Genomic DNA, 225,123 nt, shown 5'->3' on the forward strand with positions numbered 1-225,123 from the left:
GAACCTCATTGTACTAACCACGCAAAGCCGGCGAGGACTTCGGTCTGAACTGGTGGAGTCTGGGACCTTAATGGGTAGTAGTTTAGCGATGGGGTGACGCAGGAAGGTAGATGATCCCGGCCGGTGGTTGTGCCGGGGTAAGCGTGTAGGCCGTACCGTAGGCAAATCCGCGGTGCAATAGGCTGAGACGTGATGCCGAGCCGTTCTGGTGAAGTCATTGATCCTATGCTGCCGAGAAAAGCCTCTAGCGATGTTTCGAGCGGCCCGTACCCTAAACCGACACAGGTGGTCAGGTAGAGAATACCGAGGCGACGGGTGAACTGTGGTTAAGGAACTCGGCAAATTGCCCCCGTAACTTAGGGAGAAGGGGGGCCGGACGCGTGAAGCCCCTTGCGGGTGGAGCGTGGTATGGCCGCAGAGAGCAGGGGGAAGCGACTGTTTACTAAAAACACAGGTCCATGCCAAGTCGTAAGACGATGTATATGGACTGACGCCTGCCCGGTGCTGGAACGTTAAGGGGACCTGTTAGCTCTTCGGGGCGAGGCGGAGAACTTAAGCGCCAGTAAACGGCGGTGGTAACTATAACCATCCTAAGGTAGCGAAATTCCTTGTCGGGTAAGTTCCGACCTGCACGAATGGCGTAACGACTTCCCCACTGTCTCAACCACAGGCCCGGCGAAATTGCAGTACGAGTAAAGATGCTCGTTACGCGCGGCAGGACGGAAAGACCCCGGGACCTTTACTATAGCTTGACATTGGTATCTGAATTCGATTGTGTAGGATAGGTGGGAGACTGTGAAGCTCGGACGCCAGTTCGGGTGGAGTCATTGTTGAAATACCACTCTGTTGGGTTTGGGTATCTAACTTGCGGCCCTGATCGGGTCGAGGGACAGTGTCTGGTGGGTAGTTTAACTGGGGCGGTTGCCTCCTAAAGGGTAACGGAGGCGCCCAAAGGTTCCCTCAGCCTGGTTGGCAATCAGGTGTTGAGTGTAAGTGCACAAGGGAGCTTGACTGTGAGACTGACGGGTCGAGCAGGGACGAAAGTCGGGACTAGTGATCCGGCACTTGCGTGTGGAAGCGGTGTCGCTCAACGGATAAAAGGTACCCCGGGGATAACAGGCTGATCTTCCCCAAGAGTCCATATCGACGGGATGGTTTGGCACCTCGATGTCGGCTCGTCGCATCCTGGGGCTGTAGCAGGTCCCAAGGGTTGGGCTGTTCGCCCATTAAAGCGGTACGCGAGCTGGGTTTAGAACGTCGTGAGACAGTTCGGTCCCTATCCGCCGTGCGCGTTGGATACTTGAGAAGGGCTGTCCCTAGTACGAGAGGACCGGGACGGACGAACCTCTGGTGTGCCAGTTGTTCCGCCAGGAGCATGGCTGGTTGGCTACGTTCGGAAGGGATAACCGCTGAAAGCATCTAAGCGGGAAGCCTGCTTCGAGATGAGGTATCCCACCACCTTGAGTGGGTAAGGCTCCCAGCTAGACTACTGGGTTGATAGGCCGGAGATGTAAGCACGGTAACGTGTTGAGTTGACCGGTACTAATAGGCCGAGGGCTTAACCACCCTAAACATTTTACTTGCGTCCACTGTGTGATTCACAGCAAACGAACAACCACCCTGATTCGTAAGAGTCGGGTTGCTGGTTTGTTCTACCGCTGACCGTTGTTACGGTGGTCATAGCGGAGGGGAAACGCCCGGTCACATTCCGAACCCGGTAGCTAAGCCCTCCAGCGCCGATGGTACTGCACTCGGGAGGGTGTGGGAGAGTAGGACGCCGCCGGACTCAACTTACAGATTAGGCCCACCCCATTCGGGGTGGGCCTTTTCTTATTTGCCGGATATTTTGCCCGAAATCCGGGGCCAATCGAGTGACGGTGGCCCCCGGAGGCCGGCAACAGGTGTGACCGTCGCGGGTGGGATCGGTATGCTGGCGGGTAGGCCGTGACTGGCGCGTTCGGATGGTTGACCATCGGGGAGCGGCCTCGTCGAGATGACGACCTGCCGTGCGCCTGGGCCTCTTCGCTTACGTGATAGGGAGGTCCTTGTGTCTGAACTGAACGCTGAATCCACCGCTTTCCGCTCCGCCCTCGAGGTGGTCCGGTCCGTCGAGCCGCGCATCGCCGACGCGATCGCGAAGGAGCTCACCGACCAGCGCGAGTCGCTGAAGCTGATCGCCAGTGAGAACTACGCCTCGCCGGCCGTCCTGCTGGCGATGGGCAACTGGCTCTCCGACAAGTACGCCGAGGGCACGATCGGGCGCCGCTTCTACGCCGGCTGCCAGAACGTGGACACCGTCGAGTCGGTCGCCGTCGAGCACGCCAAGGCGCTGTTCGACGCTCCGTATGCGTATGTCCAGCCGCACTCCGGCATCGACGCGAACCTGGTCGCCTACTGGGCGATCCTGGCCGACCGCGTCGAGGTGCCGTACCTGAAGAAGTTCGAGAAGCGGCAGATCAACGACCTGACCGACGCCGAGTGGGCCGAGCTGCGGCAGGCGTTCGGCAACCAGCGGCTGCTCGGCATGTCGCTGGACGCCGGTGGGCACCTGACCCACGGGTTCCGTCCGAACATCTCCGGCAAGATGTTCGACCAGCGCTCCTACGGCGTCGACCCGGCGACCGGGCAGATCGACTACAAGGCGCTGCTGGAGTCGGCCAAGGAGTTCAAGCCGGCTGTGCTTGTCGGCGGCTACTCGGCGTACCCCCGCAAGGTGAATTTTGCCAAGATGCGGGAGATCGCCGACGAGGTGGGCGCGACCTTCATGGTCGACATGGCGCACTTCGCCGGGCTGGTCGCCGGTGGCGTGTTCACCGGGGACTACAACCCGATCCCGCACGCGCACATCGTCACCACCACCACCCACAAGAGCCTGCGGGGCCCGCGCGGTGGCGCCGTGTTCTGCCAGCCGGAGCTGTCGTCGCAGGTGGACCGTGGCTGCCCGATGGTCCTCGGCGGCCCGCTGCCGCACGTGATGGCCGCCAAGGCGATCGCGTTCGCGGAGGCCCGCCGGCCGGAGTTCGCGACGTACGCCCAGCAGATCGTCACCAACAGCCAGGCGCTCGCCGAGGGCCTGGCCAAGCGGGGCGTGCAGTTGGTCTCCGGTGGCACCGACAACCACCTGGTGCTGCTCGACGTGCACCCGTTCGGGCTGACCGGCCGCCAGGCCGAGCAGGCCCTGCTGGACAGCGGCATCGTCACGAACCGCAACGCGATCCCGTCCGACCCGAACGGTGCCTGGTACACGTCCGGCATCCGGATCGGCACCCCGGCCCTGACCTCGCGCGGCCTCGGCGTCGCGGAGATGGACCAGATCGCCGAGCTGATCCACACCGTCCTCGTGAACACCACCCCCGACGCTACGTCGAAGGCCAAGTTCACGCTGGACCCGGCCCTGTCCGAGGGCGTCGCCAAGCAGGCCACCGACCTGCTCGCGCCGTTCCCGCTCTACCCGTCGGTCAGCCTCGGCTGATCTCCGCCCGCGCCACTCGCCGAACCCGCCGTGACCCGGCCGGTCCGGGTGGGCCGACTCCGGTGCGCTCCGCGCCGGGATCGACTCACCGGATCCGGCCCACGGCGGGTTCGCGCGTTTCCCGGACCAGCGGCGGGATCAGGCTGTGCCCGCCGCTGCCGCTGCCGCCGACGACCGGCCGGCCCGGCGGTTGCGGATCCACTGGATGCCGGCGGTGCTCAGGCCGCCGGCCGTCCACAGGTAGACGACGACGAAGCAGGCGAATTTCAGCGCGGCGGCGGTCGAGTACAGCAGCGCGACCGTCGGGGAGATCGCGGCCGGGTCGGGCAGCATGACGAACGAGAACAGGTTCTCCAGGACGTCGAAGAGCGGGGCGGCGACCCCGAACCAGACCATTCGGCGGCCGATGCGGCGGCCGCGGCTGCCGGCCGGGAAGGCGCGGGCCACGGCGACCAGCAGCGCGGTGAAGAACAGCATGGTCGCGGCGATGAAGGCGAAGTCGACGAACTGGGTCTGCCAGTAGACGCCCAGCGTGCCGTGGCGCCGCATCTCCGCATACCACCCGGAGAGCTTGCCGGCGCTGAACGACAGCTGGCCGACGTAGTAGGGCACCGGGTAGCCGGAGCGGGCGTAGAAACCGTCCAGCACGGTCTGGGTGATGCGCTGGGCGGCGAAGCCGAGGGCGACGACGGAGATCAGGGCGGCGGGGCGAACCTTTTCATATTCCATGGAATAGATCCTGTACGCCGAGGCGGCTCGCGGTCAAGTATTCCGTGGAATATTATTGGCCGATGGAACGTCCGGAGACTCAGGGACGGGCTCTGCGCGAGCTCGCCATCGTCCATCAGCTGAGCAGCACCCGCCTGAACCGGGCGCTGCGCCCGCTCGGCATCACCCTCACGCACACCGCGGTGCTGTCGCATCTGGCGCAGGCGCCGCAGGGGTGCTCGGTCGGCGAGATCGCGGCGGCGATGGAGGTCAACCAGCCGGCCGTCTCCAAGACCCTGCGCACCCTCGTCGACCTGGGCGCGGTCGGGATCGAGGTGGCCGGGGACGACAGCCGGCGCCGGGAGGTCCGGCTGACCGCGCACGGCGGCGAACTGCTGGGCTCGGCCATGCGGGCGATGCACCCGGACGCGACGGTCGCCTTCGCCGGGCTCTCCGACGACCGGCTCGCCGCGCTGGTCGAGTTGCTGGGCGAGGTGCGGGTCAGGCTCGACGACGCACGCTCCCACGAGCGCTGACCCTTCGTACGGAAATAAATGTTTCTGAAGGCTTTTGGGAGTTGTGGCGAGACTCGACGGAACCGGTTCCGGAAGACCTGTTATCGATATTCATGTAACACGTCAGGTCGATTGTTACCGACGCGCTGACCTGCATGAATGGGTTTGGTGACGGCTTACCTGGTGAAACAGTGGCGGTCGCCGGTACCGGTTCCGGAACCTCGCAACATCCTGGACATCGATTGGTAACGACTCTTAGCGTCGTGGCACCGGGTGAGCGCTCTCCCAGTACGTCGTCGTCCCCCTCCTCCCGTCCTACCAGGAGACCCCCATGAGACGCTCCCGTTGGCGGAGCGGCGCGATCGTAGGCCTCACGGCCGCGGTTGTCGCCGGTTATGCCGCCATCACCATGACCGGCGCATCGGCAGCCGAGACGCTGCTGTCGCAGGGCAAGCCCGCGACCGCGTCGTCCACCGAAGCGGCCGGCGCCTACCTCGCCTCGGAAGCCGTCGACGGCAACGCCGGCACCCGCTGGGCGTCCGCCTTCTCGGACCCGCAGTGGCTGCAGGTCGACCTGGGCACCACCCAGTCGATCTCCCGGGTCGAACTGAACTGGGAGACCGCGGCCGGCAAGGCGTTCGAGATCCAGACCTCGAACAACGCCTCCAGCTGGACCTCGATCTACTCGACCACCACCTCCACCGGTGGCAACCAGAACCTGACGGTGAACGGCTCCGGCCGGTACGTCCGGATGTACGGCACCCAGCGCACCACCGGCTACGGCTACTCGCTGTGGGAGTTCAAGGTCTACGGCGGCGGCACCACCACGCCGACCGACCCGACCACCTCCCCGACCGGCCCGACCCTGCCGGGCGGCGGCAGCCTCGGCGCCCAGGTCACCGTCTTCGACCCGAGCCAGTCCTCGGCGTCGATCCAGGCGACCGCCGACGCGATCTTCGCGCAGCAGGAGACGAACCAGTTCGGTACCCAGCGCAACCTGCTGGCGTTCAAGCCGGGCACCTACAACGGCCTGAACATCCAGGTCGGGTTCAACACCTCGGTGATCGGTCTCGGTCAGAACCCGCAGGACGTGCGGATCAACGGCGACATCACCGTGGACGCCGGCTGGTTCCAGGGCAACGCGACCCAGAACTTCTGGCGCTCGGTCGAGAACATCTCGCTGTACCCGGTCTCCGGCGCCGACCGCTGGGCCGTGTCGCAGGCCGCGCCGTTCCGCCGGATGGACGTGCACGGTGACCTGAACCTGGCGCCGAACGGCTACGGCTGGGCGTCCGGTGGCTACATCGCCGACTCGCGGATCAGCGGCGTCGAGGGCCAGTACTCGCAGCAGCAGTGGTTCACCCGGAACAGCCAGATCGGCTCGAACTCCAACGCGGTCTGGAACCAGACCTTCGTCGGTGTCCAGGGCGCTCCGGCGAGCAGCTTCCCGAACCCGCCGTACACCACGATCGCGCAGACCCCGGTGATCCGGGAGAAGCCGTACCTGTACCTCAACGGCGGCAACTACGCGGTGTTCGTGCCCAGCCTGTCGACCAACTCGTCCGGGGTGAGCTGGGCGAACGGCAACACGCCGGGCACCAGCATCCCGCTGAGCCAGTTCTACGTGGCGAAGCCGGGCGACAGCGCGGCGACGATCAACCAGGCGCTGGCGCAGGGCCTCAACCTGATCTTCCAGCCGGGCGTCTACCACGTGAACCAGACGATCAACGTGACCCGGGCGAACACCGTGGTGATGGGTCTCGGCTACGCGACGATCATCCCGGACAACGGCGTCACCCCGGTCCAGGTGGCCGATGTGGACGGCGTGAAGATCGCCGGCCTGCTCTTCGACGCCGGCACCACCAACTCGGCGAACCTGCTGGTCATCGGCCCGAACGGCTCGTCGGCCAACCACGCGGCGAACCCGACCACGATCCAGGACGTGTTCTTCCGGATCGGCGGCTCGATCGCCGGCAAGGCCACCAACAGCCTGCTGGTGAACAGCAACAACGCGATCATCGACCACATCTGGGCGTGGCGCGCCGACCACGGCAACGCCGGGACCTACGGCTGGGCCGTCAACACGGCCGACAGTGGCCTGATCGTGAACGGTCAGAACGTGACCGCGTACGGCCTGTTCGTCGAGCACTACCAGAAGTACGAGGTGGTGTGGAACGGCAACGGCGGCAAGACGTACTTCCTGCAGAACGAGCAGCCGTACGACCCGCCGACGCAGGCCGCCTGGCGCTCCGGGGCCAACGGGTACGCCGCGTACAAGGTGGCCGACTCGGTGACCAGCCACGAGGCCTGGGGACTGGGCAGCTACTGCTACTTCAACGTGAACCCGAGCATCCACTCCAACAGCGGGTTCGAGGTGCCGGTGAACTCCGGCGTCAAGCTGCACAACCTGCTGACCGTCTCGCTCGGTGGCAACGGTGTGATCGACCACGTGGTCAACAACACCGGAGCGGCCGCGCAGGGGACGGCGACCGTGCCGGTCTACCTGAACAGCTTCAACTGACCGAACAGCTTCAACTGATCGCATAACGCATCGGATCGCGGCCCGCCATCGGTGGGCCGCGATCACTTTATGCAACAAGCGGGCAACTCCGTGTTGACACCGATGAATCAAGGGGCGTGTACTCCAAGGCAGCGTTGTCCCTCGATGTGGCGGAGGCAACATGCGCAGGTTGATGGCGGCCACGGGCTGCGTGGCGCTCCTGCTGACCGGCGCGGCCTGTAATCGGGGCACCGGTGAGCCGGTGGTCGGACTGATCACCAAAACGGACACGAACCCGTTCTTCGTGACGATGAAACACGGCGCCCAGAGCGCCGCCGAACAGCAGGGCCTCGACCTCCTGACGTTCGCCGGGAAGGTCGACGGCGACAACGAGGCTCAGGTGCAGGCGATCGAGAACCTCATCTCGTACGGCGCAAAAGGTTTTCTGATCACGCCGAACGACTCGAAGGCGATCGTGCCCTCACTGGACCGGGCGCATAAGGCGAACATGCTGGTGATCGCCCTGGACACGCCGGTCGATCCGCCGGACGCCGCGGACGCCACCTTCGCCACCGACAACTACCAGGCCGGAAAGCTGATCGGCGAGTGGGCCAAGGCGAAGTTCACCAAGGACGGCAAGACCGCGAAGATCGCGATGCTCGACCTCAATCCGAACCAGGTCTCCGTGGACGTCAAGCGGGACCAGGGCTTCCTGGAGGGGTTCGGGATCCCGAACGGCGACCCGAACCGGATCGGCGACGAGAACGACCCGCGGATCTCCGGGCACGACGTCACCGACGGCAACGAGGAGGGCGGCCGTACCGCGATGGAGAACCTGTTGCAGAAGGATCCGTCGATCAACCTGGTCTACACCATCAACGAGCCCGCGGCGGCCGGCGCGTACCAGGCGCTCAAGGCCGCCGGCCGGGACAAGGACGTCACGATCGTCTCGATCGACGGCGGCTGCCCGGGCGTGGACAACGTCGCGAACGGCGTCATCGGGGCCACCTCGATGCAGTTCCCGATCAAGATGGCCGAGCTCGCCGTCGAAGCGATCGCGAAGTACGCCAAGGACGGCACCAAACCGCAGAACACCGCCGGCAAGGACTTCTACGACACCGGCGTCCAGTTGATCACCGACGACCCGCAGGCCGGCGTGGAGGCCAAGGACTCCACGTGGGGCAAGCAGAACTGCTGGGGGTGAACTTTGAGTACGACGACCACCGCCGCCGACTTCGACGTACACCGGCACGACTCGTTCGGCCTGCGCCTGCAGCACGCGCTGCACGGCAATCCGGTCCTCGGGCCGCTGGCCGTACTGATCCTGGCGATCATCGCGTTCTCGATCGTCAACACCCGCTTCTTCGCCGCCGCCAACCTGTCGCTGGTGCTCCTGCAGGTCACCGTGATCGCCACGCTCGCGCTCGGGCAGACGCTGATCATCCTGACCGCCGGCATCGACCTGTCGGCCGGCGCGATCGCGGTCTTCTCCTCGGTCCTGATGGCCCAGTTCTGCTTCAAGGTCGGGATGCCCGCGGTGCTCGCACTGCTGCTCGGGCTGGCCTGCGGGACGGCGATGGGCGCGCTGAACGGATTCCTGGTCACCCGGATCAAGCTGCCCCCGTTCATCGTCACGCTCGGCACGCTGACCATCTTCTTCTCGCTGAACTCGGTGGTCAGCAACAGCGAGACGATCCGCGGCTCGGACATGCCGCACCTGATGACCTGGACCGGGGACACCATCGCGATCGGGAGCTTCCAGCTCAGCTACGGCTCGATCCTGATGCTGCTGCTGTTCGGCTTCTTCTGGTACGCGCTCGGCCGGACCGCCTGGGGCAAGCACGTCTACGCGACCGGGGACGACGCCGAGGCGGCGCGACTGGCCGGGATCCGTACCAGCAGGGTGCTCTTCTCGGTCTATACCGTCGCCGGGCTGCTCTACGCGATCGGCGGCTGGATCCTGATCGGACGACTCGCGTCGGCCAGCCCGAACGTCGGCACCGAGTACAACCTGGACTCGATCACCGCGGTCGTGCTCGGCGGGACCAGCCTCTTCGGCGGCCGGGGCGGGGTGCTCGGCACATTGATCGGCGCGCTGATCGTCGGCGTCTTCCGCAACGGGCTGCAACTGGCCGGGGTCGAGGTGGTCTGGCAGGGCTTCGCCATCGGCCTGCTGGTGTTGATCGCGGTGTCCCTGGACCAGTGGATCAGGAAGGTCAAGGGTTGATGACCGAGCCGGTTCTGCAAGCAAAAGGCCTGACCAAACGGTACGGGCGGGTGGTCGCGATCGACGGCAGCGACCTCGAGCTGCTGCCGGGCGAGATCCTCGCCGTGATCGGCGACAACGGCGCCGGCAAGTCCAGCCTGATCAAGGCGCTGTCCGGGGCGCTGATCCCGGACAGCGGCGAGATGCGGCTCGACGGCGTACCGGTGACGTTCCGCAATCCGATGGAGGCGCGCGCCGCCGGCATCGAGACCGTCTACCAGACCCTGGCGGTCGCGCCCGGCCTGGACATCGCGGACAACCTGTTCCTCGGCCGGGAGCAGCGCCGGCCCGGTGCGCTGGGCTCGGTCTTCCGGCTGCTGGACCGGCGGAAGATGCGCGACGAGGCCGCCCGGCACATGAGCGAGCTGGGCGTGGCCACCCTGCAGAACATCGGGCAGGCCGTCGAGTCGCTCTCCGGCGGTCAGCGGCAGGCGGTCGCGGTGGCCAGGGCGGCCGCCTTCGGCAGCAAGGTGGTGATCCTGGACGAGCCGACCGCGGCGCTCGGCGTGAAGGAGGGCAACCGGGTGCTGCAGCTGATCCGGGACGTCCGGGACCGCGGGCTGCCGGTGATCCTGATCAGTCACAACATGCCGCACGTGTTCGAGGTCGCCGACCGGATCCACATCCAGCGCCTGGGCCGGCGGATCGCGGTGATCACGCCGTCGTCGCACTCGATGTCGGACGCGGTCGCGATCATGACCGGTGCGGCCCCGCCGCCGGACGAGCCGGCGGCGGAACCGGCCTGACCTCAGACGTCGAAACCGCTGCGCCGGCGCCGGGTCAGCAGCAGCAGGCCCGCGCCGAGCAGGACGGTCAGCACGCCGGTCGCGGCGAGCGGGCCGGCGCCGGGGCCGGTGATCGGCAGGCCGGGCTCGTCGGTGTCGTCCCCGCCGGTCGGGGTGGCCGCCGGGCTGCAGGTCGCCGACGGGGTGGTGGTCGGGTTGGCGATCAGGGACGCCTTGTTGTTGCAGGTGTTGATGGTGTCGGCGAACTCCTTGGCGATCGTGACGGTGCCCTTGGCGTTCGGCGTGACCGTCACGATGCGCAGGGTGAAGTCGAAGAAGGTCGCCTTGGTGGCCACCAGGTAGAAGGGCACCTCGCAGCGCCACCTGGTCGCCTTCACCAGGACCGTCTCGCCCACCGGAGCGCAGTTCACCGGCGGCACCTGGCCGGCGAACTCGGTGCCCGGCGGGAGCGTGACGTCGGCCTCGGCCACCGACGCGATGTCGCTGAAGCGGGAGGCCGGGCCCCGGTTGTGGATCCCGACCCGGACCACCTTCTGGTCACCGGCCCGGCCGGTCAGGGTGGCGCCGACCGCGGCCAGGTCGGACTTGTTGGTGCCGGTCACCTTGACCTGCACGTCCTGGCTCGCGACGCCGACCTGCGGGACGGCCGCGGCCCGCGCGGTCGACAGCGTCTTCAGCACGAGGGCCGGGCCCTTGCCGAGCGCGCCGCCGCCACCGCCGGTGTCGGTGGCGTTCTGGTCGAATGCGGCGACGGTCCACCAGCGGAACTGCGCCTCCTGATGGCCGGGCGCCGGGGTGTCCTTGCGGAGTTTCAGGGGCAGCGTCACGCCGACCGTCTGCCCGGGCGCGATGTCGTCGGTGAAGCGGCAGTTCAGCAGGGTGTTCCGGAGGATCCCGCCGGTCGCGTAGCGGCAGTTACGGTTCAGCACGGTCGACTCGAAGGTCCAGTTGGCCTCGGTCGGCGCCAGCACGAGGCCGTGCACCGTGGTCTTCGAGGTGTTGGTGACCTGGAGGGCGGTCTGGAACGCGGCGCCGAACGCGAGGGTGAACGACTTCGCCGGCCCGCCCTTGAGGGTGACCGGCTCGGCCACCTCGATCTTGGCGGTGGCGGCGAGCGGGTCGACGGTCGTGTCGTCGGAGGTGAACCCCGCGTGCAGCGTGCCGGTGGCACCGACCGCGGCGCTCGCGTCGGCCTTCAGCTCGACCTGGAGGGGCACCCGGCCGCCCTGGCCCACCCCGTAACTCGGCTCGGTGCAGGTCACCTTGGTCGGCGCGACGCTGGTGCAGATGTCGTCGCTCTCCACCAGGGTGATCCCGGCCGGGCCGGCCGGCAGCTCGAAGGTCCAGACCGGGTTGCGGAACTGGATGGGTCCGGGGTCGTTCAGTGTCACGTTCACCGGGACCGTGGAACCCGGGGAGATGACCCGGTCCGACAGCCACAGATCGCTGGTCCCGGGGATGGCCTGCGCGGGGGCGGCCAGGCCGAGGGCGGCCACGCCGGCGGCGGCCAGGCCGGCCAGGAGGCGACGAACCGTACGGGAAGTCATCAGCGGGGTTTCCTTCGTGGCGAAACGAGCGTCAGCGAGGGCCGCGTCGGATCATAGGAAACTCACAGATCCTTCGGGGGCCTTCGATGGCGGTTATGCCGCTTTAGGTCCGCGATGCGAAAAGGCCGATCGTGATCCACAGGGTTATCCACAGATCGGGGCGAGTTATCCACAGCTAGTCGAAGGCGGCGATCCGGTGGTGGGAGTCGCCGCCGATCGTGGTGAAGTCGCCGCCCACCGCGATCGCGCCGAGCGCCCGGTTCACCGTGATCGCCCGGACGCCCTGGATCCCGTTGGCCTGCGGCGCCCAGCCGGTCAGGTCGCCGTCGGCGTCGATCGCGGCGAGCTTGACCCGGGAGCGGGAGTCCTCGGTGCAGTCGCCGAACTTGTCGACGTCCGCGCTGGTGCAGGCCCGGTCGAAGTGGCCGCCGACGTAGGCCGTGCCGTTCAGCACGCCGACCGCCTGGACGTCCCCGTCGAAGGTGCGGGACCAGCGCGGCCGGCCGGTGCTGGTCCAGGCCTGGGCGCGGCCACCGAGCCCGCCCAGACCGGCGTAGACCCCGTCGGCGTCGGCCGCCACCGCGTAGACCACCGCGGTCGGCTGCGGCCGGAAAGCCCGGTCCAGGGCTCCGCTGACGGCGTCGACCGCGGTCAGCCGCCGGGTCGAGCTGACGTCGTTCGTACGGTGGAAGCTCCCCGCCAGATACACCCGGCTCCCCGCCGTGGCCAGCGCGAACACCGTCGCGTCCGCGGTCGGCGCCCAGTCCTCGTCGAGCTCGCCGTCGCCGAGCCGGAACGCGGCCAGCCGGGTCCGCGCCACCCCGTCCACCGCGGTGAAGTCGCCACCCAGGTAGAGCCGCCCGTGCGCGACGGCCAGCGCCCGGGGATGGCCGTCGACCTCGTGCGCGAAGTCGCCGACCGCCCCGGACCGGGCGTCGAGCCGGGCCACCGCGTCCCGTTCCCGGCCGGCGATCGTGCCGAAGTCGCCGGCCGCGTAGACCGAGTCGTCGGTGGCGGCCAGCGCGCGAACCGTCCGGTCCGCGGCCGGCGCCCAGTCCAGCAGCCGTCCGGTGCGCGCGTCGAACGCGGCCAGCCGGCTCCGGTCCACCCGGCGCCCGTGCGTGGTCACCGCGGTGAAGTTTCCGCCGACGTAGACCGTGCCGCCCCGGAACGCCATCGCGTAGACCGACCCGTTGAAGGCCGGCAGATCGTCCCGGGCCGCCGAGCCGACCGCGGCGTACGCCGGTGAGCCGGCCAGAATGCTCACGACCGCGACGACACCGGCCGTGAGCGCGAGCCGCAACCGCTGTGAGATGCGCATGCCGGGTCAAACGGCGCGGCGCCCGCGGGGGATGCGGCGAAAGGCTCAGACCGTACCGCCGAGCGTCGATCAGTCCCGCATGCGGTTGCGCCGGTCACCTCGGCGGACAGGCGCCCGGACGAGCCGGCGTCTGTTCGCCACCTATGCTGCCGCCAGCCTGGTGCCGGTGATGGTGCTGGGTGCGGTGATGTGGCAGGGCATCCGCGCCGACGCCGCCGAGCAGGGGCGCCGGCAGGGCCTGGCCCAGGCGCAGGTGATCCTGGAGATGGCGGTCGGTCCCTCGCTGGACGGCGCCGACCTGGACGACGGGCTGACCACCAGCCAGCTGCAGGGCCTGCGGCGGGCCACCGAGCTGGCCGTCTTCCACGGGTCGGTGCTGCGGTTGCGGGTCCGCGGGTTCGCCGGCCAGGTGGTCTTCTCCGACGACGGCTCGACCGGTGGCGGGCTGCCGGTGGCGTCGCCGGACTTCCGCGCGGCGGCCGCCGGGCAGCCCCGGGTCAAGGTGATCGGCGCGCCCGGGCACGAGGTGATCCGGGTGGTGCAGCCGCTGGTGGCGTCCGCCTCCGGGCAGACGCTCGGGGTGCTGGAGCTGTATCTGCCGTACCAGGAGATCGCCGCGCACACGCGCGCCCAGCTCGCCGGGGTGACCTGGCGGGTGGCCGGTGGCCTGGCCGCGCTCTACCTGGTGCTGGCGCTGCTGGCGTGGTGGACCACCCGGTCGCTGAGCCGGTACGCGGCCCGCCAGGAGTACAACGCCACCCACGACATCCTGACCGGGCTGCCGAACCGGGCCGCGTACCGGAACCACGCCGAGGCGGTCCTCGCGGTCGCCGAGCGCGACGGCGGGCACGGCGCCGTGGTCCTGCTCGACCTCAACCGGTTCAAGGAGGTCAACGACACCCTCGGCCACCACGCCGGCGACGAGCTGCTGCGGGTGGTGTCCGCCCGGATGCGGGCCGGCCTGGACGGTGGCGACGTGCTGGCCCGGCTCGGCGGCGATGAGTTCGCCATGCTGCTGCCCGGCCGGGACGAGGCGCAGGCGGTCGCGGTGCTGGAGGGCATCCGCACCCGGGTCGCCGAGGAGCTGGTGCTCGACGGCGTCCCGCTGAACATGGAGGCGAGCTTCGGCATCGCGCTCTACCCCGAGCACGGCATCCACGTGCAGGACCTGAAGCTGCGCGCGGACGCCGCGATGTACCAGGGCAAACGCGGTACCGAGGACATCGTGGTGTTCCACGGCGGGACGGCCGGGCACCCGCATCAGTGGCTGAAGGTCCAGGCCGAGCTGCGGCACGCCCTGGAGCGCGACGAGCTGGTGCTCTGGTACCAGCCCAAGGTCGGGCTGCCGGGCGCCGGGATCAACGGCGTGGAGGCGCTGGTCCGCTGGCAGCACCCGGAACGCGGGCTGCTGCCGCCCGGCGAGTTCCTGCCGGCCGCCGAGCACTCCGGACTGATCGCCCCGCTCACCGAGTGGGTGCTGCGCCGCGCGCTGGCCGACCAGTCCGGCTGGACCGCGACCGGTCAGGACTGGACGCTCTCGGTCAACGTGTCGGCCCGCAACCTGGACGCCCCGGGCTTCACCGGCTACGTCGCGGCGCTGCTCGCCGAGACCGGCGCCCGCCCGGACCGGCTGATCCTGGAGGTCACCGAGACCGCGCTGGCCGGGGACGCGGACAGCGCGGTCCGGACCATCCACGAGCTCGGGGCGCTGGGCGTGGGCATCTCGGTGGACGACTTCGGCACCGGCTACACCAGCCTGTCGCACCTGCGCGGGCTGCCGATCACCGAGATCAAGATCGACCGGGCGTTCGTCGCGGACGTCGACCGGGACCCGCAGAGCCAGGCGATCGTCCGTTCGGTGATCGAGCTGGCGCACGGCCTGGGTGGCCGGGTCACCGCCGAGGGCGTCGAGACGGCCGAGATCCACCGCTGGCTCGTCGCGGCCGGCTGCGACGAGGCCCAGGGCTACCTGTACGGACGTCCGGTGCCCTGGCCGCAGGTCGCGGTCGAGCCGATCGTCGAACCGATCACCGAGAGGACCGCCCGATGAACGTCTTCCGTCGTGCCGTGACCGTCGCCGGGGTGCTGGCCGTGCTCGCGGCCGGTGGATGCGGCGGCTCGGCGGCCGAGTCCACCACGAGCGCCGGCCTGGACATGACCGGCGCGGTGACCGTCGACGAGAGCCTGCGCGCGAAGCTGCCGCAGACCGCCCGGGACAAGGGCTTCGTCCGGCTGGTGACGGACGCCAGCTACGCGCCGATGGAGTACTTCGCCGCCGACGGGCGCACCATCATCGGCTTCGAGCCGGATCTGGCCGCGGCGCTCGGCGCGGTGCTCGGCATCAAGGTCGAGATGGTGTTCGGCGACTTCGCCACCGCGCTGGACGAGGTGCGCAAGGGGACCTACGACGGGGTGTTCTCGTCGATGACCGACACCGCCGAACGGGAGAAGAAGGTCGACTTCGTCAACTACTTCAACACCGGGTCGTCGATCCTGGTGCAGCGCGGCAACCCGGAGCGGATCACCGGCCTGGCCGGCCTGTGCGGGCACCGGGTCGCGGTCGAGGCCGGCACCATCCAGGAGGAGATGCTCGGCCGGGACCAGGCGAAGTGCGGCGCCGACCCGATGATCCTGGACGTCGGCCGGACCGGCGCGGACGCGCTGCTGCGGCTGCGGACCGGGCGGACGGTGGCGCTGCTGCTCGACTACCCGCCGGCGGTGGCGCTGGTCTCCGACTCGCTGACCGACGCGTACTACGAGCTCGCCTCGGATCAGCAGTACGAGCCCGGCCTCTACGGGATCGCGGTGGCGAAGGACAACACCGCGCTGCGGGACGCGCTGCAGGCGGCGCTGGCCCGGCTGATCAGCACCGGGACCTACGGCGAGCTGCTCCAGCGCTGGAAGCTCACGACCGGCGGGGTGACCGAGGCGACGGTCAACGCCGGAGATTGACGGGTATTGCGGCTACACGCTTGTGTAGTAGCCTACACATGTGAGTAGTGACAGCGACCTGACCGCGCGCGCCCGGATCCGCGACGCCGCCATCGGGCTCTTCACCGAGAAGGGCATCGCCGGCGCGACGATCCGGGACATCGCCCAGGCCGCCGGGGTCTCCTCCGGGCTGCTGCGGCACCACTTCGGCTCCAAGGAGGGGCTGCGCGACGCCTGCGACGAGTGGGCCATGGGCCGCGTCGCCGAGCTGCAGATCCGGTTCGCCGAGACCCAGCTGGTCGGCGCCCTCCCGCCGGACACCATGATCCTGCAGCGCTACCTGGTGCGATCGCTGATGGACGGCTCGCCCACCGCGACGAAGATGTTCGTCGAGTCCGTCGACCGCGGCGACTACTGGCTGCAGAAATCCGGCATCGACAGCGCCGACCCGCGGGCGTTCGTCGCCGTGGTCGCCGCCATGAAGATGGGCATGTTCCTCATGCACGAGCAGCTCTCCACCGTGCTCGGCGAGGACGTCGGCGTCATGCCCGGCTGGCTGCGCATGGTCCGTGCCGCCGTGGAGATCTTCCGGCAGCCGCTGCTCACCCCGGAACAAGCCGACCAGGCCATGAAGGCGCTGGATCGGCTGGCATCCCAAGAAGGGGAGCACCCATGACAGAGGCGATCGAGGTCGAAGGACTGATCAAGCGGTTCGGGAAGGTCACCGCCCTGGACGGGCTCGACCTGGCCGTCCGGGCCGGGGAGGTGCACGGATTCCTCGGGCCCAACGGCGCCGGCAAGACCACCACGATCCGCGTCCTGCTCGGCCTGATGCGACACGACGGCGGCACCGCACGCCTGCTCGGCGGCGATCCGTGGGCGGACGCGACAAACCTGCACAAGCGCTTGGCGTACGTGCCGGGCGACGTCACGTTCTGGCCCAACCTCACCGGCGGTGAGGTGATCGACCTGCTCGGCCGGCTGCGGGGCGGGCTGGACCGGACGCGCCGCGACGACCTGATCGAACGGTTCGAGCTGGACCCACGGAAGAAGGGCCGGACGTACTCGAAGGGAAATCGGCAGAAGGTGGCGCTGATCGCCGCCCTGGCCTCCGACGTCGAGCTGCTGATCCTGGACGAGCCGACCTCCGGGCTGGACCCGCTGATGGAGGAGGTCTTCCGCGAGGTGATCCTGCAGGAGAAGCGCCGCGGCGACCGGACCGTGCTGCTGTCCAGCCACATCCTGGCCGAGGTCGAGGCGCTCTGCGACCGGCTGACCATCATCCGCGCCGGCCGCGCGGTCGAGACCGGCACGCTCGACGACCTGCGGCACCTGACCCGGACGACGATCCGCGCCGAGCTGACCGGCCCGGTCAACGGCCTGGCCGGCCTCGCCGGGGTGCACGACCTGACCACCACGGACGGGCGGGTGGCCTTCGACGTCGACGCCGAGGGGCTCGAACCGGCGCTGAAGTCCCTGGTCGCGGCCGGGGTGCGCAGCCTGGTCAGCCAGCCGCCGTCGCTGGAGGAGCTGTTCCTGCGGCACTACGCACGGGACGAGGCCGGCAAATGACCGGCACCGGCCAGCTCGTCCGGCTGATCCTGCGCCGGGACCGGGTGATCCTGCCGCTCTGGGTGTTCCTGCTGGGCCTGCTGCCGCAGGTCTACATCGCCGGCTTCGAGAAGCTGTTCGTCACCGACGCCGAGCGGATCGACTACGCCCGGATCAGCGGCGCCAACGCCGGATTCGCCGGGCTCTACGGCCCGCTGTCCGGGGACAGCCTGGGCGAGCTGGTGGTCTGGCGGGCCGGGTTCGTCCCGGTGATGATCGGGCTGGCCGCGCTGCTCACGGTGATCCGGCACACCCGGGCCGAGGAGGAGGCCGGGCGCAGCGACCTGATCCGGGCCACCGTCGTCGGGCGGTGGGCGCAACCGGCCGCCGCCCTGCTCGTCACCATGACCGGCGGCCTGGTGATGGGCCTGATCGTGGCCGGCTCGATGATCGGCGCGGGCGAGCCGGTCGAGGGCTCGCTGGCGTTCGGCACGCTGTTCACGCTCAGCGCCTGGCTCTTCGCCGGGGTGGCCGCGATCGCCGCCCAACTGACCAGCAGCGCCCGGGGCGCCCGGATGATCGCCGTGCTGGTGCTCGGGGTGTCCTACGTGCTGCGGATGGGCGGGGACATCTCCGCGGTCGGGGACGGGCGGCTGGAGTGGCTGTCCTGGCTGTCGCCGCTCGGCTGGGTGCAGAAGATCGTGCCGTACGGCGATGACAACTGGTGGCCGGCGCTCCTCGCCCTGCTGGTCACGCTGGTCACCGTGCCCGTGGCGTTCGCCCTGCTCAGCCGGCGTGACCTGGGCGCCGGTCTGCTCGCCTCGCGGCTGGGCCCGGCACACGCCGGCACCGGCCTGTCCTCGCCGCTCGGCCTGGCCTGGCGGCTGCACCGGGGGCTGCTGCTCGGCTGGACCGCCGGGTTCGCCGCGCTCGGCGTGGTCTTCGGCGGGGTCGGCACCAGCGTGGTGCAGCTCGCCGCGAGCAGCAGCGGGGTGACCGACGCGTTCAACAAGATCGGCGGCTCCGGGCCGGTCACCGACGCGTACTTCGCCACCACGGCCGGGACGTGTGCGCTGATCGTCGCGATCTACGCGATCCAGGCCGGGCTGCGGATGCGGGACGAAGAGCAGAGCGGGCACGCCGAGCTGATCCTGGGCACCGCGGTGAGCCGCTTCGCCTGGGCCGGCGGTCATCTGCTGTTCGCCCTGATCGGGCCGGCCCTGGCGATGGCGGCCGAGGGGGCGATGGCCGGGGTGACCTTCGGTGCGGACTTCGGCGGGGTGCTCTCCGCGTCGCTGGTGCAGCTGCCGGCCGTCTGGGTGCTCGGCTCGGTGGCGGTGCTGCTGATCGGGGTGCTGCCCCGCTACGCGGCGGCGGCCTGGGGCACGGTGGCGGTGAGCCTGCTGATCCTGATCGTCGGGCCGCTGCTGGAGTTCCCGCAGTGGGCGATGGACGTCTCGCCGTTCACGCACGTGCCGCAGCTGCCGGCGGCGAGCTTCTCCGCCGTACCGGAAATTGTTTTGATCCTGATTGCCGCCGCGATTGCCGGCGTCGGGCTGGCGGCCCTGCGCCGCCGCGACATCCCCGCGTGAACGACGTCCGGCCGACGGCGATGCCGTCGGCCGGACGGTTGCAGGTCAATGTGACTTGCCGCGTTTCGGCAACACGAGTTCCTCGTGGTCCAGTTCGCGGTTGAGCACCCGCAGGTTCTCGTCGTCCAGGCGGCCGGCGTCCCGCCAGCGCAGCAGCTCCTCGCGCTCGGCGTCGATCACCGCCTGCCGGACCATCAGCGCCGCCTCGTACTGCGGGGACGGCGGCACCTCGGTCGAGTCGACCTGTTCCAGCAGGTCGAGCCGGTGCCGGTAGCGGTCGAGGCGGACCTGGAGCTGCTTGCGCATGGTCTCCATGGCCTCGTCCTCGACGTGGTCGTGGTGCTCGCTCTGGATGTCGCCGATCCGGTTCAGCGCGGCCCGCACCGCGGCCGAGCGGGCCTCGTTGCGCAACCGGGCCTTGTCGGTCTGGTTGGCCCGCAGCCCGAGCCACTTGACCAGCGGCGCGAACGTCAGGCCCTGGCCGATCAGGGTCACCAGCACCACCGCGAACGCGCAGAACGCCAGCAGGCCGCGGTTCGGGAAGTTGGAGTCCAGGCTGTAGACCGCGGCGAGCGTGATCACGCCGCGGGTGCCGGCCCAGCTCATCACGACCGATTCCCGGACGCCGAGCGACTTCTCCTTGCGCCGGCCCTTCGGCAGCTCCTCGACCTCGGCCTCGTCCTCGTCGTCCCCGCCGAGGCGGGTGTGCAGGGAACGGGGCAGCAGCTGGGTGAGCCCCAGCCAGAGCGGGCGGAGCAGCAGGACCACGCCGAGCGTGATGCTCACCGCGATCACGATCGTGCTGGTCTGGTACTCCTTCAGCTCCTCGAGCACGTTCTTCATCTGCACGCCGATCAGCAGGAAGACGGTGCCCTCCAGCAGGAAGTCGATCAGTCGCCAGACGGCCGCGGTCTGCAGGCGGCTGGCGCCGGTCGCGTACCGCGGGGTGTCGTGCCCGATGATCAGGCCGGCCACCACGACGGCCAGCACCCCGGAGAGGTGGAAGTGCTCGGCCAGCAGGTACGCGGCCATCGGGGTGACCAGGGAGATCGCGTTGGCGCTCAGCGGGTCGGCGCGCAGCCCCCGGAGGAGCCGGACGAAATACGCGACGGCGATGCCGACGACGACACCGCCGGCCGCCATGATCACGAACTTTCCGGCGGTGTTGGCGAACGTGAACTCCTGCTTGCCGATCGCGACCTGCTGGGCGACCAGCAGGATGGTCAGCGCGGTCGCGTCGTTGAGCAGGCCCTCACCCTGGATCAGGGTGATCAGCCGCGGCGGCAGGCCGGCCTTGCGGCCGACGGCCAGCGCGGCGACCGGATCGGGCGGCGCCACCGCGGCGCCCATGGCGATCCCGGCGGCCAGCGTCACACCGGTCACCGCGAGCGAGAGCCCGAGGCCGACCAGGAACGCGGTGGCGATCACCAGGGCCACCGACAGGCTGATCACGGTACGCAGGTTGCGCCGGATGTCGAGCAGTGACGAGTCCAGCGCCGCGTTGTAGAGCAGCGGCGGAAGGATGAACGTGAGAATCAGATCGGGTTCGATCTCGAAGTTGTCGCCGGGCAGGAACGCGTAGACGATGCCGACGACGGTCAGCAGGACGGCGGCGGGCAGGCCGGTCTTCCCGGTGATCCAGTGGACCAGCACGATGATCGCGATGGCCCCCAGACCGAAAAGAAGGGTCTCCTCGTGGCTCATCCGCCTATTCTTCGCTACTCCCGATCACATCGTTGTGGCAGGTCGATGACGTGATCGGGAGATCACGTCGACTTATTGGCCGAAATGTCCCAGCACCGCCCGGTGTTTCCGGATCACCGTCAGGGTCCGCTGGGCGATCCGGCGCGCGGCGACCTCGTCGCCGTCGTTCAGCTCGGTGCGAACCACCCGGGCGGCCTGGTCGTGCAGCATCGCCTGGCTGGAGACGAAGAACTGGTCGAAGTCGGCGTCCGGCGCCGAGCGGTAGACCATGATGCTCTGCTGGACGGTGCTGTTCGGCTCCTGGTCCAGCTCGATGTCGAGCGAGCGGGCGGCGGCGCGGACGGCCAGGTCGAGCCGGACGCTGTCGGCGGCGAACCGGGCGCCGAGGCGGCGGATCGCCGGGTCGGTGGCCCTGCGGACGGTGATCCGGCCGAGCGCGATCTGGGCGAGGTTGCCCTGGTGGGCGGTGCGCAGGAAGGCGGCGTCCGGGTCGAGGCGGCGGGCGGCCGGGGCCGTGGTGGCGGGTGCGAGCAGGGCTGCGGTCACGGTTACGGCCGCGAGAAGATATCGGCTGAACATATGAAACTCCCCCTATGTCGGAATCAGCAGATTAACCGCTTGAAAACCGACATAGGGGGAGTATTTACGTGTTATGCCTCAGTAGCGGTAGTGCTCCGGCTTGAACGGGCCCTCGACGTCGACGCCCAGGTACTCCGCCTGCTTCTTGGTGAGCTTGGTCAGCTTCACGCCCAGCGCGTCCAGGTGCAGGCGCGCGACCTTCTCGTCCAGGTGCTTCGGCAGGACGAAGACCTGCTTCTCGTACTCACCCGGCTTGGTCCACAGCTCGATCTGGGCCATCACCTGGTTGGTGAACGAGGCCGACATCACGAAGCTCGGGTGGCCGGTGGCGTTGCCCAGGTTCATCAGGCGACCCTCGGAGAGCACGATCACCGAGTGACCGTCCGGGAAGCGCCACTCGTGCACCTGCGGCTTGATCTCGATCTTCTCGATGCCGGCGACCTTGTTCAGGCCGGCCATGTCGATCTCGTCGTCGAAGTGGCCGACGTTGCCGACGATCGCGTTGTGCTTCATCGCCGACAGGTGCTCGACGGTGATGATGTCGGTGCCGCCGGTCGTGGTGACGAAGATGTCGACGTCGCCGACCACGTCCTCGATCCGGGCGACCTGCAGGCCGTCCATCGCCGCCTGCAGCGCGCAGATCGGGTCGACCTCGGTGACCACGACCCGGGCGCCCTGGCCGCGCAGCGTCTCCGCCGCGCCCTTGCCGACGTCACCGTAACCGCAGACCAGGGCCAGCTTGCCGCCCAGCATCACGTCGGTGGCCCGGTTCAGGCCGTCGACCAGGGAGTGGCGGATGCCGTACTTGTTGTCGAACTTGCTCTTGGTGACCGCGTCGTTGACGTTGATCGCCGGGAAGAGCAGCGTGCCCTCCTTGGCCAGCTTGTAGAGCCGGGCCACACCGGTGGTGGTCTCCTCGGTCACGCCGCGGATCTCGGCAGCGATCCTGGTGAACCGCTGCGGGTCCGACGCCAGGCTGGCGCGCAGGGTGTCCAGGATGATCGAGTACTCGTGGTTGTCGTCCTCGGTGGTTGCCGGCACCGCGCCGGCCGCCTCGAACTCGACACCCTTGTGCACTAGCAGGGTGGCGTCACCGCCGTCGTCCAGGATCATGTTCGGACCCTGGCCGTTGCCGAAGTCGAACAGCTGGGTGGTGGCCCACCAGTACTCCTCCAGCGACTCGCCCTTCCAGGCGAAGACCGGGACGCCGGCCGGGGCGTCGACGGTGCCGTTGCGGCCGACGACGGTCGCGGCGGCCGCCTCGTCCTGCGTGGAGAAGATGTTGCAGGACACCCAGCGCACCTGGGCACCGAGCGCGATCAGCGTCTCGATCAGGACCGCGGTCTGCACGGTCATGTGCAGCGAGCCGGCGATCCGGGCGCCGGTCAGCGGCTTCGAGTCGCCGAACTCCTCGCGCAGCGACATCAGGCCCGGCATCTCGTGCTCGGCCAGCCGGAGCTGGTGGCGACCCGCCTCGGCGAGGTTGATGTCGGCGACCGCGAAGTCGAGACCGTTGACGGATCGAAGTTTGTCGCTCATGAAAAGAGGGCTCCTCCCTCTCAGGAGGCGCCCTTACGTCTATGGAACCGCACCGAGCGTGGCGGGCGTCATTGCCCGTTGCAGCGCCTCTCGGTTCGGCGTCACCACTTTATCGTGTCCCAAGCTTGATCACATGCGCCTGAGAGTTCCGTCAGTATCCGAGATGACGTAGGTCCCGTCGCCCAGCGGTTCCAGGTCGTCCTTGTCGACCGTGACGATCCCCAGGTCACCGAGCACCTCGCCGGTCCGGGTGTCGACCCGGAAGTGCCGCCACGTGTGTTCCGGCTCCCCGACGACGATCACCACGATCACCGTCTCGTCGTCCAGGTAGCCGCCGCTCCAGTTGACGTAGGCCCGGTCGCCCAGCCCGAAGCCGGCCGCCGGGATCCGGTGCACGACCTCGCCGGTGGCCAGGTCGTGCAGGGCCATGTCGGCGCGCCGCTCGTGGTCGACGGTGAGGAACTGCCGCCGGTCCGGGGAGGCGTCGATCACCACCCGGTCGTGGATCAGGTAGTCGTGCAGCTCACCGTCCGGCCCGGCGCGCAGGACCACGCCGCCGTCCTGGCCCTCGCCGATCGAGACGAGCACCTGGCCGTCCGGCAGCGGGATCAGCCCGGCGCCCTGCCCGGCCGACTCCACCGGGATCCGGGTGCGCACCGCGCCGGTCGCCGCGTCCAGCGCGATCAGCTCGTCGAGGTCGGCCCGGTCGGCCATCGCGTTCGCCACGTACACCCAGACCAGGGTCTCGTCGGCGGAGAAGGCCGAGTTGTTCATGCCGATGCCGTCGTTCTCGCCCACCGGGCCGAGCTCGAAGCGCCACTGCTCGCGGCCCCCGGCGTCGGTCCGGAGCACCGCGTCGTCGGTCGAGTAGACCACCGAATCCCTGGTCGAGGGCACCACCCAGTCCCAGACGTCCGGCGGCAGGGGAAAGGTCCGGAGTGGCTCGACGGCCTCGTCGAACACCTGGATGCCGGTAGGGGTCCGGCGCGAGATCACGGGCATCCCGGGAGCCTAGCGGCGGCGTGACCGGTCACGGGAAGGGATGAGAAAACATCAAAGACCTTCCATGCAACCTCAAAAACCCATCATTCTGTACGGCGTGAAGCACCCCCACCGCATCCAGGAGATCGCCACGCGAGCCGGCCTGAGCCCGGCCACCGTCGACCGGGTGCTGCACGAACGCGGAGGCGTCCGGGAGAGCACCACCCACCGGGTCCACCGCGCGATCGCCGACCTGGACCACGACCACGCCCCGGCGGACGACCCGCCGCCACGCGACTTCGAGGCCGGCGCGACCGCGGCGTACCTGGTCGAGCAGTGGCTGCACGACCGGGCCGGGGACGTGCTGGTGGTCGGCGGCCCGGAGACGGCGGAGCGGATCGCCGGGTTCCGCTCGGTGCTGGGCCCCGCTCGGCGGCTGCGGACCGTGACCGATCCGGATCAGGTGCGCGCGATGCTGGCCGGCACCCACACGGTCCGGGCGGTCTACGCGCCCCGGGCCGGCGGCAGCGCCGAGGTGGTGGCCGCGTTCGAGGCCGAGGACCGCAACTACGACGTGTTCGTGGCGCACGGCCTGGACCGGGACAACCTGGCCCTGCTGCACGCGCACCGGATCAACGCGGTGCTGCACCAGGATCGCCGCTCTGACCTGCGAACTTCCTGCCGGGCACACGGCGCGCCGTCGATCGCCACAAAAATAATCACGCCGTTCAACGCCCCGGTGTCCTGAAGCGGTGAGGTCGTTCGTCATGGGGGAAAGACCGCGATGAGGGAGAACCGATGAAGTACATGATGTTCGTCTGCACCGACACCGCTCCGGAGACCGAGCTGGAGGCGCCCGACATCTTCAAGTGGGTGGCCGAGAACGACGAGAACGGGCGGCGGGTTGCCGGCAACCAGCTGGTCGGGCCGGAGGCGGCCACCACGGTCCGGGTCCGGGGCGGCGAGCTGCTGCTCTCCGACGGCCCGTTCGCCGAGACCAAAGAGGTGATCGTGGGCTTCGACATCCTGGAGTGCGCCGACCTGGACGAGGCGATCGAGGTGGCCCGCGCCCACCCGATGGCCTGGCACGGGCGGCTGGAGCTGCGGCCGTACCACGGTGAATGAACCGGTTTTCCAGGAGGCCTACGGCCGGATCGTCGCCACGCTGATCCGGCTCACCGGTGACTGGTCCCTCGCCGAGGACTGCGCGATGGACGCGGTCGAGGCGGCGCTGAAGCGGTGGCCGCACGACGGCACACCGGCGAATCCGGGCGGCTGGCTGATGACGGTCGCCCGGAATCGGGCGATCGACCAGCTCCGCCGGGCCGCCACGGCCGATCGGAAGCTCCGGGACCTGGCGCTGCTGCAGGACCCGGAGCCGGCTCCGCAGGGCGACGACCGGCTGCGGCTGATCTTCACGTGCTGCCACCCGGCGCTGGGCATGGAGGCCCGGGTGGCGCTCACCCTCCGTACCGTCGCCGGGGTTTCCACCGCGGAGATCGCGCGCCTCTTCCTGGTCGGGGAGGCGGCCATGACGCGGCGGCTGACCCGGGCGAAGAGCAAGATCGCGCAGGCCGGGATCCCGTACCGGGTGCCGTCCGGCGCGGCGCTCGCCGAGCGTCTGCCGGGCGTGCTCGCGGTGCTGTACCTGCTGTTCACCCGAGGGTACGACGCCGACGACAAGCTGGCGCTGGAGGCGATCCGGCTGACCCGGCTGCTGGCCCGGCTGATGCCCGGGGAGCCCGAGGTCACCGCGCTGCTGGCGCTCTGCCTGCTGCAGCACTCGCGGCGGGCGACCCGGCAGGACCAGGCCGGCGACCTGGTGACGCTGGACCGCCAGGACCGCGCCCGGTGGGATCACGCCGCGATCGCCGAGGCGGTCGGGCTGCTCGGCGGCAGTCCGGTGACCGGGCCGTACGCGATCCAGGCGCACATCGCGGCCTGTCACGCGACCGCCCCGGACTTCGCCGCGACCGACTGGGCCACCGTGGCGGGCTGGTACGACCAGCTCGCCCGGGTGCACCCGTCCCCGGTCGTCGAGGTGAACCGGGCGGTCGCGCACGGCTACGCCCACGGGCCGGCGGCGGGGCTCGCCCTGCTGGCCGGGGTGCGCGACGGGCTCGCCGGGTACGCGCCGGCGCTGGCCGCCGAGGCCGACCTCACCGAACGGGCCGGTGACCCGGCGGCCGCGGCCGAGCTGTTCCGGCGGGCCGCCGAGGTGGCCGGCTCCGAGGCGGAGCGGCGTGCGTTGCTGAAACGCACCGGAGCCACCGGTCAAGACACTCTCCGCGGTGCCGAAGAGGGCGGTACCTAAGACTGAGGAGAGCGACTCACATGGCCGGAAATCGTGGGCTGGGGCAGTGGTGCCGGGACCGAAAGGTCTCCACCAAAGTGCTCGCGGTGGCCGGTGTGGCGATCGCCGGGACGGTGGTGACCGGGGCGCTGAGCGTGACCGGCATCAACGACCTGGAGAGCACCCGGAACGCCGAGATCGGGCGGATGGTCCCGTACGTCACGAACCTGAACTCCGTCGCGCTGGAGCTCAAGGGCGCGGCCAACGACGAGCGGGGCTTCCTGCTCAAGGGCGACGCCAAGTTCAGCACCGAGGCGCTCGCCCACCAGGCGAAGGTCAACTCCGCGCTGGACTCCGCCCGCACGCTCGGCACGGGCGACGACCTGCCGGTGCTCGCCGACATCCAGACGGCCAGCGACACCTGGTTCGAGGCGCTGAAGACGGAGTTCAGCCTCTACGCGTCCGAGCCGGCCAAGGCGACCACGCTCGCCCTGGGCAGCAACCGGGACCTGCGCAAGGTCTACGAGGCCCTGCTCACCGCCGAGATCGACGACGCCAACAAGGACATGCTGGCCGGCGAGGGCTTCGACGCCACCGCGAACCGCACCCGGATCGCGGTGATCGCCGCGCTCGGCCTCGCGCTGCTGCTGGGCGTCTCCGGCGCGCTGTTCGTGGCCCGGCTGATCATCGTGCCGTTGCGCAAGGTGAGCGGGGTGCTGGACCGGGTGGCCGAGGGCGACCTCTCCGGTGACCCGGACGTGCACCAGCGCGACGAGCTCGGGCACATGGCCGACTCGCTGCGCGCCGCGACCAGCTCGCTGCGGAAGACGGTCACCGACCTGACCGCGCACTCGGAGTCGCTGGCTCTGCAGGCCGGTGGGCTCGCCGACACCAGCCGGCAGTCCGCGGCCAGCGCCGAGCACGGCGCGCAGCAGGCCGCGACGGTGGCCGAGTCGGCGGCGACCATGTCGTTCAACATCCAGACCGTGGCGGCCGGCTCCGAGGAGATGGGCGCGTCGATCCGGGAGATCAGCCAGAGCGCCACCCAGGCCGTGCAGGTGGCGAACCGCGCGGTCGACGTCACCGCCGCCACCAGCGCGGTGATGGCCAAGCTGGGCGAGTCGTCCAGTGAGATCTCCGAGGTGGTCAAGACGATCACGGCGATCGCCGAGCAGACGAACCTGCTGGCGCTGAACGCCACCATCGAGGCGGCCCGGGCCGGCGAGATGGGCAAGGGCTTCGCGGTGGTCGCCAGCGAGGTCAAGGAGCTGTCCCAGGAGACCGCGCGGGCCACCGACGACATCGGCCGCCGGGTCGCCGCGATCCAGTCGGACACCGCGGGCGCGGTCGCCGCGATCGAGGAGATCAGCGAGATCATCGGGCGGATCAACGAGTTCCAGACCACCATCGCCTCGGCGGTGGAGGAGCAGACCGTGACCACCAACGAGATGAGCCGCAACGTCAGCGAGGCGGCCGAGGCCGGCGCCCGGGTGGCCGGGACGATCACCGGGGTGGCCGAGTCGGTGCAGCTGACCACGGTCGGCGTGGCCGAGGCCGACCGGGCCGCCAGCCAGCTGGCCGGGATGTCCACCGACCTGCGCGGGATCGTGGAGCGATTCACGTTGTAGGAAAGCAAAGTTTTGCAAAAACACGGCAAATGCTCGGCAAAACGAGACTGGCCCTTGTGGAGCAGATCACAGAACTTCTATGGTCGGCGACATGTTCGCTCCGCCCCGCTGGGCCGCTCTCCTGGCCACGCCGCTGGTCACCCTCGGTGTGGCGATCGGCCCGGCCGCCGCTGCCGCAGCACATCCGTCCTCAGTAGCCATCAAACCCGCGGCCACCCGGGCCGCTCTCGATCCGGCTCTGGTCGCCGGACGCGGCGCCACCGTCGCGTTCGCCGAGCAGGAGGCTGAGCACGCCGTCACCACCGGCGCCGTGCTCAGCCCCGACCGGACCGCATACTCGCTCGCCGCCGAAGCCTCCGGCCGCTCCGCCGTGTCCCTGGACCCGGGGGAGTACGTCGAGTTCACCCTGCCCAAGTCGGCCAACGCGATCACCGTGCGGTACTCGATCCCGGACGCCCCGAACGGCGGCGGGATCACCGCGCCGCTGTCCGTGGGCACCCCGGGCGGCACACGCACGATGACCCTGACCTCGCAGTACTCCTGGCTCTACAACCAGTACCCGTTCAGCAACGACCCGCAGGCCGGGCTGCTGCACCCGGACTGGTGGATCACCGAGTGCGCCTGCGTGCCGGCCGCCACCACTCCGGTCCCGGAGGTGAGCAAGCCGTTCCGGCCGATGCACTTCTACGACGAGCAGCGGCTGGCACTGGGCCGCACCTACCGGGCCGGGGAGAAGATCCGGCTCACCGCGCGCCAGGTCACCACCACGATCGACCTGCTCGACTCGGAGCTGGTCGGCGCGCCGAAGGTCGACCTCGGCGCGGTGAACGTGCTGCTCTTCGGGGCCGACCCGACCGGCCGGAAGGACGCCGCGCCGGCCATCGAGAAGGCCATCGCGTTCGCCAGGAAGATCCACCGCGCGGTCTACCTGCCGCCCGGCACGTTCCAGGTGAACCGGCACATCGTCGTCGACGACGTGACGATCAAGGGCGCCGGCAACTGGTACACCACGGTCCGGGGGCACGAGGTGGCGCTGTCCACGCCGGCGCCGGACGGATCGGTCCACACCGGTGTCGGTTTCTACGGCAAGGACGGCGGCAGCCGGAACGTGCACCTGGCCGACTTCGCCATCGAGGGTGACGTGCGCGAGCGCATCGACACCGACCAGGTGAACGCGATCGGCGGCGCGATGAGCGACTCGACGATCACCGGGCTGCACATCCAGCACACCAAGGTCGGCCTCTGGTACGACGGTCCGATGTCGAACGTCCAGGTCAGCGGCAACATCATCGTCGACCAGATCGCCGACGGGCTGAACTTCCACACCGGGGTCACCGGCTCGCTGGTGCGGGACAACTTCATCCGCAACACCGGTGACGACGGCCTGGCCATGTGGTCGGAGAAGACCGCGGACAGCGGCAACACGTTCGACCGCAACACGGTCCAGACGCCGACGCTGGCGAACGGGATCGCGATCTACGGCGGCACGGACAACACGGTCTCGCGGAACCTGGTCGCCGACCCGATCCGGGAGGGCAGCGGCATCCACGTCGGCTCGCGCTTCGGGGCCGAGCCGTTCGCCGGGCACCTCATGATCACCGACAACACCACGGTCCGGGCCGGGACCTTCGAGCTGAACTGGAAGATCGGTCTCGGCGCGATCTGGTTCTACGCGCTCGACAAGAGCATCGACGCGGACATCCGGGTGACCGGGGACCATTTCCTGGACAACACGTACAACGCGGTCATGCTGGTCTCGGACTGGCCGGTGAAGGACCTGTACTCGATCAACGGGGTGCACTTCCAGGACATCCGGGTCGACGGGGCCGGCACCAGCGTGGTCAGCGCCCGGGCGTCCGGCGGCGCCACGTTCGAGAACGTCGACGCCCGCAACGTCGGGGCGGTCGGGGTCAACAACTGCGGCTCGTTCAACTTCACGCCCAGCGGGTCTGAGTTCACCCTCAGTGATCTCGGTGACAATGGTGGCGGCTGGCTCGGCCCGTTCGTCCCGAACGTGATCACCTGCGACGACCGTCCCGCGGTCGTCGCCCCACCGGCGCCTTCTGCCTGGTGACCTACATCAGCTGAAGAACGGCGGCCGTACCCGACGAGTTCGGGTACGGCCGCTGCGCTTGGTAGCCTTGTCGGCGCATTCGCCTCGGCTGAAGGTTGGGAACTACGTTGAGTCAAACCCTGCTGGTCACCGGCGGCGCCGGATTCGTCGGTACCGCCCTGATCCGGTCCCTGCTGACCGAGTTCCCCGACGCCACGGTCGTCTCGCTGGACAACTACTTCACCGGTTCGGCGGAGAACCACGTGCACGATCCCCGGGTGACCTACCTCGAGGGCTCGACCACCGGGATCGCCAAGACCTGGGCGGACAGCGGCCTCCCGGCCCCCGCGCTGGTCTTCCACCTGGGGGAGTACTCGCGGATCGTGCAGTCCTTCGAGGACCACGACCTGACCTGGGACTTCAACCTGCTCGGCACCAAGGAGGTGGTGAAGTTCACCGCCGCCGCGGGCGCCCGGCTGATCTACGCCGGCTCCAGCTCGAAGTTCGGCAACGACGGCGACGACGAGAACCTCAACCCGTACGCCTGGACCAAGGCGAAGAACATCGAGTACATCAAGAACTACTCGAACTGGTTCGGCCTGGACTACGCGATCGCGTACTTCTACAACGTCTACGGCGCCGGCCAGATCGCCAGCGGCAAGTACGCCACCGTGATCGGCATCTTCGAGCGGCAGTACCTGGCCGGCGAGCCACTGACCGTGGTCTCCCCGGGCACCCAGACCCGCGACTTCACCCACATCGACGACATCGTCCGCGGCCTGATCCTGGTCGCCCGCGGTGGCGCCGGCGACGGCTACCTGCTCGGCACCGGCCGGGAGTGGCCACTGGCCGAGGTCGCGAAGATGTTCGGCGCCGACTTCACGCTGATCCCGGCGCTGCCCGGGGAGCGCGTGCGCGGCAAGGCCGACATGACCAAGGCCGCCGGGCTCGGCTGGACGCCGCAGAAGCAGCTCGACGACTACATCGCCGAGTTCGTCGCCGCAAACCCGAGATAACAGATCAAAATCACGATCAAAGGGCCCGATTTCGTACGTACGAAATCGGGCCCTTGATTTTTCTTGAAAAGATCACCCGGTGGCACGCGGCCTGGTGGTGACCGCGGAGAGCGGCGTCGCGACGTCTTCCAGGGACTTGCCCTCGGCGTCGACGCCCAGGAAGATCTCGACCACCCCGCCGATCGCCATCACCACGGCGCCGATCAGATAGCCGATGAACAGCTTGCCCGGGTCCTCGCCCTCGCCGATCAGCCAGCCGTAGAAGACCGGCCCGATCGCCCCGAAGCACTGCGCGATCGCGAAGAACACCGCGATGGCCTGGGCCCGGATCTCCAGCGGGAAGATCTCGCTCACCGTCAGGTAGGCCGAGCTGGCCCCCGCCGACGCGAAGAAGAAGATGATGCACCAGGCGATGGTCTGGGTGATCGCGTTCAGCACCCCGGCGTTGAACAGCACCGCGCTGATCGCCAGCAGCACCGCGGAGAGCAGGTACGTGCCCGCGATCATCTTGCGCCGGCCGATCACGTCGAAGAGATGGCCGATGGTCAGCGGCCCGATCAGGTTCCCGGCCGCGAACGCGATCAGATAGAGCGGTGCGCTCTTCTCGTCGACCCCGTAGAAGTTCGTCAGCACCAGCGTGTAGGTGAAGAAGATCGCGTTGTACAGGAACGACTGCGTGATCATCAGGGTGGCGCCGAGGACCGACCGCCGGGGCAGCTCCTTGAAGAGCACCCGCAGCAACGACAGGTAGCCGTGCGATCGAGTCGGCCGGATCTCGATCGCCTTGGACTCGTCGACCGGGGCGAGCGTCTGCCCGGACGACTCCACGGCCTGCTCGATCTGCCGGATGTTCGCCTCGGCCTCGGCCTCCCGGCCGTGCATGATCAGCCATCGTGGACTCTCCGGCAGGTGCCGCCGCAGGTTCCAGATGCAGGCGCCGATCACCGGGCCGATCAGGAAGCCGATCCGCCAGCCCACGTTCAGGCTCATGTGGTTGAGCAGCACGAAGGTACCGAGCGTGCCGAGGATCGCGCCGCCCCAGTAGGTGCCGTTCACGCCGATGTCGACCCGGCCGCGGTACTTGGCCGGCATCATCTCGTCGATCGCGGAGTTGATCGCGGCGTATTCGCCGCCGATACCGGCTCCGGCGATGAATCTCGTCAGGTACAGGAAGGTGAGCGCCACGGCACTGTTGCCCCAGGTCAGCGCGGTGAGCGCGTTGCCGGCCAGGTAGACGCCGAGGGTGACGACGAACAGGTTCTTGCGGCCCAGCTTGTCGGAGAGCCGGCCGAAGAACAGCGCGCCGAACACCTCGCCGAGCAGGTAGACGGTCGCGATCGCGCCGACCGCCGTGCTGCTCAGATGCAGGGTCTCCTGCTCCTTGAGCACCGGGCCGATCGCGCTGGCGATGGTGATCTCCAGGCCGTCGAGCACCCATGCGGTGCCCAGCGCCAGGATCATGCGGGTGTGGAACGGCGACCAGCTGAGCCGGTCGATACGCGCGGGGATCAAGCTCCGGATAATTCCCGAATCGGAGGCCGGGGCAGGAGATCCGAGGCTCTGGGCCATGGACGCACCTCCAAAATGCCGTGATGTAACGCACGCTTTACCCAGAGTCGCGTTTAGCATGCACAGGCATGGATCAGATCGGGATCGCGGTGATCGGGCTCGGCTGGATGGGCCGGGTGCACACCCAGGCCTACCTGCGGCTGCCGCAGCACTATCCGGACCTGCCCGTCCCGAAGCTGATCGCGGTCGCCGACGACGTGCCGGACCGGGCGGCCCGGGCCGCCGCGCGGTTCGGGTTCGCCGCCGCGACCACCGACTGGCGGGCGCTGCTCGACGACCCGCGGATCGGCGCGGTCAGCATCACCGCGCCGAACTTCCTGCACCGCGAGATCGGTGCGGCGTTCGCGGCGACCGGCCGGCACCTCTGGATCGAGAAACCGGTCGGGCTGAGCGCCGACGATGCCCGGGCCGTGGCCGGCGACGGCCGGATCGCGGTCGGCTTCAACTACCGGCATGCGCCGGCGGTGCAAAAAGCCAGGGCGATTCTTCGGTACGGCGGGATCGGCGCAATCACGCACGCCCGGTTCGCGTTCCTCAGCGACTACGCGTCCGCCCCCGACGGTGCCCTGACCTGGCGGTTCCAGCGGGCCCGCGGCGGCAACGGGGTGCTCGGCGACCTCGGCTCGCACGCCGTCGACCTGGTCCGGCACCTGCTCGGCGAGATCGACGCGGTGGTCGCCGCAGACACCGCGATCTTCCTCCCGCGCCGGCCGGCCCCGAGCGGCGCGACCACCGGGCACGAGCGCGGCGCCGGGCCGCTGCGCGAGGTGGAGAACGAGGACTGGTTCGCGGCGCTGCTGCGGGTCGGCGACGCCCGGGTGACCGTGGAGGCGAGCCGGGTCGCGACCGGCGAGCAGAACCACTACGGCTTCGAGATCCACGGGACCTCGGGGATGCTGAGCTGGGACTTCCGCCGGATGGGGGAGTTGCTCGTGGACGGTCGCCCGGTCTTCGCCGGCCCGGGTGACGGGGAGTTCGGCGCGTTCCAGCCGGGGCCGGCCAACGCGATGAGCTTCGACGACCTGAAGGTGATCGAGGCGGCGCTGTTCCTCCGCTCGATCGTCGAGGGCGTCCCGCACGGCGCCACCCTGACCGACGCGATCCGCGCCGCCGAGGTACTGAGCGAAATAGCAGGTCGGGCCGGTCCGGGATCGGGAACGGCACGATCCGCGCGCTGAACCCGGCCGGCGCTCGCGGTCCGCGAGCGGGAGGAGCCGAATCGGGTGGCGCACCGGCAGCTCTCCACCCGGGTCGACGCGTCGCTGCTGGCCGGGCATCCGGCGGCGGGGCGGCGGGGCCTAACGTCTTCGCCATGAGTGACAGGTTCGACTTGGCGGCAGCGGTCTGGGTGCGGGCCGGAGACAGCGAGGACGGCTACGTGGAGATCGCGCGGCTGCCCGACGGCGGCGCGGCGATGCGGAGCTCGCGGGACCCGGTGACGACGCTCTTCTTCACCAAGGGGGAGTGGGACGCGTTCACCGGCGGCGTCCAGGACGGCGAGTTCGACGTCTGAGGCCGGCGCGCTGCCCATCCCGCCAGGAAAGGGCAGCGCGCCGGAGAACTCGGAATCCTAGGCCGGGTCGAGGGCCAGGCCGTCGAAGATGAAGTTCGGGCTCAGGAACGTCGTGCCGCTGCTGCCGCTGATCGTCGAGATCGACAGCGTGTTGGTGCCGGTCTTCAGCGCGCTCGCCGGGATCGTGAACGTGTAGGTGGTGTTGATCCCCCGCCACGTACCCCGGGTGACGTTCCGGGAGTCCAGGTTGGCCGGTGCCGGCGAGGCCGAGGACGGCGACGAGTAGCTGCCGATGGTGACCGCGGGACGGCCGCCGGCGAAGCTGGACGTGGTGGCGATGCGCAGCTTGGCGCCGCCGGCCGGCACCGAGGCGAGGGTGAAGCTCAGCGCCATCGGCGAGTTGACCGACTTGAACTCGGCCATCGGGAACTTCGCCGCGCCGGACGCGACGCTGTAGCCGCTCGCCGTCCACGCCGACATCCGGGTGTCCGACGGGTGCTCCGTCTCGATCTTGTCGGCGTTCAGGAAGCCGGCCGGGGTGCCGTCGAACGTGCCGAGCTGGAACAGCGTGCCGGCGGCCGGGACGCTGCCGGTCAGCGCGAGCGCGGTGGTCGCGCCGGCGGCCACGGTGATCGTCTTGGTGCTGCCGACGGCGAGCTCACCGGCGTACAGCGTGGCGGTGTACGTGCCCGGCTTGACGTGCCCGATCACGAACTGGCCGGCCTTCACCTGGCCCCAGTACTGGCCGTTCGGGCCGGCCAGGCCGACGGTCGCGCCCAGGCCGTTGAAGCTGCCGCTCGCGGTGCCGCTCACGCCGCCGCGCTGGGCGTTCGAGAGCAGGTCCGGGATGTACGAGCTGAGGAAGTCCATGCTGTGCAGGGTCGGCGCCGCCCCGTCGGTGAGGGCCAGCGCGTACGGCCCGTGCAGCCCCAGCCGCAGCGCCTCGGTCTGCTGGTGCCCGCTGAACATGTAGTGCGTGATGTTGACCGCGGTCCCGGTGTCGTTGACCTCGATGTCCCGGAAGAACGGGCCGCCCGAGGTCATGTCGTTGTTGCCCGGGATCAGGTACGCCCCGTGCCCGCTTCCGCTCGCCCCGAACGGCTGCTGCGTGATCAGCCGCTGCGAGCTGAAGAACTTCGACGCGGTCTGCCCGCCGGCGAACGCGAACACGTCCGAGCCCTCGACCGTCGTCGTGGTGCCGGCGGTCTTCGCGGCCACCGGGGACGTGGTCAGCAGCGAGCTCTTCAGCCGGGTGATGAACCGGGCCTCACCGGGGTTCAGCGCCTTGGTGATGTTCGTGGCCATGTAGATCGTGTTGTCGTTCTTGCGCGCGAAGTAGTACTGCGTCACGCCGATCGACGAGTTCGTGGCGCTGACCAGGATCGAGCTGCCGCTGTTGAACGTCTGGCCGGTGACCGTCGCCGACGACCAGCCGGACTCGAACTGCCCGGCCGCCTGGCCGGACGCGGTCAGCTCGGTGCCGTTGTGCTTCAGCGACGTCATGTTGCCGTTCGTGGTGTTGACCACGAAGGAGACGCCGGTCCCGGTGTCGAACGTGATGCTGGACGCGGCGTTCGCCCAGGGCTGGCCGCCGAGCAGGCCGATGCCGGCCAGCACCGCGACCGAGGCGATGCCGCCGGCCAGGGCCTTGCGTCGCTTCCGTGAGGTCGGGGGACGGTGCGAGTTGGGGGTCATGCGTAGTGGTGGATCATCCGGCCGGAAAGGTTGCCCCGGCTCTGGATCTTTTTCAGAACACCCAGGTCACGGCGAGCTCGTTGCGCTGGCCGAAGCGCTCCAGGTGCGAGCCGACCACCCCGGTCACGGTCTGCAGGTCGCCGGCGCTCGCCGCGGTCGCGGTCAGTTCGAGAGCCTCGGGGGTGCTGTGCAGGCGGCACTCGCCGACGGTGAGCACGATGACGGTGTCCGCGCCGACCTCCTTGATCTCGCTGCGTCGCCCCAGGTGGGAGGCGAGCTGCTTGGCGTAGCGGGGCGCGTTGTCGGTCGTGACGCTGGCGGTAGCGGTCTCAGTCATAGTGTCGACGATATATCGCCGATACTCAGAACGGTACCGGTGTGGCCCGCACTCTCAGGGGATTCTGAGCAGCGGGGCGGGGTCGCCGGAGCGCCAGGTCGCGGGGAGGGCGGCGAGAAAATCCGCGGCCGCCGCGGTGTGCAGGCTGCCGGCGCGAGCGCCGGGCACGATGCTGGTTCCGCTCACCGGCACCAGGCGTACGCCGTCGGCATAGAGCTGGGTCGCCCCGGTCACCGGCCCGCTCGCCAGTGGTGCCGGCGCCCGCCCGGCCAGGGCCGACAGCAGCGGCTCGAGCAGCGTCAGCGCCGCGACCAGCCCGGCATAGGGATTGCCGGGCAGGCTGACCACCCAGCGGCCGTCCGGCAGCTCGGCCAGCCCCTGTGGATGTCCCGGCCGGCACGCCACCCCGCGCACGTGCCACGTCGCGCCCAACTCGGCCAGGACATCGTGCAGGTGATCGGCGGCCCCGGCGGACGACGAGCCGCTCACCGCGATCACCTCGGCGTCGGCCGACTCCAGCGCGGTGACCAGCGCCTCCGGCCGATCCGGCAGGCGGGTGCTCCCGGCGAGCCGGCCGCCGGCCCGGGCGGTGACCGCGGTGACCAGCCCGGTGAAGCTGTCCCGCACCTGACCCGGGCCGGGCTGTCCGCTGGTGATCACCTCGTCGCCGGTCACGAACAGCGCGACCGCCGGCGGCCGATGGGTGCACAGCTCCTCGACGCCGGCCTGGACGGCCGCGGCCGCCGTGGCCGCGGTGACCGGGCGGCCCGCGTCGACCAGCAGGTCGCCCGGGTTGAGGTCCTCACCGGCCCGGCGGATGTGCGGACCCCGGATCTCGCCGGTCACCCGGTCGCCGGCGCGGGTGCAGTGCTCGTACGGCAGGATCGCCGCCGCGCCGGCCGGCACGACCGCGCCCGTGCCGATCTCCGTCGCGGTGCCGGGCCGCATCGTCGCGGGCTCGCCGGGGCCGGCCAGCAGACGGCCGGTGACCTGCCACGGGCCGGGGCCGCGGACCGCGTACCCGTCCATCGCCGCGGTGTCGAACGCCGGCACCGCGACCGCGGCCCGCAGCGGCGCGGCCAGAATCCGGCCGATCGCGGCGTCCGGTGTGGTTCGCTCGGCGGGGAGCGGGCCGGCCAGGTCGCGGGCGGTGGCCTGGGCCCGCACCCACGGCATTCCGGGGCCGTGCGGCCGGCGCGCCGGTGCGGTCATGGTGGCCTGCTCCATCTCGGTCACGGCGGCATGGTGTCCTGTCGATGATGTGCCACCGGGGCGACGCCGGCCGCGGCGGGCGGTGCGGAGCCGCAGCTGCGATCACGTCTCGTCATGATGGCCTGAATCTGCGCGTGAGTAACGACATGTTGGCTGGCAACTGCGAATGATTAGGGTGAGTGGCATGACGGTGTTCCAGATCGGCGAGGCGGCCGGGTTGCTCGGGGTCAGCCCGGACACGGTGCGCCGCTGGGTCGACGCGGGCCGGCTCGCCGCGTCCCGTGACGAGCACGGGCACCGGGTGATCGACGGGGTGGAGCTGGCCGGTTTCGTCCGTGCCCAGGCCGCCGATCCGGACGATCGCTCGGACAGCTCCTCGGCCCGTAACCGGCTGCGCGGGATCGTGACCGCGGTGGTCAAGGACACCGTCATGGCTCAGGTGGACATTCAGGCCGGTCCGTTCCGGGTGGTGTCGCTGATGAGTCGGGAGGCCGTCGACGAGCTGGACCTGCAGGTCGGCTCGGTGGCGGTGGCTGTGATCAAATCGACCACCGTCGTGGTGGAGCGGGCCACTTTGGGGAGGACCAGTTGAAACTCAAGTTCGCGGCGGCAGGTCTCGCGACCGTGCTGGCGTTCGGCCTGGCCGGTTGCGGTGACGACACGTCGTCCGGCACGCCGGCGGCCGGCGGCAGCAGCTCGAGCGCCGTCACCGGCACGGTGACCGTGTTCGCGGCGGCGTCGCTGACCGAGTCGTTCACCACGCTCGGCAAGCAGTTCGAGGCGGCGCACCAGGGCACCACGGTGAAGTTCAACTTCGCCGGCAGCTCGGCGCTGGCCACCCAGATCAACCAGGGCGCCCCGGCCGACGTGTTCGCCTCGGCGTCGCCGAAGACCATGACCACCGTCACCGAGGCCGGCAACGGCGCCGGCGCGGCCACCACGTTCGTCAAGAACCAGCTGGTGATCGCGGTGGCGAAGGGCAACCCGAAGAAGATCGCCGGGCTCGCCGACCTGACCAAGCCGGGCCTCAAGGTGGCGCTCTGCGCCGACGCCGTGCCCTGCGGCGCCGCGGCCAAGACCGCGCTGGAGGCCTCCGGGGTCAAGCTCACCCCGGTCACCCTGGAGCAGGACGTGAAGGCGGCGCTGTCCAAGGTCAAGCTGGGCGAGGTGGACGCGGCGCTGGTCTACCGCACCGACGCCCAGGTCTCCACCGCCGACGTGGACGCGGTCGAGTTCCCCGAGTCGGCCAAGGCGATCAACGACTACCCGATCGTGGTGCTGAAGAACGCCGCCAACCCGGCCGGCGGTCAGGCGTTCGTCGACTACGTGCTGTCGGCCGACGGCAAGACCGTGCTGACCGCAGCGGGGTTCCAGGCACCGTGACGACGGCCCCGGCGGTGGTGCCGCGACGGTCGGGCACCGCCGCCCGGGTCCCGGTGGCCCTGCTCGTGCCCGCGATCGGCGGGCTGATCTTCCTGGTCCTGCCGCTGGCCGGGCTCCTCTGGCGGACCCCGTGGGCGACATTGCCGCAGCGGCTCGCCGAGCCGGAGGTGCGCGAGGCGCTGAAGCTCTCGCTGCTCACCGCGAGCCTGGCCACCCTGCTCTGCCTGTTCCTCGGCGTTCCGCTGGCCTGGCTGCTGGCCCGGGTCGACTTTCCGGGCCGGCGCCTGGTCCGGGCGCTGATCACCGTGCCGCTGGTGCTGCCCCCGGTGGTCGGCGGCATCGCCCTGCTGCTCGCCCTGGGCCGGCGTGGCCTGCTCGGCAGCTGGCTGGACTCGACGTTCGGGGTGACGCTGCCGTTCACCACCACCGGCGTGGTGATCGCCGAGGCGTTCGTGGCGATGCCGTTCCTGGTGATCTCGGTCGAGGGCGCGCTGCGGGGCGCCGACACCCGGTTCGAGGAGGCCGCCGCCACCCTCGGGGCGACCCGCTGGACCACCTTCACGCACGTGACGTTGCCGCTGGTGGCGCCTGGGATCGCGGCCGGTGGGGTGCTCTGCTGGGCGCGGGCGCTGGGCGAGTTCGGGGCGACGATCACGTTCGCCGGGAACTATCCGGGGATCACGCAGACCATGCCGCTCGCGGTCTACCAGACCATGGAGAGCGGCGACCTGGACGGAGCGGTGGTGCTGAGCCTGCTCCTGCTGGCCGTGTCGGTGACCATCCTGGCCGCCCTCCGCGACCGCTGGCTGACCGCGCCATGACCGCTTCCGATCATCAGCTGGAGCCGCTGCTCGACGCCCGTCTGGTGGTGCGGCGCGGCGACTTCCTGCTGGATGTCGAGCTGTCGATCGGCCGGGGCGAGACGGTCGCCCTGCTCGGGCCGAACGGGGCCGGCAAGACCACCGCCCTGCGCGCGCTGGCCGGGCTCACCCCGCTCTCCGCCGGGCACCTGACCGTGGCCGGGGCGGACCTGTCGACCACCCCGCCCGAGCATCGCCGGGTCGGCGTGGTGTTCCAGGACTACCTGCTGTTCCCGCACCTCAGCGCGCGGGACAACGTGGCGTTCGGGCCGCGCCGGCAGGGCGCCGACCGGCGGGCCGCGCACGCCACCGCGGACCGCTGGCTGGACCGGGTCGGGCTGGCCGACCTCGGCCGCCGCAAGCCGCGGAGCCTCTCCGGCGGCCAGGCGCAGCGGGTCGCGCTGGCCCGGGCACTCGCCGTCGACCCGGTGCTGTTGCTGCTCGACGAGCCACTGGCCGCGCTTGACGCGCGCACCCGGCTGGAGACCCGGGCCGAGCTGCACCGGCACCTGTCCGCGCACCCGGGCGCGACGCTGCTGGTCACGCACGATCCGCTGGACGCGCTGGTGCTCGCCGACCGGTTGATCATCATCGAGGGCGGACGGGTGGTCCAGGAGGGCGACGCGGCGACGATCACCGCCCGGCCGCGGACCGACTATGTCGCCCAGTTGGTCGGCCTCAACCTGTTCCGCGGGCAGGCCGACGGTCACGCCGTACGGCTGGAAAATGGTTTTGTCCTGACCGCGACCGACAGCGTGGCGGGCGACGCGTTCGTCGCCTTCCCCCCGGCGGCCGTCGCGTTGCACCCGCAGCGACCGGACGGCAGCCCGCGCAACACCTGGCCGGCGACCCTGACCGACATCCAGCGGCACGGCGACAACCTGCGGGTCCGGCTGGACGGCCCGATCGTGGTCGCCGCCGACATCACCCCGGCCGCCGCGGCGCACCTCGACCTGGCCCCGGGGCGTGAGCTGTGGGCGGCCGTCAAAGCCAGCGAGACCCGGGCATATCCCGCCACGTGACGCTATGACCGATCCGGTATGACTTCCTGGAGATCAACCACAGCTCATTCATAGAGTTCAATGTTTCGCTGCGCCCATGACACCGACACCTGATCCTGACAACGACGCGTACGTCCGCGAGGTGCACGACAAGGGCCTCACCTTCGACCTGGGCACGATGTCCCGGCGCCGGATGCTCGCCGTGCTCGGCGGCACCGGGGCGATCGCGGTCGCCGGCGGCGCCGTGCTGCTCGGCGGGGACGCCGAGGCCGAGGCGGCGACGATCAGCTGCGCCGAGGAGGTCGAGTCGGAGACGGCCGGCCCGTTCCCCGCCGACGGCTCGAACGGCATCGACGTGCGGACCGTGTCCGGCGTGGTCCGCAGCGACATCCGGCGCTCGTTCGGCGCGTCCACCACCAAGGCCGGCGGGGTGCCGCTCTACTTCAGCCTGCTGGTCCAGGATCTGGACTGCAAGCCGCTGGCCGGCGCCGCGGTCTACGTCTGGCACTGCGACCGGGAGGGGCGCTACTCGCTCTACTCCTCGGGGGTGACCGAGGAGAACTACCTGCGCGGCATCCAGGTCACCGACCGGTTCGGCCGGGTGAGCTTCACCAGCGTCTTCCCGGCCTGCTACACCGGCCGCTGGCCGCACATCCACTTCGAGGTCTACTCGTCGCTGACCGACGCGACCGGGGGCGCCGGGCCGATCCGCAAGACGTCGCAGATCGCGTTCCCGGAGGAGATCGCCGACCGGGTCTACGCCGAGGCGCCCGGTTACGAGCAGAGCGTCACGAACATGGAGCGCATCACGCTCGTCTCCGACATGGTGTTCGGCGACGACCTCGCGGCCCGGGAGATGGCCACGGTGGTGGGCGACCCGCGGTTCGGCTACGTCGCGCTGCTCCAGATCACCGTCGACCCGACCGCGGTCGAGGTGCCCGGTGGTCCCGGTGGCCCGGGCGGCCCCGGTGGTCCCGGCGGCCCGAGCGGTCCCCCGCCCAGCGGCCCGCCGCCGACCGCCTCACCCAGCCCGACCGTGTAGCACCCGGTTCGGCGCAGGACGTCCAGCTCAGGGAAGGGGGAGCCCCGAGCTGGACCCCGCGAGGATCCGCTGACTGAGCGCCGACCAGGTCGCCAGTTCGGCCGGCGTCAGCGCGGCGAACCACTCGGCGACCGCGGCCTCGTCGCCGGTGTCGCGCTCCGCCCAGTAACGGGCGCCGGCCTCGGTCGGGACCAGGCGCCGGCGGCGTTTGTCGGCCGGATCCGGCTCGATCCGCAACATGCCCTTGCGCTCCAGTGCCGCGACCAGCTGCGCCGCGTTCTGATGGGTGGTGCCCATCGCGGCGGCGGCCTCGGTGAGCGCCGGCGTGCCGAGCGCGCGGACCGCGGTGAGCAGCGCGGCCTGCTGCGTGGTCAGGCCGTCGGCACGAAGCCGGTCGTCCATCAGGTAGCGCAGGCGCTGGCCGAGGAGCAGAGCGAGCCGGAACGCCCGGACCGGGGGCGTGAGCTGCGAATCCGGGCCCAGATCGAAGAGGGTCTGTTCAGGCGGGGGCATCGGCAATATATTACACACATGGTTCGCAATATATTGCCGAACTCGGGTGTCTGCCTGCTGCCGCACTGTGCGTACCTGTCGGAGACCTCCCGGATCATCGAGATCCACCGGGCGCTGGGGGATCGCGGGATCGTCCCGCGCGTCGCCACCTACGGCGGCACCTACGAGTCGGCGTTGCAGGCGGCCGGCATCGACTACGACCTGATCGGCCCGCGGATGGACGCGTCCCGCTGCGCGCGGTTCCTGCGGGAGCAGCCCAGCAGCGGCCCGGTGTGGCAGAGCGCGTACAGCGACGACGAGCTCCGGGCCTACGTGCTCGCCGAGGCCGGTTACTTCCGCGCGCACGGCGTGACGACCGCGGTCACCGGCTTCTCGCTGACCACCACGCTCTCCACCCGGGTCGCCGGGATCCGTCTGGTCGGCGAGCACTCGGCGAGCTGGGTCCCGCCGATGTTCGAGCGGGGCCTGCTTCCCGCGCCGTCGAAACCGTTCCTCGGCATCCGGTCGGCCTGGTTGTCCAACCGGATGCCGCCGCGGGTCAGGTTCTACTGTGGTGGATTCAACCGGATCGCGCGTGAGCTGGGCGTTCCCGGGATTCCGAGCACCGCGGCGCTGGTCCTCGGCGACCTCACCCTGGTCACCGAGGTGCCCGAGGTGCTGGGCGTCTCCGGGGCGGAGATCGAGGCGTGGCGACCCGGGCGCGGCTACCGCTCGTCGACCCGGCTGCGGGTGACCGGCCCGCTCTTCGCGCATCTGCCGATCCCGCTGCCGGCCGAGGTCGCCGCGTTCCTGGACGGTCCGGGCCCGATCGTCTACGTCGCGATCACGTCCAGCCCACCGGCCCTGATCCGGGCGGTCGTCCGGGCGCTGCGGCCGCTCCGGGCCCGGATCCTGGTCGCCGGAACCGTCCACGACCTGGCCGATCTGTGCGACGACCGGGTCCTGGTCGCCGGCGTCCTGCCCAGTCATCTGGTGATGCCCCGGGTCGATCTGGCGATCACCGCCGGCGGTCAGGGCAGTGTGCAGACCGCGATGGCCGCCGGTGTCCCCCTGCTCGGCATCCCGTTGCAGCTCGAGCAGGACCTCAACGTCACCCTGCTGGAACGCCGGGGCGCTGCCCGCTGGGTAGCGCCCCGGCAGGCCGGCACACCGCGCCTGACGGAGCTGGCCGGCGACCTGCTGACCGATTCCGCCTATCGGCGCGCGGCGCAGGCGATTCGCCGGCTCTACGACGCGACCGACGGCCCGGCCAACGCGGCAGAGCAAATTCTTGCGGGTACGGCGTGAGCCGCGCGGTCAGCGGAACAGCTGGAGCACGGACGCGCCGCCGCAGGCGAGGACCAGGACCGCGGCCGCGGCGAGGCCGAGGATCATCAGCGGCCGGGCCGGCCTGGTGTGTCGGCTGTCCCGCGGCCCGGGCCGGCTCGGCAACGGGCCCGGCGGGGTGGACACCGGCCGCGCCGACCCGGCGTACCGCGACGGCCCGCCGTTCATGCTCGCCGCGTCCGCGAAGGCCGGCGGCCGTGCCGATCCGGCGAACCGCGGCTGCCCGGCCGGGGTGGCCGGCGACAGGTTGGTGAGCATCCGGGTCGGCGTGTCGCCGTCCGCGCTGCGCAGCCGGCGGCACAGCTGGATGATCTCGTCCGGCGTGGGCCGGGCCGCCGGGTTCGCCGCGGTGCAGGCGCGGATCACCGCGGCCAGCGCCGGATCGACGCCGTCCAGGTCGATCTGCTCCTGGACCAGCCGGACATAGATCGATTGAAAAGAGCCTTCGCCGTACGGCCGTCGCCCGGTCGCCGCGTGCGCCATCGTCACGCCGAGCGCGAACACGTCCGCGGCGGGTGTGAGGTCGTCGCCGTCCACCATCTCCGGCGCGATGTAGCCGGGCGTCCCCATCGACACCCCGGTCAGGGTGAACCCGCTCGCCCCGGCCGAGCGCGCCAGACCGAAGTCGATCAGCTGCGGCCCGGTCGCCGAGAGGATCACGTTCTGCGGCTTGAGGTCGCGGTGACAGATCCCGTGCCGGTGGATGTCGCTCAGGCCCTCGGCCACCGCCGCCATCACCTCGGCGCAGGTGCTCGGCGGCATCGGGCCCTCGGTCCGGACCGCCGCGGACAGGGTCGGGCCGGGGATGTACTCGGTCGCCATCCAGTACGGCGGCGCGTCCAGCTTGCAGTCGATCAGGGCGGCGGTGTACGCGCTGCGCACGGTCCCGACCATGGTCACCTCGCGACGGAACCGGGCCACCGCCTCGCGGTGCTCCAGGTAGTCGGGGCTGATCACCTTGATCGCGGCGGGGCGACCGCCGGGCGAGCGTCCGAGGTAGACGGTGCCCATTCCGCCGCTGCCGAGGGCCGATTCGATCTCGTACCGGCCGACGCGGAGCGGTTCACCGGGCAGGAGTGGCCGCATTGATCCGCAATCCCTTCGGTTGTTGATCAGCAAGAGGCACACACATGCTCGCAGATGAATGGAAACCCGCCGCACCGGGCGAAAGTCGCGTTCCCGACGGTATTTTACGGTCCGACCCGTATCAGCCCCGGTCGCCGCGGCCGTGCATCCCTTTTGTGCCGGCCTGCGGGTTGGCTTCCCGATACCGTGCGCCCGGGGGAGTGGCCGAGATCTCCATCGAACAGCCATCGACCATCAGTATCGGGAGGCGCCCGGCCCGCCGGCGAGCCCGTGGTCCTGGCCGGCGCACCACCGCAGCGAGGTTGGTGCGGATCTCCGGAGCGCTGGAGGCGGTTCAGGGCCGTGCCGGTCCGCGCGACCACCAGCACGACGCGCGAGTAGTCAACGGTCGCCCACGGGTTCCGGGTTCCGAACGAGGGATCACGCGCCGGCGTCGAGGTCGTCCTCGATGTCCGGCGCATCCCGCCGACCTGGACGGTCGCCGGCCGCTCGGGCGCGGCCGGCGACGGCCGGGGTCAGGCCGCGGCGACCAGATCTTCCGGGTACGTCGTGCCCAGCTCCTGGAACACCGCCGCGTTCAGGGTGAACGCCAGCTGCGACTCGGCGACCAGGGTGTCCAGCTCGGCGTCGGGCAGATCGAGCGCGTCCAGCCGGGCGCGGTAGACGGTCTTGTACGCCTTCGGATCGACAATCTGGTCGAACCGGTAGAAAGCCGTCCCCAGCGAGCCGAGGTGGTACGTCGCGGCGACCTTGCGGCCGACCAGCTGACCACCGGACAGATCGCCCAGATAGCGCACATAGTGGTGCGCCACGAAGTGCCCCGGCGAGGTGTAGCAGAACTCGCGCAGCCGCTCCGCGTACCGCCGGGTGGCCTCGACCGGCTCGACGTGCGCTTCCCAGTTCGGGCCGTACAGGTGGGCCAGATCGGACTCCAGCGCGGCGACCCGGGACAGGGCCGGGTCGGCGAAGTCCCCCGCGACCGGGTTGTCGCGCATGGCGAGCGCCGCGGCCTCCAACTCCCGGTAGACGATCAGGTACTGCGCGGTGAGCGCGGCGAACCCGGCGATCGGGACGGTGCCACCCATCAGCCGGGCGATGAAGCTGCGGGTCTCGGCGTCCCGGTGCTCGGACATGGTGGCCTTGCGGATACGTGCGGCGAATCCGGTCATCTGTCGGCTCGTCCTTCCTGGTGGTGGTGGGGAGGAAGCACGACAACGGCGTCGTACTCGATCATGCGGCGGGAGTGCGGACGCTGTCCAGCGCGGTGGCCCGGGCCCGCCGCCGCCTCCGGACCAGCCGGAGGATCAGGTAGAGCAGGGCCGCGCCGAGCACCGCGACCAGGGCCCAGGGCCAGGCCCAGACGCCGGTGCCGCGGGAGACGGTGGGGAGTCGCTGCTCGAACGACGCGGGCACCACGGAGACCTCGGCGGCCAGCCGGACCGTCGGCTGCACGCCGAGGATCTTCTCGGTCACCGTCACCGAGCCGCCGGGCAGCAGCTCGGGGATCACCATGCCACCGGTGCGGGCCAGCTCCCAGCCGAACGGGCCGGTCACCCGGACCGTCCCGGTGCCGCTGAGCCGCAGGTTGCCGGTGTTGTGCACGAGGTACCGGACGGTCATCACGCCGCCGTCGGCGGGGTTCGTGGCCTGGGCGTATTCCAGGCGTACCGAATCGATCTTCAAGGTCGGCGCGACCGCGCCCGCGACCGTGAGGTAGACGCGGGCCGCGACCCGGCGGTCGACCAGGACCTGCTGGCCGCTCGCGGTGGTCTGCGGCTCGGCGATCGAGGCGACCACCCCGCCGGCGTGGTCGCCCGGCGTGGCGTCGGCCGGAACCGAGATCGCGAACGGGACGTCCAGCCGGGTGTTCGCCGGCACGGTGTACTTCGTCGCGCCGAGGGTCGTCCAGGAGCCGATGTCGGTGGGCTTCCGCGCGGCCGGGAGCAGCGCGAACGAGCCGTCGTCGGTGGTGTACGCGTCCGTGCCGTACACCGAGAAGGTGAGCGGCCGGGTGGTCAGGTTGGTGATCCCGACGTAGTCGGTCAGCCGCTCGCCGGGGGCGGCCCGCCGGATCACGTAGTCCCGGCCGTCCGGCCCCTTCGCCGTCGACGGCTGCACCGACCAGCGCACGTCCGAGGCGGCCGGCGCGGCCTGGGCCGGCGCGGGCGAGAGGACGAGCAGAAGTACGGCGGCCAGCGCGCCACGTACGAACATGGTGCTCCTTACGATGGGTGCGGGCCGGCCGGGAATTGTTGCGGAATTCCCGGCCGGTTCCCGCCCGTGGCGAGCCGAGGCTCAGGCGAGCGTCAGGGTGAGCACCGCGCTGTACTCACCGGCGGTGCTGGACTCGGGGATGCCGAGGCTCAGCGCCGCGCCGCACGTGGAACTGCCGAGGCTGCTCCCCGTCTCGGCCTTGCACAGGGTGTGGCTGGCGCCCAGGCCGGTGCCCGGAGCGACCGGACCGCCCGGAGCCACCGCGCTGGTGACGCCCTTCGCGTTCACCAGGCCGCTGTTCGCGACCGCGGCGGTCGGCGTCCAGCCGAGGTTGGCCGCCGGGATGGTCGCCCCGCCGGTCGCGGTGAAATCGGTGACCTGACCGACCAGGTCCCAACCGGAGTTGGTGCCCCGCAGGTCGCTGACCGTGACCGCGTTCAGGTTGCCGGTCGCGGTCTGGCCCGGGGTGGCCGCGGAGAGCGGCACGGCGGAGCCGGCCGAGGTCAGCGTGAGCGCCCCGCCGGTGACCGCCGCGGTGATCTTCTGCGACGCCGAGCCGTTGCCCGGATCGGCCGGATCCGTGGGATCGGTGGGATCCGTCGGGTCGGTCGGGTCGGTGGGGTCGGTCGCGGAGGCCGACGCCGACGCGGTGATCGGGTCGAGCGCCGAGCCGGCCGCGTAGAAGCCCGCGAACGCGCCCGCACCCGCGCTGGTCAGCGTGCTGGCCAGGTTCGAGAACGAGACGGCGCCGTCGGTCACGGTCGGCGCGGTGGTCACCACGGTGGCGATCTCGGCCTGGTCGAGGTGCTGCTCGGTGCTGCCCCCGTTGGCGACCAGGTCCACATCGGCCAGCAGCGAGCCCGTGCCGTCGCCGTCGACGACCAGGGTCGGGTTGGCCAGGGTGATCTCGAACATGTGCAGCGGGTACGAGAAGACGACCGTCCCGCCGTAGTTGACCGTCGCGGTGCCGGCGGTGGCGTCGTACGTGCCACCGGCCGCCGGGAAGTCGAACGTGCCGTCGGCGTTGCGGGTCGCGCCGTCCTTGGTGGCGATCGGCGGGGTGCCGTTGCCGGTGGCGACGTACGCCCGGAACGACGCCTTGAAGCCCCAGTCCAGACTTCCGCCGCCGACCTGGACCGTGGCGGCCATCGCCGGGGACGTGCCGACCAGCGCCGTCGCGGCGCCGAGGGCCAGCGCGCCGGCCCAGAGGGCGGCCCGATACGAGCCGTGTGATGTGCCCATGCTCGTTGATTCCTTCCGAATAGGGCAGTGCTCCGCTGTCGCGGTTTTGTTAGGGTAGCCTCACCTAATTCCGTGATCAAAAGCAAGATCAAGGCAGCTCGAATGTGGTGGGGGCGACAGTGCGCATCGGCCTGAGAACGGCGGCGGCGGTGCTGGCTCTGCTGGTGGTGCCGCTGTCCGGCACACCCGCGCAGGCCGCGAAACGACTCACGGTGTCCACGACCAAGGGCCTCGACCGGGCCGGCCAGACGGTCACCGTCACCGGTCGCGGCTACGACGTCGACAAGGGCATCTACGTGGCGTTCTGCCTGGACAACGGGCCGGGCGTGATGCCCTCGCCGTGCGGCGGCGGGGCCGACATGGCCGGCTCGTCGGGCTCCTCGGCGTGGATCTCGTCGAACCCGCCGTCCTATGGGGAGGGCCTGGCCACGCCGTACGGCAAGGGCGGCTCGTTCTCGGTGCGGATCCGGGTCAGCCAGATGATCGGGGACGTCGACTGCGCGGTGCGGGGCTGCGCCATCGTGACCCGAAATGATCACACTCGGACCAGTGATCGCTCGCAGGATGTGCGGGTTGCGGTCAGGTTTGCCCCGGTTCAGCACGGCTCGCCGGTGACAACGGCCACGGGTGGAGTGGCGGCGACCGCCGGTTCCCCCGCAAAAGGGGCAACCAAGACTCCGGTCGGGCCGCCGACCGGGCGCCTCGCCACCGCCGCGCCGACGGATGCGGTGCCGACGGCGGCCGCGGTTCCGGCCGCCGACATCGCGCTGACCCGGACCAGCTCGGCCACGCCGATGGGGCACTGGTGGGCGATCGGCGGCGCGTTCCTGGTCGGCCTGCTCGCCGCGTCGCTGGCCGGCCGCCTCCGCCGCCGCCGGAAGGGAGCAAGCGCATGATCCGCCGACTTGCCGGGGCCATCGCCGTCGCGTTGCTGCTCACCGGCTGCACCGCGGTCAGCGAGGTGGGACCGGAAACGGACACCACGGCCAACGGCTGTGGGATCGCGACGGCCACGCTGGCCACCGCGGACATCAGCCCGCTCGACCCGCGGCCCACGCCGAAGTTGCCGGTCACGGTCGACTCGGCGGACGGCCGGAAGGTCACCGTGACGAGCGCCGACCGGATCCTCGCGGTCAACCTCTACGGCTCGCTCGGCGAGATCGTTTTCAGCCTCGGGCTCGGCGACCGGGTGATCGGCCGGGACACCTCGACGACGTTCCCGGCCGCGAAGAAGCTGCCGCTGGTCACGCCGCAGGGGCACGATCTCTCCGCGGAGGCGATCCTCAAGCTCAACCCGACGGTGCTGCTCGCCGACGACAGCATCGGGCCGCCGACCGTTCTTGATCAGGTGCGTAAGGCCGGCATCCCGGTCGTCGTCGTGGACGACGAGCAGACCCTCGCCTCGGTGCCCGAGCACATCCGCGCGGTGGCCGCCGCGCTCGGCGTCCCGGAGGCGGGCGAACGCCTGGTCACGCGTGTCCAGAGCGAGATCGACGCGGCCCGGGAGTCGGCGCCGAAAACCGGAAAACCCTTGAAGATCGCATTTTTGTACGTACGGGGCACCGCCGGCGTCTACCTGATCGGCGGCAAGGGAGCCGGCTCGGACGCGATGATCCAGGCGATCGGGGCGGTCGACGCCGGCACCGCGATCGGGCTCGCGAAGTTCCGCCCGATGACCAGCGAAGGCCTGATCAACGCGGCCCCGGACGTGATCCTGGTGATGACCGAGGGCCTCAGATCCGTCGGCGGCGTCGACGGGCTGCTCAAACTCGCCGGGGTGGCGCAGACGCCGGCCGGGATCAACCGCCGGATCGTGGACATGGACGACGGGGTGCTGCTGAACTTCGGCGCGCGGACCGGGCAGGCCGTCGCCGCGCTGGCCAAGGCGGTCTACGGCCCATGCAACTGAACGACGACCAGCCGCGGCTCGCTCCGGCGCGGGTGCGGTCGGGGCGGTTCACGGCGTACCGGAAATCGGGTTTGATCTTTGGTCTCGGGTTGGGGTTGGTGGTGGTCGCGCTGCTCGCGGCGGGACGCGGGCAGGTCCCGATCTCGCCCGCCGAGGTCGCCGGGTCGCTGCTGCACCGCCTCGGCCTGGACGTCGGACCGCTGCCCGCCGCGGTGCAGGGCGAGAACGCGCTGTGGCTGGTCCGCTTCCCCCGGGTCACCCTCGCGATCCTGGTCGGCGCGTCCCTGGGCTGCGCCGGCGCGCTCATGCAGGGCGTCTTCGGCAACCCGCTGGCCGAGCCGGGCGTGGTCGGCGTCTCGGCCGGCGCGGCGGTCGGCGCCGCGGCCGCGATCGTCAGCGGCCTCACCGTCCTCGGGAACTGGAGCACCGCCGCGGCAGCGTTCACCGGCGGCATCATCACCACCTTCCTGGTGTACGCGATGTCGCGCGCCAACGGACGCACCGAGGTCGTCACGCTGGTGCTGACCGGCGTCGCGGTGAACGCCACGGCCGGCGCCCTGCTCGGCCTGCTGATGTTCCTGACCGACGACGACGGGGTCCGGGCGATCGCGTTCTGGCAGCTCGGCAGCCTGGCCCAGGCGACCTGGGGCGCGGTCGGGGTGGCGCTGCCGTGCGCCGCGCTCGGCCTCGCGGTGGCCTTCGTCTGCTCGCGGAAACTCGACCTGCTCGCCCTCGGCGAGGGACCCGCCCGGCACCTCGGCGTCGACACCGAACGCCTGCGGATCACCGCGATCGTGGCAACCGCCCTGCTCACCGCGTCGGCGGTGGCGTTCACCGGAATCATCAGCTTCGTCGGCCTGGTCGTGCCCCACCTGATCCGGATGGCCGCCGGGCCGGGCCACCGCGTGCTGATCCCGGCCAGCGCCCTGGGCGGCGCGATCGTCGTGGTACTCGGCGACCTGATCGCCCGGACCGCCGTCGATTACCAGGAGCTGCCGCTCGGCGTGCTCACCGCGGTGGTCGGCGGGCCGGCCTTCTTCTGGCTGCTCCGGCGGACCCGGGCACGGGCGGGAGGCTGGGGATGACGGCTGTTCCGGGGCTGCGGGCGGTGGGCGTCCGCGTCCGGCTCGGTGGGCGACCTGTGGTGGACGGCGTCGACCTGCACGTCGACGCCGGGGAGGTGGTGGCCCTGGTCGGCCCGAACGGCGCCGGGAAGTCCACTTTGCTCGCCGCGCTCGCCGGTGACGTCCGGGCCGAGGGAAGTGTCCAGGTCGCCGGGCGGGAGATCGGCGGATATCGGCCGGTCGAGCTGGCCCGGCTGCGCGCGGTGCTGCCGCAGAAGGCGACGCTGTCGTTCCCGTTCACGGTCGGCGAGGTGGTCCGGATGGGCCGCGCGCCCTGGGCCGGGCGGCCGGAGCGGGCGGAGGATCCCGAGGCGGTTGCCGAAGCCATGCGGCAGACCGAGACGACCGATTTCGATCAGCGCCCGTTTCCCGCGCTCTCCGGCGGCGAACAGGCCCGGGTGGCGCTGGCGCGGGTGCTGGCCCAGCGGACTCCGGTGCTGCTGCTCGACGAGCCGACCGCCGCGCTCGACCTGCGGCATCAGGAGCTCGTCCTGGGCACGGCCCGGGACCGGTCCCGGGCCGGGGCGGCGGTGATCGTGGTCCTGCACGATCTGGGCCTGGCCGCGGCGTACGCAAATCGGGTCTATGTCCTTGCCGCAGGCCGTGTCCGCGGTGCCGGCCCACCGGCCGAGATCTTCACCGACGAGCTGCTCAGCGACGTCTACCAGCACGACGTCGAGGTATTCCCACACCCCACCGGAGGCCCTCGACTGATCGTCCCCCGCAGAACCTGACCGGCACCGTCACGTCTCCCCACGAAACGCCGCCGGTGAGGAGGCCGCTGATTTTTCGACGCCGCGGGGTTTGCGGCGGCGGAAAATCATCGGACTCCTCACCGGTTACCAGGCGTTTTGTGCGCGGAGCGAAGCGGAGCCAAGCTAGCTCAGTCTGCGCCTGTCAACCCTCACAAAATCACCTTCACCCACCGAGCGAAGCGGCGGCCGAGGCGATCGTCGCGGCGAAGTAGCTGACCTGGGTGTAGACGCCCGGCTTGTTGGGGCGGGCGCATCCGTCGCCCCAGCTCACGATGCCGACCTGGACCCATGCGTTGGCCGAGTCGCGGCGGAACATCGGGCCGCCGGAGTCGCCCTGGCAGGTGTCGGTGCCACCGGCGGTGTAGCCGGCGCAGATCTCGTTGCTGGCGATGATCTCGCCGTTGTACATCGAGCTGGAGTTGCAGGTGGTGTCACTGACGAACGGGACGGTCGCCTTCAGCAGGTAGCGCTGCTGCGCCCCGCCCTCGGTGGCCGCGCCCCAGCCGGAGATGGTGAACGTGCCGGTGTCGTACGCCGTGGTGGTCGCGGTCGGCAGCGTGGCCAGGCCGGTCACCGGGCTGGCCAGGCGGATCAGCGCCCAGTCCTTGCCGTTGCCGTTGTAGCCGGGCGCTCGGTACACGTAGTTCGACTTCCGGGTGATCTTGCTGGTCGAGTTCAGGTCGACCACGCCGAGGGTGGCGGTGATCGAGGTGTTGGTGCCGGTTCCGCTGACGCAGTGCGCGGCGGTCAGCACCAGGGTCGGGCTGTACAGCGCGCCGCCGCAGCCCATCGACAGCCGGACCATGAACGGGAATTCGCCCTGGGCGGCCCGGGTGCCGCCGACCACGCTCGCGTCGGCGTGTGCCGCGCCGGGTGCGATCAGAACGCCCATGGTGGCGGCGGTGATCGCGGCGGCCATCGTCGCCAGCAGGGTTCGCCATCTGCGCATCTTCGGTTCTCCTCGTCCCGGGGGATACGCCCGGTGGGGCGTTCAGAAGAGACTCCCATCAATATCTACGAACATGGATATCCCAAACCACTCATACCGCCGGACACCGGCCGGGCGGTGGCCGGGTGATCGACGAATGAAGATTTGTTATTGACTGGATGGCGTAACGGTCGTAATTTTCATCAGCAACGGGGTTGGATGAAAAGGATGACCGCAGGCTCGGCCGCGCGAAAGGACAACCGTGAGCGTCACCAGCGAGGACTACCTGCAGCAGATCCGGGCCGTGGTGGACCGGGTCGGCACCGGCCAGGCCGACCAGAAGCGGCGCGCCGCCGACCTGCTGACCACGACGATCCGCAACGGGGGCGTGATCCAGGCGTTCGGCTGCGGGCACTCCGAGGCGTTCGCCATGGAGATCGCCGGCCGGGCCGGTGGCCTGGTCCCGACGAACCGGATCGCCCTGCGGGACGTCGTCCTCTACGGCGGTGACCCGCTGGACGTGCTGGCCGACCCGATGGTGGAGCGGGACACGACGATCGCGCACCGGCTCTACGAGCTCGCCCCGATCAAGCCGGACGACGCGTTCATGATCGCGTCGAACTCCGGGATCAACGGTGCGGTCGTCGAGATGGCGCTGCTGGTCAAGGAGCGTGGGCACGCGCTGATCGCGGTCACCTCGGCGCGGCACTCGGCCGGCGTCGCGTCGCGGCACCCGAGCGGGCGCAAGCTGAGCGAGCTCGCCGACGTGGTGCTGGACAACGGGGCGCCCTACGGGGACGCGGTTCTTCCGCTGCCGGGTGGCGGCGCGGTCGGCGCGGTCTCCTCGATCACCGCGGCGCTGCTGGCCCAGCAGCTCGTCACCGAGGTGGTCGCGAACCTGATCGCGGCGGGGGTCACGCCGCCGGTCTACCTGTCCGACAACGTGCCCGGCGGCAAGGAACACAACGCCGAGCTGGAGGCACGCTACGCGGGGCGCATCCGGCGTACCGCATGAATCGGTTTTGATTTTCTCTCGGGCTCTGGAATGCCATCCCGACCACCGACCGGAGGGTCCCGGCGCAGGGTCTGGCCGCTCTGCGGGTCAGCCGGGGCCACCGCAGTGTTCCATCGGCACATCCGCGCCGGAATGACCGCCGGCGCGGTCGAGCAACTCCTTTTCCCCATTCCCCCTTTGGGAGGAGTCCGTCCATGTTGATCGATAGACGTAAATTTATCGGCATTGCCGTGGCCGTCCTGGCCGCCTCGGGCATCGTCGCCCTGGGCTCCGGCTCGCCCGCCTCCGCCGCCGACTGCGGCTACCTTTTCGACGACTTCCACTACAACACCTCCTCGGACGCGGCGCTGACCGCGAACGGCTGGACGCCGCGCAGCTACCAGGGCGGTCCCGGCGTGGCCGGGGCGAACTGGTCGCCCGCCAACATCACCTTCCCGACCGCCAACGGTGACAAGGTCGCGCAGCTCACGTCGTACACCGACGGCACCGCCGCCGGGACCGGGCACGCCGAGCTGTACTCGACGCAGAAGCGGTATCTGGAAGGCACCTACGCCAGCCGGATCAAGTTCACCGACGCGCCGGCGAGCGGGCCGGACGGCGATCACATCAACGAGACGTTCTTCACGATCAGCCCGCTCAACGGGGACCTCGACCCGACCTACAGCGAGCTGGACGTCTCCGAGTACCTGCCGAACGGGGGCTGGGGCGAGACCGGGCCGATCAACTACCAGACCACCTGGTACACGTACCAGAACGAGCCCTGGTACGCGGACAACCTGCACTCCTCGCAGCGGTCCAGCCTGGACGGATGGCACGACCTGGTGGTCCAGGTGGCGAACGGGCACGTCGTCTACTGGATCGACGGGGTGCAGGTCGGCGACCACGGCGGGAAGTACTTCCCGCGCCAGACGATGACGATCAACTGGAACCTGTGGTTCATCGACCTGGCCGCGCACTCGGGCGGGAAGAGCACGTACGTCCAGCAGGTCGACTGGGTGCTGTTCGCCAAGAACCAGGTGCTGTCGCCGGCGCAGGCGACCTCGCAGGCGGCCGGGTACCGGACCGGTGGCACCGGGTTCCTGGACACCGTCGCGTCCAGCGGCACCTGCTCGACCCCGACGAACCCGCCGTCCTCCCCGCCGACCTCCCAGCCGCCGTCCTCCCCGCCGACGTCTCAGCCGCCGGCGACCGGGTGCTCGAACGCGCCGGAGTGGGCGTTCGGCAGCGTCTACCTGGGTGGGGCGCTGGTCAAGCACGAGAAGAGCAAGCTCGGCGACCCCAGTGGGCCGGCCTCGGGGCAGGGCAAGCACCTGTGGAAGGCGCGGTACTGGACACAGGGCTCGGAGCCCGGCTGGACCGAGCAGTGGCAGGACCTCGGCCCCTGCTGATCAACCGATGAAACGGCGGGGCGTCTCCACGGGGGCGCCCCGCCGCGGTGTGCCAAACGGGGTCCGTCGTTGAACCGGACGCGCCCGGCCGGCGTGGGCTTGAACGTGAGCCCAGGCGACGGGGAGGTGGGGAACGTGCGGTTCGACCCGGAGGACGGCCTGCGTGCCTTTCAGGCGCAGGTGGAGGAGCGTACGCACGAGACGCTCCGGTTCAGCGCCGAACTCGAGGCGGTCGAGGTGACCGAGCGCTCCCCCGGCGGCGAGGTGACCGTTCGGGTCAATTCCGCCGGTGGGCTGACGGATCTTCGATTTCACCCCGAGGCCGACCGGGTCTCCCGGGAGGAACTCGCGCGGCTCGTCCTGGACACCTCACGGCGGGCGCAGGCCCGGCTCGCCGAGCGGGTCGGGGCGATGGTGGCCGCGGTCTTCGGGGCGGAATCCGGGACGGCGGCGCTGATCAACGAGGCGTACGGGAAGCGGTATCCGGCGGCGGGTGACTCCGATGAGCGTTGACATTTCTCCTGACGAGGTCCGGCGGCACGCGCGGGACGTCGACGAGGTGGCGCGGATGCTCGACGAGGCTCGGGCGGCGGGGGCGCGGATCCGGATGTCGAACAGCGCATACGGGTATCTGATCGGGCCGCTATTCACGCATCGGTATCTGAATCCGCACGGTGACGAGGCGGTCGATGCCATGCGCAAAGCCGTCGACGGGATGCAGGCGCTGGCCGACGAATTGCGGGCCATGGCCATGGTGTTCGAGGAGACTGATCGGGACTCGGCGGCGCGGCTGCGGGGGACGCGATGAGCGACGGGATGGCGATCTCGCGGCCTCCGTTGACGGCGCCGGCCGCGGACACGAAGTGGTACGAGGGCGCCGGCATTCTCGAAGCCGCGATGAGCATGAAGGACGGATTCGACCAAAACGATCTCCTCACCGGTTTCGGCAACCTCGGTGTTCTCGGATTGGGCGCGCTCGGAGCCGTCATGGATCCGTTTCAGGCGGTCTTCGCGGCGGGGGTCGGATGGCTGATGGAACATCTCGACTGTCTGCGACAGCCATTGGACTGGTTGGCCGGGGATCCGAAAGAGATCGAGGGCCACGCGGATACCTGGCGCAACATGCAGGTGCGCGTCGAAAAGGCGGTGACGTTCTTCGAGGGCCAAGTCACCTCGGTCACCGCACCGTGGCAAGCCGAGTCCGTCACCGCGTATCGCGCGAAGGCGGCCGGTATGGCTGACGGTGTTCTCGCGTTGGGTGAGGTGGCCGGCGCCATGGCCGAGGCGACGCTGGTCGCGGGTGCGATCGTCGGCGTCGTTCGCAACACCGTGCGTGACCTGATCGCGGAGGTCGTGGGAGCGGCGATCTCGAAGGCGCTGCAGGCGCTCCTGGTCGTGACGATTCCCAAGATCCTGGCCGAGGTGGCCCTGCTGGTCGCCAAATACACCGGGAAGATCGTTCGAGTCCTCCAGCGACTCGACGATGCCATTGCCGAGCTCGGCGGCAAGTTCGCACTCGTCAGGGCCATCTGTGGTCGCATCAAGGATCTCCTGGAAGAAGCCACCTTCGGGTCGGTGTTCCTCAACTCGGCGAAGCTCGCCGAGGCGGACGGCTACCTCGCGGACAGCGCGGGTCCATGGGCTGCGTACAAAGCGGCATATCACACCTTCGATCATGCCGATGAGGTCGTCTACGGTACGAAGGCGAAGGTTGCCGTGGACGCCTTACGCGAAGGACTCCGGGGCAACAGCATCCAGAACGGCGCCGCCACCGGCGACACCCTGCTGGACAACTGATTCACTCCGCCGGCAGATTCCGATGAATGCTCTTGGAGATGCGCGATGACTGATGAGAATCGGGCGGCCTATCGCAAGCGCCGGATGGCGGAGATGTTGGCCGAGGCCGAAGCCGGCGTGGCTCGTTCCAGGGCTGCCAAGCAGAGGGCCGCGGAGATCGGGCCGGTGATCGAGAGCAGGCGTGGTGGGTGGTTCCGCAATGTTCTCGGCCTTCTGATCATTTTGGCGGTCTCGTTCGTCCTGCTCGCCACGTCGATGACCGTTGCCCGCTTCACCGGTGCGGATTTCGCCGATGCTCGCCGGACGGGCGAGGCGAAGATCGTGAGTTGCGAGCGCCGGGGGCCGGTCAGCCTCAAAGGGTTCGGCTATTACAAAGCATGCTCAGTTTCGATCTCGTGGAGCGGGCGGGCTCGCGTGACGATCGACAAACCCGGGTTCTTCACCGATGAGAAGCCGGGGGATACGTTCACGATCGGCGAGAACACGGGTAGTCGGGGTCGCATCGGGTACTCGCGCGCCGAACTGCCCAGCCGGGGATGGGTGACCTTCATCGCCGCCGTGATCGGCTTTCTGGGCGTAGTGCCGATCCTCCTGCTGCTCGCCATGTTGCGTGACGGACTCCGCGGCCTGTTCCGGCGGCGGCGGGAGTAGTGCGGCTTTTCTGTCGTACCCCCTTGGTTTGATCTCGGCATGGGTGCTTCCGGTTGGAGTTACTACGTCGCGTACCAGCCTGATCTGGGGCGGGCGCTCGACGAGCTGCGCAAGAAGGTCTTCGACGAGGGCGACTACTGGTGGGCCGAGCCACACGAGCTCGGCAAGTCCGCCGCCGACTGTCCGAACCGGCCGCGGACCGAGGAGGAGCTCTGGTCGTCCGAGTCGGTGCAGGAGTGCGGGACCCACTCGATCCTCGACGTGCGCGAGGTGGTGCCGACCCGGTCGAAGGCGACGCTCTGTACCGTCGTCCCGCTCCGGGAGGACGAGATCCTGGCGGCCGCGGGGGTCGTCAAGCTGACCAGGGCGCACGTCGGGGTGATCGAGGATCTTGCCAATGAGCGCTGGCTCGGGCGCTGCGCGGTGCTGCACGACGACGCCGGTAATCCGTCCGAGATCTACTTCTGGGGTTTTTCGGGAGACTGAGTGCGACACACCATATGGCGTTGCGTCGGCTCGGCGAGGCCCATATATAGTGTCGATCGCAGCTGGTTCGGCGCGCCTTCACGGGCGGGCCGAGGCAAGAGGGAATCCGGTGTGAGGCCGGAACTGCCCCGCAGCGGTGAGTGGGAACGACCGCCGTCACACGGCACTGGGCCGCATGGCCTGGGAAGCGACGGCCAGTAGGAACGAGCATGTCGCCCACGAGTCCGAAGACCTGCCAGCGCGCCGCACGCAAACCGTGTGCGGCGGTCGAAGGCCGCGTGGGACGGTCGACGCCTTCGCTTTGCCGTGCGCGCCTGCGGGCCCGTGCGCGAGTGTGGTGTCTTCCTGCGCGGGTTGCGGCCGTGTTGACTCGCGAGGGAAGAGGGCCATGACGCTCACGCCGGAGAAGAGCCCGGAAAAAAGCCTGGACGCGGCCACCGTTCCGGGGCAGCGCCGCCAGGTGATGCAGGTGCGCAAGCGCAACGGCGAGCTGGAGCCGGTCGACGTCAACAAGATCGTCGCCGCGGTCGAGCGGTGGATCACCGGTCTGGACGAGGTCGACCCGCTGCGCGTGGCCACCAAGACCATCAGCGGGCTGTACGACGGCGCCACCACCGAGGAGCTGGACAAGCTCTCGATCCAGACGGCCGCCGAGCTGATCGGCGAGGAGCCGCAGTATTCGCGGCTCGCCGCGCGCCTGCTGATCGACCTGGTCTCGCAGGAGGTCCGCGAGCAGGACGTCACCATGTTCAGCGAGTCGATCGCGCTCGGCCACGCCGAGGGCCTGATCGGCGACGACACGCTGGCGTTCGTCACCGAGCACCGGGACGAGTTGAACGCCGCCATCGACCTCGGCGCGGACCTGCGCTTCGAGTACTTCGGGCTGCGTACCGTCGCCGACCGTTACCTGCTGCGCCACCCGACCAAGCGGATCCCGATCGAGACCCCGCAGTACTGGCTGCTGCGGGTCGCCTGCGGCCTGTCGCAGACCGCGGCCGAGGCGATTGGCTTCTACCGCCTGATGTCGTCGCTGGCGTACCTGCCCAGCTCGCCGACGCTGTTCAACTCCGGCACCCGGCACACCCAGATGTCGAGCTGCTTCCTGGTGGACTCGCCGAAGGACGAGCTGGACTCGATCTACGAGCGGTACCACCAGGTCGCGAAGCTGTCGAAGTTCTCCGGCGGCATCGGCATCGCCTGGTCGCGGGTCCGCGGCCGGGGCGCGCTGATCCGGGGCACGAACGGCAAGTCGAACGGCATCGTCCCGTTCCTGAAGACCCTCGACGCGGGCGTGGCCGCGGTCAACCAGGGCGGCCGGCGCAAGGGCGCGGCCTGCGTCTACCTGGAGCCGTGGCACCCGGACATCGAGGAGTTCCTGGAGCTGCGGGACAACACCGGCGAGGAGTCCCGGCGCACCCACAACCTGAACCTGGCCAACTGGATCCCGGACGAGTTCATGCGCCGCGTCGAGGCCGACGAGGACTGGTCGCTCGTCGACCCGTCGGACGCCCCTGAGCTGCCCGATCTCTTCGGCGAGGAGTTCACCGAGGCCTACCGCAACGCGGAGAAGAAGGCCGTCAAGACGGTCAAGGCCCGGGACCTGTACGGACGGATGATGCGCACCCTGGCGCAGACCGGCAACGGCTGGATGACGTTCAAGGACCGCTCGAACGCGCTGTCGAACCAGACCGGCGCGCCGGGCAACACCATCCACCTGTCGAACCTGTGCACCGAGATCCTCGAGGTGAACTCGGACGACGAGACCGCGGTCTGCAACCTGGGGTCGATCAACCTGGGCGCGCACACCACGGCGGACGGCGTCGACTGGGAGCGGCTGCGCGCGACCGTGCGTACCGCGGTGGTCTTCCTGGACCGGGTCATCGACATCAACTACTACCCGTCGCAGCAGGCGGAGGCGTCGAACCCGCGCTGGCGGCCGGTCGGCCTGGGGCTGATGGGCCTGCAGGACGCGTTCTTCACGCTGCGGCTCCCGTTCGACTCGGCCGAGGCCAAGGAGCTCTCCACCCGGGTCCAGGAGGAGATCCTGCTGACCGCGCTGGAGGCGTCCGCCGGTCTCGCCGAGCAGTTCGGCGCGCACCCGTCGTTCCCGGAGACCCGCGCGGCCAAGGGCGACCTGCACCCCGAGCTGTGGGGCGCCGAGCTGTCGCAGACCGCGCGCTGGGCGTCGGTGAAGACCCGGATCGCGGCCACCGGCCTGCGTAACTCGCTGCTCGTGGCGATCGCGCCGACGGCCACCATCGCGTCGATCGCCGGCTGCTACGAGTGCATCGAGCCGCAGGTCTCCAACCTGTTCAAGCGCGAGACGATGTCCGGCGAATTCCTGCAGATCAACACCTATCTGGTACGGGAGTTGAAGGCCCGCGGGCTGTGGACCGCCCCGATCCGCGAGGCGATCAAGCGGGCCGAGGGGTCGGTGCAGGGCATCACCGAGCTGCCTTCCGACATCAAGGACATTTTCCGTACGGCGTGGGAGCTCCCGCAGCGTGCCCTGATCGACCTGGCCGCGGCCCGCGCGCCGTTCATCGACCAGTCGCAGTCGCTGAACCTGTTCCTGGCCTCGCCGACCATCGGCAAGGTGTCCTCGATGTACCTGTACGCCTGGAAGTCCGGCCTGAAGACGTCGTACTACCTGCGTTCGCGCCCCGCGACCCGGATCCAGCAGGCCACCACCGCGGCGGTCGCCCCGGCCGCGGCCGTGCCGGCAGTGGTGGCCCCGGTCGTCATCCCGGCGCAGACCACCACCCTGGTCGCCAACCCGTCCGGCGCCGGCCAGGTCGCCACGCTGAGCCTGAACCTGCTCGGCGACACCGGCGGCGCGCTCGCCGCGTCCCTTGAGAACCCCGATATCTGTGAGGCCTGCCAGTAATGCTGCTCGACCCTGGAATGGACCTGACCCTGCGGCCGATGAAGTACCCGCACTTCTTCGACCGCTACAAGGACGCCATCAAGAACACCTGGACGGTCGAGGAGGTCGATCTCCACTCCGACCTCGCCGACCTGGCCAAGCTGAGCCCGGCCGAGCAGCACCTGGTGTCCCGGCTGGTCGCGTTCTTCGCCACCGGCGACACGATCGTGGCGAACAACCTGGTGCTCAACCTGTACCAGCACGTCAACTCGCCGGAGGGCCGGCTCTACCTGTCCCGGCAGCTGTTCGAGGAGGCCGTGCACGTTCAGTTCTATCTGAACCTGCTCGACACCTATGTGCCGGACGAGAACGAGCGGTTCGAGGCGTTCGCCGCGATCGACAACATTCCGTCGATCGCGCGTAAGGCCGAATTCTGTTTCAAGTGGATCGACTCGGTCTTCGATCTGCGCAAGCTGGAGACCCGCGAGCACCGGCGGGCGTTCCTGCTCAACGTGATCTGCTTCGCCGCGTGCATCGAGGGCCTGTTCTTCTACGGCGCCTTCGCGTATGTGTACTTCCTGCGCTCCCGCGGTGTCCTGCAGGGCCTCGCCTCCGGCACCAACTGGGTGTTCCGCGACGAGAGCATGCACATGGCGTTCGCGTTCGACGTGGTCGACACCGTCCGGCAGGAGGAGCCGGACCTGTTCGACGCCGAGATGGAGCAGCAGGTCCGCGACATGCTGGCCGAGGCCGTCGAGTGTGAGGTCCAGTTCGCCGAGGACCTGCTCGCCCAGGGCGTCTCCGGGATGTCCCTCGGCGACATGCGCGAATACCTGCAGCACGTGGCCGACCGGCGGCTGCAGGTGCTCGGCATCGCGCCGATGTACGGCAGCAAGAACCCGTTCGCCTTCATGGAGCTGCAGGACGTCCAGGAGCTCTCGAACTTCTTCGAGCGCCGGGTCTCCGCCTACCAGGTCGGCGTGACCGGAAGCGTCAGCTTCGACGACGACTTCTGAGTCGCGGCCGCTGACCACGGGAAAGCCCGGGACCGGTGGAACCGGTCCCGGGCTTTTGTGGTTTTTGCAACCGTGCCCACCCGCGGACGTCGCCCTTGCGGGTCTCGTGTTCTGGGCGCCCCGCGCCCTTGCGAGGCCCGGAAGGGTCCCCGCGGGAGCGACGATCAGTTATTGGCCGCAGCCGTGGCAATGAATCTCTTGAAGTGCATCAGACCCGGCGGCGCCGCCGGGTCAGGGAGAAGCCGAACAGGCCGGTCAGGGCGGCCAGGATGCCGCCGCCGGCGGTCCAGAACCAGCGGCCGGAGAAGTCCGGCAGCCAGTCCAGGCTGAAGCCGCTCTTGTCGGTCTCGGCGCCCGCGGCGGCCGAGGCGGACGGCGCCGGGGTGGTCAGCACGGTGCCCGGCTGGTTGTTCGGCACCAGCGGCTTGGCCAGTTCGCCCTGGTCGGCGTCGAGATCGCCCTTCGCCGTGGTGAGACTGAGGCTGATTTTGAGGGGCAGGCCCAGGTCGGTCTCCGGCACCTGGGTGCTGGACAGCCGCACGTAGTACGTGCCCGGCAGCGGGTCGCCGTCCTGCGGCTCGGCCCACGAGCGCACCTGGCGGATCCGGCAGCCGAGGGTCACCTGGGCGGCGTCCTTCGCGGCGATCGGGCTCTGCTCGCCGGCGACACAGGCCTGCCGGCGGCGCAGCCCGTCGAAGACCTCGACGATCCACGACTCGTCGCCGGTCCGGCCCTTGGCGGGCAGGGTGACCGTGGCGGTGAGGTCCGGGCGCTGGCCGGCCTCCGCGGTGAACTGCCAGTACAGGTAGTCGCCGGTGACCCCGCCGACCTGGACCGCCTGATTCGCGGTGATCGGCACCGCGGTCAGGAACGAGGTGCCGGCGGTGTTCACCGCGGGCGCCGGGGACGGGTCGTCCGCGAACGCGGGGGCCGGGACGGCGGCGATGCCGAAGATCACGGCACCGGCGAGCGCGAGGTGCTTGATCCGCATCAGTTCTCCCTCCAGGTGGCCACCCAGTAGCGGGTGATCCAGCCGGCCAGCACGCCGGCGACCAGTCCGGCGATCGCCAGGACCAGCAGGAACAGGAAGCCGCGGCCCAGGCCGGGGGCGTCCGGGGTGTGCGAGGCGTCGACCAGGTCGATGCTCAGCTCGACCGGCATGCCGGTCGCGGTGTCCACCCGCGAGGAGAACGAGTTGCTGACCACCAGGCAGATCTCGGTGCTCCGGGTGTCGTCGCCGGCCTCGTCGGCGTTGTCCGCGTCCGCCGCCTCGGCCGAGGCCTTGGCGTCCGCCTTCTGCTCGTCGGCGGACCAGCGCAGGCCGGCCGACATCACGTCGGTCCGCCCGTCGCCGGCGTCCAGGCCGCGGACCAGCTCCCGGCCGTCCGCGGTGGCGGCCTTCAGCAGTACGCCGTAGTCCGGGTAGACCGCCCGGTCGATCGCGACGCTCACCGAGGCGCGCAGCTCCTGGTCCGGCGCCACGGCGACCCGGTAGAAGCGGTGCTCGCTGATCTTCTCCCGGTCGGTGTAGACGCCCGGGGCGAGCAGCGGCGCGTTCGCGCAGTCGGCGCTGCCGGTGACGGTGGCCGGCTGGACCGGCGGCGGCACCGCGGCCCGGTCGACGAGTTGCTGGACCCGCTCGGTCAGCTCGGCCTCGCTGTTCGCCGCGGCGTAGGTGCCGCCGGTCGCGGTCGAGATGCAGACCAGCTGCTTGCGGGTCTTCTCGTCGGGGGTCAGGCCGAGCGTGTCGATGACCAGGTGGGTGCCCTGGGCGGCGAGCTGCCGGGCGACCTGGCACGGGTCGGGCGGGGTGCAGGTGTCCTCGCCGTCGGTGATCAGCACGATCCGCCGGCTCGAACCGGTGTCGCCGAGGTCGGCGGCGGCCTCCTTGATCGCCAGGCCGATCGGCGTGTAGCCGGTCGGCTTGAGTGTGGCGATCGCGTTCTTGGCCTGGACCGCGTTGACCGGGCCGATCGGGACGATCTGCTGGGTGTCCTGGCAGGCGGTCTTCTTGTTCTTGCCGGAGTAGGTGGCGCCGAGGACGCGGATGCCGAGCTGGGTGGATGCCGGCAGCGCGTCGACGACCTTGCCGAAGGCGGTCTTGGCCACCGATATCCGGGTCGCGCCGTCGATGTCGGCGGCCGCCATCGAGCCGCTGACATCGAGGACCAGTTCAACCCGGGGTGGTTCGGCGGTCTCGGTTTCGTCGGCGTACGCCGGGGTGGCGCCGAGCAGGGCGGTGGCGCCGATCAATCCAGTCGCCACCACTATGGACAGACGTTTGTGGATCACGCGCCAAGATCATAAACATAGGCGGGGCTCCCGGCTCGATCGCCCCTTGTGGGGGCACATCGTGCCGGGTCGCTACGCGGCTCGGGCGGATTCGGCGCCCGGACCGCGTACCCCTTCCGGCCGCGGCGCTGGTAGCGCGTCCGTCAGCCGGCAGGCCCGGCGGTGGCGTCCTTCCCGCCACCGGGCCAGAGCCTTCTCGGCCTTGCGCCGCCTGTTCTGCGCGGCGTCGTGGGCCGGCGGTGAGTCAGGCGCGGCGGGCATAGGTCGTCACCTGGCGGCGGGCCAGATCCTCCAGGATCTCGGCGGTCGCCGAGGAGCCGAACCGGGTCACGCCGGCCGACGCCATCGCCAGCAGCGTGTCCAGACTGCGGATCCCGCCGGACGCCTTGACCTGCACCTTCGCCGACACGGCCGAGCGCATCAGGGCCAGGTCGTCGAGGGTCGCGCCGGTCGGGGCGAAGCCGGTCGACGTCTTCACGAAGGCCGCGCCGGCCCGCTCGGCGGCCCAGCAGGCCGCCAGCTTCTCCTCGTCGGTCAGGTACGCCGTCTCGAGGATCACCTTGACGTGCGCCTCGCCGGCCGCCCGGACGATCTCCTTGATCTCGGTCTCCACCGCGGCGATGTCACCCGACCGCAGCCAGCCGATATTGATCACCATGTCGATCTCGGCCGCGCCCCGGGCGACCGCCTGCTCGGTCTCGGCGACCTTGACCTCGGTGCTGGTGTCCCCGTGCGGGAAGCCGATCACGGTACCGACCTTGACGCCGGTGCCACGGAGCAGCTCGACGGCGAGGGGTACGTCGGACGGTCGCACGCAGACCGAGGCCACCTGGTACTTCGCGGCGACGGCACAACCCTGACGAACGTCCTCGATGGTGAACTGCGGCTGGAGGATGGAGTGGTCGATCATGCGGGCGATCTGCGGCACCGTGAAATCCATGACTTCAAAAGCTACCTGTCTAGACAACCGCCTGTCTAGACAGGTTGTGCCGCTCGGTAGTGTGTGCCCCATGTCCGCCGGACCAGACTTCGCGCCGCGCTACTTCCGTATCGAGCAGGAGCTCCGAACGCGGATCGCCAAGGCGCGGCCGCACGACCCGCTGCCTTCCGAGCCGGAGCTGGCCCGCGAGTTCGGGGTCAGCCGGATGACCGCCCGGGCCGCGGTCACCCAGTTGGTGAACGACGGGCTCGCCTACCGCGCGCCCGGCCGTGGCACGTTCGTCGCGGTGCCCACCGGCCCGCGCCGTGCCGACAACCTGATCCGGCTCAGCGAGGAGATCCGCAAGCAGGGCAAGGTGCCGTCGTCCCGGGTGGTCAGCGCCGAGCTGCGGCCGGCCACCGTGATCGAGGCGACCCGGCTGCGGCAGCGGGCCGGCGACGTGGTCGCGATCTACCGGGTCCGGCAGGCCGACGGCGACCCGTTCGCCTTCGAGCACGCCTGCTACCCGGGGGTGCTGAACGCGCTGCTCGACTTCGACCTGTCCGGCTCGGTGCACGAGGCGCTGGTCGCGCTCGGCCGGGTCCCGACCCGCGGCACCTCGACGATCAGCGCCCAGCAGGCCAACGAGGAGGACGCCAAGGAGCTCGGCGTCCCGGTCGGGACCGCGCTGCTGGTCGAGGAACGGCTGATCCTGGACCAGGAGGGCCGGCCGCTGGAATTGAGCGAGTCGCGCTACACCGGTACGAAATACCGGCTGGATGTAGCCTTTGGGGTGGAGCCACACCAGTAGTTTTCGTGACACCATTCCGGCGTGCGGATCGACCTTTTCGGCGGCTTCCGGGTCGTGCTCGGCAATACTCAGGTCCCTCCGGACTCCTGGTCCCGGCGGGCACCGGCGGTGCTGGTCAAGATGCTTGCGCTGGCCCCTGGCCACCGGCTCCGCCGCGAGCAGGTGATGGACGCGATCTGGCCGGATCTGGACCCGCCGGCCGCCGCCGCGAATCTGCGCAAGGCATTGCATTCCGCGCGCCGGATCCTCGGCGCCGAGACCATTGTTTCCGCGGGCGATCTGCTGTTCTTCCCGGCGGATGCGGTGGCGATCGACGTCCGTGACTACTGGTCGCTGGTGACCGCCGCGCGTCGTTCGCGGGACCTGGACCTCTACGCCGCGGCGATCGACACCTATCGCGGCGGGCTGCTCCCCGAGGATCTCTACGAGGACTGGGCAGCCGCGCCCCGCGACGAGCTGAAGGCCGATTGGCAGGTGCTGGTCGAGGAGTACGCCGGGCTGCTGGAGACCGGCGGTGACCTGAACGGCGCGGCCCGGGCCGTGCAGCGGCTGGTGACCGCGGACCCGCTGAACGAGGACGCGCACGCCTGGCTGATGCGCCTCTACGCGCTGGCCGGCCGCCGGGACGAGGCCCAGCGGCAGTACACCCGGCTCCGTGACCTGCTCGCCGACGAGCTCGGGGCGGAGCCGTCGGCCGAGACCCAGCGGCTGTACGAGGAGATCCGCGCCGAGCGGACCGCGGATCCGGCCCTGACCACCGATCTCTGGGAGCGCGTCGGCGACCTGCGCGTGCAGTCCGGCGACCCGGCCGCCGCGGTGAAGGCGTTCGGCCAGGTCCCGGCCGGTGACGGACGGGTGCACCGGAAGCTGGCCGGCGCCTGGCTGATGCTGCACCAGCCGGCCGAGGCCGAGCCGCACCTGGACCGGGCCGACCGGCTCGCCCCGGACGACGCCGAGCGGGGCCGGCTGTGCCGCCTGCGGGCCGAGCTGGCCTGGGAACGCGGCGACCTGCCGGCCGCCCGTCGGCTCGCCGAGCAGGCGCACGGGATCGCGCTCGCGCACGGCGACGCCGACGACGTGGCGGCGGCGCTGGAAGGGCTGGCGTTCGTCTCGCACATGCAGGGCGACTGGCGGCCCGGGCTGCAGCAGCAGATCGAGCGGCTGGCCGGCGCCGGGCTGGGCTCCCGGGTCGTCCGGTTCTGCGACTTCAACCACTGCCTGAGTCAGTACCAGTTGTACGGCGACGACTTCGCCGGCGACGTCGGCGACTACGCCCGGCAGACCCTCGCGGTCGCCGAGCGCGCCGACGCGGTGCCGGCGCAGGCGTTCGCGTGGTGCCTGCTCGGCGAGTCGCTGCTGCTGGAGGGCCGGTTCGACGAGGCCGCCGCGTGCCTCGAGCGCAGCTGCGAGCTGTACGAGCCGCTCGGCAGCCGCACGGTCGCGCTGCCCTGGCTGCGCCGCGCCGAGCTGGCCGCCTGCGTGGGCGACCACGCCGAGGTCACCGTCTTCCTCAAGCGGGCCACCGCGATCGCGACGGTCACCCCGATGGCCCGGCACGCGTGGGCCCGGCTGCACGCCACCGCGGCGTTCGCGGCCCTCGAACGCGGCGAGCCGGAGCTGGTGATCCGTTCGGTCCGGGCGGCGCAGGGCACGGCCGCCCGGTACGGCGACTGCCCGACCTGCAGCGCGCTGCTGAATCCGGTCGGCGCGCAGGCGTACGCCCTGGTCGGTGACGTGGCCGGGGCCCGGCTCCGGGCCGAGGCGGCGGAGCGTTTCGTCGGCTCGTTCCCCAGCGCGGCCTGGCGCGCGATGGCCGACGCGGCGGCCGGTTACGCGGGCGGCTCCCGGGAGCTGCTCGCCGCCGCAGCCGACGGTTTCGACCGGGCCGGGCACACGTTCTGGGCCGCCCGCACGCGAGGGAACGCTCAGGGAACGCTCGCTCCGTAACTTTCTCCCCAGCGGCCGGACCGGCCACGGAACAGGGAGAATGTTATGAGTCTGACCATCGGTGACGTCGCTCCGAACTTCGTCGCGGCCACCACGGACGGCGCGATCGAGTTCCACGACTGGATCGGGGACTCCTGGGCGGTGCTCTTCTCGCACCCGAAGGACTTCACCCCGATCTGCACCACCGAGCTGGGCTTCCTGGCCGCGATCAAGCCGGAGTTCGACCGCCGCGGCGTCAAGGTCATGGCGCTGTCGGTGGACCCGGTCGACCGGCACGCCCAGTGGGCCGCCGACATCGAGGAGACCCAGGGCACCGCGCCGAACTATCCGATGATCGGGGACGCCGACTTCGTGGTGTCCAAGGCCTACGGCATGCTCGGCGCCGATGTCAGCGGCGACGCCGCCGACCGCACGGCCGCCGACAACCAGACGGTACGCGGGGTGTTCGTGATCGGCCCGGACAAGAAGATCAAGCTGATCATGCTCTACCCGATGACCACCGGCCGGAACTTCGACGAGATCCTGCGGGTGATCGACTCGCTGCAGCTGACCGCGAAGCACAAGGTGGCGACCCCGGCCAACTGGCAGCTGGGCGGCGACGTCGTCATCGCCGGCTCGGTCGGCAACGACCAGGCCCGGGACATCTTCGGCAGCTGGAAAGAGCCCAAGCCGTACCTCCGCATCGTCGCGCAGCCGGCCTGATCCGCGATGCGCGTTCTGGTGCTGGGGGCCGGCTTCGGCGGCCTCGAACTGACCACCCGGCTCGCCGAGGAGCTGGGCGGCGAGGCCGAGATCACCCTGATCGACAAGGGCGACGGCTTCGTCTTCGGATTCTCCAAACTGGACGTCATGTTCGGCCGGGCGGTCGAGGGGGCGGTCCGGCACTCGTATGACGACCTGGTCAAACCCGGGGTGCGGTTCGTCCGGACGACGATCCGGGCGATCGACCCGGTGACCCGGTCGGTGACGACCGACGCGGGACGTTTCGAGGGTGACGTCCTGGTGGTCGCGCTCGGCGCCGACCTCGACCCGGCGGCGACCCCGGGCCTGGTCGAGGGCGGGCACGAGTTCTACACCGTGCCCGGCGCGTTCGCGCTCCGCGAGGTGCTGGACCGGTTCGAGGGCGGCCGGGTCGTGGTCGGGGTGACGTCGACCCCGTTCAAGTGCCCGCCCGCGCCGAGCGAGACCGCGCTGATGATGCACGACTTCCTGAGCGAGCGTGGGCTGCGGGACCGGTCGGAGATCGCGCTGGTCATGCCGCTGGGCACGCCGATCCCGCCGTCGCCGGCGGCCAGCCGGGCGCTGCTCGGGGCGTTCGCCGAGCGGGGCATCGACTGGCACCCGGAGCGATTGGTGACCCGGCTCGACCCGGAGCGGCGGGTCGCGGTCCTCGCCGACGGCGGCGAGTTGCCCTACGACCTGTTCCTCGGCGTGCCCGTGCACCGGGCGCCGGAGGTCGTGCGCGACTCCGGGATGTGCGAGGACGGCTGGATCCCGGTCGACTCGCTGACGCTCGAGACGAGGTTCCCGGACGTGTACGCGGTCGGCGACGTGACGAGCGTCGGCACCCCCAAGGCGGGGGTGTTCGCCGAGGGCCAGGCCGCGATCGTGGCGGAGCGCATCATCGCGCGATTCAAGAACAAGACCGGGATTGCGACGTACGGCGGCCGCGGCATCTGTTTCGTCGAGTTCGGCGCCGACCGGATCGGCCGGGTCGAGGTCACGTTCCTGCGCGGTCAGGCGCCGGTCGGCCGGTTCGACGAGGCCTCCACCGACTACCGGGCGGACAAGTCGGAGTTCGGCGCGAGCCGGGTGAAGCGCTGGTTCGGGCGATAAACGAGTTACGGCACGACGACGGGGTGGGTAGCCTCGTCGTCGTGCCGTATCAGCTCTACCTCTGAGCCCTCCCGAGCCCGCCCGCCGCGCGTGACCTGACCGCGCGACGGGTGGCTCGCCGCTGTCCACCAGCAGCCCTCTCGCTCAGAGGAAGAAAATCGGCATGCCTGCCACCGTTGTTCAGCTCGTCGCTGCCGGAATTCGCGCCGACCGGGCCCGTCTGTCCGGAATAGACCTCGCCGTCTCGCCCGGTTCCCGTTGGGGGATCGTCGGGGAGAACGGCCGCGGCAAGACCACCCTGTTGCGGATCCTGGCCGGGACGCTCGCCCCGGACGCCGGGACCGTGCGCCTCAACGGCACCCTCGGGGTCGCCGACCAGGAACTCTCCTTTGACCCCGGGGACACCGTGGGCACGCTCGTCGAGGCGGCGTTGTCCGAGTCCCGGGCCGCGCTGGCCGCCCTGGAGGCGGCCGCCCGGGACCTGCCCGGCGCGGCCGACGCCTACTCCCGGGCGCTGGACGCGGCCGAGCGGCTCGACGCCTGGGACGCCGACCGGCGCGTCGACCTCGCCCTGCAGCGGCTCGGCGCGGTCACCGACCGGGACCGGCCACTGGCCACGCTCTCGGTCGGGCAGCGCTACCGGATCCGGCTGGCCTGCCTGCTCGGCGGGGCGCACGACTTCCTGCTGATGGACGAGCCGACGAACCATCTCGACGCGGACGGCCTCGACTTCCTGACCGAGCAGTTGCGGTCACATCCCGGCGGCGTGGTGCTGGTCAGTCACGACCGGGCGCTGCTCGGCGACGTCGCCACCACGATTCTCGACCTGGATCCCACCATGGACGGGGAAGCCGCGACATACGGTGGCGGGTTCGCCGGATATCAGGCCGGGCGAAGTGCCGCGCTGGCCCGCTGGGAACAGTGCTACGAGGAGCAGGTCGCCAACCGGCAGCGGCTTTCCGGCGCGCTCTCCGAGGCGCGGAACCGGCTCGTGACCGGCTGGCGGCCGGACAAGGGCGTCGGCCGGCACAAGCGGGCGACCCGGGCGCCGGGACTCGTCCGGTCGGTCCACCGCCGGCGGGACGAGCTGCACCGGAACGCGGTCACGGCGCCGGTGCCACCGGCCCGGCTCCGGATGCCGGAGCTGCCGGAACGGCCCGGGGTCACGCTGCTCACCGCGGACCGGATCACTGTGCGGGGGCGGTTGCGGGCGCCGATCTCGCTGGCGCTGGAGTCCGGGTCACGGCTGGTGGTCACCGGTGCGAACGGGGCCGGCAAGTCGACGCTGCTCGCCGCGCTGGCGGGGCGGATCGGGGTGGACTCCGGTGCGGTCGGGTGGGCTGACGGCGTACGCGCAGGATTTTTGGAGCAGGAGTTCGGCGCGGTTTTTGATGGTGATCGGCCGCGCCGCGACCTGTCCACCGGGCAGCGGCGGCGTCTGGACCTCGCCGCGGTGCTGGCGGCGGAGCCGCACGTGCTGCTGCTGGACGAGCCGACCAACCACCTGTCGATCGCGCTGGTCGACGAGCTGACCGAGGCCTTGCTGCACACGCCGGCCGCGGTGGTCGTCGCGACCCACGACCGGCAGCTGCGTAAGGACCTCGGTGGCTGGCCCGAGCTGCATCTCGGCTAGAGCCAGGTCGTCGCCGGCCAGGCGGTGACGGCGGCGGCGACCAGCAGGGCGAGGTTGAGGCCGATCACCTTGACCTCGCCCCGTCTCACGTGTGTGACGATGCCGCCGATCTGGACCAGGACCAGGCCGATCGCGGCGGCCAGGGCCAGCCCCGGCGCGATCCCGGTGAGCGGCGGCAGGATCAGGCCGACCGCGCCGAGCACCTCGAGCGCGCCGATCACCCGGACCAGCGGCATCGGGATCTGATCGACCCAGCCCATCATCGGCCGCAGCTGGTCCTGGCTCCGGATGACCTTGATCCCGCCGCTGTAGAGGTAGAAGAGGGCGAGCAAACCGCCCAGGATCCAGTACGCGATCTCCATGCCGACCCCAATGGTTACCAGTAGTAAGTGACCACATGATGCGTCAGTATTGGGAGGCTTACAAAAGGCACACGCGTGTGCCTGACGAACAGGGGTCAGCGTGTCGGAGTACGAGCACACCTGCATGATCCGGGGCGACGGCGGCAAGACCCTGCGGGCCATCCTCGATCACATCTGCAACAAGTGGACGCTGCTGATCGTGGCCACCCTCGACCAGGGCACGCTGCGGTTCAGCGACCTGGCCCAGCAGATCCCGGGCATCTCGCAGCGCATGCTGACCCTGACGTTGCGGAACCTGGAGCGCGACGGCCTGGTCGACCGCGCGGTGTTCGCCGAGGTCCCGCCGCGGGTGGAGTACACCCTGACCGCCGTCGGCAAGAGCCTGATCCCACCCGCGCTGGCGCTGGCCGGCTGGGCGATCGAGCACGTCCCGCACATCGAGGCGAGCCGCGAGGCCTATCAGTCGCGGTAGGGCAGCTCGACGGTGAACGTGGCGCCGTGCCCCGGCTCGCTGGTCACGGCGACCGTGCCGCCGTGCGCCTCGGCGAGTTTGCGGACGATCGAGAGGCCGAGGCCACTGCCACCGGTCTGCCGGCTGCGGGACTTGTCGGCGCGCCAGAACCGCTCGAAGATCAGCTCCTGCTGCTCGGGCGGGATGCCGGGGCCGGTGTCCCGCACGTCGATGCGGAGCCGGCCTGCCGCCGTACCGGAAATGATGGTGATCTTTCCCCCGGCCGGGGTGTGCCGGATCGCGTTGGTGATCAGATTGCCGACCGCCTGGCGCAGCCGGATCGGATCGACCGTGACCACCGCCGGCTCGATCCTGGTGTGCAGCCGGAGGCCGGCCCGGTCGGCGGACGCCGCGAAGGCGTCGACCACGGTCGGCAGCAGCTCGGCGATCTCCACCGCCTGCGGGTGCAGGCGCAGCTCGCCGGCGTCCGCCGCGGAGAGGTCCTGCAGGTCGTCGATCACGTGCTGGAGCAGCAGCGCCTCCTCCAGCAGGGACACCATCAGTTCGCGGTCGAGCGGGACCACGCCGTCGGCGGCCGCCTCCAGCCAGCCGCGGATGTTGGTCACCGGCGTACGCATCTCGTGCGCGATGTCCCCGACCATCGCGTGCCGTAACTGCTCGACGTGCCGGCGGCGCTCGGCCATGTCGTTGAAGGCCGCCGCCAGCCGGCCGACCTCGTCGCGCCCGGTGACCCGGACCGAGGCGGTCGCGTCGCCGTCGCGCATCCGGCCGGCCGCCGCGGTCAGTGCCCGCAGCGGCCGGACCAGGCGCACCCCGACCAGCGCGGTCACGCCGATCGCGGCGAGCAGCACCAGCCCGGTGACCGCGCCGATCCGGATCTGGTTGGGCGTGGACAGGTCGAGCGCGGCCGGCGCCGACCGGCCCGGCGTGGTGACGAAGAGCAGCGCGGCCGGTGCGGTCCAGCTCGCGAGCTGCTCTCGCCGACCGGCGAACAGGCAGTCGGCGACCGGCTGGTTGCGGCGCTGCCCGTCGCGCGCCGACTCCGGATCGACCCAGGTCCACGTGTTGGCCAGGCCGACCTGGACGGCCGGGATCCGCTGCCGGGCCAGGCACGCGTTGACCAGCTTGTCGAGCTGCCCGAGGGCCTTCGTCTCGGTGGCCGTCGGCTCGGCCAGCTCGGTCCGCCCCTCCGCGCAGGTCCAGGTGTCGGCACTGAGGTCGGCGCCGGGCGTCTCGATCCGGGGCCGGCCGTTCGGCTCGTCGATGATCTCGGCGTTGCGGGGGATCGAGCGGCGCTGATCGTCGGCGGCCGGCGCCGGGGTGCTCTGCGGGTCACGTAGGCAGTTCCGCACGCGGGCGGCGACCGCGTGCAGCCGGGTGCGCTCGGCGGTGGTCAACCGGAACGGGCCGACCGCGCGCGGGTCGATCTGATTGTCGGTGTCGGTCGGATCGACCGTGGCGAGCGGCCGCTCGGGAAGCTCGCCGGAGCCCGAGTCGGTGATCGGCTCGCGGGCCTGGCCGGTCAGCGTCACCCGGTTGCCGGTGTCCCGCGCCAGCTTCGCGATCAGCGGGCCGACCTCGGACCAGTCCCGATGGGTCGCCGCGTAGCCGAGCAGCGTGTCGTAGACCTCGGCGTCGTCGGCGAGCGCCTGGCCCTGTTCCTGCTGGATGGCCCGGGTCGTGGTGCGGACCGCGAGCCAGGCGGTGGCCCCGATCGAGAGCAGGGAGACCACCGCGGACAGGACGAGCAGCCGGCGCAGCAGGCTGCCGCGCCTCCTGGTCTCAGGCATCGGCTTTGTCTCAGGCATCGGCGAGCTTGTAGCCGATGCCGTAGACCGTCACCAGCCGGGCCGGGCGGCGCGGATCCGACTCGATCTTGCGGCGCAGGTTCATCACGTGCACGTCGACGGTCCGGGCCGTGACGTACGAGTCGAACCCGTGCAGATGCCGCAGCAGCATCTCCCGGGTGAACACCCGCCCGGGCTCCGCCGCCATCGTCCGGAGCAGGTGGAACTCGCCCGGCGTGCAGGTCACCGGCCGGCCGTCGGCGCGGACCTCGTGGCGTACCGGGTCGACGTGCAGGTTGCCGACCCGCAGCACCGGATCCGGGGTCTTGGCCGACGGCCGGTTCCGGCGCAGCAGCGTGCGCACCCGGGCGGCCAGCTCCCGCGGGCTGTACGGCTTGGTCATGTAGTCGTCCGCGCCCAGGTCCAGCCCGAGCAGCAGATCGTCCTCGCCGGTCCGCGCGGTCAGCATCAGCACCGGCAGCTCCGAGTCGCGGCGCAGGATCCGGCACACGTCCAGGCCGTCGACCCGGGGCATCATCACGTCCAGCACCACCAGATCGGGCGGATTGTGGCGGATCTCCTCCAGCGCCGCCCGGCCGTCGCCGACCACGACCACGGCGTGCCCCTCGTGCTCGAGGTAGCGCCGCACGAGTTCGGCCTGCTTCGGGTCGTCCTCGGCGACCAGCACGTATGCGCACACGGCGGCGAGTCTAGGGCTTTCGATCAGGCCCAACCGGCCGGGAACGGGACCACTACCGGACAACAACAGGTTTCTGACAAGTCCTGGCGAGAGTCCTGGGCATGCCGAAGATCCTTTACCTGACCGCGGTCCTGTTGCTGGGCGCCTGCAGCTCCCCGGCGGCCTCCACCGGCGATGTCGCCACGCTCGCGAGCACCGCCCCGACCGTGGCCAAGTCCGAAAAATCGGACTCGCGGCCGCAGTTGCGGCTCGACACCAGCGACGCGGAGGCCGCGCAGTACTGGACCGCCTACGACGACTGCCTGGTCGCCAACGGGGTCAAGGCCAACCCGGTGGACCAGCCCGGGCCGGCCGGTCCCGGACGCCGGCTCGACCAGAGCGGCGAGCCCAAGTCCGCCTATGTCGCCTGCGCCGGCAAGCTCCCCAAGCAGCCGCCGGAGCTCGACGAGGACATCAACCCGAACTACGCCGCCCAGTGGAACGACAACGTCAAATGCCTGCGCGCGCACGGCCTGAAGGTGCACGTCACCGAGCCCGGCTCGTGGACCTACGACTCCTCGGACGTGGTCATCCCGCCCAACGAGACCCAGCTCGAGCACGACTGCCTGCTCGAGGCGTTCGACCATGGCAATTAAGGCGGCGCTCGCCATCGCCGCGGTCGCGCTGGTCGCGGCGGGCGCGACGTTCGCGGTGCGCGGTCGCCGTCCGGCGCCGCCGGCTCCGCTCGCCGATCCCACCACCAACACCATTGAGGTACGGAAAATGGACCTGACCGACGAGCGGACCGTCGCCGGGACCCTCGGCTTCGGCCCGGCGCGCGTCGTCAAGGGCACCGGCGCCGGCGTGCTCACGAAACTGCCCGCGGTCGGCACGAAGACCAGGCGCGGCAAGGAGCTGTACCGGGTCAACGACCAGCCGGTCGTCGTCCTCTACGGGGGCACGCCGCTCTTCCGCCCGATCGACAAAGCCGGCCTGACCGGCAGCGACGTCCTGGAAGTACGGCACAACCTGACCGCGCTCGGCTACCCGGCGCGGGCCACGCACCCCGAGGTCTCGGACGCCGGGCTGCTCGCCGCGCTCAAACGCTGGCGGAAAGAGCACGATCTTCCGGGGCCCACGCTCGGCCCCGGGCAGGCCGTGATCCTGTCCGGCCCGAGCCGGGTCAGCGAGCTGTCCGCGCAGGTCGGCGACCCGGTCGAGGGGCCGCTGCTGTCGACCACGGCGACCGAGGCGGCGGTGTCGGTGCCGATGAGCCCGGCCGACGCCGCCACCGTCCACACCGGAGCCAAGGTGACCGTGGTCGCCCCGTCCGGCACCGAGTCCGCGGCCAGGATCACGGCGGTGGCGCGGGCGGTGACCGATGGCGACGCCGGTGCCAAGGTCACGGTCACCATCACTCCGGACAAACCGATTTCGGCGTACGACGCGGCCGCCGTTCAGGTGCGGATCACCACGCTCGCCCGTAAGGGCGTTCTGGCGGTTCCGGTGGGCGCGTTGGTCGCGCTGGCCGAGGGCGGATATGCGCTGCAGCGTCCGGACGGTTCCCTGGTGGCCGCCGAGACGGGCGTCTTCGCCGGCGGAATGGTCCAGGTCAGCGGCCCCGGAGTAACCGCAGGCCTCCCGGTGGTGACCACCCCATGAACCCACTCCTGTGCGCCTCGCAGGACTCCGCGTCCACGCCTGTTTCGGCGGTCTTGTCGATTCGGGACGTCACGCGGGTCTATCCGGGTGGCGTCACGGCCCTGGACCGCGTCTCGCTGGAGCTGGCCCGGGGTGAGCTGGCGGCGATCGTGGGGCCGTCCGGGTCCGGGAAGTCGACCCTGCTGCACATCATGGGCACGCTCGACCTGCCGACCAGCGGTTACGTGGCGATCGAAGGGCAGGACGTCACCGCGCTCTCCGACCGTCGGCTCGCCGAGCTGCGCGGGCGGCGGATCGGGTTCGTCTTCCAGCAGTTCCACCTGATCGACGGGATCAGCGCCGTGGAGAACGTGGCGACCGGCCTGCTGCACGCCGGGGTACCGGTCCGCCGGCGCCGGGCACTCGCCGAGGAGGCCCTCGACCGGGTCGGGCTGAGCCACCGCCGGGAGCACCGGCCGGACCAGCTCTCCGGCGGCGAGAAACAGCGGGTGGCGATCGCCCGGGCGGTGGTCAACGCACCCGCGCTGATCCTCGCCGACGAGCCGACCGGCGCCCTCGACTCGGTCAACGGCGAGGCCGTGCTGGACGTGCTGACCAGGCTCAATACGGAAGGGGCGACGATCGCGGTGATCACCCACGATCGGGAGATCGCGGCGCGGCTGCCCCGGCGGATCACCATCCGGGACGGGCGGATCGACGCTGCCCAACCCGGGGATGCGCGGATCGACGCTGCCCAACCCGGGGATGCGCGGATCGGTGCGGCACAGCTCGGGGATGGGCGGATCGATGCTTCCCGGTGACGTGTTCCGGCTCGGGGTGGTAGGTCTGCGGACCCGGAAACTACGGGCCGCGCTCTCCGCTGTGGGCATCGCGATCGGCATCGCGACGATGCTCGTGGTGACCGGGATCCCGGCGTCCAGCCGGCAGGCGGTGGCGGACCGGCTCGCCGCGCTCGGCACGAACCTGCTGCGGGTCCAGCCGGAGAGCGCGGGCGACCAGCCGGCGCCGCTGCCGGCCGAGTCGGTGGCGATGGCCGCGCGGATCGGCCCGGTCACCGGGGTCAGCGCGGTCGCCAACGTGCACGCCGTGGTCCGCCGGTCCGACCTGGTCGACCCGTTCGACGGATCCGGCCTGACCGTGCTGGCCAGCCGGACCGACCTGCTCGCCGCGGTGAACGGGCGGATGCGATCCGGCGGGTTCCTGACGACGGCGACATCGCGCTTCCCGGCCGTCGTACTGGGCGCCACCGCGGCGACCCGGCTCGGCCTGCTCGAGATCCGGCCGGACCGGCCCGCGCCGCAGGTCAGCATCGGCAACCGCTGGTTCACGGTGACCGGCATCCTGTCGCCGGTGCCGCTGGCGCCCGACCTCGACCAGTCGGTGCTGGTCGGCTGGGAGGTGGCCGCCCGGTTGCTCGGCTTCGACGGCCATCCGACGGTCATCTACGTCCGCTGCCGGGAGTCGGCGATCGAGCAGGTCCGCGCGGTGCTGCCGACCACGGTCAGCCCACAGTTGCCCGGCCTGGTCCGGGTCTCCCGCCCGTCCGACGCCCTGGCCGCCAAACGAGCCGCCGACAGCGCCTTCGGCGCCCTGCTGCTCGGCCTGGCCGGCGTATCACTCCTGGTCGGCGGCGTAGGCGTCGCCAACACCATGGTCATCTCAGTCCTCGAACGCCGCCGCGAGATCGGCCTGCGCCGCGCCCTGGGCGCCCCCCGCTCCCACATCCGCCTCCAGTTCCTGGCCGAATCGGTGATCCTGTCCGCCCTGGGCGGCACCACAGGCACCACGATCGGCACAGCCAGCACCATCGCCTACGCGACTTGGCAGCGCTGGCCTCCGGTAATCCCACCCACCGCCATCGCCGCGGGCCTGTGCGGCTCCCTACTGGTCGGAGCAATAGCCGGCGTCTACCCAGCCATGCGAGCCGCCCGCCTAACCCCAACCTCAGCCCTCGCCGCCTAACCCCAAGCAGCCACGCCGCCCACGCCACGCCGCCCACGCCACGCCGCCCACGCCACGCCGCCCACGCCCCGGCGGCTCCGCCCACGCCCGGCGGCCTGGCGCCCCCGGCCCAGCCGGCCCCAGCGGCCCGGTCTCGCCGCAGCAGCTCGGCGCCGGCCCAGCGGTCCGCCGGCGCCCCCAACGCCCATCAGCGGCAGCCGGTCCAGCCGGCCCGGCGGCCCAGCCGGGCCGCCGCGGACTCGGCGCGCCCAACGGCCCAGCTGCGCCCCAGCGAGTGGCCCGGCCGGGCCACCCAGCGCGTTGCGACCCGGCCGGGCCGCCCAAACGGGCAGCGGCTCAGCTGCGTCCCAGCGCGCATTGGCCCGGCCGCGCACCCCGGACTCTGGCCGCGCGTCCCGGTGGCTCTGGGGCGCTGTCGGGGCCGCTGCGGCGGGCTTGAAGGGCCGGTCCGGGCTTGTGCTGGGCCGGTCGGCGTTTCAGGCCGCGTGTTACTAGCCTTGCGCGACTGCTTGCCTTGCGACCGCTTGCCTTGCGACTGCTTGCCTTGCGCGGCTGCTTGCCTCGCCTCGCGCGGCTGCTTGCTTTGCGTGGGTTACTTGCAGTGCCAGAGGACGGGCTGGATCGCTGTGCTGGCGTCGTTGGACTGGCCGCCGATGGTTTGGCCGTTGTCGCTGATGGTATTGGCGATGTCGGCCAAGCCGTCCTGCGGGTTCGGCGGGGCCAGGCCCGGGAGCGGGACCAGGGTGTTGCCGGCCAGGAGTGTGGCGCCGCCCTGCTTGCTGATGCCGGTCAGCCAGCCCTGGGCGTTCAGCGCGTCGGCGCTCTTGTCGAGCTGGTCGATGAGCTCGGACTTGCCGGTGCGCAGGTTCCACCGGACGGCGTGGACCTCGCCCTGCGCCCGCTTCAAACCGGCCGCCTTGCCGGAGCCGGCCTCGTTGACCACGCCGGTCACCCAGTCGCCGCGGATGTGGAACAGGCGGCCCTCGACCTGCTTGCCGCCGCCCAGGTCGGGCAGGTCCAGCGCGTGGTGGGAGCCGTCCGGCAGCCACACGTAGGGCACCTTGTTGTCGAGCGTGCCGATCACGGTGCCGTCCTCGGCGATGTCCACCGCTGTCCCGGTCTGGCTGCCCTCGGGCATCGGCAGGCGGCGCGGGGTCGCGGTCTTCGACGTCCAGAGCAGCGGGTAGGCGCCGTCATCTCCGACGATCGCGCCCTTGTTGTTGATCGCGGCGGTCGCCGCGCTCCCGGTGCCGGGGAGCTTGGTGACCTTGCCGTCGCTGTACACATAGGGCATCGAGGTGCCTTCCCCGATGAGGCTCCAGCCGACCGCGGTGCCGGTCGAGTTGACGTCGGTCAGCGACTCCTCGAGATCTCCGGGGAGCGGCACCTCCACGCTGACCCCGTCGTGCCACATGATCGCCTGGTATCCGCCGGCTTTCGGGTAGGACCGGCCGACGAAATACTTCCCCGTGGGGTCGCCGCTGGCGACCAGCGCCTGCAGGGCGCCATGCGGCACCGGCAGGGCCTCGATCGTGCAGCTCGTCGGGGCCTTCACCGCCGGGGCCGCCTTGGTCGCCGCTGTTTTGGACGCGGCCGGCTGGGTCGGTGTCGTGGCGCGCGACGTGTCGAACAGCAGGCCGCCGGCGACGACGGCGGTGACGGTCAGGGTGGCGGCTCCGGCGTAACCGGCGGTGCGGATCGCCCGTTTGCGGCGCGCGGTGGCGATCGCCAGCTGGATGTCCACGGACGAGGGGGAGCGGGGCTCGGTGTCGAGCGGTCGCAGCAGATCGAAGTCGGATGGCATGTCGGCTCCTCAGATCGTGGTGGCGAGCTCGGGCTCACCGAGCAGGCGTCGGAGGGTGGCGAGGCCGCGGGAGGTCTGGCTCTTGACCGTGCCGGCGGAACAGCCGAGCGCCGTCGCGACCTCGTCGACCGGCAGGTCGTAGAAGAACCGGAGCACGAGCACGGCCTGCTGCCGGCGCGGCAGGCGGGCCAGGGCCGCCCGGACGACCTGGCGATCCTCGGCGCCGCCGGACTCGACCGGTGGTGGCTCGGGTGCCTGCCAGAACAGCCGGACCCGCGCCCAGGCCAGGCGTTTCTCGTCGACGAACGTGCGGACCAGCATCGTGCGCACGTAGGCGTCCAGGTGCTGGGCGGCGCTTGCCCGCCGCCACTTCAGGAACAGCGTGGTGATCGTTTGCTGCACCAGGTCGTCGGCACGGTGCTCGTCACCGGCGAGGAGGAACGCCATCCGTCTCAGCGCGGGTAATCGCGCTGAGACGTACTCCGTGTACTCCTTCTCCGAGCCATCCAGCATCGCGCTGCCCTTCCGTTGATTCATCACCCCTCAGACGGGCCCGGCGAGGCGTCCGGTTGTCATGCCATCCCGAGCAGTTTCGCCGATTTCTCGACACAGAGGACGGTCGGTCGCGGTGCGCGGATCGCGACGGTCCTGAGTGGAGTGGCGTGTTGCCCGGGGGGCCGACCGGAGGGTCGACCGGGTGTGGCGGAAGGCGGAACAACCGGGTGTCGGGGCGGTGGGGCGCTTGTGCGCTGGTGGGGCGGGGTTTGGGCACCGCAACCACCCGCGGACGTCGCCCTGGAGGGCCTCGCGTTCTGGGCGCGCCAGCGCCCTGCGAGGCCCGGAAGGGTCCCCGCGGGAGCGACGATCAGTTATTGGCCGCAGCCGAGGCAATAAAGAATTTGATCTTTTAGGCGCTGACCGCGGGCAAGATCTTCGCGGTGATCTCGCGGAGCTGATCGATCTCGGTCGGTGACAGTTGGTCGAAGATCAGGCGGCGGACCTCGGCGACGTGTCCGGGCGCGGCCGACTCCAGGACCGAATGGCCGGTGTCGGTGAGGCTGGCGATCTGGCCGCGTTTGTCGAAGGCACAGGCCTTCCGGCAGATCCAGCCGCGCTGTTCCAGGCTGGCGACGGCGTGCGACAGGCGGCTCGTGGTGGTGCCGACGCGACGGGCAAGATCGGTCATGCGCATCGAGCGGCCCGGTTCGGAGCTGAGCGTCGCGAGGATCTGGTAGTAGGCGTGCGGGATGCCGGCGTCGTCGCGCAGCTGCCGGTCGAGCGCGCTGGGCACCAACATCAACAGCTGGGTGAGATTGAGCCAGGCGGCCATCTCCGGGCTGCTGAGCCAGCGGGTGTCGGTCACCACGGCATCCTGGGTCATGTCGTTTGCATCCCCATGACGTGGGCGTTGATATCGCGCACCGTGTCACCGAGGTCGGCGACCTCGATCACCTCGACGCCGCGGCCGAGCAGCGTCTCGACGCCGGTGCAGTCGGCGAAGTGCAGCGGCTCGCGCAGCGCCAGCACCACCCGGCGGATGCCGGAGGCGAGGATCAGCTCGGTGCACGAAATCGGACGCGACTTGCGGGTCGTGCACGGCTCGAGCGACGTGTAGAGGGTCGCGCCGAGCAGGTCGAAGCCGCGCCCGGCGAGCTTGGCGAGCGCCTCCTCCTCGGCGTGGAAGTGCGGGTCGGTCTCGCCGGTGTAGCCGGTCGCCATCGGGTTGCCGGCCGGGCCGACGATCACCGCGCCGACCGCGTAGTGGGTCGGGGACGGCGGGGAGAGCCGGGAGAGGTCGATGGCGGACCGTGTCCAGAAGCGGTCAGCCTCGGTGATCATCGTCATGCGGCACCGGTCAGGTCGAGGGTGTGTGCGGTGTGATCGCGCTTGGCAGCAAGGTACCGGGCGTTTGCTGCGGACAGGTGCACGCCGGTCCGAATCTGTTCAGTCACCTCGACACCGAGGTCACCGAGTTGCCCGGCCTTGTCCGGGTTGTTGCTGAGCAGCCGGATCCGGTCGACGCCGAGCGCGTGCAGCATCTGGGCGGCAGGGGTGTAGTCCCGCTCGTCCTCGGCGTGGCCCAGGGCGAGGTTCGCCTCGTAGGTGTCCAGGCCGGTGTCCTGCAGCGCGTAGGCGTCCAGCTTCGCGTAGAGGCCGATGCCCCGGCCCTCCTGGCGCAGGTAGAGCAGCACGCCGCCGGTCTCGGTGATGCGCTCGGCGGCCTCGCGCAGCTGCGGGCCGCAGTCGCAGCGCTGGCTGCCGAAGACGTCGCCGGTGAGGCACTCGCTGTGTGGTCGGACCAGCGGGTTCGTCGCGTTCTGCCAATCACCCAGGCCGAGCGCCAGGTGCTCACGGCCGTCGGCGAGGCCGATGAAGGTGAACACCTCGGCGGTGGTGCGGTAGCCGTCCGGGAATTCCAGCGGGACCGTCACCCGGGTGCGGATCCGAGCCGCCGGAGGCCTCACCTGTGCCGCTGCCTGTCCGATCGTCATCGTCATCGCAACCCCCATGGTTGTTGAAGTTTCACCAACACTATTCGCCGGTTGCTCTTGAAACTTCAACAAGCAGGGGAGTGGGTTACATCACGAGGGATTCTCTCAACTCGGATTACTCGGCCGATGGGTCGTTCGGGACCGGCTCCGCCGTACGGCGAAATGGGCCAACCGTGCCGGGGGATTCCGCAAGCGAACTCTATCCCTGATGGTGGGGTTGTCACCGTAGGTGACCATCGGGTCGACACCGTGGAACCCGGAGAGGCACTTCATGATCAACCGCTCGCTCTCCCGGGTCCTCGCGCTGGCCGCGCTCCTGATCGTCACGCTGGCCGCGGTCGTCGCCGCCGGGCCGCCGACCTCCGCCGCGACCCGCCCGCCACGGGTCTTCCGCAATCTTGCGTACGGCCCCGAGCAGCCCGCCGGCACCCACGGTCACCTGATCGACCTCTACCTGCCCGCGCAGCCGGCCACGACGGCGGCGTACCCGTTGCTGATCGTGATGGGCGGCAGCGGCTGGCTCGCCGACGACGGCAAGGGCTACGCACCGGCGCTCGTCCCCTATTTCACCGCGCACGGCTTCGTGGTGGCCGGCGTCTCCACCCGCTCCAGCCTTCAGGCGAAGTTCCCGGCCCAGATGCAGGACGTGCAGGCCGCGATCCGATGGCTGGGCGTCAACGCCGGCCGCTTCGAGTTCGACCCGCGGCGGATGGCCGTGCTCGGCGACTCGTCCGGCGGCTGGACCGCGCTGATGGCCGGCTTCACCGGGACCGGCGTGCGCGCGGTTGTCGACCTCTACGCCCCGATCGACTTCCTCCGGATGGACCCGGACATGCGGCCCGGCGCGTGCGCGTCGTTCAACCGCGCGTTCCACCTCGCGGAGTGTCACGCGGACGTGGCCTCACCGGAGTCGTCGCTGCTCGGCTGTCCGATTCTGACCTGCCCGGATCGGGTCGCCGAGGCCAATCCGATCTTTCGGATCACGCCGTACGCGCCGCCGGTGCTGATCATCCACGGCACCGAGGACGGGCTGGTGCCGCTGTCGCAGAGCACGCAGCTCTTCGACGCGCTGGCCGCGGCCTCGGTGCCGACCACGTTCTACACCGTTCCCGGCGTGGGCCACAGCCGGGACATCGTGTCACCGCGGAAAGACCGGGCGTCGGTCCGGCATGCGGGGACGCCGCTGATGCCGGACCAGACCCATCCGACGTACGGGATGATCGAGGCTTTTCTTCGTGCCGCTTTCGTCTCGTCTTCTGTGTCGTCTTTTGTGTCGCTCAGCGGAACGGGGCCGGACCCGATCCGGTCAGCACTTCCCCGTTGACCCGGGCGGTGCCGGACTTCCCGTTGTCGATCCGGATCGTCACGGTCTTGTCCTCGAGCCGCTCGTCCTCGAGCAGGCAGGTGCCGACCCAGCCGCCGTCCTCGGTGGTCCAGAGTTCGACGGCGGCGCGGAAGCTGCCGAGCTCGTCACTGCTGATCTCGGCGGGGCCGGTGTAGGAGTCACTCATGCCCGCCAACTTTAGGGGGCGGGCGGTGCGCTCGGGTACCGCCGTACAGCCGCGGGTTTGACCTGCTGTTTTTCTCCGGCTGCCGTTGTCTGGAACTGTTTCGCGGCCTACGATCTGCCCCGATGATCTTGGGGTCGCTTGACCGGTCATCCCGTTTTCGGTGGCTGGGAGAGTGGACGATGAACAACGCCTACGCGTGGGGCATGGCCCTGACGGTCGTCGCGCAATCACTGCTTTCCGACTACGGCTGGATTCCGTTTCTCGTTCTGGTCGCGGCGTATATCGGGTTCGCTGTTGCCGACACGCGGGCGGTTCGGGCCGCGGGCTACCGCGCGTCGTTGATGCTGGCGCTCATGCTGGGCATCGTCTACCTGTGGATGCGGCCGAAGAAGACCGGCCAGGGGTACGTCATTCCGATCGTGGCGACGGTTGGCAGTCTGGGTGCGATCGCTCTCAAGGCGTTGTGAAGTTCGGCGATTCCGCGGTCGCCTCGCGCTCGGCCCGCTCGCTACGGCGGACCATCAGTGTCGTCTCCACCACGAAGGTGACGATCGTCAGCGCGCTCGCGACGATCAGGCTGAGCAGCCCGACCGCGATGATCGCCGTGCCCGGGTCCTCCGGGCAGGAACCATCGGAGCACGAGGGCTGCGGCGTCATCGTGAGCAGCTCGAACACTCCCAGCAGGAGCACGGCGAGGGCCGCGGGCGGGGTGAGCCCGGCAAACCACAGCCGGGCCCGGCGGCTTGCCCACCACAGGCCCGTCCAGGCCAGGACGAGCAGCGCCGGGAGCTCCCAGTACCGCCACGGCAGGTCGAAGAAGAACGTCACGCCCGGCTACCACCTCTCGGTATGCGATGTTCGGCGGCAACGCGACAGCTAAGCGCGGAGGAGGTGGGTCAGATCGGCGGCGAGTCCGGTCATCTGCTCCCCGGCCTCCAGCACGAACACCGCCCTGGCCGACCAGGCGGTGTCGTCCCAGTCAGGGCCGGGCGCCCGCAGCGTCACGCCGAGCGACACATGGCCACGCCCGTCGTGCCGTGCGTCGAGGGTCAGCTCGCGCTCCATCGACTCCCAGGTCCGGGTGCCATCCCAACCCTGCCAGGCAGCCGCAAGGCCTGCCACGAAGCCGGACAACGTCGTCGATATGCCGGCGTAGGCCCCATCGATCTTGGCGATGGTCGTCGCCGTCAGGCCGGCTTCGTGCAGCTCCGTCTCGGCCGTGTAGACGTAGCCGTCCCCGTAGGGATCTTGCGGCGGGTGGACGACCCAGCGGGCACCGTCGGCCGCGCCCAAGACGAAAGGTTCCCTCATGGCGAGGGAGTATTGCCGATTGCTGCTCAGTGGCGCTTCCGGAGCTCCGCCGGCACGTCCCCGACCGGGACGACTCGTGCGTCGCTCTGGTGATCGGGTGTTGCCCGGCCGATCGTCGCCCGCCCTCCGTGCGGCAGGGCGACGATGTACTCCCAGGAGCCGTACTGGACCCGCGCCAACCCGGCGATTCCGCCGGTGTCCAACGCGGCCGCCACTGCGGCGCGTCCATCAACGATCTGATCCAGCCGGGCGTAGAACTTGGCCATCTGGGCGGCCGGGCCGCTGATCCACAGCCGGACATCGGCGCCGACGAGGAGAGCTGCGAGCAGTTCCTCGTGGAGCGGGCCTTCCTCAGCCTCCAGGACCTGATCATGGAGACGCTCCTGAACAGAGGGCAGCGTCGGGGCCGCTTCGCACTGCTGCCGGCAGGCTGGGCAAGCTTTGGCGTTTTCCGGGTGGAAGAGGGTTCGGTAGGCCACGACGCGGTGGTCAGGGAGCCCGCACAGGGTTCCGTCTCCGCGGTATGCGTGCTGCTTTTCAGGGGTGGCCTCGTCGACCGCCAGGCCGAATAGGGCGGGTTCGCGGGCCGTGTCAAATGACCAGTCGCTGCCATCTGAGGAAGTCACCCCGAAAAGACTACGGAAACGCTGCCAGGATCCATTGCACGCATTTTGCGCGAGGCGGCTCTTGGAGGCTCGTGTCCGCGCAGGTCAACGGACGTTTCTGGTGATCGATAGAGTGCCCCCGGCAGGAATCGAACCTGCGACCTGCGGTTTAGGAATGAGTTAGTCCAGAGTGGGGCGTTAGACCCCTTACCTGCGACTACGCGGGTCCGACCCGCCAGCGGAAGCCGTTCCGTTGCATCTCCTCTGCACACGGTGGAGGTTAGCGACCCGGCACGCACCGACCCAGCACTGTTCCACGGAACCGAGGGATTATGAGATCGAAAACCGCAGTCGATCTACTGGCATAAACGTCCACCAAGCTGCGAAAAAGCTTGTCATGATCTGACAGCGTTCCACTGCCTTTGCGGACCTCATGCGGACTGATTGCGGATTCTTCGATCTTGGTTGCGCCCTGCTCGCGCACCGCCCGCCCCGCAGCCCGCCGGCACTGACCGCCAGTGCCGGCATTCGGTAACCCGCGGCACCACCGCGCCCACCCTATTCGGTGGCAAGCCGCGAAGCGGCGCGGCAGTGGTTTGCCCCCTATGCAACCAGCAAACCTGTCGCACGGCGCCGCTAAACTTGGGCGCGTGATCACTGAGGATGAAATCCTTTTAGATCGGTCCCGCCTCGGCACCGCTGACTTCGGCTTCACCAAGAGCCTGGAGTTCGGCCTCACGGAGAGCCTGAAGCTCGGCCTCGCCGGCACCCTTACCGCCGCTGACTTCGGCTTCACCAAGAGCCTGGAGTTCGGCCTCACGGAGAGCCTGAAGCTCGGCCTCGCCGGCACCCTTACCGCCGCTGACTTCGGCTTCACCAAGAGCCTGGAGTTCGGCCTCACGGAGAGCCTGAAGCTCGGCCTCGCCGGCACCCTTACCGCCGCTGACTTCGGCTTCACCAAGAGCCTGGAGTTCGGCCTCACGGAGAGCCTGAAGCTCGGCCTCGCCGGCACCCTTACCGCCGCTGACTTCGGCTTCACCAAGAGCCTGGAGTTCGGCCTCACGGAGAGCCTGAAGCTCGGCCTCGCCGGCACCCTTACCGCCGCTGACTTCGGCTTCACCAAGAGCCTGGAGTTCGGCCTCACGGAGAGCCTGAAGCTCGGCCTCGCCGGCACCCTTACCGCCGCTGACTTCGGCTTCACCAAGAGCCTGGAGTTCGGCCTCACGGAGAGCCTGAAGCTCGGCCTCGCCGGCACCCTTACCGCCGCTGACTTCGGCTTCACCAAGAGCCTGGAGTTCGGCCTCACGGAGAGCCTGAAGCTCGGCCTCGCCGGCACCCTTACCGCCGCTGACTTCGGCTTCACCAAGGACCTGGAGTTCGGCCTCACCGACACCCTCATCGCCGGCGTTTTCCCAACCAGCATCGACCGACTCGTTGCTCAAGTCGACCTAGTCTTGAGCAACCCATTTGAGGGTGTCCCGCAACAGCTCCAAGATCCCGGCCTCCTCGCGATCTGGCGAGAGACTGCCTCCCAGATTCACGACTGGGCTGCTCAGCCGCGGGTGAAGGTTCTTGGATCTATAGGCATGTGGGTCGTGCTGTCCGTGTGGTGGATGAACTTAAAGGTCTACCGGCCCGACGTAGCCGACTTGCTAGAGATCCCATTCAGTTTCCTGGTTGCACTGGTCCAGGCGCTCATTTTTCTGGACGTAACCAGAAAGCGACGCTGAGACGTCGCCACCTAGGTCAGAGGACCTCGCCAAGCTCGCGTTGACCGGATGCGCCGGCCGATGCCGGCCGAAGGCCGCCAGCAGGCCGAGCGCAGCGCGCCGCGCTCGCGCGGCGCCTTGATCCAAAAAAGGCGAATTCGGCAATGACTTGCAAAACTCATGCCGCGAAAAAATCGGCCCATCAATTAAGGTCCGGATGAGACTAAGTACATCTGCTGATCTAAATAACTTGTCCAGCAATCCACCAAGTGAAGTGCGAATTCCGTAACGTCGTCGACGTACCGCTCGACATCAGCGGAATTCATCCCGGCAGACTGAAAAACTTGATGAAAGGGAATATTGCCATGCGCCAGATCGTTACGCACGCCACCCAGCTTTCGCATCGACGCGTCCCAGCGAGCGTAGGGGAAGGCGGTGCCCGGAAGGCCATACACATCCCAAATTCGCGCGTACAGCTGCGGGTTGGGCGTTTTTCCGTCCATTGGAGGTTGCGCCGACTTTGTGATAATCGGTAGCTTCAATGACAGGCCGCTAAGATCTAGAGTCGTTGCCTCAGCTCTTCGCGGCCATACTTTTGTGGCATCGCTCAAATCGCGTAGGCTTTCGAATGCCTCATGTGCTGCGAGCTGTCGCAAGCACGGTATGAGATCCTTAATTTGATGGTTACCGTTTAGTTCTTTATGTGTTTCTCGAATCAAATATTTGGTAAGCGACTCCAATTCCGCCACCGTATAAATGACCGCACTGGCGCGGGCCTCCAAAGTCGCAAAATTCCACCGTCTTGGGTCTTGCCTACTCAAAGACAGGGCCGCCAGCAGATACGTCTTTAAAGAGTCAGTTCGCTTCAATAGACGGTCGGCTTCGCCGAGAATAGAGGAGACTAAGAAATCATGCGCGCCCACTGAAGAGCACCTTCGCTCGATTAATGCGCGCTTCCAGCTTTGTGCGGGTATTGCTACCGCCTGTGCTTGCCGTCACGAGCGCCGCATCGTCTTGCCAGCCCGATGGCGGGATGGTTACATCAACTCCGTCTGTGAGCAATTCAGCGATACCTACCAAGCATGCCTCTAGCTGAACAAGCGGAGTAACCGCCGTTGCTGTTCGCAGTAGCGGGCCGCCCCCTGTCGCCTCCAGAAGAGATGATACCGAGCGGCTGTATAGTTCTATGTCAACCTCGACACTTTCCGAACCCTGCACCGACTCCATGTAATCGTTAAGGAATTTCTTGACACGCCCATCAAATTTATCGCGGGCATTCTTGTAAGCGAAGAATTTGAGTACCTGCTCGGCAGCGGTTCCGTCATTCTGTCTGGCTTGCTGCAGCTTAAGCAGATCCTGCAGATCCCCACTTGCCAACTCTTCAAGGAGTCGGTTGAATTCTCCCCGATAGATGCAGGCGCGCACCTCTTGTGGTGAAAGTGCAATCGAGCCGGCATTCAGCCGCTCAAACAAATCGAAGCGAACTTCTTTACTGCTTTTATCCGTCAGGGATATTACCTGCAGTGGCTGTCGACCGAAGTATCTCTGTAGCGGCACCGGGAGGTCATCGTATCCGACCCCGTTAAGTTGGGTAAGTTTTTGCAGCCTCGTAAGCTTCAGCGCTTTGCTGCGATTTACCGCCTTTAGGCCATCGGGACCTTCCGCAATAAAGTACAGAAGTGTTGAAAGTCGCTGAAGGCCATCAACAACCTCCCATTGAAAGCCGGCATTAGTAGCCACAAAGATAGGAGGGATCGGCAACCCTAGAAAAACGGATTCGATGAAAGTTGAGCTAACTTCATCGTCCCATCGGTACTTGCGTTGATACTCAGGCGTGATGCTGAGTTCGCCGTCGGCTAGCATTCGCACCAACTCACGGACCGAAAAGTCATGGCTCGCCACGTCAACTTTTTTGCGTTCTTCTCCTAGCTGATCTTCGAGCGAGCTGAGTTCTGAAGCAACTGTCATACTGGTCAGCCTACGCAATTCGCTAGCCCAAGCACAGTCACTCCGCCCTTTCACTTACGCGGCCAAGCTGGGCTGCAGCGGGTACTGAAGCTTTGCTTGACCCTAGACGCGTGCGACCTGCGCAACTACCGTCCAAGCGTGGAGTCGGTCGATTTCGACCTGCGCAAGGCCCGCGATTTGGTTGATGAGATTTGGTGACCTTTGGACGGTGCTGATCCTGAGAGCAAGGACGGCTACGTCGTAGGCATGTTCTCCGCTCATGCCGCGAGGATCGATGTACAGCCAATGCTGTGGGCCGTTGGCGATGATGTTGCCACTGGATGCGTCTCCGTGACAGAGGGCGGGAACGTGATCACGAGTTAGGTCGGTCAGGAGGCCGAGTGCGGCCTTGCGTTCGCTGGCCGGCGCGACGGTCGTGCCGGGACGCAGATCGCCGAGGTTGTCGTCTTTGAGGCGGTCGCGGAGCCAATCCAGCACTGAGGGCATTCCATGTCGTGGGGCCGGCCGGTTTCGCATCTTTGCCAGTGGTGCGAAGAGTGCCTGCGGGTTGACGGTTGCCGGGTCGGTTCGGCTGAGCGGGGTGCCTGGTAGCACGCGGTCGGCGACGGTCCAGGTTCCGTGGCTGGTGGTGACGGCCTCGTGGATCTGTGGGGCGGCGCCCAGGTCAGCGAGCGCGGTGGCTACGGCTGCCTGGTCGTGGCCGCGGGGGTCTGGGCTGCTGCGGAGTACGAGTGGGCCGTCTGGGGTGTCGACGGCGACGACGAAGCCGTAGCGGGCTGGCAGGATGCTGCGTGGTGTGGCCTGGTAGCGCTCGCAGAGGGTTTGGAACTCTTCGTGGACCTTGGCTGCCCACACGTCCGCGAGGTCTGGCCAACGGCGTTGGACGTTCGCCAGCACGTCGGCCGGCAAAGTGAGTTGGTCGGTCATCGGCTCGGCTTTGCGGGGATGCTGGACAGCACATCAGCAATGGCCTGCATGGAGCCGATCACCACGTCTGCTCCCGCGTCGGTGAGTCGCTGGTCCTTGCCGGGCTTGTTGGCGTAGCCGACCGTGGGGATACAGGCGGCTTGGCCTGCCTCGATGTCGGTGACTGAGTCGCCGATGAAGATGGCGGCGTCGCGGCTTGCCCGTGCAGCGGCGGGGCCTTGCTCCACGAGAAACGGGTCCGGCTTGAGCAGGCGTGGATCCATGCCGTCGAAGCGGGCGGCGATGCCGGCCACGTAGCGGAGTAGGTCGTGCTGGTGGAGGTAGGCCTCGATCGCGGCGCTGCTGTTGTTGCTGACGATGGCGACTGAGCGGCCGGCGGCGTGAGCTGCGCGGAGCACATCGGCGGCTCCGGGTGTCGGGGTGGCTGAGGCGATAGCCTTTACCTCGGCGTCGCGGCAGGCGTCGGATACCTCGCGGATCAGGCTGTCCTCGGCGACCGCGGCGACCGCTACCAGGATGTCCAGTGGGTCGAACGGCAGGTCCGCGAACACCGGCGCCAGTTCGGCGCCGCCGCGTTCTTGGGCGAGGATGCGCATCTCCTCGGCGATCGTGCGGGCCGGATAGCCGGCGAAGACGGAGCAGATCGGCCCGTCGAAGTCGATCAGGAGACAGCCGGCGTTGGCGACCAGGTCGGTGAGGGTCACGGCGTGTACTCGTGGGCGATCGTGGTCCAGATGCTGTCGAACCAGGCCTGTGACTGCTGGACGAACTGATCGCTCGCGTCGCCCTCGTCACCGGTGATCACGTAGTGGAACAGCGGCACGTCTTTGCCCAGCACGTCGAAGATCGGAACCGGCTGCTTGTCCACGGACACCGTGTTGCGGACGACTGGATAGAACCCGAAAAAGACCTCGTCGCGGTTGAGGATGTAGAGCTTTGACAGAACCGTGGTGCCGTAGGCGCGAACCTCGGTCGTGGCGTGGCGAACCAGGCCGAGCGTGGCCAACTCGCTGACGGACTCCTCGATCGCCTCGGTGTGCCGGCGGGCGATGCGGGCAGCGCGCTCGCGGACCGCGGGGTCGTCGCCGGCTGGTTCGGCGCGGGATGGGACTACTGCTGGTAGACCCAGGTCTGGCAGCAGGATGCGGATCGCGATTGACTCCGGCGTCAGGCGGCCGGCGCGGATCTTGTCCAGCGGCTCTTGAATGGCGCCGTGCAGCGTCTCGCTGGAGAAGCCGGCGAAGTCGAGCGTGATGTGTGATTGCTCAAACGCGGCCTCGATGTGCGGCCGCAACCCGACCGGGCGATCGGTCTGCGCGCGTACAAACGCGCCGCTGCCCTGACGGCTCACGATCAGGCGATCGTCGCGCAGGATGCGGAGCGCGGACTTGACCGTCTCGCGGGCCACGCCGTACCGCTCGGCCAACTCGTTCTGCGACGGCAGGCGCTCACCTGGGGCAAAGCGACGCGTCAGGATCGCCGCGCGCAGCACGTTAGCGATCTGCTGCGAAGCCGGCCGAGCGTCGTCCGGCTCCAGGTCGTCGAGGTCGCGAGCTTCCACGTTCACATCGGACAGCTTAAGGCCTGGCTAGCCAGGCTAGGGATTTCAGGTCGCCAGGGGTTGCGTACATCTGGCGACACCCTTACGTTCAATGTGGCTAGCCAAGCTAGCCAAATTGAGTCCTCATTCGACTTGATCGCCGAGCGTTACCCGGCTGACCTTGTTCTGGCGAGGGCGGTCGGCACCGAGGCGGGCGCGTTTTCATATCCCAACAGGGATGCCCGCCTCGGTGCCGCTCCACGCTGCTGCGGAGGTCCGGTCATGCCCGAACCGCTCAACGCCGGCGGGCAGACACCGCCGATCAACCCGCCTACCGGTTGCACCAACCCGCTCATCTGGCGGCTGGCCCGGCGCCTCTACGCCGATCATCAGCCCGGCCCGGACGGCTGGTGCCTCAACTGCCGGCCCGCCATCCTCTACCCCTGCGTCGCTCGCCAGCTCGCTGACCTCGGTCTTGCGACCGCGATGGGACGTACGGCCGCCGGCCCGCACGTCGCCAACAAAGGTCACCACTGGTGACCGGCGTTCTGTCGATCTCCACCCCGCCGCACCTGCCGGTCCCGGCCGATCAGCTCGTCGGCCGCGTCCTGGAGATCCCGGACGGTAAATGCCGGTACCGCGATGGCGTCCTGGTCCTGCGCGTGCAACGGGTTCGGCTCGACATCTCCCAGTGGTACGGCGGCCTGTGGATCTGGGTGGAAGGCGACGAACTCATCGGCGGCTACCGGCTGCGATGGACGCAAGCCCTGGTTCACGTCGCCGTGTGCCACCAGGTCACCCATGCCGAAAGCCGCGGGGCGTGACCGGAATGCCGATCGAACCCGTCCCGGCGAAGTACGCGAACATCGCCGACGCGGTACAACAACGGATCGAGCGCGGCACCTACCCGCCCGGGTCGATGCTGCCCAGCGAATCCCAGCTCGTCCGAGAATTCGACGCGTCCCGCTCGACGGTCGTCCGGGCACTGGAGTACCTACGCCAGCTCGGCTACCTGGAAGGCGTGCAGGGCAAGGGCCGGCTCGTCCTCGGCACGCGACCGCGCCGGCGCCCGTCACTGCCCCGCCGGCTATTCGACGCGCTGCACGCCGCGGAGCTCACGCACGGCACGGTCATCGGGGCAGGTGGCGCACCCGCCTCGTCCCGGATCGCGACGATGCTCGCCATCCCCGTTGGTGAGTCGGTGGTTGCCCGCCAGCGGGTCATGCAGGGCGACGGGACGGACTGCTCGACGCTCTCCACGGTCTACCTGCCCGCGGTCGCGGCGATCGGCACCGGATTCGCCGATGCCGGGCCGTTGCGCGAAGGTGCACTAGATCATCTTGAGCGCTGTCGGCGACTCGCGGCGGCTGACGTGATCGAGCGACTTTCTGCCCGGCCGGCGACCGCCCGGGAATCGACGTTGCTCACCGTCGATCCAGGCGCGGTCGTTCTGACGAACCTGCTGGTAGTTCGCAGTGCGGAGGCGAACCCGCTGCTCATCGTTGATCTTGCCCGTCCGCTGCCATCTCAAGGCATCGAAGAAATCTTCTCTTTCCACTAAGGATTTACTTGGCTAGCCATGCCGTCCATGTGCTAACTTCGGTCCAACTTGGTTAGTCAAGTAACTAGGTTCGACGGAGGGAGTCGTTCGGTGATTCCGAACTCGATCAAGGTGCCGGTGCCGTGGGACTACGTCGCTCCGCACGGCGCGCTCTGCCTCGGCGTGGAGCCGGCCACCGACTTCGACAAGCGCGGCCAAGGCGACGACCAGCTGCGCGACAAGGAGACGGGGGAGCGGATCTGGCTGGTCCGCCTGCTCGACCTGGACCCCGAGGCCGGAAAGTTCGGCGGGTCCAAGGAGTTCAAGGTCAAGGTCGTCGCGCCGCACCAGCCGGTCCCGCCCACGTCCGCGGTGCCGGGCTACCCGCCCATCGTGCAGTTCGACGACGTGATGCTCACGCCGTACGTCGACTCGCAGAAGTGCAAGGGCGTCGGAGCCAAGTGCCGCGCCCGGCTCGGCTGGTCGATCCGCGCCAGCGCGATGAGCGCCCCGCAGACGAGTCGCGCGCAGGCTGCCTGACCTGCAAGTAGCCGCGTCCGGGAGCGGGGTCAACAACCGCCAAGAAGTCACCCCCGCCCCGGGCGCTCAACCACTCCACCCACAAAGAGGAGAGGGCTGCGATGCCCAAGCTATCCGACGCTGCCCGCATCACCACCAAAGACAACACCATTTGGCGTACGTGCACCGGCTGCGACCTGCTCAAATCTCTCCCGCTCGACGTCGACCGGTGCGCCGCCTGCGCCGACCCGGACGCCCGCCTCGCACTCAACCGCTACGCGCTGGACGCCTGGGACAAGCTGTACCGCTACGCCTCGCTCGTCGGCCGCATCGAGGCATGGGCGCTGCTCATCCCCGACGTCAGCGACGCCGAACGCCTCGACCACATCCGCCAGGCACTGACCGCCGACGCCCCGGGCAAGGCGGCGGACTGATGCCACTAATCAACGTCATCAAGGGCGACCCGATCCCCGTCGCACCGCTCAACGTCCGCACCCCGTTCGTCAAGATCCCGCTCTGGGCAGCGATCCTCTGGCAGACCCTCAAGACTGTCGCTTGGCTGGTCAAGGCCTACGTCCAGCACTGGTACGCCACCCTCCCGGTCACCGGCTTGGTCTGGCTTTACCTCGCCTACGGTTGGCAGGCCCTCGCCTTGCTACTCGGCGGTATCACGACCGCCGTGACCTGCTGGTTTCACGTGAATCGGGCGTCATGGCTGCGGTTCGGCTGGTGGCCGGCACTGGCCCGGTTCCGCAGGCTGGTCTACCGGCGGCGGTGGATGGCCGCGATGGTCACCGCGAACCTGTCGATCTCCTACGACAAACGCACGATCATCCCCCAGATCCGCCGCGTCCGGTGCAAGGCCGGCGGCTGCGACGAGGTGCTGGTCCGGATGGTGACCGGGCAGATCCCTGACGACTTCGCCAAAGCGTCCGAGCGGCTGGCGCAGACCTTCGGGGTCCGGCAGGTCAAGGCCATCCCCGGCCCGACCTACGGCGCCGTGGTCCTGGTCCTCATGCGCGGCGACACCCTGCAAGAAACAGTGGAGCCGTTCCCGATCCCGTTCGCGCCGGACTTCACGGCCCTGCCGATCGGTGTCCAGGAAGACGGCGGCCTCTACCGGCTGCGGTTGTTCGGCACCCAGGTCCTGATCGTCGGCGCTACTGGCTCGGGCAAAGGCTCGGCCATCTGGTCGATCGTCCGGTCTCTGGCCGGCGGGGTCGCCTCGGGGCTGGTCGAGCTGTGGGGCCTGGATCCCAAGGGCGGCATGGAGCTAGGGATCGGCAGGGCGCTGTTCGCGAAGTTCGCCTCCCGGGACTTCGCCGAGATGGCCGCCATGCTCGAACACGCGGCGGCCACCGCCCAGGGACGGGCCGCCCGGCTCGCCGGCAAGACGCGCCAGCACACACCGACCGAAGATGAGCCGCTGATCGTCCTCGTCATCGACGAACTGGCAAACCTGACCGCCTACCTGACCGAACGCCAGCTCAAGGACCGGATCAAGGCCGCGCTCGGCATCGTCCTCACGCAAGGTCGAGCCGTCGGCGTCCACGTCGTCGCCGCGATCCAGGACCCCCGCAAAGAGGTCCTTCCGGCCCGCGGGCTGTTCCCGACCCGGATCGGGCTGCGGCTGTCCGAGCCGTCAGAGGTCGACCTGGTGCTCGGCGACAACATGCGCGACCGCGGAGCCCTGTGCGACCGGATCCCGCAGACCCAGCCCGGCATCGGCTTCGTCGTCCTGGAGGGCGACCCGACCCCGATGCGGGTCCGGCTGACCTATTGCGACGACACCACCGTCCGCGACATGGCCGACGACTACGGGGTTGCCGCGTGAAAGACCGGATCGAATCTCTCGCCCTGGCTGTCATCCTCACCGTGGTAGCGGTGGCGGCCGGGTGGGCCTCCTTCACCCACGTCCACGACTGGACCATGCGCCACGCCCCGGCCGGAACCCCGGACGCCTTCGGCTGGGTCAACGCCGTCATCTCCGAACTCGTCCCGGTCGCCGCGCTGCTGACCATCAAACGGCGCCGCACAGCAGGCGCGTCGATCGGCTACCCACTGTTCCTGCTCATCGCCGCCGGCACCCTGTCCCTCTCGGCCCAACTCGCCGTCGCCCAACCCAGCCCTTCCGGCTGGCTCCTGTCCGCGGTCCCCGCCCTCGCCTTCATGGCCCTGGTCAAGCTCGTCTTCGCCGGCACGCCGACGGCAGCCTCGACGCCCGTGGTGCCGGAAGCGATGCCGGAACCGGCTCCGATCATCGAGCCGATCCCGGTCCGGCCGACCACCCGAACCAACGGGGTGCCGATCATCGGGCAGGTGACCCGATGACCACCCCCACCCTGCCCGCCCCGGCAGAGACAACGACCCCTCGGCCGGGCTCCAGGGCCGCCCGACTTGCGCTGCCGCGGGCCGTCGACGCACTCAAAGACCTGGCCATCGACCACGGCGTCTGCATCCACCCCATCGCGCTCCGGCGGACCGACCTGGCCACCGGCAAAACCGAACTCGTCGACCTGCCCTGCGGCGCAACCCTCGAAGCCAAATGCCCGCCCTGCGCCAAGAAGGCCCGGCGCCTGCGGCAGATCCAGATCCGCGAGGGCTGGCACCGGGCCGACGAACCCCAGCCCGGCCCCGCGCCAGCGACCGCTCGGCAACGGGACCTGATCACCGCCCGGGCGCACCTCGAATTCGACCGCGCCGCCCTCGAACTGACCCCGATGGACCCGGCCGGCCGCGTGGCCGAACTCGAACGGATCGCCATCGCGATCGAAGCAGTCGAGCAGGAGATCACCGCGGAAGGACTGCGCGGCAGCATCACGCCGGGCCGCGGACTCGATCAGGACGAGGACGACGACCAGCCCCGCCGGGTCCGGTCCACCAAACGGCGCCAGGACGTCCCTGACCTGCCCCGGCAGAAGGTCGACGCCCGCACGGTCGGCCGGACCTACGTCGGACCAGACGGGGTCGAGCACCGCCCCTCGATGTGGCTCACCCTGACCTTGGACAGCTACGGCCCGGTCCACTCGATCCACCAGGGCCGGCCGTGCTCCTGTCGCCGCCATCACACCGCCGACGACCCGCAGCTCGGCACGCCGGTCGACCCGTCCCGGTACAACTACCGGCGGGCGGCCTGGGACGCCGTGCACTTCCCCCGGCTGCTCGACCGGTACTGGCAGAACCTGCGCCGGGCCGTCGGCTGGAACGTGCAGTACGCGGGCTGTGTCGAGCCGCAACGCCGGTTGGCGCCGCACGCGCACTTCGCCATCCGCGGCACCATCCCGCGCGCGATGTTGGAGCTGGTCGCCAAGGCCACCTACCACCAGGTCTGGTGGCCACCCGCCGACCAACTCCGCTATCCGATCAACCGGCCACCGGTCTGGGACGCCAAGGCGGAAGCATGGGCGGACCCGGACACCGGCCGCCTGCTGGCGACCTGGGGCGAAGCCCTGGACGCCGTCGACGACGACCCGGACGCCGAGCCGGCGCACCTCGTTCGCTTCGGCGCCCAGGTCAAGGCCAAGGGCGTCGACACCGGCTCCGGCGACGTAGAACGCACGATCGGCTACATCACCAAGTACGTGACCAAATCCGCCGCCGACTGCCACCAGACCACCAGCGACCCGCAACGCGCCCACCTCGACCGCCTCTGGCACGAACTCCGCGTCACACCGTGCTCGGAACGCTGCTCGAACTGGCTGCTCTACGGCGTCCAACCCAAGAAAGCCCACGGCCGCCTCCGGCCCGGCCACTGCAAGGGCCGGGTCCACCAGAAGACCACCCTCGGCATCGGCGGCCGGCGCGTCCTGGTCTCCCGCGACTGGTCCGGCAAAACCCTCGCCGACCACCGCGCCGACGCCCACGCCTGGGTCAAAGCAGTCCTCGGCGTCACCGACGACCCAGAGGCAAACGAAAAGCCGGCGGTCGCCTGGGAGATGGCCAGACACGACGACCCGGACCTTCCCCCACTCGAACACCGCCTCCTGCGAGCCATCTCCCAACGCATCCAGCGGCGCGCCGAACTCGCCGCCGCACGAAGACCCGCAGATGTTTCGGCAACTCAGGACGCGCAGGCAGGAGGGGGACTTTGACCGTGGCGGACGACGACCTGATGACGGTTCTTGAGGTGCTCGACGTCTTGAAGGGAGTGTCGCGGCGGACCTTCTACCGCTGGCGCGAGCTCGGCAACGCCCCAACCTGCATCCGCCTGCCCAACGGTGAACTTCGGATCGTTCGCAGCGATCTCCGCGAATGGCTCAACCGGCACCGGGAGGCGGCGTGAAGTCCCAGGAAGTCCGCATCCGGTCCATCCAAATCAACAAGCTTGCCAACCGCCGGAAGTCGTACACGGTGCGGTGGTTGCTGGCCGGCAAGCCGGAGTCGAAGACGTTCACAACCCGGGCGCTGGCCGATAGCTACCGGTCCGACCTGATGCAGGCCATCAACCGCGGCGAGGCGTTCGACACCGACTCCGGTCTTCCCGAGTCGATGATGCCGACTCCAGTGGGCGTCAGTTGGCTGGCTTTCGTCCGGCGTTACCTCGACATGAAGTGGCCGGATGCCGCCGCGAAATCACGGGAGAGCCTGACCGACGCACTGGCCACGGTCACGCCCGCGCTCGTTGCGGACGTTCCCGGCCGGCCGGACGCCGAGCTGCTGCGGCGGGCTCTCCGCGGTTTTGAACTTGTTCCGGCAACTCGTGAGGCGCCGCGACCTGCTGATGTCGCTAAGGCTCTGCAGTGGCTGGAGCGGGCGTCGCTTCCTCTGGCTGACCTGGCTCAAGCGTCGGTCATCCGCCCGGCGCTCAACGCGCTGACTGTGCGGCTCGATGGCCGAAGCGCTGCGGCCACCACGAGCCGGCGCAAGCGCGCGGTCTTCTACAACGTTCTTCAGTACGCGGTCGAGCTGGAACTCCTCGCGTTCAATCCGGTAGACCAACTGCGGGTGCGCTCTAACCGAAGCAAGGTCTCCGTCCAGGTCGACCGGCGCGTGGTCGTCAACCCCGCGCAGGCACGTGAGCTGCTGACCGCCGTGACCTACGTCGGCACGCGTGGCAAGGACGGCTGGCGTGGGGAGCGGCTTCGGGCGTTCTTCGCCTGCATGTACTTCGCGGGGCTCCGGCCGGGTGAGGCCACCGACCTGCGCCGAAGCAACTGCAAGCTTCCGGCAACCGGCTGGGGGACTCTGACCGTAGAGCGCTCGCGGCCGGCGGTGGGCAAGCGCTACACCGATAGCGGCGAGGTCCACGACGACCGCGGGCTCAAGCATCGAGGTCAGGCAGAGGCGCGGGAGGTGCCCATTCCGCCCGAGTTGGTCACGATGCTGCGCGAGCACCTGGAGCGCTTCGGCTCCGACGAAACGGGTCGGCTGTTCCGGAGCACGCGTGGGGGAGTGGTCTCGTCCTCGTCGTACGCCCGCGTCTGGGAGCTTGCCCGCGCGGTTGCGCTCCCGCCGGACCGGGTCGGCACGCCGCTGGCCGGCCGCCCTTACGATCTGCGGCACGCCGGGGTTTCGCTGTGGCTCAACGCGGGGGTACCCGCCACCGACGTGGCCGACCGCGCCGGCCACTCCGTGGACGTCTTGCTCAAGGTCTACGCCAAGTGTCTCGACGGTGATCGGGAGCGATTCAACTCCCGGATCGAGGCTGCACTCAGTGACTGAAATCGGGGGATTGACCTGCGGAAACAACCCCAAGATCCATTGCACGCATTTTGCACGACTGGCGACAAACGGCGGCTTCCGGAGGCCTACGGCTGCACACGGTGACACATCGGCGATCTTGAGTCCGTGCAGGTCAGCGGACGTTTCTGGTGATCGATAGAGTGCCCCCGGCAGGAATCGAACCTGCGACCTGCGGTTTAGGAAACCGTCGCTCTATCCCCTGAGCTACGAGGGCGCAAGTGGTGATCCTACCTGACCAGCGGTGACCTCCAGCACCCGATAACGCCCACCGCTGACCAGCGGCATCGTGGCCGGGGCGATCCGGCCGCCGGATCGCAGACGGAGCATGGGGATCGCGCGGTGGCCGGCCTCATGCCCGTTCGTGCCCAGCAGATGCCGGCGGCGAGCCGATCGGCGATCTTCTGTTCGACCCCGCCGAAAGTGAGCCGTCCGGCATCGCGGCTGGAGTAAACCGACGACTGTTCAATCAGGTGGTCGTCGCCATCATAGTAAGCGCTCTACCGGTACGGACGGATCGTCCGTACCGGTCGAGCGGCCGGTCAGGCCACGTTGATCGCGTACTGGCGCGGCTCCGAACGGTTCCCCGCCGCGTCCAGGCCCCACACGGTCAGGGTGTGCTTGCCGGAGGCCGTCGGATACCAGGTGACCACGGCCGCGCCGCCGGCCTGATCGGCGGCGACGGTGTTCTGGATGTAACCGTCCTGGCCGTAGGCGAACCGGACCACTGTCGGGTCGCCGTTGGCGGTGAACAGGAAGGTGCCGGAGCGGTAAGCCCCGCCGACCGGGGCCGCCGAGTTCTCCGGGTACTCCGGCGAGCCGACGGTCGGGACCGTGGCGGGCGGCGTGCGGTCGATGGTGAACGAGCAGACGTCACTCCACGCCGAGTACTCGCGCGTGTCGAAGGTCCGTGCGCGCCACGCGTACCCGCCGTCGGCCAGCGTGCGTCCCGGGATCGAGCCGATGCCGAACTGGCCGTCCCAGCCGGACGACGTGCCGCCGGCCGGCATCGAGTGCACGTCCGAAGGGTCGGCGGCCGGCCACCACTGGAACTCCGAGCTCAGCGAGTCCCACGGGCTGGTGTCCGGGTCCGACATCCGGGCGTACGCCGACAGGTCGGTGTTGGTGACGAAATCGCCGGTGCAGGTGTTGTCCTGGTCGTTGATCTTCAGGTCGACCGGCTTGTCCGGGGCCCGGTTGACCAGGTTGACCTCGAGGCGCGTGTCGTTGAAGCGGAGCCAGCGGGCGAACTTCGCCTTGGCCTCGCGGGCGCCGCGCACCCGGATCTCGACGAAGATGCTGCTCTCGCCGCGCTTGAGGGCACGGGAGACCATCGTGGTCAGATCGGCCGTCGCGGTCTGGCAGGCATCGGCGGTGGCCCGGACCGCGGCGCCGGTCAGCGCCGGCGGGTTGGCCCAGGTGTTGTCGGCGAACGGCTGCGTCTGGCGCACGGTAACGTCCCGCTCGCCCGGTGTGCTGCCGTCCTCACAGGACTTCCCGTAGTCGGGGAGCACCACGATTGCCTGCTGAAAGCGGGACTTGTTGATGCTGCCGAGGTCGAACGAGACATACGCACGCGTCGTGTGCGTCACGCCGTCCTGGTCCACCCGGGTGCCGATCGGCGTCTCGCCGCCGCTCGGGTAGTACTCCGTGACGTCGGGAACGGCCGAATCTGTGTACGCCTCGAGGGACGGGCTGATGCGGTAGTGCGGCTCGGTGGTCGCGGCGAACGCAGGCGCCGCCACCCCGAGCGCCACTGTGGCGATCAGCGTGGTGGCCCCGATCCACCTGAGGGAAGCGACTCTCACAACTTTCCTTCCTGTTGGATGCGCAGGGATCGTAGCGATCGATCGACGGCGCTGCGAGGCCGAGTTGATCAAGCGATCCGGCGAGGCTACGAAACCGTACCGTCGTGTGCCAGAATCCCGGTCACAAAGATCGATGATTCGGGGGCAGAACACCATATGAAAAGCAGGCTCAGCGGAGCAGTCGCGACCGCTGTACTGGTCGCGGGCGTAGTGCTGCCGGCCGGGGCGGCGCACGCCGACGACGCCGGCTCGATCACCGGCCGCTTCACCCAGCCGTCCGGCGGGGCGACCACGGTCAATCTGTGGACGACCGCCGGTGCCAGCGCAGGCCAGGTGAAGACCGACGCCGACGGCGACTACACCTTCACCGGGGTCGCGCCGGGGCAGTACAAGGTGCAGTTCGGGGTGCGGTCCGGACCCGACACACGCTGGCAGTGGGCGTACCACCAGATGGGTTTCTCCGCGGCGACAGTGGTTGATGTGACATCAGGTGCCGTCACCCAGGTCGACGACAGCGCGGTGGATCCGGGCGGCGTGCAGGTGACGGTCACCGACGCGGTGTCCGGCGCCCCGGTCGAGCACGTCTGCGTCAGCGACATCGAGGCGTTCCCGATGAACTGCGACGGCGACGGCGGCATCCGGATGCTGACCGGCCTCTCCGACGGATCGCACACGCTCTACGTGCAGTCCCCGGACGGGCTGCACGCGCGCACCTCGGTAGCGAACGTCAAGGTCGTCTACGGCACGGTGGCCAAGGTCGCGGTGTCGATGACCCCGACCGGCGCTGTCACCACGAAGGTCGTCGACCGGGCCACCGGCGAGCCGGTGGCCGGCGTCTGCGTCGCGGCGCTGCCGGTGGTCTTCGGCAACCTCGACTCCAACACCTGCCGTTTCGGCGAGAACTACTCCGCCGACGACGGCACGATCACCCTCGGCGAGTTGACCACCGGGCAGTACAACCTGCTGGCCAACCCGGAGTGGACCTCGTACGGCATCCAGTGGGTCGGCGCCAAGGGCGGCACCGGCAGCCAGTACAAGGCGAAGCTGCTCGACGTGACCCCCGGCTCCTCGGTCGCCGCGCCGGTTATCCAGCTCGACCAGGCCGCCGCGATCACCGGCACGGTCCGCGACGCCGACACCGGCGAGGGCCTGGTCAACGGCTGCGCCTCGGTGCTGCCTTGGAAGGGCGGATCGGACAGCAGCGCGAGTGGCCCGTTCTGCTCGTCCTGGGGTGAGGACGGCAAGTACACGATCGCCAACCTCGGGCCGTACCCGTGGCCGGTCCAGTTCTCCTACTACTACGACTCGACCTACGCGTCCTACTGGTCGGGTGGCGCCACCGACCGCAAGGCGGCCCAGCTCGTGATGGCCGGTAGCCTCGACCAGCCCGGGGTCCTGGACGCCGAGCTGCACAACGTCGGCACCGGCCTGACCGTGGCCCCGCGCACCGCGGACGGTCAGCCGTACATCGGCTACCTGCTCGTCGACGCCTACAACGCCAAGACCGGCGACTTCGTCAAGGAGCTGAACTCGCAGCAGATCCTGGCCGGCGTCACCGACCAGGCCGTCCGCCTGCGTTATGTGGTCGGCGGCGTTTACGGCACCGGGTGGTACGGCGGCAACAGCTTCGCCACCGCCACCAACGTCCGGGTCCAGCCCAGCGCCCCGAAGATCGTGAAGCTCACCCTGCTCGTCCAGTGATGCCCGCGCCGTCCCTGGTCCACGGCAGCGTGGGCCAGGGACGGCGTCATAACGTACGCCGATCAGCCCGTCGGTGTAGAGCACCGGCGTGCCGCCGGGGACGCGATCAGGCCAGCCGATATCCCCAGGTCAGGCGCAGCGCTGGGAGGCTCCAGTGCTCGATGGCCGGGCGCAGTTGGTGCCTGGCGGCGTGTTGTGCAGCCGTGCGGGCTTCGTCGCGGAGCCGGTCACGGACCGCGGCGGCGTGGTGGATGTCGTGCCGGGCCGCTCGTTCCGCGACCGTGGCCAGTTGGTGACGCTGCTGCTGATGCGCGGCGATCGCCTGGAGGATGACCAGTTCCTGTTCCACGGGATGCCGCCACGGGTCCCAGCCGTCACGGCCGGACAACGCGGCTGCCAACGCGGTGGCGGGCAGGTCGCCGCGTTCGACGGCGGCGCGGACGGTGCGGTGCAGGAACCGGGCCCGGTCGGTGACTTCGGTCGAGGTCCGCGCGGCCCACGGGGCGGTGAACACGGTCGTGGCCCGGCCCCGGGTCACCTGCTTCTCGGTCGCCTGCCAGGTCAGCCACAGGTCGTCGGCGCGCTGCCCGGCTTCACGCCACAGCTCCTGCCGATAACGGACCGCCTCGTCGGCGTGGGCCGCGGCGACCCGCGCCTGCGCGGCGTACCGGATCGCGGCGGCGGCGTCACGCCGGGCTTGTTCCCGGGCCTCGAGATGGCAGCGCAGCACGTTCACGATCGTCATCACCAGCCGGCCGGGACGGTGCACCGCCTGGGGGCTGGCCAGCAACATGACTGCGGGAACCGCGGCCACCATCAACATCATCCAGATGGCCACCGGGACCATCGGGTCGGTCAGCACCGTCTGCGGCACAGGGTTCACCGTCGAAATCCTTACTGGAACGAGAAACGGGGCGGCGGACAGCCTTCGGCCATCGACGCGCTGGTGACATGCGGCGGGCGACCGCCTTCAACGCCTGCTAGATGGCAGCGGTGGGCGGCGCGCGGGAGACACCGATCGACACGGTGTTCTGCTGCGTCAGGACCTGCTCGCGATCGGCGACCACGACAGCGGCCGTCGTATTGTCCTCGGCCGTGGAATCACTCGGCCGGTCAGCTGAGCCGCCGTGTTGGTGCCCGCTGACCGCGGCGGGTCGGCCGGCCGCTGAACGCCGGACACCGGCCGAGCCGTGCGCGGCGGTCAGCGCCAGGGCCAGAAGGACGGGCAGACAGCGGCGGAACACACCGCGCGCCACGTCCTTGATCACGTCAACCACGGTACGCACCGACCGTCCCCACACCGGGCTGGCACGCGCAGCACCACGGAGTGACGTCACGCGAATTTCACTGCCGCAGGCTAGGGCGTGTTTTAGAAGTTGGGTTTTGCCGGTGAGGGTCACGGCGTGGCGGTCATCGATAACTGAAGAGGTCTCCGGTAAGTGGTTCAGCGACCAAGCTAGAACTTCATACCGGAGACCTCGTGGCCACCTTAGCGGTGACGACGCGGCATGACCTCACCGACGCTCAGTGGCAGCGGCTTGCTCCGTTGCTGCCGGCTGTGTCGGGGAACGGGCGGCCGCCGAAGTGGACGAAACGGCAGCTCATCAACGGGATCCGCTGGCGGATCCGGAACGGGGTTCCGTGGCGGGACGTCGCCGCCGTCTATCCGCCCTGGCCTACCGTCTATGGACTGTTTCGCCGCTGGCAACGCGACGGCACCTGGGACAGCATCCTGGCCGCTCTGCAGGCCCATGCCGATGCGGCCGGCCGGATCCGCTGGGACATCAGCCTCGACTCGATGACCAGCCGCGCCCATCAGCACGCGGCCGGTGCTCGCCGCGACGGGCAGTTGCAGAAGGAGCCGCCCGGCGGCGTGCACACCGAACCTGATGATCACGGCCTGGGGCGGTCGCGGGGCGGGTTGACCACCAAGACGCATCTGGCCTGTGAGCAGGGGCAGAAGGTCATGGCGTTCATCGTGACCGCCGGGCAGTGCGGGGACAGTCCGCAGTTCATCCCGGTCCTGTCCAGGATCCGGGTCGGCCGGCCCGGCGGTGGCCGGCCCCGGACCCGCCCCGACACGGTCCTCGCCGACAAGGCCTACACCTCGAAAGAAAACCGTTCCTACCTGCGTAAACGCGGAATCCGGGCGTGCATTCCCAGCAAGAGTGACCAGGACGCCCACCGCAAAGCCAAAGGCCGCAAAGGCGGCCGGCCACCCGCTTTCGACCGGCTCGTCTACCGGCAACGCCACGCCGTCGAATGCGGCATCAACCGCCTCAAACGCCACCGCGGCGTCGCGACCCGCTACGACAAACTTGCCGTCCGCTACCAGGCAGTTCTGACCATCACCATCATCTGCGAGTGGCTCTGACCTGCTTATGAAACACGCCCTAGGTCCAGGTTGCGCCCGAGACTGCGCCGTGCCCGCCTGCCGAGCGGAATGTGGTGAGGTCGGCCGCGAGCTTGTCGTCATCGAGCTCATCCAGATCGATCCCGGCCACCACGACGTCCAGTCGGGTCAACTCTTCCGGATGGGCGGCCCAATATTCCGCAGGGACCCGGCGGACGACGGCCGACAGCAGGTCTCCCGGGTAGCAATCCCCCTCCGCGAGCGGGTCATGCTCAAGCACGGCCAGTGCCTCGGGCACTAACACCGGCACGCCCACCTGCTGGCCGAGCATGATTCTCAGATCCTCGACCGCCAACTCGCCGATCGGTTTGCGCCGCAGCCGGTGAACCGTGGCAATGAGCCCGGTCGCATCAGCCGCCGCGTCGCCCCAAGCGTCGCCCTCAAGCTCTTCGAGCGATTGCTCCCGTGCGCCGGTCATGGCACCTCCCTTCCTCCGGAGACACCGTCCCTCGTGGTGAGTACACAGCGTGTGGTGTCTGTCGTCGCCCGCTTAAAGTAGGCCGCTGACCCGGGCGGAAGGCAACGATGGCGAAGCTGGTCAGGAGGACGGGATGAAGAAATCCACCGCACCGGCGCAGCGGCGGCCGCGAGCCGGTCGATGGGAGTCCCAGCTGTCCGCCTGGATGCGGGACGTGGCCGACCCGCCGGAGCTTCCCCAGCCCGCGGCTCCCGGGCTCGGCCTGCAGTTCGAGCTGGTGAACGGATACCTGCCGCGAACCCGCAGAACCGGCCGGCGGATCTCGATGCGCCCGGTCCTGCCCGCTCGCTGACGCTGCTGCGCCAGGCCAGCCTGGACGTGGCACTGGTCGACGAGCAACACCGGGCAGTTTCGTCGACGAAACTCGACCTGCTCGTGGAGCAGCTCACCGACATCGCCGCGGAGGGTCACCGCACCCTGGTCTTCAGCCAGTTCACCCGGTTCCTCGGCGCCGCTCGCGAGCGGCTGGCGCAGGCCGGCATCGCGTGCGTGTACCTGGACGGCGCCACCCGCAATCGCAAGCGGGTCATCGAGGAGTTCAAGGCCGGTGCCGCACCGGTCTTCCTGATCAGCCTGAAGGCCGGCGGATTCGGCCTGAACCTGACCGAGGCGGACTACTGCATCCTGCTCGACCCGTGGTGGAACCCGGCGACGGAGGCGCAGGCGGTGGACCGGACGCACCGCATCGGGCAGACCCGGAGCGTGATGGTCTATCGCCTGGTGGCGCGCAACACCATCGAGGAGAAGGTGATGGCCTTGCAGGCGCGCAAGGCCGAACTGTTCGCCGGGGTGATGGACGGCGGAGAGTTCGCGTCGGCCGCGATCACCGCCGCCGACATCCGCGAACTCCTCGCCTAGCCGGCCGTTCGACTCGGCCTTTTCGGTGCTGCGGTCAGCGGCCGGCGGCGTCGGCCAGGGCGCGCTCGACCGGGACCGGGCGGCCCAGGTAGAAGCCCTGGCCGAGGCGGACGCCGCAGGCCATCAGGGCGTCCCGCTGGGGGGCGGACTCGATGCCCTCGGCGATCACCGTGCAGTTGTTCATCTCGGCGAACTCCACCACGGTGCGGATCGCGACCTGGCGGGCGCTCTCCGTCTCGACGCCGGCGAGGGAGGCCGGGCCGAGTTTCAGGATGGCCGGCTTCAACGCCTCCATCTTGGACAGCGTGTCGTATCCGGCGCCGGCGTCGTCGATGGCGAAGCGGAAGCCGGTGGGGAACCGTTCCAGGTCGGCGAGCTCCGGGCTCGGGACCTCCAGGACGATCGGGCGGTCGGCCTCGTCGAGCAGCGGCGCCAGCTCCTCCGGACGGCGCAGCAGCTCCGGGGAGACGTTGATGCCCAGCCAGGTGCCGGCCGGGAGGGAGCCGGCCGACGCCAGCGCGGCCCGGATCAGCGCCGCGTCCAGGTCGATGTGCAGGCCCTGGTCCTGTGCAGTGGCCAGGCCGCGCTGCGGGGAGGTGCCGTCGGCGAACCGGGTGAGCGCCTCGTACCCGACGACCGTGCCGGACTCCAGCTCGAAGATCGGCTGGAAGACGGTGAAGAAGCTGAACTCCTCGAACGAGTGCGACGAGTCCGGCGACTTGCCGGTGGCGGTCGGCCGGCGGCCGGGCTCCGCGTGGCCGGCGCGGACCGCGACCAGGCCGGTCCCGCCCCGCTCGTTGCCGTAGTGCAGCACCGACGCCCAGTCGCCGATCGCGCCGTTGCCGGTGGTCGCGGGAGCCGGGGCCGACGTGACGGCCTTGGTGCTCCGGGACCGTTTACGGGGCGCGACCGGGCGGTACAGCCAGGCACGCAGGTGGGCGAAGAGGTCGGCGATCGTGTTGCCGACACCGACGAAGGCGATCATCGCGTACAGGGAAAGCACTAGGTTGAATCCGGCGAATGCCAGGTTGTTCCAGAAACGGAACTCGACGTCGCGGACGACGGTGTATGCCGAGAACGCGATCAGGCTGAGCGGCGCGAGCAGGTAGAAGGCCGCCGCCGTGGTCCGGTCGCGGACCTTCGGCGTACGTTTGAATTGGCTTTTCTCGCCGGTGAGAAGTTGCAACAGCGACGCGAAGCTGCCGGAAAGATTGACCGGCAGCAGGATCAGGTTGAAACCGTAGATCCGGAGCACGTCCAGGCGTTTGTAGCCGTTCGCCTTCAAATCGGCGGACATCATCATGAAGTACGGCACCGACACCAGCAGCAGCACCGGGTTGAGCAGATCGCTGTTGAACGGGTAGAGCAGCATGACCACCAGGCAGATGGAGCTCCAGAAGATCGAGGCCATGTAGTTCACCCGCAGGAACAGCTCACCGAAACGGTTCTTCTGGCCGCGCCCGCGCCGCGCCCGGAACTGGTCCTTGAGCCGGGAGAGAATCAGCAGGCCGCCGTTCGCCCAGCGCTGACGCTGAATGGCGAGCGAGCCGAAATCCGGTGGTGTCGCGCTGTATGCGAGCCGTTCGGGATAGTTGTACAGCGTCCAGCCGTGCACCCCGAGATCGATTGTCGACTCGGTGTCCTCGATGACCGTCCGGTCCTGGATGTAGCGCTTGATCTCCCAGTCACCCTCGTAAGCCACCACACAGATGTCATCCAAAGCCTTTTTTCGCAGTACGGCGTTGGCCCCGACCCAGAACGTCGCGTCATATTGCGTCATGCCCTGGTGCACGATGTGCTGGATGTCGGTGGTCGCGCCGGAAATGCGCTCGACGCGGGTGGCCGCGCCCGGGAATGCGCTGTACGGCGTCTGGGTCACCGCGACCCCGGAATACGCGCCCTGTTCCATCATGTGCACGAGCCGCAGGCAGTAATCCGGCATCAGCACGCTGTCGGCGTCCAGGGTCAGCACGTAATCCGGGCTCGGCACGTTCAGCTCGCCCCGGCCCGCGCCGGCGTTCACCAGCGCCACCCCGAGCGGGGTGTGCACCTGCTGAAAGCTGCCGCCCATCAGCCCGATGTAGCTGTTCAGGTTCATCGCCTTGTTGGGCTCGTGCGACAGCGACACGTACCGTTTGCGCTCGAAACCGGTCACCTGCGCGTCGAAGATCGCGAGCAGCCGGCGGTAGAGCTGGACGAGCCGGGCCACCGGCAGGGTGGCGTTCTCCTCGGCGCCCCGCTCCAGCGCCCCGCCGATCGTGGCCAGTTCGGCGCCGAGCTGGCCGACGATGTGGTCGACGAAGAACACGTCGGTGTGGTCGATCATCTCCTGGCGCCGGCCGAGGTCGTCGAGCCAGTCACTCGCGGCCCGGTACTCGACGGCCAGCTCACGCATGTCGGCGGTGGTGCCGGTCCGCTGCTCGCGCTCGTCAAGGGCGCGCTCGAACCGTTCGTACGCGTCCTGCGCCCGCCCGAACGGCACCGCCATCTCGCCCTCGATCGTGCCCGGCAGCCGGCGCGCGGCCAGCAGCAGATCACGCGCGGCCCGGGTCCGCGGCTGCTGCGGGTCGTCGATCAGCAGCACCACCCGGAGGCCGGGGTACTCCTGCAGCGCGGCGGAGAGCAGCGTGGTCCGGATGACCCGCTCGTCCTCCTGGTACGACGGGACCAGCACGGTCACCGTCGGCGTCCGGGGCTTGGCCAGGAACGCGTCCAGCACGATCCGCGGCGCGCGCTGGTGCGCCCGGCTCCGGTAGAAGTAGCCGATCCGGGTGATCAGGTAGGCCGTGGCCGACGCCATCAGACCGGTGATGACCAGCAGGTAGACGATCGCCTCGACGGCCAGCCGCGCGGAATGCGCCTTGCCGACGACGAACTGCTCGAAGATCGTGTACGCGACGTACCCGGTCCAGACCGCGATGGTGAGCACCACCGCCAGTCGGCCGCGGGCGATCCGCCCCTCCGAGATGGGCGGCGGGATCACCGGATGCGGAGCCGACCGGCGATCCGCCCCCCACTGGCGCCGGTTGTCCGGCCGTAGCCGGGGCACCGCGTTGCGCTCCATAGGTCGTCCTCCACCCGAATCGTCGAACGGATCGGACCGCTCACCTGTCCATCGGAGGAGAACGGCGGTTGCATGAAGGGTTTTCGCAGGTTAAACCTCGGTTCCTTGATTCGGGGCCGGTGCTGCCGATTCGGAAGGGGAAGACTCCGATGAAGGTGAGCACCCCATGCCGGACGACGACCCGCTGGCCGACCCGAACTGGCAGGAACCGGACCAACCGGCCGAGAAGCTGTCCTGGCTGCGCATGTTGTTCCTGGTCCTGGTGGTGGGCGCGGTCGGGGCCGGCAGCACGGCCGCCGTCATGCGCTATCGGGACGCCGGGACCCGGGTGAAGTCGTGGGCGGTGCCGTACGTCGACGTCACGCTCACGCCGACGTTCGAGTTCCAGGACCCGGACGCCAACCCGGCGAACGACGTGGCGCTGGCCTTCGTGGTCGCCGACCCGACCGACGGCTGCGCGCCGAGCTGGGGTGGCGCGTACACGCTCGACGAGGCGGCCGCCTCCCTGGAACTGGACCGCCGGATCAGCCAGCTGCGCGCGGCCGGCGGCGACATCATGCTCAGCGTCGGCGGGCTGACGAACAAGGAACTCGCGGTGGCCTGCGCGGACCAGGCCCGGCTGACCGACGCGTACCGTCAGCTGGTCAAACGATATGACCTGGCCACGCTCGACCTGGACGTGGAGGGCACGGCACTGGCCGACCAGGCGTCGCTGCGACGGCGGGCGACCGCGCTGAAGGTGATCCAGACGGAACGGGCGGCGGCCGGGCACCCGCTGGCGATCTGGCTGACCGTGCCGGTCACGCCGCAGGGACTGACCGCCGACGGCGTCGCCGCGGTGCGCACGACGCTGGAGGGCGGCGTGACACTGCGCGGCGTCAACGTGATGACCATGGACTACGGATCGGCCGGCTCCGGCCCGGACATGCTCGACCTGGCCACCAGCGCCCTGACCGGCACCCACAAGCAGCTCACCGACCTCTACCTGCGGCTCGGCGTGCAGCTCAACGCGGCGCAGGTGTGGTCGCGGATCGGCGCGACCCCGATGATCGGCCAGAACGACGTCGACGCCGAGCGCTTCACCGTCACGGACGCGGCGGGCCTGGCCGGCTTCGCCGTGGACAAGGGCCTCGGGCGGGTCTCGATGTGGTCGCTGAACCGGGACTCGCGCTGCAAGGGGACGTTCACCAACGTCGTCGTGCACTCCAACACCTGCAGCGGTGTGGACCAGGCCGCGCTGGCGTTCTCCAAGGTCTTCGCCGGCCTGCCCGGCACCGCGATCGGCAGCACCAGCCGGGACGCGGTGCAGATCCCGGACCGGCAGGCGACCGTCGACGATCCGGCCACCAGCCCGTACCCGGTGTGGCGGCTCACCGCGCAGTACGTCGGTGGCTACAAGGTGGTCTGGCACAGCGTCGTCTACCAGGCGAAATGGGCCAACACCGGGGCTGACCCGTCGGCTGACGACAGCGGCGGCACCCCGAACCCGTGGTCGGTGATCGGGCCGGTCACCCCGGGCGACACCAAGCCGACGCCGACGCCGCAGGTCACCGGCGTGACCGCGGTCTGGAACCCGGCGGGCGACTATCGCCGGGGCGATCGGGTGACATTCGGGGGGCTTCCGTACGAGGCTCGCTGGACGACCAAGGGTGATGCGCCGTCGACCGAGTATCCCGTCGATCCGTCCGAGCCGTGGGCGCCGCTGTTCACGGTGCCGGGGGAGCCGGTGGTCAACTGATGGGTGGGCGGGCCGAGGTCGGCCCGCCCACGCTTGCTGTTCCGTATCACATCGGGTCGGTCGGTGGGCGTTGTCCACAGTGGTGGTCTGTCCACAGGGTGCCCACGTGATCTTCGGCTTTCCCGCGATAATTACCGGTGTGGAGGTGGCCCCCCTCAGGGAGGGCGGGTCCTGCTCAGTTACCGCCGGTCATGATCGACAGGGGGTGCCGTAGCCGGTCAGTGGTTGGGGCGAGGCCCGCCACCGCCGGGGCCACCGTTGCTCGGGCCGCCACCGCCGGGGCCGCCACCGCTCGGGCCGCCACCGCCGGGGCCGCCACCGCTCGGGCCGCCACCGCCGGGGCCGCCACCGCTCGGGCCGCCGCCGCTGGGGCCGCCGCCGCTGGGGCCGCCGCCGCTGGGGCCGCCGCCGCTGGGGCCGCCGCCGCTGGGGCCGCCGCCGCTGGGGCCGCCGCCGCTGGGGCCGCCGCCGCTGGGGCCGCCGCCGCTGGGCCCGCCACCGCTGGGGCCGCCGTTGCTCGGCCCGCCACCGCTCGGTCCGCCGCTGCTCGGTCCGCCGTGTCCGCCCGGCCCGCCGTTGCTCGGGCCGCCGCCACTGGGCCCGCCGTTGCTCGGGCCGCCACCGCTAGGGCCGCCGTTGCTGGGGCCTCCACCGCTGGGCCCGCCGTTGCTGGGCCCGCCGCCGCTGGGCCCACCGTTGCTCGGCCCGCCGCCGCTAGGCCCGCCGTGGCTCGGTCCGCCGCCACTGGGTCCGCCGTTGCTCGGCCCGCCACCGCTAGGTCCGCCGTGGCTCGGTCCACCGCCACCGGGCCCACCATTGCTCGGCCCGCCATGCCCACCCGGCCCACCGTTGCTGGGCCGGCCCGGCCCGTCGGACCCCGGGTGATCCGGCCGCCCCGGCCCAGGCCGTCCCGCGCCGGGCCACTGCGGCCGGTTCGGCCACCCAGCCGGCCACTGCCCCGGCCGCCACCGGTTGTCCCACCGGTTGTTCCAGTCGTTCTGGTCGACGATCAGCGCCCACGCCCCGCGCCGGAACCCCCAGCGAACCTTCTCGCAGTCGTGGTCGTCCCAGGCCCGAAATCGCTCCCCGACCAGTCCGGCCCGCTGGCAGGACCAGAAGTCGCGGTAATAGCCGACGACCTCGTCGTCGTCCCACGGGTTCCGCTGCTGCTGGGCGGCGGTGCCGCTGCCGGAGTGGCCACCGGCCGGTGCCGCTTGGGCGGGTGCGGCGGCAGCCGTCATCCCGGCCAGCACGCCGAAGCCGGCCAGCGCCATCAGGCGCATGGTCCTTTGCATGGTCATTCCCTTCGTTTTCCCCCGAATACCAAATGCCTCCTTACCGTGACAGAACGGACCTAACCTACCTAACACCTGATCTCATACTTTTAGGTTCACCTACGGATCCGAACCGACGAGGGCGGGTTTCCGCAGGTGACGGCCGAGGGGACGGCGCGCGGCGCGCCGAAGATCGACCCGTATGTTGTGTCGCGTCCCAATGCAGCAGGACGTGAACGGGGTGTTCAGATGGGCTATTCGGGGGAGCTCCTGGTCGCGCGCAGCGCGCAGCCGCTGGCCGGGTCACCGGCGATCGGGGAGACGGCGGTGCTGTTCGAGAAGGAGCTCGGCGGCGGCTGGCGGTACGCGCAGCTGGACGGCGGCGCGAGCGACGCGCTGGCCGAGTTGGTCCGGCTGACCGGCGCGCCCGCGCTGTCGGCCTTCGTGATCGACAGCGACGCGGCGCTGGTCGAGGCGGCCAGTCCGGCGGGGGTGAGCTGGGCGGCTCACGTGCACCCGGAGCGCGCGGCCGAGATGGGCGCGCCGGCGCTGGGGCTCGGCCCGGCGGAGATCGTCGAGCGGGCGGTGGCCTGGGCGGCGGAGGCCGGGCTGACCGCGGACGCCGGTGCGGTGGCGGCGGTGCTCGCCTCGGCCAACACGTTCGCCGAGGAGACGTTCGAGGAGCTGCTCGACGCGCTCGGCATAACGGCGTAGCCGGGCTGAACGACGTACCGAAAAAGAATTGAGCGGTGGCAGGCCGGAGAGGCCTGCCACCGCTCGGTTAAAAAGAAGAGGATCAGGCGGCCGGCAGCAGCTCCCGGTCCTCCTCGCGCGGGGCGGCGGCGAGGTGCCGGGCGAGCCCCTCGCCCTCCACGTCGACGTTCGGCAGCAGCCGGTCCAGCCAGGCCGGCAGCCACCACGCCGAGCGTCCCATCAGCGACAACACCGCCGGCACGATGGTCATCCGGACCAGGAAGGCGTCGACCGCGACGCCGAACGCGAGGGCGAAGCCGAGCGATTTGATGATCGTGTCGTCGGCCAGGATGAAGCCGGCGAAGACGCTCATCATGATCAGCGCGGCGGCGGTGACGACCCGCGCGCCGTGCCGCATGCCGGAGATGATCGCGTCGTTCGGGGCGGCGCCGTGCACGAACTCCTCCCGGGTGCGGGTGACGAGGAAGACCTCGTAGTCCATCGCGAGTCCGAAAAGGATCCCGATCAGGAAGATCGGCATGATGCTGACCAGTGGCCCGGTGGACTCGACGCCGAACAGGCCGGCCAGGTGACCTTCCTGGAACACCCAGGTCAGCGCGCCGAACGCGGCGACGACGCTGAGCAGGAAGCCGATCGTCGCCTTCAGCGGCACCAACAGGCTCCGGAAGACCAGGGTCAAAAGCACAAAGGCAAGACCGACAACGATTGCGAGGTACGGAATCAGCGCCGCGGTCAGCTTGTCGGAGACGTCGATGTTGACGGCCGTCGTGCCGGTCACCGCCACCGGCAGCGGCAGTGCCCGGATCGCCTTGACCAGGTCCTTGGTCGCCTCGCTGGTCGGCGCGCTCTTCGGGATGACGGTCAGCATCGCGGTGTCGCCGGCCTGGTCCACGACCGGCTCGGTGACCAGCACGACGTCGGTCAGCTTGGCGATCGCCTGCTTGGCCGCACCGAAGGAATCGGACGAGCCGGTCGCGACCACGATCAGCGGCCCGTTGAAGCCCGCGCCGAAGCCGGCGGCGAGCTGGTCGTACGCCTTGCGCTGGGTGGACGTGACCGACGCGGTGCTGTCGTCGGGCAGGGCGAGCTTCAGGTGGAAGACCGGGACGGCGGCGGTGACGATCAGGCCGAGCGCGACGACCAGCGCGACCCAGCGGTAGCGCAGCACGTTGCGGGCCCAGCGCTCGCCGAACGGGACGGCGCTGCTCGGCTTGACCTTCTTCGGCATGACCCGGCGGCCGGCGAAGCCGAGGACGGCCGGGACGAAGGTCAGCGTGATCACCACGGCGCCGGTGACCGTGCCGGCGGCGGCCAGGCCCATCGCGGTCAGGAACGGGATGCCGGTGACGCTCAGCGCGGCGAGGGCGATCACCACGGTCAGGCCGGCGAAGACGACGGCCGAGCCGGCGGTCCCGGCGGCGCGGCCGGCCGCCTCCTCGCCGTCGTGGCCGAGGGCCAGCTCGTGCCGGAACCGGGAGACCAGGAAGAGCGCGTAGTCGATGCCGACGGCCAGGCCGAGCATGGTGGCCAGCGCGGAGGTGGACGAGGACAGGTCGAAGAACCCGGTGGCGATCTGGATGCCGCCCATCCCGAGGCCGACCCCGATCATGGCGGTGAGCAGCGGCAGGCCGGCCGCGATCAGCGAGCCGAACGTGATCACCAGGACCAGCGCGGCGATCACGATGCCGATCGCCTCGCTGGAGTGGCCGCCGTCGGCGGCCTGGGTGGACTCGCCGGAGTACTCGACGCCGAGGCCGGCCGACTCCGCGGTGTCCCCGGCGGCGAAGAGCGCGGCCCGTCCCGCGTCGGTGACCTCGGTGACGCCGACCGAGTAGGTGACCGTGGCGTACGCGGTCCGCGCGTCCGACGAGATCGTCTTGGCGGTGAACGGGTCGGCGACCGCGGCGACCTGTGGCACCTTGGCGAGCGCGGCGACGGCGGCCTCGACCGCGGACTTCTCGGTAGCGCCGGTGAGCGTGCCGCCGCCCGGCGCGGTGAAGACGACCTTGGCGGTGGCGTTCTCCGAGCCGTCGCCGAACTTCGCCGCGAGCACCTCCATGGCCCGCTGCGACTCGGTCCCCGGGATCGAGAACGCGCCGGTGGTCGGCCCGGAGAGGGTGGCGGCGCCGACGCCGATGAGGGCCAGGGCCACCAACCAGACGGCCAGCGTCAGGCGTCGTCGTCGGTAGGAGAGCCGGCCGAGCCGGTACAGCAGGGTCGCCACGAATGCTCCTTGTGCGGTGAGACGGTCGAATCACGTGATCGGCCGTCTTTGCCCGGTCCTGAGAACCGGGATAAATCACCCACGTTGTGTCGTGTGCGTTCCGTCGCGACGCAGACGTTTCGTTACGCGTTGTATAGACAGCCAACAGGTAACAATCCGTAGTGGACGGACCGATGCTCAACCGTGACCACGGTGGTCGGTCGTTAAGGACTGATTCGACCATGTCCTTTGTGGGTCCAACCCCTTTCTGTTACCTGGAAGAGAAGAGATCGTCACCGAACCTACCTACGCTCCGGCGCACTCACTTCCATAAGGGGACCTGTTTCAATGCGTCCATATCTACGCAGCGTGAGTGCCGCTGCGAGCCCGCAGGCTCTTCGGGCCCTCGGTGCCGCGGCTCTCGCGACCGCGCTGGGACTGGGCTTCTCCGTGCCGGCGTTCGCGGCCGAGGCCCAGATCCCGTTCATCAGCGAGATCCACTACGACAACGCCGGCACCGACAGCGGTGAGGCGATCGAGGTTCAGGCTCCGGTCGACTTCGATCTGACCGGCTGGCAGATCGTCCTGTACAACGGCAACGGCAACGCGGCGTACGACACCAAGACGCTCACCGGCGTGGTGCCGGCGGCCGGTGTGGTCGTCCAGACGTACCCGGCCAACGGCATCCAGAACGGCAACCCGGACGGCGTCGCCCTGGTCAAGCCGGACGGCACGGTTTCCGAGTTCCTCAGCTACGGCGGCGTGATGACCGGGGCCAGTGGCCCGGCCGCCGGTCAGACCAGCACCGACATCGGCGTGACCGAGGTCGCCGTGCCGGTCGGCCAGTCGCTGCAGAAGATCGACGGCACCTGGCAGGCCGCGGCCGCGAACTCGTTCGGCGCGGTCAACAAGGCCGCCGGCGGTGGCACCGACCCGGAGGAGCCGAGCACCGGCTGCACCACCGCGGTCACCAACACCATCGCCGAGGTGCAGGGCACCGGCGCGGCGTCCCCGCTGGCCGGCCAGCAGGTCACCGTCGAGGGCGTCGTCACCGCGGACCACCGCACCGGCGGCTTCAACGGCTTCTACATCCAGACCGCGGGCGCGAGCCACACCGCCGCCGAGGGGGTCGCGTCCGACGCGATCTTCGTCTACGGCACCGCGGCCACCCTGCCGGACGTCAAGATCGGCGACCAGGTCCGGGTGACCGGCACGATCACCGAGTTCAACACGTTCACCGAGCTCACCCTCGCGGCCAAGACCGACACCCAGGTCTGCGCGCACGACGTGACGGTCCCGACCGCCTCCCCGCTGACCCTGCCGGGCAGCGACGCGGTCCGCGAGTCCGTCGAGGGCATGCTGGTCTCCCCGACCGGCGCCTACACCGTGTCCGACCCGTACTACCTGACCACCTACGGCGAGGCCGTCCTCACCGCCGGGGACAAGGTCGCCAAGGTTCCGACCGACGTGGCGAAGGCCGGCAGCGACGAGGCGGTGGCGCTCAAGGCCGCCAACCGCGCGAGCCGCATCCTGCTCGACGACGGCCGGACCACCACGCTGTCCTCGGCCGGCATCGCGCCGCCGTACATCAGCAAGGACCAGCCGATCCGGGCCGGCGACAAGATCGCCTCCTTCGGCCCGGTGGTGCTCGACTACTCCTACGGCGACTGGCTGCTCGAGCCGACCACCGTGGTGACCGCCGAGACCCCGGCCGCGAACCGGACCACCTTCAGCGCGGCCAACCCGCGGACCACGGCTCCCGTGGCCGTCGGCGGCGACCTCAAGGTGGCCAGCTTCAACGTCCTGAACTACTTCGTCCACTTCGGTGGCGACGCCCGCGGTGCCGCCGACGCGGCCGCGCTGGCCAAGCAGCAGGCGAAGATCGTCTCGGCGATCACCTCGCTGGACGCCGACGTCGTCGCGCTGATGGAGATCGAGAACTCGGTCAAGTTCGACGCGAACGACCCGCAGCTGGCGCTGAAGACCCTGGTCGGCGCGCTGAACGAGCACGACGGCGCGGGCACCTGGGACTACGTCCGCTCGCCCGCCGAGCTGCCGGCCGCGTCCGCGCAGGACGTCATCACCACCGCGATCATCTACAAGCCGGCCAAGGCGACGCCGAAGGGCGCCTCCCGGTCGATCAACGACGAGACCGTCTGGTCGAACGCGCGGGAGCCGATCGCGCAGACGTTCACCAGCGGCAGCATCGACTTCACCGTGGTGGCCAACCACCTGAAGTCGAAGAGCGCCTCGGTCGCGCCGAGCGGTGACAACGTGGACGCCGGGGACGGGCAGGGCCCGTACAACGGTGACCGCAAGCGTCAGGCCGCCTCGGTCGTCGACTTCGTCAAGGGTGTGGAGAAGGACAGCGGCACCGACAAGGTGATCCTGCTGGGTGACTTCAACTCCTACACCCAGGAGGACCCGATGCAGGTCCTCTACAACGCCGGCTACACCGACGTGCACAGCACCAAGGCGCCCGGCAAGAACTCGTACGTCTTCGGCGGCGAGTCCGGTTCGCTGGACCACGCGCTGACCACGCCGACGCTGACCGACCGGGTCACCGGCGTCGACATCTGGAACATCAACTCGGTCGAGTCGTACGCGTTCCAGTACGACGGCTACGCGCCGTTCTTCAACGCCGACCCGTACCGGGCCAGCGACCACGACCCGGTCGTGATCGGCCTGGACACCAGCGCGCCGAAGCCGGTCGACCTGCAGCTGCTGAGCATCAACGACTTCCACGGCCGGCTCGAGGCCCCGTCCGCCGGTGTCGGCGGCGCGGCCCAGCTCGTCGGGCTGGTCAACAAGCTGCGCGCGGAGAACCCGAACACGCTGTGGAGCTCGGCCGGTGACAACGTCGGCGCGTCGACCTTCATCTCGTCGATCGCCAACGACGACCCGACCCTGGACGCCCTGAACGCGGGCGGCCTGAACGTCTCCTCGGTGGGTAACCACGAGTTCGACAAGGGCGTCAACGACCTGCTGACCCACCTGGACACCAAGGCCAACTTCCCGTACCTGGCCGCGAACGTCTACCAGGACGGCAAGCGGATCCTGCCCGGCTACTCGGTGCAGACCGTGGGCGGCGTGCGGGTCGGCTACATCGGTGTGGTCACGCTGCAGACCCCGGCGATGGTCAGCCCGGACGGCGTCAAGGGCATCGAGTTCCACGACCCGGTGGCCGAGGCGAACACCCTGGCCGCCGAGCTCTCCGACGGCGACGAGTCGAACGGCGAGGCCGACGTGGTGGTCGTGCTGGCCCACGAGGGCGCCGCGACCGAGAACATCACCTCGGCCGAGGCGCTGCAGAACGACCCGGTCTTCGGGGCGTTCACCAAGCTCAGCCCGAACGTCGACGCGATCCTGAGTGGACACACCCACCAGCCGTACGCGTTCGAGATCCCGATCCCCGGCACCGACAAGACCCGTCCGGTGATCCAGGCCGAGGACTACGGCGTCAAGCTGGGCCGAGCCACCCTCAAGTACGACCCGGTCACCAAGTCCGTGATCAGCTCGACCGCGGAACTGATCCCGGTCACCGGCTACACCCCGGACCCGGCCGTCGCCGACATCGTGACCGCCGCCAAGACCAACTCGGCCGAGCTCGGCAAGAAGGTCCTGGGCAGCATCACGACCGACATCAAGCGGGCGTACTCGGCGACCGGTGCCGAGGACCGCGGCTCCGAGTCGGTGATGGGCAACTTCATCGCCGACGTGCAGCTCGACCAGACCAGCGACGCCGGTCGGGGCGGGGCGCAGATCGCCTTCATGAACCCGGGTGGCCTGCGTACCGACCTGCTGGTCGGCGACGACGGGGTGATCACCTACTCGGAGGCGTACTCGGTTCAGCCGTTCGCCAACGACATGGTCACCCAGACCCTCACCGGTGCGCAGATCAAGCAGGTCCTCGAGGAGCAGTGGCAGCCGGCCGGCGCGTCCCGCCCGATCCTGCACCTGGGCGTGTCGAAGGGCCTGACCTACGAGTACGACCCGGCCGCCGCGACCGGTTCGCACATCGTCGCGTCGACGCTGAAGTTGAACGGGACGGTCATCGACCCGGCCACTTCGTACCGCGTCTCGTCGAACTCGTTCCTCGCCGCGGGTGGCGACAACTTCCTCACCCTGGGCAAGGGCACGAACAAGATCACCACCGGTGACAACGACCTGACCATGCTGGTCAACTTCTTCGCCAAGTACACGCCGATCACCGCGGACACCACGTTCCGCAGCAAGGTGTACGTGCCGGCCCCGTCCGACACCACCGCGCCGACCGGCACCTACTCGGTGGACGCGACAAGCATCTGGACCGGTCAGTCGGTCACGCTGACCCAGAAGGCGCTCGCCGACGACGTCAGCCCGGCCACCGAGATCACCCAGGTGGTCAACTGGGGCGACGGCAGCGCGCCGGAGACCCTGGCCGCCGGCGCCACGACGGCGACCCACAAGTACGCCACGGCCGGCACGTTCGCGGTCACCGTGACGATCACCGACAAGGCCGGCAACGCGGCCGCGGCGATCACCGCCGGCAGCGTGACGGCGGCCGCGCAGACCGGCAAGTACAGCCTGGACCGCGTCTCGATCTACGCCACCCAGGCCGTCACCCTCAAGGTGAGCGGCGTGAACGGCACCTCGGTCAAGGTCGCCTGGGGTGACGGTTACACCACCACGGCGTCGGTGAACATGCCGGTGTCGCACACGTACAAGAAGACCGGCACGTTCTCGGTCAAGGTCACCCCGGTGAACGGCGTCGGCGCCGGCACCACCGTGACCGTCGGCTCGGTCAAGGTCAGCAAGGACGCCTGGGCGCCCAAGGTGACCCTGAAGGTGCCGAGCGGCGCGAACCGGGCGTCGTCCTGGTCGAAGGTGACCGGTAAGGCCACCGACGTCGGCACCGGCGTCCGCACGGTTCGGGTCAAGCTGACCGAGCAGCGCGGCAAGTCCTGGTACTACTACAGCCACGGCAAGTGGACCAAGGCGTCCTCGCGGACGTCCGCCCTGGCCAAGGCCGAGGTGTTGAACGCGTCGCTGAGCGGGAGCACCTGGAGCGTCCGGATCTCCGGCGTGAAGAAGGGCAGCCTGCGGATCAGCTACTGGGGAGTGGACAAGGCCGGCAACACGTCGGCCGCCAAGGTCTACTTCCGGACGATCACGCGGTAACACCTGATGGACCGGGAGGCCCTCGTCGCGATCTGCGCGGCGGGGGCCTTTCCGCTGTTCCGGGCGGGCTGCGGGCGTACCGTAAGCGGATTTTGATCTTGATTTTCAGGCGAACGCGGCCAGGCACCGCTTGAGGAACGCGGCCAGTGCCGGACTTGTCCGCTCCGGCCAGACCAGGGCGAGCAGCGCCGGGATCCCGATGCCGTCGATCGGCACGGCGACCAGGTCGGGATGCGCGGCCGCCATCGACTCGCTGAGGACCGCGACCCCGAGGCCGCGGCGGGCCAGGCCGGCGACGGTGTCCGGCGAGGTGGCGACGAGCGCGACCTCCGGTCGCAAGCCGGAATCCGCCACCCCGGCCTGGTCGAGCACGTCCCGGATGCCGGTCCCTTGCGGCAGACAGACGATTTGGTACGACCGGAGCCCCGCGACCGTGACCCGGCCGCGCCCCGCGAGCTCGCTGCCGGGAGCGGTCAGCGCCACCAGCCGCTCGCTCACGATCACCTGCGACGCGAGGTGTTCCGGCGGCGCCCCGGCCAGCCCCGCCAGCGCCACGTCGAACGCGCCGGCGCGCACGCCCGCGACCAGGTGGTCCGAGTTCGCCTCGGCCAGCTCCAGCTCGATGCCGGGATGGTCGCGGTGGAAGGCGGCGAGCGCGTCGAAGAGTGGCGCGACCTCGCAGCCGATCACCATGCCGATCGTCAGCCGGCCCCGGATCAGCCCCTTGACGTCGTCGATCGCGTCCCGCAGGTCGAGCGTCGAGTCGAGGGCGGCCCGGGCGTGGCGCAGCGCGACCGCACCGGCGTCGGTGAGCCGCGCGGTCCGGCCGCTGCGGTCGAAAAGCTCCGCGCCGAGCTCGTGCTCCAGCGCCTTGACCTGCGCACTCACCCCGGACTGGGTGATGTGCACCCGCTCCGCGGCGCGGGTGAAGCTGCCGGTCTCGGCGACCGCGACGAAGTACTCCAGCTGCCGCAGATCCATGAGTAGAAATTGTAGTAGCCAGAAGAACCATCTGTTGGACTTGTGGATCGGGTAGGGGCAGGGTGAAGTCATGAGCGAACGCGAGAAGGCACAGCAGCCCGAAGACCTGACCCGCCTCTTCGTCGAGCGCGCCAACGCGAAGGATGCCGAGGGCCTCGCCCTGCTGTACGAGGAGGACGCCGTGATGGCCTACCCGCCCGGCAGCCAGACCGTCGGGCGCGCGGCGATCCAGCAGCTCTGGGCCGAGCTGCTGCCGAGGATGCCCCGCTTCGAGCCCGAGCCGCCGCTGCCCACGCTGATCAGCGGCGACCTGGCCCTCACCGCGACGCCGCCGAGAGACGGGGCCGGGGCGAGGGCGCAGGTGGTCCGCCGGCAGCCGGACGGAACCTGGCTGCGGGTGCTCGATCAGCCGGAGTTCGCCCGGCCCTGAGCTGCTCCTACAAGGCCAGGCGCTGGCCGACCGTCAGCCGGTTCGGGCTGCCCAGGCGGCTCGCGTTGGCGCGGTAAAGGGCCTTCCAGCCGCCCTTGACGCGGTAGCGCGTGGCGATGGCGGAAAGGGTGTCGCCGCGCTTCACGACGTAGGTGCCGGTCGTCCTCAGCGGCGAGTCGTAGGAGGCCAGGCGGTAGGGGTTCACCGCGGCGGTGGTCCGCGCCTTGGTGAGCCCGCGACGCCCGCAGGTGGGCCAGGCACCGATGCCCTGGTTCCGCAGGACCCGTTCGGCGACCGTGATCTGCTCGCTCTTGGAGGCCACGTTGGCGGTCGAGCCGTACTTCCCGCCCCCGTGCGCACGCCACGTGGACCGGCTGAACTGCAACCCGCCGTAATAGCCGTTGCCGGTGTTGATCCGCCAGTTGCCGCCGGACTCGCACCGGGCCACGGCGTCCCAGTTCACGTCCGGGGCGGCGCTGGCGGGTGTGGCTTCGACCGCCAGCATGCCGACCGCACCGGCGAGACCGGCGACCATGATGCCGAGCGCGCGTTTCAGGGCGCGCGGAGACTGGGCTCGCCGGGAGACCGCACGACGAACCCGCTTGTTCAGGTGAAGCATGAAGTTTTTCCCTCCACGCCTGCGAGGTGAGCTGTCGGGTTCGGGCCGAGGAGCCCGGCCGCCGTCAGGCGGCTTCACCCCGAGGCGCGCTCAACGTGAGCGCGCCGGAGAACTTGTGGGTCCCCCGCTCCATGCCTGTGTGTTGTTGACCGTGACCAGCAGGCAGGACTCGGCGTTCCGGCCACGGTGTCCGCAATTGCGGACTGCCGACGGTAGCCACCACCTCTCCGGACTGACCACGCCCGGAAGCGGGGCTGGTGACTTTGTTCTCACAAATTAGCCGCTTTGATCTTCCTTTGTGTGAATAACAACCCGAGTTCTTCAGTGGCGGCGCCGGTTGCCACCTACGTGGTCAACCGTGCGGGGGAACGCCGTTTGTGACCGGACACGCAAGAGTGGGTGCGCGGTTCGGCGTGCCTGGGCCCCGTCTCGCCGAACCGGTCATCCTCCGCATGACGGCTCATCACCGCTTTGTTGTCTGATGTGGGCGCGACCCGGGTGCGCGGGCCACGAGGACGCGCAGTTCGCGCGGATTGTGCATGAATTGGGCTCTGATGGGTGTCGTCCCTTGTCGGCTGCCGCGTCCCGGAGAACGATGGGCGGCATCCAGCCGACCTGAGCCGACGAGCCAGAGACCGACCAACCAAAGGTCGTCACATGGAGCATCCCGCGTACGTCGTAGTCACCGCGGAGGGCACGGTTCGTCTGGTACTCGCAGGATCACTGGTCCTGGTGCGCCACGCCGACGTGCTGACGCATCTGGAACAGGCGTTGAAGGCCGAGCCGAGCACGCACGTGGCCGTCGACCTGACCGAAGTCACCTCAATGGACTCCTCCGGAGTCGCTCTGCTGCTGCTCGTGCGCCGGTGCGCGCGGCGCGCGGCCAAGACGTTCCACGTGGCCGGCACTCCCCCCGAGGTGCTGAGACACCTCCATCTGGCCGGCCTGACCGTGTTCCTCGGCCTGCGCCCGCCGGACGACGCCCGCCTTTCACGCACCGGCGGCCCGGCCCCGCCGGAGTTCGCCACCTCGGGCGGGCGCGCCGCGCCGCTCGCCGAGGTCCTCGACGAGGCGTTCGGCGGCGACAACATGGGACACATCCGGCGGCAGCTGTCCGGCTACGCCGACGGCCTGGCGATGTCCGGGCAGGAGCGCTACAACCTGCTGCTCGCGGCAACCGAGATCATGACCAACGCGGTACGTTACGGCGGCGGCTCGGGCCACATCACCGCTGCCGGACGCGGCAACCTGCTGTTCCTCAGCATCAGCGACAGCGGCCGCGGCATTCCCCGCCGCTACCGCGGCGAACGCCCCCGCCCGCGCCCCGGCCACATCGGCCTCTACGGCCTGTGGCTGGTGGGCCAGATCTGCCAGCGGGTCGACATCGACACCGGCCCCGGCGGCACCAGGGTTCAGCTGACCTTCGCGGTCGCGACCGGGTGACCGTCCGGCACACCGCCATGAACGGCAACCAGCACGACGACGACGCGCCCGTCGAGGCCGGCGGTGCGGCCTGCCCCGACCGGGGACGGGATCTGCTCATCGCGGCGTACCGGACGCTGGGCCGGTCACTGAACCTCGACCGCACCGCCGCTGCCGCCGTCCGCCTCGCCCTCCCCGAGCTGGCCCGGGTGGCGGTGCTCGTCCTCGCCGTCGACCGGCAGGAGGCGCGGTGGTGGGCGGCAGGTCAGGAGAGCGCGCCGGCCCCGAAACCGGATCAGGACAACACGGTCGCTCAGGCCGACCTGCCCGGCTGGATCCAGGCAACCCTCACCGACTCCGGCGGCGCCCGGGTCCGGCCCATCCCGCCCGGCCGATGGGCCCTGCCCGACGGCGCCGAGCACCAGGGTCACGGCGTGATCGTCCGGGTGACGTACTCCTACCAGGGCCGGGGCGCGCTGCTGCTGTTGCGCGACCCCGATCAGGCGACCTTCACCGAGGCCGGCCGATCGGTCGCGGCCGAGTTCGGGACCGCGGTCAATCGCGCGGTGACGGCGGCCGTGCTCTACCGCGAGCAGGCCGAGGTCGCCGAGACTCTGCGCACGGCGCTGCTGCCCGCGCCGATACCCGACGTCGCCGGTCTCGAGCTGGCGTCCGTGTACCGGCCGGCCCGCGAGGCGCTGCGCATCGGTGGCGACATCGTGCACGCCGAGCCGCGCACCGAGGGCGGCGTGTTCTGCGTCCTGGGCGACGTCTGCGGCAAGGGCGTCGAGGCGGCGGTGGCCGGCAACCGGCTACGACAGTCGCTCCAGGTGCTGCGCCGGATCAACGGACAACCCCTGGACATGCTGAACCTGCTGAACGCGGCGACCTTCGACCCGCACTCCACCGAGGCGACGCAGTTCGCCACCCTGATCGTCGGCGTCGTCGAGGCGCTGCCGCACGGGGGTGCCCGGCTGCGACTGGCCGCCGGCGGCCACCCGCCACCACTGGTCGTGCGGCAGACCGGAACCGTGGACCCGGTACCCATCGGCGGCATGATGCTCGGCGTCGAACACCCGGCGACGTTCGCCGAGGCGACGATCCAGCTCGCCCCGGAAGAGGCCTGCGTGCTCTACACCGACGGGGTCGTCGACGCCGAGGGCGGCCCGTACGGCGAGCCGTTCGGCCTGCGCCGTCTCGTCACCCTGCTGGGCGAGTACACCGGCATGCCGGCCGCCCTGGTGACCGAGCGGATCGGGCAGCGGACCGGCGACTGGCTGGGCCGAAGCGATCACGACGACATCGCGGCCCTGGTCATCCGGGCCACCCCGGCGAAACGAAACCACCGCCGCCATGATCGACCCGTTGTTACCGATGAGTTTCCTAAGGTGCGGTCCGGGGTGCACAATCACCGATCATGAGCGATCGTTCACGTGATTTCGAGGTGGTCATCTACGGCGCCACCGGCTTCGTCGGTGTGCTGGTGGCGCGCTATCTCGCCGGGCACGCGCCGGCCGGCACCCGGATCGCGCTGGCCGGGCGCTCAGCGGCGAAACTGGCGGCGGTGAAGTCCCGGCTGAACGTGGACTGGCCGATTCTGATCGCCGACGCGGCCGACCCGGACGCGCTGGCCACGCTGGCCGGGCGCACCCGCGTGGTGATCACCACGGTCGGGCCGTACGCGAAGTTCGGCCTTCCGCTCGTGCACGCCTGCGCCGCGGCCGGCACCGACTACGTCGACCTGACCGGTGAGGTGCTGTTCGCCCGGGACAGCATCGACCAGAACCACGAGCTCGCGCGCGGCACCGGTGCGCGGATCGTGCACTCGTGCGGCTTCGACTCCATCCCGTCCGACCTCGGCGTGCACGTCCTGCACCAGCTGATCGCCGCGGACGGCGCGGGCGAGCTGACCGACACCACGCTCGTCGTCACCAGCCTGCGCGGCGGGATCAGCGGCGGCACCATCGACTCGATGCGCAACCAGGTGGACGTGATGAAGCGGGAGCCGGCGCTGCGGCGGGTGGCCGGAAGCCCGTACTCGCTGAGCCCGGACCGCCAGGCCGAGCCGAAGGTGGGCCGGCAGAGCGACCTGGACACGTTCCCGGCCTCCGAAGTGGACCCGAAGCTGCGCGGCCGGCTCGCGCCGTTCGTGATGGCGTCCTACAACACCCGGGTGGTCCGGCGCAGCAACGCGTTGCGCTCCTGGGCGTACGGGCGGACCTTCAAGTACCGCGAGGCGATGAGCGTCGGCGCGTCACCGCTGTCCCCGGTGATCGCGATCGGGACGAAGCTGGGCCTGGGCGCGCTGTTCGCCGGGCTCGCGGTGCCGCCCACCCGCTTCCTGCTGGACCGGATCCTGCCGAAACCGGGCACCGGGCCGAGCGAGAAGTCGCAGCAGGAGGGCCACTTCACCATGGACATCTTCACGACGACGACGTCCGGCGCGCGGTACACCGCCCGGGTGCGGGCCAAGGGCGACCCGGGCTACGCGGCGACCTCGGTGATGCTCGGCGAGTCCGCGCTGGCCCTGGCGCTGGACCGGGCGGCGCTGCCGCCGTCCGAGGGCGGCGTCCTGACCCCGGCCACCGCCATCGGCGACGCGCTGGTCAGCCGCCTCCGGTCCGCCGGCCTCGAGATCACCGCCCGCCGACTCTGACCCCGGCCGCTTTTGCTCACGGTCGCTGTTCCGCCCAAGGCCGCTGCTCCTCACGGAGATCAAGGGCCGCTTTCGGTACGACCGTGAGCGCCGGCCGGCAAGGCTCGGGTCAGACCGGGCGCCGGGCGATCAGCTCGAACACGTGCCAGTGCTTGGGACCGCTGAAGGCCGGGCCGATCTCGTCCTGCTCGTGCCAGTGCTCGATGGTCAGGCCGTCGGCCAGCGCCCGCGCCCCGGCGGCGGTCAGGAACGTCATCCACGGCGTGGCGGACCAGGCGTCGTGGACGCCGAAGACGTCGACGGCGACCCGGCCGCCCGGGCGCAGTGCCGCGCGGATCAGGGTCCACACGCGATCGAAGGACGCGGGCTCCTGGAACGGCAGGGCGTAGCCGGCGTAGATCAGGTCGGCCGGCGGGAGCTCGGTGATCTGCTCGAAGCCGAGCAGGTGGGCGGTCAGCGCCGGGTGGCCGCGGTCGGCGGCGACCAGCATCGTCGGGTCGCTGTCGTAGGCGACGACCCGCCAGCCGTCGTCGAGCAGGGCGCGGGTCTCGCGGCCGGCGCCGCAACCCAGGTCGACGGCCGTCCGACCGGCGCCCCGGCCGGCCAGGTCCATCGCTCGGCGGCAGGTCTCACGGACAGGGCGGTCGGCCTGCTCGGCGTTGTAGGTCGCCCAGTGCCCGTCGGTGGTGGCGGGCAGGATCCGGCTGCCGGGAGCGGTCGCTGGCGTGGCCGGGCCGGCGGGCGGGATCGGCGGGGTGGGGCGGGATGGGGGCGTACCCGGGAAGTTGGACATGGAGCAAATGCTGCCGTGCGCGACAAGCTGGGGTGAAGGGTGCCTGAAGGGCGCCCTGGATGAAATCGGTAATCCGACGGATCGGCGGTCAAGAATCGTCTGCTGTGACCTGTCGAATCGCCACTAGCCGCATACGGGTCTTTCTGGGCAGGATCTGGGGGTGACCGCCCGCCCGCTGCCGCACCCGCTGAGGTTGGCGGGCAATGGCGTCGTGCTGCGCGAATGGACGCCCGACGATCTGGAAGATCTCGTGGCAATGCTGGACGAGCCGGACATCGCGCGCTGGACGCCGATGCCGTCCCCGTTCGACGTCGAGGCGGGGCTGGCCTATCTGAAACGGGCCCGGCAGGGGCGGCTGACCGGGCGGCGGATCCAGCTCGCGATCACCACGGACGGGTTCACCCCGCTGGGTGAGGTGCTGCTGTTCGGGGTCGAGCCGGCCCTGGGCGAGGCCGAGCTGGGCTATCTGGTCGGGGCGGCCCATCGGCGGCGCGGGCTGGCGTCGGCCGCGTTGTCGCTGCTCACCGAGTATGCCTGCGGCACGCTGCGGTTGAGCCGGCTGCTGCTGCGGATCGACCCGGGCAACTCGGCGAGCACCGCGGTGGCCCGCCGGTGCGGCTACCGGCTGACCGGCGAGCCGCCGATCCCACAGGAGGGGCCGTACGGCCCGACCAGCCTCGACACCTGGGAGTACGTGGACGGCCTGCCCGGCGCGCGCCGCGAACGCCTGAGAAATGTCGCAGCCCGGCGGTACGGTCGTCGCACCTGACCGACCGGGAGGTGGGCGAATGATCAACGTGGATCGCACCCAGGTGATGGCCTTCCGCCTGGCCGCCCTCGGGCTCGCCGAGCGCGGCGACGCGCGGCCGGCCGACCTGCCGGTGCTCGACCTGGGCGTGCAGGAGTACACCCCGGGCTCGACCAGCGTCGCGCTGGCCGCGCGGACCAGTGCCGACCTGGAGGATGACCGCCTGGTCACGGTCTGGGCGGCGCGCGGGGCGCCGCAGCTGCACCGGCTGGGCGACGTCGCGGCGCTGAGCGAGCGGCTCTGGCCGGTCAGCGACGCCGACGCGAGCGCGCGGATCAAGAGCGGCGCGATCCCGCAGGCGGCGCGGCTCGGGGTCGCGGCGCTGCGGGCCACGGCGGAGGCGTTCCGCGAGGTGGTGCGCGAGCCGATGCCGCGCGGCGCGGCGAGCACCGGGGTCAGCGCGCTGGTGCCGCGCGAGCTGACCTTCGACTGCAAGGCCTGCCGGGCCCGGCACATCTCCGGGACGGTCTGGCAGCAGGCCGGGCTGGCCGGCGGCGTGCGGGTGCTGTCCCGGGGGCGGGACGCGATGCTCGGGCCGCTGGACACCGGCCCGATCCCGGCCGCCAATCGGGGCATCGCCGAGCTGATCGCGACCTACCTGCGGTTCCTCGGTCCGGCCGGGCCCGCGGAGGTCGCGAAATACCTGCTCAGCACTACTGCGGAGATTCGTGCGGTCTGGCCCGCCGAGCTGGTCGAGTTGCGGGTCGACGGGCGTAAGGCGTGGCTGCCGGCCGACCGGGTGGGCGCGCTGGAGTCGGCTGCCACGCCGACGCGGGCCCGGCTCCTGCCGGCGATGGATCCGCTGCTCCAGGGGCGGGATCGGGACGTTCTCGTGCCGGAGCGGGAGCGGCACAAAGAGGTGTGGCGGGTGCTCGGCAATCCCGGGGTGGTGCTGCTCGACGGGGAGATCGCCGGGGTGTGGCGTCCGCGGCTGTCCGGGAAGAAGCGGGTGGACCTGACGGTGACCGCCTTCGGGCCGCTCACGGCCGCCCGGCGCGAGCGGATCGAGGCCGAGGCGGCGCAGGTGGCCCGGGCCCGCGGGGTCCCGTCCGCCACCACGACCTTCGAGTGACCAGGCCGCTTCCGCCGCCCGTGTTTGTCGCACCCGGCTGCGGGCGCGGCGTGTGGCGTCTCGACGGCTGCGCGCGGGGCGTGTGGCGTGCTGGGTTGGGCTGCGGGTGCGGGCCCGGGGTGTTTGGGGTCGTGGGGTGATGCGGCAGGCTGGGCTTTGGTGGCCGCTACGGTGTTCGGGTGAGCACGATCGGGTTCCTGCATACCGCTGAGGTGCACGTGGCGACGTTCCGTGCGCTGGTCGCCGAGCTGGCGCCGGGGTGGCGGGACGAGCATGTGGTCGACCCGAGCCTGCTCGCCGACGCGCGGGCCGGGATTCCGGTCGAGGAACGGGTCCGGGCGCGGCTGGGGGAGCTGGCCGGGGCCGACGTGATCGTCTGCACCTGCTCGACGATCGGGCCGGAGGCGGAACGCGCCGGGGTGGTTCGCGGGGACCGGCCGATGGCGCGGGCCGCGGTCGCCATCGGCGGGCGGATCGCGGTGGCCTACGCGGTGGAGTCCACGCTGGAGCCGACGACCGCTTTGCTGCTGGAGGAGGATCCCGGGGCGGATCTGGTGCCGGTGCCGTGCTTGGCGGCCTGGTCGTACTTCGAGGCCGGGGAGCTGGGCCGCTACCACGAGGCGATCGCGGCCCAGCTGCGTGACGTGGCGGCCGACGTGATCGTGCTGGCCCAGCCGAGCATGGCCCCGGCCGCCGCCCTGCTACCCGGCCGTCTGGTGCTGTCCAGCCCCCGAGCCGCCGTCCTCGCCGCCCTCCAGCACCCCTGACCGCGAGCCGCCGCGTTCTAGTACTCCTGACCGCGAGGCGAGGCGTTCCAGTACTCCTGACCGCGAGGCGCCGCGCTCGGACGCCGCGCCGACACTGGTCCTGGTCCTGGTCCTGGTCCTGGTCCTGGTCCTGGTCCTGGGACTGGGACTCGGCCCGGGCTGAGGTTGGTTCCGGGCTGGCCTGGGCCTGGGTTGTGCTGCGCCCGAGCCGCGCCGAGCCGGGCCGGGCCGAGCCAGGCCGAGCCTAGCCGGGCCAGGCCGGGCCGAGCCGAGCCGGGCCGGGCCGGGCCGAGCCGAGCCGGGTGGGGTGGGGGCGGGCGGGCTGGGCTGGGTGGGGCTGAGTGTGAGCGAGCCCGCGCCGTGCCGGGCGCGGGCTCGATCGGAGGAGGCCGGTCTCAGGGAGTGCGGAACTTGCGCAGGCGGTAGAACGCGCCGGCCGCGGTGACGAGGCTCCAGGCGGCGACGGTGACGGCGGCGATCCACCAGCCGACCGCACCGAGGACGATCGCGGCGACGGCTATCGCGGCGGCGACGAAGAACAGGGCTAACGGGGGCCGGGGGGCCGGAACACTGAAGTTCCCGCCGCCCATCCGGGCGCAGAAGTCGGGGTCGTCGCGCCGGAGCTGGCGCTCCAGCTGTGCCAGCCGTCGGCTGTCCTCTTTGCTGAGCATGTTTTGCTACCTTCCGGTCGCCGCGCCGGTGAAGCAAGGATCGAGGGTCGGCTATCCCGATCAAAGCCCATTGTTACCTCTGAGTTGCTTCCGTGATACGTCTGCGTGTGCCGAATTTTTCGCCCGAACTACCTGTGGACCCGATCGACGCGCCCAGCGGGGGATATGACCGGAAAGGTGTTCGGCACCCGGTACAACGGCTTTGCCGTGTTTCGATGACGGTGCGAACCGTCCGAATGCCGTCCCACGGATCGAGCCGATCAGGTCAGATGGCGAGAGAAACGACTGGTCACGGGGCTGCGAAAAACGCGGCGCCCGAGTTATCGGGCGCCGCGCAGTTGATGTTCCGAATCGAAGGATCGAAGACAGTGCGAGGGGGATCAGGCGCGCTCCCGGGAACCGCGGAACACCCAGATGCGCATCAGCAGGAAGCGGACCGCGGTCGCGATCAGGTTGGCCAGCACCAGGATCGACAATTCGACCATCCGGGACGGCTGGGTGGCGGCCGCGTCCAGCAGGGCGAGCGAGCCACTGGTCAGCGCCAGGCCGATGCCGAACACCACGAGCCCCTGCGCCTGGTGCCGGAGCGCGCCGTCCGTGCCGCTCACGCCGAAGGTCAGCCGCCGGTTCGCCGCGGTGTTCGCCACCGCCGTGACCAGGAGCGCGATCAGGTTCGCCGCCTGCGGGCCGACACCGACCCGGAGCAGGGCGTAGAGCGCCAGGTACGCCAGCGTGCTGGCCACGCCCACCCCGGCGAAGCGGATCAGCTGCCCGGTCAGGCCGGTCGGCACGCCCTCGACCGGCAGCGGGTTGCGCCCGAGCTGTTCGCGGAGCGTCGCGATCGGGAGCTTTCCGCTGCTCAGCGCGCGGGTGATCCGGACGATGCCCTTCAGGTCCGCCATCGCGGTCGAGACGATGTCGACCCGGCTGTCCGGGTCGTCCACCCAGTCCACCGGCACCTCGTGGATGCGCAGGCCGGCCCGCTCGGCCAGGACCAGCATCTCGGTGTCGAAGAACCAGCCGGTGTCCTCCACCATCGGCAGGAGCCGGCGGGCCACATCGGACCGGATCGCCTTGAAGCCACACTGCGCGTCGGAGAAGCGGGCGGCCATCGTCGTACGCAAAATCAGGTTGTAACTGCGGGAGATGAACTCGCGCTTGGCACCTCGGACGACGCGTGAGCCGCGGGCCAGCCGGGAACCGATCGCGAGGTCGGAGTGGCCCGAGATCAGCGGCGCGACCAGCGGCAACAGCGCGCCCAGATCGGTCGAGAGGTCGACGTCCATGTAGGCGAGGATCGCCGCGTCGGAGTGCGTCCAGACGTGGTTGAGCGCCCGGCCGCGGCCCTTCTGCGTCAGGTGCACCGCTTCGACCTCGGGAAACTCTGCCTTGAGACGCTGCGCCACGGCCGCGGTGCCGTCGATGCTCGCGTTGTCCGCGATGGTGACCCGGAACCGGTAGGGAAAATGCGCGGCGAGGTACGCGTGCAACCGCCGGACGCAGGGCTCGAGGTCGACCTCCTCGTTGTAGACCGGCACGACCACGTCGAGCACCGGTGCGGTGACGCGGGCCGAACCGGCGTCCTGCGAGGGCAGCGTCGAAAGGCTCATGGGAACAATTTCCGTCCCGCGTCTTTGCGCGCTGTATAAGAAGGCTGTGGGCCAACTGTGAGTTGTTGAGCCTTTCTGTCCGCTTTGTATCAGGGATGTTTCGGACCATTCGGTACGACGAAAGCGGGCGGCCCCGGAAGGGAGCCGCCCGCGTGGGTCGGATGTGGAGGGTGGTCAGCTCGCGGTGAGGTCGTACACCGTGGTGCTGCCGACGGTCGTCGCGGTGAAGTTCTCGGTCACCCAGGCGGAGATCTGGCTGCTGTCGCTGCTGCCCGAGCTGCCACCGCCGCCGATCCCGCTGCCGCCGATGAAGTAGTGGATCTTCCCGGCCGCCACGTACTCCTGGAACTGGGCGAGCGTCGGGGACGGGTCGGTGCCGTTGAAGCCGCCGACCGCCATCACCGGTTTCTCGGTGGCGAGCTGGTAGCCCGAGGCGTTCTGCGAACCGATCGCCGCGGCGACCCAGGTGTACTTGCCGGCGTCCTGCTCCAGCAGGGCCTTCATCTCGGTGCTGACCGTCGCGGCGTTGAGCAGGCCGCCCATTCCGCCGCCGCCCATGCCTCGGCCGCCACGGGCGCCGTCACCCTGCGTACCGTCGCCCTGGGTGTTTCCGCCCTGGGTGTTGGTGTTGTTGCCACCCGGGGCCTGGCCGCCGCCGAAGTTTCCGCCACCGGGGAAACCGCCGCCGTTCTGACCGCCGCCCGGGAATCCGCCGCCGTTCTGGCCGCCACCGGGGAAGCCGCCCCCGCCGCCGCGGTTGCCGCCACCGCGACCGCCGCCCGGACCGCCCATGCCGCCGCTCGACGGGCCGGCCGTCGGGATCGACCCGGTGTGCGGCTGGGACGCGGTCTGCACCGCGTACGCCGCCGGCCCGGCCAGCGCCGTGATCAGCGCGATCACCCCGCCGACCAGGGCGATCCGCCGGCCCAGCCGGAACGAGGCGACCACCGCGACCGCCGCCACGATGCCGACGATCAGGACCGGCAGGCGCAGCCAGGGCAGGAAGTCCGAACTGCGGCCCAGCAGCGTGTACGACCACCAGGCGGTGACCGCGATCGTCGCGCCCAGGGTCAGCGCCGCGAAGATGTTCGCCCGGTGCTTCCAGAGCAGGGTCACGCCCATGCCGACCACCGCGCCGACCGCCGGGGCGAGCGCCACCGTGTAGTACGCGTGGAAGATGCCCTGCATGAAGCTGAAGATCAACCCGGTGATCAGCAGCCACGAGCCCCACAGCACGAGGCCGGCGCGCTGCAGGTCGGTGCGGGCCCGGCGGGCCGTGATCACCAGACCGGCGGCCAGCACGATCAGCGCGGCCGGCAGCAGCCAGGAGATCTGACCGCCCTGCGAGGAGTCGAACATCCGGCTCCAGCCGGTCTCGCCCCACATCCCGCCGCCGGCGCCACCGCCACCGCCGCCTCCGACGCTGCCGGTCTCCTCACCGTTGAGCCGGCCCAGGCCGTTGTAGCCGAGGGCGAGCTCGAGCAGGCTGTTGTTCTGCGAACCGCCGATGTACGGCCGGGCGGACGCCGGCACCAGCTCGACGATCGCGATGTACCAGCCGGCCGAGACGATCAGGGCGCCGAGCGAGAGCAGCAGCTGCCAGACGCGTTTGAGTAGCTTGGGCGGGCCGGCGATCAGGTACGCCAGGCCGTACGCCGGGACCACCAGCAGCGCCTGGAGCATCTTGGTGAGGAAGCCGAAGCCGACGAACACCCCGGCGAGCACGAGCCACTTGGTGGAGCCGCTCTCCACGGCGCGCAGCGTGGCGTACGCCCCGGCCACCATCAGCAGCACGAGCAGGGCGTCCGGGTTGTTGAAGCGGAACATCAGCACGGCGACCGGGGTGAGCGCGGTGACCGTGCCGGCGATCAGGCCGGCCGCCGGGCCGAAGCCGCGTCGCACGGTGGCGTAGAGCAGGCCGGTGCTGGCCACGCCGAGCAGCGCCTGCGGGACCAGGATGCTCCAGGTGCTGAGGCCGAACATGCGTACCGAGATCGCCATGATCCACAGCGAGGCCGGAGTCTTGTCGACGGTGATCGAGTTGGCCGCGTCGGACGAGCCGTAGAAGAACGCCTTCCAGCTCGCCGAGCCGGCCTGGACCGCGGCCGAGTAGAACGCGTTGGACCAGCCGGACGCGCCCAGGCCCCAGATGTAGAGGAACGCGGTGCCGATCAGCAGCGCGAACAGGGACGGGCGGATCCACGGGGCGTCGCTGCGGCCGAGGAGCCAGCGGGCGGCGCCGGTGCGGTCACGCGGTGGGGACGGCGTCTCGTCGACGACCGGCTCGCCCTCGACGACCGCTGCGGCGTCCGGCGGAGAGGTTGACGTAATCGAGGTCATCGGGCGAACTCCCAGAGAGCTGGTGGATTCGTACTCGATGAACTGTTTACGCGGGCCCTGTCGCATCCTTGTGCCGTGGCTGTGTGGTCCCTGTGAGTCCCGCCCGATGTCGGCGGGACCCACCAGAACCCCTGGTCAGAGCGTCCGGCGCTTGGCCGACGCGGCCGCCAGCCGCTCCAGCACCGCGACCGTGCCGTCCCAGCCCATGCACGCGTCGGTGACCGACTGGCCGTACGTCATCTCGGCGCCCAGCTCCTGGCGACCCGGCACCAGGAAACTCTCCAGCATCACGCCGCTGATCGCGTGCTGCCCGGCCTCCATCTGCCCGGCGATGTCCTCGGCCACCAGCGGCTGCCGGTTGTGGTCCTTGTTGCTGTTGCCGTGCGAGCAGTCGATCACCAGGCGCTCCGGCAGGCCGGCCTTGCGCAGCAGTGCGATCGACGCCTCGACGTCCGCGGCGCTGTAGTTCGGCTTGCCGCCGCCACCGCGCAGCACCAGGTGACAGTCCGGGTTGCCGGTGGTGTGCAGGATCGCCGGGGTGCCCGAGTAGTCGATCCCCGGGAAGACGTGCTGCGCCGCGGCGGCGTGGATCGCGTCGACCGCGGTGGAGACGCTGCCGTCCGGGCGGTTCTTCATGCCGATCGGCATCGACAGGCCGGACGAGAGCTGGCGGTGCACCTGCGACTCGACGGTCCGGGCGCCGATCGCACCCCAGGCCACGGTGTCCGCGATGTACTGCGGGGTGATCGGGTCGAGGAACTCGACGGCCACCGGCAGACCCCGGCCGACCACCTCGAGCAGCAGCTTGCGGGCGATCCGCAGGCCCTCGCCGACGTCACCGGTGCCGTCCAGGGCCGGGTCCATGATCAGACCCTTCCAGCCGACCGTGGAGCGCGGCTTCTCGAAGTACACCCGCATCACGATCAGCAGGTCGTCCTTGAGCCGCTCGGCCTCGACCTGCAGCCGGTCGGCGTACTCGGCGGCGGCGGCCGGGTCGTGCACCGAACACGGGCCGACCACGACCAGCAGGCGCTGATCTCGGCCGTTCAGCACGTCCTCGACCTGCTTGCGGCCGGCCAGCACGGTGTCGTGCAAATCGGTGGTCAGGGGCAGCTCGTGATGCAGCAGGGCCGGGCTCATCAGCGGCACGATCTTCTCGATCCGCTGGTCACGGACGCGCTGCACCTCGGGGGCGGTCATCGGTGATCTCTCTCCTTCAACCGGCCCTGGACGAGAGCCGGTTTGCTCGGGGCAAACAAAAAGGCAGCGACGTCGTCGCTGCCTCAGCCGGCTCTGGCGGGGTGTCTCAGGTCATGCGGTCATGGCCGAGGCACCGGCTTGAGCCGGCCTCGTAAACCAATAGAACGACCACGTCCGAGACACGCCCGCCAGCATAGCCCGATCAACCGACCCGTGGCAGATATGGCGTGTGATGTTCAGCTGATGGGACGACCTGCGAGGTCGCGGCCGGCAGCATCACGGTGAAGATGGTCTGCCCCGGCCGGCTCTGCACGCCGACCTTGCCGCGGTGCGACATCACCACCGCGTGCACGATCGACAGACCCAGGCCGGTGCTGCCGGCCGCGCGGGACCGCGAGCTGTCCCCGCGGGCGAACCGCTCGAAGATGTGCGGGACCAGATCGGCCTGGATGCCCTGACCGTTGTCGATCACCTGGAGCACGGCCGCGTTCGGCATCGTGCCGACCTTGACCGTGACGGTGGTGCCCTCCGGGGTGTGCGTGCGGGCGTTGGCCAGCAGATTCGCCAACACCTGGTGCAGCCGGGCGCCGTCGCCGATCACGGTGACCGGCTCGTCCGGCAGGTCCAGCTGCCAGTAGTGCCGGGGAGCGGTGGCGTGCGCGTCGCTGGTCGCGTCGACGGCCAGCATGGTCAGATCGACCGGGTCCTGCGCCAGCGGGCGGCCGGCGTCCAGCCGGGCGAGCAGCAGCAGGTCCTCGACCAGGGCGGTCATCCGCTTCGCCTCGGACTCGACCCGGCCCAGCACGTGGGCCAGCTCGTCCGGGACCGGCTGGCGGCTGCGCCGGCTCAGCTCGGCGTAGCCGCGGATCGCGGCCAGCGGCGTGCGCAGTTCGTGACTCGCGTCCGCGACGAACTGGCGGACCTGCATCTCGCTCGCGTGCCGCGACTCCAGCGCGCTGCCGATGTGGTCGAGCATCCGGTTCAGCGCGGCGCCGACCTGGCCGACCTCGGTGCGCGGGTCGGTGTCCTGCTCGGGCACTCGCTGCGCGAGTTGCACCTCGCCACGATCGAGGCGGAGCTCAGCGACGCGACTCGCGGTTGCGGCCACTCGGTCAAGAGGCTTGAGGGTACGGCGGACAATGAGCGCCCCACCCCACCCAGCGATCAGCAGCGACCCGAGGACGATGCAACCGGTGAAGCCCGCGACGGTAAGCAACGTCGAGTTCGTGCGCTCCAGCGATAGGCCGACGTAATAGACGTCGCCCTCCCTCCGGACGACCCGGACCATCAGGTACCGCGGCAGGTTGCTGCCGAGGTTGACGGTCACGACATCCCCGTTGGTGGGAACCTCGCTCAGGACGATTGCCTTGCCGGCCGCCGGAAGCTCGGCGATCTCCTGCGACGATTCGGTGAATTTCAGTACACCGCCGGACAGGGTGCCGTCGGATTCCTGCTCCAGCACGATGGTGTTGTCCGGGGTGCCGCCGGGTAGAGCGCTTTTGCTGTTCGTTCCGCTGGAGGAATTCGAGCCGCCCGGCCCACCCGGAGGGCTGCCGCCGAAATTCTTGGGCGCCTGGAATCCGATTCGCCGGGAGACGTCGGTGAGCTGGTCGACGTTCTGCTTGCGCAGCGAGTTGTACAGATAGAGCTCGGCGGTGCCGCCGACGACCAGGCCCAGGACCGCGAGCAGGGCGATCATGGTGGCGACCAGCCGGGTACGCAGCGGCCAGCCCGCCGGGCTGCGCCAGCGGGCGGGGCGGGGGTGGGCCTTGTCGGCAGCGCGCATGGTCAGTCGGCCGGCTTGAGTACGTAGCCGGCGCCGCGCATGGTGTGGATCATCGGCGCGCGGCCGGCGTCGATCTTCTTGCGCAGGTAAGAGATGTACAGCTCCACGACGTTCGCCTGCCCACCGAAGTCGTAGTTCCAAACCCGGTCCAGGATCTGCGGCTTGCTGAGCACCCGGCGCGGGTTGCGCATCAGGTAGCGCAGCAGCTCGAACTCGGTCGCGGTCAGCGTGATCAGGTCACCGCCCCGGCGGACCTCGTGCGAGTCCTCGTCCAGGGTCAGGTCGCCGACGACGAGCTGCGACTCGGTGCGCATCGGGGCGTGCCCCATCCGGCGCATCAGCCCGCGCAGCCGGGCCACCACCTCTTCCAGGCTGAACGGCTTGGTGACGTAGTCGTCGCCACCGGCGGTGAGGCCGGTGATCCGGTCCTCCACCGAGTCCTTCGCGGTCAGGAACAGCACCGGCACCTCGGGCGACTCGCCGCGCAGTCGGCGCAGCACCTCCAGCCCGTCGATGTCCGGGAGCATCATGTCCAGGATGACGGCGTCGGGCCGGAAGTCCCGGGCCGTCCGCACCGCGCTGAGCCCGTCGCCGGCGCTCTTGACCTCCCAGCCCTCGTAGCGCAGCGCCATCGAGAGCAACTCGGCCAGCGTCGGCTCGTCGTCCACCACGAGTACGCGAACCGGGGTGCCGTCGGGCCGCCGGAGTTCGGTGCTGGAGTCTGCGTTCGCCATCGTCATGTCCCCAACTGTGGTCGGCGACGCTCGGCGTCGGCTTTCCGTTTCCTGTGTAGCAGCTGTGGAAGTGCCCTATAGGAGAGAGGTGTCGTCTTGGTTTTCGGCACGGGCGGCTTCCGGTTCAAGCGTTAGCGGCATTTCTCCGTACGCAATAAGCAGTTTTGTTGGGTTTTGTCGGGAACCTGGGAGGGGTGGAACACTCGCTGTCGACCCGATGTTGTGCAAGCGTTGGTCAAAGTCGGCGGACGAGCGTGGGGAGCTGTCACGTGGATCTTCTCGAGGAGTACCGCAGGGCCACTTTCTTCTTCGAGTCCGGCGACCCGCTCGGCGCGGCCCGGCTGCTCGAACCGATCGTCGAGGCGGAGCCGCACAACGCCGCGGTCCGTCAGCTGCTCGCCCGGGCCTACTTCAACTCGGCCCAGCTCAACGGGGCGGAGACGCAGCTCAGGGCACTGATCGAGCATGATCCGTCGGATCATTACGCGCATCACGTGCTGGGCCGCACCCTGGAGCGGGCCGGCCGGTTCCGGGAAGCGCTCCCGCACCTGCGGCTGGCCGCCGCGATGAAGCAGCAGGCTGATTACCAGGAAGCGCTGCGCCGGGTCGAGACCTGGCTCGGCAAGAACGCCGACGCATAGGGTCTGACCATGAAGCTGAAGCTCGACCTGCACGACATCTTCAACAAGGGCCAGGAGATCGACCGGGCCCTGCGGGGGATCATCGACGAGGCGATCCAGAAGAAGGCCGCCATGGTCGAGATCATCCCGGGGAAGGGCAGTGGCGCCTTGAAGAAGAAGGTGATCCGCTTCCTCGACCAGAAGGACATCAAGCAGCTCTACCACCGGATCGAGAAGGACGGCGACAACTGGGGCCGCCTCTTCGTCCACTTCCGCCACGAGGCCCCGGCCGGCCGCCGCGGCCGGGGTAGGTAGCTCGGCTAGAAGCTGTAGGTCTTCGCTACCGCGACCATCTCGCTGCTGTGGGAGCCGAGGATGCCGACGCCGGCCGGGCGGGCGTGGAAGCCGGGCATCTCGGTGACGTTGTCGCTGGCGTCCATCGCCCGGACCTTCACCGGCCCGGCGCCGTGGATCGTCAGCACCACCTGAACGCCCTCGGCCGGCGGCGCGTGGAAGATGAAGCCGGTGCCCCAGCCACCCCCGGCGGACTTGTCGGCCGGGATCTGGACGCCCGCGACCGTCAGGTTGGTGACCTGTGTCGCCGCGGCCACGTGCAGCGTGGTGAACCGGACCGTGCGCTGCGGCTTCAGCAGCAGGCTGACGACCCGGTCACCGTTCGCCGCGGTGGTCTCGGACTCCTTCGTGACCATCGGCGCCGGCAGCGTGGCGGCCTGGGCCGGGCCGACCCGCAGTTCCCCGGCGCCGAACGCGGGCAGGGTCTCGGCCACCGGCTTCGGGCCGCCCGCGACGTACTGCGACGTCCACTTCTGGGTGGTTGCCTCGGTGCTGAGCCACTCGGCGGTGCCGGTGTCGGCGTCCAGCGCGTACATCAACTGGGTGAGCACCGGGTGCTTCGCGTCGAACCGGTCCACCGCCAGGCCGGTCACCGTGCAGACGATCGCGAGGAGCGAGGCGACCAGGGTGGCGAGCATGCCCCGGCGGCGGGCCCGCAGCGCCGGCAGGCCCTGGACCGGCTCCGCGGACGGGTGGATCAGGTCGATCACCGGCAGCAGCGCGAGCAGGAGCAGCACGGTCAGGAACGCGCCGGCCGCGCCCATCGCCATGCCCAGCGCCGGGAACAGCATGAACACGGTGGGCAGCAGGATCACCGTGGCGATCGCGCCGCCGACGGCGATCGCGGCGGTGGCGGCCAGGTCCCGTACGAACAGGGCGGTGAGCGCGGCCAGCGCGCCGGCCAGCGCCGGGACGGTCGCCAGGTAGGCGCCGCCCGGGGTGAGCGCGGCCAGCACCACGCCGAGCCCGGCCAGCCAGGCCAGACCCGCGACGGCCAGCGCGGTCGCGCCGAGCTTGCGGCGCAGCAGGGCGAACCAGCAGAAGACCACGGCGGCGGCGATCGCGATCACCGCGATGCGATAGAGACCCGGACGGTACGGATCGATCGGCAGCGCGCCGTACTCCGGCCGGACGAGCTTCAGCACCGTCCAGAAGACCTGGGCCAGCACCGGCGCCACCACGATCGGGGCGAGGGTGAGCGCGCCCGCGACGGCCAGGCGCTTCCCGGTCAGCCGGCCGCGCCGCCGGGCCAGCCAGCCGAGCGCCGCCACCGCGACCACGGCCAGCACCGCCAGCGGCCAGACCAGCGCCCCGGGGTAGCGCACCAGCAGGCCGGGGACCGGGAAGTAGGTCGCGTCGCCGCCCGGGTGCAGCGCGGCCAGGTCGCGGTCGCCCAGCTCGCGGGCGACGGCCAGCGCGTTCGCCCCGTGGTGCTGCAGGCTGTCGTGATCCATCGCCGAGGGCAGGTCGGTGGGCGCGTGGTAGACCGCCGCGCCGTCGATGTACGCCGAGTTCAGCCCCTGGAAGCCGGCGTCCCGGAACGCGGTGAAGTCGGTGTCGTTGGGCAGCCGGCGGTAGATCTCCACCGCGAACGACGTGCCGACCGGGTCGGGGGCGTGCGCGTACGCCCCGACGAGCGCGGCGTTCCCGGTCGAGGTCTCGAACATGATCGCCGGGCCGGAGCTGCCGCGCGCCTCCAGGTTGAGCACCACGCCGCCGTCCCGCGCCAGGTCACTCTGCCGGACGAACGCCTCGGCGCCGCACAGGCAGGCCTCCTCGGCGTCGGTGAGCACCAGCACCACGTCGTTGCGCAGCTTGTCGCTCTGGGTCAGGGCGCGCGCGGTCTCCAGGATGGTGGCGACGCCGGCCGCGTCGTCGTTGCCGCCCGGGCCGGTCTGCGCCGAGTCGTAGTGCGCGACCAGGAACAGCCGCCCGGTGGAGGACCTGCCCGGGATCACCGCGATCACGTTGCGGACCCGGGCCAGGCCGGTGCCGCCGGCGCTGGCGGACAGCTCGCCGCCCTGCGCCGAGACGGTGTCCTGCACCTGCGGGCTCAGGCCCAGGCTGGTCAGGGCCTGGACCAGATAGTCCCGGACCCGGTCGTTGGCCGCGCTGCCGGCCGGATGCGGCACAGTGGCGATCGCCTGCACGGTCTGGAAGGCGCGCTCGGCGCTGAACTCGCCAGCCGGAGCCGAGACCGGGGCCGCGGACGGCGGCAGGATGGACCGGACCGCGGTGAGACCCGCGAGGGCGAGCACGGCGAGGACGGCCAGGGCGGCGAAGCCACGCCGAGCCGGCCGGACGAGAGCGGCGTCACGCATGGGTGACATCTAATCGTGGAGGTACGACATCCGGGTACCCGGTAGATCAATTGCAACGTGCAATAGCGTTGTGGGGGTGACTACCTCGCTCGACCCCGCCGCCGTCATCGCGGAATTCATCGACGCGGTGGCCCCCTATGATCCTCAGCCGGACGCCGCCCCGGTGGCGCTGCTCGGACTCCGCACCGCCCGGGGCGACGAGATGTTCACCCTGAGTGATCATGTGATCCGCGCGATGTGCCGTGCCCTGGCGTCCTATCGCGACCCGGAGGACCGGGGGGAGTGCGTCGGCTGTGGCGGTCGCCACCTCGACGAGAACCTGCACTGCAAGAACTGTGGGCGGCTGCACGGCATCCTTGGCCAGGTGATCGCTGATCATGCCCGCCGGGTGGCCGCGTCCGATGATGGCAACGCTCCCAGCGAGCCGGCGTGAGGCCAGGTCACGAGGTGGTGACCGGTGTTGTGCCGCCGCGTCCGGTGGTACACGATTTGCCGGTCACCTCTGCGTCGAGTGGGGATTCTCCGATGACGGATCGTTCGCTCGCCTCCAGTACGTACGCGCTGCACCAGCAGCACCTGGAGCGATTGCGGATCCTGCTGGTCGAGGACGACGAGGGCGACGCCTTCCTGGTTCGCGAGCTGCTCACTGAGGCGCAGGCGCCGTTCGACCTGACCGTCGCCAGCAGCCTGCGGGAGGCCCGCGAGCTGGTCGGCAACGCCGAGTGCGTGCTGCTCGACCTGGGCCTGCCGGACGCCGAGGGCATCGACGGCCTGCGCAAACTGCTGGCGGTCGCCGGCAGCGCCGCGGTCTGCGTGCTCACCGGCCGCTCCGACGAGCACCTGGGCGTCCAGGCGGTCGCCGAGGGTGCCCAGGACTACCTGGTCAAGGGCCAGGTCGACGGGGTCTGGCTGGTCCGCGCGCTGCGCTACGCGGTCGAGCGGAAGCGGGCCGACGAGGCCTCCCGCCGGCTGCGCGAGGTGGAGCTGCGGCAGGAGGAGTCGGCCCGGCTGGAGCGCGGCCTGCTGCCCAAGCCGCTGATGCAGACCACCGAGGTGCTGGTCGAGACGTTCTACCGGTCCGGGCGCGCGGCCGGCCTGCTCGGCGGGGACTTCTTCGACGTGGTGCAGATCGGCGACGACAAGCTGCACGTGATCGTCGGTGACGTCTGCGGGCACGGGGTGGACGAGGCGGCGCTCGGCGTCGAGCTCCGGGTCGCCTGGCGCGCGCTGGTCCTCGCCGGGGTGCCCGAGGAGCAGGTGCTCGCGTCGCTGGAGAAGCTGTTGATGACCGAGCGCCGGGCCCGCGAGGTGTTCGCCACGGTCGCCTCGGCCACCATCCACCTGACCGAGAACCGCGCGACGGTACGCCTGGCCGGCCACCCGCCGCCGGTCGTGCTCAGCGCGGGTCGCGCCACGCCGGTGCACGCGCGTACCGGGATCGTGCTCGGGGTACGTCCTACCCCTACACCCGCTACCGAGCTGGAGTTCACCGGCGATGACTGGTCTCTGCTGATGTACACCGACGGCCTGATCGAGGGGCACACCGGCGCCGGCAACGAGCGCCTGGACGTGGACGGGCTCTGCCAGCTGCTGGACGAGCCGGCCGCCCGGAAGGTTCCGCTGAACGAGCTGCCGGCCTGGCTGGTCGCCCGCGCCGACCAGGACAACGGTGGCCCGCTCACCGACGACGTGGCGATGCTGCTGATCTCCCGGGGTGGTGGGCGATGAGCCGCTTCCGGGTCCGGACGTGGTCGCTGCGCGCGCGGATCGCCGGGCTCTGCGCCGGTCTGGGCCTGATCCTCACCGGCCTGGGCGTGTTCGCGGCGTTCACCGCGGCCGCGCACAACAACCAGCTGGACGACGTGCTGAACCGGTCGAGCCCGATGCGGGCGGCCGGCGAGACGCTGAACACCGCGCTGGTCGACCAGGAGACCGGCATCCGGGGGTTCGCCATCACCGGGCGGGATGCCAGCCTGGATCCGTACCGTCAAGGTCTTGCCGAGCAGGATGCGCAGATCACCCGGATCGAGGGCTACCTGCACCCGGAGGACCGGGAGATCCGGGCCGCGCTGGACGACGTCAAGTCCCGGATCGACGCCTGGCACCGGGACGTCTCCGATCCGGTGATCGACCTGGTCCGGACGAAGGGCGTGGACGCCGGCCAGGCCAAGGTCGACGCCGGTGACACGCAGGACTTCGACCAGCTGCGCGCCGCGATCGGCACGATGCAGGCGCGCATCCAGGTGCTGCGGGCGACGACCGCGGACGCGGCCAAGGAATCCAGCCAGACCATGGTCACCATCGAGATCGCCGCCGCGGCGATCGTGGTGCTGGCCGGCATCTTCCTGCTGCTGCTGCTCGACCGGCTGATCAGCCGCCCGATCGTGGACCTGGCCGACCAGGTGCGCCGGGTGGCCGGCGGTGACTACGAGCGGCACATCGAGAGCAAGATGGGCTCGCCGGAACTGGTCGGCCTGGCCGCCGACGTCGACCGGATGCGCCAGCAGATCGCCTCCGAGCTGTCCGAGGTACGCGACGCGCGCCAGCAGGTCGAGTGGGTCAACCAGCAGCTGCAGAGCCAGGCCGAGGAGCTCACCCGGTCCAACCGGGACCTGGAGCAGTTCGCCTACGTCGCCTCGCACGACCTGCAGGAGCCGCTGCGCAAGGTGGCCAGCTTCTGCCAGCTGCTGCAGCGGCGCTACCAGGGCAAGATGGACGAGCGCGCGGACCAGTACATCGGCTTCGCGGTGGACGGCGCACAGCGCATGCAGCGGCTGATCAACGACCTGCTGGCGTTCTCCCGGATCGGCCGGCTCACCAACGGGTTCTCCGACGTCGACCTGAACAAGGTGCTGACCGAGGTGAAATCGCAGCTGGAGCCGCGGGCCGGCGACGACGCCGAGATCAGCTGGCCGCCGCTGCCCACTGTGGAGGGCGAGGAGCCGCTCATCACCACGCTCTTCGTGAACCTGGTGGGCAACGCGCTGAAGTTCCGCCGGCCGGACGTGCCACCCGAGGTGCGGATCACCGCCGAGCGGGACGGCCGGGAGTGGAAGTTCAACGTGCGCGACAACGGCATCGGGATCGAGGCCGAGTTCGCCGACAAGGTCTTCGTGATCTTCCAGCGGTTGCACGCGCGTGACGCGTACGAGGGGACCGGGATCGGACTGGCGATCGTCAAGAAGATCGTCGAATACCATGGCGGGCGGATCTGGCTGGACGTCGACGTTCCGGTGGGTGCGTCCATCTGGTTCACACTCCCCGCGGTGATCGGCGCCGACGAGCCCGACGAGCCGGCCACTGAGCCGGAGAGCCGAGAGGTGGTAGGCGCGTGAGTATTGCTCGCGAGAGTGGGACCCCGATTGAGGTCCTGTTGGTCGAGGACGACCCGGGTGACGTGCTGATGACGCAGGAGGCGTTCGAGGAGCACAAGGTCCGCAACACGCTGAACGTGGTGTCGGACGGCGCCGAAGCGCTGGCCTATCTGCGTCGCGAGGGGCAGTATGCCGACGCCGTACGGCCGGATCTGATTCTTCTTGATCTGAATCTGCCGCGGCGGGACGGCCGTGAGGTGCTCGAGGAGATCAAGAAGGACGACGAGCTGGGGCGGATCCCGGTGGTCGTGCTCACCACGTCCTCCGCGGACGAGGACATCCTGCGCAGCTACCAGCTGCACGCGAACGCGTACGTGACCAAGCCGGTCGACTTCGAGCGGTTCATCGCGGTGATCCGGCAGATCGACGAGTTCTTCGTCAGCGTCGTGAAGTTGCCACCGCGTGCTTGATCAAGTTTCCGGTCTCATCCGTGAGGTCGCACAGACGATCGTGCTGCCCCGCTTCCGGACGATGACCGCCGACGAGGTGCACCAGAAGTCGCCCGGCGACCTGGTCACCATCGCCGACCAGGAGTCCGAGCGCGCGCTGACCAGCGGTCTGACCGCGATCCTGCCGGGTTCCGTGGTGGTCGGCGAGGAGGCGGTCGCGGCCGACCCCGCGGTCCGCGACCGGATCGGCGCGGGCGGTGCGGTGTGGATCGTCGACCCGGTCGACGGCACCAACAACTTCGCCGCCGGGAAGACGCCGTTCTGCGTGATGGTCGCGCTGGTCCAGGACGGTGAGACGACGGCCGGCTGGATCCTCGACGTGGTCGAGGACCGGCTCACGGTCGCCGAGCGGGGCGCCGGCGCGTTCCGCGACGGGGTGCGGCTCAAGGCCCGCGACGACGCTCCGGCGGCGGCCGACCTGCACGGGGTGATCTCCCGGAAGTACCTGCCGGAGCACCTGCGGGACCAGGTCGACGCGCACGGCGGCGCGCTGGGCGGATACACCACCGGGCGGCACTGCGCGGGCTATGAATACCCGGCGATCGCCACCGACGTGCAGCAGTTCGGCCTGTTCTGGCGGATCCAGCCGTGGGACCATGCGCCCGGCTCGCTGATCGTGCGGGAGTCCGGCGGCGTCGCGCGGCACCTGGACGGCCTCGAATACCAGCCGGTGAACCGGCAGCGCGGGCTGCTGATCGCGGCGAACGAGGAGATCTGGCAGACGGTACAAAACGTCCTTTTCCCGGACGGGCCGCCGATCATCGAAGACTGATTCGGGTACGCCGTGTCGGATCTCACAGTGCGATCCGAAGCGGTCACCCGGGGATCTACCGTGCGGGGATGACCTCGTACCTCGATGAGCTCTTCGGGTTGAGCGGGCGGACCGCGGTGGTGACCGGCGGCAGCTCCGGAATCGGCCGGGAGATCGCCCTCGCCCTCGGGCGGGCCGGCGCCCGCGTCGTGCTGCTGGCGCGGCGGCCGGAACCGCTCGCCGAAGTGGTCGCCGAGCTGGCGAAACTCGGCGCCGAAGGCGGCGCGATCGCCGCCGATCTCGCCGGCCGCGAGGCCGTCAAGGCCGCGATTTCCAAGATCATTGAGGGGTACGGCGTTCCGGACGTGCTGGTGAACTCGGCCGGCGTCAACCTGCGACCGCCGCTCGGCGAGCTCACCGAGGACGTCTGGGACCTCACCCTGGCCGCCAACCTGACCGCGCCGTTCCTGCTCGGGCAGGCGTTCGGGCCGACCATGGCGGAACGCGGCTGGGGGCGGATCATCAACATCGTCTCGCAGCAGGCGTTCCGTGCCTACGGCAACAGCGGCGCCTACGGAGCGGCCAAGGCCGGCCTGGTCGGGCTCACCCGCTCGCAGGCCGAGGCCTGGTCGCGGCACGGCGTCATGGTCAACGCGATCGCGCCCGGAGTGGTGCACACGCCGCTGACCGAAGCGGTCTTCGCCGATCCCACGAAAGTGTCCGCGCACGCCGCACGGACGATGATCGGCCGGAACGGATTGCCCAGTGATTTCGCCGGATGTGCCGTTTTCCTGGCGAGTGCGGCGAGTCAAGCGGTGACCGGGCAGACACTCTTCGTCGATGGTGGATATTCGGCCACCTGATCGATCTCCCTCTCTCCAGGTCCGGCACGGTAAAGTACCGGCGCTCCCGACTTGGAGGTTTCCGTGGCGGTCATCCCCCCGCTTGGTTTCCGCGCCGTGTCTTCTGGCCGGTCCGCCGGCGGCCGCGGTGTGCTGGTCCTCTTGCTGACGACCGTGGTCGCGGCCGTCCTCGCCGTGTCCGGAACAGCGGCCTGGGCCGCCGACCCGGAAGGCGGCACCAAGAAGCTGCGCGCCAACCTGGAAGCCGCCGCCAAGGGCTACGACCAGGCGAAGACGAAGCTGGCCGCGTCCAAGAAACGACAGGTCCAGCTCGCCGCCACGATGAAGGCGGCGCAGGGCCGGGCCGACAAGCTCACCACCCGGGTCGCCGCGGTCGCCAACCGGTCGTACCAGATGGGCCGGATGAGCACCGTCATGCTGCTGCTGAACAGCAACTCGGCGGACAGCTTCGTCGAACGGGTCCAGGGGCTCGACATGCTCGCCCAGGTGGACGGCAGCACGCTCGCGTCGTACAAGGACGACATCGCCACCACCAAGAAGGCACAGAGCGCACTCGCCGCCGAGATCATCGAGCAGAAGCGCCAGGTCTCGGTGATGGACCAGAAGAAGAAGCAGGCCGAGACCGCGCTCGGCGAAGTGGGCGGGGGATCGGCCGGCGGCTTCGTCGACCCGTCCTCGCCGGCCGCCGACCCGGCGCCGCGCAACTCGGACGGCTCGTGGCCGAAGGAGTCCTGCACCGTCGACGACCCGACGTCGACCGGGTGCATCACGCCGCGGATGCTGCACGCCTACCAGCAGGCCCGGGCGGACGGGTTCACCCACTACACCGTGTGCTGGAGCCAGCGGTCGTCCGGTGAACACCCGAAGGGGCGGGCCTGCGACTTCTCGTCGAACGCCACCACCTACAAGAACGCGGCGGCGACCGGCGCGGACAAGGCTTACGGTGACCGGCTCGCGGCGTACTTCGTGAAGAACGCGGACAAGCTCGGCGTGATGTATGTGATCTGGTACCGCCAGATCTGGACGCCGAGCACCGGCTGGCGCGCGTACAGCGCCAGCGGCGGCCCGTCCGTGGTGCACACCAACCACGTCCACCTCTCCATGCTCTGATCCGCTTCATGCTCTGACTGCTCCACCCAGCGCCCGTCCCGTTCCCGGGGCGGGCGCTTCCGCACACGCCGCTCCCACACGCCGCCCGCCTGCCCGTGCCGCACCCGCCCTGCCTGCGGCTTGCCCTGCCTGCGCTTGCCCTGCCTGCGCCGCGCTCGCCCTATTGCAGCGCGCCCGCTCGCGCCGCCCGCCCTGCCCGCGCCGCGCCCGCTCGCGCCGCCCGCCCTGCCCGCGCCGCGCTCGCTCGCCCTGCCCGCACTGCCCGTGCCGCCCGCGCTGGCTTGTGCCCGCGCCCGCTTGTGTCGCCCGCGCGGCTTGTGTCGCCCGCGCTGCGTGGGTGGCGCGGGGCGGGCTTTCGGGTGTGGCGGGTGGGCGGCGCGTGGCGGGTGGGGTGGGAGCGGCTGAGGACGGATAGCATCCCGGCGATGGAGAACGCGCCGCCCCGCGCCCTGCCGACGGCCCTGGCCAATGCCCTGGCCTTCGGCTCCAGCGGTGCCGTCCTGGTCCTGGAGATCGTCGCCCTGCGCCTGGTCGGCCCCTACGTCGGCGTCACCCTGCAGGTCAGCAGCTCGGTGATCGGCATCTCGCTGGCCGCCATCGCCTACGGCGCGTGGCTCGGCGGCCGTCTCGCCGACAAGTTCGACCCGCGAATGCTGCTCGCCCCCGCCCTGATCCTCGGCGCGATCGGCACCGCCGTGACCCTGCCCCTGGTCCGCTGGGGCGGCGAACTGCTCCGCGGCGGCGCCGCCCCAGCCGTACTCATGCTCGCCGCCATGGCCGTCTTCCTCCCCGCCTTCGTCCTCGCCACGATCCCTCCGATGGTCGTCAAACTGCAGCTCAGCAGCCTGCGTGAGGCCGGCACCGTGGTCGGCCGGCTGTCCAGCATCGGCACCCTCGGCGCGATCACCGCGACGCTGGGCACCGGGTTCGTCTTCGTCGCCGCGATGCCGAGCAGCGCGATCATCCTGAGCCTGGCCGTCCTGCTCGCGCTGGGTGGTCTGGTGCTCGGCTGGTGGCTGCGCCGCGACGAGAACCACCCCGAGCTGCCCGGCTCACCCCGCTTCCGCTCCGTGCTCGCCACGATCGGCCTGCTCGGCGCCGGGCTGGGCGCGATCTCGCCGAACCCCTGCGACGTGGAGACCGCCTACCACTGCGCCCGGGTGGTGACCGATCCGAACAATCCCGGCGGTCGCACCCTGCTGCTCAATTCGGCCTCGCACTCGTACGTCGATCTGAACAACCCCCTCCATCTCGAGTTCGAATACATCCAGTGGATCGCCGCGGTCGCCGACGTGTTCCGCCCGGCCGGCGCCCCGATCGACGCCCTGCACGTGGGTGGCGGCGGGTTCACCGTCCCCGGCTACCTCCGCGCCACCCGGCCGGGCAGCGACCAGTTGGTGCTCGAGCTCGACGGCGGCCTGGTCGACCTCGACCGGCGCAAGCTCGGCCTGGTCACCGGCCCCGACCTGCGCGTCCGGATCGGTGACGCCCGGGTCGGCGTGGCCGAGCGCCCGTCCGGGAGCTACGACCTGGTCGTCGGGGACGCCTTCGGCCACCAGGTGGTGCCCTGGCACCTGGCCACCCGGGAGATGGCCACGGACATCTCCCGCACCCTGCGCGCCGACGGCGTCTACGCCCAGAACGTGATCGACTACCCGCCGGACCGCCTCATCCGAGCCGAACTGGCCACCGTCGCGGCGGCTTTCCCGAACGTCGCCCTGATCGCCCCGGCGGACGCCCTGGCCGGCGAGGTCGGCTCCAACTTCGTGATCGTCGCCTCCCGCAGCCCGTTACCGCTGACCGCCCTGAACACCCGGCTCGCCCGGATCGAGAAGCCGGTCAAGCTCTTGGCCGGTGCCGACCTGACCACCTACATCGGCGACGCCAGGGTCTTGACCGACGACTACGCCCCGGTCGACCAGCTCCTCCCGGGCTGACCCCCGCCCCGGCCGCGAGCCACCCAGCCGGCGATTTCGCAGGCCGCTTGGGCTGAGCCCCCGCGAGCGGCCCAGCTCCTCCCGGGCTGACCCCCGCCCCGGCCGCGAGCCGCCCAGCCGGCGAATTCGCAGGCTGCCTGGGCTAAGCCCCCGCAAGTCGCCCGACCGGCGCGTCCGCATGCCGTCCGGAACAGGGGGCGGCGGACCGTTCCGGCGGCGAATCCGCACGGGTTTCGGTGTGCGGCTCCGGAGGATGAGCCGCGCGGGCGAGAATCGGCGCATGGGGCGTACGGAGCGAAACGGTCACGAAGGATCGCTTCGCCTCGCCGGGCGCTATCGCCTCGTCGAGAAGCTCGGCACCGGCGGCATGTCGGTCGTCTGGCGGGGTTTCGACGAGACCCTGGGCCGCGAGGTCGCGGTGAAGGTGCTCGCCCCGCAGCTGGCCACCGATCGGACGTTCCGTGACCGCCTGCGCCAGGAGGCGCTGGCCGCGGCTCGGCTCTGCCACCCGCACATCACCGGCATCTACGACTTCGGCGAAGCGCTGCTCTCGGAGCACCTGACCGTCCCTTACGTGGTGATGGAGCTGAACGACGGCGAGTCGGTCGGCGCCCGGATCGGCCGGCAGGGCTCGCTGGACTGGCGGGAGGCGGTGATGGTCTGCGCCGAGGTCGCCTCGGCGCTGGCCACCGCGCACGCCCGTGGCGTGGTGCACCGGGACGTGACTCCGGCCAACGTGATGCTCACCGGGTCCGGCGCGAAGGTGGTGGACTTCGGCATCTCGGCGGTGGTCGGCCAGCGGGACGCCGGCCCGGACGGCAGCCTGCTCGGCACGCCCGCCTACCTCGCGCCGGAACGTCTCGGCGGCGCGCCGGTCTCGCCGGCCACCGATGTCTACGCCCTCGGGCTGCTCCTCTACCGCGCGCTCACCGGCCGGATGCCCTGGCCGGCCGAGAACACCACGCAAGCGCTCCGCGCCCACCTTTACGCCGACCCCGAACCGGTCCCGGAACTCCCCGGGATGCCGGTCGCGGTGGCCGATCTGTGCCTGCGCTGCCTCGCCAAGGACCCGGTGGACCGGCCGCCCTCGGTCGAGCTGGCCCGCGCCCTGGCCGCGACCGTCGGGGTACGCCCGATCATCCCGCCGCTGCGCCCGGGGGAGCGGCCGCTGGCCATCGCCGCCCGGGCGACGGTGCCCGCTCCGGCCGGCTCGGACGGCCGTCGCCGCTCCGGGTGGATTCCCGGCCCGCCACGCATCCAGGTGCGCCAGCTGCGCCTGCGGACCGCGCTCAAGATCGGCGCTGTGCTGCGGATGGGCCGGGTACGGCCGCTGGGCGGCGGGCTGTTCATCGGTGCCCGGCTGCGGCGGTCCGGATCGGCCGTCGCGGGGATGCGGCGCGGACGCCCGGCCCCGGGCCGGAACCCGCTGTCGGTGGCCGCCGCGTTGATCACGGTGGTGCTGCTCGCCGGCAGCGCACTGAGCTGGTCGGCCCGGCGCGAGGCCGCGGAGGCCGACCAGTCCAGCGCCGCCGCCGCCGGAGCCGCCCCGGAGGGCGCCGCCGTGCAGCGGGTGCGCTGTTCGGTCCGATACCAGGTACAGCGGGACTCGGGCGGTTCCTTTGAAGCGCGGATGACGGTGCTCACGACGGGCGGCCCGGGCGACTGGCGGGTGGACTTCACCTTCCCCGGCACGCAGCAGCTGGCCGGCTCGCCCACCTCGGTCGCCCAGCGCGGCCGGCACGTCATGGTGCACGGCCAGGGCCAGAGCCGGGTGGTCACGCTGCGCGGCGGTTACCGGGACCGCAATCCGCTGCCGCTCACCTTCGCCATGAACGGTCACCCGTGCCGGGCCGAGGTGCTGGGCAGCGTCGGCGAGCCCACGCCGGTCAAGGACGACTCGGTGAGCGCCGCCTCGGCGAAGGACCGGTCGGAGGAGACGATCCGCAAGCGCAAACGCCAGCCGGCGCGCCCGGGCGGCACCGTGCGCAAGCGGCCCACGCCGCAGACGGCGACGCGTTCCCCGGCCCCGGCCCCGGCGCACAAGCGGACCGGTGGCTTCTCGCTGGCCCTCTGAGGTTTCCGCCCGGACGGCGTGGATAGGGTCGAGGTCATGACAAGACTGGCAGTGGTCACCGGCGGCGGAACCGGAATCGGCCGGGCGACCGCCGGCATGCTCGCGGGCGAGGGCTACGACGTGATCATCGTCGGACGCCGGCCCGAGGTGCTCGCCGACGCGGTGAAATGGATCGGCCCGCAGGCCTCCGCCGTGACCGCGGACGCCGGCGACCCGGCGCAGGTGCCGGACGTTGTCGCGGCGGTGGCCGGCCGCGCGGTGGATGTCCTGGTCAACAATGCCGGCGCGTTCGTCGGCGGCGACGAGGGCACGCTCGACGCGGTGGCCGCGCGCTGGCGGGCGAACCTGGACTCCAACGTGCTCACCGCGGTGCTGATGACCACCGCGCTGCTGCCACACCTGCGCCGGCCGGGCGGAAAGATCATCCTGACCAGCTCGATCGCGGCGCAGCGCGGTGGGGGCGGGCCCTACTCCGCGGCCAAGGCGGCGCTGCACGGATATGTCCTGGACCTGGCGACCAACCTCGGTGCGGAGGGGATCACGGCCAACGTGATCTCGCCCGGTTACATCACCGACAGCGAGTTCTTCGACGGCCGGATGACGCCCGAGGGGCACGCCAAACGGGTGGCGTCCGCGCTGGTCAAGCGGGCCGGCGAGCCGTCGGAGGTGGCCGAGGCGGTGCGCTGGCTGGTCGGGCCGGGCGGTGGGTTCGTCACGGGACAGATCATCAACGTCAACGGCGGGACCGTGCTGGGCCGCTGAGCCCGGGCCCCGGCCGGGCACGAGCGGGACCGGGCTCAACGTCGTACGGCGAAAGCAGGAATTTGAATCTCCGGCGGGCGGCGGGACCGACCGCCGGAGCGGATGTCCACCGGTCATTGACTGCCTCCGGTGAAACGGCCCTCGTCCGCCCGGTTCGGCCGGAAGCGCAGCCCGGACCAGCGTTCGTCGATCGCCACCTGGCCGCACGGGCGCATGTCGAAATCGGCCACGATCGGCCACAGTGTGTCCCGGTTGATGTCGGCCTGGTTGCCCTTCGGATAGGCGATCCAGAAGGCGCTCGGCTTGTCCAGGTCGTTCTGATGTTCGGTGAGCTCGGCACGCACGCTCGCGGCGTCCTCGGCGAAGAGCACGGCGGTGCCCGCGGTGGCCAGCGTCCCGGTCTCCCGCACGCCCTCCGGCATCGGGGTGAGCAGCGGCAGGCGGGACGGCTGGTTGAGCCAGACGGTGGAGTTCGGCTTGATCAGCAGCTTCTCGGCGATGGTTTTGCTCATGTCCTGAGACTTCCATTCAGGAGTGGGTCCGGGTCGGATTTGCGCTTGAAGCGAGGGCCGGCTGCCCGGCAACCCGCCTGGGCGGCCGGGGTGGTGGTCGTGCTCCGGCGTCGCCGTCGCCCGGCCGGAGCCGGCTCGATCGGTTGGCGGTGGCCTGTCGCATGGCGTCCTCCTGCCGCTCGCGAACGGATGCCCACGAGCTTGGCCCGGCGCCGCCGACTCCGCTCCATTTTCTTTTCGACCTGTGGATAACCGCGGGCTGTGGATAACTCCGGTTCTGTCGGTGCGGGCTGATAGACATGCCGGGTGACCGAGACGACGCGGATGACGGCTGATGCGGCCGAGCGGGCGAGTGTGCGGGAGCGCGCCGAGGAGGTGCTGCGCCGGCTCGCCGGAGAGCACGCGAGACTGCGTGAGGATCAGTGGCGCGCCATCGAGGCGCTCACCATCGACCGTCGCCGGGTGCTCTGCGTGCAGCGCACCGGGTGGGGCAAGTCGGCGGTCTACTTCGTGGCCACCGCACTGCTGCGGGCCGGCGGGACGACCGGGCCGACGGTGATCGTGTCCCCTCTGCTCGCCCTGATGCGCAACCAGGTGGACGCCGCGGCCCGGGCCGGCATCCGCGCCCGCACCATCAACTCGGCGAACCTGGAGGAGTGGTCCGAGATCGAGCGGGAGATCCGGGCCGGCACGGTGGACGTGCTGCTGATCAGCCCGGAGCGGCTGAACAATCCGGACTTCCGGGATAACGTGCTGCCCGGTCTCGCGCACAGCACCGGCCTGCTCGTGGTCGACGAGGCGCACTGCGTCTCCGACTGGGGGCACGACTTCCGGCCGGACTACCGGCGGTTGCGGACGTTCCTGGAGGGCCTGCCCGGCCGCACGCCGGTGCTCGCCACCACCGCGACCGCCAACTCCCGCGTCACCGCCGACGTCGCCGACCAGCTCGGTGACGCCCTGGTGCTGCGTGGGCCGCTGGGCCGTGACTCGTTGCGCCTGGCGGCGTTGCGACTGCCCGACGCGTCACATCGGCTGGCCTGGCTCGTCGACCATCTCGACCAGCTGCCCGGCTCGGGCATCATCTACACGCTGACCGTGGCCGGGGCCACCGAGACCGCCGACTTCCTGCGCTCACGCGGGTTCCCCGTGGCGTCCTATACCGGCCAGCTGGACGATGCCGAGCGCCGCGCCGCCGAGCAGGACCTGCTGGACAACAAGATCAAGGCGCTGATCGCGACGTCCGCGCTCGGTATGGGTTATGACAAGCCGGATCTGGGGTTCGTCGTGCACCTGGGCGCGCCGAATTCGCCGATCGCCTACTACCAGCAGGTCGGCCGGGCCGGCCGGGCCGTCGAGCACGCCGAGGTGGTGCTGCTCCCCGGCCCGGAAGACGCCGCGATCTGGCGATACTTCGCCTCCCTGGCCTTCCCGCCCGAGGATCAGGTGCGGGCGGTGCTGGCGCAGCTCTCCGCCGACCGGGCGATGTCCACCCAGGCCCTGGAGCCGCTGGTCGACATGCGGCGCACCCGGCTGGAGCTGATGCTCAAGGTGCTCGACGTGGACGGCGCGGTGCGGCGCACCCGTGGCGGCTGGCTCGCCACCGGCCGACAGTGGGACTACGACACCGCCCGATTGCAGCGCGTCGCCGAGGCCCGGGACGCCGAACAAAAAACCATGATTGAGTACGCGGTGACCTCCGCCTGCCGGATGGAGTTCCTCCGCCGCTGCCTGGACGATCCGGAGGCGACGCCGTGCGGGCGGTGTGACAACTGCGCGGGGCCGCTCTTCGACGCCGAGGTGTCGTCGAGCTCGCTGGCGGCCGCGGAGGCGTTCCTCGGGCGCCCCGGCGTGGAGATCGCGCCGAAGAAGATGTGGCCCACCGGTCTGGCCGCGATCGGCATCTCGCTGAAGGGCAAGATCGGGCCGAGCGAGCAGATCAAGCAGGGCCGGTCCGTGGGACGCCTGTCCGACCTGGGCTGGGGCACGCGGCTGCGTGGCGTGGTCGGGCCGGAGTCGCCGGACGCGCCGATCCCGGCCGAGCTGGCCGCGGCGGTGGTCGAGGTGCTCAAGGCCTGGGCGCGCGGGGAGGACGCCTGGGAGCAGCGCCCGGTCGGGGTCGTGGCGGTCGGCTCGCACCGTCATCCACAGCTTGTCCACAGCCTCGCCGAGCACATCTCGACGGTGGGGCGGTTGCCGCTGCTCGGGGCGTTGAACGCGGTGCGGTCGGGGGCGGAGAGTTATCGCGGGAACAGTGCTCAGCGGGTTCGGGCGCTGCATGACGCCTTCATCGTTCCGCCGGAGGTCGCCGCGGGGATCCAGGCGCAGCCCGGCCCGATCCTGCTCGTCGACGACCTGGTCGACTCCGGTTGGACGATGGCGTTGGCTGGGCGCGCGGTGCGTAAGGCCGGTGCCGAGTCGATTCTGCCGTTGGCGCTCGCCGTGGCCGGCTGAGCCCCACGGGCGGGGCCGGCCGGCGCGGTCCCCGCGCAGCCGAGCCTGCCAGCAGGTCGGCGGGCCCGGCTCGCTGCGGTTCCCACAGCCCGGTCTGCCGCCGACCCGGCGAGTTCCGGCGGCCCGGGGTCGGCCGGGTTGGGCTTGCTCGGCGAGGCGGGTGGGCGGTGGTCAGGCGAGGCCGAGGATGGCGTTGCGGGTGGGGCGGTGGTCGATCTCCATGAAGCGGCCCGGGCCGGCGAGCGGGGTGAAGCCCGAGCGGCGGTAGACCTCGTGGGCGTCGCGGGTGGCCAGCAGCAGGCGGAGGATTCCGCGGCCGGTCATGTCCTCGACGATGCTGTCGACCAGCCAGCCGCCCAGGCCGTGGCCGCGGTGCCGCTCGTCGATGAAGACGTCGCAGATCCAGGCGAAGGTGGCGCCGTCGGTGACCACGCGGGCGAAGCCGACCTGCTCGTCGCCGTGCCGGATCGAGTAGGGCAGCGAGCCTTCGATCGAGCGGTTGACCAGTTCCAGCGAGCGGCCGGCGGCCCAGTAGGACTCCTCGGACAGCCAGCGGTGCACACGGTCGATGTCGACCCGGCTCACGTCGTCGGTCAGGACGTAGCCGTCCCGTTCGCGGTCTCCCACAATCGCTCCTTCAGCGTTTCCGAAATTCGCCGCATCCTGCCATGGATCGTGGGCGGGTCCGCCAACGCTTTCCCACTGGACGGGGAAGCGCGGGCGAACGGCCCGGTGGCCTGTCGGCGGCGCTGGGAGGTGGTGGGCGCCGGGCGGGCCAAGCCCGGCGATGCGGGCGGCGTGCGAAAGGGGCAGACCAGGCCGGCGATGCCGGGGAAGCGTGCGAAAGGGGCAGGCCAGGCCGGCGGTGTCGGGAAGCGTGCGAATGGGGCGGGTCAGGGGGCCGGGGCGAGACCCGGGAGTGCGGATGCCAGGCGGGCGAGCCAGGGTGCGGGCCCGCCGGGCAGGTCGCCGTTGACGGACCAGGTGTCCAGGGCGGCCGAGGAGAGCGAACGCACCCCACCGCTCATCGCATACTCATGAAGGCGGGGCGAGAGGCCGATGCCGGGAAGCTCCGCGAGGAGAACCGCGTCATACAGATCCTTGGCGTCGGAGTACTGACGGCCGGCCTGGTCGGCGGCCAGCCAGTGCAGCTTCCAGGCCAGGGACAACTCCCGGCTCGCGGTGAGCAGACCGACCGGCGCGCGCCCGCCGGCCCGCGGGACGACGGTCAGCACCGGCGGCTCCGGCACCGGCTCGTCGAACGCGACGTCCACGTCGACCTGCCCTTTCTCGCCGTCGGGTGTCGTCCAGGGGAACCAGATCCGGGTCCGGGTGCCGCTGGTCGCGCCGAGAGCGCCGTACTCCCCGTCGTCGTCATACTCCGTGGACTCGAGCTCGTCGACGGCCTTGAGATCGAATTCCACCCCTTCCGGAGTACGCGGACTGGCCGCCACCAGCTCCCGCAGGAAGTCGGCGGTGTAGCCGGTCTCGGTCAGATCCTCCTCGGTGATCCAGTGCAGGCCCTCGGGCGGCAGCCGGGGACGGCGGCCACCGGTGTCGAACTCCTCGAACGTCCACATCTCGTTCCGTGCACCACCGTGCACCGCCTCCGGCCAGTGCTGGGCCGGGTCGATCCGGTTGACGAACGGCCACGGCGCGAGATCGTCGACCGGGAACACCCCGTCGGAGAGCACCACCCAGTCCAGGTCGGCGGGCACCCGGGCGCGCGAACCGACCCAGGCCGGCATCAGCATGCTGCCGCGCAGCATCAGCACGTCCGCCCAGGACGACTCGGCGATCAGCCCCAGCACGTGGTCGAGCGCGGATCGGTGCGCCGCGTCCCGCGGATCCATCCTCACGAGGTCAGACGCTAACGCCCGGGTGTGACACTTTCCCCATACCGGTCGGGGGTATGCTGGTGGCATGTCTGAGGAGGCGAGCCCGCCGCACGGTCCGCACGGCTACTCCGGTGACAAGGCGGCGCTGCTCGGCCGTCTGCGCCGGATCGAGGGCCAGATCCGCGGGTTGCAGCGGATGGTCGACGAGGATACGTACTGCATCGATGTCCTGACCCAGATCTCCGCGGCGAAGAGTGCGCTGCAGGCGGTCGCGGTCGGGCTGCTCGAGGATCATCTCGCGCACTGCGTCGTGGACGCGGCTCGTTCCGGTGACCCGTCCGCCAAGGTCAAAGAGGCGTCCGACGCGATCGCCCGGTTGATCAAGTCCTGAGGTCGGAGCCTCTAAAGTGGCGGAAACCGTATAAAACCCCTGAAAGGCGATTGTCATGGCTGTGACCAGCACCTACACCGTCAAGGGCATGACCTGCTCGCACTGCGTCAACGCGGTGACCGAGGAGATCTCGGCGCTCCCGGGGGTGTCCGGCGTGCAGATCGACCTGGGGTCCGGCGGAGTGACCGTGACCAGCGAGGCGCCGCTCACCGGCGATGCGGTGCGCGCCGCGGTCGACGAGGCCGGCTACGAGCTCGCGGATGCCTGACCATCCCGGCGAAGCCGAGGCGGAAAAGGCACCCGAAGAGGCCGCTGCGGAAACGACAAGAGCGGTAAATCCGGAAAAGTCGGTCGCTACTGAAGCGCCGGCGGCGACCGGTGCGGTACCAGTGAGAAACGTGGACGCACCAACCGAGCGAAGCCCTCGCAAGAAGTCCCGATGGTCCCTGACCGAGACCGACGAAGCGGAGATCCCGGAGCCGGCGCCGCCCGCCGAGCACGAGCGGACCTCCAGCTTCCGCCTCGCCGCGTACGGCGCCGTGCTGATCGTCGTGCTCTTCGCCGGGTACGGCCTGGGCCGCCTCAACAACGGCACCGGGACGAGCACCACCACGACCCCCGCGGCCGTCACCAGCGCCGGCACCACCGTGATCAACGAGAACATGCCGCACACCCACGGCGCGTCCGGCACCGGCGCGGCGGCGACCGGCGCCCCGATCGGCGGCCTCTCGCTCAGCGCCGACGGGCTCACCCTGCGCCCGGCCACCACCACGTTCCAGGCCGGGAAGAAGCAGCGGCTCAGCTTCACGATCGTCGCGACCGGGGGCGCCCCGGTCACCTCGTACGCGATCGTCCACGACAAGCCGCTGCACCTGATCGTGGCCCGGCGTGACCTGACCGGCTTCCAGCATCTGCACCCGGAGATGGCCGACGACGGCACCTGGAGCATCGACCTGACGCTGGCCCAGCCCGGCATCTACCGGATGATCGCCGACTTCACCGCTCTGGTCGGCGGCCAGCAGATCGCCACCACCCTGGGCACCGATCTCGTGGTCGCCGGCGACTACGCGCCGCAGGCGCTGCCCGCGGCGGGCAACACGGCGACGGTCGCCGGGCTCACCGTCACGTACGAGGGAAAACCGGACACCAAAGCGGTCCAGCCCATGCTGATGACCGTCACCGGCGGGGCCGTCGAGCCCTACCTCGGCGCGTTCGGCCACCTCGTGGTGCTGCGCCAGGGGGACGTCGCCTACCTGCACGTCCACCCGGAGCAGCAACTCGTCGACGGGAAGGTCAAGTTCTGGGTGACGGCGCCCAGCGCCGGCGATTACCGGATGTTCTTCGACTTCCAGGTCGCCGGCCAGGTGCACACCGCCGAATGGACGCTGACCGTCCCCTAGCCGGGACCGGGCCGCCCATTAGCCAGGGCCGGGCCCTAGTCGCGACCGAGCAGGGCGGCCAGCGCCGGCTTGACCTGCCACTCGCCGATCAGCGCGGCATATTCCGCGCGCTGGTCGGCGCTCGGCTCGGCCCCCGTGCGGCGGGCGCGCAGCATCAGGTTGCGCGGGGTGTGCGCCGAGTCGATGAACTCCACCACGTCGACCCGGTAGCCGTGCAGCCGCAGCAGGCCGGCGCGCAGCGAGTCGGTGAGCACGTCCGCGAAGCGCTCGCGGAGGATCGCGTGCCGGGTGAACTCGCCGTAGGGCGACGGGGAGGAATTGCCCTTGAGCTGGGCGGCGATGTCGTGGTGGCAGCACGGAGCGGCGAGCACCCAGCGCGCGTCCCACTGCACGGCGCGGGCCAGCGCCTGGTCGGTGGCGGTGTCGCAGGCGTGCAGCGCGAGCACGAGATCGGGCGTGAACGGCAGCTCGGCCGCCTCGATGGTGCCGGCCACGAAGGTCACCTCGTCGGAACAACCGAGCTCGGCGGCGACCTGACCGTTGCGTACCCTCTGGTCCTCGCGGACATCGACCCCGGCGACCTGGACCGAGACGCCCCGCCCGGCCAGATATCGGTAGGCGGCGAAGGTCAGATAGGCATTGCCGCAGCCGAGATCGACGACGCGCAGCGTCGGCGGAAGCTGGTCGGGCAGCGTCGCGGCGAGCGCCCGCAGGAACGCGTCGATCTGCCGCCGCTTGGCCGCGTTGCCCCCGATCACCTCGAAGAGCGGATCGCCCGGGTCGAGCAGCCACTGCTTGGGCCGGTCGTGATCCTGAACGGTCACCGGGGGAGCGGTGGCGTCGGCGCGATGCACCTGGGCCTCACCCTTCTTGGTGATCCGAACCTGCACGGTGGCCGAGGACGTCTCCACGTGCCAGTTGCCGAACGGCTCGGCCAGCAGCTCGTCGACCGCGGCGGCGGCCTCGTCGCCGGGCGTGACGTTGCGGGTGAACGGGCGGACGCCGTCCTCGGTGACGATCTGGAGCTTGGGACCGCTCTTCAACGTGACGGGGCGAACCTGGGCGCGTGTGACCGAGGGCACATGCCCGCGGCGACGGCCGGCCGCGACGGCCCGGGTCAGCCCCGGAGCGAGAAGGAGTTCGCGCACCTCGGCGAGTGCTTGATCGAGCGGTTGTGGCATGTCCCCATTCTGCCCCGCACCCGGGATCGGCCCGGCGGGCCTGTGGACAACGTTATCCACAGGGGCTGTGGCGCCCGGCTTCATCTCGCTAGGTTGTTCCGGAGCGGAGGGGGACGATCCTATGTGGCATCTGACCAATACGCCGGTGACCGGCGCACTCTCCTCCCCGGTGCGGAAAATCCTCGCCGAGGGATTCGCCGCGACCCGGCAGAGTCGCTTCGTCCAGAGCCTCGCCGCCGGCCAGTTGCCGATCGCCGCCTACGCCGAGCTCACCGCGCAGCACTGGTTCGTCTACGAGTCGCTCGAGCTGGCCACGGCCGCGATGGCCGGCGATCCGGTGGCCGGCCGTTTCTACTTCCCGGAGCTGTTCCGGCTCCGGGCGATCGAGGCCGACCTGCGTTTCCTGCAGGGCCCGCGCTGGCAGAGCCGGATCGCCGCGCTGCCGGCCACCACGACCTACTGCACACGGATCCGATCTGCCGCGTTCGACCAGGCCACGGGCTATGTGGCGCACCACTGCGCGCGCTACCTGGCGGATCTCGACGGCGGCCAGTGGCTCGGCGCCGCGGTGCTCTCGGCCTACCGTTTCCGCCGCCAGGGCTACCGCTTCTTCGTCTTCGACGGCATCGATCCGGAGCTGTTCCCGGCGAGGTACCACGAGCGCCTGGACACGACGCCGTGGAGCCGCGCCGAGCAGACCACGTTCCTGACCGAGATGACCACGGCCGTCCAGCTCAACCTCGACCTGCTCAGCGACCTCGAAACCCGATGGACCTGAAAACCAAAACCCGATTGGGGTACGAACAAAGCCCCGCCACCCGTGAGCGAAACTGACCGGCGCTGGGCGCTGGGCGCTGGGCGCTGGGCGCTGGGCGCTGGGCGCTGGGCGCTGGGCGCTGGGCGCTGGGCGCTGGGCGCTGGGCGCTGGGCGCGCCGTGATCAAGAGCAGCCGCAAGACCGGTCGTGATCGAGACGCGTCCGCGAGACCAGGCTGCGATCAGAAGCGGTCAGACCGCCAGCCGGGTGCAGAAAAGCCTGGGACCGCGGGGCGGTCCCAGGCTCACTAGGTGGATCAGGCCTCGGCAGTTCCCACGCCGGCCTCGGAACCGCTGGTCACGCTCTCGGCGTGCTCGTCAGCGCCGGCACCCGCGGCGGTCCGCCGACGGCGGCGGCGCGGACGCGACTCCTCGGCAGGCGTCTCGCCGGCCGAAGCAGCCGGCTCGACGCCGGCCGAAGCGGACTGCCCAGCGGCAGCCGGAGCAGCCGGAGCGGCAGACGACCCGGCAGCAGCCGGAGCGGACGACTCAGCAGCCGCAACGGACGGCGCAGCCGAGGCGGCAGCGATCGGTGCGGTCGAGGCGGCCGTGACCGACGGCGCGGTGGCTGTCGCGGACGGCGCGGCGGCCAGGGCGGCCGAGTCCGCGGCGACGAGCGGAGCCCCCGCCGTGCCCTCGCCCGGAGCGGAGTCCGAGAAGGTCACCGCGGTGGCCGGGGCGCGCCGGCGACGGGTCCGAGCACGGGGCGCCGCCTCCTCCGCGGACGTCGACGCCGAAACGGGCGAGGTCGCCGAATCGGACGAGGATGCCGAAACGGATGACGGCGCCGAGACGGGCGCGGACGACGCGGCGACGGGCGCGGCCGTGGATGCGGAAGACGTGGAGACAGCCGACGGGGTCGACGACGGCGCGGATGCGGCCGTCAGCTCGCCGGCACCGTTCGTACCGCCGAGGTCTGCACCCGGACCCTCGACGACCTTGCGCCGACGCCGCTGCCGCTTGGGCCGGTCAGCCCCCTCCTCGGGAGAGGAGGGCGTGGCCGAGCCGTCAGGCGAGGCCGAGCCCGAGGCCGGAGCCGAGCCACCCCGCCGGTCACGGTCGCGGTCGCGGCCGTCCCGGCTGTCGCGGCTGTCGCGGCTGTCGCGGCTGTCGCGTCCACCGCGACCGCCGGTGCTGGGCCCGGTGCGGGACCGCCGGCCGCGACCGCTGCCGCCGAGGTCTTCCTCGATCTCGGCGGACAGGCCGGCCCGGTTCCGCTCGGCGGTCGGCAGTGTGCCGGAGATGTCGGTCGGAATGTCCAGGTCCGCGTAGAGCGCCGGGCTGGTGTGGTAGGTCTCCGGCGGCTCCGGCATGCCGAGCACGAGCGACTTGTCGATCAGCACCCAGCGCGGCATGTCCTCCCAGTCGACGAACGTCACCGCGACACCGGTGGCACCGGCGCGACCGGTTCGGCCGATGCGGTGCGTGTACGTCTCGGGGTCTTCCGGGCAGTCGTAGTTGATCACGTGGGTGACGCCGGAGACGTCCAGGCCACGGGCCGCGACGTCGGTCGCGACGAGCACGTCGATCTTGCCGCTGCGGAACGCCCGCAGCGCCCGCTCGCGCGCGCCCTGGCCCAGGTCACCGTGGACCGCGGCGACCGCGAAGCCGCGGAAGTCCAGCTCCTCGGCGACCTTGTCGGCGGCCCGCTTGGTCCGCGTGAAGATCATCGTGAGGCTGCGGTCCTTGGCCTGCAGGATCCGCGACACCATCTCGATCTTGTTGAGCGGGTGGGTGCGGTAGACGACCTGCTTGGTCAGCGGGTTCGGACCGCTCTCGGTGGTGTGACCGGCGTGAATGGTCATCGGGTTGCGCAGGAACCGGCGGGACAGCGCCACGATCGGGTCCGGCATGGTGGCCGAGAACAGCATGGTCTGCCGCTCGGCCGGGATCATCGCCAGGATCTTCTCGACGTCGTCGAGGAAGCCCAGGTCGAGCATCCGGTCGGCCTCGTCGAGCACCAGTGCGTGCACGGCGTTCAGCTTCAGGTGCTTCTGCTTGGCCAGGTCGAGCAGACGGCCGGGGGTGCCGACGAGGATCTCGACGCCCTTCTTGAGGGTGTCGACCTGCGGCTCGTACGCCACGCCGCCGTAGATCGGGAGAACCCGGACGCCGCGCGTGCTGCCGGCGGCGGCGATGTCGCGGGCCACCTGGAGGCCCAGCTCACGGGTGGGGACGACGATCAGGGCCTGCGGCCGGCCGTCGGCGCCCTCGGACGGGGCGAGGACCCGCTCCAGCAGCGGAAGGCCGAAGCCGAGGGTCTTGCCGGTGCCGGTCGGCGCCTGGCCGATCAGGTCGGAGCCGCGCATCGCGATGGGCAGCGCGTACTCCTGGATGGCGAAGGCGTGCGTGATGCCCGCCGCGGCCAGCGCGTCCACGGTCTCGGGACGAACACCCAGCTCAGCGAAGGTGGGGCTGTTCGGCCGAACCGGAGCACGATTCGTCACAGGGATTAGAGCTTGCTCAATGTCGGTCATGAAGTTTTACGGGTGCCCTCTCGTGGTGCGCCCGTTGAATGTCTAGGGCGCGATCTGGTTTGGCGCGGGCCGCACGCTCGAAAGCGGGCCACACGCGGGGCCGTCAGTCGACTGATCGACGACGACACCAGACCACTCTACCCGACCCAATAGCAGACGCACGCGAGAGCAGTTACGGGAGGGAGCTCTGTTGCTGGAGCGCCCTCCCGTTACCGCATCAGCGGGTGGTGAAGCCGAACGGCCGGTGTGAAGCCTCGGCGATCTCCACGTAGGCGAGCTTGGCGACCGGGATGATCACCTTGCGGCCCTTTTCATCGGTAAGCGAAAGGACGCCGTCCTTGGCCAGAGCCTCGGACACGGCCTGCTCGACCTCCGCCGGGGTCTGAGCGCTTTCCAGCACCAGCTCACGCGGCGAATGTTGCACGCCGATCTTGACCTCCACGGAGTCCTCCTCTGTCAACCCGTGTACCGCTTGGAAAGGCTATCCGATTTCCGGTGCCGTTCCGGCCGATGAACCGCCCTGGAGGGGGAAGCTCGCGATCCCACGCCAGATCAGCGCAGCTACGAGCGCTTCGGCTTCAGCTTTGGGCGTACGCCGCCCGTTCGCCAGCCAGTACTGAGCGGCCGCCCCGGAGGCGCCGGCCAGACCGGAGGCGAGCAGCTGGGCCTGATCGGGCCGCAGGCCGGTGTCCGAGATGATCGTCTCGGTCAGCGCCTCGATGCAGCCCTGCTCGACCCGTTCGACCCGCTGCCGCACCTGCGGGTCGTTGCGCAGGTCGGACTCGAAGACCAGGCGGAACGCCTCGCTCTCGTGATCCATGAAGTCGAAGTACGCACGCACCGCGCCCTTGACCCGCTCCTTGTTGTCCGGCGTCGCCAGCAACGCGCTGCGCACCTTGGCGATTATCGCGTCACAGTGCGTGTCCAACAGGGCCAGGTACAGCTCGAGCTTGCCGGGAAAGTGTTGATAGAGCACGGGCTTGGAGACACCCGCCCGCTCGGCGATGTCGTCCATCGCAGCGGCGTGGTAGCCGTGCGCGACGAAAATCTGCTGAGCAGCGGCCAGCAGCTGCTTTCGGCGTGCCGAACGCGGCAGCCGGGTGGGGCGGGTGGTCTGAGCCCCGCCGGACGCGGCGGTCATATCTGGTGAACCTCCAGGGGGTCGGTCCCCGCGGTTTGTCGTCGCGGATTGCCCGGATCGGCGCTTGTCGCGGTCGTGCGGGCAATTGTCGCGACGCTGCAACTTATCGCCACTGCAACCACACGGTAGCCTCAGCGGGGGCGAGCGAGGAGCACGCGGTGGATGAAACAGGGCATTCCGGAGACACCGGAGCCGCGGGTGGCGGCAACGGTGCCGACGCGCATGACCGCAATCGGATGAATGGCTGGACGAACGGCGAAAACCCGTGGTCGAACACGGGCGCCACGCTGGAGAACGAGTCGGACCTGCCGCCGTGGCGGCGTGGCGGCGTCAGCCGGCAGCCGTTTCCGGAGCGCCCGTTCGGGACCGCGCCGAGCTCGGCGGTGCCGGCCCAGGCACCTCCGCCGCCGGGGTTCGTGGACCCGTCACAGCCCACCGAGATTCCCCCTTCCGGGAACACCGACATACCGTCGCCATGGCCCGGCGATCGCAGCCGGTTGGCTGACATTCTCGGTCACCGGCCGCGTCCGGTCGATCCGGCGTCGCCCGCTCCGTCCAGTGCGCCCCCTTTTCCGTACGAGGGTGACCTCGACGATTCGTATCGGGTCACCCCGTCGCCGTCGCCGATCCAGCGCGCCGCCGTGCCGATGGCCCGTCCCACGGGCCCGACCCAGGGAGATCCACTGAGCCGTCCCGACTCGCCGTCCGAACCGATCCGCTCCCGGCACGCACTGGTCAACGACACGTTGGCGCAGGGCCTTCCCCGGGTGGACTCCGCGGCACCCGCGGGGGACCAGCGTTCGGTGGACAACGAGCCCGGCCTGGGCCTGCCCACGTACGATGCCGCAGGTTTCTCCCGCCGGAGTTACGATCCGGCCCCGTACCCTCCGGAGAGTTTGAGTTCCGCCCTGGGTGAGCCGAGCGGGGCCCTGCCGCAGCGCGTGCCGGCCCAGCCGGACGTGCCCCGAGTCCCGGAGCCGCCCGCCGTGGAACCGTCGGCCGAGGCCCCCGCCCTGGCCCGCATCGCGACGCACCTGCGCCGCGGTGACGTGGTGCCCGCGCAGGAGCGCCAGGAGGGCTTCGACGTGCAGGCCATCCTGGCCGCGGTGCGCGAGGTCCCGGGCGTGCGGGACGCGTCGCTGCGGGCCACCCCGGCCGGCGCGCACAGCCTGCGGCTGGACCTCTCCGACGGCGCCGACGCGGCCGAGGTGAGCCGCCAGGTCGCCCGTCTCCTCTCCGAGCGGATGGGGCTGGACGCGGCGATGCCCGGTGCGTTCGGCGCGCTGGCCGAGCCGGTCGCCCCGGCCGCTCCGCCCGCCCGGCCGGCCGCGTTCGTGCCCGCGCAGAGCACCCGGCCCGGCCGCGCCTCGGTCAAGCCGGTCTCCCCGGCGCCGCTGCCGGCCGCCGCGACGTCCGCGCCCCCGGCGCCCGCCCCGGCTCCGGTCTCGGCCGCCCCGGTCTCCGCGATGCCGGTCACCGCGCCACCGGCGATGACGCCGCCGGTCCGGCCCACCCCGCTGATGGCGCCCCCGCCGCCGCTGCCGGTCCCGAAACCCGAGCCGGCGCCCGCCGCCCTGGCTCCGCGGGACCTGAACAAGCCTCGCCCGCTCGACCCGGGCGACCGCCCCGGCCCGCGCGTCCTGATCGAGAACGTGCACGTCAACACGTTCGGGGCGGACGCCACCGTGGAGGTGCGGCTGCGCGCCGGCGACCGGAGCGCCTCCGGCGTCGCCACCGGCCCGGCGGTCGACGGCTACCTGCTCCGGCTCTGCGCCACCGCGACCGCCGGTGCGGTCGACGAGTTGCTCTCCGCGTCCACGCACGCTGACGGGCCGGCCCGCTGCTTCGTCGAGCACGCGGCCGCGGTCTCGTTCGGCTCCACCCAGGTCGCGGTCGTGGTGCTGCTGCTGTCCTGCGCGGGCGGCTGGGTCGAGCAGCTCTCCGGCTCGGCGGTGGTCACCGGCGACGACCGGCACGCCATGGTGCGCGCCACATTGGCTGCCGTGAACCGTCGCGTCGAGGCACTGTTGGCCTAGTGAAGGGCGCGGTGTTGGCCGGCGACAGCGAGCTGTTGCCGGAAGGTGAGGTGCCGCCACCCTGGCCCGCGCGGCGGGTCGTGGTGGGTGGCGCGATGCTGCACGTGCGGGACACGCCGGCCACCCGGCCGGAGGCCGAGCCAGCGGTCTACGTGCACGGCCTCGGCGGCTCCTCGCAGAACTTCACCGACCTGGCCGGCCTGCTCGCCGACCGGTTCGACGGGCAGGCCGTCGACCTGCCCGGGTTCGGCTACAGCGACCCCAGTCCGAGGTATTCGATTCCGGCCTTCGCGGCCACCCTGATCGACTACCTGGACGCGTCCGGCCGCGGCCCGGTCCACCTGGTCGGCAACTCGCTGGGCGGCTCCATCTCGGTGCGGGTCGCCGCGCTGCGCCCCGACCTGGTGCGCACGCTCACGCTGATCTCGCCGGCGATGCCGTTCCTCAACCCGCGCCGCACCGCGCAGGGCCCGATGCTCCCGCTGCTCGCGATGCCCGGCGCGGAACGCCTGATGGCCTGGGGGCTGACCCGGATCACCGCGGAGGAGATGGCCGAGCAGGTGCTCGCCGCCTGCTTCGGGGACACCAGCAAGGTGCATCCGCAGCGCCGGCTGGAGGCGATGGAGGAGATCCAGCTGCGCTACACCGTGGCGCACTACCCGCGGGCCTACCTCGGCACGCTGCGCGGGCTGGTCGGCAGTTTCCTCCGGGCCTACCTGCCCGGCGTCAACTCGCAGTGGCGGCTGGCCGCCCGGGTGCAGGCGCCGACGCTGGTCGTGGGCGGCCTCAACGACAAGCTGGTCGATCCGCGGGTGCCGGCCCAGGTGGCCAGGGCGATTCCGGACGGCCGCCTGCTGATCCTGCCCGGGGTCGGGCACGTGGCGCAGATGGAGGTGCCGCGGCTGGTCGCGCGCGGGATCGTCGGCATGCTGCGGGACGTGCGTCCGGCCGTGGCGTGACCGGGACGCGGCGTCCGTCACTCAAGATCGTTTCGGGCGGGTGCGATTGACCTTCGTGTGCGAGGCTCAAGCGCAAGATGATCGCTCCAGTCACTCCCGTACACGAACCGGACACCCAGCCGCCCGCGGGTGATCGGTGGCGCCAATGGTGGCTCGCGCTGTTCGCGGTCACGCTGGTGCTGCTCGCCGTGATCGCGGTGGCCTCGCAGCGGCCGGCTCCGACCGCCGCTCCGGTGTCCGATTCCGCCCCCGTGCCGTCCGCGAGCGCCACGCCGACGCCGTCCGCGCCGTCCGCGACGCCCTCGCCGTCGGCCTCCACGCCGATCCTGGAATCCGCCTCGGCTTCGCCATCGGCACCCACATCGCTGGTGGACCCCGAGCTCCTGCAGATCCCCGGCGTGGTCCCGACGCATGCTTCAGGCGATTTTGCGTACGCGGTCAAGCGCGGCTCGATCCTCGGCCGCAAAGGGCAGCTGAAACGCTTCCGGGTGGCGGTGGAGAAGGGCAGCGGGGAGGACCCGGACGCGTTCGCCGCCCAGGTGGTGAGCACGCTCGGCGACGATCGCGGCTGGGTCGGGAACGGGACGTTGCGGCTGCTCATGGTCAACGGGGACGAGCGGGCCGACTTCACGGTGTACCTGGCGACCCGGGACACGGCCGGCGCGATGTGCCAGGCGGGCGGCACGAACATCCGGATCGGCGGGGTGCCGTACACGTCCTGCCGGGCCACCGGGAAGGCGATCATCAACCTGGACCGCTATCGGAAGTCGTCGAAGCCGTACCTGAACGCGAAGATCCCGCTGGCGGTGTACCGGAACTACGTGATCAATCACGAGGTCGGTCACGAGCTCGGGCATCATCACGAGGGCTGCCCGAAGTCGGGTGGTCCGGCGCCGGTGATGGTCCAGCAGACGCTGACCACCCGGGGGTGCGTGCCGTATGCGTGGCCCCGCCTGCACGACAAGGCGTTCTCCGGCCCGGCCCTCTGACTCGCCGGAGGCTCTGGGGCGGCTGGGGCTCGGTTCTTCCGGTGGGGAATTCGATTCTGCTGTGACGGACGGAGAGTCATGGCAGGCTGGCTGTTGTTATGGCAAACGCGACAAATGCCTCCCCTGATCCGGCGAATGGCGCGAACCCGCCCGCCGCCGCCCGGCGTGCCCGCAACGAGCTGGCCAGCGCGAAGACGACGTCGGCGGCGACCGCGAAGTCCGTGAAGTCGGTCGTCACGGCGCAGACCGGCTCCGCGAAGCCGTCGAAGAACGTCGTGACGGCGCAGACCGGCACCCCGGCGAAGTCCACCCGGACGAGGAACCCCGCGGCCGAGCCGGCCCCGGCGCCCACCTCCCGCGCGGTGTCCCCGTCGGCCGCCGCCAAGCCGAAGCCGACCACGGCCAAGCCGACCGCCGGCGGGGCCAAAGCGGCTCCGGCCGGCGCGAAGCCCGTGGCATCACCGGCCCGCAAGACAGTCGGGAAGCCGGCCGGGAAGCCCGCGCCGGGGACCACCGGGGCAGCGGACCGGGGGACCGCGGCGCGAGCCCGCAAGAGCCTGCGCGAAGCGGTCACCGGCGACCTCGAGACGACGGCCCGGGCGCGCAAGAGCGTGCGGGAGACCGTGCCGGGTGACACCGGGACGACGGCGCGCGCCCGCAAGAGCCTGCGCGCCGGTGACGGCGGTCGCGCGGTGCCGGCCGAGACCGCGGCACGGGCCGAGACCGCGGCGCGGGCCCGCAAGACGGTGGGCACCGGCACGCCGGCTCGGAGCCGGGCGGTGCCGGCGGAGACGAGCACGGCGTCGCGGCCCCGCAAGACGTTGTCCAGCGACACCCAGCCGGGTGCGGCGGCTACCCCGCGCAAGAGCATCGGCCGCGGGGCTGACACGGTTCGGGCGGCCATGCACGCGGCAGATGATCGAGACCTTTCCGGTGGACGGCACCGCCGGACCGCCGAGCCGATCGACGACTCGACCGGACGTCACCGGATGTCCGCGGACGCACCCCCGCGGCATCGCGCCGAACAGCACCCCGCCCACGCGATCGGCGGACCGGACGCCCCCGCGGGCCTTGATGATTCCGCAGGTCAAAGCAGGTCGGCGCCCGAGAACGATGCCGCGCACGGGGACCGGCCGGGACCGGTGCAGCCGACTGCGCGGCATGCTCAGCCGCAGCTCGCGAAGCCGCCGGTGGACCCGGAGACCGGACTCCCGCCGGGGATGACCCGCGGGATCCTGGAGCTGGCCGCCGAACGCCTGGCCGCCTCCCGCGCCGCCCAGGCCGCCCAGGAAGCCCAGGCCGCTGACGACGACGGCGACGAGCCCGAGACGGACGAGCCGGAACCCACCGACGAGACCCAGCGCCCGGCCACCCGTCGCGGCGGTCGCTCCATGGGCGGCGCCGGCCTGCGCAATCCCGGCGCGGCCGGCACTCGTCCCGGCTCGGGTTCGCGCCCGCCCCTGGCCTCCCGGCCGCCGGCCGGCCCACCCGAGGCCGTCCGCCCGCCGACGAACCCGCCCCCCGCCGGAGCCTTCGGCTATCCGCCGAACGCGGTGCCGGGCCTCGTCCCGCCGATGGCGATGCCCGACGCGGACCGGTCCGACGACCCGATGGCCACCAGCGGCTATCCGGACCCGACCGGGCTGAGTGAGACCGAGGCCGGCTGGCCGATCAGCACCCGCCGGCCGCGCGGCACCCGGCCGGCCCCGGCGCCGCCCGAGGACGAATCGGTCCTGTCGCAGGAGCCGGCCCCCGGCATCCCGCAGCTCGTGCGCCCGATCCGGGCCGGCCGTCCGGCGCCGGCCCCGGTCGAGCCCGACGACTCCGCCGACCACCTGCCGCACACCGAACCGGACCCGGCCACCCAGACCGACCGTTCGCCGCGCCGCCGCCCGATCGTCCGCGCGAACCCGGCCACGCCCGGCAGCCCGCACCCGGACTTCTACCGCACCCCGGCCGGCGCGACCCCGGTCGCCCCGCCGTCGCACCCAGGAGCGCTCTCCTACCCGGACGAGTCGTACCCGGAGCCGTACCCAGGAGCGGAGAACCCGGCGGCGCCGGGCACAACGCCGTACCCAGGAATGGTTGTGCCGCAAGCCCAAGCGGCCCGGCAGCCGGCCGCCCAGCGTCCGGACACCGTCGAGATTCCGCAGGTCCTGCCGGAGGTAGAGACCGAGGACGGCGCCTGGTTCTGGTCCACCACCGACCATCCGCCGGTCGGCCTCCCGGAGAGCCTCCGTCTCCCGGTGGGCATCCCGGAGGGCCTCTGGCACCCGGCCGAGCGCGATCAGGGCGACGACCGTCCGACCCGTGAGCAGCCGATCTACACGGAGGCCGCCGAGCCCGGGGTGGCGGAGGACGCCGCGCCGCCGAGCGAGACCGGGCCGAGCGAGACCGGGCCGATCGAGACCGCGCCGATCGAGACCGCGCCGATCGAGACCGGGCCGGCCGAGCCGGAGGCGGCGCCGCCCGCGATCGAGACCCGGGAGACCCTGGTCCCGCACCAGATCCTGCCGGCCAGCGCGGACGCCCCGCTGGTCGAGATCGACCGGACCGTCCCGCCGCCGGACGTCGACGGCCGCGAGGAGATCCGCGCCGAGCTGACGCCGAACGGCCGCAAGCTGCTGCGACGGCGCCGCCGGGTGACCTTCATGGCGTACCTCCTGGCGGTTTCCCTGGTTTTGATCGTCGGCCATGAGCTGCGCGATCGGGAGCGGCCGGTCGCCGACCGGGCGCCGGACCCGATCGGCGCGGTCGCGCCGCAGAACCAGGACCAGCCGTCCCAGGATCAGAATCCGAACCAGGAAGACCAGGACAAGGTGGGCTCGGTGCAGGGTGCGCCGACCGCCGCCGGCGAGGCGTCGGGCCAGGCAGAGCATTTCCGGTACGTCACCACGAGCGGCCCGCTCCTCGGCAAGGCCGGCGAGCTGCACCGTTTCCGGGTGGCCGTCGAGGAGACCGTGCCGGACGTCGAGCCGACCGCCTTCGCCAAGGTGATCGACCGCACGCTGGGCGACAAGCGCAGCTGGATCGCGAGCGGGAAGGTACGCCTGCGCCGGGTGCCGAAGTCGGCCGAGACGGACTTCATCATCTATCTCGCGTCCGCGGCGACCTCGGAGAAGATGTGCGCCGCGGGCGGCCTGCACACCGAGGGCTTCACCTCGTGCCGGGTCCCCGGCCGGGTGATCATCAACGCCGACCGCTGGGCCGACGGAACCCCGGATTACGAGGGTGAGCTGGCCCAATACCGCCAGTACGCGATCAACCACGAGGTCGGTCACGAGCTCGGACACGGTCACGAGGCCTGCCCGGGCAAGGGGAAGCCGGCGCCGGTGATGCTGCAGCAGACCTACGGTCTGGACGGCTGCATCCGCAATGCCTGGCCCTATCGCAGCGGCAAGCGGTACGAGGGTGACCCGGTCCCGTAAATATTCCGCGATCCCGCATGTCGGGCCCGTGTCCGACGTCATGGGCGGGAAGCCGTTCGACGAGCGACAATGGGCGACGATCCTTACCACCGAACCCGGGGAGTGAACTGTGGCTCTGCCCCCGCTCGTCGAGCCGGCCGCTGAGCTGAGCATCGACGAGATCCGCCGCTATTCGCGTCACCTGATCATCCCCGACGTCGGGATGGACGGGCAGAAGCGCCTGAAGAACGCGAAGGTCCTCGCGGTCGGCGCGGGCGGCCTCGGCTCGCCGGCGCTGCTCTACCTGGCCGCGGCCGGCGTGGGCACGCTCGGCATCATCGACTTCGACACCGTCGATGAGTCGAACCTGCAGCGCCAGATCATCCACGGCGTCTCCGACGTCGGCACGCCCAAGGCGGAGTCGGCGGCGCGCAGCATCGCCGAGATCAACCCGCTGGTGAACGTGATCGTTCACAACACCGCGCTGGACCGCGACAACGTCAAAGAGATCTTCAGTCAGTACGACCTGATCGTCGACGGCACCGACAACTTCGCCACGCGGTACATGGTGAACGACGCGGCCGTGCTGCTCGGCAAGCCGTATGTCTGGGGCTCGATCTACCGCTTCGACGGCCAGGCCTCGGTCTTCTGGGAGGAGCACGGTCCCTGCTACCGCTGCCTCTACCCGGAGCCGCCGCCGCCCGGCATGGTGCCGAGCTGTGCCGAGGGCGGCGTCCTCGGCGTGCTCTGCGCGTCGATCGGCTCGATCCAGGTCAACGAGGCGATCAAGCTGATCACCGGCATCGGTGAGCCGCTGGTCGGTCGCCTGATGGTCTACGACGCCCTGGAGATGGAGTACCGCAAGATCAAGGTCCGCAAGGACCCGAACTGCGCGCTCTGCGGCGACAACCCGACCGTCACCGACCTGCTCGAGGACTACGAGGACTTCTGCGGCGCGGTCTCCGAGGAGGCGCAGGAGGCGATCAGCGGCTCCACGATCACCGCCCGCGAGCTGAAGGACTGGCAGGACAGCGGCAAGGACATCTTCCTGGTCGACGTCCGCGAGCCGGCCGAGTGGGAGATCAACCGGATCCCCGGCGCGACCCTGATCCCCAAGGGCGACATCCTCTCCGGCGAGGCGCTGGCGAAGTTCCCGCAGGACCGGCAGATCGTGCTGCACTGCAAGTCGGGCGTCCGCTCGGCGGAGGCGCTGGCCGCGCTGAAGGCGGCCGGGTTCAAGGACGCGGTGCACGTCCAGGGCGGCATCGTGTCCTGGGTCAACACGGTCGACCCGTCACTGCCGTCGTACTGATTTCACACTGGGGAGTCATGATCTTGGCTCCCCAGTGTGACAGTGCCACTACCGAATCGGACCATTGCGACAGATGGTCGAACGCGGCACCGAATCACAGAATCGGCGGGTAGCGTCTCCACCGTGGTCGATATCGATGCCGCCATCGGATACGTGATGGCCCATGGTGACCCGGTCGAACGCGCACGTCTGTCGTATCTGCGGACAGGTGAGCCAGCGTCGCCCGAGATCATCGACCGCATCTCCGGCGGTCAAATGGTGGAGGGCGGCTGGCCCGCCTCGGCCGACGGGCAGGTGCCCTCGGTCGATGCCACCTGTTTCCGCCTCGGCGAGCTCGACGATCTCGGCGGCCTGCAGGCCGGCCCGGTCGCCGAGCGGGCCCTGCACTGGCTGGCCGGCGCCCAGCGACCGGACGGGACCTGGCAGGAGCACGAGTCGCTGACCGGCGAGGCCCCGGCCTGGGCGATGCCCGGCGACCCGGAGGCCACGCTCTACCTGACGTCGGCGGCCGGCTTCTGGCTGACCGCGGCCGCCGTGGAGATCGACCCCTATCAGACCCGCGGGCGCTACGACAACGTGCTGGCCTCGGCGGCCGGCTTCGTCGCCGGCCAGATCCGGCCGGACGGCACGTGGCCGTCGTTCCTGGCGGCCGGCTGGCACGCCGCCGGGCTGCTCCACCAGCAGCAGTATTTCTACGAGTCGTCCCGGGTGCAGCTGGTCCTCGGCGAGCGGCTGCCCGAGATGGGCCCGGCGGATGTCGCCCAGATGGCGGCCGCGCTGCGCCGGGTCAACCTGGGCGACGACTGGCTGCTGCGGAACGCCCGGAAGCGGCTGGCGGAGACGCAGCGGTCGGACGGCGGGTGGGACAGCAACGAGGGCCCGATCTTCGACGTCAACATCACGCTGACCACGCTGCGCGCCTGTCGTTGAGACGCTTTCGCCCGGCCGATCACTCTCGATCGACCGGGCGGCAGCGCGTTCAGGCCAACCCCTCAGCCCTGAACTGTCAGACCGCGAAGCCGCGGTGGCGCCGCACCAGCTTGCGCATCATGAAGACGGTCTGCGCGATGGTGGCGAGGTAGAGGATCGGCCAGCCCAGCGACAGGATCGCCGACTGCACCCCGACGCTCTGCTGGCTCCAGGCGTAGATCCCGCCACCGAGGATCGCGACCAGCACGATCAGCGGCATGACGTACGCCGAGCCCTTGCCCTTCTCCGCGTTCGCCTGCGCGGCCCAGTTGTCCTTGTCGGTCTGCGCGAGGAACTGCGTCCAGGCCGAGACGAAGTGGCCCATCCGGATCCACATGTAGAGCTCGGCCGGGAAGAACAGCGCGGCGTACAGCAGGTCGGAGGCGCTCTTGTCCTTCATCGCCAGAGCCAGGCGCAGGTTCAGCAGCATCGCGATGACCGGCGGGATCAGCCAGATCGGGTTGAACACGAACGCGTGGATCGACAGCGCCGCCATCAGCAGCAGCATGAAGCCGATCCGGGACCCGATGTTGAACCCCATCGAGATGTTCTCGTACCAGCGCAGCCGCAGGTTCGGGTGCAGCGGCTGGCCCTTGTTGTCGCCGCGCTGGCCGGGCCAGAACAGGTCGATGGCGCCGAAGTTCCACTTGACCTGCTGACCGTGCAGGGCGCGGAGGTTCGTCATCGGGCCGACGAAGGCTCGGGCGGTCGCGCTGATCTTCGTACTGAAGCCGGCGTCCTTGATCTGGAGTGACAGCTTGCTGTCCTCCACCTCGCTGTCGCGCACCCAGGGCGCCTGCTGGTGGTGGCGGACCATCACCATCTCCAGCGCGCGGATGCTGAAGAGGCTGCACTGGCCGCCGAGCACCGCCATGTTCCGGCCGCGGAGCAGGTTGTCCATGTTGAACGCGCCGAACTGGGCCCGCTGGCCGGCCACCAGGAACCGGGCCATCAGCCCGCGGTACCGGCTCTTGTCGATCGTGTAGATGGCGCTCAGCCCGCCGATCCGCGGGTCGTCGGTCATCTCCAGTTCGAGCCGCTCCACGGTGTCCCGGGCGAGCGTGGTGTCGCCGTCGACGCCGAGGATGTAGTCGAAGCCGCGGGACAGGAAGTAGCCGTAGTTGAGCGCGCCGACCTTCTTGTCGGGGTTCACGCCCATGTCGTGGACGTGGATCTCGGTGACGAACTCCTCGCCCTTGATCGTCCGGGTGTGCTGGCCCTCGAAGCCGCGGGCGATCTCCGGGGTGTCGTCATCGGTGTTGTTGATGATGACGTGGATGACGTCCGGCAGCCGGGTCTGGGCGAGCAGGCTCTTCAGGACGTCGGCGATCGTCTCCTGCTCGTTGTAGCAGGGGATGATGCAGCTGATCGTGGCGTGCCGGGGCTTGGCCGCGGCGATCTCGTTGGACACCGCCTCCGCCGTCTCCAGCAGGGCCAGCTGCGGGATGGCCGGCGGCAGCGCCAGTGGTCCCGCCTTGTTGCTGCGCGGCATGAGAATGCGTCGGTCGGTAGCTCGGCGAAGGCCGGAACTCGTCTCGGTCATCGGGTGGCACCATTCGTGAGCAGAGGCAGGGCCAGAGTGTCCAGCGCGGTGGAGCGGTAGTAGCTGTTCGCCTTGGGGGCGGTCTCCACCAGCAGGTCCATCCGGATCGTGAGCGTGAGCGCCGTCGCTCCCGCCGTCGCGGCCGGCACCGTCACCACGGTGTTGTAGGGGTACGGCGGGGTGACGTCGAACTTGCCGCTGTCGGTGGCGACCACCGACCGGTTCGTGCCGTCGTCCTGGGTCACCTGGAAGGTGCTGATGGTGACCCGGTGGCTGCTGTCGGCGTCCTCGATGTGGGCGGCGACGTTGATCGTCTTGATCGACTCGGCGGTGTAGGTCTTCGCGTTGTCGGAGGTCCAGTACGTCAACTGGACCGTGAAGTTGCCCTGCTTCAGCCGGTGGGTGACCGTGCCGGTGTCCAGCGCGCCGCTCGCGCGGGCCACCTTGGTGACCGTCGCGGATGCCGTGGTCGAAGACGGCGACGGCTTAGCGGTCGGACTGCTGGTCGACTTGGTGCCGCCCAGCGGCTTACTGCTGCTGGTCAACTGTTCGAGGCTGTCGCAGCCGCTGAGGCTGCCGCAGAGCACAACGGCTGCGATGGCAGCTGCCGCACTTCGATGGAGGCGCACTGATGACCTCTTTGCTGGGAGACTGGCGATGGCAACGGGGGGACAGGCCGTAGATCGGTTCTTTCCGGCCCGGTCCAAGGGTTCGTGCGGAATCACCCCGTTGCGTGCGAGCCCGGGGTCGAGGGCCCAAGTCGGCGACCGGCACGCGCACTTGAGCGTTCCCGCGGCGACCTCGCCAGGAGCATCCGTTCGGCCGCCCAGCAGCGGCCGAAGGGAGACGAAAAACGACCGCGGCGGGCTGGAGCCGCCGCGGTCGCCGGGGTTACCGTGCCGGTCAGCCCCGGGTGTGGCCGTTCCCGGTGACGACGTACTTCGTCGAGGTCAGCTCGGGCAGGCCCATCGGGCCGCGGGCGTGCAGCTTCTGCGTGCTGATGCCGATCTCCGCGCCGAAGCCGAACTCGCCGCCGTCGGTGAACCGGGTGGACGCGTTGATCATCACCGCGGCCGCGTCGACGCCGGCCGTGAACCGCCGGGTCGCGCCGACCGCCTCGCTGACGATCGCCTCGGTGTGCCCCGTGCCGAACCGCCGGATGTGGTCCAGCGCGTCCTCCAGCGAGTCGACCACCGCGACCGAGATGTCGGCGGACAGGTATTCGGTGCCCCAGTCCTGCTCGGTGGCGGGGACCACGGCGTCGCTGTAACCGGCGACCCTCGCGTCGCCGTGCACCGTGACGCCCTTGGCCGCGAACTCCTCGAGGACCAGCGGCAGGAACGCGTCGGCGATCTCGGTGTGCACCAGCAGCGACTCGGCCGCGTTGCAGACCGAGTTCCGCTGGGTCTTCGAGTTGATCGTGATGGCCAGCGCCTTCTCCAGGTCGGCGGCGGCGTCCACGTACACGTGGCAGTTGCCGACGCCGGTCTCGATCACCGGGACCGTGGACTGCTCGACCACGGTCCGGATCAGGTCGGCGCCGCCGCGCGGGATCAGCACGTCGACCAGGCCGCGGGCGCGCATCAGTTCCTTCACCGAGTCGCGGGTGGTGGCGTCCAGCAGCTGGATGGCGTCGGCCGGCAGGCCCGCGTCGGCGACCGCCTTGCGCAGCACCGACACGATCGCCGCGTTCGACGAGAAGGCCGAGCCGGAGCCGCGCAGCAGCGCCGCGTTGCCGGACTTCAGGCAGATGCCGGCGGCGTCCGCGGTCACGTTCGGCCGACCCTCGTAGATCATGCCGACCACCCCGAACGGCACCCGGACCTGCCGCAACTCCAGGCCGTTGGCCAGCGTCGAGCCGCGCACCACGTCACCGACCGGGTCCGGCAGCGCGGCGAGCTGGCGCAGGCCGTCGGCCATCGCGGCGACCCGCTCCGGGCTCAGCGCGAGCCGGTCGATCATCGCCTCGGAGATGCCGTTCGCCCGCGCGTTCGCGACGTCGACCGCGTTCGCCGCGACGATGTCGCCGGCCCGCTCGACCAGCCGGTCGGCCATCAGCAGCAGCGCCGCGTCCTTCTCCGCCCGAGTCGCCCCGGCGAGATCGATGGCGGCGATCCTTGCGGCTGCGGCCTGCTCCAGCACGCTCATGAAAAACCCTTCTTTGCCCGTACGTCGTCAGAGGAGAACCAGGTCGTCGCGGTGCACGACCTCTCGTTCATATCCCGGCCCGAGCGCCGCCGCCAATTCCGGAGTGGACCGTCCGAGCAGCGCCGGCAACTCCACCGCGTCGTAGTTGACCAGCCCGCGCGCCACCGGGGCGCCGGACCCGGCGTCGACCAGGTCGACCGGGTCCCCGGCCGCGAACGAGCCGTCCACCGCGGTGATCCCGGCCGGCAGCAGCGACTTGCGCCGGCCCACCACCGCGGCGACCGCCCCCGCGTCCAGGTGCAGCCGGCCGCGCGGCGCGGTCGCGTGGGCCAGCCAGAACAGCCGGGCGGCCGGGCGGCTCGCGGCCGCCTCGAAGAGCGTGCCCACCTCGTCACCGGCCAGCACCTGCCCGGCCAGCGGCGCGGCGGTCAGCACCACCGGGATGCCGAACCCGGTGGCGATCCGGGCCGCCTCGACCTTGGTCACCATGCCGCCGGTGCCGACGCCGGACTTGCCGGCCGAGCCGATCGCGATGCCCGCCAGGTCGCGCTCGTCGCGGACCAGCGGGATCTTCCGCGCCGACGGGTCGGCCGGGTTGCCGGTGTAGAGCGCGTCCACATCGGATAGCAGCACCAGCAGGTCGGCGTCGACCAGCGCGGCGACCAGCGCGGCCAGCCGGTCGTTGTCGCCGAACCGGATCTCCTCGGTGGCGACGGTGTCGTTCTCGTTCACGATCGGCAGCGCGCCGAGGTCGAGCAGTTTCCGCAGCGTCCGGTACGCGTTGCGGTAGTGCGCGCGCCGGGTCACGTCGTCGACGGTCAGCAGCACCTGCGCGACGGTCAGGTCGTGCCGGGCGAACCCGGCGGTGTAGCGCGCGATCAGCCGGCCCTGGCCGACCGCGGCGGCGGCCTGCTGGGTGGCCAGGTCCCGCGGCCGGCGGGGCAGGTGCAGCGGGGCCAGCCCGGCGGCGATCGCGCCGCTGGAGACGAGAACCACCTCACGGCCCGCGCCGGCCAGGCCGCCCAGGATGTCGATCAAAGTGTCCAGACGCTGCTCGTCGATGCCGCCCGACGCGGTGGTCAGTGAGGACGACCCCACCTTCACCACGATCCGATGCGCACCGGTCACCACTTCCCGCACCCGGCCCATTCTGCTCGGCCGCCCGGTGAAGATCCGCGTCCGATCCCATATCGTGGCCGGTGATGACACCGGAGGAGTACCTCGAAGCCGTTCTCGCGTTGGTCGAGAGCATCCCGGAGGGCCGGGTGATGTCGTACGGCGCGATCGCCGACGCGCTGGCCGACCGCTCCGGCCGTAACTCGCCCCGCCAGATCGGGAGCATCATGGCCCGGCACGGCGGCGGGGTGCCGTGGCACCGGGTGGTGAACAGCGCCGGCCGGATGCCGCCCGGCCACGAGCAGGAAGCGCGGGCGCGACTGCTGTCCGAGGGCGTACCGTTGCGCGGCGACCGGGTAGTGATCGACAAGGCCGGGTGGAGCCCTGATGCAGACCGGACAGGCGAGTAGGACCGCGTACGCGGCGGCGCGTTATCGAGCCGCCCACCAGGTGCTGGAGCACGGCTCGATCTTCACCGACCCGCTTGCCCTGCGGATCCTCGGCCACCAGCCGGAGGAGTTGCTCGGCGACGAGCCCCGGCGCGGGATGCGTCTGTTCATCGCGGCCCGGCACCGGTTCGCCGAGGATCACCTGGCCGCGGCGGTGAGTCGCGGGGTGCGGACCGCCGTGGTGCTCGGGGCCGGGCTGGACACCTTCGCGTACCGGAATCCGCACCCGTCGCTGCGGGTGATCGAAATCGATCACCCGGACACGCAGGCGTGGAAGCGGGAGCGGCTCGCGGAGGCCGGGATCGACCTACCGGACAACATGCGATATGTCGGGATTGATTTCGAGCGGGAGAGCCTCCGTCTCGATCTTGACGAGCCGGCCTTCTTCCTGTGGATGGGTGTCGTGCCGTACCTCACCGCGGACGGGTTCGCGGAGACGCTGCGCTTCGTGGCGACCGTCGAGGGCAACGAGGTGGTCTTCGACTACGCCCAGTCGCCGGAGCGGATGCCGGCCGCGCGCCGGGCCGCGCTGGAGGCCCGGGCCGCCCGGGTCGCCAAGATCGGCGAGCCGTGGCTGACCTTCTTCGAGCCGGAGGAGATCGCGGCGCTGCTGGGCGAGCACAGCTTCGGCGACATCGAGGACCTGGGGCCGTCGGGCCTGGCGGCGCGCTACTTCAACCGCCCCGACGTGCCCCCGGACACCGCCGGCGGCCACGTCATCCACACCCGCCGCGAGTAGCCCGCCCGCCCCGGCGCCTGGGCCGAACAAATCCGCCGCGAGTAGCCCGCCCACCCCGGCGCCTGGGCCGAACAAATCCGCCGCGGATAGCGCGCCCGCCCCGGCGCCCGGCCGAACAAATCCGCCGCGAGTAGTCCGCGGGCCGCGGCACCCGGCCGGACAAACCGCCGCAGCTGGGCCCGCTCCTGGGGCCCGCGGCCGGACGGCCCCGCCGGGAACAGCCCGCTTGCTGGAGCGCCCGGCTGGACGAATCCGCTGCGAGTGGCCCGGGTGCCGTGGTGCCCGGCTGGACGAATCCGTTGCGGCGACGTTAGTAGCTGCGGCGACGTTAGTACTGGTCGTAGTCATGTGCGGGTAAAAAAAACAGGGCCCGCCCATCCCAAGGGGGGCCACCGCCTCTGCCGTAATTGTCGCTCGATTTTTCAAGATCGTGCGGGGTGCCTGTGGATGGCCCGTCAGTGTGGATAACTCCCACGGGTTCGGATCTTGGGGTAAGGCGCAGCCATCCGCGGAGCCGAGACAGCCTCGGTGGCCGTTCCGGGTTTTGGGGTAAACCGTGCCCACCCTCGGACGTCGCCCTGTAGGGCCTCGCGTTCTGGGCGCCCCGCGCCCTGCGAGGCCCGGAAGGGTCCCCGCGGGAGCGACGATCAGTTATTGGCCGCAGCCGAGGCAATGAAGAATTTGACCTTGATCGGGCGCAGCCCGGCGAAGCATTAACCCAGGCCGGCGAACGCGCCCGTCGCCCGCATCTGCCACTCGAAGAAACCGCGGCGATCCTCGTCGACGGAGTTGTTCAGCTGGCCGAAGAGTTCCGCGCTGATCGCGCCGCAGAGGTGGATGAAGCCGGACATTCCGGCGCCGACCAGATGGGCCGGCACGCCGACGCCGAACTGCTCGGCGACCCTCGCCAGCTCCTCCCCGAAGCGCCCCTCGGGCTGTGGCGGGACCGAGGTGATCCGGCCGCTCTCGATGCCGGCCCGGAGCGTTCCGGCCAGCGCGAAGATCACCCTGGTGGCGGGCACGATGGTGTCCTGCGGCGCCTGGTAGCCGGGGACCGGGCTGCCGTAGATCAGCGCCCACTGGTGCGGGTTGGCCAGCGCCCAGTCGCGGACCGCGTGCCCGATCGCGACCCAGCGTTCGACCAGGTCGTCCTGTGCGGCGGCGGCGACCTCGGCCGCCTCGCCGACCGCGTCGTAGGCGTCGATGATCATCGCGGTGAGCAGATCGTCGCGGCTCGCGAAGTAGCGGTAGACCGCGGACGAGGCCATGCCCAGATCCCGTGCGACCGCCCGTAACGACAGGTTTGCCCCGTCGGTTGCCAGGTGGCGGCCGGCCACCTGCTTGATCTCTTCGGTCATTTCGGCCCGGACCCGGGCCCGCAGGTTGGCGGCGCTCATGTTTGCCAGTGTGCCACAACGAGAGCACTGCTCTTGCAAAACCGAAATCCCTGTGGAACAGTTGTCCTCAACAGAGAGCACTGCTCGCAAAGGAGAACATCATGCACGTCGTCGTCGGTTCCGGCCCGATCGGCTCGAATGTCGCCCGTCTGCTCGCCGAGCAGGGTGAGCAGGTCCGGATCGTCACGCGCAGTGGCAGCGGCCCCGAGCACGCGCTGATCGAGCGGGTCGCCGCGGACGCGTCCGACGCCCGCCGCCTGACCGAGCTGACCCAGGGCGCCGAGGTGCTCTACAACTGTGCGAACCCGAAGTACACCGAGTGGGCCGACAAGTGGTTCCCGATGAACGACGCGATGATCGCCGCCGCCAAGGCGTCCGGCGCGATCTACGCGATCACCGGCAACCTGTATGGCTACGGCCCGCAGCCCGGCGGCCGGATGACCGAGGACACCCCGCTCGCCGCGGTCGGCCGCAAGGGCAAGATCCGCATCAAGATGTGGCAGGACGCGCTGGCCAGCGGCGTCCGGACGATCGAGGCCCGGGCGTCGGACTACGTCGGCGCCGGCGCGGCCAGCGTCTTCTCGCTGGTGCTGCTGCCGGCCATCCAGAAGGGCCGCACCGCGTTCGGCCCGGCCGACATGGATCAGCCGCACACCTTCACCTACACCGGCGACATGGCCCGCACGCTTGTCACGCTGGCGCGCGACGAGCGGGCCTGGGGCCGCGCCTGGCACGTGCCGTCGCCGGCCGCGATCACCATCCGGGCGATGGCCGCGCGGTACTGCGAGGTCGCCGGGGTGCCGCAGGTCAAGGTGCACGGCCTGCCGCGCTTCACGATGCGCGCGGCCGGGGCGGTCGTCCCGATGGCCCGCGAGATGGCCGAGATGGACTACCAGTTCTACGCGCCGTTCCAGATGGACAGCTCGCGCACCGAGCGGACGTTCGGGCTGCAGCCCACCGACCTGGACGTGGCGCTGCGCGAGGTCGCGGACGCGGCCGAGGTCACCGCGGCCCGCCGGATGTGACAGGTAAGCTCCGTGCTCGTGTCCACCGAGCCGGCGTTGATGGATCGCGTTCCCGAGGCCGCCGACCAGCCCGCGGGCGGTCGGCGGGCGAGCCGGATCGGGCTGCTCGCGGTCTGGCCGGCGCTGGTGATCTACACGATCACCCACGTCATCGACCTGCTGGCGGTCTGGCGCGCGGCGACCGACATCCACCGGCCGCTGATCGTCACGCTGAGTCGCTACGACGCGTTCTCCTACGTCTCGATCGCGACCCGGGGGTACGACCCGGCCATCCCGCTGAAGCCGGACGGCACGCTCAGCACCACGAACCTGGCGTTCTTCCCGCTGTTCCCCGGCCTGAGCGCGCTGGTCGACCCGATCCTGCCGGGCGACGGCCGGATCGCCGGCGTGGTGATCTCCTGGCTGGCCGGCCTCGCCGCCGCCTGGGGCCTGTTCGCGGTCGGCACCCACCTGCGGGACCGGCGCACCGGCATCATCCTGGCCGTGCTCTGGGGCGTCCTGCCGCTGGCCTGGGTGCAGGCGATGGGCTACTCGGAGACGCTGTTCACCGCGCTGGCCGCCTGGACGCTCTACGCGGTGCTCCGCCGCAACTGGCTGCTCGCCGGTCCGCTCTGCCTGCTGGCCGGCCTGACCCGGCCGACCGCCGCCGCGCTGGTCGCCGCGGTCGGCCTGGCCGCCCTGGTCGCGGTGATCCGGCGGCAGGACGGCTGGCGACCGTGGGTCGGCGGGGCGCTCGCGCCGCTGGGCTTCCTGGGGTACGTCGCCTGGGTCGGCGCCCGGCTGGGTCGGGCCGACGGCTACTTCCACGTGCAGAACGACTCGTGGAAGATGCGGTACGACGACGGGTCGTACACCCTCCGGATGCTGCACAAGCTGTTCACCGGCCCGCAGCCGCTGGCCTTCTACGTGATCACCGCGCTCCTCTGCCTGGCCGTGGTCCTGCTGCTCCTCGCGATCCCGGACGTGCCCTGGCCGCTGCTGGTCTACGCCGCGGTGATCGTGGTCCTGGCGCTGTTCGGCGACGGCTACTTCAACGCCAAGGCGCGCCTGATCCTGCCGGCCTTCCCGCTGCTGCTGCCGGTCGCCTTCGCGCTCGGCCGGGCCCGCTGGTGGACCGTCACGGTGATCCTGGGCAGCCTGGCCGGCTTCGCCGCGATCTACGCGGTCTACCTGACCACGATCTGGAAGTTCAGCCCGTAGGTCACAGCAGCAGCCCGACGCCGCCGCGCCGGGGATCGCCCGCGGCGCCGGCCTGGCCGACCGCGGTCACCCCGCCGAAGTAGTGGTTGAGGTCGGGCCACTCGACCACCTGCCAGCCGGCCGCCCGCAACGCGGCCAGTTCGGCCGGCGGGCACCCGTGCTCGGCGTGGATGGTGTCCTCCACCGCGTGGAACCGTGGCCGGGCGATCGCCTCGGCCACGCCCAGGTCGTCCACCAGCACCCCGAGCAGCGTGTCGAGCAGGGCGGTCCGGATCCGTGACGCCCCCGCCGAGCCCGCCGCCACGGTCAGCGTGCCGTCCGGCCCGATCACCACGAGCGGGCACATGTACGACGACATCCGCCGCCCCGGCACCAACTCCTCGGTGAGCAGCTCACCCTCGCCGAGCATGGAGTTCAGGTTGATGCCGAGCCCGGGCAGCCACACGCCGGCGCCCAGCCCGAGCGTCGTCGTGATCACGCAGGCGTTGCCCTCCGGGTCGACCACCGAGACGTTCGTGGTGTCGCCCAGCCGCTGCACCCCGCGGTTCCGCAGCGCGGTGGCCACCCCGGGGGCGCGGCCGGGCCGGGACAGGTCGGCCGGCAGCCCGCCGATGGTGTCCACGGTCCGGTTCAGGTCGTGCCGGGCGCAGACCCGGTGGCCGGCCAGCATGGCGTGGTCGACCGGCACCTGGGCCACCCGGTAGCCGGCCAGGTCGGCCGGGCCGAGCGTGCCGCCGGCCTCGCGGACCGTCGAGACCAGCAGCTCGGCGTACTCCCCGGTGTAGAACACCCCGGGACCGACCGTCGCCAGCGCGTCCATCGCGGTCGCCAGGCCCTGGTGGAAGAGCAGCTCGTCGCTCTCCAGCAGGCGCCCGTGCGGCTGGTAGGAGGCCGCGCCGTCGCCGTAGGCCAGCGCCGGCGCGCACGACTTCAGGGTGTTGGCGTGCGCGGCCGGCAGCAGCACCCCGGTCCGGGCCAGGCCGGCCGCCGGGGCCACCACTTCGGACCAGGGCAGCCGGCCCCAGCGCCGGTGCACCTCGCCGAGCCCGGCCGGCACCCCGGGCACGGCCACGCTGGCCCCGCCGATCGAATAGATCTGTGGCAGGCCGCCGAAGAACACGTCGACCGCGACCATCGGCTCCGGTTTCCGGTCGCCGTCCAGGCCCGGCACCGCCACGAAGAAGTCCAGGCAGGTGACCTCGCCGGTACGCGCGTCGAAGTAGGTGGCGAACCCGCCGCCACCCAGCCCGGTGTAGATCGTCTCGGCGACGCAGCAGGCCAGGACGGCGGCGACCGCCGCGTCGGCGGCGGTTCCGCCCGCCTCGAGAATCCGCACTCCGGTGCGGGTGGTCGCCGGATGGCTCGCGGCGACGCCGGCCGCAACGCTTCCCATGCGAGCGAGCGTAGGCGGCAAGGCCCGATCGTGGTTACCATGCGCGTCGATGACGCCCATCGGTCCCTCTCCCGTGGTAACCCGGCCGAGTGTCCTGCCCCGGGGGGTTTTGGCTGGGTATGCCCTTGGCTCCCTGGTCACCGGGGCGTTCGGGACCGTGCCCGGTTTGCTTCTTCTGCCCTATCTGACGGACACGCTGGGGGTCGCCGCGGGCGTTTCCGGCCTGCTCGTACTGCTGCCGAAGGCGTGGGACGTGCTGGTCAACCCGCTGGCCGGTCGGATCTCGGACCGGAGCGGCTCCCGTCGCCCGTTCCTGCTGGTCGCGGGGCTGCTGCTGGGCGTGCTGTTCGCGGCCATCTTCGGGGCGCCGTTCACCGGGGAGGCGGCGTCCGGGGCGTACGTCGCGATCGCCTTTCTCCTGGCCGCCACGGCCTACGCGTTCTTCCAGGTGCCCTACGTCGCGATGCCGGCCGAGCTGACCGACGGCTACGCCGAGCGCACCCGCCTGATGACCTGGCGGGTCGCGGTCCTGGCGGTGGCCATCCTGATCTCCGGCGCGATCGCGCCGCTGGTGGTCGACGCCACCGGCGGCGGCCGGACCGGCCACCGGTGGTCCGGGTTGTTCGTCGGCCTGCTCATCGCGGTGGGCACGGTCGCCACCTTCCTGGGTACGCGGAAAGCCTCGTCCCGAACCGCATCGGAGGCCGAACCGAGCCTCGCCGCCCAACTATGCGTGGCCTCGGCGAACGCCCCGTTCCGCGCGCTGCTGCTGTGCTGGGTCGTGCAGGCCGCCGGGATCGGCACGATGCTCGCCGGCGTGCAGTACTTCGCCGACCACGTGATCCACCAGAAGGCCGGCGGCACGTTCCTGTTCGCCGCGTTCGTCGGCCCGGCGCTGCTGGTGATGCCGCTCTGGAGCCGGGTCGGCCGGCGGCACGGCAAGCTCCGCTCGCTGATCGCCGGCTCGCTGCTGTTCGCCGGCGGCGCGCTGGTCCTGCTCGCCTCGCCGACGCTGCCGCCGGTCGCGGTCTACCTGGTCGTCGCCGTGGTCGGCGCCGGGTACGCCGGCCAGCAGGTGTTCGCGATGGCGATGCTGCCGGACTGCATCGCCTACGACACCGCGCGCACCGGCCGCCGCCAGGCCGGCGTCTTCACCGGCCTGTGGACCGCGGGGGAGACCCTCGGCCTGGCGCTCGGCCCGGGCATCTACGCGCTGGTGCTGCAGCTCTTCGGGTACGTCTCCTCGGCCACCGGGGAGGCCGCCGCGCAGGACGCCACGGCCCGGCTCGGCGTGCTGCTCGGCTTCACCGTGCTGCCGGCGCTGCTGGTCGGCGTGGCCGTACTCCTCCTCCGTGGTTACCGCGAAGTCGCTCGTTCCGAGGAGGTCGGGTCATGATCGATGCACTGCCGGAGAAGGGTGTTCCCGGCGACCAGATCCTCGCCGAGCTGCGGGCGTTGCGGGAAGGCGACCTGCCCACCCACGGCGGGCGGCTCTTCGCGTACGTCTACGACCCCGCCGTCGACGGTCTGGACGAGCTGGCCCGTCAGGCGTACGCCGTCTCCGCCTCGGTCAACGGCCTCGACCCGACCGCCTTCCCGTCCCTGCTCGCGATGGAGAACGCGCTGGTCGGCGCGGCCGCCCGGCTGCTCGGCGGGGACGTCGGCACGGTCGGCAGCGTGACCGGCGGCGGCACCGAGTCGCTGATCCTGGCGGTGAAGACGGCCCGGGACGCGCACCCCGCGATCAAGGAGCCGCGCCTGGTCGTCCCGTCGACGGCGCACGCGGCGTTCGCCAAGGCCGCGCACTATCTGCGGGTCGGGCTGGACGTCGTACCGGTGCGGGATCTCCGGGCCGACCCGGTGGCGATGGCCGCCGCGATCGGGCCGGACACCGTGCTGGTCGCGGCGTCCGCGCCGTCCTACGCGCACGGCGTCGTCGACCCGATCCCCGCGCTGGCCGCGGTCGCTTCGGAGCGGGGCGTCCGGTTCCACGTGGACGCCTGCTTCGGCGGCTGGATCCTGCCGTACCTGCGCCGGCTCGGCGCCGACCTGCCGCCGTTCGACCTGTCCGTACCCGGCGTCACCAGCATCTCGGTCGACCTGCACAAATACGCGTACGCGCCGAAGGGCGTCTCGATCCTGCTGCACCGCACCGAGGAGCTGCGCCGCCCGCAGTACTTCGCCTACGCCGACTGGCCCGGCTACACGATGATCAACCCGGTCATCTCGTCCACCCGCTCCGGCGGCCCGATCGCCGCGGCCCTGGCCACGCTGCGCTCCATCGGCGACGCCGGGTACCTCGGCCTGGCGGCCTCGACCCGGGAAGCGGTCGACATCCTCTCCGCCGCGGTCGAGGAGATTTCCGGGGTACGTCTGTACGCCCCACCCGAGAGCAGCGTCGTCTGCCTCGCCTCCGACGGCGTCGACCTGTTCGTCCTCGCCGACGAGCTGGCCGCCCGGGGCTGGCACACCCAGCCGCAGATGGCGTACCGGGACCTCCCGCCCACGATCCACCTGACGGTGACCGCCTCGGTCCGCGCCGAAGCCCCGTCCTTCGCCGCCGACCTGTCCGCCGCGGTCGCCGCCGCGCAGGCCCGCGGCCCGGTCGAGATCCCGCCGCTGCCGCCCCTGACCCCGGACCTGATCACCCCGGAGCTCATCGCCGGCCTGGCCGAGGGCCTGGGCCTGGGCGCCGGCGACTTCAGCCGGATGGCCCAGGTCAACGCGCTGCTGAACGCCGCCCCGCCGGCCCTGCGCGAGGCCCTCCTGACCGGCTTCCTCAGCCTCCTCCAACGCCCATCGTTCGAGTGACGCCATGACGCAATGATTGCGTCATACTTGCTCCATGCTTTATCCGACGCCGAGGCTGAACGATGCCGACCAGAAGGTGCTGGCCGGTATCGAGGACATGCGCCAGGAACTGCGTCACCAGATCCAGGCCAACCCCGGCAAATGGCCGCACGGTCTGCGGAAATATTTGACGGCCGACGCCGTGGCGGCGTCGAATTCGATCGAGGGTTTCCGCGTCTCCACCGTCGACGTCCAAGACTTGATGGACGGTGAGCGGGACGTCGACGTCTCCGACGAGAACCGGGAGGAGACGCTCGCCTACCAGCGGATGATGACCTACGTCCAGTCGCTGCACGACGCCGCCGACTTCTCGTTCAGCAAGGGGTTCTTGAACGCGCTGCACTGGATGCTGCAGGGACATCGCCATACCCAGCGCAAACCCGCCGGTCAATGGCGTGCCGGACCGGTGTTCGTCACCGACCCGCGCGACCCGAGCATCGCCGCCTACACCGCACCCGACGCTGCCGGCGTCCCCGATCTGGCGGAAGAACTGGTGGCCTGGCTCAACACGCAGGACGACGCGCATCCCCTGGTCCGTGCGGCGATGGCACACCTGCACCTGGTCTCCATCCATCCATGGGCGGACGGCAACGGCCGGATGTCCCGATCCCTGCAGACCTTGCTCATCGCGCGGGAGGGAGTGCTCGCCCCGGAGTTCTCCTCGATCGAGGCGTGGCTCGGCCGGCCCGGCAACACCTGGGAGTACTACAAGGAGCTCCAGCGTCGCGGCCCGGTCTACCGTCCGGACCAGGACGTCGCGAGTTGGATCCGGTTCAACCTCACCGCCTACCACCAGCAGGCGCAGACCGTGCGAAACCGGGCCGCCCGGTCGGCCACGGTGTGGGGTCTTCTGCTGGCCTTCACCGACTCGGCGGACCTGGACGAGCGGGTGATCTCCGCGCTGCATGATGTCGCTGTGGTCGGCCGGATCCGCCGCGCACGATACGAGCAGGCCGAGGGACTGACCCTGCAGCAGGCCCAACGCGATCTCCGGGATCTGGTCGCGGCCGGCCTGCTGGAGCCGGTGGGCCGCACCCGGGCTCGTTTCTACACGGTCGGGCCACGGTTTCCGGAGCGCGTACTGGCCGTGGCACGCACGCCGATGACGCTGACCGCGCCCTATTCGGATGCAGTAGGTTGACGAAATGGCCCTACCTGGCGTGCTCGGTGAACCCATCCGGTTCGTGCTGAACTGGGGGCGCCGCTACTCCCTGTGGGTGTTCAACTTCGGCCTCGCCTGCTGCGCGATCGAGTTCATCGCGTCCAGCATGAGCCGGCACGACTTCATGCGGCTCGGGGTGATCCCGTTCGCGCACGGCCCGCGCCAGGCCGACCTGATGGTCGTCTCCGGCACGGTCACCGACAAGATGGCGCCGGCCATCAAGCGTCTTTACGACCAGATGCCCGAGCCGAAGTACGTGATCTCGTTCGGTTCCTGCTCCAACTGCGGCGGGCCGTACTGGGACTCGTACTCGGTCACCAAGGGCGTCGACCAGATCATCCCGGTCGACGTCTACGTCCCGGGCTGCCCGCCCCGCCCGGAAGCCCTGCTCCACGGCATCCTCCGCCTCCAGGAAAAGATCGCCGCCGAACAGTCCGGCCCCGGCGGCGTCTCCCGCCCCGACCCGCTGACCAGGAATGCCGCCGCCCTGACCGCCCCGATGGTCACTCCGACAGGCACCTGAGGTACTTGGGTACCCGGGTACTCTGGTTCCCGGGGGTGTAGCCCATGATCGCGGAAGGTAAGCGGCAGGCGCCGCTGAAGATCGACCCGGCCACTGACGAACTGATCACTCAGGCCGCTCATTTTCTCGGCATGACGAAGAAGGATTTCGTGGCCGAGGCCGCCCGGGCCTACTTGGACCTGCGCCGGGAAGAGGTGCGCCGGGGCATGGCCGAGTCGATGAGGGTGCTCGACGGATCTCTCAGTTCAAGCGTCGCGGCGCTGACCGGTCTGTCCCCAGACCGAATCGAGGAACTTGGCGGCGTCGGAGACTGGACGGAGTGATCGGTGACGCTGCGCCCGACGATCCGATGTCTCCGGGAGGATCTACGACTGCCCATTCCCTCGGCCAGGGTTCCATTGGATCAGGTCGCGCACCCTCTGATCGCCAAGGCAGTGGAGAAGTTCGCCGATCCGGCGACACCTCACGAGCGCATTCGCTCGATCGACGACGTGGTTCTTTTCAAGGTCAAGGTCGAGCGATGGCGCGGAGCGGTGTTCACCGATGATCCGGCGGCGGAGGTCCGGGATTGGCTGGTGGCGGCAGGCCGGCGTGAAGACGGTTCCCATGACGATTTCTATGCCGCTTTGCATTTGCAGGCGCGGGCTGCTCGCCAGCGTCACAACGCGGAGCATGACAAGCCGCTGACCACCTACGCCCACAGCGTCGGCCTGCTCCCTAATCAAGACGATGACGACCGGTATCGGATCGAGGCCGGGACTCGCTTTCTTCTGCGGCTCAATTCGGTCGTCCGGGACCTCGTTCGGGGCTCGCTGGGGGACGGCCACGAACATGCTTCGGACTTTCCAGGCTTTCGGCTGGGGGTCATCGTCCGTGCGGATGACGGCAACGAGACCTATGTCGCGATCCGGATCACCGGCTCGGTTCCGGAGAGGCTCATCGCGTTGATCCTCGCGAGGATTCCCGGCTGCGCGGCGGACGCCTGGTTCCCGGAATATGCCCTGCCAGAGCGCAGTCTCCTACCGGCTGAGCAGGCCTGGTCGAATCTGATGGATCCCAAGGCAGCCGCCGAACTATTGGGCGGGCAGGAGTAGCAGACGCGCTCCCTGGGCTCGCCCGGCCGGTCTAGCGTGATCGGCATGAGTCAAGGGTCCCGTGCTGATTTCCTCGTCGACGTGCTTGCCCGGGAGTTCGGGGAGCTGATGGCGATCGATCCGGCGGCGTTCCGCCGCAAGTTCCGGAAGATGGCGGCCTCGCCGTTCGCGTTCTACCGGGGCAGCGCCTCGGTCTTCTACGCGGACCAGGCCGGTGACTACCGTGACGACAGTTATCTCGACGAGCGGACCAGCCGGGTGTGGATCCACGGCGACCTGCACGCGGAGAACTTCGGCACGTACATGAACTCGTCGGGGCGGCTCGTCTTCAACGTCAACGACTTCGACGAAGCGTACGTCGGGCCCTTCTCCTGGGATTTGAAGCGTTTCTCGGCGAGCGTCGCGCTGATCGGTTACTCCAAGGCGCTCTCCGACGACAGCATCACCGCGCTGGTCACCACGTTCGCCGAGGCCTACCTGCTGGAGCTGCGGGCGATCGCGCACGGCGGGGACGACGCGATCGGCTCGATCACGCTGGAGAACGCGGACGGGGTGCTGCGCCGCGTGCTGCAGGAGGCGCGGCTGAACACCCGGGTGGACCTGCTCAACGGGCAGACCACGGTCGACGACTACGAGCGCCGGTTCTCGATGGGTGACGGCGTCTACGACGTCGATGAGGCCACCGCGGCCCGGGTGACCAGCGCGTTCGAGGAGTACCTGGGCACGCTGCCGGAGGCCGGGCGGCCGATCTCCACCACGATCAAGGACATCAAGCTGCGCAAGGGGGTGGGGATCGGGTCGGCCGGGCTGCCCTCCTACAACCTGCTGCTCGAGGGGCACACCGAGGCGTTGGAGAACGACGTCATCATCTACATGAAGCAGGCCCAGGTGCCGGCCGTCGCGCGGTGGATCGACGACGAGCGGGTCCGGTCGTACTTCCGGCACCAGGGTCATCGCACCGCCGAGTCGCAGCGGGCGCTGCAGGCGCACGCCGACCCCTGGCTCGGGTTCACCGAGCTGGGCGGGGTCGGTCAGCTGGTCGCCGAGGTGTCGCCGTACGCCGCCGACCTGGACTGGTCCGACGTCAACGAGCCGGAGGAGCTGGCCGGGGTGATCGCCGACCTGGGTCGCGCGGTGGCCCGGATGCACTCGGTCGCCGACGACGAGTCGAGCCACGACCTGGTCGACTTCTCCACCGAGGAGGCGATCGTCGCGGTCGTCGACAAGGACGAGGCGGGTTTCGTACGGCATCTGGTCGAGTTCGCGCACAAGTACGGTGACCAGGCCCGCGAGGACCACCAGGACTTCGTCGACGTGTTCCGCAACGGCCGCATCCCGGGCCTGTAAACGCGTCAGCGGCGGTCCACCCGCACCGCGGCGGCGGCCTGCCCGATGGCTGCCGCCGTCGGACTGACGTCGATGATCGTCACTTTTGTCCCCTTCGGCATGGTCACGTCGAGGTGCCCGACCGCCGGAACGTCGGCGCACTTCTGCGTGAACGTGGCGACGGGGACCGGGACGCCGGGATCGTCCGGCCGTCCCCGCCCGACATCGACCCGCACGGCGCCGGTGCCGACGCAGGCCACCGTGATCCGATATTTCCCGGCGGTCATGCTCTGGTCGTCGGTGCCGGTGCTGCCCTTGGTCAGGAACCCGGAGAGGACGCTGACCGAGCCGCTTCCGACCGCATCGTGCGCGGCGACCTGCATGCGTTCCCGGGCGGCTTCGGTCAGAGCCAGCGAATATGCGACGCCGGACCGTCCTTCGGCCTCCGGGTCCGGGGTGAAGATCACGTCGATTGGCTGATCCGACGCGGCTACGGTCACCGGGACTGTGAGAATCGGCGGCGCCCCGTTACAAAACAGGGTGAACGGGGTCCCGGCTACGACCATCGCGACATATCCGGCGTCGCCGACGCAGGTCGCCCTGACCTCGTAGTCTCCGGCGACAAGGGACCGGGTCTGCCGCCCGGCCTCGATCGCGGTGCCACCGATCGGCGGGTCGTCCTGATCCAGGCCGATCAGGTGGGCCGCGGACCGGGCGAGCGCCTCCCGGGCCGCCGGGGGGAGGGCCGGCGCGGTCGCCGTGTGCCGTGTCATCGGCTGCCCGCCGAGGCCGATCCCGGCCGCGACCACCACGACCAGGCCGGCCGTCGTAATCGCAGCCGTCCGGCGCCGCCGGCGCCGGACCGTGTTCCGAGCCGCTTCGGTGCCCGGCGGGAGGATTCGCGGCATGGTGTCGTTGCGCAGGTCCGCGAAGAGCTGCTCGAGCTGGTCGGTCATGGCTGCCCTCCGGTGGCCTCGGTCAGGTTGAGGCGGGCCGCCATCGCGGTCCGCCCGCGGTGCAGCCAGGACTTCACGGTCCCCTCGGCGACGCCCTCGCGGTGGGCCACCTCGGCCACCGGCATGTCGGCCAGGTAGTGCAGGACCAGTGCCCGCCGATGGTTGTCCGGCAGCTCGGCCAGCGCCGCGATCAGTGCCACCCGGTCCGGCCCGGGCCCGTCGGCGTGCAGTTCGAGCACCGGCTGCCGGCGCAGGAAGCCGAGCGCGGTCTTCGTCCGCCGCCAGCGACTCACCGCCAGGTTCCAGGCCACCCGGCGGATCCAGGCGACCGGATCGTCGTACCGGGAGACTTTCCGCCATCGGGCCAAGGCCCGGCAGAACGCTTCCTGTACGACGTCCTGCGCCTCCTGCCGATCCCCGAAGTAGGCGTACAACTGCACGGTCAGGTCCGCGTAGTGGGCGGCGTACACCTCGTCGAACGTCGGCGGGTCGTGATGCACGGCGCTCGGCGGCTCCGATCGGTGCTCGGCAATGACTGTCACGGCGACTACACGCCCGTACCCGGCGGGAGGTTGCACTCCGATCCTGGCCCATAGGATGACGCCATGACGCCGGAAGAGGTCGGAGAGCGACTGGTCCACCTGATGGCCACCGACGATCCCGCCCTGGGTGAGGTCACCGCCGAGGTGTCCGGTGGCGGTCCCGGCCACGCCCGCGCGGTGGTCGACGTGCCGGCCGCCCGCTGGTGGCACGCGGCCGGGATCGCGCGGGATCCGGGCGCGCTGGGCTGCGACTTCTTCGACTGGGTGTCCGCGGTGGACGAGCTCGACGGCGGGTTCGCGGTGATCGCGCACCTCTGGTCCACCCGGCGCCGGCACGGCGTGCTGCTGCGCACCCGGGTGCCGCGGGTGGATCCCGAGGTGGAGTCCCTGGTGGATCTCTATCCGGGCGCCGCGTGGCACGAGCGGGAGACGTACGAAATGTTCGGCATTGTCTTTGCTCGTCATCCCGACCTGCGGCCGCTGCTGCTGCCCCCGGAGTTCGAGGGGCACCCGCTGCGCAAGGAGTTCGTGCTGGCCGCCCGGGTGGCGAAGCCGTGGCCGGGCGCGAAGGAGCCGGGCGAGTCGGAGGCCGGCGGCCCGGCCAAGCGCGCCCCGATGCGCCCGCCCGGGGTGCCCGATCCGAACGAGTGGGGCCCGCGGGCGCGGAAGGCCGAGGGGGAGGGCAACTGATGCCGCTCTGGCTGGACCTTCTGATCCGGGTGGTCGCCGTGATGGTCGCCTTCCTGGTCCTTCCGCTCGTCGTCGGCCAGGCCGAGCACAAGGTGATGGCGCACATGCAGGGCCGGGTCGGCCCGATGTACGCCGGCGCGTTCCACGGCTGGGCTCAGCTCATCGCGGACGGGGTCAAGTTCGTACAGAAGGAGGATGTGCACCCGGACGGCTCGGACCGGACCGTCTTCCGATTGGCCCCGATTGTCGCCCTGTTCCCCTATCTGGTCGTCATCCTGACGATTCCGCTGGGCCCGAACGGCCTGGTCGCGCAGCGCCTGGACATCGGCTTGTTCCTGGTCCTGGCGGTGCTGGGCTTCGGCGTGGTCGCGGTGCTGATGTCCGCGTGGGCCTCGGCCAACAAGTACAGCCTGCTCGGCGGCCTGCGCGGCGCCGCCCAGCTGCTCGGCTACGAGCTGCCGCTGGTGCTGGCCGCGGCCAGTGTCGCGATGGCGGCCGGCACGCTGAGCCTGCCCGGCATCGTCGAGGCCTGGCGCCCGTGGTGGCTGATCTGGCAGGCCCCGGCCGGCCTGGTCTTCTTCATCGCCGGCCTGGCCGAGATCCGCCGGCCCCCGTTCGACATGCCGATCGCCGACTCCGAGCTGGTCTTCGGCTACATGACCGAGTACACCGGCCTGCGCTTCGCGTTCTTCCTGCTGGCGGAGTACGTCGGCATCGTCGTGATCGCCGCCCTGACCACGGTCCTGTTCCTGGGCGGCTGGCACGGCCCGGCCGCGGACCATCTCGGCTGGCTCTGGACGCTGCTGAAGATCGGCGCCCTGTCCTTCGTGATCATCTGGTTCCGGGTGACGTACCCGCGCCTGCGCGAGGACCAGCTCCAGCGCCTCTGCTGGCTGATCCTGGTCCCGGTCACCCTCGCCCAGCTCGTCCTCACCGTCGCGGTGAAGTCCCTTATTTGAGCGGGGCAAGGTCGCGTGAGCGCACGCGACGGGGCAGGATATGCCCTTGTGACTGATGACGGCGAGCGCGGCATGCCCGGCAAGGGCTTGATCAATGGCCTTGCCGTCACGCTCAAGACGATGACCAGGAAAACCATCACCCAGCAGTACCCGGATGTGGAGCCCGAGCTGCCCCCACGCTCCCGCGGCGTGATCGCCCTGCTCGAGGAGAACTGCACGGTCTGCATGCTCTGCGCCCGGGAGTGCCCGGACTGGTGCATCTACATCGACTCGCACAAGGAGGAGGTCGTCGTCCCGGGCGCCGCGCGCGCCCGCCAGCGCAACGTGCTGGACAAGTTCGACATCGACTTCTCGCTCTGCATGTACTGCGGGATCTGCATCGAGGTCTGCCCGTTCGACGCCCTGCACTGGACCCCCGAGTTCGAATACGCGGAGACCGACGTCCTGTCCCTGCTGCACGACAAGGACCGGCTCGGCGAGTGGATGCGGACGGTTCCGCCGCCGCCGGCGCACGACGTGCTCGGCGAGCCCTCCAAGGAGGAGGCGACCGCTGCGCGCAAGGCCGCGGGCCCGGGCGCGGCAACTGCCGCAAAAACCGCAAGACCTGCTTCGGTACGGCGTGAGCAGGCCCCCGAGTGACCGTCGCGGACGTCCTGATGATCGCCCTGGGCGCCGTCGCGATCGGCGCCGGAGCACTGGTCGTGACCAGCACCCACCTGGTCCGGTCCGGCCTGTATCTGGTGATCAGCCTGGGCGCGATCGCCGGCCTGTACCTGGTCCTCGGCGCCGAGCTGGTCGCCTGGGTGCAGATCCTGGTCTACGTCGGCGCGGTCGTGGTGCTGCTGCTGTTCGCGGTGATGCTGACCCGCGCCCCGATCGGCCCGAGCCCGGACCTGGACCGCCCGATCGGCCCGTCCGCCCTGGTCGGCGCCGGGGTCGGGCTGGGTCTGGCGGCCCTGTTCGCGGACGCGTTCCGCTGGATCGAGTACCCCCGGGGCGACCCGGGCACCGCCGAGCGGGTCGGTGCGGAGATCTTCGGGACCTGGGTCCTGCCGTTCGAGGTGCTCTCCATTCTGCTGCTGTCCGCCCTGGTCGGCGCGATCGTGCTGTCCCGCCCGGATATTGGCAGGCGTTCGGGACAACCGAACGGGCCGCCGGACCCGACTGAGATGCAGACAGTGGAAGCAGCGGAGGAGGTGCCGTCCTGATGCACGTGACCATTCCGTACGTCATCGCCGCCGCCCTCTTCGGCCTGGGCGTCTACGGCGTCGTCCGCCGCCGCAACGCGATCCTGGTCCTGATGGCGGTCGAGCTGATGCTCAACGCGGTCAACCTGATCCTGGTCACCGCGGATGTCTCGCTGCGTTCGGCGCTCAAGGGCGTCCCCGGCGAGGCGTGGGCGGCGCCGAATTCGCAGGCCGGCTCGGGCGGAGTCGTCGCGCTCTTCGTGATCGTGCTGGCCGCCGCCGAGGTCGGCGTCGGCCTGGCCATCGTGTTGCAGTACTACCGGGTGCGCAAAGCCGTCGCCCTCGACGAGATCCCGCTGGCCGAGGAGGTGGCCGAGTGACGGCCGCCGGTGTGTTCGGCGCGCTCCTCCCGGCCGTACCCCTGGTGCTGGGTCTTCTCGGTCTTGCCCTTCCCCCGGGTGACGGCGGGCCGCGCCGGGTCGCCGCCGCGCTCGGCATCATCGGCGCCGCGCTCGCCCTGGCCGACGCGATCGTGCTGCTCGCGATCACCACCAGCCGCGGCGCGCCGCTCGCCGCGAGCACCCACTGGGTGCGCCTCGGCGACATCGACGTGACGCTCGGCTTCTCGGCCGGTCCCGCCGCGCTCTACGTCGCGCTGGCGGTCTGCGCGGTGGCCCTGTGCGTGCAGGTCTACTCGGTGACCTATCTGCACGACGACCCGCGCTACGCGCCGTATGCCGCTCAGGTCAGCCTGTTCACCGGCGCGATGCTGCTGGTGGTGACGTCCGGCGACCTGATCGGCCTGTTGATCGGCTGGGAGGTGATGGGCGCCTGCTCCTACCTGCTGATCGGCCACGACCGCCGGCTGCCCGAGGCGCCGGCCGCCGCGGTGAAGGCGTTCCTGGTCACCCGGGTGGGTGACGTCGGCTTCCTGCTCGGCATCGCGCTGCTGATAGTTCCGGCCGGCACGTCCCGGATCAGCGACGTCCTCGCCCACGACTATTCGACGGCCACCCTGACCGCCGCGTTGCTGCTGCTCCTGGCCGGGGTCGCGGGCAAGAGCGCGCAGTTCCCGCTGCACACCTGGCTGCCGGACGCGATGGCCGGCCCGACCCCGATCTCCGCGCTGATCCACGCCGCGACCATGGTCGCCGCCGGGGTCTACGTCGTCTTCCGGATGTTCCCGCTCTTCCAGCAGTCCCCGGCCGCGCTCGCGGTGCTCGCCGTGATGGCGTCGATCACCATCCTGCTCGGCGCGCTGTCCGCGACGGCACAGGACGACATGAAGCGCGTGCTGGCCTGGTCCACGGTCTCCCAGATCGGCTACATGACCGGCGCGCTCGCCGTCGGCTCACCCGCCGCCGCGCTGTTCCACCTGCTCACCCACGCCGCGTTCAAGGCGCTGCTGTTCCTCGCCGCGGGCGCGGTGATCCACACCGTGGGCACCAACTACCTGTCCCGGATGGGTGGGCTGCGCGAGCACATGCCGGTCACCTTCTGGTCGTTCGTGATCGGCCTCGGCGCGCTGGCCGGCGTGCCGCCGCTGGCCGGCTTCTGGTCCAAGGAGAACGTGCTGACCGCGGCCGCGCACGCGACCGACGGCGGCGAGACCGTTCCGGTCTGGGCCGCCTGGCTGGTCTGGGTCTCCGCGCTGCTCGCGGTCGGCGTGACCGCCTGGTATGCGACCCGCCTCCTGCTGCGCGCGTTCTTCGGCCCGTCCCGCGCCTACGGGCCCGACGGCCCGGATTGGGAGATCGGCTTCGACGACGCGCGGTACCACGTGCCGGCCGTGCCGCACGACCCGCCGGGCCCGATGCGCTGGCCGATCCTGCTGCTCGCGATCCCGGCGGCGCTGCTCGGCCTGGCCGCGTTCGCCCCCGGCTTCCGGCACGCGCTGGAGCTCGAGGACCCGCATCTGAGCGCCGCGATCCTGCTGCCGTTGCTGCTGCTCGCGGCCGGCGCCGGGACAGCCTGGTGGCTCTGGTGGGCGGTGCCCGGCGTGGACCCGGTGCTCGCGCTGGGCCGGGCCCGGCCGCTGTTCGCTGCCGGCTTCCACCTGGATCATCTTCAAAGCCTGCTTGTCGTACGGCCGGTGAAGGCGCTCGCCCGGTTCGCCAAGGCCGCGGATGAACGCGTCGTCGACGGCGCTGTCGAGGGCGCCGGCACGGCCACCCGGAGCCTCGGCGGGATGTTCGCCGACGCGCACCGGGTGGCGCTGCCCGGCGCCGCGGTCCTGGTCCTGTTCGGGGCGCTGGTCCTGGGCGTCGTCGCGTGGTTGGGAGCCCTGGCGTGACCGACTCCACCTGGACGGCCGCGTCCGTGCTGCTCGTCGCCCTGCTCGCGGTGCCCGCGCTGGGCGCCGTCGTGGTCGCGGTGCTCCCGGCCCGGCGCGACCGGCAGGCCCGGATCGTCGCCACCGGCTTCGCCGCGGTCACGTTCGCCCTCTCGATCGTCCCGTTCTTCGCCGGTGACCGCGCCCGTGGCTGGTTCGCCTACGGCGGGCTCCGGCCCACCGTGCCGCTGCAACCCTGGGTGAACCTGGACCTGCCCTGGGTCCCCGCGCTCGGGCTGCGGTTCCACCTCGGGGTGGACGGCGTGTCGTACCCGTTGGTCGTGCTGACCGGGCTGCTCACGCTGCTGTGTTGCGCCTACACGGTGCGCAAGGTGCCGAAGGGGGGTGGCTCCGGCCGTACGCTCAGCGCCTTGCTCTTGATCCTCGAAGTCGGTGTCCTGGGCACCTTCCTGTCGCTGGACCTGATCCTGTTCTTCGTCTTCTTCGAGGTCGTCCTGCTCCCGATGTACGCGGTGATCGCCGGCTGGGGCGGCACCGAACGCCGGGCGGCCGCGCGGAAATTCGTGCTCTACACGCTGTTCGGGTCGGTCCTGCTGCTGCTCGGCGTGGTGCTGGCCGTCACGAAGGCCGGCACCGGCGACCTGATCACGCTGACCGGCGCCTCCGGGCTCACCCGGACCACCCAGTGCGTGGTGTTCGCCCTGCTCGCGGTCGCGTTCGCGGTGAAAGCCCCGCTCTGGCCGCTGCACACCTGGCTGCCCGACGCGCACACCGAGGCGCCGACCGTCGGCTCGGTGATCCTGGCCGGCGTCCTGCTGAAGATGGGCACCTACGGCCTGATCCGGGTCGGCGTCGGCGTCGCCCCGCTCGGCGCCGCCTGGGCCGCCCCGGTCCTGGGCGTCCTGGCCGTGATCGCGATCCTCGCCGGGTCGCTGATCTGCCTGCGCCAGCGCGACCTGAAGCGGCTGATCGCCTACTCCAGCGTCGGGCACATGGGGTTCGTGCTGCTCGGCATCGCGACCCTGACGGTGACCGGCCTGCAGGCCGCGCTGCTCGGCAACGTGGCGCACGGCCTGATCACCGGCCTGCTGTTCTTCCTGGCCGGCACGATCAAGGACCGGGCCGGCACCGGCTCGCTGGACCAGCTCAGCGGCCTGCGCGAGACCGCGCCCCGGCTGGCCGGCCTGTTCGGCTTCGCCGCGATCGCGTCCCTGGGCCTGCCCGGGCTGGCCGGCTTCTGGGGCGAGGCGTTCGCGGTCGTCGCGGCGGTCGAGCGGGGCGGCCCGCTCTGGGTGACCCTGGCCGTCCTCGCCGCCGTGGGTGGCGCCCTGACCGCGGCCTACTTCCTGCGCCTGCTGCGCCGCCTGACACACGGCCCGACCACCCCGACGGTGCACTCGCTGCGCCCGTCGATCGCCGCCGTCGAGTGGTTCGCCTGGACCCCGCTGATCCTGCTGACCCTGGCCGTCGGCGTCGTCCCGGCGCTGGTCCTGTCCGAGACCGCCCTCCCGCTGACCACTCTCCTGGGAGGCCACCCGTGAGCCAGTCGGTCGACCACTTCGCGCTGCTGCCGCTGTACGCGGCGGCCGGCACCGCGATCCTCGCCCTCCTCGCCGACCTGTTCGTCGCCAAGCGCGCCGCGACCCTGGCGACCACCGCGCTCGGCGGCCTGGCCACGGCGGTCCTGGCCCTGGTCGTCGGCGCGGAGCCGGGCACGTTCTGCACCACCGGCGCCTGCTCCTGGGTCCCGACCTGGCCGGCCGCGGTGGTGGCCGCCCTGTTCGCCGCCCTGACCGTCGGCGTCCTGGCCCTCTCCACCCCGGCCCTGCGCCTGGGCATCGCCCCGGCCGGCGAGTTCTGCTTCCTGCTGGCCTGCTCGATGACCGGCGGCGTGGTGATCGCCTACGCCGGCGACCTGATCACCCTGATCGTCGGCCTGGAGACCCTGACCCTCCCGCTGTACGTCCTGGTCGGCCTGCGCCGCTTCGCCCCGGAGGAACGGGTCACCACCTCCGGCGCCTCGGCGTCCGTGACGTTCTTCCTGATCAGCGTCGTCTCCACGGCCGTGACCCTGCTGGGCGCCGCCCTGAACTTCGTCGCCACCGGTGCTCTCCACCTGGCCCTGCTGCACGCCGCGTCCGGCCCGTTCGCCCCGCTGGCCGGCGTCGGCGTCGCCCTGCTGGTGATCGGCCTGGCCTTCAAGGTCGCCGCGGTCCCGCTGCACGCGTGGGCCCCGGCCACCTACGACGGCGCCCCGATCCCGGTGGCGGCCTACCTCTCCACCGCCTCGAAGCTGGGCGGCGTCCTGGCCCTGGCCGCGGTCGTCTCCCGGCTGGACGCCCGCGCCGTGATGGCCGTCCTGGCCGTCCTCACGATGACCATCGGCAACCTGGTGGCACTGCGCCAGACCCGGATGATCCGCCTCCTGGCGTGGTCCTCGATCGCCCAGGCCGGCTACATCCTGGCGGCGCTGGCCCTGGGCGCCCCGGGCGTTCCCGCCGCGCTCGCGTACGCCGTCTTCTTCATGGTCCTGGAGTTCATCGCGTTCACGGTGGTGACCGCGATGCGTCAACCCGGCGCCGACGGCGGCTCCCTGCTCGACTACCGGGGCGCGGCCCGCCGAAGCCCGTGGCTGGGCGCCGCCCTGGTCCTGTCGCTCGCCGGCCTGGCCGGTCTGCCCCCGGGCCTGGCCGGCCTGTTCGCCAAGCTCTCCGTGGTCAACACCCTGGTCCAGCACAACTGGTCCTGGCTGGCCGGCGTCGTGGTGCTGAACGCCGTGATCGCCCTGGCCTACTACGTCCGGGTCGCCGCCTCGCTCTACACCCTGCCCCCACGAATCGGCCGGAGCGTCGCCGACCCGGTCCTGCTGGACGCGGCCCTGCACCCACGCCTCCCACTGTCCCGCCCGATCGCCGCCACCCTGGCCGCCTCGGTCGCGGTCGCGGTGGTGCTGGGCTTCGCCCCCCAGCTCCTCTTCAACGCCCTGACCTGACCTCCCCGCGCGAAGACCCGACTCGCCGGATCACGTCGCTACGGCAACCGCCGTGGAGATCCGCATGCGTGACCGCCCGGCCTGGCAGAGCCCTCTGAGTCGACCCCGTAGCCCACGCTGGTCAGAATGCATGGCCGGCCCTGATCCCAGGACCGGCCAAACCGTGTTAGCGGTAGTTGTTGAACTGCAGGGCGACGCCGAAATCCTCCGCCTTGAGCAGAGTGATCACGGCCTGCAGGTCGTCCCGCTTCTTGCCGGTGACCCGGAGCTGGTCGCCCTGGATCTGGGCCTGCACGCCCTTCGGCCCCTCGTCCCGGATCTTCTTGCTGATCGCCTTGGCCTTGTCGGCCTCGATCCCCTCGACCACCTTGAGGTCGATCTTGAAGGTCTTGCCGGACTGCCGAGGTTCTCCCGCGTCCAGAGACTTGAGGGAGATGTTCCGCTTCACCAGCTTCTCCTTGAAGACGTCGAGGGCGGCCAGGGCCCGCTCCTCGGTCTCCGACGTGATGGTGAAGGCCTCGCCCGACTTGGCGACCTCGGTACCCGTGCCCCGGAAGTCGAACCGGGTGCTCAGCTCCTTCTCCGCCTGGTTGTATGCGTTGTCGACCTCCTGCCGGTCGACCTTGCTGACGATGTCGAACGACGGGTTGGCTGCCATGATCAGACTCCTGCGGCTGGATGCGTGTCGATGTCGCCGGTGGACCTCTTCCATTCCCGCGACATGCCGACCGTACCCGGTTGCGGACCGGCCCTGCGGTACGGCTATGCTCATCTCCGCTGCCGCGCGAAAGCGAGGTCAGCTGCCCAGGCGGGTTGCCCGAGCGGCCAATGGGAGCGGACTGTAAATCCGTCGCGAAAGCTACAGAGGTTCGAATCCTCTACCCGCCACAGGCATTGAGAACGGCCCCGGAATCTGCGGAAACGCGCTCCGGGGCCGTTCTCGTTGTGATCCGGCAAATCCGACCGGATCTGCCGAGCGCGAGCCTCCGAGCTGTCGCCGGCCAGTCGCGGCGCCTACCGGTCGACACGTCCCGTGACCCCCGCTGCGCCAGTGGCGCGCTCGGGTGGGGCCGGCGCTGCGGGAGGATCGGCGGATGAGTCAGTTGCCGGGGGATGTGCGGGCCGCCTACCGGTTCTTCGCGTTCTTTCTTGCCAACGGGACGTTGTGTCTCGATCTCCTGGACGGGATCGACTATCGCCCGGCGCTGATGGCCTACGGATCGGCGTCGGAACAGGTCATGGCGATCTTCTCGAACGTCCTCGACGTCGACGACCAGGGGCACGTGACGAACCTCGGCGACGCCGAGTGGCGGGCCGCCCAGTACATCCGGCGACTGTGCGATCCCACCTACACCGTCACTCCGCCCTTCGAGCCCTGGGAACTGGACCTTCCGATGTAGGAACGGCCCGCGATGGGAACGGCCCCAGGAGACCGGGAACGGCCCGCCGTTTGATCACCCGTTCGGGGTCCGGCGGATCGGCCGATCGGCCCAGTCCACGGGGCCGCGCATCCGGCGTCGAACCACTACGTTCTTGGATGTCCTTGGTTACGGTCATCGATTTTAGGTGTAAACAAGACATGTACGTGGTTCTCGCCTGGTTCAGCGATCGCAACCTCCCCGAAACAGTCGTCCGCGCGGCCCGGGAACGCTTCGAGTCGGCCGTCTCCACTCTGGTTCCGGACACCTATCAGCGTCACGACCTCGGCGGCCCGGACTGGGGCGTCACCTTCCTGCACCGCGGTGACCAGGGCGCCTACCGCTGGCCGATGCACGCTGTGGACGGTCGGGTCACCGCGCTGTCGCTGGGCCTGCCGGTCGGGGCGGAGGTCACCGGCGGGCCGGTCGCGATGGCCCGGCGGTTGCTCGACGGGGCGGACATCCACCGGGCGGTCGTGCCGCCGTTCGGGCTGATCGCCGTGGACGGCGATGAGCGTTTCGCGATCCAGCAGGACTGGGTGGGCATGTGCCGCCTGTTCACCGGGTCGGCGAACGGGATCACCGCGTTCTGCAGCCGGCCCAGCCTGCTGGCCACGTTCCTGACCGGGGCGGTCGAGCCGGATCTGGCCGGCTGGGCGTCGTACGCGGTGGTCGGCCACTTCGGCGGCGACCTGTCCCCGGTGCGCGGCACCACGTTGCTGGAAGCGGGCCGGCGGGTCACCGGCCGGCGGCGCCCGGGCGGCGGCTGGGAGCTCACCGAGGAGATCCGGTACAACGTCGACGACGTGGTGATGTCCGGGTTCGCCGGGCAGGGGCGCTCGGTCGAGGATTCGCTGGACCTGGCCGCGCAGGCGATCACCGGGACGGCCGCGAGCGTCAGCGAGCTGTACGGCGAGGCGATCACGCTCGGCCTCTCCGGTGGCAAGGACTCCCGGCTGATCGCGGCGTCGCTGGTCGCCGCGGGCCTGCGGCCGAAGTTCGCCACGAACGAGGACACCGCCGCCGAGGGGGTGACCGCGCGCGAGCTGGTCCGCATCCTGCGGGACAAACGCGGGCTGGATCTGGAGCACCAGCTGAGCCGGTCCGGCGCGCCGGACGACGTGCTGAAGGTGGGGCTGTACGAGCGCGCGGCCCGGCTGCAGCGCCTGCATGACTTCCAGTTCCCGTCCACGTACACGATCCGGCCGGCGGTCCGGGAGCAGCTGCGTGACCAGGCGACGCCGGTCAGCTTCACCGGCGCGGCAGGGGAGCTGAGCACCGGGTACTGGTATCCGGCCGCCGAGGGCCGGACCCCGGAGGAGGAGGCGCTGACCCGCCTGACCGCGGCGGTGCCGAAGGGCGCGGTGATCGACGGCGCGGTCGGCGCCGAGCGGGCGCGGATCACCGGGCTGCTGGATCACGCGAAGGGGATCGGACTGCGGGACCTGCACCTGATCGACTACGTCTACCTGGTCGAGCGGGTCCGCCGGTGGTACACGTCGGCGTACGCGATCGGCATGGTCACCCCGTTCCTCTCGCCCGGTTTCGTGGCCGCCACGTTCGGGCTGACCGCGGCGCAGAAGCGGGAGCGGCTCCTGCACAACGGCCTGATCGAGCGGCTCGTCCCGGAGTGGGCGGACATCCCGTTCGTCAGCATCTCCACCGGAAAGTCGACGGCGGCGCGGGTCTGGGACGGCGACGGCGTGCACGTGATCGCCGACCTCCTCGACACCGCGCGGGGCCCGATCGCCCAGCTGATGCACCGGGACGTGGTCGAGAAGGCGCTGGTCTCGGCGGTGCACAACGACAAGGCCGACCAGCGGGTGCTGCGCCAGTTCACCGCGCTGGGGGTGGCGTCCGCGCGGTTGGAGCCGGGCACCGCCGGGCCGGTCACCGGCGCCGCGTTCGGCCGGGTCACCGCGCCGCCCAAGCCGGTGGTGCCGAAGCAGACCAGGCGGCTGCCCTGGCTCCGCAAGGTGGCCCGCAAGATCCTGCGGTAGGGCTGTCCAGCGAACTCACAGCGGCACTCCGGATGAACGCGCAGCCTTCTCGCGTTCTCTGGAGTGCGGGTCACGAGCCCGCATGCTGAAGGAGTCGAACGTGCACAGCCATCACAACGGACTCAAGACGGCCGCCCTGCTCGGCCTGCTCTCCGGCCTGATCCTGGCCGTCGGGTACTGGCTCGGCGGCAGCACCGGCCTGGTCATCGCGGTGATTTTCGCGCTGGTCACCAACGGTGTCAGTTACTTCTTCTCGGACAAGATCGCGCTGCGGGCGATGGGCGCGCAGCCGGTCAGCGAGGCCGAGTTCCCGGCGCTGTACCAGATCGTGCGCGAGCTGGCCCAGCAGGCGGGACAGCCGATGCCGAGGCTCTACGTCTCGCCGGCGATGCAGCCGAACGCGTTCGCCACCGGGCGTGACCCGGAGCACGCGGCGGTCGCGGTCACCGTCGGGATCACCCGCATCCTGGACACGCGTGAGCTGCGCGGGGTGATCGGCCACGAGCTGTCCCACGTCTACAACCGGGACATCCTGATCTCCAGTGTGGCCGGTGCGCTGGCCGGCATCATCACGATGTTCGCCCAGCTGGCGATCTTCCTGCCGTTCGGCGGCTCGGACGACGAGGACTCGCCGAACCCGGCCTCGCTGCTGCTGATGCTGATCCTCGGCCCGCTGGCCGCGTCGATCATCCAGCTGGCGATCAGCCGGAACCGCGAGTTCCAGGCGGACGCGTCCGGCGCGACGCTGACCGGCGATCCGCTGGCCCTCGCGAGCGCGCTGGAGAAGATCCAGTACGGCGCGCAGCGGGCGCCGCTGCCGGCCGAGGGGCAGCTCACCAGCGCGGCGCACCTGATGATCGCGAACCCGTTCCGCAGTCAGGGGATCGCGGCGCTGTTCTCCACCCACCCGCCGATGGCGGAGCGGATCCGCCGGCTCCACGAGCAGGCTTCGCTGACGAGTGGCGCGTCCCGGCCGTACCTCCGCTGATTTTGCCTTTGCTCTTCTCTTGGGACGGCCGCGCTTTCCAGCGCGGCCGTTTCGCTTTTTCAGAAGACCAAAACGATTGCGACGGTACGGCGTTCAGCTGTGGCCCGCGACACCAAGAAGACCGTCGATCGCGGTACCCCCTGGGGGTATGTTGAGGGGCATGAACGCGCTGACCCGCACCGCCATCTCCGCGACGCTGCACTGCCTCACCGGCTGCGCCATCGGCGAGGTCCTCGGCATGGTCATCAGCACCGCGCTGGGCTGGCACAACGCCGCGAACATCGCCCTCTCCATCGTCCTGGCCTTCGTCTTCGGCTACGCGCTGACCATCCGCCCGGTCCTCGCCGCCGGCGTCCCGCTGCGCCAGGCGATCGGCGTCGCGCTGGCCGCGGACACCGTGTCGATCGCCTCGATGGAGCTCTTCGACAACGTCGGCCTGCTGGTCATCCCCGGCGCGATGGACGCCGGGCTGGGCGACGGGCTGTTCTGGGCGAGCCTGGCCGGCACGCTGGCGATCGCGTTCGTGCTGACCGTCCCGGTGAACCGCTGGATGATCGCCCGCGGGAAGGGGCACGCCGTGGTGCATCAGCACCATCACTGAGTTGCGGGGTTTCGGTAATCTGACGCCGAGAACCGGCGCACGCGAAGGAGCCCGGCCCATGGCGAAAGAGGTCACCGGCTCCGGCCGGCGCTCCGAGCAGATCGAGACGTTGCGGGCCGCCGACCACGACCGGCAGCAGATCGCCGACCAGCTGAAGGTCGCGCTCGACGAGGGACGCCTGTCCCTGCATGAGTACGACGACCGCGTCGCCGGCGCCTACGCCGCCCGGACGTACGCGGAGCTGCTCGTCCTGGTCCAGGATCTGCCGCGGCCGGGCCTCAACGCCACCGAGGTGCGCGCCCGCCGGACAGCCGACGCCCGTCGCGAGTCCCGCCGCATTCCGGTCGCGTTGCTGGTGCTCTGGACCATCTGGGCGTCGCTGGCCGCGGTGAACCTGGTGGTCTACGCGCTGGTCCGCAAGACCGTGAACTACTACGTCTACCCGTGGCCGGCGTGGATGCTGGTCCCGGGTGCGGCCCTGACCGCCGTGACCATCGGCGTCCAGGTGATCCGCCACCAGCAGCGCCGCTACTGACCGTTCAGAACGCGGCGGTCATCCCCACACGGCGGTCATCCCCACACGGCGGTCATCCCCACACGACGATCATCAACGTGACGGCGCCCGCCAGCACCACGGCCACGCCGGCCTGCGGGATCGGCGCGCTCAGCCCGGGCGACGTGGCGATCATGAGTGGCAGCACCGCGGGCAGGAACAGCACGCCGCCGAGGACGCACCCGCCGGCCACGAAAGGTTTTGGGAACCGCAACCACCCTCGGACGTCGCCCTGGAGGGTCTCGCGTTCTGGGCGCGCCAGCGCCCTGCGAGGCCCGGAAGGGTCCCCGCGGGAGCGACGATCAGTTATTGGCCGCAGCCGAGGCAATAAAGAATTTGATCTTCAAAAAGGGGTTACTTGACGCGGCGGGTGTTGCGGGCGACCAGCGACTCGTAGTCCTTGTGCTTGTCCAGCCACTCGGAGACGAACGGGCACATCGGCACGACGGTGCGGGACTTGGCCCGCGCGTCGTCCATCGCGAAGCGGGCCAGCGCCGACCCGACTCCCTGCCGCTCGAAGGCCGGGTCCACCTCGGTGTGCGTGAACACGACGATCGGCCCGGTCAGCTGGTAGGTCAGCACCCCGGTCACGGCCCCCGACTCGTCCCGAGCCTCGAAACGGCCCTTCTCCGGCACCTCGGTCACCACGAACTCCATCGGGAAATCAAACCACGGAGACGGGAAATCAGACCACGGAGATCAGCCGAGCCGCTCGGTCACCTCGGCCAGCATCTTCGGCGGCAACTGGGGCGCGTCCAGGAGGCGGGCCAGGCGGGTGCGGTCGTGCATCCAGATCTCGTAGGACTCGGCCAGCGTCAGCCCGTGGCCCGGCCGGTCGACGACCGTGATCCGGTCGCCGGGGACCAGCGTGCCGGGCGTGACCACCCGCAGGTAGGCGCCGGACCGGTTCGCCGCCGCGAAGCGTTTCACCCAGCGGGGCTCGCCCATCTTGTTCTGGAAGGTCAGGCACGGGATCCGGCCGAACGTGACCTGCAGCACGAGGCCGGACCCGAACGCCCACTTCTCGCCGATCACGCCGCCGACGAGGTCGAGCCCCGTGGTGGTCACGTTCTCGCCGAACATGCCGGGCGGCAGGTCGCGGCCCAGCGAGGCGGACCACCACGAGTAGTCCTCGGCCGCGTACGCGTAGACCGCCTGGTCGTCGCCGCCGTGATGTTTCGTGTCCCCGATGTGGTCGCCGACGACGCCGCTGTGCAGACCGATCGTTTTCGGACCGGGGGCGCGCACCGCGACCGGCGTCGTCACGGGCTTCTTGAAGATCCCGGTGGTCGGCGCGTCCTTGCCCAGGCTGGGCTCGGACGAGCCGACGTTGACCGACTGCGCGATCCCGATCATGTGAAGGTCACCATCGCTCGATCCTCCACCGGCCGATAGCCCAGCCGGTGGTAAAGCGCGTTGCTGGTCGGATTGTCCAGGTCGGTGTAGAGCACCACGTCGGTGGCGCCGTCGTCGAGCGCGGCCCGGGTCGCGGCCGCCGTCGCCCCGGCCGCGTAGCCACGCCGGCGCAGCTCCGGGGGCGTCCAGACGGTCAGCACCCGGATCATGCCGGCCGACAGCCGGGAGCGGATCGCCATCGACACCGGCGCGTCCCCGTCGATCCAGAGAGTGATGCCGGCGTGCGTGAGGCGATCGTCGACGGCCGACCCGGGATCGGTCGGCGGGCTGCCGACGAAGGCGCCGAACGCGGTCGACCAGGCGATCAGCAGGTCCCGGTCGGCGGCGGTGGCGGGCCGCGCGAAGCCGGACGGCGCGGGGTCGGGCGGGGTCAGCGTGCCCAGCAGGTGCAGCCGGGTTCGCCTACCCGGAACGACGGGACGGGAGCCGGCGAAGTCCGCGATGTCGCCGGCGGTCATGTTGACCCCGGAGATCGAGCGGCCGGCGAGCGCGTCCACCGCCGCGGGGACCGCCGCCGGCGGCAGCGAGCCGAACAGCACCGGGTGCGGGGGCGTCTGCAGGAGCACGCCCGCCACCACTCCGTCCGGCTCGGTCCACCAGCCGAAATACGGGTCTTCCGGGCCGTACGCGTGGATTCCCCGCGACCCCAGGTTGTCGATCAGCCCCACGCCTTCGCAATTCGCGCCAGGCTGTCCCGCCGGGTGGCCGGGTCGTAGACCGTTCCGGCCAGGATCAGCTCGTTCGCCCCGGTCCGCTCGATCAGCGCGTCCAGGTCGGCGACCACCTCGTCCGCGGTGCCGGCGTACTGCGTCCCCGGCAGGGAGCTCAGCATCTGCAGATCCAGATCGGACAGCTCGCGCTCGGCCGCGGCCTCCGGCGAGATGATCGGCCCCAGCCGCCCGGTACGCAGACTCAACGCCATGATCCGGCTGGGCCCGGCCAGGAACTGCGCCTCCTCGGTCGTCTCCGCGGCGATCACCGAGGCGCTCACCATCGCGTGCGGCTCCGGGAACCGCGGCGACGGCTGGAACCCGGACCGGTACAGCCGCAGCGCGCCGTCCACGTCGGAGGCGACCGCGAAGTGGTACGCGTAACAGAACGGCAGGCCCAGGGCCGCCGCCAGCTGCGCGCCGTACGTCGAGGAGCCGAGGATCCAGACCTCCGGGTACGTCTCCGGAGCCGGCGTCGCCCGCAGCCGCCCGGCCTTCGCGGCCGTCCGCTCGTCGCCGAGCAGCCCCAGCACCGTCTGCACATGCTCCGGGAACTGCTCCACCGTCAAATACGGCGAAACGCCGCGCAGCGCCGCCGCCGTGGCCTGATCAGTTCCGGGCGCGCGGCCGATCCCCAGGTCGATCCGCTCCGGGTAGAGCGCCTCCAGCAGCGCGAACTGCTCGGCCACCACGAACGGCATGTGGTTCGGCAGCATCACCCCGCCGGAACCCACCTTGATCCGCTTGGTCTGCGCCGCGACCGCCCCGATCAGCACCGGCGGCGTGGTCGACGCGACCGCCGGCATGTTGTGGTGCTCGGCCACCCAGAACCGGGCGAACCCCAGCTCGTCGGCGGCCTTCGCGACCTCGATCGTGCCCCGCAGCGCGTCGGCGCTGCCGTGCCCCTCGCGAACGGTGGCCAGGTCCAGGACGGAAAGCGGTACCCGAGTCATGTGGTCGTCCATTCCGGAGATTGCAGGAGGGCGAAACCCTCGTCGATCAGGCGGTGCAGGCCGGCGATGCCGGTCGCCGCGTCCCAGCGCGGAAGCACCGTGTTGAGCACCGTGCGAGCGGTGTTGATCTGCAGATCGAGCTGGAGCTCGGGGATGGCGCGCCCGGCGGCCCAGCCCCGGACCGCGTCCCAGAATCGGTCACACACATCCCGCGAGCAGACGGCCAGCTCGGGCGAGGTCTGCAAGACCCGCCGATGCCGGACCAACTGCTCGGCGGCGAGCGACGTGTAGCCGAGAATCAGCTGGTGCAGCGCGGTCCAGAGCGGCTCGCCGGCCGGCCGCGCCGCGGTCAGCTCGGCCCACAACCGCGGATCATCCGGATCCGGGTCGAAGAGCACCGACTCTTTCCCGGCGAAGTAGTTGAAATAGGTCCGCCGCGAGATCCCGGCCGCGGCGACGATGTCATCCACCGACACCGCGTCGAACCCGCGCTCCGCGATCAGGCCGACGGCGGAGTCCCTGATCAGCCGCCAGGTCTCCGGGCTTCGTCGTCGCACACTCCCGACCATAGCGCGGCGTGCACTGAGTGCAAGTTAGAACTTCTAGAAGACCAAATTCGGTCTTTCCTACGCTGCGGCCAATAACTGATCGTCGCTCCCGCGGGGACCCTTGCGACCCTCGCAGGGCGCTGGCGCGCCCAGGACGCGAGGCCCACAAGGGCGACGTCCGCGGGTGGTTGCGGTCAAACCCGAAACCTGACCCGGTTCGCGGTCGCACACTGGGGCGATGAGTACCGAGGTGCTGGGCGGCCTGGCCGGGCTGGCGCTGTTCATCTTCGGCATGCGGATGCTGGTGCTGGGCCGGGCGCCGGGCATGATCGCGCGCTCGTTCCGGTCGCCCCGGGACGCCGGCTGCTATCACGTGCTCTTCGGCTTCGCGCTGCTCATCTACGTGGGTGGCCTGCACCTGCCGGGCACCGTCGCCGGTCAGGTCGCCGCCGTGGTGGCGATGTTCCTGGTCGCGATCGCCCTGGTGCGCTTCCGCCCCCGTGGGCGTGGCCCCACCCGCAAGGCGTGAGGTAGGAAGAGCGGCATGGATCTCACCCACGCCGTGCTCTCCTTCGCCGTCCTGGGCGCGCTGCTCACCATCACGCCCGGCCTGGACACCGCGCTGGTGCTGCGGTCCGCGGTGACGATGGGCCGGGGCCCGGCGTTCGCCACCGCGCTCGGCGTCAACACGGGCGCGCTGATCTGGGGCGCGGCCGCCGCGGTCGGGGTTTCCGCGCTGCTCACGGCGTCGGCCGCGGCGTACACCGGGCTGCGGATCGCCGGCGCCGCCTACATGCTCTACCTGGGCGTCCGGATGATCCGCTCGGCGTTCCGCCCGGGCGGCGGAACCGTCGAGCCGACCGGCCCGGCCGCCCCGACCTGGTGGAGCACGTTCGGCAAGGGCCTGTTCACGAACCTGCTGAACCCCAAGGTCGGCGCGTTCTACGTGGCCGTGCTCCCGCAGTTCATCCCGGCCGGCTCGTCGCCGCTCGGGGTGGGTCTGCTGCTCGCCCTGGTGCACGACGCGGAGGGGCTGCTCTGGTTCTCGGCCATCATTCTCGGGGCGCAGGCCGCGCGCGGTTTCCTGGCCCGCAGGTCGGTGCGGCGTACCGTCGACGCCGGAACCGGCGCGGTCCTGATCGGCTTCGGACTGCGCCTGGGACTTTCCGGCAGATAAGACCGGTAGGTAAGACCGGTAGGTAAGGCCGGTGGATGAGACCGGTGGACAGGACCGGTGGACAAGAGAGGTGGCGAGCTCGGTGATCGACCCCGTGGTGGACCTGGACTGGCTGCGCGCCCACGCCGGCGACGTGATCCTGGCCGACGTCCGGTGGTATCTCGACGGACGGTCCGGCCGGGCCGCGTACGAGAAGGGCCACCTGCCCGGCGCGGTCTTCATCGACCTGGACACCGCGCTGGCCGCCCCGGCGTCACCGGCCGAGGGCCGGCACCCGCTGCCGGACCCGAAGGTCTTCGCGGCGGAGATGTCCGCCGCCGGCATCGGCGACGCGAGCACCGTCGTGGCCTACGACGACGCCGGCGGGGTGATCGCCGCCCGGCTCGTCTGGTTGCTGCGGGCGCTCGGTCGCGAAGCCGCGCTGCTCGACGGCGGCCTGCTGGGGTACGACGGCGAGCTCACCACCGACGCCCCGCCGCCGTCCCCGGCCGTCTTCTCCCCGCGCGAGTGGCCCGCCGAGCGTCTGGCCACCCTCTCCGACAGCGCGGACGGCGGCCACGTCGTCATCGACGCCCGCGACGCGCCCCGGTTCCGCGGCGACAGCGAGCCGGTCGACCCGCGGGCCGGCCACATCCCGGGCGCCCGCAACCTGCCCTGCCGGGCGAACGTGGCCGCCGACGGCCGGTTCCTCCCCGTCGCCGAGCTGCGCGAACGGTTCGCCGCGGCCGGCGCGGTCGACGGCGCCGAGGTGATCTCCTACTGCGGCTCCGGGGTGACCGCCTGCCACAACCTGATCGCGCTGGAGCACGCCGGGCTGGGCGCGGGCCGGCTCTACCCGGGCTCGTGGTCGCAGTACAGCCACACCGACCGCCCGGCCGCCACCGGCGACCGACCCTAGTCCGGCCGCCCGGCGAGCCCGCGCGCGTCGCTCGCCGCCTTCGGGTCCAGGCCCTGGTAGCCGGTCTGATCGTGCTGCCGGGCCTGGTCCTCGATCCAGCGCTGATGCGCCTCCCAGGCGGCCTGTTTGCTGCTGCCGACCGCGGCCCCGATCTGCGACCACGAGGCCCCGGCGGCGCGTGCCGAGCGGACCATGGCCTGCCGCCCGTACCCCGCCTTCCGGGTGATCACCTCGCTGAGCGCGAGCATCTCGAGGGTCTCGGCGGGGGAGAGAGCGGACCCGTCCTCGTCCGGGTTCATCGCGGCGAGAGCATCGCGCATCCGCAGATCGTCGTAACGCCGCGTAGCGGTGGTGAGCGTATGCCGTCGCTCCAGATCCTCAGGCGTCGTCATGAAAAGCGAGTCTCGCGTCAGGCGGCCTTGACGTCAAGGCGACCTGACAAGCCAAGGTGAATTGCCCTCAGTTCTCCAACTAAATCACCTATAAGGTCATCAATCCTTCAGCGTGGACAGTCATGCCCACCTCAGCCGTTCGGCCAGGATTGGCCGGTGCGTCGCGCCGACCCGCCGACGAACACTCCCTGTCGCACAACCGGTGTGGCACGATCAGGGAGCGCTTCAGCGCGACCCTTCCCCCACTGAGGAGCGGGACATGTTCTCAAGGAAGCTGAGTCGACTGGCGGGCTTGGTTTTCGTGCTGGTCGCCGCCATCGGTGGAATCGGTGCGGCAGCCGCCGCCGGCGATGCTGGCAGCACGGACACTTCAGCTGTTAGTTACCAAACTCAGGAATGGACCTGGAACTGACGAGAAGGGCGGGTCAGCCCGCCGCCCGTTGACGAGGGAGCGCAATGCCCGGCCGTCCGCAACCGCGTCAAGGCTCGGCAGATTATGCGTGGCTCATCACGGGCCCCATGGTGCTGTTCTCGTCAGCTTGTCTGGCCTACTTCTGGGTAACTGATCCGTCCTGGTATCAGCAGTGGCTGGGCGGCCTGCTCATTCTCGGCCTCTATTACCTGACCCAGCGCGCCACGTTCAACATCGTCGTCCGGCGCAGCTCGTTCGAATTCAGCATGACCGAGCTGGCCGTGGTGCTCGGCCTGTTCTATCTGCCGCACGCGATGATGATCCTCGCGGTCACCGGCGGCATGCTGTTCACCCAGCTGTGGACCGGTCTCACCCCGGTCAAGCTCTGGTTCAACGTCGCCAAGGCGGCGGCCAGCGCCTCCGCCTCGCTTCTGGTGATCGCGGCTTTCCCGCCGTTGCACGACGCGGATCCCGGCACCTGGGGCATCCTCTGCGCGGCGATCGCGGTGAACCAGCTGGTTTCGCTGGTGACCCTGGCCGGTGTGATGAGCGTGGTCAACGGTCTCCGCGCCGGTCAGGACGTGTTCCGGGCCAGCTGGTCGGGCCTGGCCATCGCGGCCACGAACGCGGCGGCCGGCCTGCTCTTCCTGGTCGCTCTGGAGGCCAGCCGGTGGTCGGCGCTGCTCCTGATCGTCCTGGTCGCCGCGCTCATCCTGGTGTTCCGTTCGTACGCCGACTTCTTCCGGCAGCACCGCACCCTCGCCGACGTGTACGAGCTGACCCAGGCGGTCCAGCGGGAGAAGACCGACAACGCGCTGCCGGACGTGCTGCTCGGCCGGGTGCGGGCGCTGATGCGCGCGGAATTCGCGACGCTCTGGCTGGCTCCGCAGGGCCGATACCCCGAGGTGCTGCTGAGCGCCCATGTCGAGAACCGGGGTCTGCTCGATCTGTCCCCGGTGCCGGTCACGGTCCGTGAGCGAGTGCTCGAGCAACATCGCCCGGTGGCGGTCGGCCCGAAGTTCGAGGCCAACGAGGATCTCGCCGCCCAGCTGCGGGCCGCGAAGGTGAAAGACGTCGTGATCATCCCACTGCGCTCGGGGCAGGCCACCGTCGGCACGCTCGAGGTGGCCAACCGGCTCGGCGACAACCGCTACTTCCGCGACGGCGACGTGCAGGTCCTGGAGACGGTGGCGGCACATGTCGCGGTCGCCGTGGAGAACTCGCGGCTCGTCGACCGGCTGCGCTACGACGCGTATCACGACCGCCTGACGGCCATGCCGAACCGCCGCCGGATGCTCGACGCGCTCGCCGAGTCGGTGCAGGTGCAGGTCGAGGACGAGGTCGTCGCGGTGCTGCTCTTCGACGTCGACGGCCAGCGCAACGTCAACGAGTCGATGGGCCACGCCGCCGGCGACAAGCTGCTCGCCGAGGTCGCCGAGCGCCTGCGCGGCATCGCCGGCCCGGGCGCGCTGGTCGGCCGGGTCGGTGGCGACGAGTTCATGGTCACGCTGCGGACCGAGGGCATCGAGGCGACGATCGACCTGGCCACCCAGATGCGGGAGCGGCTGCGCGGCCCGATGACGGTCGGCTCGCTCACCCTGGACGTGGACACCGCGGTCGGCGTCTCGGTCTACCCGGATCACGGCAGCGACCCGGAGACCCTGCTGCAGCGGGCCGAGCTCGCCGCCAACGCCGCCAAGGTCCTGCCGTACGGCGTGCAGCCGTTCCACCCCGCGCTGGAGTCCCGCGCGGTCCGCCGGCTGGGCATCGCCGCTGATCTTCGCCGGGCGATCGACAACGACCAGCTGGACGTCTACTTCCAGCCCAAGGTGACGCTCACCGACCGGCACGTGCTCGGCGTCGAGTGCCTGGCCCGCTGGGTGCACCCGACCCACGGCGAGGTCGCCCCGGAGGACTTCGTGGCGGTGGCCGAGCACACCGGCCAGTTGGCCCGGCTCACCGAGGTGGTGCTCACCGCCGGCCTGCGGCACTGCCGCGCCTGGGCGGACGCGGACCGCCCGCTCTCGATCGCGGTCAACCTCTCCGCCCGCACGTTGCTCGACTCCCGCTTCCCGGACCTGGTCCAGGCGCTGCTGGAGGAGCACGGGGTGGACCCCGGCCAGGTCACCTTCGAGATCTCCGAGCCGGGCATGCTCAACGACATCGAGCGGGTCCTGCCGACCCTCTACCGGCTGCGTGATCTCGGGGTCCGGCTGAGCGTCGACGACTTCGGCACCGGCGCCTCCTCGCTGGGCTACCTGCGGCAGTGGCCGGTGCACGAGGTGAAGATCGACGACACGTTCGTCCAGGGGATGGCGACCGACTCGGGTGACCTGGCGATCGTCCGGGCGATCGTCAGCCTGGCCCGCGAGTTCGGCCTCACCGTCGTCGCCGAGGGCGTGGAGAGCGAGCTCACCCTCGACCTGCTGGGCGAGATGGGCTGCGAGATCGGTCAGGGTTACCTGTTCAGCCGCCCTTTGCCGTTCGAGCGGCTGGAGGCCTGGCTGAGCGCTCAGACCGAGCCGGAATCCACTCCCACCGGTGAGGTCAGAAGGCTCCGAGCCGTGATCTGACCTGCGGTTTCGGGTTGTTGGGGATACCGATTTCACCCCCGATACCGGCCCGTGTATTCTTACTCCTGCAAGCGAGCGAGTGATCGCAAGCGGGCAGGCCCCCTTAGCTCAGTCGGCAGAGCGTCTCCATGGTAAGGAGAAGGTCTACGGTTCGATTCCGTAAGGGGGCTCTACCGGGTTCGTTCCCGCCGAGTCGGTGATGGACGTGAGCCTGGCTCAGCGGTGTAGCTCAGTTGGTAGAGCAAGCGGCTCATAATCGCTGTGTCGCCGGTTCAAGTCCGGCCACCGCTACTCCTCAGTGTGGTCTCAAATCCGAGGCCCACTTTGCAGAGCGACGGTTCGAGCGTCTACGCTGGTGCGTCGTCAGTTAGTTTCCAGTTAGCAGGAAGGCACCCCGCCGTGGCCAAGGCGACCGACGTCCGTCCGAAGATCACCCTGGCGTGCACGGAGTGCAAGGACCGGAACTACATCACCAAGAAGAACCGGCGCAACGATCCCGACCGCATCGAGTTCAAGAAGTTCTGCCCTCGGGACGGCAAGCACACCCTGCACCGCGAGACCCGCTGAGGTCTCCAGCACCCAAAAGTTTCTCGCTGCGCCGCCCGGAGTTACTCCGGGCGGCGCATTGTAGTTTGTGGGGTATGCCCCTGGATCAGACGTTTGCCGGCCGTTCCTGGCCGCCCACCGAGACCTATCTCGTCGGCCGGGAGAAGATTCGTGAGTTCGCCCGCGCGATCGGCGCCACCGAGGCGGAGTATCACGACCCCGAGGCGGCCCGCGCCCTCGGCTATCCCGATGTGGTGGCCCCGCCCACCTTCCCGGTGACCATCACGATGGCCGCCAGTCGCCAGGTGGTGAACGATCCCGCCCTCGGCCTGGACTACTCCCGGGTGGTGCACGGCGACCAGCGGTTCAAGTACGACCGGCCGCTGGTGGCCGGCGACGCGGTGGTCTGTGTGAACACGGTGGACGAGATCACCACGCGGGGCGGCCACTGGTTCATCACGATCCGGACCGACGTGCGTACCGAGGCCGGCGAGCCGGTCGTCACGGCGTGGTCGAAGCTGGTCCAGCGCGGCGAGGAGACAGCGGCATGAGCGAGACTTTCGAGCCGCAGACGTTCCGGGTCACCCGGGCGGATCTGGTCCGCTACGCGGGCGCCTCGGGCGACTTCAACCCGATCCACTGGAGCGAGCGGTTCGCCGTCGAGGTCGGCCTGCCCGGGGTGATCGCCCACGGCATGTTCACGATGGCCCTGGTCGGCCGCGCGGCGACGGCGTGGGCCGGCGCCGGTGACGCGGTGAAGGAGTTCAGTGTGCGGTTCAGCCGGCCGGTGCCGGTGCCGGACACCGACGAGGGTACGGAGGTCGTGGTCACGGCCACGGTCAAGGAGGTCACCGAGGACGGGGACACCCGCCTCGCCCTGACTGCCACATGCAACGGAGACAAGGTACTGTCTCTGGCACAGGCGCTTGTCGGTAAGCGGTAGGCCCGGGTTGGGATAACCACGGGCGTACCCGTACACTGGTGCGCCGTGGGACTGTGAGTCGCAAGACACGCGGTCCCGCAAAGGGGTGTAGCTCAATTGGCAGAGCAGCGGTCTCCAAAACCGCAGGCTGCAGGTTCAAGTCCTGTCACCCCTGCGCAATCCTCCTCGACGTGCCCGCCCGGTGCGCGGTTTGCACAGTCCGCGTCCGGTCGAGTGCTGACAGGAATCAACACCACCGACGACGGAAGTAGGGCGAAGTGGCCGATAAGGACCGGCCCGGTGACGACGTCCCGGGCGACGACGAGCTCCTCGCTGACTCCGTCGACGGTGATGACGCCGCTGAGGCCACTGACGCACCGGTGAGCCGTGGTGGCGGCACAGCGGTCGCTGAGCGCACGAAGGACGACGACACCCCGAAGGCCAAGAAGGAGCGCAAGCGCACCGGTATCTTCGGTCGAATCGGCGGATTCTTCCGTGAGGTCATCAGCGAGCTGCGGAAGGTCATCTGGCCGACGCGCAAGGAGCTGCTGACCTACACCGGCGTCGTGATCGCGTTCGTCACGGTGATGACGGCGATCGTGGCGGTGCTGGACTACGGGTTCGGTAAGGGCATCCTCTACGCGCTGGGCGGCAAGTAGCCGCCCCAGTGATCCCGAACCGAGTGACTTATCTGGAAGTGAGCGAGCGTGCCTGAGTACGACGACGAGACCGCGCAGTTTGCTGACGAGCAGTCGTCGCCGATCACCGACGAGTCGGTCGAGGAGACCGACGAGACTGCGGTGGCGGTCCAGGCGCCCGAGGCCGACGAGGACTACGACCCGGTCAAGGAGCTGCGGCAGAAGCTGCGGTACGCGCCCGGCGACTGGTACGTGGTGCACTCCTACGCCGGTTACGAGAACAAGGTCAAGACCAACCTCGAGACCCGGATCACGAGCCTCGACATGGAGGATTTCATCTTCCAGGTCGAGGTGCCGACCCGCGAAGAGGTCGAGGTCAAGAACGGCAAGCGGAACCAGGTGCAGGCCAAGGTCTTCCCGGGCTACATCCTGGTCCGGATGGACCTGACCCCCGAGTCGTACTCGTGTGTGCGCAACACGCCCGGCGTGACCGGCTTCGTGGGCGCCACCGACCGGGTCGACCGGCCGGCCCCGCTCTCCCTCGACGAGGTGCTGAAGTGGCTGGCCCCGGCCGTCCAGGCCGAGGAGAAGAAGTCCAAGCCCGAGATCAAGGTGCTGGACTTCGAGGTGGGCGACTCGGTCACGGTCACCGACGGCGCGTTCGCGTCGCTGCCGGCGTCGATCAGTGAGATCAACGCGGACCAGCAGAAGCTGAAGGTCCTGGTGTCGATCTTCGGCCGGGAGACCCCGGTCGAGCTGAACTTCAACCAGGTCACCAAGATCTGATCGCCGGCGTTCCGGTGATTTAAGTGGGAGGGGCCGCGATCGGTGCGGCCCCGCCAACAACCACAGGAGTACTGAGAAATGGCACAGCGCAGCAAGATCTACCGGGCCGCGGCCGAGAAGATCGACGCCGACAAGCTCTACGAGCCGAAGGACGCGGTCGCCCTCACCAAGGAGACCGCCTCCAAGAAGTTCGACCCCACCGTCGAGGTCGCGATGCGCCTCGGTGTGGACCCGCGTAAGGCGGACCAGATGGTCCGCGGCACGGTCAACCTGCCGCACGGCACCGGTAAGACCGCCCGCGTCATCGTCTTCGCCCAGGGCGCGAAGGCCGAGGAGGCCGTCGCGGCCGGCGCCGACGAGGTCGGCACCGACGAGCTCGTCGCCCGGATCCAGGGTGGCTGGCTGGACTTCGACGCCGCGATCGCGACGCCGGACCAGATGGCCAAGATCGGCCGGATCGCCCGCATCCTCGGCCCGCGTGGCCTGATGCCGAACCCGAAGACCGGCACCGTCACCATGGACGTGACGAAGGCCATCAACGAGATCAAGGGCGGCAAGATCACCTTCCGGGTGGACAAGCACTCGAACCTGCACCTGATCATCGGCAAGGCGTCCTTCACCGCCGAGCAGCTGGTGGACAACTACGCCGCGGTCCTCGACGAGGTCCTGCGGTCCAAGCCGTCCGCCGCCAAGGGCAAGTACCTGAAGAAGGTCACCTTCAGCACCACGACGGGCCCGGGCGTCCCGGTCGACCCGAACGCGGTCAAGAACCTGCGCGGCGAGGTCCAGGCCTGACCGCCACGCACTGACACGTCTGAGCCCCGGGGACTTCCCCCGGGGCTTTTTCGTGGAATCCTTGCGGCCATGCTTCTGGACGGGGTCTGGTTCCGGTACACCCGGCGTGCCGCCTGGGCGCTGCGCGGCGCCGACGCGAGCGTGACCCCCGGGCAGACCGTGGTGGTGCTCGGCCCGAACGGCGCCGGCAAGTCCACCCTGCTGCAGCTGGCGGCCGGCGTGCTGCGCCCGTCCCGCGGCGCGGTCCGGGACCGGCCTTCGGTGGTCGGCTGGGTCCCCGAGCGCTTCCCGGCCGATCAGCCGTTCACCGCGGCCGGCTACCTGCGCGCGATGGCCGCCCTGCGCCGGGTCCCGCCCGCCGCCGCGGACCGCTGGATCGAGCGGCTCGGGCTGGCCGGGCACGCCGGGACGGCGCTCACCGCGCTCTCCAAGGGCACCGCGCAGAAGGTCGGCCTGGCCCAGGCCCTGCTCGCCCGGCCCGGCCTGCTCGTCCTCGACGAGCCCTGGGAGGGCCTCGACGCCCAGGCCCGCACGCTGGTCCCGGAGATCGTCGCGGAGGTCACCGCGGCCGGGGGCGCGGTGCTGGTCAGCGACCATCGCGGCGAGATCACCGGCCTGCCCGGCGCGGTCCACTGGGCGGTGGCCGGCGGGGAGCTGCGGGTGGACGCGCCGCCGCCGGCCCGCTTCGCGGCCGACGACGCCGACGAGGTGGTGGTCGAGATCGCGGTGCGCCGCGCGGAGGCCGACGAGGCGGTGGTCCGGCTCCGCGACGCCGGTCACCGTGTGCTCGGGGTCCGGGAGAAACAGATTTCCGCCGTACGGGACGAGCCGGGCGCCGCCCGATGATCGCGCTGAGCCGGATGCGACTGGCCGGGTTCTTCCGCGGCGGCCGGGCCCTGGCCCCGCTGATCACCGTGCTGGTGGTCCTGGGCGTGCTCTACGGCGGGGGAGCGTCCCCGGCGGCCACCGCCTACGGCTACTCGGCGGCCGCCCTGTTCCCGGTCCTGGCCTGGCTGACGAAGGTGCTGCTGGACACCGAGCCGGACGTGCAGCGCCGGCTGGCCCGGGTGGCGGTCGGCCCGGTCCGGGAGGGTGTCGCCGGGCTGCTCGCGGCGCTGCTGGCCGGCGCGGCGGTGTGTGCCGTCGCGATGGTCGCGCCGTGGCTGTTCCACGGCATCCGGCCGCCGGTGGCCGGCTCCGGCGAGGCGCCGACCGGCACCGGGGTCCTGCTCGGCGTGCTGGCGCACGTGCTCTCCCTGCTCGCCGCGGTGACGCTGGGCGCGCTCTCCGGCCGGGCCGTCACCCGCCGCGTCCTGCCCGGCGTGACGGTCCTGGTCACCGGCTCGATCCTGGCGGTGGTGCTCGGCCTGACCAGCTCGGTCGCGCCCTGGCTGGTGCCGCCGGTGATGGCCACCGCCCGTGCCCTGAACCGCGGCGGGACCCCGCACAGCGGCACGTTGACGCTGCTCGTCGCGTGGTCGCTGGGGTGGTCCGCGGTGGCCCTGGGGGTCTACGCCGGCCTGCGCCGGTCCCGATCCTGACGGGCGGGGGAGGATTGTCGGGGACGGTGCTCAGGCCGTACCCAATAAGCGATTTGGGTTTTGGGGTTTGGCCGCGTAATCTTCCGTCTTGGAGTTCCACCCATAGACCGCTGGTCACTGTGGCGATCGTCGCAAGACGAGAGCCGCGGCCGAAGGTCCCGCAAGAGCGGGCGACCTGCGCAGGGAGAACGGTTCGCGATGATGACATGCGTTCGCGCGTGTTCTGGTCTTCCGCCCCGTGCCCTGCGCCGGGGCGTTTTGCTTTTTTCGGACCCTCTCGACCAGTGGCAATAGCACTGAGGAGAGGAGGGACATGGCGGACAAGCCGGTCCGGGCCGACAAGGCCACGGCCGTCGCAGAGCTGGCGGACAACTTCCGTGACTCCGCGGCCACCGTGTTGACCGAATACCGGGGCCTCACCGTCAAGCAGCTCACCGAGCTGCGACGGGCGCTGGGCCAGCAGGCCAAGTACTCCGTTGCCAAGAACACGCTGGCGAAGCGTGCGGCTGGCAACGCGGGCATCGAGGGCCTCGACGCGCTGTTCACCGGTCCTACCGCGCTCGCCTTCGTGGGCGGTGACGTGGTTGACGCGGCCAAGGCGCTTCGTGCCTTCGCCAAGGCCAACCCCGTCCTGGTCATCAAGGGCGGTGTCTTCGAGGGCAAGGCCATCTCGGCCGAGGACGTCAACAAGCTTGCCGACCTCGAGTCCCGTGAGGTGCTGCTGGCCAAGCTGGCCGGCGCCATGAAGGGCAACCTGAGCAAGGCCGCGGCCACGTTCCAGGCTCCGCTCTCCCAGGCCGTGCGCCTGGTGGACGCCCTGCGTGACAAGCGTGAGAAGGAAGGTTCCGCCGAGGCCGCCTGACGGCCTCGCGAACCGAGCACGTTCTACATCAGAAGCTAAGAAAGGTTGCCAATCATGGCGAAGATCAGCACCGAAGACCTGCTCGACGCTTTCAAGGAAATGACCCTGATCGAGCTCTCCGAGTTCGTGAAGACCTTCGAAGACGTCTTCGACGTCAAGGCCGCCGCGCCGGTTGCGGCCGCTGCCGCTGCCGCGCCGGCCGCCGAGGCTGCCGTGGAGCAGGACTCCTTCGACGTTGTCCTCGAGGGCGACGGTGGCAAGAAGATCCAGGTCATCAAGGTCGTGCGTGAGCTGACCGGCCTGGGCCTCAAGGAGGCCAAGGACGCCGTCGAGGCCGCCCCGAAGGCGATCCTCGAGGGTGTTGCCAAGGACAAGGCCGAGGCTGCCAAGGCCAAGCTCGAGGCCGAGGGCGCCAAGGTCACCCTCAAGTGATCTAACGCTCCTCAGCGTTTTCTGTCGATGGCGGAGATCCGGTTCGGATCTCCGCCATCGGTGTTCCTCCCGCCGTCGGCCCTGCTCAGCGACGCACGTTCGAGCAGGTCACCGCGTGGCTGACAAAGCGTCACAAAGCTCGCCATCCATGCAGTAAGGTCCCTCTGGTGCGCCGCCCGGACGACCGGGTGAGTCCGACCCGCGGCACAGGCCTTGACTGTGTGTCCCCTGACAGGCACGCTGATGGCAGCAAGTTTCCGCGCTTGCGACAGCCGCCCCGTGGGTAATCGGTTGACCCGATGACCACGGACCGGCACCCGAAGAAGATGCGCCGCGTTTCTTGAGCGGCCCTGGCTCGAAGTTGACCGCGTGAACGCAGGTCAGCGAGGTCGGGGACACGTTCCGCAGGCCACTTCGTGGTGTGGGCTGGACAGCGGTTAGCCAAGCGGCTACACTGCTAGTTTGCGCTGCCTTCTATCTTGACGCCTGTCGGTCTATTCACGTCTGTGGATTCGACGGGTGTCTTTTGGAGTGCACGCAGACCAGTTGCATCAGCAACTCAGCCGCATAGCAGCACCGGTCCTCGGAAGGACGCATCTTGGCAGCTTCCCGCCCTGCGAAGACCAGCCGTACGTCGAGCGCTTACGCACCCCGCCGGGTCTCTTTCGGCCGGATCACCGAGCAGCTAGAGGTCCCCAACCTCCTCGCCCTCCAGACGGACTCGTTCGACTGGTTGGTCGGCAACGAG

The 225,123-nt window shown here is 70.4% G+C and carries 212 protein-coding genes, 5 tRNA genes, 2 rRNA genes, 2 pseudogenes and 4 riboswitches (2 of these 225 cut by a window edge); of the genes and pseudogenes, 144 read left to right on the top strand and 77 right to left on the bottom strand.

Annotated features, from left to right (window positions below; translation table 11 throughout):
• From L3i22_RS02035 to L3i22_RS02045, 3 genes are all read left to right on the top strand, one after another.
• Positions 1 to 1,566, top strand: a 23S ribosomal RNA gene (locus tag L3i22_RS02035); it begins 1,514 nt to the left of the window's first position.
• A 103-nt stretch (positions 1,567 to 1,669) separates the two neighbouring features.
• Positions 1,670 to 1,786, top strand: a 5S ribosomal RNA gene (gene rrf, locus L3i22_RS02040).
• A 148-nt stretch (positions 1,787 to 1,934) separates the two neighbouring features.
• Positions 1,935 to 2,025: riboswitch (ZMP/ZTP riboswitch) on the top strand.
• 22 nt (positions 2,026 to 2,047) lie between these two features.
• Positions 2,048 to 3,472 carry a glycine hydroxymethyltransferase gene (locus tag L3i22_RS02045; protein WP_221325304.1) on the top strand — a complete coding sequence of 475 codons (1,425 nt, stop codon included), beginning with the start codon at positions 2,048 to 2,050 and terminating at the stop codon, positions 3,470 to 3,472.
• A gap of 138 nt (positions 3,473 to 3,610) precedes the next feature.
• On the opposite strand, the gene L3i22_RS02050 is transcribed toward L3i22_RS02045, so the two are convergent.
• On the bottom strand, positions 3,611 to 4,201 hold the full coding sequence (locus L3i22_RS02050; RefSeq protein ID WP_221325305.1) for a hypothetical protein: 591 nt from the start codon (positions 4,199 to 4,201) through the stop codon (positions 3,611 to 3,613).
• Between the two features lie 62 nt (positions 4,202 to 4,263).
• On the opposite strand from L3i22_RS02050, the gene L3i22_RS02055 reads away from it, so the two are divergent.
• From L3i22_RS02055 to L3i22_RS02075, 5 genes are all read left to right on the top strand, one after another.
• Positions 4,264 to 4,716: a MarR family winged helix-turn-helix transcriptional regulator gene (locus L3i22_RS02055; protein ID WP_221325306.1), complete on the top strand. Its 453-nt coding sequence runs from the start codon at positions 4,264 to 4,266 to the stop codon at positions 4,714 to 4,716.
• A gap of 310 nt (positions 4,717 to 5,026) precedes the next feature.
• Entirely contained in the window at positions 5,027 to 7,216 is a 2,190-nt protein-coding gene (locus tag L3i22_RS02060) for a discoidin domain-containing protein (RefSeq protein WP_221325307.1), read from the top strand.
• 160 nt (positions 7,217 to 7,376) lie between these two features.
• Positions 7,377 to 8,399 carry a sugar ABC transporter substrate-binding protein gene (locus tag L3i22_RS02065; protein WP_221325308.1) on the top strand — a complete coding sequence of 341 codons (1,023 nt, stop codon included), beginning with the start codon at positions 7,377 to 7,379 and terminating at the stop codon, positions 8,397 to 8,399.
• 3 nt (positions 8,400 to 8,402) lie between these two features.
• The gene (locus L3i22_RS02070; RefSeq protein ID WP_221325309.1) at positions 8,403 to 9,422 is read left to right on the top strand and encodes an ABC transporter permease; all 1,020 of its coding nucleotides are present in this window, start codon (positions 8,403 to 8,405) and stop codon (positions 9,420 to 9,422) included.
• The gene (locus L3i22_RS02075) at positions 9,422 to 10,207 is read left to right on the top strand and encodes an ATP-binding cassette domain-containing protein (protein ID WP_221325310.1); all 786 of its coding nucleotides are present in this window, start codon (positions 9,422 to 9,424) and stop codon (positions 10,205 to 10,207) included. Before L3i22_RS02070 ends, L3i22_RS02075 begins: the two co-directional genes overlap by 1 nt.
• 2 nt (positions 10,208 to 10,209) lie before the next feature.
• Here the strand turns inward: L3i22_RS02075 and L3i22_RS02080 are convergent, their stop codons facing one another.
• Together L3i22_RS02080 and L3i22_RS02085 are read right to left on the bottom strand one after the other, a co-directional pair.
• Complete coding sequence (locus L3i22_RS02080) at positions 10,210 to 11,754, bottom strand: hypothetical protein (protein WP_221325311.1); 1,545 nt, start codon at positions 11,752 to 11,754, stop codon at positions 10,210 to 10,212.
• Positions 11,755 to 11,929: 175 nt separating this feature from the next.
• Positions 11,930 to 13,075: a hypothetical protein gene (locus tag L3i22_RS02085; protein WP_221325312.1), complete on the bottom strand. Its 1,146-nt coding sequence runs from the start codon at positions 13,073 to 13,075 to the stop codon at positions 11,930 to 11,932.
• A gap of 169 nt (positions 13,076 to 13,244) precedes the next feature.
• On the opposite strand from L3i22_RS02085, the gene L3i22_RS02090 reads away from it, so the two are divergent.
• Genes L3i22_RS02090 through L3i22_RS02110 form a run of 5 tightly spaced genes read left to right on the top strand, consistent with a single transcriptional unit; the run spans position 13,245 to position 19,149 of the window.
• Positions 13,245 to 15,125, top strand: coding sequence for a bifunctional diguanylate cyclase/phosphodiesterase (locus tag L3i22_RS02090; RefSeq protein ID WP_255658639.1), 1,881 nt, complete (start codon positions 13,245 to 13,247; stop codon positions 15,123 to 15,125).
• The gene (locus tag L3i22_RS02095) at positions 15,122 to 16,027 is read left to right on the top strand and encodes an ABC transporter substrate-binding protein (RefSeq protein ID WP_221325314.1); all 906 of its coding nucleotides are present in this window, start codon (positions 15,122 to 15,124) and stop codon (positions 16,025 to 16,027) included. The genes L3i22_RS02090 and L3i22_RS02095 overlap by 4 nt, the downstream gene beginning before the upstream one ends.
• Positions 16,028 to 16,067: 40 nt before the next feature.
• A complete protein-coding gene (locus L3i22_RS02100; RefSeq protein ID WP_221325315.1) occupies positions 16,068 to 16,682 on the top strand; it encodes a TetR family transcriptional regulator in 615 nt (204 codons plus the stop codon).
• A complete protein-coding gene (locus L3i22_RS02105; protein WP_221325316.1) occupies positions 16,679 to 17,578 on the top strand; it encodes an ABC transporter ATP-binding protein in 900 nt (299 codons plus the stop codon). The genes L3i22_RS02100 and L3i22_RS02105 overlap by 4 nt, the downstream gene beginning before the upstream one ends.
• On the top strand, positions 17,575 to 19,149 hold the full coding sequence (locus L3i22_RS02110; protein WP_221325317.1) for an ABC transporter permease: 1,575 nt from the start codon (positions 17,575 to 17,577) through the stop codon (positions 19,147 to 19,149). Before L3i22_RS02105 ends, L3i22_RS02110 begins: the two co-directional genes overlap by 4 nt.
• 45 nt (positions 19,150 to 19,194) lie before the next feature.
• Here L3i22_RS02110 and L3i22_RS02115 read toward each other — a convergent pair whose 3' ends face one another.
• The 4 genes from L3i22_RS02115 to L3i22_RS02130 form a co-directional block, all read right to left on the bottom strand.
• The gene (locus L3i22_RS02115) at positions 19,195 to 20,853 is read right to left on the bottom strand and encodes a Na+/H+ antiporter (protein ID WP_221325318.1); all 1,659 of its coding nucleotides are present in this window, start codon (positions 20,851 to 20,853) and stop codon (positions 19,195 to 19,197) included.
• A 72-nt stretch (positions 20,854 to 20,925) separates the two neighbouring features.
• Positions 20,926 to 21,432, bottom strand: a complete 507-nt coding sequence (locus L3i22_RS02120; protein WP_221325319.1) for a DUF4142 domain-containing protein — start codon at positions 21,430 to 21,432, stop codon at positions 20,926 to 20,928.
• Between the two features lie 78 nt (positions 21,433 to 21,510).
• The gene (gene ahcY, locus L3i22_RS02125) at positions 21,511 to 22,971 is read right to left on the bottom strand and encodes an adenosylhomocysteinase (RefSeq protein ID WP_221325320.1); all 1,461 of its coding nucleotides are present in this window, start codon (positions 22,969 to 22,971) and stop codon (positions 21,511 to 21,513) included.
• Between the two features lie 18 nt (positions 22,972 to 22,989).
• Positions 22,990 to 23,069, bottom strand: a riboswitch (S-adenosyl-L-homocysteine riboswitch).
• 31 nt (positions 23,070 to 23,100) lie between these two features.
• Positions 23,101 to 23,973: a hypothetical protein gene (locus L3i22_RS02130; protein ID WP_221325321.1), complete on the bottom strand. Its 873-nt coding sequence runs from the start codon at positions 23,971 to 23,973 to the stop codon at positions 23,101 to 23,103.
• A 97-nt stretch (positions 23,974 to 24,070) separates the two neighbouring features.
• On the opposite strand from L3i22_RS02130, the gene L3i22_RS02135 reads away from it, so the two are divergent.
• The 6 genes from L3i22_RS02135 (at position 24,071) to L3i22_RS02160 (ending at position 30,942) form a co-directional block, all read left to right on the top strand.
• Positions 24,071 to 24,700, top strand: a complete 630-nt coding sequence (locus L3i22_RS02135; protein WP_221325322.1) for a LacI family DNA-binding transcriptional regulator — start codon at positions 24,071 to 24,073, stop codon at positions 24,698 to 24,700.
• Between the two features lie 50 nt (positions 24,701 to 24,750).
• Positions 24,751 to 25,077 (top strand): YciI family protein, encoded by a 327-nt coding sequence (locus tag L3i22_RS02140; RefSeq protein WP_221325323.1) that lies wholly within the window; start codon positions 24,751 to 24,753, stop codon positions 25,075 to 25,077.
• Positions 25,070 to 26,266, top strand: coding sequence for an RNA polymerase sigma factor (locus L3i22_RS02145; protein WP_221325324.1), 1,197 nt, complete (start codon positions 25,070 to 25,072; stop codon positions 26,264 to 26,266). The genes L3i22_RS02140 and L3i22_RS02145 overlap by 8 nt, the downstream gene beginning before the upstream one ends.
• A gap of 20 nt (positions 26,267 to 26,286) precedes the next feature.
• Positions 26,287 to 27,873: a methyl-accepting chemotaxis protein gene (locus tag L3i22_RS02150; RefSeq protein WP_221325325.1), complete on the top strand. Its 1,587-nt coding sequence runs from the start codon at positions 26,287 to 26,289 to the stop codon at positions 27,871 to 27,873.
• Positions 27,874 to 27,964: 91 nt separating this feature from the next.
• Entirely contained in the window at positions 27,965 to 29,947 is a 1,983-nt protein-coding gene (locus L3i22_RS02155; RefSeq protein WP_255657892.1) for a glycosyl hydrolase family 28-related protein, read from the top strand.
• 107 nt (positions 29,948 to 30,054) lie between these two features.
• A complete protein-coding gene (locus L3i22_RS02160) occupies positions 30,055 to 30,942 on the top strand; it encodes an NAD-dependent epimerase/dehydratase family protein (RefSeq protein WP_221325327.1) in 888 nt (295 codons plus the stop codon).
• Positions 30,943 to 31,014: 72 nt separating this feature from the next.
• On the opposite strand, the gene L3i22_RS02165 is transcribed toward L3i22_RS02160, so the two are convergent.
• The gene (locus L3i22_RS02165; protein WP_255657893.1) at positions 31,015 to 32,454 is read right to left on the bottom strand and encodes an MFS transporter; all 1,440 of its coding nucleotides are present in this window, start codon (positions 32,452 to 32,454) and stop codon (positions 31,015 to 31,017) included.
• A 125-nt stretch (positions 32,455 to 32,579) separates the two neighbouring features.
• On the opposite strand from L3i22_RS02165, the gene L3i22_RS02170 reads away from it, so the two are divergent.
• Positions 32,580 to 33,689: a Gfo/Idh/MocA family protein gene (locus L3i22_RS02170; protein WP_221325329.1), complete on the top strand. Its 1,110-nt coding sequence runs from the start codon at positions 32,580 to 32,582 to the stop codon at positions 33,687 to 33,689.
• A gap of 134 nt (positions 33,690 to 33,823) precedes the next feature.
• Entirely contained in the window at positions 33,824 to 34,024 is a 201-nt protein-coding gene (locus L3i22_RS02175) for a DUF397 domain-containing protein (protein WP_221325330.1), read from the top strand.
• A gap of 57 nt (positions 34,025 to 34,081) precedes the next feature.
• On the opposite strand, the gene L3i22_RS02180 is transcribed toward L3i22_RS02175, so the two are convergent.
• The 3 genes from L3i22_RS02180 to L3i22_RS02190 are packed head-to-tail and all read right to left on the bottom strand — an operon-like array spanning position 34,082 to position 37,283.
• The gene (locus tag L3i22_RS02180; RefSeq protein ID WP_221325331.1) at positions 34,082 to 35,719 is read right to left on the bottom strand and encodes a rhamnogalacturonan lyase B N-terminal domain-containing protein; all 1,638 of its coding nucleotides are present in this window, start codon (positions 35,717 to 35,719) and stop codon (positions 34,082 to 34,084) included.
• 52 nt (positions 35,720 to 35,771) lie between these two features.
• The gene (locus L3i22_RS02185) at positions 35,772 to 36,056 is read right to left on the bottom strand and encodes a DUF2218 domain-containing protein (RefSeq protein ID WP_221325332.1); all 285 of its coding nucleotides are present in this window, start codon (positions 36,054 to 36,056) and stop codon (positions 35,772 to 35,774) included.
• A 54-nt stretch (positions 36,057 to 36,110) separates the two neighbouring features.
• Complete coding sequence (locus tag L3i22_RS02190; protein WP_255658640.1) at positions 36,111 to 37,283, bottom strand: molybdopterin molybdotransferase MoeA; 1,173 nt, start codon at positions 37,281 to 37,283, stop codon at positions 36,111 to 36,113.
• Between the two features lie 169 nt (positions 37,284 to 37,452).
• On the opposite strand from L3i22_RS02190, the gene L3i22_RS02195 reads away from it, so the two are divergent.
• The 5 genes from L3i22_RS02195 (at position 37,453) to L3i22_RS02215 (ending at position 41,554) form a co-directional block, all read left to right on the top strand.
• Positions 37,453 to 37,860 (top strand): molybdopterin-binding protein, encoded by a 408-nt coding sequence (locus L3i22_RS02195; RefSeq protein WP_221325334.1) that lies wholly within the window; start codon positions 37,453 to 37,455, stop codon positions 37,858 to 37,860.
• On the top strand, positions 37,857 to 38,651 hold the full coding sequence (modA, locus tag L3i22_RS02200) for a molybdate ABC transporter substrate-binding protein (protein WP_255657894.1): 795 nt from the start codon (positions 37,857 to 37,859) through the stop codon (positions 38,649 to 38,651). Before L3i22_RS02195 ends, modA begins: the two co-directional genes overlap by 4 nt.
• On the top strand, positions 38,648 to 39,472 hold the full coding sequence (locus L3i22_RS02205) for an ABC transporter permease (RefSeq protein ID WP_221325335.1): 825 nt from the start codon (positions 38,648 to 38,650) through the stop codon (positions 39,470 to 39,472). Before modA ends, L3i22_RS02205 begins: the two co-directional genes overlap by 4 nt.
• Positions 39,469 to 40,533: an ABC transporter ATP-binding protein gene (locus L3i22_RS02210; protein WP_221325336.1), complete on the top strand. Its 1,065-nt coding sequence runs from the start codon at positions 39,469 to 39,471 to the stop codon at positions 40,531 to 40,533. Before L3i22_RS02205 ends, L3i22_RS02210 begins: the two co-directional genes overlap by 4 nt.
• A 76-nt stretch (positions 40,534 to 40,609) precedes the next feature.
• On the top strand, positions 40,610 to 41,554 hold the full coding sequence (locus tag L3i22_RS02215; RefSeq protein ID WP_221325337.1) for an intradiol ring-cleavage dioxygenase: 945 nt from the start codon (positions 40,610 to 40,612) through the stop codon (positions 41,552 to 41,554).
• Positions 41,555 to 41,581: 27 nt separating this feature from the next.
• On the opposite strand, the gene L3i22_RS02220 is transcribed toward L3i22_RS02215, so the two are convergent.
• Positions 41,582 to 42,067, bottom strand: coding sequence for a MarR family winged helix-turn-helix transcriptional regulator (locus tag L3i22_RS02220; RefSeq protein WP_221325338.1), 486 nt, complete (start codon positions 42,065 to 42,067; stop codon positions 41,582 to 41,584).
• An 18-nt stretch (positions 42,068 to 42,085) separates the two neighbouring features.
• Here L3i22_RS02220 and L3i22_RS02225 point away from each other — a divergent pair, with 18 nt between their 5' ends.
• Complete coding sequence (locus L3i22_RS02225; RefSeq protein ID WP_221325339.1) at positions 42,086 to 43,354, top strand: glycosyltransferase; 1,269 nt, start codon at positions 42,086 to 42,088, stop codon at positions 43,352 to 43,354.
• A gap of 9 nt (positions 43,355 to 43,363) precedes the next feature.
• Here the strand turns inward: L3i22_RS02225 and L3i22_RS02230 are convergent, their stop codons facing one another.
• The 4 genes from L3i22_RS02230 to L3i22_RS02245 all read right to left on the bottom strand — a co-directional run bounded on the left by L3i22_RS02230 (position 43,364) and on the right by L3i22_RS02245 (position 47,935).
• Positions 43,364 to 44,479, bottom strand: a complete 1,116-nt coding sequence (locus tag L3i22_RS02230) for a serine/threonine-protein kinase (protein ID WP_221325340.1) — start codon at positions 44,477 to 44,479, stop codon at positions 43,364 to 43,366.
• Between the two features lie 515 nt (positions 44,480 to 44,994).
• On the bottom strand, positions 44,995 to 45,648 hold the full coding sequence (locus L3i22_RS02235) for a heme oxygenase (biliverdin-producing) (protein ID WP_221325341.1): 654 nt from the start codon (positions 45,646 to 45,648) through the stop codon (positions 44,995 to 44,997).
• Positions 45,649 to 45,709: 61 nt separating this feature from the next.
• Positions 45,710 to 46,693: a WxL protein peptidoglycan domain-containing protein gene (locus tag L3i22_RS02240; protein ID WP_221325342.1), complete on the bottom strand. Its 984-nt coding sequence runs from the start codon at positions 46,691 to 46,693 to the stop codon at positions 45,710 to 45,712.
• 81 nt (positions 46,694 to 46,774) lie between these two features.
• On the bottom strand, positions 46,775 to 47,935 hold the full coding sequence (locus tag L3i22_RS02245) for an HtaA domain-containing protein (protein ID WP_221325343.1): 1,161 nt from the start codon (positions 47,933 to 47,935) through the stop codon (positions 46,775 to 46,777).
• Positions 47,936 to 48,054: 119 nt separating this feature from the next.
• On the opposite strand from L3i22_RS02245, the gene L3i22_RS02250 reads away from it, so the two are divergent.
• From L3i22_RS02250 to L3i22_RS02265, 4 genes are read left to right on the top strand one after another with little or no spacing between them, the layout of a single operon-like run.
• Complete coding sequence (locus L3i22_RS02250) at positions 48,055 to 48,831, top strand: hypothetical protein (RefSeq protein ID WP_221325344.1); 777 nt, start codon at positions 48,055 to 48,057, stop codon at positions 48,829 to 48,831.
• Entirely contained in the window at positions 48,828 to 49,844 is a 1,017-nt protein-coding gene (locus L3i22_RS02255; RefSeq protein ID WP_221325345.1) for a hemin ABC transporter substrate-binding protein, read from the top strand. The genes L3i22_RS02250 and L3i22_RS02255 overlap by 4 nt, the downstream gene beginning before the upstream one ends.
• A complete protein-coding gene (locus tag L3i22_RS02260; protein WP_221325346.1) occupies positions 49,835 to 50,929 on the top strand; it encodes an iron ABC transporter permease in 1,095 nt (364 codons plus the stop codon). Before L3i22_RS02255 ends, L3i22_RS02260 begins: the two co-directional genes overlap by 10 nt.
• A complete protein-coding gene (locus L3i22_RS02265) occupies positions 50,926 to 51,702 on the top strand; it encodes a heme ABC transporter ATP-binding protein (protein ID WP_221325347.1) in 777 nt (258 codons plus the stop codon). Before L3i22_RS02260 ends, L3i22_RS02265 begins: the two co-directional genes overlap by 4 nt.
• 184 nt (positions 51,703 to 51,886) lie before the next feature.
• On the opposite strand, the gene L3i22_RS02270 is transcribed toward L3i22_RS02265, so the two are convergent.
• Positions 51,887 to 52,672, bottom strand: coding sequence for a serine protease (locus tag L3i22_RS02270; RefSeq protein WP_221325348.1), 786 nt, complete (start codon positions 52,670 to 52,672; stop codon positions 51,887 to 51,889).
• 241 nt (positions 52,673 to 52,913) lie between these two features.
• On the opposite strand from L3i22_RS02270, the gene L3i22_RS02275 reads away from it, so the two are divergent.
• The 9 genes from L3i22_RS02275 to L3i22_RS02315 all read left to right on the top strand — a co-directional run bounded on the left by L3i22_RS02275 (position 52,914) and on the right by L3i22_RS02315 (position 61,870).
• Positions 52,914 to 53,666, top strand: coding sequence for a sugar isomerase domain-containing protein (locus L3i22_RS02275; RefSeq protein WP_221325349.1), 753 nt, complete (start codon positions 52,914 to 52,916; stop codon positions 53,664 to 53,666).
• Positions 53,667 to 53,860: 194 nt separating this feature from the next.
• Positions 53,861 to 55,054 (top strand): glycoside hydrolase family 16 protein, encoded by a 1,194-nt coding sequence (locus L3i22_RS02280; protein ID WP_221325350.1) that lies wholly within the window; start codon positions 53,861 to 53,863, stop codon positions 55,052 to 55,054.
• A 135-nt stretch (positions 55,055 to 55,189) separates the two neighbouring features.
• Positions 55,190 to 55,567 (top strand): YbaB/EbfC family nucleoid-associated protein, encoded by a 378-nt coding sequence (locus L3i22_RS02285; RefSeq protein WP_221325351.1) that lies wholly within the window; start codon positions 55,190 to 55,192, stop codon positions 55,565 to 55,567.
• Entirely contained in the window at positions 55,557 to 55,862 is a 306-nt protein-coding gene (locus L3i22_RS02290; RefSeq protein ID WP_221325352.1) for a type VII secretion target, read from the top strand. Before L3i22_RS02285 ends, L3i22_RS02290 begins: the two co-directional genes overlap by 11 nt.
• Positions 55,859 to 56,851 (top strand): hypothetical protein, encoded by a 993-nt coding sequence (locus tag L3i22_RS02295; RefSeq protein WP_221325353.1) that lies wholly within the window; start codon positions 55,859 to 55,861, stop codon positions 56,849 to 56,851. The genes L3i22_RS02290 and L3i22_RS02295 overlap by 4 nt, the downstream gene beginning before the upstream one ends.
• Before the next feature lie 45 nt (positions 56,852 to 56,896).
• Positions 56,897 to 57,502, top strand: coding sequence for a DUF6346 domain-containing protein (locus tag L3i22_RS02300; protein ID WP_221325354.1), 606 nt, complete (start codon positions 56,897 to 56,899; stop codon positions 57,500 to 57,502).
• A 39-nt stretch (positions 57,503 to 57,541) separates the two neighbouring features.
• Complete coding sequence (locus tag L3i22_RS02305) at positions 57,542 to 57,988, top strand: hypothetical protein (RefSeq protein WP_221325355.1); 447 nt, start codon at positions 57,542 to 57,544, stop codon at positions 57,986 to 57,988.
• A 46-nt stretch (positions 57,989 to 58,034) separates the two neighbouring features.
• Positions 58,035 to 58,243: riboswitch (cobalamin riboswitch) on the top strand.
• A gap of 133 nt (positions 58,244 to 58,376) precedes the next feature.
• Entirely contained in the window at positions 58,377 to 60,875 is a 2,499-nt protein-coding gene (locus tag L3i22_RS02310) for a ribonucleoside-diphosphate reductase subunit alpha (protein WP_221325356.1), read from the top strand.
• Positions 60,875 to 61,870 (top strand): ribonucleotide-diphosphate reductase subunit beta, encoded by a 996-nt coding sequence (locus L3i22_RS02315; RefSeq protein WP_221325357.1) that lies wholly within the window; start codon positions 60,875 to 60,877, stop codon positions 61,868 to 61,870. The genes L3i22_RS02310 and L3i22_RS02315 overlap by 1 nt, the downstream gene beginning before the upstream one ends.
• 208 nt (positions 61,871 to 62,078) lie before the next feature.
• Here L3i22_RS02315 and L3i22_RS02320 read toward each other — a convergent pair whose 3' ends face one another.
• The 3 genes from L3i22_RS02320 to deoC all read right to left on the bottom strand — a co-directional run bounded on the left by L3i22_RS02320 (position 62,079) and on the right by deoC (position 65,102).
• Entirely contained in the window at positions 62,079 to 62,861 is a 783-nt protein-coding gene (locus L3i22_RS02320) for a peptidase (protein ID WP_221325358.1), read from the bottom strand.
• Positions 62,861 to 64,162 carry a VWA domain-containing protein gene (locus L3i22_RS02325; RefSeq protein WP_221325359.1) on the bottom strand — a complete coding sequence of 434 codons (1,302 nt, stop codon included), beginning with the start codon at positions 64,160 to 64,162 and terminating at the stop codon, positions 62,861 to 62,863. Before L3i22_RS02325 ends, L3i22_RS02320 begins: the two co-directional genes overlap by 1 nt.
• A gap of 244 nt (positions 64,163 to 64,406) precedes the next feature.
• A complete protein-coding gene (gene deoC, locus L3i22_RS02330; RefSeq protein ID WP_221325360.1) occupies positions 64,407 to 65,102 on the bottom strand; it encodes a deoxyribose-phosphate aldolase in 696 nt (231 codons plus the stop codon).
• A 70-nt stretch (positions 65,103 to 65,172) separates the two neighbouring features.
• On the opposite strand from deoC, the gene L3i22_RS02335 reads away from it, so the two are divergent.
• From L3i22_RS02335 to L3i22_RS02355, 5 genes are all read left to right on the top strand, one after another.
• Positions 65,173 to 65,892, top strand: coding sequence for a GntR family transcriptional regulator (locus L3i22_RS02335; RefSeq protein WP_221325361.1), 720 nt, complete (start codon positions 65,173 to 65,175; stop codon positions 65,890 to 65,892).
• A gap of 21 nt (positions 65,893 to 65,913) precedes the next feature.
• On the top strand, positions 65,914 to 67,839 hold the full coding sequence (locus tag L3i22_RS02340) for a BTAD domain-containing putative transcriptional regulator (RefSeq protein WP_221325362.1): 1,926 nt from the start codon (positions 65,914 to 65,916) through the stop codon (positions 67,837 to 67,839).
• 45 nt (positions 67,840 to 67,884) lie between these two features.
• Positions 67,885 to 68,541: a peroxiredoxin gene (locus L3i22_RS02345; RefSeq protein ID WP_221325363.1), complete on the top strand. Its 657-nt coding sequence runs from the start codon at positions 67,885 to 67,887 to the stop codon at positions 68,539 to 68,541.
• Between the two features lie 6 nt (positions 68,542 to 68,547).
• Positions 68,548 to 69,675, top strand: a complete 1,128-nt coding sequence (locus L3i22_RS02350; RefSeq protein ID WP_221325364.1) for an NAD(P)/FAD-dependent oxidoreductase — start codon at positions 68,548 to 68,550, stop codon at positions 69,673 to 69,675.
• Positions 69,676 to 69,838: 163 nt separating this feature from the next.
• Positions 69,839 to 71,308: an ABC-F family ATP-binding cassette domain-containing protein gene (locus tag L3i22_RS02355; protein WP_221325365.1), complete on the top strand. Its 1,470-nt coding sequence runs from the start codon at positions 69,839 to 69,841 to the stop codon at positions 71,306 to 71,308.
• Here the strand turns inward: L3i22_RS02355 and L3i22_RS02360 are convergent.
• A complete protein-coding gene (locus L3i22_RS02360; RefSeq protein ID WP_221325366.1) occupies positions 71,305 to 71,670 on the bottom strand; it encodes a DoxX family protein in 366 nt (121 codons plus the stop codon). The genes L3i22_RS02355 and L3i22_RS02360 overlap by 4 nt on opposite strands.
• A 100-nt stretch (positions 71,671 to 71,770) precedes the next feature.
• Here L3i22_RS02360 and L3i22_RS02365 point away from each other — a divergent pair, with 100 nt between their 5' ends.
• The gene (locus L3i22_RS02365; protein ID WP_221325367.1) at positions 71,771 to 72,142 is read left to right on the top strand and encodes a helix-turn-helix domain-containing protein; all 372 of its coding nucleotides are present in this window, start codon (positions 71,771 to 71,773) and stop codon (positions 72,140 to 72,142) included.
• Here the strand turns inward: L3i22_RS02365 and L3i22_RS02370 are convergent.
• Both L3i22_RS02370 and L3i22_RS02375 read right to left on the bottom strand, forming a co-directional pair.
• Entirely contained in the window at positions 72,130 to 73,932 is a 1,803-nt protein-coding gene (locus L3i22_RS02370; protein ID WP_221325368.1) for a cell wall metabolism sensor histidine kinase WalK, read from the bottom strand. The two genes, L3i22_RS02365 and L3i22_RS02370, sit on opposite strands and share 13 nt — an antisense overlap.
• Positions 73,933 to 73,942: 10 nt before the next feature.
• On the bottom strand, positions 73,943 to 74,629 hold the full coding sequence (locus tag L3i22_RS02375) for a response regulator transcription factor (protein WP_221325369.1): 687 nt from the start codon (positions 74,627 to 74,629) through the stop codon (positions 73,943 to 73,945).
• Between the two features lie 101 nt (positions 74,630 to 74,730).
• Between L3i22_RS02375 and L3i22_RS02380 the strand changes: the two genes are divergently transcribed.
• From L3i22_RS02380 to L3i22_RS02395, 4 genes are read left to right on the top strand one after another with little or no spacing between them, the layout of a single operon-like run.
• Entirely contained in the window at positions 74,731 to 75,264 is a 534-nt protein-coding gene (locus tag L3i22_RS02380) for a hypothetical protein (RefSeq protein WP_221325370.1), read from the top strand.
• Complete coding sequence (locus L3i22_RS02385; RefSeq protein WP_221325371.1) at positions 75,254 to 76,270, top strand: HlyD family secretion protein; 1,017 nt, start codon at positions 75,254 to 75,256, stop codon at positions 76,268 to 76,270. The genes L3i22_RS02380 and L3i22_RS02385 overlap by 11 nt, the downstream gene beginning before the upstream one ends.
• Positions 76,267 to 77,070 carry an ABC transporter ATP-binding protein gene (locus tag L3i22_RS02390; RefSeq protein WP_221325372.1) on the top strand — a complete coding sequence of 268 codons (804 nt, stop codon included), beginning with the start codon at positions 76,267 to 76,269 and terminating at the stop codon, positions 77,068 to 77,070. Before L3i22_RS02385 ends, L3i22_RS02390 begins: the two co-directional genes overlap by 4 nt.
• Positions 77,057 to 78,232, top strand: coding sequence for an ABC transporter permease (locus tag L3i22_RS02395; RefSeq protein WP_255657897.1), 1,176 nt, complete (start codon positions 77,057 to 77,059; stop codon positions 78,230 to 78,232). The genes L3i22_RS02390 and L3i22_RS02395 overlap by 14 nt, the downstream gene beginning before the upstream one ends.
• Positions 78,233 to 78,824: 592 nt before the next feature.
• On the opposite strand, the gene L3i22_RS02400 is transcribed toward L3i22_RS02395, so the two are convergent.
• The 5 genes from L3i22_RS02400 to ribA form a co-directional block, all read right to left on the bottom strand.
• Positions 78,825 to 80,036, bottom strand: a complete 1,212-nt coding sequence (locus L3i22_RS02400; RefSeq protein ID WP_221325374.1) for a hypothetical protein — start codon at positions 80,034 to 80,036, stop codon at positions 78,825 to 78,827.
• Positions 80,037 to 80,045: 9 nt separating this feature from the next.
• Positions 80,046 to 80,549: a SigE family RNA polymerase sigma factor gene (locus L3i22_RS02405; protein ID WP_221325375.1), complete on the bottom strand. Its 504-nt coding sequence runs from the start codon at positions 80,547 to 80,549 to the stop codon at positions 80,046 to 80,048.
• Positions 80,550 to 80,943: 394 nt separating this feature from the next.
• Entirely contained in the window at positions 80,944 to 81,417 is a 474-nt protein-coding gene (locus L3i22_RS02410) for a MarR family winged helix-turn-helix transcriptional regulator (protein WP_221325376.1), read from the bottom strand.
• Positions 81,414 to 81,881: a dCMP deaminase gene (locus L3i22_RS02415; protein ID WP_221325377.1), complete on the bottom strand. Its 468-nt coding sequence runs from the start codon at positions 81,879 to 81,881 to the stop codon at positions 81,414 to 81,416. The genes L3i22_RS02410 and L3i22_RS02415 overlap by 4 nt, the downstream gene beginning before the upstream one ends.
• On the bottom strand, positions 81,878 to 82,534 hold the full coding sequence (gene ribA, locus L3i22_RS02420; RefSeq protein ID WP_221325378.1) for a GTP cyclohydrolase II: 657 nt from the start codon (positions 82,532 to 82,534) through the stop codon (positions 81,878 to 81,880). Before ribA ends, L3i22_RS02415 begins: the two co-directional genes overlap by 4 nt.
• A 265-nt stretch (positions 82,535 to 82,799) precedes the next feature.
• On the opposite strand from ribA, the gene L3i22_RS02425 reads away from it, so the two are divergent.
• A complete protein-coding gene (locus tag L3i22_RS02425) occupies positions 82,800 to 83,852 on the top strand; it encodes an alpha/beta hydrolase (RefSeq protein ID WP_221325379.1) in 1,053 nt (350 codons plus the stop codon).
• On the opposite strand, the gene L3i22_RS02430 is transcribed toward L3i22_RS02425, so the two are convergent.
• The gene (locus L3i22_RS02430) at positions 83,806 to 84,039 is read right to left on the bottom strand and encodes a hypothetical protein (RefSeq protein ID WP_221325380.1); all 234 of its coding nucleotides are present in this window, start codon (positions 84,037 to 84,039) and stop codon (positions 83,806 to 83,808) included. The two genes, L3i22_RS02425 and L3i22_RS02430, sit on opposite strands and share 47 nt — an antisense overlap.
• A gap of 179 nt (positions 84,040 to 84,218) precedes the next feature.
• On the opposite strand from L3i22_RS02430, the gene L3i22_RS02435 reads away from it, so the two are divergent.
• Positions 84,219 to 84,506, top strand: coding sequence for a hypothetical protein (locus L3i22_RS02435; RefSeq protein ID WP_221325381.1), 288 nt, complete (start codon positions 84,219 to 84,221; stop codon positions 84,504 to 84,506).
• On the opposite strand, the gene L3i22_RS02440 is transcribed toward L3i22_RS02435, so the two are convergent.
• Genes L3i22_RS02440 through L3i22_RS02450 form a run of 3 tightly spaced genes read right to left on the bottom strand, consistent with a single transcriptional unit; the run spans position 84,493 to position 85,976 of the window.
• Entirely contained in the window at positions 84,493 to 84,867 is a 375-nt protein-coding gene (locus tag L3i22_RS02440) for a hypothetical protein (protein WP_221325382.1), read from the bottom strand. The two genes, L3i22_RS02435 and L3i22_RS02440, sit on opposite strands and share 14 nt — an antisense overlap.
• Positions 84,868 to 84,915: 48 nt before the next feature.
• A complete protein-coding gene (locus L3i22_RS02445; RefSeq protein WP_221325383.1) occupies positions 84,916 to 85,350 on the bottom strand; it encodes a DUF6228 family protein in 435 nt (144 codons plus the stop codon).
• 26 nt (positions 85,351 to 85,376) lie between these two features.
• Complete coding sequence (locus L3i22_RS02450) at positions 85,377 to 85,976, bottom strand: DUF5364 domain-containing protein (RefSeq protein ID WP_221325384.1); 600 nt, start codon at positions 85,974 to 85,976, stop codon at positions 85,377 to 85,379.
• Between the two features lie 629 nt (positions 85,977 to 86,605).
• Here L3i22_RS02450 and L3i22_RS02455 point away from each other — a divergent pair.
• The gene (locus L3i22_RS02455; RefSeq protein ID WP_221325385.1) at positions 86,606 to 87,685 is read left to right on the top strand and encodes a hypothetical protein; all 1,080 of its coding nucleotides are present in this window, start codon (positions 86,606 to 86,608) and stop codon (positions 87,683 to 87,685) included.
• A gap of 185 nt (positions 87,686 to 87,870) precedes the next feature.
• Here the strand turns inward: L3i22_RS02455 and L3i22_RS02460 are convergent, their stop codons facing one another.
• The 5 genes from L3i22_RS02460 to L3i22_RS02480 form a co-directional block, all read right to left on the bottom strand.
• A complete protein-coding gene (locus L3i22_RS02460) occupies positions 87,871 to 88,587 on the bottom strand; it encodes a HEPN domain-containing protein (protein WP_221325386.1) in 717 nt (238 codons plus the stop codon).
• Entirely contained in the window at positions 88,574 to 89,632 is a 1,059-nt protein-coding gene (locus L3i22_RS02465; protein ID WP_221325387.1) for a DUF262 domain-containing protein, read from the bottom strand. Before L3i22_RS02465 ends, L3i22_RS02460 begins: the two co-directional genes overlap by 14 nt.
• A gap of 102 nt (positions 89,633 to 89,734) precedes the next feature.
• Positions 89,735 to 90,559, bottom strand: a complete 825-nt coding sequence (locus L3i22_RS02470) for a phosphotransferase (RefSeq protein WP_221325388.1) — start codon at positions 90,557 to 90,559, stop codon at positions 89,735 to 89,737.
• Complete coding sequence (locus L3i22_RS02475; protein WP_221325389.1) at positions 90,556 to 91,263, bottom strand: HAD family hydrolase; 708 nt, start codon at positions 91,261 to 91,263, stop codon at positions 90,556 to 90,558. The genes L3i22_RS02470 and L3i22_RS02475 overlap by 4 nt, the downstream gene beginning before the upstream one ends.
• A complete protein-coding gene (locus L3i22_RS02480) occupies positions 91,260 to 92,126 on the bottom strand; it encodes a GntR family transcriptional regulator (protein ID WP_221325390.1) in 867 nt (288 codons plus the stop codon). The genes L3i22_RS02475 and L3i22_RS02480 overlap by 4 nt, the downstream gene beginning before the upstream one ends.
• Positions 92,127 to 92,381: 255 nt before the next feature.
• Between L3i22_RS02480 and L3i22_RS02485 the strand changes: the two genes are divergently transcribed.
• From L3i22_RS02485 to L3i22_RS02530, 10 genes are all read left to right on the top strand, one after another.
• Entirely contained in the window at positions 92,382 to 92,639 is a 258-nt protein-coding gene (locus tag L3i22_RS02485; protein WP_221325391.1) for a hypothetical protein, read from the top strand.
• Positions 92,636 to 92,923: a hypothetical protein gene (locus tag L3i22_RS02490; protein ID WP_221325392.1), complete on the top strand. Its 288-nt coding sequence runs from the start codon at positions 92,636 to 92,638 to the stop codon at positions 92,921 to 92,923. The genes L3i22_RS02485 and L3i22_RS02490 overlap by 4 nt, the downstream gene beginning before the upstream one ends.
• A gap of 5 nt (positions 92,924 to 92,928) precedes the next feature.
• Positions 92,929 to 93,660, top strand: coding sequence for a GntR family transcriptional regulator (locus L3i22_RS02495; protein ID WP_221325393.1), 732 nt, complete (start codon positions 92,929 to 92,931; stop codon positions 93,658 to 93,660).
• 90 nt (positions 93,661 to 93,750) lie between these two features.
• Complete coding sequence (locus L3i22_RS02500) at positions 93,751 to 94,179, top strand: hypothetical protein (RefSeq protein ID WP_221325394.1); 429 nt, start codon at positions 93,751 to 93,753, stop codon at positions 94,177 to 94,179.
• Between the two features lie 101 nt (positions 94,180 to 94,280).
• Positions 94,281 to 94,592, top strand: a complete 312-nt coding sequence (locus tag L3i22_RS02505; RefSeq protein WP_221325395.1) for a hypothetical protein — start codon at positions 94,281 to 94,283, stop codon at positions 94,590 to 94,592.
• Positions 94,592 to 95,992 carry an FtsK/SpoIIIE domain-containing protein gene (locus tag L3i22_RS02510; RefSeq protein WP_221325396.1) on the top strand — a complete coding sequence of 467 codons (1,401 nt, stop codon included), beginning with the start codon at positions 94,592 to 94,594 and terminating at the stop codon, positions 95,990 to 95,992. Before L3i22_RS02505 ends, L3i22_RS02510 begins: the two co-directional genes overlap by 1 nt.
• Positions 95,989 to 96,489, top strand: coding sequence for a hypothetical protein (locus tag L3i22_RS02515; RefSeq protein ID WP_255657898.1), 501 nt, complete (start codon positions 95,989 to 95,991; stop codon positions 96,487 to 96,489). Before L3i22_RS02510 ends, L3i22_RS02515 begins: the two co-directional genes overlap by 4 nt.
• The gene (locus L3i22_RS02520) at positions 96,486 to 98,249 is read left to right on the top strand and encodes a replication initiator (RefSeq protein WP_221325397.1); all 1,764 of its coding nucleotides are present in this window, start codon (positions 96,486 to 96,488) and stop codon (positions 98,247 to 98,249) included. The genes L3i22_RS02515 and L3i22_RS02520 overlap by 4 nt, the downstream gene beginning before the upstream one ends.
• A gap of 2 nt (positions 98,250 to 98,251) precedes the next feature.
• Positions 98,252 to 98,440 carry a helix-turn-helix transcriptional regulator gene (locus tag L3i22_RS02525; RefSeq protein WP_370644348.1) on the top strand — a complete coding sequence of 63 codons (189 nt, stop codon included), beginning with the start codon at positions 98,252 to 98,254 and terminating at the stop codon, positions 98,438 to 98,440.
• A complete protein-coding gene (locus L3i22_RS02530) occupies positions 98,437 to 99,819 on the top strand; it encodes a tyrosine-type recombinase/integrase (RefSeq protein WP_255657899.1) in 1,383 nt (460 codons plus the stop codon). The genes L3i22_RS02525 and L3i22_RS02530 overlap by 4 nt, the downstream gene beginning before the upstream one ends.
• Positions 99,820 to 99,981: 162 nt before the next feature.
• Here the strand turns inward: L3i22_RS02530 and L3i22_RS02535 are convergent.
• Positions 99,982 to 100,054 (bottom strand) — tRNA-Arg (locus tag L3i22_RS02535).
• Positions 100,055 to 100,379: 325 nt separating this feature from the next.
• Entirely contained in the window at positions 100,380 to 101,645 is a 1,266-nt protein-coding gene (locus L3i22_RS02540; protein WP_221325399.1) for a hypothetical protein, read from the bottom strand.
• 156 nt (positions 101,646 to 101,801) lie between these two features.
• Between L3i22_RS02540 and L3i22_RS02545 the strand changes: the two genes are divergently transcribed.
• On the top strand, positions 101,802 to 103,346 hold the full coding sequence (locus tag L3i22_RS02545) for a collagen binding domain-containing protein (RefSeq protein WP_221325400.1): 1,545 nt from the start codon (positions 101,802 to 101,804) through the stop codon (positions 103,344 to 103,346).
• Positions 103,347 to 103,452: 106 nt separating this feature from the next.
• Here L3i22_RS02545 and L3i22_RS02550 read toward each other — a convergent pair whose 3' ends face one another.
• Both L3i22_RS02550 and L3i22_RS02555 read right to left on the bottom strand, forming a co-directional pair.
• Positions 103,453 to 104,229 (bottom strand): hypothetical protein, encoded by a 777-nt coding sequence (locus L3i22_RS02550; RefSeq protein WP_221325401.1) that lies wholly within the window; start codon positions 104,227 to 104,229, stop codon positions 103,453 to 103,455.
• 97 nt (positions 104,230 to 104,326) lie between these two features.
• Entirely contained in the window at positions 104,327 to 104,614 is a 288-nt protein-coding gene (locus tag L3i22_RS02555; RefSeq protein WP_221325402.1) for a hypothetical protein, read from the bottom strand.
• Positions 104,615 to 104,826: 212 nt separating this feature from the next.
• Between L3i22_RS02555 and L3i22_RS02560 the strand changes: the two genes are divergently transcribed.
• Positions 104,827 to 105,720, top strand: coding sequence for an IS5 family transposase (locus tag L3i22_RS02560; protein WP_221321871.1), 894 nt, complete (start codon positions 104,827 to 104,829; stop codon positions 105,718 to 105,720).
• Positions 105,721 to 105,739: 19 nt separating this feature from the next.
• Here the strand turns inward: L3i22_RS02560 and L3i22_RS02565 are convergent, their stop codons facing one another.
• Positions 105,740 to 106,177: a contact-dependent growth inhibition system immunity protein gene (locus L3i22_RS02565; RefSeq protein WP_221325403.1), complete on the bottom strand. Its 438-nt coding sequence runs from the start codon at positions 106,175 to 106,177 to the stop codon at positions 105,740 to 105,742.
• A gap of 133 nt (positions 106,178 to 106,310) precedes the next feature.
• On the opposite strand from L3i22_RS02565, the gene L3i22_RS02570 reads away from it, so the two are divergent.
• Positions 106,311 to 106,529 carry a hypothetical protein gene (locus tag L3i22_RS02570; protein WP_221325404.1) on the top strand — a complete coding sequence of 73 codons (219 nt, stop codon included), beginning with the start codon at positions 106,311 to 106,313 and terminating at the stop codon, positions 106,527 to 106,529.
• Between the two features lie 26 nt (positions 106,530 to 106,555).
• Positions 106,556 to 107,095, top strand: coding sequence for a DEAD/DEAH box helicase (locus tag L3i22_RS02575; protein WP_221325405.1), 540 nt, complete (start codon positions 106,556 to 106,558; stop codon positions 107,093 to 107,095).
• 34 nt (positions 107,096 to 107,129) lie between these two features.
• Here L3i22_RS02575 and L3i22_RS02580 read toward each other — a convergent pair whose 3' ends face one another.
• The gene (locus L3i22_RS02580; protein ID WP_221325406.1) at positions 107,130 to 110,159 is read right to left on the bottom strand and encodes an EAL domain-containing protein; all 3,030 of its coding nucleotides are present in this window, start codon (positions 110,157 to 110,159) and stop codon (positions 107,130 to 107,132) included.
• 166 nt (positions 110,160 to 110,325) lie between these two features.
• On the opposite strand from L3i22_RS02580, the gene L3i22_RS02585 reads away from it, so the two are divergent.
• Positions 110,326 to 111,897 carry a chitinase gene (locus tag L3i22_RS02585; RefSeq protein ID WP_221325407.1) on the top strand — a complete coding sequence of 524 codons (1,572 nt, stop codon included), beginning with the start codon at positions 110,326 to 110,328 and terminating at the stop codon, positions 111,895 to 111,897.
• Between the two features lie 1,523 nt (positions 111,898 to 113,420).
• A complete protein-coding gene (locus L3i22_RS02590; RefSeq protein WP_221325408.1) occupies positions 113,421 to 113,885 on the top strand; it encodes a hypothetical protein in 465 nt (154 codons plus the stop codon).
• A gap of 82 nt (positions 113,886 to 113,967) precedes the next feature.
• On the opposite strand, the gene L3i22_RS02595 is transcribed toward L3i22_RS02590, so the two are convergent.
• Complete coding sequence (locus L3i22_RS02595) at positions 113,968 to 116,109, bottom strand: MMPL family transporter (protein ID WP_221325409.1); 2,142 nt, start codon at positions 116,107 to 116,109, stop codon at positions 113,968 to 113,970.
• Between the two features lie 348 nt (positions 116,110 to 116,457).
• Between L3i22_RS02595 and L3i22_RS02600 the strand changes: the two genes are divergently transcribed.
• Positions 116,458 to 121,248 carry an ExeM/NucH family extracellular endonuclease gene (locus tag L3i22_RS02600; protein WP_255657901.1) on the top strand — a complete coding sequence of 1,597 codons (4,791 nt, stop codon included), beginning with the start codon at positions 116,458 to 116,460 and terminating at the stop codon, positions 121,246 to 121,248.
• Between the two features lie 105 nt (positions 121,249 to 121,353).
• Here L3i22_RS02600 and L3i22_RS02605 read toward each other — a convergent pair whose 3' ends face one another.
• Entirely contained in the window at positions 121,354 to 122,229 is an 876-nt protein-coding gene (locus tag L3i22_RS02605; protein WP_221325411.1) for a LysR family transcriptional regulator, read from the bottom strand.
• A gap of 70 nt (positions 122,230 to 122,299) precedes the next feature.
• Here L3i22_RS02605 and L3i22_RS02610 point away from each other — a divergent pair, with 70 nt between their 5' ends.
• The gene (locus tag L3i22_RS02610; protein WP_221325412.1) at positions 122,300 to 122,659 is read left to right on the top strand and encodes a nuclear transport factor 2 family protein; all 360 of its coding nucleotides are present in this window, start codon (positions 122,300 to 122,302) and stop codon (positions 122,657 to 122,659) included.
• Between the two features lie 7 nt (positions 122,660 to 122,666).
• Here the strand turns inward: L3i22_RS02610 and L3i22_RS02615 are convergent, their stop codons facing one another.
• A complete protein-coding gene (locus L3i22_RS02615) occupies positions 122,667 to 123,278 on the bottom strand; it encodes a transglycosylase family protein (protein ID WP_221325413.1) in 612 nt (203 codons plus the stop codon).
• A 1-nt stretch (position 123,279) separates the two neighbouring features.
• Positions 123,280 to 123,463, bottom strand: a riboswitch (cyclic di-AMP (ydaO/yuaA leader).
• A gap of 472 nt (positions 123,464 to 123,935) precedes the next feature.
• Between L3i22_RS02615 and L3i22_RS02620 the strand changes: the two genes are divergently transcribed.
• The 3 genes from L3i22_RS02620 to L3i22_RS02630 are packed head-to-tail and all read left to right on the top strand — an operon-like array spanning position 123,936 to position 127,356.
• Positions 123,936 to 124,721 carry an STAS domain-containing protein gene (locus L3i22_RS02620; protein WP_221325414.1) on the top strand — a complete coding sequence of 262 codons (786 nt, stop codon included), beginning with the start codon at positions 123,936 to 123,938 and terminating at the stop codon, positions 124,719 to 124,721.
• Positions 124,718 to 126,121: a PP2C family protein-serine/threonine phosphatase gene (locus tag L3i22_RS02625; RefSeq protein WP_221325415.1), complete on the top strand. Its 1,404-nt coding sequence runs from the start codon at positions 124,718 to 124,720 to the stop codon at positions 126,119 to 126,121. Before L3i22_RS02620 ends, L3i22_RS02625 begins: the two co-directional genes overlap by 4 nt.
• Positions 126,118 to 127,356 carry a trans-acting enoyl reductase family protein gene (locus L3i22_RS02630; protein WP_221325416.1) on the top strand — a complete coding sequence of 413 codons (1,239 nt, stop codon included), beginning with the start codon at positions 126,118 to 126,120 and terminating at the stop codon, positions 127,354 to 127,356. The genes L3i22_RS02625 and L3i22_RS02630 overlap by 4 nt, the downstream gene beginning before the upstream one ends.
• A gap of 109 nt (positions 127,357 to 127,465) precedes the next feature.
• Here the strand turns inward: L3i22_RS02630 and L3i22_RS02635 are convergent, their stop codons facing one another.
• Positions 127,466 to 128,149, bottom strand: a complete 684-nt coding sequence (locus tag L3i22_RS02635) for a trans-aconitate 2-methyltransferase (protein ID WP_221325417.1) — start codon at positions 128,147 to 128,149, stop codon at positions 127,466 to 127,468.
• Positions 128,150 to 128,309: 160 nt separating this feature from the next.
• Here L3i22_RS02635 and L3i22_RS02640 point away from each other — a divergent pair, with 160 nt between their 5' ends.
• The 3 genes from L3i22_RS02640 (at position 128,310) to L3i22_RS02650 (ending at position 130,796) form a co-directional block, all read left to right on the top strand.
• Complete coding sequence (locus L3i22_RS02640; protein WP_221325418.1) at positions 128,310 to 128,918, top strand: GNAT family N-acetyltransferase; 609 nt, start codon at positions 128,310 to 128,312, stop codon at positions 128,916 to 128,918.
• A gap of 19 nt (positions 128,919 to 128,937) precedes the next feature.
• The gene (locus tag L3i22_RS02645) at positions 128,938 to 130,029 is read left to right on the top strand and encodes a DNA glycosylase AlkZ-like family protein (protein WP_221325419.1); all 1,092 of its coding nucleotides are present in this window, start codon (positions 128,938 to 128,940) and stop codon (positions 130,027 to 130,029) included.
• Positions 130,030 to 130,208: 179 nt separating this feature from the next.
• Positions 130,209 to 130,796: a hypothetical protein gene (locus L3i22_RS02650; RefSeq protein ID WP_221325420.1), complete on the top strand. Its 588-nt coding sequence runs from the start codon at positions 130,209 to 130,211 to the stop codon at positions 130,794 to 130,796.
• A gap of 395 nt (positions 130,797 to 131,191) precedes the next feature.
• On the opposite strand, the gene L3i22_RS02655 is transcribed toward L3i22_RS02650, so the two are convergent.
• The 6 genes from L3i22_RS02655 to L3i22_RS02680 all read right to left on the bottom strand — a co-directional run bounded on the left by L3i22_RS02655 (position 131,192) and on the right by L3i22_RS02680 (position 139,143).
• On the bottom strand, positions 131,192 to 131,467 hold the full coding sequence (locus L3i22_RS02655; protein ID WP_221325421.1) for a DUF3040 domain-containing protein: 276 nt from the start codon (positions 131,465 to 131,467) through the stop codon (positions 131,192 to 131,194).
• A gap of 380 nt (positions 131,468 to 131,847) precedes the next feature.
• A complete protein-coding gene (locus tag L3i22_RS02660; protein WP_221325422.1) occupies positions 131,848 to 133,077 on the bottom strand; it encodes a bifunctional glycosyltransferase family 2/GtrA family protein in 1,230 nt (409 codons plus the stop codon).
• Positions 133,078 to 133,251: 174 nt separating this feature from the next.
• Positions 133,252 to 135,417 (bottom strand): glycosyltransferase family 39 protein, encoded by a 2,166-nt coding sequence (locus L3i22_RS02665; protein ID WP_221325423.1) that lies wholly within the window; start codon positions 135,415 to 135,417, stop codon positions 133,252 to 133,254.
• Positions 135,418 to 135,552: 135 nt separating this feature from the next.
• Positions 135,553 to 136,617, bottom strand: coding sequence for a 3-deoxy-7-phosphoheptulonate synthase (locus L3i22_RS02670; protein WP_221325424.1), 1,065 nt, complete (start codon positions 136,615 to 136,617; stop codon positions 135,553 to 135,555).
• A 202-nt stretch (positions 136,618 to 136,819) separates the two neighbouring features.
• Positions 136,820 to 138,403 (bottom strand): ATP-binding protein, encoded by a 1,584-nt coding sequence (locus L3i22_RS02675; protein WP_221325425.1) that lies wholly within the window; start codon positions 138,401 to 138,403, stop codon positions 136,820 to 136,822.
• Between the two features lie 2 nt (positions 138,404 to 138,405).
• Positions 138,406 to 139,143, bottom strand: a complete 738-nt coding sequence (locus tag L3i22_RS02680) for a response regulator transcription factor (RefSeq protein WP_221325426.1) — start codon at positions 139,141 to 139,143, stop codon at positions 138,406 to 138,408.
• Positions 139,144 to 139,406: 263 nt separating this feature from the next.
• On the opposite strand from L3i22_RS02680, the gene L3i22_RS02685 reads away from it, so the two are divergent.
• Positions 139,407 to 139,778: a M48 family metallopeptidase gene (locus L3i22_RS02685; RefSeq protein WP_221325427.1), complete on the top strand. Its 372-nt coding sequence runs from the start codon at positions 139,407 to 139,409 to the stop codon at positions 139,776 to 139,778.
• Positions 139,779 to 139,787: 9 nt separating this feature from the next.
• Entirely contained in the window at positions 139,788 to 140,072 is a 285-nt protein-coding gene (locus tag L3i22_RS02690) for a Smr/MutS family protein (RefSeq protein WP_221325428.1), read from the top strand.
• Between the two features lie 5 nt (positions 140,073 to 140,077).
• Here the strand turns inward: L3i22_RS02690 and L3i22_RS02695 are convergent, their stop codons facing one another.
• Positions 140,078 to 142,432, bottom strand: coding sequence for a M28 family peptidase (locus L3i22_RS02695; protein ID WP_221325429.1), 2,355 nt, complete (start codon positions 142,430 to 142,432; stop codon positions 140,078 to 140,080).
• 76 nt (positions 142,433 to 142,508) lie between these two features.
• Here L3i22_RS02695 and L3i22_RS02700 point away from each other — a divergent pair, with 76 nt between their 5' ends.
• The 10 genes from L3i22_RS02700 (at position 142,509) to L3i22_RS02745 (ending at position 153,752) form a co-directional block, all read left to right on the top strand.
• Positions 142,509 to 142,865, top strand: a complete 357-nt coding sequence (locus tag L3i22_RS02700) for a hypothetical protein (protein WP_221325430.1) — start codon at positions 142,509 to 142,511, stop codon at positions 142,863 to 142,865.
• Positions 142,866 to 142,957: 92 nt separating this feature from the next.
• Positions 142,958 to 144,160, top strand: coding sequence for a PP2C family protein-serine/threonine phosphatase (locus L3i22_RS02705; RefSeq protein WP_221325431.1), 1,203 nt, complete (start codon positions 142,958 to 142,960; stop codon positions 144,158 to 144,160).
• Positions 144,157 to 145,767, top strand: a complete 1,611-nt coding sequence (locus L3i22_RS02710; protein WP_221325432.1) for a CHASE3 domain-containing protein — start codon at positions 144,157 to 144,159, stop codon at positions 145,765 to 145,767. Before L3i22_RS02705 ends, L3i22_RS02710 begins: the two co-directional genes overlap by 4 nt.
• On the top strand, positions 145,764 to 146,216 hold the full coding sequence (locus L3i22_RS02715) for a response regulator (RefSeq protein WP_221325433.1): 453 nt from the start codon (positions 145,764 to 145,766) through the stop codon (positions 146,214 to 146,216). The genes L3i22_RS02710 and L3i22_RS02715 overlap by 4 nt, the downstream gene beginning before the upstream one ends.
• Positions 146,209 to 147,027: an inositol monophosphatase family protein gene (locus tag L3i22_RS02720; protein ID WP_221325434.1), complete on the top strand. Its 819-nt coding sequence runs from the start codon at positions 146,209 to 146,211 to the stop codon at positions 147,025 to 147,027. Before L3i22_RS02715 ends, L3i22_RS02720 begins: the two co-directional genes overlap by 8 nt.
• A 68-nt stretch (positions 147,028 to 147,095) precedes the next feature.
• Entirely contained in the window at positions 147,096 to 147,869 is a 774-nt protein-coding gene (locus tag L3i22_RS02725) for an SDR family NAD(P)-dependent oxidoreductase (RefSeq protein ID WP_221325435.1), read from the top strand.
• A gap of 141 nt (positions 147,870 to 148,010) precedes the next feature.
• A complete protein-coding gene (locus L3i22_RS02730) occupies positions 148,011 to 148,979 on the top strand; it encodes a hypothetical protein (protein ID WP_255657903.1) in 969 nt (322 codons plus the stop codon).
• Positions 148,980 to 149,404: 425 nt separating this feature from the next.
• A complete protein-coding gene (locus L3i22_RS02735) occupies positions 149,405 to 150,916 on the top strand; it encodes a fused MFS/spermidine synthase (protein WP_221325436.1) in 1,512 nt (503 codons plus the stop codon).
• Between the two features lie 280 nt (positions 150,917 to 151,196).
• The gene (locus tag L3i22_RS02740) at positions 151,197 to 152,990 is read left to right on the top strand and encodes a serine/threonine-protein kinase (RefSeq protein ID WP_221325437.1); all 1,794 of its coding nucleotides are present in this window, start codon (positions 151,197 to 151,199) and stop codon (positions 152,988 to 152,990) included.
• A 36-nt stretch (positions 152,991 to 153,026) separates the two neighbouring features.
• Complete coding sequence (locus tag L3i22_RS02745) at positions 153,027 to 153,752, top strand: SDR family NAD(P)-dependent oxidoreductase (RefSeq protein ID WP_221325438.1); 726 nt, start codon at positions 153,027 to 153,029, stop codon at positions 153,750 to 153,752.
• 113 nt (positions 153,753 to 153,865) lie between these two features.
• Here the strand turns inward: L3i22_RS02745 and L3i22_RS02750 are convergent, their stop codons facing one another.
• A complete protein-coding gene (locus L3i22_RS02750) occupies positions 153,866 to 154,264 on the bottom strand; it encodes a hypothetical protein (protein ID WP_221325439.1) in 399 nt (132 codons plus the stop codon).
• A 324-nt stretch (positions 154,265 to 154,588) separates the two neighbouring features.
• Between L3i22_RS02750 and L3i22_RS02755 the strand changes: the two genes are divergently transcribed.
• The gene (locus L3i22_RS02755; protein WP_221329756.1) at positions 154,589 to 156,715 is read left to right on the top strand and encodes a RecQ family ATP-dependent DNA helicase; all 2,127 of its coding nucleotides are present in this window, start codon (positions 154,589 to 154,591) and stop codon (positions 156,713 to 156,715) included.
• A gap of 171 nt (positions 156,716 to 156,886) precedes the next feature.
• Here the strand turns inward: L3i22_RS02755 and L3i22_RS02760 are convergent, their stop codons facing one another.
• Both L3i22_RS02760 and L3i22_RS02765 read right to left on the bottom strand, forming a co-directional pair.
• Complete coding sequence (locus L3i22_RS02760; protein WP_221325440.1) at positions 156,887 to 157,342, bottom strand: GNAT family N-acetyltransferase; 456 nt, start codon at positions 157,340 to 157,342, stop codon at positions 156,887 to 156,889.
• Positions 157,343 to 157,608: 266 nt separating this feature from the next.
• On the bottom strand, positions 157,609 to 158,568 hold the full coding sequence (locus tag L3i22_RS02765; RefSeq protein ID WP_255658643.1) for a nucleotidyl transferase AbiEii/AbiGii toxin family protein: 960 nt from the start codon (positions 158,566 to 158,568) through the stop codon (positions 157,609 to 157,611).
• Between the two features lie 70 nt (positions 158,569 to 158,638).
• Between L3i22_RS02765 and L3i22_RS02770 the strand changes: the two genes are divergently transcribed.
• From L3i22_RS02770 to L3i22_RS02780, 3 genes are all read left to right on the top strand, one after another.
• Positions 158,639 to 158,944 (top strand): metal-sensitive transcriptional regulator, encoded by a 306-nt coding sequence (locus L3i22_RS02770; protein WP_221325442.1) that lies wholly within the window; start codon positions 158,639 to 158,641, stop codon positions 158,942 to 158,944.
• A 55-nt stretch (positions 158,945 to 158,999) separates the two neighbouring features.
• Entirely contained in the window at positions 159,000 to 159,212 is a 213-nt protein-coding gene (locus tag L3i22_RS02775) for a heavy-metal-associated domain-containing protein (RefSeq protein WP_221325443.1), read from the top strand.
• Between the two features lie 130 nt (positions 159,213 to 159,342).
• Complete coding sequence (locus L3i22_RS02780; protein ID WP_255657904.1) at positions 159,343 to 160,344, top strand: hypothetical protein; 1,002 nt, start codon at positions 159,343 to 159,345, stop codon at positions 160,342 to 160,344.
• A 35-nt stretch (positions 160,345 to 160,379) separates the two neighbouring features.
• Here the strand turns inward: L3i22_RS02780 and L3i22_RS02785 are convergent, their stop codons facing one another.
• The gene (locus L3i22_RS02785; RefSeq protein WP_221325444.1) at positions 160,380 to 161,525 is read right to left on the bottom strand and encodes an SAM-dependent methyltransferase; all 1,146 of its coding nucleotides are present in this window, start codon (positions 161,523 to 161,525) and stop codon (positions 160,380 to 160,382) included.
• A 121-nt stretch (positions 161,526 to 161,646) separates the two neighbouring features.
• On the opposite strand from L3i22_RS02785, the gene L3i22_RS02790 reads away from it, so the two are divergent.
• A complete protein-coding gene (locus L3i22_RS02790) occupies positions 161,647 to 162,303 on the top strand; it encodes a heme oxygenase (biliverdin-producing) (protein WP_221325445.1) in 657 nt (218 codons plus the stop codon).
• 977 nt (positions 162,304 to 163,280) lie between these two features.
• On the opposite strand, the pseudogene L3i22_RS02795 reads toward L3i22_RS02790, so the two are convergent.
• The 3 genes and pseudogenes from L3i22_RS02795 to L3i22_RS02805 all read right to left on the bottom strand — a co-directional run.
• Positions 163,281 to 164,817: pseudogene (locus L3i22_RS02795) on the bottom strand (DEAD/DEAH box helicase); the annotation flags it as partial.
• Positions 164,818 to 165,034: 217 nt separating this feature from the next.
• Positions 165,035 to 165,259 (bottom strand): DUF3107 domain-containing protein, encoded by a 225-nt coding sequence (locus tag L3i22_RS02800; RefSeq protein ID WP_185039358.1) that lies wholly within the window; start codon positions 165,257 to 165,259, stop codon positions 165,035 to 165,037.
• Positions 165,260 to 165,298: 39 nt separating this feature from the next.
• Positions 165,299 to 165,958 (bottom strand): TetR/AcrR family transcriptional regulator, encoded by a 660-nt coding sequence (locus L3i22_RS02805; RefSeq protein WP_221325447.1) that lies wholly within the window; start codon positions 165,956 to 165,958, stop codon positions 165,299 to 165,301.
• Between the two features lie 896 nt (positions 165,959 to 166,854).
• On the opposite strand from L3i22_RS02805, the gene L3i22_RS53275 reads away from it, so the two are divergent.
• From L3i22_RS53275 to L3i22_RS02835, 6 genes are all read left to right on the top strand, one after another.
• A complete protein-coding gene (locus L3i22_RS53275; protein ID WP_255657906.1) occupies positions 166,855 to 167,994 on the top strand; it encodes a hypothetical protein in 1,140 nt (379 codons plus the stop codon).
• Positions 167,994 to 168,953: an alpha/beta fold hydrolase gene (locus tag L3i22_RS02815; protein WP_221325449.1), complete on the top strand. Its 960-nt coding sequence runs from the start codon at positions 167,994 to 167,996 to the stop codon at positions 168,951 to 168,953. The genes L3i22_RS53275 and L3i22_RS02815 overlap by 1 nt, the downstream gene beginning before the upstream one ends.
• 77 nt (positions 168,954 to 169,030) lie before the next feature.
• Positions 169,031 to 169,942, top strand: coding sequence for an APA family fibronectin-binding glycoprotein (locus L3i22_RS02820; protein ID WP_221325450.1), 912 nt, complete (start codon positions 169,031 to 169,033; stop codon positions 169,940 to 169,942).
• Between the two features lie 98 nt (positions 169,943 to 170,040).
• On the top strand, positions 170,041 to 173,370 hold the full coding sequence (locus L3i22_RS02825; RefSeq protein ID WP_221325451.1) for a DUF3152 domain-containing protein: 3,330 nt from the start codon (positions 170,041 to 170,043) through the stop codon (positions 173,368 to 173,370).
• Positions 173,371 to 173,479: 109 nt separating this feature from the next.
• Positions 173,480 to 174,661 carry an adenylyltransferase/sulfurtransferase MoeZ gene (gene moeZ / locus L3i22_RS02830; RefSeq protein WP_221325452.1) on the top strand — a complete coding sequence of 394 codons (1,182 nt, stop codon included), beginning with the start codon at positions 173,480 to 173,482 and terminating at the stop codon, positions 174,659 to 174,661.
• Positions 174,662 to 174,784: 123 nt separating this feature from the next.
• Positions 174,785 to 175,591 (top strand): prenyltransferase/squalene oxidase repeat-containing protein, encoded by an 807-nt coding sequence (locus tag L3i22_RS02835; protein ID WP_221325453.1) that lies wholly within the window; start codon positions 174,785 to 174,787, stop codon positions 175,589 to 175,591.
• Positions 175,592 to 175,667: 76 nt separating this feature from the next.
• On the opposite strand, the gene L3i22_RS02840 is transcribed toward L3i22_RS02835, so the two are convergent.
• The 4 genes from L3i22_RS02840 to proB form a co-directional block, all read right to left on the bottom strand.
• A complete protein-coding gene (locus L3i22_RS02840) occupies positions 175,668 to 177,173 on the bottom strand; it encodes a glycosyltransferase (protein ID WP_221325454.1) in 1,506 nt (501 codons plus the stop codon).
• Positions 177,170 to 177,718 carry a hypothetical protein gene (locus L3i22_RS02845; protein WP_255657907.1) on the bottom strand — a complete coding sequence of 183 codons (549 nt, stop codon included), beginning with the start codon at positions 177,716 to 177,718 and terminating at the stop codon, positions 177,170 to 177,172. The genes L3i22_RS02840 and L3i22_RS02845 overlap by 4 nt, the downstream gene beginning before the upstream one ends.
• Before the next feature lie 358 nt (positions 177,719 to 178,076).
• Positions 178,077 to 179,321 carry a glutamate-5-semialdehyde dehydrogenase gene (locus tag L3i22_RS02850; RefSeq protein WP_221325456.1) on the bottom strand — a complete coding sequence of 415 codons (1,245 nt, stop codon included), beginning with the start codon at positions 179,319 to 179,321 and terminating at the stop codon, positions 178,077 to 178,079.
• Between the two features lie 27 nt (positions 179,322 to 179,348).
• A complete protein-coding gene (gene proB, locus L3i22_RS02855) occupies positions 179,349 to 180,461 on the bottom strand; it encodes a glutamate 5-kinase (RefSeq protein ID WP_221325457.1) in 1,113 nt (370 codons plus the stop codon).
• 62 nt (positions 180,462 to 180,523) lie between these two features.
• On the opposite strand from proB, the gene L3i22_RS02860 reads away from it, so the two are divergent.
• Both L3i22_RS02860 and L3i22_RS02865 read left to right on the top strand, forming a co-directional pair.
• On the top strand, positions 180,524 to 180,847 hold the full coding sequence (locus L3i22_RS02860; RefSeq protein ID WP_221325458.1) for an MGMT family protein: 324 nt from the start codon (positions 180,524 to 180,526) through the stop codon (positions 180,845 to 180,847).
• Complete coding sequence (locus tag L3i22_RS02865; RefSeq protein ID WP_221325459.1) at positions 180,825 to 181,625, top strand: SAM-dependent methyltransferase; 801 nt, start codon at positions 180,825 to 180,827, stop codon at positions 181,623 to 181,625. The genes L3i22_RS02860 and L3i22_RS02865 overlap by 23 nt, the downstream gene beginning before the upstream one ends.
• A gap of 713 nt (positions 181,626 to 182,338) precedes the next feature.
• Here the strand turns inward: L3i22_RS02865 and L3i22_RS02870 are convergent.
• Complete coding sequence (locus tag L3i22_RS02870) at positions 182,339 to 183,022, bottom strand: TetR/AcrR family transcriptional regulator (protein WP_221325460.1); 684 nt, start codon at positions 183,020 to 183,022, stop codon at positions 182,339 to 182,341.
• 101 nt (positions 183,023 to 183,123) lie between these two features.
• Here L3i22_RS02870 and L3i22_RS02875 point away from each other — a divergent pair, with 101 nt between their 5' ends.
• Together L3i22_RS02875 and L3i22_RS02880 are read left to right on the top strand one after the other, a co-directional pair.
• Complete coding sequence (locus L3i22_RS02875) at positions 183,124 to 184,047, top strand: NAD-dependent epimerase/dehydratase family protein (RefSeq protein WP_221325461.1); 924 nt, start codon at positions 183,124 to 183,126, stop codon at positions 184,045 to 184,047.
• An 18-nt stretch (positions 184,048 to 184,065) separates the two neighbouring features.
• Positions 184,066 to 185,247: a hypothetical protein gene (locus L3i22_RS02880; protein WP_255657908.1), complete on the top strand. Its 1,182-nt coding sequence runs from the start codon at positions 184,066 to 184,068 to the stop codon at positions 185,245 to 185,247.
• A 1-nt stretch (position 185,248) separates the two neighbouring features.
• Here L3i22_RS02880 and L3i22_RS02885 read toward each other — a convergent pair whose 3' ends face one another.
• The gene (locus L3i22_RS02885; protein WP_221325462.1) at positions 185,249 to 186,640 is read right to left on the bottom strand and encodes a gamma-glutamyltransferase; all 1,392 of its coding nucleotides are present in this window, start codon (positions 186,638 to 186,640) and stop codon (positions 185,249 to 185,251) included.
• Positions 186,641 to 186,689: 49 nt separating this feature from the next.
• On the opposite strand from L3i22_RS02885, the gene L3i22_RS02890 reads away from it, so the two are divergent.
• Genes L3i22_RS02890 through L3i22_RS02920 form a run of 7 tightly spaced genes read left to right on the top strand, consistent with a single transcriptional unit; the run spans position 186,690 to position 193,616 of the window.
• A complete protein-coding gene (locus L3i22_RS02890) occupies positions 186,690 to 188,036 on the top strand; it encodes an MFS transporter (protein ID WP_255657909.1) in 1,347 nt (448 codons plus the stop codon).
• Positions 188,033 to 189,451, top strand: coding sequence for an aminotransferase class V-fold PLP-dependent enzyme (locus L3i22_RS02895; protein ID WP_221325464.1), 1,419 nt, complete (start codon positions 188,033 to 188,035; stop codon positions 189,449 to 189,451). Before L3i22_RS02890 ends, L3i22_RS02895 begins: the two co-directional genes overlap by 4 nt.
• 34 nt (positions 189,452 to 189,485) lie before the next feature.
• The gene (locus tag L3i22_RS02900; RefSeq protein WP_221325465.1) at positions 189,486 to 190,631 is read left to right on the top strand and encodes a Fic family protein; all 1,146 of its coding nucleotides are present in this window, start codon (positions 189,486 to 189,488) and stop codon (positions 190,629 to 190,631) included.
• 4 nt (positions 190,632 to 190,635) lie between these two features.
• Complete coding sequence (locus tag L3i22_RS02905) at positions 190,636 to 191,175, top strand: NADH-quinone oxidoreductase subunit B (RefSeq protein ID WP_221325466.1); 540 nt, start codon at positions 190,636 to 190,638, stop codon at positions 191,173 to 191,175.
• 44 nt (positions 191,176 to 191,219) lie between these two features.
• The gene (locus L3i22_RS02910; RefSeq protein WP_221325467.1) at positions 191,220 to 191,498 is read left to right on the top strand and encodes a hypothetical protein; all 279 of its coding nucleotides are present in this window, start codon (positions 191,220 to 191,222) and stop codon (positions 191,496 to 191,498) included.
• Positions 191,499 to 191,501: 3 nt separating this feature from the next.
• The gene (locus L3i22_RS02915; RefSeq protein ID WP_221325468.1) at positions 191,502 to 192,269 is read left to right on the top strand and encodes a hypothetical protein; all 768 of its coding nucleotides are present in this window, start codon (positions 191,502 to 191,504) and stop codon (positions 192,267 to 192,269) included.
• Positions 192,270 to 192,314: 45 nt separating this feature from the next.
• Positions 192,315 to 193,616: a DUF2252 domain-containing protein gene (locus L3i22_RS02920; RefSeq protein ID WP_221325469.1), complete on the top strand. Its 1,302-nt coding sequence runs from the start codon at positions 192,315 to 192,317 to the stop codon at positions 193,614 to 193,616.
• A gap of 5 nt (positions 193,617 to 193,621) precedes the next feature.
• On the opposite strand, the gene L3i22_RS02925 is transcribed toward L3i22_RS02920, so the two are convergent.
• Both L3i22_RS02925 and L3i22_RS02930 read right to left on the bottom strand, forming a co-directional pair.
• On the bottom strand, positions 193,622 to 194,551 hold the full coding sequence (locus L3i22_RS02925; RefSeq protein ID WP_221325470.1) for a hypothetical protein: 930 nt from the start codon (positions 194,549 to 194,551) through the stop codon (positions 193,622 to 193,624).
• Positions 194,548 to 195,093 (bottom strand): RNA polymerase sigma factor, encoded by a 546-nt coding sequence (locus tag L3i22_RS02930; protein WP_370644351.1) that lies wholly within the window; start codon positions 195,091 to 195,093, stop codon positions 194,548 to 194,550. The genes L3i22_RS02925 and L3i22_RS02930 overlap by 4 nt, the downstream gene beginning before the upstream one ends.
• 63 nt (positions 195,094 to 195,156) lie before the next feature.
• Here L3i22_RS02930 and L3i22_RS02935 point away from each other — a divergent pair, with 63 nt between their 5' ends.
• From L3i22_RS02935 to L3i22_RS02970, 8 genes are all read left to right on the top strand, one after another.
• The gene (locus tag L3i22_RS02935; RefSeq protein WP_221325471.1) at positions 195,157 to 195,783 is read left to right on the top strand and encodes an NADH-quinone oxidoreductase subunit C; all 627 of its coding nucleotides are present in this window, start codon (positions 195,157 to 195,159) and stop codon (positions 195,781 to 195,783) included.
• A complete protein-coding gene (locus L3i22_RS02940) occupies positions 195,783 to 196,742 on the top strand; it encodes a complex I subunit 1 family protein (RefSeq protein ID WP_221325472.1) in 960 nt (319 codons plus the stop codon). The genes L3i22_RS02935 and L3i22_RS02940 overlap by 1 nt, the downstream gene beginning before the upstream one ends.
• Positions 196,743 to 196,814: 72 nt before the next feature.
• A complete protein-coding gene (locus tag L3i22_RS02945; protein ID WP_370644519.1) occupies positions 196,815 to 197,381 on the top strand; it encodes an NADH-quinone oxidoreductase subunit I in 567 nt (188 codons plus the stop codon).
• Entirely contained in the window at positions 197,378 to 197,950 is a 573-nt protein-coding gene (locus L3i22_RS02950; protein WP_221325474.1) for an NADH-quinone oxidoreductase subunit J, read from the top strand. The genes L3i22_RS02945 and L3i22_RS02950 overlap by 4 nt, the downstream gene beginning before the upstream one ends.
• The gene (gene nuoK / locus L3i22_RS02955) at positions 197,950 to 198,309 is read left to right on the top strand and encodes an NADH-quinone oxidoreductase subunit NuoK (protein ID WP_221325475.1); all 360 of its coding nucleotides are present in this window, start codon (positions 197,950 to 197,952) and stop codon (positions 198,307 to 198,309) included. Before L3i22_RS02950 ends, nuoK begins: the two co-directional genes overlap by 1 nt.
• Positions 198,306 to 200,222: an NADH-quinone oxidoreductase subunit L gene (locus L3i22_RS02960; protein ID WP_221325476.1), complete on the top strand. Its 1,917-nt coding sequence runs from the start codon at positions 198,306 to 198,308 to the stop codon at positions 200,220 to 200,222. The genes nuoK and L3i22_RS02960 overlap by 4 nt, the downstream gene beginning before the upstream one ends.
• On the top strand, positions 200,219 to 201,763 hold the full coding sequence (locus L3i22_RS02965) for a NuoM family protein (protein WP_221325477.1): 1,545 nt from the start codon (positions 200,219 to 200,221) through the stop codon (positions 201,761 to 201,763). The genes L3i22_RS02960 and L3i22_RS02965 overlap by 4 nt, the downstream gene beginning before the upstream one ends.
• Positions 201,760 to 203,214, top strand: coding sequence for an NADH-quinone oxidoreductase subunit N (locus L3i22_RS02970; RefSeq protein WP_221325478.1), 1,455 nt, complete (start codon positions 201,760 to 201,762; stop codon positions 203,212 to 203,214). Before L3i22_RS02965 ends, L3i22_RS02970 begins: the two co-directional genes overlap by 4 nt.
• Before the next feature lie 166 nt (positions 203,215 to 203,380).
• Here L3i22_RS02970 and L3i22_RS02975 read toward each other — a convergent pair whose 3' ends face one another.
• Complete coding sequence (locus tag L3i22_RS02975) at positions 203,381 to 203,872, bottom strand: YajQ family cyclic di-GMP-binding protein (protein WP_221325479.1); 492 nt, start codon at positions 203,870 to 203,872, stop codon at positions 203,381 to 203,383.
• A gap of 149 nt (positions 203,873 to 204,021) precedes the next feature.
• Here L3i22_RS02975 and L3i22_RS02980 point away from each other — a divergent pair.
• From L3i22_RS02980 to L3i22_RS03005, 6 genes are all read left to right on the top strand, one after another.
• A tRNA-Tyr gene (locus L3i22_RS02980) sits at positions 204,022 to 204,102 on the top strand.
• Between the two features lie 206 nt (positions 204,103 to 204,308).
• A complete protein-coding gene (locus L3i22_RS02985) occupies positions 204,309 to 204,614 on the top strand; it encodes a hypothetical protein (protein ID WP_221325480.1) in 306 nt (101 codons plus the stop codon).
• Positions 204,615 to 204,793: 179 nt separating this feature from the next.
• Entirely contained in the window at positions 204,794 to 206,632 is a 1,839-nt protein-coding gene (locus L3i22_RS02990; RefSeq protein WP_221325481.1) for a hypothetical protein, read from the top strand.
• Positions 206,633 to 206,714: 82 nt separating this feature from the next.
• On the top strand, positions 206,715 to 207,620 hold the full coding sequence (htpX, locus tag L3i22_RS02995) for a zinc metalloprotease HtpX (protein WP_221325482.1): 906 nt from the start codon (positions 206,715 to 206,717) through the stop codon (positions 207,618 to 207,620).
• A gap of 160 nt (positions 207,621 to 207,780) precedes the next feature.
• Positions 207,781 to 208,221: a DUF4396 domain-containing protein gene (locus L3i22_RS03000; RefSeq protein ID WP_255657910.1), complete on the top strand. Its 441-nt coding sequence runs from the start codon at positions 207,781 to 207,783 to the stop codon at positions 208,219 to 208,221.
• A gap of 58 nt (positions 208,222 to 208,279) precedes the next feature.
• On the top strand, positions 208,280 to 208,756 hold the full coding sequence (locus L3i22_RS03005; RefSeq protein ID WP_221325484.1) for a DUF1707 domain-containing protein: 477 nt from the start codon (positions 208,280 to 208,282) through the stop codon (positions 208,754 to 208,756).
• Between the two features lie 52 nt (positions 208,757 to 208,808).
• Here L3i22_RS03005 and L3i22_RS03010 read toward each other — a convergent pair whose 3' ends face one another.
• From L3i22_RS03010 to L3i22_RS03035, 6 genes and pseudogenes are all read right to left on the bottom strand, one after another.
• A complete protein-coding gene (locus tag L3i22_RS03010; RefSeq protein ID WP_221325485.1) occupies positions 208,809 to 208,967 on the bottom strand; it encodes a hypothetical protein in 159 nt (52 codons plus the stop codon).
• Between the two features lie 161 nt (positions 208,968 to 209,128).
• Positions 209,129 to 209,455: pseudogene (locus tag L3i22_RS03015) on the bottom strand (GNAT family N-acetyltransferase); the annotation flags it as partial.
• 18 nt (positions 209,456 to 209,473) lie between these two features.
• The gene (locus L3i22_RS03020; protein WP_370644520.1) at positions 209,474 to 210,127 is read right to left on the bottom strand and encodes an MOSC domain-containing protein; all 654 of its coding nucleotides are present in this window, start codon (positions 210,125 to 210,127) and stop codon (positions 209,474 to 209,476) included.
• A complete protein-coding gene (locus tag L3i22_RS03025; protein ID WP_221325488.1) occupies positions 210,127 to 210,858 on the bottom strand; it encodes a GNAT family N-acetyltransferase in 732 nt (243 codons plus the stop codon). The genes L3i22_RS03020 and L3i22_RS03025 overlap by 1 nt, the downstream gene beginning before the upstream one ends.
• Complete coding sequence (locus L3i22_RS03030; RefSeq protein WP_221325489.1) at positions 210,849 to 211,853, bottom strand: LLM class flavin-dependent oxidoreductase; 1,005 nt, start codon at positions 211,851 to 211,853, stop codon at positions 210,849 to 210,851. The genes L3i22_RS03025 and L3i22_RS03030 overlap by 10 nt, the downstream gene beginning before the upstream one ends.
• Positions 211,850 to 212,410: a TetR family transcriptional regulator gene (locus L3i22_RS03035; RefSeq protein WP_221325490.1), complete on the bottom strand. Its 561-nt coding sequence runs from the start codon at positions 212,408 to 212,410 to the stop codon at positions 211,850 to 211,852. The genes L3i22_RS03030 and L3i22_RS03035 overlap by 4 nt, the downstream gene beginning before the upstream one ends.
• Positions 212,411 to 212,639: 229 nt before the next feature.
• Here L3i22_RS03035 and L3i22_RS03040 point away from each other — a divergent pair, with 229 nt between their 5' ends.
• The 3 genes from L3i22_RS03040 to L3i22_RS03050 all read left to right on the top strand — a co-directional run bounded on the left by L3i22_RS03040 (position 212,640) and on the right by L3i22_RS03050 (position 214,476).
• Positions 212,640 to 212,930, top strand: a complete 291-nt coding sequence (locus L3i22_RS03040) for a hypothetical protein (RefSeq protein ID WP_221325491.1) — start codon at positions 212,640 to 212,642, stop codon at positions 212,928 to 212,930.
• A gap of 15 nt (positions 212,931 to 212,945) precedes the next feature.
• Positions 212,946 to 213,578: a LysE family translocator gene (locus L3i22_RS03045; RefSeq protein WP_221325492.1), complete on the top strand. Its 633-nt coding sequence runs from the start codon at positions 212,946 to 212,948 to the stop codon at positions 213,576 to 213,578.
• Positions 213,579 to 213,660: 82 nt separating this feature from the next.
• The gene (locus L3i22_RS03050) at positions 213,661 to 214,476 is read left to right on the top strand and encodes a sulfurtransferase (protein WP_221325493.1); all 816 of its coding nucleotides are present in this window, start codon (positions 213,661 to 213,663) and stop codon (positions 214,474 to 214,476) included.
• Here the strand turns inward: L3i22_RS03050 and L3i22_RS03055 are convergent.
• Complete coding sequence (locus L3i22_RS03055) at positions 214,473 to 214,868, bottom strand: hypothetical protein (protein WP_221325494.1); 396 nt, start codon at positions 214,866 to 214,868, stop codon at positions 214,473 to 214,475. The genes L3i22_RS03050 and L3i22_RS03055 overlap by 4 nt on opposite strands.
• Before the next feature lie 259 nt (positions 214,869 to 215,127).
• Here L3i22_RS03055 and L3i22_RS03060 point away from each other — a divergent pair, with 259 nt between their 5' ends.
• From L3i22_RS03060 to L3i22_RS03135, 16 genes are all read left to right on the top strand, one after another.
• Positions 215,128 to 215,280, top strand: coding sequence for a hypothetical protein (locus L3i22_RS03060; RefSeq protein ID WP_221325495.1), 153 nt, complete (start codon positions 215,128 to 215,130; stop codon positions 215,278 to 215,280).
• A 44-nt stretch (positions 215,281 to 215,324) separates the two neighbouring features.
• Positions 215,325 to 217,853 carry a bifunctional diguanylate cyclase/phosphodiesterase gene (locus tag L3i22_RS03065; RefSeq protein WP_221325496.1) on the top strand — a complete coding sequence of 843 codons (2,529 nt, stop codon included), beginning with the start codon at positions 215,325 to 215,327 and terminating at the stop codon, positions 217,851 to 217,853.
• A 97-nt stretch (positions 217,854 to 217,950) separates the two neighbouring features.
• A tRNA-Thr gene (locus L3i22_RS03070) sits at positions 217,951 to 218,023 on the top strand.
• A 48-nt stretch (positions 218,024 to 218,071) separates the two neighbouring features.
• A tRNA-Met gene (locus L3i22_RS03075) sits at positions 218,072 to 218,144 on the top strand.
• 108 nt (positions 218,145 to 218,252) lie between these two features.
• A complete protein-coding gene (gene rpmG, locus L3i22_RS03080) occupies positions 218,253 to 218,420 on the top strand; it encodes a 50S ribosomal protein L33 (protein WP_221325497.1) in 168 nt (55 codons plus the stop codon).
• Between the two features lie 74 nt (positions 218,421 to 218,494).
• Complete coding sequence (locus L3i22_RS03085) at positions 218,495 to 218,950, top strand: MaoC family dehydratase N-terminal domain-containing protein (protein WP_221325498.1); 456 nt, start codon at positions 218,495 to 218,497, stop codon at positions 218,948 to 218,950.
• Entirely contained in the window at positions 218,947 to 219,342 is a 396-nt protein-coding gene (locus tag L3i22_RS03090; protein ID WP_221325499.1) for a MaoC family dehydratase, read from the top strand. The genes L3i22_RS03085 and L3i22_RS03090 overlap by 4 nt, the downstream gene beginning before the upstream one ends.
• 81 nt (positions 219,343 to 219,423) lie before the next feature.
• Positions 219,424 to 219,496: transfer RNA gene (locus L3i22_RS03095), tRNA-Trp, on the top strand.
• A 103-nt stretch (positions 219,497 to 219,599) separates the two neighbouring features.
• Positions 219,600 to 219,980, top strand: a complete 381-nt coding sequence (gene secE / locus L3i22_RS03100; protein ID WP_221325500.1) for a preprotein translocase subunit SecE — start codon at positions 219,600 to 219,602, stop codon at positions 219,978 to 219,980.
• 48 nt (positions 219,981 to 220,028) lie between these two features.
• The gene (gene nusG, locus L3i22_RS03105) at positions 220,029 to 220,745 is read left to right on the top strand and encodes a transcription termination/antitermination protein NusG (protein ID WP_221325501.1); all 717 of its coding nucleotides are present in this window, start codon (positions 220,029 to 220,031) and stop codon (positions 220,743 to 220,745) included.
• Between the two features lie 78 nt (positions 220,746 to 220,823).
• The gene (rplA, locus tag L3i22_RS03110; protein ID WP_221325502.1) at positions 220,824 to 221,540 is read left to right on the top strand and encodes a 50S ribosomal protein L1; all 717 of its coding nucleotides are present in this window, start codon (positions 220,824 to 220,826) and stop codon (positions 221,538 to 221,540) included.
• 69 nt (positions 221,541 to 221,609) lie between these two features.
• Complete coding sequence (locus L3i22_RS03115) at positions 221,610 to 222,386, top strand: ATP-binding cassette domain-containing protein (protein WP_221325503.1); 777 nt, start codon at positions 221,610 to 221,612, stop codon at positions 222,384 to 222,386.
• Positions 222,383 to 223,081, top strand: a complete 699-nt coding sequence (locus tag L3i22_RS03120) for a hypothetical protein (RefSeq protein WP_221325504.1) — start codon at positions 222,383 to 222,385, stop codon at positions 223,079 to 223,081. Before L3i22_RS03115 ends, L3i22_RS03120 begins: the two co-directional genes overlap by 4 nt.
• Before the next feature lie 313 nt (positions 223,082 to 223,394).
• Positions 223,395 to 223,943, top strand: coding sequence for a 50S ribosomal protein L10 (rplJ, locus tag L3i22_RS03125; protein WP_221325505.1), 549 nt, complete (start codon positions 223,395 to 223,397; stop codon positions 223,941 to 223,943).
• Between the two features lie 54 nt (positions 223,944 to 223,997).
• The gene (rplL, locus tag L3i22_RS03130) at positions 223,998 to 224,375 is read left to right on the top strand and encodes a 50S ribosomal protein L7/L12 (RefSeq protein ID WP_221325506.1); all 378 of its coding nucleotides are present in this window, start codon (positions 223,998 to 224,000) and stop codon (positions 224,373 to 224,375) included.
• A gap of 598 nt (positions 224,376 to 224,973) precedes the next feature.
• Positions 224,974 to 225,123, top strand: the beginning of a protein-coding gene (locus tag L3i22_RS03135; RefSeq protein ID WP_221325507.1) for a DNA-directed RNA polymerase subunit beta. 3,291 nt of this gene lie beyond the right edge of the window; the window shows 150 of its 3,441 coding nt (coding positions 1–150); the start codon lies at positions 224,974 to 224,976; the stop codon falls past the right edge of the window.

The sequence above is a fragment of the Actinoplanes sp. L3-i22 genome, from assembly GCF_019704555.1.
GTDB lineage: Bacteria > Actinomycetota > Actinomycetes > Mycobacteriales > Micromonosporaceae > Actinoplanes.

Bases quoted from the DNA above. Each gene is read 5' to 3' on its own strand.
- L3i22_RS02130 (WP_221325321.1), bottom strand. From the start codon at position 23,973: ATGCCCGTGATCTCGCGCCGGACCCCTACCGGCATCCAGGTGTTCGAC.
- L3i22_RS02105 (WP_221325316.1), top strand. From the start codon at position 16,679: ATGACAGAGGCGATCGAGGTCGAAGGACTGATCAAGCGGTTCGGGAAG.
- L3i22_RS02390 (WP_221325372.1), top strand. From the start codon at position 76,267: ATGAACCCACTCCTGTGCGCCTCGCAGGACTCCGCGTCCACGCCTGTT.
- L3i22_RS02985 (WP_221325480.1), top strand. From the start codon at position 204,309: ATGAGTCAGTTGCCGGGGGATGTGCGGGCCGCCTACCGGTTCTTCGCG.
- L3i22_RS02925 (WP_221325470.1), bottom strand. From the start codon at position 194,551: ATGACCGACCAGCTCGAGCAGCTCTTCGCGGACCTGCGCAACGACACC.
- L3i22_RS02405 (WP_221325375.1), bottom strand. From the start codon at position 80,549: ATGCTGGATGGCTCGGAGAAGGAGTACACGGAGTACGTCTCAGCGCGA.
- L3i22_RS02705 (WP_221325431.1), top strand. From the start codon at position 142,958: ATGACGGATCGTTCGCTCGCCTCCAGTACGTACGCGCTGCACCAGCAG.
- L3i22_RS02435 (WP_221325381.1), top strand. From the start codon at position 84,219: ATGAACAACGCCTACGCGTGGGGCATGGCCCTGACGGTCGTCGCGCAA.
- L3i22_RS02695 (WP_221325429.1), bottom strand. From the start codon at position 142,432: ATGCGTGACGCCGCTCTCGTCCGGCCGGCTCGGCGTGGCTTCGCCGCC.
- deoC (WP_221325360.1), bottom strand. From the start codon at position 65,102: ATGGATTTCACGGTGCCGCAGATCGCCCGCATGATCGACCACTCCATC.
- L3i22_RS02170 (WP_221325329.1), top strand. From the start codon at position 32,580: ATGGATCAGATCGGGATCGCGGTGATCGGGCTCGGCTGGATGGGCCGG.
- L3i22_RS02505 (WP_221325395.1), top strand. From the start codon at position 94,281: ATGCCCAAGCTATCCGACGCTGCCCGCATCACCACCAAAGACAACACC.
- L3i22_RS02240 (WP_221325342.1), bottom strand. From the start codon at position 46,693: ATGTTCGTACGTGGCGCGCTGGCCGCCGTACTTCTGCTCGTCCTCTCG.
- L3i22_RS02510 (WP_221325396.1), top strand. From the start codon at position 94,592: ATGCCACTAATCAACGTCATCAAGGGCGACCCGATCCCCGTCGCACCG.
- L3i22_RS02990 (WP_221325481.1), top strand. From the start codon at position 204,794: ATGTACGTGGTTCTCGCCTGGTTCAGCGATCGCAACCTCCCCGAAACA.
- L3i22_RS02150 (WP_221325325.1), top strand. From the start codon at position 26,287: ATGGCCGGAAATCGTGGGCTGGGGCAGTGGTGCCGGGACCGAAAGGTC.
- L3i22_RS02315 (WP_221325357.1), top strand. From the start codon at position 60,875: ATGCTGCTCGACCCTGGAATGGACCTGACCCTGCGGCCGATGAAGTAC.
- L3i22_RS02320 (WP_221325358.1), bottom strand. From the start codon at position 62,861: ATGCGGATCAAGCACCTCGCGCTCGCCGGTGCCGTGATCTTCGGCATC.
- L3i22_RS02360 (WP_221325366.1), bottom strand. From the start codon at position 71,670: ATGGAGATCGCGTACTGGATCCTGGGCGGTTTGCTCGCCCTCTTCTAC.
- L3i22_RS03085 (WP_221325498.1), top strand. From the start codon at position 218,495: ATGCCCCTGGATCAGACGTTTGCCGGCCGTTCCTGGCCGCCCACCGAG.
- L3i22_RS02920 (WP_221325469.1), top strand. From the start codon at position 192,315: ATGAGTCAAGGGTCCCGTGCTGATTTCCTCGTCGACGTGCTTGCCCGG.
- L3i22_RS02865 (WP_221325459.1), top strand. From the start codon at position 180,825: ATGCAGACCGGACAGGCGAGTAGGACCGCGTACGCGGCGGCGCGTTAT.
- L3i22_RS02850 (WP_221325456.1), bottom strand. From the start codon at position 179,321: ATGAGCGTGCTGGAGCAGGCCGCAGCCGCAAGGATCGCCGCCATCGAT.
- L3i22_RS02295 (WP_221325353.1), top strand. From the start codon at position 55,859: ATGAGCGACGGGATGGCGATCTCGCGGCCTCCGTTGACGGCGCCGGCC.
- L3i22_RS02755 (WP_221329756.1), top strand. From the start codon at position 154,589: ATGACGGCTGATGCGGCCGAGCGGGCGAGTGTGCGGGAGCGCGCCGAG.
- L3i22_RS02345 (WP_221325363.1), top strand. From the start codon at position 67,885: ATGAGTCTGACCATCGGTGACGTCGCTCCGAACTTCGTCGCGGCCACC.
- rplL (WP_221325506.1), top strand. From the start codon at position 223,998: ATGGCGAAGATCAGCACCGAAGACCTGCTCGACGCTTTCAAGGAAATG.
- L3i22_RS02635 (WP_221325417.1), bottom strand. From the start codon at position 128,149: ATGTCCAACTTCCCGGGTACGCCCCCATCCCGCCCCACCCCGCCGATC.
- L3i22_RS02255 (WP_221325345.1), top strand. From the start codon at position 48,828: ATGATCCGCCGACTTGCCGGGGCCATCGCCGTCGCGTTGCTGCTCACC.
- L3i22_RS02415 (WP_221325377.1), bottom strand. From the start codon at position 81,881: ATGACGATGATCACCGAGGCTGACCGCTTCTGGACACGGTCCGCCATC.
- L3i22_RS02110 (WP_221325317.1), top strand. From the start codon at position 17,575: ATGACCGGCACCGGCCAGCTCGTCCGGCTGATCCTGCGCCGGGACCGG.
- L3i22_RS02260 (WP_221325346.1), top strand. From the start codon at position 49,835: ATGCAACTGAACGACGACCAGCCGCGGCTCGCTCCGGCGCGGGTGCGG.
- L3i22_RS02770 (WP_221325442.1), top strand. From the start codon at position 158,639: ATGTCTGAGGAGGCGAGCCCGCCGCACGGTCCGCACGGCTACTCCGGT.
- L3i22_RS02630 (WP_221325416.1), top strand. From the start codon at position 126,118: ATGAGCGATCGTTCACGTGATTTCGAGGTGGTCATCTACGGCGCCACC.
- L3i22_RS02335 (WP_221325361.1), top strand. From the start codon at position 65,173: ATGTCCGCCGGACCAGACTTCGCGCCGCGCTACTTCCGTATCGAGCAG.
- L3i22_RS02050 (WP_221325305.1), bottom strand. From the start codon at position 4,201: ATGGAATATGAAAAGGTTCGCCCCGCCGCCCTGATCTCCGTCGTCGCC.
- rplJ (WP_221325505.1), top strand. From the start codon at position 223,395: ATGGCGGACAAGCCGGTCCGGGCCGACAAGGCCACGGCCGTCGCAGAG.
- L3i22_RS03115 (WP_221325503.1), top strand. From the start codon at position 221,610: ATGCTTCTGGACGGGGTCTGGTTCCGGTACACCCGGCGTGCCGCCTGG.
- L3i22_RS02245 (WP_221325343.1), bottom strand. From the start codon at position 47,935: ATGGGCACATCACACGGCTCGTATCGGGCCGCCCTCTGGGCCGGCGCG.
- L3i22_RS02665 (WP_221325423.1), bottom strand. From the start codon at position 135,417: ATGACCTCGATTACGTCAACCTCTCCGCCGGACGCCGCAGCGGTCGTC.
- L3i22_RS02645 (WP_221325419.1), top strand. From the start codon at position 128,938: ATGATCAACGTGGATCGCACCCAGGTGATGGCCTTCCGCCTGGCCGCC.
- L3i22_RS02185 (WP_221325332.1), bottom strand. From the start codon at position 36,056: ATGACTGAGACCGCTACCGCCAGCGTCACGACCGACAACGCGCCCCGC.
- L3i22_RS02570 (WP_221325404.1), top strand. From the start codon at position 106,311: ATGAAGAAATCCACCGCACCGGCGCAGCGGCGGCCGCGAGCCGGTCGA.
- L3i22_RS02735 (WP_221325436.1), top strand. From the start codon at position 149,405: ATGGAGAACGCGCCGCCCCGCGCCCTGCCGACGGCCCTGGCCAATGCC.
- L3i22_RS02065 (WP_221325308.1), top strand. From the start codon at position 7,377: ATGCGCAGGTTGATGGCGGCCACGGGCTGCGTGGCGCTCCTGCTGACC.
- L3i22_RS02495 (WP_221325393.1), top strand. From the start codon at position 92,929: ATGCCGATCGAACCCGTCCCGGCGAAGTACGCGAACATCGCCGACGCG.
- L3i22_RS02820 (WP_221325450.1), top strand. From the start codon at position 169,031: ATGATCGCTCCAGTCACTCCCGTACACGAACCGGACACCCAGCCGCCC.
- L3i22_RS02350 (WP_221325364.1), top strand. From the start codon at position 68,548: ATGCGCGTTCTGGTGCTGGGGGCCGGCTTCGGCGGCCTCGAACTGACC.
- L3i22_RS02085 (WP_221325312.1), bottom strand. From the start codon at position 13,075: ATGCGCATCTCACAGCGGTTGCGGCTCGCGCTCACGGCCGGTGTCGTC.
- L3i22_RS02235 (WP_221325341.1), bottom strand. From the start codon at position 45,648: ATGACCGGATTCGCCGCACGTATCCGCAAGGCCACCATGTCCGAGCAC.
- L3i22_RS03090 (WP_221325499.1), top strand. From the start codon at position 218,947: ATGAGCGAGACTTTCGAGCCGCAGACGTTCCGGGTCACCCGGGCGGAT.
- L3i22_RS02840 (WP_221325454.1), bottom strand. From the start codon at position 177,173: ATGACCGAGACGAGTTCCGGCCTTCGCCGAGCTACCGACCGACGCATT.
- L3i22_RS02485 (WP_221325391.1), top strand. From the start codon at position 92,382: ATGCCCGAACCGCTCAACGCCGGCGGGCAGACACCGCCGATCAACCCG.
- L3i22_RS02725 (WP_221325435.1), top strand. From the start codon at position 147,096: ATGACCTCGTACCTCGATGAGCTCTTCGGGTTGAGCGGGCGGACCGCG.
- L3i22_RS02765 (WP_255658643.1), bottom strand. From the start codon at position 158,568: ATGGATCCGCGGGACGCGGCGCACCGATCCGCGCTCGACCACGTGCTG.
- L3i22_RS02395 (WP_255657897.1), top strand. From the start codon at position 77,057: ATGCTTCCCGGTGACGTGTTCCGGCTCGGGGTGGTAGGTCTGCGGACC.
- L3i22_RS02120 (WP_221325319.1), bottom strand. From the start codon at position 21,432: ATGTTCAGCCGATATCTTCTCGCGGCCGTAACCGTGACCGCAGCCCTG.
- rplA (WP_221325502.1), top strand. From the start codon at position 220,824: ATGGCACAGCGCAGCAAGATCTACCGGGCCGCGGCCGAGAAGATCGAC.
- L3i22_RS02425 (WP_221325379.1), top strand. From the start codon at position 82,800: ATGATCAACCGCTCGCTCTCCCGGGTCCTCGCGCTGGCCGCGCTCCTG.
- L3i22_RS02210 (WP_221325336.1), top strand. From the start codon at position 39,469: ATGACCGCTTCCGATCATCAGCTGGAGCCGCTGCTCGACGCCCGTCTG.
- L3i22_RS02445 (WP_221325383.1), bottom strand. From the start codon at position 85,350: ATGAGGGAACCTTTCGTCTTGGGCGCGGCCGACGGTGCCCGCTGGGTC.
- L3i22_RS02155 (WP_255657892.1), top strand. From the start codon at position 27,965: ATGTTCGCTCCGCCCCGCTGGGCCGCTCTCCTGGCCACGCCGCTGGTC.
- L3i22_RS02945 (WP_370644519.1), top strand. From the start codon at position 196,815: ATGCCCGGCAAGGGCTTGATCAATGGCCTTGCCGTCACGCTCAAGACG.
- L3i22_RS02115 (WP_221325318.1), bottom strand. From the start codon at position 20,853: ATGAGCCACGAGGAGACCCTTCTTTTCGGTCTGGGGGCCATCGCGATC.
- L3i22_RS02220 (WP_221325338.1), bottom strand. From the start codon at position 42,067: ATGCCCCCGCCTGAACAGACCCTCTTCGATCTGGGCCCGGATTCGCAG.
- L3i22_RS02380 (WP_221325370.1), top strand. From the start codon at position 74,731: ATGCCGAAGATCCTTTACCTGACCGCGGTCCTGTTGCTGGGCGCCTGC.
- L3i22_RS02140 (WP_221325323.1), top strand. From the start codon at position 24,751: ATGAAGTACATGATGTTCGTCTGCACCGACACCGCTCCGGAGACCGAG.
- L3i22_RS03040 (WP_221325491.1), top strand. From the start codon at position 212,640: ATGAGTACCGAGGTGCTGGGCGGCCTGGCCGGGCTGGCGCTGTTCATC.
- L3i22_RS02690 (WP_221325428.1), top strand. From the start codon at position 139,788: ATGAAGCTGAAGCTCGACCTGCACGACATCTTCAACAAGGGCCAGGAG.
- L3i22_RS02905 (WP_221325466.1), top strand. From the start codon at position 190,636: ATGGCCCTACCTGGCGTGCTCGGTGAACCCATCCGGTTCGTGCTGAAC.
- L3i22_RS03030 (WP_221325489.1), bottom strand. From the start codon at position 211,853: ATGACTCGGGTACCGCTTTCCGTCCTGGACCTGGCCACCGTTCGCGAG.
- L3i22_RS02885 (WP_221325462.1), bottom strand. From the start codon at position 186,640: ATGGGAAGCGTTGCGGCCGGCGTCGCCGCGAGCCATCCGGCGACCACC.
- L3i22_RS02470 (WP_221325388.1), bottom strand. From the start codon at position 90,559: ATGACCGACCAACTCACTTTGCCGGCCGACGTGCTGGCGAACGTCCAA.
- L3i22_RS02580 (WP_221325406.1), bottom strand. From the start codon at position 110,159: ATGGAGCGCAACGCGGTGCCCCGGCTACGGCCGGACAACCGGCGCCAG.
- L3i22_RS02895 (WP_221325464.1), top strand. From the start codon at position 188,033: ATGATCGATGCACTGCCGGAGAAGGGTGTTCCCGGCGACCAGATCCTC.
- L3i22_RS03045 (WP_221325492.1), top strand. From the start codon at position 212,946: ATGGATCTCACCCACGCCGTGCTCTCCTTCGCCGTCCTGGGCGCGCTG.
- L3i22_RS02400 (WP_221325374.1), bottom strand. From the start codon at position 80,036: ATGCCATCCGACTTCGATCTGCTGCGACCGCTCGACACCGAGCCCCGC.
- L3i22_RS02355 (WP_221325365.1), top strand. From the start codon at position 69,839: ATGCCTGCCACCGTTGTTCAGCTCGTCGCTGCCGGAATTCGCGCCGAC.
- L3i22_RS02890 (WP_255657909.1), top strand. From the start codon at position 186,690: ATGACGCCCATCGGTCCCTCTCCCGTGGTAACCCGGCCGAGTGTCCTG.
- L3i22_RS02545 (WP_221325400.1), top strand. From the start codon at position 101,802: ATGAAAAGCAGGCTCAGCGGAGCAGTCGCGACCGCTGTACTGGTCGCG.
- ribA (WP_221325378.1), bottom strand. From the start codon at position 82,534: ATGACGATGACGATCGGACAGGCAGCGGCACAGGTGAGGCCTCCGGCG.
- L3i22_RS02740 (WP_221325437.1), top strand. From the start codon at position 151,197: ATGGGGCGTACGGAGCGAAACGGTCACGAAGGATCGCTTCGCCTCGCC.
- L3i22_RS02430 (WP_221325380.1), bottom strand. From the start codon at position 84,039: ATGAGTGACTCCTACACCGGCCCCGCCGAGATCAGCAGTGACGAGCTC.
- nuoK (WP_221325475.1), top strand. From the start codon at position 197,950: ATGCACGTGACCATTCCGTACGTCATCGCCGCCGCCCTCTTCGGCCTG.
- L3i22_RS02310 (WP_221325356.1), top strand. From the start codon at position 58,377: ATGACGCTCACGCCGGAGAAGAGCCCGGAAAAAAGCCTGGACGCGGCC.
- L3i22_RS02090 (WP_255658639.1), top strand. From the start codon at position 13,245: ATGGTGCTGGGTGCGGTGATGTGGCAGGGCATCCGCGCCGACGCCGCC.
- L3i22_RS02900 (WP_221325465.1), top strand. From the start codon at position 189,486: ATGCTTTATCCGACGCCGAGGCTGAACGATGCCGACCAGAAGGTGCTG.
- L3i22_RS03000 (WP_255657910.1), top strand. From the start codon at position 207,781: ATGAACGCGCTGACCCGCACCGCCATCTCCGCGACGCTGCACTGCCTC.
- L3i22_RS02805 (WP_221325447.1), bottom strand. From the start codon at position 165,958: ATGACCGCCGCGTCCGGCGGGGCTCAGACCACCCGCCCCACCCGGCTG.
- L3i22_RS02300 (WP_221325354.1), top strand. From the start codon at position 56,897: ATGACTGATGAGAATCGGGCGGCCTATCGCAAGCGCCGGATGGCGGAG.
- L3i22_RS02785 (WP_221325444.1), bottom strand. From the start codon at position 161,525: ATGCCACAACCGCTCGATCAAGCACTCGCCGAGGTGCGCGAACTCCTT.
- L3i22_RS02910 (WP_221325467.1), top strand. From the start codon at position 191,220: ATGATCGCGGAAGGTAAGCGGCAGGCGCCGCTGAAGATCGACCCGGCC.
- L3i22_RS02710 (WP_221325432.1), top strand. From the start codon at position 144,157: ATGAGCCGCTTCCGGGTCCGGACGTGGTCGCTGCGCGCGCGGATCGCC.
- L3i22_RS02750 (WP_221325439.1), bottom strand. From the start codon at position 154,264: ATGAGCAAAACCATCGCCGAGAAGCTGCTGATCAAGCCGAACTCCACC.
- L3i22_RS02225 (WP_221325339.1), top strand. From the start codon at position 42,086: ATGGTTCGCAATATATTGCCGAACTCGGGTGTCTGCCTGCTGCCGCAC.
- L3i22_RS02270 (WP_221325348.1), bottom strand. From the start codon at position 52,672: ATGCGCAGATGGCGAACCCTGCTGGCGACGATGGCCGCCGCGATCACC.
- L3i22_RS02675 (WP_221325425.1), bottom strand. From the start codon at position 138,403: ATGCGCGCTGCCGACAAGGCCCACCCCCGCCCCGCCCGCTGGCGCAGC.
- L3i22_RS02790 (WP_221325445.1), top strand. From the start codon at position 161,647: ATGTGGCATCTGACCAATACGCCGGTGACCGGCGCACTCTCCTCCCCG.
- L3i22_RS02860 (WP_221325458.1), top strand. From the start codon at position 180,524: ATGACACCGGAGGAGTACCTCGAAGCCGTTCTCGCGTTGGTCGAGAGC.
- L3i22_RS02875 (WP_221325461.1), top strand. From the start codon at position 183,124: ATGCACGTCGTCGTCGGTTCCGGCCCGATCGGCTCGAATGTCGCCCGT.
- L3i22_RS02305 (WP_221325355.1), top strand. From the start codon at position 57,542: ATGGGTGCTTCCGGTTGGAGTTACTACGTCGCGTACCAGCCTGATCTG.
- L3i22_RS02055 (WP_221325306.1), top strand. From the start codon at position 4,264: ATGGAACGTCCGGAGACTCAGGGACGGGCTCTGCGCGAGCTCGCCATC.
- L3i22_RS02585 (WP_221325407.1), top strand. From the start codon at position 110,326: ATGCCGGACGACGACCCGCTGGCCGACCCGAACTGGCAGGAACCGGAC.
- L3i22_RS02590 (WP_221325408.1), top strand. From the start codon at position 113,421: ATGGGCTATTCGGGGGAGCTCCTGGTCGCGCGCAGCGCGCAGCCGCTG.
- L3i22_RS02935 (WP_221325471.1), top strand. From the start codon at position 195,157: ATGACGCCGGAAGAGGTCGGAGAGCGACTGGTCCACCTGATGGCCACC.
- L3i22_RS02060 (WP_221325307.1), top strand. From the start codon at position 5,027: ATGAGACGCTCCCGTTGGCGGAGCGGCGCGATCGTAGGCCTCACGGCC.
- L3i22_RS02825 (WP_221325451.1), top strand. From the start codon at position 170,041: ATGGCAAACGCGACAAATGCCTCCCCTGATCCGGCGAATGGCGCGAAC.
- L3i22_RS02230 (WP_221325340.1), bottom strand. From the start codon at position 44,479: ATGCGGCCACTCCTGCCCGGTGAACCGCTCCGCGTCGGCCGGTACGAG.
- L3i22_RS02190 (WP_255658640.1), bottom strand. From the start codon at position 37,283: ATGGAGCAGGCCACCATGACCGCACCGGCGCGCCGGCCGCACGGCCCC.
- L3i22_RS03065 (WP_221325496.1), top strand. From the start codon at position 215,325: ATGCCCGGCCGTCCGCAACCGCGTCAAGGCTCGGCAGATTATGCGTGG.
- L3i22_RS02370 (WP_221325368.1), bottom strand. From the start codon at position 73,932: ATGCCTGAGACCAGGAGGCGCGGCAGCCTGCTGCGCCGGCTGCTCGTC.
- L3i22_RS02680 (WP_221325426.1), bottom strand. From the start codon at position 139,143: ATGACGATGGCGAACGCAGACTCCAGCACCGAACTCCGGCGGCCCGAC.
- L3i22_RS03060 (WP_221325495.1), top strand. From the start codon at position 215,128: ATGTTCTCAAGGAAGCTGAGTCGACTGGCGGGCTTGGTTTTCGTGCTG.
- L3i22_RS02410 (WP_221325376.1), bottom strand. From the start codon at position 81,417: ATGACCCAGGATGCCGTGGTGACCGACACCCGCTGGCTCAGCAGCCCG.
- L3i22_RS02605 (WP_221325411.1), bottom strand. From the start codon at position 122,229: ATGGATCTGCGGCAGCTGGAGTACTTCGTCGCGGTCGCCGAGACCGGC.
- L3i22_RS02660 (WP_221325422.1), bottom strand. From the start codon at position 133,077: ATGAGCCTTTCGACGCTGCCCTCGCAGGACGCCGGTTCGGCCCGCGTC.
- L3i22_RS02670 (WP_221325424.1), bottom strand. From the start codon at position 136,617: ATGACCGCCCCCGAGGTGCAGCGCGTCCGTGACCAGCGGATCGAGAAG.
- L3i22_RS02215 (WP_221325337.1), top strand. From the start codon at position 40,610: ATGACACCGACACCTGATCCTGACAACGACGCGTACGTCCGCGAGGTG.
- L3i22_RS02745 (WP_221325438.1), top strand. From the start codon at position 153,027: ATGACAAGACTGGCAGTGGTCACCGGCGGCGGAACCGGAATCGGCCGG.
- L3i22_RS02870 (WP_221325460.1), bottom strand. From the start codon at position 183,022: ATGAGCGCCGCCAACCTGCGGGCCCGGGTCCGGGCCGAAATGACCGAA.
- L3i22_RS02265 (WP_221325347.1), top strand. From the start codon at position 50,926: ATGACGGCTGTTCCGGGGCTGCGGGCGGTGGGCGTCCGCGTCCGGCTC.
- L3i22_RS03005 (WP_221325484.1), top strand. From the start codon at position 208,280: ATGGCGAAAGAGGTCACCGGCTCCGGCCGGCGCTCCGAGCAGATCGAG.
- L3i22_RS02940 (WP_221325472.1), top strand. From the start codon at position 195,783: ATGCCGCTCTGGCTGGACCTTCTGATCCGGGTGGTCGCCGTGATGGTC.
- L3i22_RS02615 (WP_221325413.1), bottom strand. From the start codon at position 123,278: ATGCTTCACCTGAACAAGCGGGTTCGTCGTGCGGTCTCCCGGCGAGCC.
- htpX (WP_221325482.1), top strand. From the start codon at position 206,715: ATGCTGAAGGAGTCGAACGTGCACAGCCATCACAACGGACTCAAGACG.
- L3i22_RS03120 (WP_221325504.1), top strand. From the start codon at position 222,383: ATGATCGCGCTGAGCCGGATGCGACTGGCCGGGTTCTTCCGCGGCGGC.
- L3i22_RS02465 (WP_221325387.1), bottom strand. From the start codon at position 89,632: ATGACAGTTGCTTCAGAACTCAGCTCGCTCGAAGATCAGCTAGGAGAA.
- L3i22_RS02655 (WP_221325421.1), bottom strand. From the start codon at position 131,467: ATGCTCAGCAAAGAGGACAGCCGACGGCTGGCACAGCTGGAGCGCCAG.
- L3i22_RS02280 (WP_221325350.1), top strand. From the start codon at position 53,861: ATGTTGATCGATAGACGTAAATTTATCGGCATTGCCGTGGCCGTCCTG.
- L3i22_RS03055 (WP_221325494.1), bottom strand. From the start codon at position 214,868: ATGACGACGCCTGAGGATCTGGAGCGACGGCATACGCTCACCACCGCT.
- L3i22_RS02080 (WP_221325311.1), bottom strand. From the start codon at position 11,754: ATGACTTCCCGTACGGTTCGTCGCCTCCTGGCCGGCCTGGCCGCCGCC.
- L3i22_RS02520 (WP_221325397.1), top strand. From the start codon at position 96,486: ATGACCACCCCCACCCTGCCCGCCCCGGCAGAGACAACGACCCCTCGG.
- L3i22_RS02775 (WP_221325443.1), top strand. From the start codon at position 159,000: ATGGCTGTGACCAGCACCTACACCGTCAAGGGCATGACCTGCTCGCAC.
- L3i22_RS02195 (WP_221325334.1), top strand. From the start codon at position 37,453: ATGACGGTGTTCCAGATCGGCGAGGCGGCCGGGTTGCTCGGGGTCAGC.
- L3i22_RS02975 (WP_221325479.1), bottom strand. From the start codon at position 203,872: ATGGCAGCCAACCCGTCGTTCGACATCGTCAGCAAGGTCGACCGGCAG.
- L3i22_RS02290 (WP_221325352.1), top strand. From the start codon at position 55,557: ATGAGCGTTGACATTTCTCCTGACGAGGTCCGGCGGCACGCGCGGGAC.
- L3i22_RS02075 (WP_221325310.1), top strand. From the start codon at position 9,422: ATGACCGAGCCGGTTCTGCAAGCAAAAGGCCTGACCAAACGGTACGGG.
- L3i22_RS02385 (WP_221325371.1), top strand. From the start codon at position 75,254: ATGGCAATTAAGGCGGCGCTCGCCATCGCCGCGGTCGCGCTGGTCGCG.
- L3i22_RS02175 (WP_221325330.1), top strand. From the start codon at position 33,824: ATGAGTGACAGGTTCGACTTGGCGGCAGCGGTCTGGGTGCGGGCCGGA.
- ahcY (WP_221325320.1), bottom strand. From the start codon at position 22,971: ATGAGCGACAAACTTCGATCCGTCAACGGTCTCGACTTCGCGGTCGCC.
- L3i22_RS02620 (WP_221325414.1), top strand. From the start codon at position 123,936: ATGGAGCATCCCGCGTACGTCGTAGTCACCGCGGAGGGCACGGTTCGT.
- L3i22_RS02565 (WP_221325403.1), bottom strand. From the start codon at position 106,177: ATGACCGGCGCACGGGAGCAATCGCTCGAAGAGCTTGAGGGCGACGCT.
- L3i22_RS02095 (WP_221325314.1), top strand. From the start codon at position 15,122: ATGAACGTCTTCCGTCGTGCCGTGACCGTCGCCGGGGTGCTGGCCGTG.
- L3i22_RS02610 (WP_221325412.1), top strand. From the start codon at position 122,300: ATGAGCGAACGCGAGAAGGCACAGCAGCCCGAAGACCTGACCCGCCTC.
- L3i22_RS02180 (WP_221325331.1), bottom strand. From the start codon at position 35,719: ATGACCCCCAACTCGCACCGTCCCCCGACCTCACGGAAGCGACGCAAG.